The organism is Paraburkholderia sp. BR14312, assembly GCF_040948675.1.
Lineage (GTDB): Bacteria > Pseudomonadota > Gammaproteobacteria > Burkholderiales > Burkholderiaceae > Paraburkholderia > Paraburkholderia nodosa_A.
Genome location: NZ_JBFPKI010000001.1, coordinates 57,672 through 288,357 on the forward strand (window position 1 = coordinate 57,672; position 230,686 = coordinate 288,357).

Genomic DNA, 230,686 nt, shown 5'->3' on the forward strand with positions numbered 1-230,686 from the left:
AGCCGCATACGATGAATGCTATTGCGCCGGAATGACTGGCGCCGATCTTGTGAGAGGAGTCGATCACCATGCCGTACAACAACTCAGCACTCGAAACGCTTGCCGCGTTCGCGATCACTTTTGCGGCGGGCGTCGTGTCCACGTTTGCGATCGGAAAATACATCGAAAAGGTCCGGCGAGACGCAATTGACTCCGTTTCGCGCCCGGCGTGAGGACTTTGCCGCCGAACTCCCGGAAATGATACTTCTCGACTCTGGAAGGCTCGTAACGGGATCAGCCTTTATTCGGGAAGCTAACGGACCGGAACCCCGCACAACGATGAAGCTGCGTAGCGAACCGCATCAAAATTGACGGAGAGTGAAACAACAATCGGAACGGTTTTGCGGAGCGAGACCACCCCACTCTCTATGCGGCGTCGAGCGGCGAAGGCGCCTGCATCGCGGTGCACCTTATCGATCTATTTGCCAAATACGGTGGTAGACAAAACACCCGTGACGAACACAATAGCAACTGCAGCGAGCGTTTCAAGCGGAGAGTTGTTCGAGAACATTCGCCCCCTCCTTGCGCTGCCATTCAAACGCATTGCCGACGCGACGGTTCACGATGAACCCTGTTCAGTTCGCTTCAAGTCGCCGCTGAACTGTCTTGATGTGCACGACTTGAATGCCAAGCCGTCTGACCGCGCTTGGTCAATGCCCGTCCTGGCTGCATTCGGCGAATTTCAGTCACTCGACTGGGGATTCAGATCGCCGACAATTCCGCGTGCCGTGGTGAAGGAGCTGAGTCTAGCTTGTTTTAAGAATCTAATTCCAGGAATATTGAGGCTTTTCTTGTGCTTGGTCCAATTTTTAAAATCACGAAAACCTGTAAATCCTGCGTGTGGTCTACGACATATAGCGTCGGGCCCATGGATAAAAATTATCTCGATTGCCTCGTTTCGCCGCCCGCTAACAGGCTTCTGAATTTTTTCACAACAAAGGAAAAATTCGCTTGTCCGAAGTGTGGTGGGAAGAATTTTGAGGAAAAGAGGACGGTTGTGGCACTCAGCTGAATCGGGGCTTCCTAACCGTGATTAGCGGAAAGCCTTGGCGCTCGGTCATCGCATGCTTACTACTTTTTCATTAGCTTCGTGATTGCCGCGATCCGCGTCGCCATCCGCAGGGCCGACGTGTCATGTTCATCTCGAACTACCGGCTACGGGCACACCGCCACTGAACAACATCAAGAGACTCAGCTCGGAAGCCGCTATCGATGTTCTTCCACATTAAAGGGCTCGCGCGGATCGAGCAGCGACCGCCACGTCCGGCACAGAGCGGGTCAAACCCGGTCATTTACCTGCCGCCCTCGCCTCTCCGCCGAACACGTCTTTCGAGAGCGAACTGCGAACATAGTATGCATGCCACGCCCGCACGTTGTCCCGCTACTTTCGACACTACAGATCGACTGTCAACCGAAGGAGCATTAACGCGCCCCCAGCTCTTCCAAAACGCCGGAACCGTCTCGCGCTGCTGGCATATGTGCGCGCCCGGCAGCCTGTAAATTGAAGCGCAGGGATCGCCGCTTTCGCCACGCAGGTGATAGCCGGGAGACGGCGATGTGGTGTCGATCCGATGAATCCCGGCTGGGGCTCGTCATGCATGGGAATGTCGCCTCAAGCACTGACCGGCCTCGCCTTCAGCATGCCTGGATGCAGGCATCGCGCCGTCAGGTGACCGGTCCTGGTCAACGGCACGCAGGCGCGTGCGCGTACTGGGCGGCTGCCCTTTCCTGGACGCGAATGCTTCGACCGCAAAGCGAAGCGACGCTCCCCAGCAGAAGTGCCCCAGATCAGCAAAAAGACAGCTTGCAGGTCAAATGCGCTCCGATCTACCGCTTACCGGTTCGCGTCCGGGATGGGCCGGCAGTCATGCCTGGAGAATTCGGGCAGCCTCGCAATGCAGCTGGACGATGGCGTCGATCAATAGTGGTAGCGACACGAAATGATGTTGATCTGCGCGCGGTCTATTTCGTAGACCAGACGATTCGTCTCATCGATCCGGCGTGACCAGAAACCCGTCAGGTTTTCCTTCAATGGCTCGGGCTTGCCAATGCCCTCAAACGGGGAGCGCTGCGTATCCTTGATGAGTTGATTGATCCGCTTTAACGTCTTTCTATCCTGCCCCTGCCAGTAGACATAGTCGTCCCATGCCTCGGCGGTCCACATGATGTTCAAGGCGCCGCTCATTCGCTGTCTTCGACCAGCTTGCGGGACTTGACCTTGCCCGACCTTGCCTGCGCGATTGAGCGCTCCAAATGGGCTACGTTGGCCGGGGAGCGCAGCAGGTGGACCGTTTCCATCAAACTGTCGTAATGCTCCTGAGACATGACGATCGCGTTGGGTGCGTCCCGCCGGGTAATGAGCGTAACGTCTACGTCATCCACTACCTGGTCAATGACGCGCTTCAGATTCGCGCGGGCGTCCGAAAAGGGAATCGTGCGCATGCACCCTCCTTCGAGGCAGATTTGTACCAAATATCGTACAAGTCTACCACGCGCCTCATTCATGTACAAGTACTTGTACATATCCTGCTGCACGCATCGGCAGCTTCCTCCGACGAGTACATTGGAGCGCATGAGACGCAAAATCACGCGGCAACACCTGCCAACTGCACCTTCCTCGGAAAAATGCAAGGACGTCGACCATCGACGCTCGAGACGCCCATGACAGCCAGAGGCAAGCGACCGAGCGCGCCACCTGCCCTGCCGGCTGAAGTAATGCGCCGGGAACCGGCGGTTAGGGGGTGTCGGTGGAGGGGACCGTTAGTTGCACGGCGGGCGGAAGCAAGGCCTTCGATGGTTGGCGCCCATCAGCACTGCCGCGCGCGCCGGCAATCTGGGCGCTTGGGATCAGGGCCCGCCAGCGGAACCGGACGCTGGCACGGCGCCGTGTCGCTTCTCCCCGGGCGAGATGACGTTACGTCATGAAAGCGCCAGCCGTGCAAGCGGCAATCGGGTCGGGCAGGCTCATTTCTGCCGTTCGCCCCGCGGTTTAGCCGGCCATTCACGCGGCCGCGCGGGCGTCCTGACGCTGCGCCCACAGTTATCGAACTGTACGAGCCCACCAACAACTCACTCCCGTTCAGGCAAGTCGACAGGGAATGCGCCCTTTTTTTCGCTTCAAAAGCGCTTGCCGGTCTCTGATGCCAGATAGGTATAATCGCCGCCCGGGTGGCGCAAAAATCAAACAAGGGGACATGTCGTGCGCGCGACAATGGCAGTGGTAATGGCAGTTGCGGTAATGAGTGTGACGACGGCGGCCGCGGCCTCCGTCGAGTATCGCGAACAATCGATGCCGCCGGATGTGTGTCACGGCATCGTCGCGAAACGGACCGAGGCAACAGGTCAGATCTCGGTCGGTGCGGCTGCGGGCAACGCATGTGTTTGCCAGCCTGCGGGCGCCGTACCGCGCGCCGCGGCAGCCCGCCCTGCGCCGCCGTCGGGCGATCATAAAGACCAGGATGACGACGGAGCACTCAAGGCGGGGGCAGCGATGCTCGGGCTTTGGCCGAAAGACTCCGGGAACCATACAGGTCATGTCGTGACCGGGCAGATTGTCCGCAACGTTCGGCACGAGCCGGTTGCTGCCGCACACGCGCCGGAGGGTGGATCGCATCACGCGTTCAGCTATGGCCGTCACGCAAACGTTTGGCATGCGCCGAGTACTGTCGCGCGAACGACAACGGACGCGCCGCCGCATCGCGCTTCAACCGGCAACAGTAAGGACAACACCCGGCACAAGCCGGTCGCTGGCGCGCGCCTGGCGGCAAAGATACTGCCGCACAGTGACGGCTCGCGACGTTCGCTCGCAACTGCCGCCGCTCATCCGGTGCCGCATCATCGCCTCATCGTCGAGACGAAACCGATGCAACCGAAGGTCCTGCCAAACTCGCCACGACGGGAATTGCCACCCATTCTCAGTTGATACTGCATATAAACTGCGCAGAGATTCGCTCTCTGCGCTTCGTTTCGCGCAGCGGCACGTCATGCGACATTCCCGCCAATCGCTCGATCTGGTCACGGCATGACGCATCGAGAGATCACCTGGCGTTCTCCGCGCTGCGTGCAATCGAAACTGACGGGCCGTTAGTTGCATTGATTCATCGACCTCTTGCTGCTGCCGCTTGACATCTGCCCTCCGCGATTTTTTTGATGCGCCTTGTCCGTCAGCATGACGCGAGAGCGTCATTATGATGGCGGGACGATGGAATTCATCCGCCTCAACCCCATGACGGAGGCTCAAATGGAATACCTGTTGATGATCTATTCGGAAGAAAACAGCTGGAACCAGATGACCGACAGCGAGCGACAGCAAGGCGTCGCCGCCTATCACGCATACACGGAATCGCTCCAGAAAGCGGGGGCGCTGGTGGGTGCCAACCGGCTGCAGCACACGAATACGGCCACGACCGTGCGGCTGGTCGACGGCAAGCCGCAGGTGCTCGACGGTCCGTACTCCGATTCGAAGGAGCAGCTCGCGGGCTACTACCTGATCGACGTACCCAACCTGGACGCGGCAATGGCGTGGGCGTCGCGGTGTCCAGGCGCGGCGCACGGCATCATGGAAGTGCGCCCGGTCTGGACCGCTCCGTACGACGCGCCATCTGCTGCATGAGCCAGTCCGGCGGCGGCCGTCACGCTGACGCCGCCGCACATCCCATTGCCGAGGCCGTCGCGCGCCGCAGTTATGGCAAGCTCGTCGCGCTGTTGGCGATGCGCACGCGCGACGTCGCCGCGGCCGAGGACGCACTCGCCGACGCGTTTGCGGCGGCGCTCACGGACTGGCCGGAGCAGGGCTGCCCCGCGAGCCCCGAAGCCTGGCTGTTGACCGTTGCGCGCCGCCGGGCGATAGATGGCGCACGCCATCGCCATGTCGGCGACGCAGTGGTGAACCAGCTCGCGATCCTCGCGGAAGAGATCGACGAGTGTGAACCCGGCGCGTTGCCCGACCGGCGGCTCGCGCTGCTCTTCGCGTGCACTCACCCTGCACTCGAGGCCGCAATTCGCACGCCGCTGATGCTGCAGGTCGTGCTGGGCCTGGAAGCGAAGACGATTGCATCCGCGTTTCTGATGTCTCCCGCCGCCATGAGCAAGCGCCTCGTGCGCGCGAAGACCAAGATCCGCGAAGCGGGCATTCCGTTCAGCGTGCCCGAGCGTGAGGAACTGCCCGGGCGGCTCGACTCAGTGCTTGAGGCTGTCTATGCAGCGTATGCGGAAGGTTGGACGGACCCGGTCGGCGGTGATACCGAACGGCGCGATCTAGCCGACGAGGCGCTGTATCTTGCACAATTGCTCGTCGAACTGCTGCCCGAGGAACCGGAGACGCTGGGTCTGCTTGCGCTGATGCTGTTTGCGCAGGCGCGGCGAGATGCCCGACGCGATGCGGCCGGCGATTACGTGCCACTATCGGCTCAGGACCCGGCAACATGGAACGCACCGATGATCGACGCAGCCAACGTACTGCTGCGGCGCGCGAACGCGTTAAATTCAATCGGTCGCTTTCAACTCGAGGCCGCGCTGCAGTCGGCGCATGTGCATCGCTGCCGATCGCATTGCCCGAACTGGGACGAGATCGTGCAACTTTACGATGGGCTGCTCGCCATTGCAGCTTCGCCCGTCATCGCGGTGAACCGCGCACTGGCACTGGCGGAACGCGACGGCCCACAGGCGGCGCTCGACGCGCTCGCGCCGTATGCGGACGATCCGCGGCTGACTGACTACCAGCCATACTGGGCCGCACGTGCCAATCTGCTCTCGCGTGCCGGCGCTACGACCGAAGCGCTTGACGCCTACGATCTCGCCATCGGCCTCGAGCGCGATCCGGCCGTGCGCCGGTTCCTGCAGCGCAAGAAACTGGAACTTGCATCGGCGGGCAGCTAGGGACGCGTGGCGATGCGAACGTCCGCAATGGAACGTGCAGCCGCCCCACGGCCGCGGGTCACCGACCGTCCGCTATGGCCGAGCTGCTGCGTCTCGTTGTCCGTCGGAAGCGCGTCGATCACCCGTGAATCATCTTGCCAGGTCCGTGATGTTGCGGCTGAATGGCGGCGAAAACGTGCGCCTCCTTCTGTAGCGCCGTCAGAATCTCAACGGCCTGGGCATACAGCACGAGGCCAGCAACACGCACGAACGTCTCACGCGAGCGGGCGATCGACGCAATCTGCTCCGAGCACACAAATACAGTTTCGCGGGCATCTCCCGCAATGACCGTGTCCTGAAGGATCTGCAACTGATGAATGATCCGAGCGAGGAATATGACTCCCTCACTCTTATGGGGAAGCGTCGCTGATAAGCGTTCCAGGTCGTCAATAGTTTGACGCAGCCGCGATAAAGTCGCCCGATCCATTCTCGTCTTCTCCTTGTTTTCTTCCTCTTTCCGCGGTGGGTCGATACAAAAAGTACCACTGGCCAATCTCCGAACTCCGTTGCCATCTCTCGCCCGACCCTTCTTTATCGGCATCTACGCACGAGTCTGTAGATCCATACGACGAACCCAGTCTACGTTTATGCAAAACGCATTCACCGGGACAGGTTGAGCGCGGCGACGGCTTCGCAGTCCGTTTCATCGAGCGCCAGGGCGATGTTGTGCCGGCTCGATGGCGAGATCGTTCGCCGCAAGATAGTTCTCGATCGCGCGGCGCATCGGACCGGCCACATCCGAGCCTTTATCAACCGCCCGCGAGGCATGTCCCTTGCGCGGACCCAGACGAACAAGCATACATTCGTGGATGGTGGGCCATCCCGATCCAGGACCCTTATGTCCGATTTTATCGAATCCGAAATTCATCGGTCTCGCAGAGACCGCGTCACGACGCTGGTGCGAACGATAGTGCGCACGCTGACCATTCTTGCGGCAAGCTATTTGCCGTGCGCGGGGCTGTCTGCTCAGCCAGCTGACAATGCCACCAGCTTGCGCGCCACCTACGAGAGCCTGAAACCACAACTCGACCATGCCGCGTTTCATCGCAGGCTGTATCTCGATTCCCGCGAGTCCCCCTCAACCGTCACGGGCGAAATCTACGCTGTGCTGGACTACCCATTCGGGACCGTCAGTGATGTATTTAATGACCCGACGCAGAGCCCGAAAAACTGGTGCGATGTGTTGATCCTGCATCCCAATATCAAGTACTGCCACGCCTCTGCCAACAGCAGCGGCGACACGCTGACCGTATACGTCAGTCAGGAGGAAGTCGCTGAAGAACTCGCGTCCACCTACCGTCTGCAATTCGATTACGAACCGGCAACCACCAGCCCGGGATACTTCCGGCTAAAACTGCACTCCGATAGCGGGCCGCTGAACACCCGCGATTATCAGATCGTTCTGGAAGCGGTGTCGCTCGGGAGTGGTCGCACGTTCCTGCACCTGACCTATGCGTATAGTTACGGGGCAATCGGGCGTCTCGCCATGAAGGGCTATCTCGCGACTTTCGGTCATGGCAAGGTCGGCTTCACCAACCTCGCGGAACCGTCCGCGGCAGAGCCGAAATTCGTCGACGGGGTGCGCGGTCTGGTGGAACGCAATACCATGCGTTACTACCTGGCCATCGATGCCTATCTCGGCGAACCGACGAGCCTACCGGACAATCGCGTGCAGCAGCGCCTGAGCAACTGGTTCAGTGCCAGCGAGCAATATCCACGGCAACTGCACGAAATTGACCGGCAGCAGTACATGGAGATGAAACAGGAAGAATACCGGCGCCAACAGGCGCGACCGTAGGGGCTTGCCGCGCGCTGCTGCTGCGCCGCGACGTTCTGCCTGCATGCCTGGCACGTGGATCACTCGGCAGCCGCCTGCAATTGCTTAGGCGAAAGCGCCGTTACCAGGCGTCTTCGACTGTCCGTAGTCTTCGATGATGCCGATCAGAACGTTGAGATCGGCCGGCTTGACCAGGTAATGATCGATACCGGCATCGGAAGCGCGGTTTCGATGGTCCTCCTGGCTGTAGCCGCTTATGGCAATAATCAGGCTGCGCGGCAACGCTTCGTCGGCGCGAAGATGCTGCGCGACTTCGAAGCCTGACATACCAGGCAGTCCGATATCCAGGAGAATGACTTCCGGCAGAAATGCACGTGCTTGCAAGAGCGCTGTGGGGCCATCAGAGGCACGCTGAACCTGATGCCCATGTATGCGCAGAAATGCTTCAAGGCTTTCTGCTGTCGCGGTCATATCGTCGACGATCAGGACGCGCGCGCCTTGAGTGCGCCGTATCGGAACCACGTTCGTCTGTGTTTTGGTCAACTGCTGAACCGCGCGTGCCGGCAAGCGGACGGTAAACCGGCTTCCTTTTCCCTGGCCCTCACTCTCGCACTGAACCGTGCCTCCATGCATTTCCGTGAGATGGCGCACGAGCGTCAGGCCGATGCCGAGGCCTCCCTGGCTGCGGTCCAGCGAAGTCTGCCCCTGTGCAAAGAGTTCAAAAACGTGTGGCAAAAACGCGGGATCGATACCAACGCCTTCGTCGGAGACGACAATCGAGGCTGTCGCGCCGTCATATTTTGTCGAGATGTACACGCGCTCCCCGGGCGACGTAAATTTGGACGCGTTGTTGAGCAGGTTTGTCACGATCTGCGAGAGCCTGACGATGTCACCCTCGATCACGACGTCGACATCCGGAGTTTCGCGTATCAGGGTTTGCGAACGCCTGCTGTAGTGCGGTCCGCTCGCCTCGATTGCCCGGTCGATGACGCTCGACAGGAGCACGAATTCCGTACGAAGGGTGACCACGCCGCGCGCAATTCGCGAGACGTCGAGGAGGTCGTCCACAATGCGCACGAGATGCTCCGCCTGCGTTCCGATAATGTCGCTACCCCATCGCAGCACGTGGGGATCCGTCGACTTGGCACTTCGCATCACCGCCACGGCATTGACGATAGGCGCAAGCGGATTGCGCAGTTCGTGCGCAAGCATCGCCAGAAATTCATTTTTGCGCCGGTCGCCATCGCGGATCGCCGAGAAAAGCAAGGCGTTTTCGAGCGCGATTGCCGCACGGCTCACAAACTCGCGCGTCACGGGCCCTTCGTCGATGCGTTCGATCGAGTGGCGCACGCCCAGCACGATGACGCAGGGTTGGGCGGCGTCGACCAGTAACGGCCAGGCCGTCATTGCGTCCAGTTCGAGGGGCATCCCGGTAACGCTGCCGTCGTCGTGGCTGGACGCCAGCACCGGGCTCCCGTCGATCTGGCGCGTTGCCGGGAGGCCCTTCGAGAGGCACTCTTTGACCAGATCGTCGAGTGCCTGCAAAGGCAAAGTCCGCGGCAGCAGGACGCCAGCCGCCTCGGTTTGAGCGCCTGCGTGCGCAGCGTTCGAAATGTACGCAACGGTTTTCGGCGCCACTCCTTCCCCGGCGGTGAACACCAGAACCGCGAGGTCGGCGAGCGCGGGCACGGGCAGTTCAACGATCCTCGCAACGGTATCGTCGACCTCCAGCGAGCGGGTCAGCGCCTGACTCGCGCGGGCGAGAAAGTCGGCTCGGTATCGCGCCTGTTCGGCAGCCGCGCGCTGCGCCTCGACCTTTGCAAGTTCTTCGCGCTCGGCCGCGCGCGCGAGTAGCTGGTTGCGCATCCGGTACATGTCGACAAAAACGCGGACCTTCGCCCGCAGTATCTCCGGAACGACAGGCGAAGATATATAGTCGACAGCGCCCAGTGAATAGCCGCGCGACATTTCCTTTTCATCCACATAAGCGGTGACAAAGATAATGGGCGTTTGCCTGGTTCGCCGGTACGCGCGCATCATCGACGCCGTCTCCAGTCCGTCCATGCCTGGCATGTTCACATCCAGCAGGATGACTGCGAATTCCTGTTCGAGCACGGCCGCAAGTGCGGCCCGCCCGGATGAAACCTCCACGATGTTCTCGCGGAGTTCCTCGAGAACGCTGCGAAGAACGAGGTGCTGTTCAGGCACATCGTCGACAACAAGAATGTTGACCTGATCGCCCTCTTCCCGCGAATACGTTTCCATGGTAGTTCCTACGCATGAAGCCACGCGTTCAGGACGGCAAGCAGATCGGCGCGGTCCACGGGCTTTGAGAGGTAGTCCCACGCGCCTGCGGCGATGCACCGTTCGCGGTCGCCTTTCATTGCCTTGGCGGTTACGGCAACGATCGGCAAGGTTCGACCGGCAGACAGCTTGCGGATCTCGCGAATCGTCATGAGGCCATCCATCTCAGGCATCATGATATCCATCAGCACGGCGTCGATTGCAGGGTCTGTTGCGACCAGACGGATCGCGTCGCGTCCATTGTCGGCCCAGACGTGACGCATGCCGTAGTCTTCGACAACGGTCGCGAGAGCGAAGATGTTGCGCATGTCATCGTCGACGATCAGCACCTTCTTGCCTGCTAGCGCGAGTTCCGACTCCCGCAAGCTCCCCAGTTCCGCCTGCGCCTGCTTGCCGAGTCGACCGGAGCCGACATGCATCGCGGCGACTGTCGTATCGAGCAGATGCGCCGGTGTAGAGACCGGCATGACGACGTACCGCTCGGCCGCGCCCAACCAACGCGCCGGTAATGCTCCCCGTTCCCCGATCAGGACCACCGGCAGCGGCGAAAAAGCTGTGCGCCCGGGCAGCGCCTCGTGCAGTTCGTCGGGCGACATGCTACTCAATCCGTCGACGTCCATGACCAGCGCGTCCACCGACTGTGAAGCGAGGCACCTAAACGTTTCCTGACCGGGCACGGCCAACTGCAACGCGATGCGCTCGCCTGCCAGACGCTGAATAAGCGTTTCGCGCTGCGGCGTTGGCGCTAGCGCAACCAGTACCCGGCGAGCATCGGTTTCCACGTATTGCATCAGCCGGCCCAACGCTTCGTCCAATTGCTCGCGCGACTGGATCGGCTTGGGCAGAAAGCCGAAAGCGCCCGAACTGAACGCGCGCTCGCGTGACTCGTCCGTGGAGACCACGCAAACCGGTACATGACGCGTCGTCAGATCGTGCTTCAAGCGGGACAAAACGCGCCACCCTTCCATATCGGGCAGAAACAGGTCCAAGGTAACGGCAGCGGGCTTGAACTGGTCCGCAAGCGTCAACGCCACGGAACCCAATGACGTCACGAGCCCTTTGAAGCCCTTTTCACGCGCCGCGTCAAGCAGAAAGCCCGCAAACGGGCGATCGTTCTCGACGATCAGCAGCACACGATCGCCCCGCGCGATGTTGCTTCGATCGTCTTGCGCTTCGTCAGCGAAGCTTGCGACTTCTTCCACCACGGCGGTTACAGGTTCACGCACCGCGGGGCCAGTGACCGACTCCAACCGCGCTCGAGAATTCAATGCGACTACCGAACCGCGTGGCTCGTCATGGGTGGCCGTCCTGCGCAGCGCCTTGCCGGGTTCGTTCCCGTACGGGAGATACAGGGTGAAAGTGCTGCCCTTGTTTGGCGAACTGATGAGCCTGATTTCCCCTCCCAGCAGCTTGGACAGTTCGCGACTGATTGCAAGACCAAGGCCGGTACCCCCGTACTTGCGGCTCGTGCTGCCGTCGGCCTGCTGGAATGCCTCAAAGATAATTTGCTGTTTCTCCGCCGAGATACCAATGCCGGTGTCGGACACGGAAAACGCAATGACCTGGTGCGCACGATTCAGGCTCTCGTTATCCGCTGTCCAGCCGTCGAAGGCCTCTTCGATCGATAACGTGACATGCCCTTCGTGGGTGAACTTGAACGCGTTGGAAAGCAGGTTCTTGAGGATCTGCTGAAGGCGCTTCGGATCGGTATGGAGGGACGCGGGAAGTTGTGCTTCCGTGTGAATCATGAAGTCGACCTTGCGGGCTTCGGCCACATGACGGAACGTGCGTTCAACGTATACGGTGAGATCCTCAATTCGATGCTCGGTGATGTCCACGACTACCGTGCCCGACTCGATCTTCGAAAGATCGAGGATGTCGTTAATGAGCATCAACAGATCGTTACCCGACGAATGAATCGCTTTCGCGAAATCGACCTGTTTCGGCGAGAGGTTGCCGTCCGCGTTCTTGCACAGGTTGTCTGAGAGAATCAGCAGACTGTTCAGCGGTGTGCGCAGTTCGTGAGACATATTGGCGAGAAACTCGGACTTGTACTTCGAGGTCAACGCCAGTTGTGTTGCCTTTTCTTCGAGCGCCTGTCGCGCCTGCTCGACTTCGGCATTCTTGCGTTCGACCTCTTCGTTCTGGTGCGCAAGGAGGTGCGCTTTCTCCTGCAACTGCTGGTTGGTCTGCTCGAGTTCCTCCTGCCGGCTCTGCAACTCGTTGGCTAGCGTCTGGGACTGTTTCAACAGGTCCTCGGTGCGGGAATTTGCCTCGATCGTGTTGATCACGATGCCGATACTCTCCGTCAACTGATCGAGAAACGCCTGGTGCGTGGGATTGAGCCGCTCAACCGATGCGAGTTCGATAACACCCTTGACCTTCGCCTCGAACACGACGGGCAGAACGAGCACGTTGTGAGGCGTTGCGTCAAGGAGTCCGGACATGATACGGAAGGGCTCGGTTGCGGGCGACTCAAGCAGAATCTTGCGTCTTTCGACTGCGCACTGGCCGATCAATCCCTCACCGAGATGAATCTGCTTGCCGTGCGTAGCGTGCCCGCCCGAAGCGTAGCTCGCGGTAAGACGAAGGGATGCCGGGCTGGAAGCGGTATCCAGCACATAAAATTCGGCGCGTTGCACGCCGACTACCGGGGCGAGTTCGGAAAGAATCAGCTCGCCGACCGCAACCAGATCTTTCTGGCCCTGCAACATCCGGCTGAATTTGGCGAGATTGGTTTTCAGCCAGTCCTGCTCCGTATTGACCTGGGTAGTGTCCTTCAGGTTACGGATCATTTCGTTGATCGTGTCTTTGAGCGCTGCAACCTCACCCTGGGCCTCAACGGTGATGGAGCGAGTCAGATCGCCCTGGGTCACCGCGGTCGCGACTTCGGCAATCGCGCGCACCTGGGTGGTCAGGTTTGCGGCGAGCTGGTTCACGTTTTCGGTAAGCCCCTTCCACGTTCCCGAGGCGCCTGGCACCTTGGCCTGCCCACCCAGCTTGCCCTCGACGCCCACCTCGCGAGCCACCGTGGTCACCTGGTCCGCGAAGGTTGCCAGCGTGTCGGTCATGCTGTTGATGGTATCGGCGAGCGCTGCGATCTCGCCTTTTGCTTCGACGGTCAGCTTGCGATCGAGATCGCCGTCCGCGACAGCCGTCACGACCCTGGCAATGCCGCGCACCTGGCTCGTCAGATTGCCGGCCATGAAGTTCACGTTGTCGGTCAGATCCTTCCAGGTCCCGGCCACCCCTTGCACATCGGCCTGACCACCGAGCTTGCCTTCAGTGCCGACCTCCCGGGCTACACGGGTCACCTCGGAGGCAAACGAACGCAACTGGTCGACCATCGTATTGATGGTATTTTTGAGCTCGAGGATCTCGCCTTTCACATCGACCGTGATTTTCTTCGAGAGATCGCCGGCTGCCACTGCCTTGGTCACATCCGCGATATTGCGTACCTGGCTCGTGAGGTTGCCCGCCATGAAGTTCACGTTGTCGGTCAGGTCTTTCCACGTTCCTGCCACGCCCTGCACATCGGCCTGGCCGCCGAGCTTGCCGAGCGTGCCGACTTCGCGCGCCACCCGCGTGACTTCAGAGGCGAATGAGCCGAGCTGGTCGACCATGGTGTTGATGGTGTTTTTCAGTTCGAGGATTTCGCCCTTCACGTCCACCGTGATTTTCTTTGACAAGTCACCGGCAGCCACAGCCTTGGTCACGTCCGCAATGTTGCGCACCTGGCTCGTGAGATTCCCCGCCATGAAATTGACGTTGTCGGTCAGATCCTTCCAGGTGCCGGCAACGCCCTGCACGTCGGCCTGCCCGCCGAGCTTGCCTTCCGTGCCCACCTCGCGGGCCACGCGCGTAACCTCCGAGGCAAACGAGCGGAGCTGGTCCACCATAGTATTGATGGTGTCCTTCAGTTCCAGAATCTCGCCTTTTACGTCAACGGTGATCTTCTTTGACAAGTCACCCGCCGCGACTGCCGTCGTGACGTCCGCGATGTTGCGAACCTGTGCGGTCAGGTTGCTGCCCATCGAATTGACCGAGTCGGTCAGGTCCTTCCATGTGCCCGCTACGCCCTGCACATTCGCCTGGCCGCCGAGTTTGCCATCGGTGCCCACCTCGCGCGCCACCCGGGTGACTTCGGATGCGAAAGAGCCGAGCTGGTCCACCATGGTATTGATGGTGTTCTTGAGTTCCAGGATCTCGCCTTTCACGTCCACGGTAATCTTCTTTGAAAGATCCCCGGCCGCAACGGCTGTGGTCACTTCGGCGATATTGCGCACCTGCGCGGTGAGATTGCTGCCCATTGAATTGACCGAGTCGGTCAAATCCTTCCACGTACCGGCCACGCCCTGCACGTCCGCCTGGCCGCCGAGCTTGCCTTCCGTGCCGACTTCGCGGGCAACTCGCGTTACCTCGGAAGCAAACGAACGCAACTGATCCACCATCGTATTGATGGTGTTTTTCAGTTCCAGGATTTCGCCCTTTACGTCGACGGTGATCTTTTTCGACAGATCGCCCGCGGCGACGGCGGTGGTCACCCCGGCAATGTTGCGCACCTGCGCGGTGAGGTTGCTACCCATCGAATTGACCGAGTCGGTCAGATCCTTCCACGTGCCGGCCACGCCCTGCACGTCGGCCTGGCCACCGAGCTTGCCTTCGGTGCCCACTTCGCGGGCCACACGGGTCACCTCCGAGGCAAACGACCGCAACTGATCCACCATCGTGTTGATGGTGTTCTTCAGCTCGAGAATCTCCCCTTTCACATCAACCGTAATCTTCTTGGAAAGATCGCCGGCAGCGACGGCCTTCGTGACCTCCGCGATATTGCGAACCTGACTCGTCAGGTTGCCTGCCATGAAGTTGACATTGTCGGTGAGATCCTTCCATGTGCCGGCAACCCCCTGGACATCCGCCTGTCCACCGAGCCGGCCTTCCGTGCCGACTTCGCGGGCGACCCGTGTCACTTCCGAAGCGAATGAGCGAAGCTGGTCCACCATCGTGTTGATGGCGTTCTTCAGTTCGAGAATTTCGCCTTTCACGTCGACCGTGATTTTCTTCGAAAGATCGCCGGCGGCGACAGCCATGGTCACTTCCGCGATATTGCGCACCTGGCTGGTCAGGTTGCCGGCCATGGAGTTGACGGAGTCGGTCAAGTCCTTCCAGGTTCCTGCAACACCCTGGACGTCGGCCTGGCCACCGAGCTTGCCTTCGGTGCCCACTTCGCGCGCCACACGTGTGACTTCGGCCGCGAAGGTGCCCAGCTGATCAACCATGGTGTTGATCGTGCGTGCCGTGCGGAGAAATTCGCCCTGCAATGCGCGGCCATCGGCTTCGAACGCCATGTTTTTGGAGAGGTCGCCCTGGGCCACCGCGCCGATTACGCGGGCGACCTCACTCGTGGGGTGCACCAGATCGCCGATCAGCGAGTTAATGGCATCCACCGAGTCGCGCCAGAACCCGCGGGCAGCCGGCAACGCGGCACGTTCGTTGAGACGCCCTTCTTTCCCGACGACGCGGCTCAGACGCGCGAGCTCTTCCGACATGCGTACGTTCTGGTCGACGAGTTCATTGAACACCTGGGCCAGCCTGCCGTGCAGGCCCGACCAATCGGGCGGCAGTTCCGCCGTTTCGCCGTCCTTAAGCGCACTCAGCGCGAGAAGCACCGTTTTCGCACGGTCCGTGTCAGGTTCGCCTCGCAGGATAATTGCATTGATATTGGCGGCGTGATCGAGCCAGAAGCCTTCGAGTGCTTCGGCGGACAGGCGCCTTCCGATATCGCCGGGCGTGCGCACAGTCAGATCGCTCGCCACATCCCGCAGCTGGACAGACATCCTGCCGCATTGCGCGGCAAGCAGGTTGTATTCGGCCGCAACTTCACCGTACAGGCCCTCCCAGTCGTCCGGCAATCGCGCTGCGGCGTCGCCGCGCCGGAAAGCGCCCAACGTACGAGCGATTCGCCCAAGGTTGTTTTCCTCCGCCACCGTCGTCATAACCGTAGGAGCGTCCATTTTCACCTCGTGGCCGGGAAAGCCGAGCGGAACCCGATGCAGCCGAGTCATCTGTTTTGTTCTAGTCGATGCAATGCGCCGACGTGCTGAGGCGGTAGTCAGCCTGGCAAAAGTCGGAGAACCGGTATTGATGCTGCATGAAGCGCGGTGGATGGGGAGCAAGAAACGCGCCCGGAGCTTTCATTTAGCAAACACTGTAGATGGCAGTCGGCGCGGCGCCGGTCAGGGTATTGACCAGCGAACACCGCCTTTGCAAAAAAAATGGCACCGGCCGCTAAAAGCCGATGCCCCATTTGCCGCTCTGGAGGAAGTTTTACAGCAGCTCCGTTCAGGCTCACCCGTGGGACTATTCGTCCCACGGAGATCGGGTTGCTCTCACAAGTCCGTCGGGTTATTCATTCCGGGATCACGTCCCGGAAGCTCCCCAGTCGCCAGCCAGTACGGGCGGCGGTTGTAGTAGTCATGCAGTTGCGTCCCCCACGTCGAATCAGCCATCGATGGCCAGTGATCCTTATCGAATCCGGGATCGTCCTTGATTCGTTGAGCCTGGATGTCGACACGGAAGCACTTCTCATTGGTGTCCAGCGTCAGTGCGTTCCACGGAATGGCGTGAAGCGTATTACCCATGCCGAGGAATCCGCCCTCAGCCAGGACTGCGTACGCGACGCGCCCGCTACGTACATCGAGCATGATGTCGGAGATCTTGCCGACGTGTTCACCGTCAGCAGAAATCACCTTGTCGCCGTCGAGCGTGGCCGCGGCCATGATTTCGGGCCCCGGGCCTTCGCCGACGCCCCCGCCGACGATCTGTGCGCCAGTGCCCCCTGCCTGGGGATCAAGGATAGTCATGTTGCGCTCCTTTCGGTTAAGAGTTGCGCTCGCTCTAGCGCACGCCGCGTGCCACGCTGCCGTTCGCACATGAATTTAACCCGCGTCTCATTGTCGTGGCGCAATGGGTCGAGCTTCGCGTCGAGCAACACATGATCGTCGCCGAAGTGCGCTCCGCTCAGCGTGCAAGACGCAACCGGACATTGCGCACGATCCAGCCAGCCAGACCGGTGCGCATCACGACGGGCAAGACGCGTCTCGGGCCGATAAGCAGGGCGCCCAGCGTGAAGCATCCGAGCATGGCGAGGAGCGGCGCGGCGGACACCGGGCGGCCGACGCTCGCCAGGCTACGCGAATGTGCACGGGCGGCAGCGTGCCCGGCTGCCCGCGAGCGAACGTTGGCCGCAAGCAATCGCACGCGCGTCAATTCCATATGAGTAAGCAGGACGGCTTCAGATGCCTGACGATTCAATCGGGAGCGACGACTCATTTAAGCGCCTCGTTGAGCGTTTCAAGGTCCGCTTGCAATTCGCTCTTGAGTACCGCGAACGAACGCGCCGGCTTTTGTGCGCGGAATACCAGCAATGCGGTGATCGAGGCGAATAGCCAGAGCACCGCTATGCTCCACACGACAGTGAGGAAATAGCGTGTATTCCACGCGGATGCGATCAGCGCGACGCAAAAGAATGAGAGCGTGAATAACCCACTTACGGCGAGAGCCACGAGCGCGAGGATTTCGCGCGTCATGGATGTGCGTGCCTCGGACAGTTCGAGTGACAGCAGTTGCCCATAGTCCGTTGTGCGGACCGCGAGAAATCGCAACACGTTGTGCCAGCGGTCGAGCTTCGCGTGAATTGTCATGGTCCACCTCGCACATGCGGCGTGCCGGCAACATCCGTCCGGTTCAGGTCCGCTTATTCGCGGCTCGCTCCCCATAACGCTCCGAGCGCGAAGCCGATGCCCACGGCGATACCCACGGTCGCCAGGGGATTGTCCGCAATCGTCTCGCGCGTCACGACCGCCGCGTCGGTCGCCAGTTGTTGTGACTTGCCGCATAGCGCCTTTGCCTTGCCCGACAATCTGGTACTCGCGTCGCCCAGCAGTTCGCCGACCGCCTCTTGCGCGTCGCCCGCAAGTTCACGGACCCTGCCTTCGGTTTTCGTGGTTCCCATTTTCATGTCTCTCTCCCAGTCAGCCTGCCTGCACAATGCGCGAAACCGCGCAAATCGCTATCGACAAGAGCCCATGCGCAACGGGCGTGCCAACCACGCGAGCGCCGCTGCCGGGCTTCGCAGCCCTCCTGCCGACGCAGACGAGCACCTCTGCGCCATGCACAGCTAGGGAAGCTGAAGGACGACATGAGCGGCCAGGGCCGCGCAGGTAGTGATGGTTGCAAGCCAGCACAAGGTGCGCGTGAACCAGTGCGCTTTCATCTCGCCCACCGCTTCACGCCGGGCACTCAGGAGCACGAGCAGGATCAACACCGGAGACACTGTCATCCCGTTGGTCAGCGCACTCCAGTAGCAGGCCCGGAGCGGATCGACGCCGAATGCGCCAAACAGCAGTGCGACGATAGTGCTCACCGCCATAAGCAACACCAGGATTGCAGCTATCCGGCGATCCCGCTGCGTGCCCCGCTGCCACCCGAACGAACTGGCGGCGGCGTGCGCGGCTGAGCCGGCCAGCGGCGGGAGTGCGAGCAGCGCTGTGCCAAGCAGCGCGAGGCCGAGCAGCGGCTGCGCGTAGGCACCCGCGACCGGCGCGATCGCTTGCGCGGCCTCGCGAGTCGAGCCAGAGGGAGTGAGCGATGCATGGGTCGCGTGTAATGTCGCGGCCGCGGCGCAAAGGATGAGTGCTCCGCATACGTTGGACATCGAGGTACGCACCAGTATGTCGCTTCGTATTTTCTTTAGCTGCTGCCGGACGTCTTTCTGCTGTACGCGGCTGCTGTCCTGAGTGCCGTCGTGCGAGCCCTCTTCGACTTCCTGCTCGGCTTGCGAGAACAGCAGATACGGGCTGACCGTGGTACCGAGCACCGCGAGCAGCATCCCCAGATAGTCTTCCGACCAGCTGATGTGCGGCACGAAAGCGCGCCAGGCCAAAGTGCGCCACGGCACGTCCGCCACCAGCATGACGCCTGCATAACAGAACAGCGACAGAGCTAGCCACTTGAGGTAGTTTGCATAGCGCGCATAAGGCACCCACCACTGCAGCGCGAGCGACATGCCGGCAAAGAAAACCGTGAAGAGCGGGACCGATCCCCTGAATATCAACTGCGCGGCTTCGCCCATCGCCAGCATGTCGGCGGCCATGTTCACGGTATTGGCTCCGAGAAAACGGGCGACCGCCAGCAGAAACAACCAGCGGGAATAGTGTTCCCGCATGTTCTCGGTCAGGCCCTTGCCCGTGACGGCCGCGACGCGCGCAGACACCATCTGCAGTGCCACCATCGACGGCCAGGAAAGCACGCAGACCCACAGGAGATCGAAGCCATACTGCGCGCCTGCCAGCGAATACGTCAGGATGCCGCCGGGATCGTTGTCGGTTGCGATCGTACCCAGGCCCGGTCCGATGTCCGCCGCCCAGCCGTGCGCCGGATTTTCCCTGCTTCGATTGTTTCGGTTCACGAGAAAGCGTCGCGACCGGTCGCGCTCGCCGGCTTTCATACCTTCCTGACTAGAGTGAAGTGACTCGTGCGGGACGCACGCGCCTGCTCGCGCAGGCGGCATTCCCGCGTTCGTGGCGGACCTGCATGACGCGGCACCGCGTTTGCTGTATCGCCATGGCACGCAAGCAATTTTTCCGTCGGTGGTATATCGAGGCCTTCAGAACCGAGGAGTGAATCGCAATGGCAAGAGCGCCGAAGACACCAGGCAGCCGCGTCGCCGCCGGCAATGCCAGCATCGCGGTTGGCGCCCGCACCGCGCGCACGAATCCGGGGCTGTGATGGAGAGCGCGACTCCACGGCAGGTCCGTACGTTGTCTGGCGACGGCGTGTGCGGCCCGTTCGACTTTGCGGCACTGCTCGAAGGCTGCACGCTGCCACTCGACGCGCAGTCGCTCGCGGGCGCCGCACGCCAGCTCGTCGCCGTGGGCCCCGCGCTACCGCTGCCGGGAGGCGGAAGCACGCTCGCGCGCTGGCAATTTCTCGCCGGGCTCGCCGGACAGGATCTCTCGCTCCTCAAGATCTACGAGGCGCATGCCGACGCACTCGCCATTCAGTCAGAGCTTGAAATGCCGTGCCTGCCGCATGTAGCGGTGCCCCGCAGATTGGAACCAGAAATATGGGGTGTATGGGCAGCCCGTTCTCCGCGCAACGAGCTGCGTTACGCCTCAAGCCGCAGCGGGCAGATCCTGCTTTCAGGCGTCAAGCCGTGGTGTTCAGGTGCGGCATTCGTCACGCACGCGCTGGTGACCTGCATCGACAGCGACGATCGCGATTGGCTCGCCGCACTGCCCATGGACCAACCAGGCGTGACGGTCACGGCACGTGGCTGGGAAGCCGTCGGCATGGCGGCGACGCAAAGCGTCGAAATCGATGTGCTCAACGCACACGCCACGCTCGTCGGTCCAGTGGACGGCTACTTGCGGCGCCCTGGCTTCTGGCACGGCGGCGCGGGCATCGCCGCGTGCTGGTACGGCGCGGCCGCGGCGCTGGCCGTCCGCCTGCGCGACGCGGCGAGGCGCCGCGATGATCCGCACCTGAATGCGCATCTCGGAGCGGCCGACGCCGCGTTGAGCGCAGCGCGCGCCTTGCTGCGCGACGCCGCACATAAGATCGACTCCGCGCCACACGCCGACGCCATGGCGCTCGCGCTGCGTGCTCGCGCCGCTGCGGAAAGCGCCGTCGAGGCGACTCTGCATGCCTGTGCGCGCGGCCTGGGCGCCGGCCCGCTGTGCCGCGACCGCTGGTTCGCTCACATGGCAGCGGATCTGCCCGTGTTCGTCCGTCAGAGCCACGCGGAGCACGATCTCGCTGCGCTCGCGAAGCGAGCCGCGGCGGACGAAGACTGGACACTCTGAGCCTGCCTTGGCAACATGGAACGCCCTCTTTCGCACGCCGACCACTTCGATGCCCAGTTCGCCCATGATGCCGACCCGTGGCATCACCGCACGAGCCGGCACGAGGCGCGCAAACGCTGAAGGGGCCGCGCCGATGAACCTCGAACAAATCTACAACCGCATCTGGGATTGCCTCGCTGCCGCTGTCCGTGAAGATAAACATCCCTTCAAGGTCATGCAGGCAGCAACCGTTAGCCTCGATGGTGCACCTAACGTCCGCACCGTGCTGCTTCGGAGTGCCATTGAACCGCAGAACGTGCTTACTTTTCATACCGACCTGCGCTCGCCGAAGATTGCCGAACTCAGACGGGAGCCGCGAATCGCGCTCGTCGGCGTCGACCCTGTTCACAACCTGCAGGTCCGCGTGTCCGGCGAAACCCGAATACTTTGCGACGGGCAGGCCCGTCTCGATGCGTGGAGGTCCAGTCCCGACCATGACCTGGTCGTCTACCGGACGCGCTTGCCGCCCGGGACTCCCATGATCCACGCTGATGATGCGCTCGATGAGACGCACGTTCCTGGACCGGGCGAAGGTCTGCGGCATTTCGGCGTCGTTGAGGTGCGCCCCACACGCCTGGACTGGCTGGACCTCTCGGCAGCGGACCGTCACCGACGCGCGCTGTATGTCCGTCGAGGCGATACCTGGGTCCATTGCTGGGTCGCCCCCTGAACGCGCCTCCCCTGAACGCGCGATACCGCCGTCCTCGTGCCGCAGAATCGAAACAAGTGTAATCGTCTGTTAGCAGTACACCTGCAGAGCCATTTTTCTGCCGGAATACCGCCTGGGCTTTGGTACGATCCGGCGTTTCGTATATGGCTCAACCACCGTGAATCACCCCTATGTGTCGCTCTTTCGTGAACGCTGCGCACGCTGGGCGAAATCCGGTCGGGCCGCTGCTGCCAGCGCCGGTGCAATGACCGTGCGCCTTATCGCTGCGACGTGGCACAGCATGCGCCATCCGACACGTCGCGGCATTGCACTGACAATTGCCGCTGTGCCTGCGCTGTCGCTCGCGTATACGCTGGCCCTTGTTCCATTCACACCCCGCCTCGGTGACATCCGCAAGGCACGCGTCGACCGTCCCGCGCTAATCCTCTCCGCCGACGGCACCGTGCTCGCGGAATTCAAGCCGGTCAATCGCGAGTGGGTCACGCTAAGCCAGATCTCACCGCATGTGGTGGATGCCCTGATCGCGACCGAGGACCGCCGCTTCTATCAGCATCACGGTATTGACCTGAGGCGCATTCCGTCGGCGGCATTGCGCACGTTTGCCGGGGCACGGCAGGGTGGCTCCACCATCACGCAGCAACTGGCACGCAACCTGTATCCCGATGAAATCGGCCGCGCACCGACGTTGACCCGCAAACTCAAGGAAGCGATCACGGCGCTCAAGATCGAATCTGTCTACAGCAAGGACCAGATCCTCGAGACGTACCTCAACACCGTGCCGTTCCTCTACAACGCCTACGGCGTCGAGATGGCTGCGCGCACCTACTTCGGAAAGCGCGCAGCAGACCTCGATGTCCTCGAGAGTGCAACGCTCGTTGGCATGCTGAAGGCGAATAGCACGTACAACCCTGTGCTCAATCCTGAGCGCGCACTGGAACGCCGCAATACGGTACTTGCGCAGATGTTGAAATACGGCAAGCTCAGTCCTCCTGAGTATGCCCGGCTGAACCGGCAACCGCTCAATGTCGATTTCGAACCGCAGGCCGAGCCCATTGGCACTGCACCGCATTTCGCAGTACAGCTGCGCAGGTGGTTGACCGCGTGGGCTGATCGCAACGGCTATAACATCTATTCGGACGGGCTCGTGGTGCACACCACAATCGACTCCCGACTTCAGGCAATGGCGACACAGGCCGTTGCCTGGCAGGCCGGCCAGCTGCAGTGGATCGCGAGCGGCACATGGAACGAGCGCACAGGCTGCTGGCCGGGGAACGAACTGTTCCAGTCCTTCATCAGACAGACAGCGGAGTACCGGACCGCACGGGACACCGGCCTTTCCGACCAGGCCGCAATCAGGAAACTTGCGCAGGATGCGGCGTTTGTGGATGCGCTCTGCCACAGCAAAACCCAGATTCAGGCCGGATTCGTCGCCATCGATCCACGCAATGGAGACATCAAGGCATGGGTCGGCAGCCGGGACTATCGCGACGAGCCGTTCGATCACGTGCAGCAGGCGCGCCGGCAACCCGGCTCCACCTTCAAGGCTTTTGTGTACGGTGCGGCATTTGCCGATGGTGCACAACCGGGTGACACGATCGTCGACCGCAACGTTGCCATTGCATTGAAGGGCAATGCGGTATGGCGGCCGACTGACCCCGAGCCCCCTACCGGCCGCCCGATGACACTGCGCAATGCGCTTGCCTTCTCACGCAATCGCGTGACTGCACAGCTCATGCAGCGGGAGGGACCGACAAAGGTTGCGGCGCTCGCGCGTGAAATGGGCGTGCGCGAAAGTCCCCTTGATGCCGTGCCCTCGCTTGCCCTGGGCACGAGCCCGGTCACGCTCAAGGAGATGGTCTCGGCGTATTGCACGATCGCGAACCGGGGAGCCTATGTCGAACCGCGCATGGTGACACGTATCGAAGATCGCAACGGCAACATGCTCGCCGAATTCCCTGCTGCACGACCGGAGCAGGCGCTGCCGGCCGCTGCTGCGCTCAAGCTGGTCGATGCGATGCGTGACGTCGTCAACCGCGGCACTGGCTCCGACATCAGGACGCGTTTCGGCATTCACGCCGACGTGGCCGGCAAAACCGGAACGACGCAGGACAACACGGATAGCTGGTTCATCCTGATCCATCCGCAACTGGTCGCCGGCGCGTGGGTGGGCTTCGACGACGCACGCGTGACATTGCGCAACGACTACTGGGGCGAAGGTGCGCATGGTGCATTGCCGATGGTGGGGGCTTTCTATGACATGGCACTGCGCGCGCGTGTCGTTGATGCGCACGCACAGCTTGCGCCTGTGAGCAATCAGTCGCACGCAGGTCATGCGCGCCCGCGCCATCATTTCCTCTTCTGGCGATTCTGATGCTCGCGAGCTATTTGGTCGATTGCGGACTGGCCAAGGCGTCGCCGTTGCGCCAGAACGAATAGATTGGCACTCACGTCGCCACGATGATCAAAGGCCCGACAGGCATGGATCGACACGCCCGTCGCCCCATGAGACCAACTCACGCCATGTCGGTCGCTGTTACTGCGCGCTCGCGCGCCTGGCACTCTTCGACGCGGCATTGGCGACCAGGTTAAAGTTGCTTCGCGCGACTTCGACCGCCTGCTGCCCCGTATTCCCGAGCGTCTGGTAGAGCGTATTGGCCGCGGTAATCGCGGAGTTGAACGCAGCCACAGCCGCCTCTGAGCCCGCAGGCGCGTTTCTGGTCGCTTCCTCGACGAATGTCTGCGCCCGGCGCATACGTGCTTCGCCTTCCGCCCGTGCGACGCTGAGAAGTTCAGCGTGCGTCGACGACACGATCCCCAAAAGCTCGCGAGTGTAGGACTGAACCTTCTCAGCCATTGGCGCTCCGAGCGTGCCATGGAGCGCGATCCAGTCCTGTGGCTTTTCCACCGTGGTCTGCGACAACTCCGACGCCTCCTTGAGTGTCGCTCGTATGTATTGTGCGTTGAGTTCAGTGAGTTTGCCGATCCCATCGACCATCGTGCTGATCAGACCATAAACGGCGTCGAGATTGCCACGTTGAGCGCTTGCGACCAGTTCCTGGGTGTGCATGATCAATAGTCTCCTTAATGGGCGGAAATGCTGCGACCCCGCGCGTCGCCAGCGCGGAATGAAAAAAATGGGGTGTTGATCGACCGGTCATCCCGCGCCCGGCTCGAAGCGGGGCGACCGGGTGCCTGTCAACGTTTTCGCGTCATGGTCTGAAGCAGGGATTCGCCTTCATCCGTCACATGCGCGAAGCGTGCACCGGTTGCGAGGCTCTCGAGTGCTACGAGTTGTTGCTCGAGCAGCGTATCGAGTTCCTCGCGGCCCATGTCGATCTGGTCGGGCGATGACTTGACCAGCATGAGCGTCGCAAATTCGTGAGGGCTCAGCACTTGTGTCTCCTGGAATCCCGGACCGGCGGGTCTTTACCGCCGCATGTGTTGCCAGCCTGACCGACTTCAGATCGCGACCGCCTCCTTCGAGTCGCGTCTACCTGGCGAAGAAAAGCTTAAAGATGGCTTGTACGAGCATATTCAGGGCCGACCCGAAAGTACACGATGTATGGGTGTTCGTATGTGCATCTTTATGGACAGGCTTCCGAGGCGGGAGCGAGAGCGCCCCTCCGCTGCGGTCGGCGCCCTTCTCGTCAAAAGGAACATGCGTCGCATGCAAGGCGAAGTCACCTCCAACTCGCTGGGACGACTCGCGGCATGACATTTGCGCAGGCGCTTTTCATCACGCGACAAGCTACCGGAGCGAGCCATGCAATTCATGTTTCAGTCTTGCCTGATCAGCACGAGCGCAAGCATCGATGACGGGAGAATTGTGGCGAACGCGAGAATCTTCGTCCCGGCGTCAGACGGCTCATTCGAAGATGACGTCCATGACATCTGTCTGGACGACAACTTCATCGACGAGAACGAAGCGCTGAGCTATGCGCGCGAACGCGCAATGGGCTGGGTCGAAGAGCATTGCGTCAGTGAGATCTAGCGCCGCGGCTCAATCTTGCTGCCCGATGGCGTGACCCCACAACACGCAACCTTCGTATTCTTCTGCTGCATTGGCGGGTCACCCGTATGCCGCAGTACCGCCTGGAAGTTTAGCCACTTTTGGCCCCGGCAAGTCTGGCAATCTTATGCCTCGATGCACATGTCATTCGTGCACAAGCTGCAGCTTTCCCACCGAGCGCGGCGCGTCGCCTTACCGATCGCACGCGCAAACAACCGTCAGCCAGCTCTCGCTACGACCTGCATTTGCCAGTCACGCCGTCGCGCCTCAGCGGCTAAGGCGATCCATAAGTCGTGGATTCCGGACAGGCATGCATGCAAGGACCGGACCTATCATGTCTGTCTGCGCTGCGTCCACGGGATGGTCCATTTGATTGGCAGTTCCGCGCGCGTGGCTCATCAAGGGGACGATGATGCCGGAAAAACATCTATCCAGCGGTTTTGACGCTGACCTCACCCTCGCTTCGACGAGGCTCCTTGAGATGGGCGGCCTCGTAGAGTTGCAGATCGCTCGCGCCCTTTCGTTACTGCATGCGTTCGACCCCGACGTCGTCTACGCGGTGCTCGAAAGCGAGCAACGACTGAATCTGATGGAGCTGGAAATCGATGGAGAGGTGAGTAACGTCATCGCTCGCAGACAGCCTGCAGCCCGCGATCTTCGACTTCTGCTGGCCATCTCGAAGTGCACCACCAATCTCGAGCGCGCTGGCGATGAAGCACGGAAGGTGGCCAAGCGCATCCGTCGCATCCAGGCCAATAGTGAAGCTCCGGTCATCGGAATCGTCGAAATCAAAACCTCGGCAGAGATGGCCATGAGCCTCCTCCATGGAGCGCTGGATGCGTTCGCACGAATGGATAGTGCCGCAGCCGCGCATCTGGTGCGGGACGATGTGGCCATCGATAACGAGTTTCGGGCGTTTACGCGCGGACTGATTGCCGAAATGACGGCGGACCCGCGCGTCGTTTCGACTGGGCTCGATTACATGGTCATCGCCAAAGCCATAGAGCGCATTGGGGACCATGCTAAAAACATCGCCGAGTTCGTCGTCTATGTCGTCAAAGGTACCGACGTGCGGCATGTACCTGCGGCTCAACTCGAGCATGAGGCCAGCAGCTGAGCGGCTGCCAGGCCTTCTTGAACCGTGGACGACTTCACCACGGCGCATTTTTTCGGACACAATGGACCCTCAACGTTGCGCAACGCGGGCAAACATGGTCACAGACACATTTCTGCCTGATTCGATGGAACCGCAGGTACTTCTGGACGGCGCACCAGCGCAGGCAGACTACTTTCTGCTCTCGACGCTATGGGGCCCCGAGGGAACTCTTATCCCCGTATTTCAGGTACTCGGCTGGATGGAAATCCTGCGCCATCGCGGTGCCGATTTCGCATCGCATGCCGCCGTGTGTCAGTACTGGCTCTACGAACACGTGCCAGACGTACCCGCATTGCTGCACGCGTGGAAATGGGAGCGGCTCGCCCGCAACACGGTCGCCCGAAGCGCCGTCGCCCTCGCCAGGCAACAGACGCTCGTCAGCCAGCTCCGGCGTCACCGCATTCAAGAGTCCACAGCTGTTGCCACGCTCGATTCAATGCAGAAGGCTTTCGGGGTCTTCTGCGAAATCTGGGCGATGCACGCCAAAACCCTCGATGTTTTACTGGGGCGCCCTGACGAACGGGACCCGCCCTCGCAGCCCGGTGCCGTTCCTGTTCATGTGGCCGCTGAGTTCAACCCGGAATCGGCGCCCAGCGCCCGGCTGGAATATGGCGGTGGCCCGGAGACTAGCCCGGCGGGATGGATTTTCAATCCGTCATCGACTCCGAACCGTGACGATCGTTGCCCAGGGCATTGCGCGAGCGGCAGATAGCAACATTTCGTCTGCACAAATGCAACAAAGAACAATAATGAAAGGAATCTCCAACTCACGACGCCAGGTCTTCGTGTGTCATCGCGGTCGGGAGCCACTCGTGAAAGTCCGCAACGCGACGCCAACCCTCTCGTTGCTCACGAGGCACTCTTGCCATGCCGCACTGTTGCTCGGGTGTCTGACGAATCCGTGCACAGCGCAGCCGCCAGCAAGTCCACCCGGCACACCCACGGCTGACGCGCCGAGCTACAAGGTCGGTGATACGTGGACCTTTATATGGGGGCGAACCGACTCCACGCCCGGCGTTCCTCTTGTTGTGACGGTAGTCGCAGTAACAGAGACGCAGACGACGATGTCGTCCTCGTGGAACGGTGGGCGCCAAAAGGAAAACCACTACGACAGTCAGGGCAACCTGACGCGGGATGGCAACGGAACAACGTATGAGCCAAGCAATGGAACCCTGAGTTTCCCAATGACTGTGGGAAAGAACTGGGACTTTCATCATGTCCGGCGTTTCACGATCGGAACCATTGATGTCAGCGGCCACGACGAGATCGTTGCGTTCGAGAGGATACAGGTACCCGCTGGTTCATTTGACGCCTACAAGATAGTCAGCCATGGGGTGAACGCCAGGCAGCTTGATCGCTTGTACGATGCGCCGTTCACCGAAACCTACTGGTACGCGCCAAGCGTTAAAAAGGTCATCAAGTCGGATTACGTGTTGTATCTCGATCACCAGGCGCTGCTGTCCCGTACTTCCGAACTGAGTGCTTATTCACTTGCGCCGTGACAGCGCTTGACGCAAGCGTTGGCCGTTCCTTTGAATGGTGCAAGCACTACATAACTCGCTATCACGGCTTCGCGTTACGAGACAATGTTTGGGGGAGCGGCTGGGGTACGGCCCTGCTGCCCTGCCCTCGCAAACGCTTCATTTAGGCAACAGGAATAGACATACCATTGGGTCCCGTGAACGTGATCCCTGCTTCGAGCTCTGGCCGGAAGTGATCGCCGCGGTAACTTTCAGGGCGAATTCCGCCGCCTCGGCACTAGAATTCAGTGCATGGTCGCATTCCCGAAGGAGGCTGCCATGACTCAGTCAATGATCAGTTTTTGGGTTGGCCTTGTGGTTCTCGTTGTCGTTGCCATGGCCCTGTCCCGTCGCTACAGGCGCGAACACCAGGGAGAGAGCCTGAGCCAGTGGCTCGACACGCACCATATGAGCTGGATGCATCGCAAGCACTAGCTTGCGACCGGACCGACACCGGAGAGCGCGCCCATTTCCTGCACTGGAATGGGTTGTCGCCCGGTTTCTCGTTAGAGGAATACCATGCCGACTTACCAGTACCGGTGCGAGAAATGTGGTGAGATGTTCGAGCATGCCGAGCATCTTGCTGAACATCAATCCGCTCATCCGCCTTGCCCGAAGTGTGGCAGCGAGAAAGTTCAGCACATCCCCACACCATTCGTGGCGAAAACATCCAGAAAATCGTGAAATCTCTTCGGTTGCTCAGGTCTGCTCCGGATGCTCGCTGTCTCGATGGTGGTCCGCGGCGAGGAACATATACATCGCGGGCACGACGAACAGCGTAAACAGCGTGCCGATCGACATCCCCGTGAAGATCACGAGTCCCATTGCGTTGCGGCCGGCCGCACCCGCACCCGACGCGATCACGAGCGGCACGACGCCCAGCACCATCGCGGCTGTCGTCATCAGGATCGGCCGCAAGCGCACGCCAGCCGCTTCTTCGAGTGCCTCGCGCTTGCCGCGCCCCGCGCGTTGCAGTTCATTCGCGAACTGCACGATCAGAATGCCGTGCTTGCTCACGAGGCCCATCAGCGTGACGAGGCCCACCTGCGTGTAAATGTTGAGCGTGGTGAGTCCCACGTTGATGAAGATCAGCGCGCCGAACAGCGCCATCGGGACCGATACGAGAATCACGACCGGATCGCGAAAGCTCTCGAATTGAGCGGCGAGCGCGAGAAACACGATGATCGTCGCCAATAGCAGCGTGGTCACGAAGCCGCCGGACTCCTGCACGAACTGTCGCGACAGACCCGAATAATCGGCCGTGTATCCCGCCGGCGCGACGTCGGTCGTGGCCTTGCGCAGGAAGTCGAGCACTTCGCCCTGCGAGATGCCCGGCGCGAGCACGCCGGAAATCGTGGCCGAATTGAGCTGCTGGAAGTGATTGATCGACTCGGGCACGACGTTGCGCTGCAGATGCGTGACCGTCGATGCGGGTATCACGCTGCCATTGGCAGTGCGCAAGTAATAGTCGAGCACTTGCGACGGGTTCAGCCGGTCCGTTTGCAGCACCTGCGGAATCACCTTGTACGAGCGGCCAGCGATCGAAAAGTAGTTGACGAAGTTCCCGCCGAGCGCCGCGCCCAGCGTCTGCCCGACATCGCTTTGCGTCAGCCCGAGCGAAGCGACTTTGTCGCGGTCCACGAGCAACACGCTTTCGGGCTTGTCGATCTTCAGATCGCTGTCGACGAAGAAGAACATGCCACTTGCGCGCGCCTTTTGCAGCACGGCTTGCGACACTTCGTTGAGGTTCTCGAACGGCTCCGTCGTGCTGATGACGAATTGCACGGGCAATCCTTGCGCGCCCGGCAGGGGCGGAAACTGAAATGCGGCGACACGCGCGCCCGCGATGCCGTTCCACTTCTGCTGCAATTCCTGCTGTAATTGCGTTGCGCCCTTCTTGCGCTTGTCCCACGTCTTGAAGAGCACGCCGCCGATACCCTGGTTCAGCGTCGGCACGCCCGTGAGCTGGAACATCTGCGCGTATTCGGGCAACTGATTCGAGATGTCGAAGACCTGATCCGCGTAGGTCTGCATTTGCTGGATCGTCGCGTTCGGCGGCCCCTGGACCTGGGACAGAACGATGCCCTGGTCCTCCTGAGGTGCGAGCTCCGTTTGCGACGTCATGAAGAGATAGACGGTGCCGCACAGGAGCAGCGCGCCCATCACGACGAACACGGGCCACGTGTCGAGCATCGCATGCAACAGACGCCGGTAGCCGTGATGCACACGTTCGAACTGCCGGTCGACGAAGCGCGGGAAGCGCCCCGACTGCTGGTCCATGCGGAAAAAACGCGAGCACATCATCGGCGAAAGCGTCAGCGCGATCACGCCAGACACCGTGACGGCGCCCGCGAGCGTGAACGCGAACTCGGTGAACAGCGCGCCAGTCAGTCCGCCCTGAAAGCCGATGGGCACGTACACGGCGATCAGCACGACCGTCATCGCGAGAATCGGGCCGCCGAGTTCGCGCGCCGCGATCAGTGCGGCTTCGAAAGGCCGCCTGCCCTCCTCCTTCATATGCCGGTCGACGTTCTCGACCACGATGATCGCATCGTCGACGACGAGGCCGATGGCGAGCACGAGCGCAAGCAGTGTCAGCAGATTGATCGAATAGCCGAGCACCTGCATCACGAAGAACGTGCCGATCAGCGAGAGCGGCATCGCAATCACCGGCACGATCACCGCGCGCAAGCTGCCGAGGAAAAGGAAGATCACGACGGTGACGATCAGCAGCGCCTCGACGAGCGTCTTCACTACTTCCGTGATCGCCGTGTTGATGAAGTCGGTCGCGTCGTAGACGATGTCGCCCGTCATGCCCGTCGGGAACTGCCTCTGCAGATCCGGAAAGATCGTTTTCACGCGCTTCGCGACGTCGAGCACATTCGCATCGGGCGCCACTTTGATGCCGATGAACACCGATCGCTTGCCGCTGAACGCGACGTTGAAGTCGTAATTGTCAGCACCGAGCACGACGTTCCCCACGTCTTCAAGCCGCACGATCGCGCCGTTCTTCTGCGTGACGACGAGTTTCTTGAAGTCCTCGACGGAATGCAGGTCGGTGCCCGCGTTGAGATCGACGCTTATCATCTGGCCTTTCGTTGTGCCAAGCGTCGCCAGATAGTTGTTGTTGCCGAGCGCCGTGAATACGTCAGCGGCCGTCACGTTGTGCGCGGCGAGCCTGCTCGAGTCGAGCCATGCGCGCAGCGCGAACTGACGGCCGCCGAGCACTTCCGCCGTCTGCACGCCCTGGACCGAATCGAGCTTCGGCTTCACGACGCGCAGCAGATAATCCGTAACGTTGTTGCTCGGCAGCACGTTGCTGTAAAAACCCATGTACATCGCGTCGGTGGTTTGACCCACTTGCACGGTCAGCACGGGCTGTTGCGCCTGCGGCGGCAACTGGTTGCGCACCGATGCGATCTGCGTGTTGATCTCCGTGAGCGCGCGGTTGGAGTCGTAGTTGAGGCGCAGCGTCGCGGTGATCGTCGAGACACCCGTGGTGCTCGTCGACGACATGTAGTCGATACCCTGTGCCTGTGCGATCGCGGCTTCGAGAGGTTGCGTGATGAAGCCTGCCATCGTGTCGGCGCTCGCGCCGTAGTACGCGGTCGTGATCGTCACCACGCCGTTTTCGGTTTGCGGATACTCGCTGACCTTCAGCGCGGCAAGCGAGCGCAAGCCGAGCACGAGTATCAGCAGGCTCACCACCGATGCGAGGACCGGCCGTTCAATGAAGATGTCGGTGAATTTCATCGCGCGCTCTTCTATTGTTCCTGGGGCGTCGGGTTCGGGCTGTTCGCAGGCAGCACGCGGTTGTCGATCACGAGGGGCGTGCCGTTTTTCAGCTTCAACTGGCCGCTCGTCACGACCTGCGTACCTTCGCCGATGCCCTTGAGAATCGCGACCTGGTCGCCGCGCGTCGGCCCCGGCGTGACAAACACCTGCTGCGCGACGGGCATGATCTTGCCTTGTGCGTTCTTACGTTCGCCGGGCTTCACGATGAACACGGTCGCACCATATGGGTTATAGGTAATCGCCGTTTGCGGCAAGGTCAGATAGCGCTGCGCGCCACCCGCATCGATCTTCACGTTCGCGTACATGCCGGGCAGCAGCTTGCGCTCGCGATTGTCGACGGTCGCCTCGATCTGGACGTTGCGCGTGGTGCTGTCCACACGCGGATTGATCGAGCGGATCTTGCCGTCGAACGTGCGGTTGCCGAACGCATCCGTATCGACGACGATGGTCTGGCCAACCTGCAATTGGCCGAGCTGCTGCTGCGGCAGAAAGAAGTCGGCGTAGATCGGGTCGATGGCTTGCAGCGTGACGATGGCGTCACCCGGATTGAGGTACTGGCCGGGGTTGACCGTCGTGATGCCGACGCGTCCCGCGAACGGCGCGCGTATCGTCTTCTTTACGACGAGGGCGGCCTGTTGCTCGACCTGGGCTCTCTTACTCTTGAGGTCGGCGGCGTCGGCGTCGAGCTGCGCCCTGGCAATCGCCTGGATGTCGAACTGCGCCTTGTCGCGCTTGTAGACCGTTTGCGCAAGGTCCGCCGCTGCCTGCAACGACGCGAGCTGCGCGCGGTCCGAATCGTCGTTCAGGCGCACGAGCACCTGGCCCGTCTTCACCTCCTGCCCCGAGTTGAACGCGATCTCGCGCACAAGCCCGGCCACTTCCGTCGTCACGTCGACGCCGCGCACCGCGCGCAGGCTGCCCACGGCGACAAGCTGCGGCTGCCATGTTTGATAGCCTGCAATAGCGGCCGTGACGGTGGCGGGCGGTGCGGCGTTGCTCGCCATGAACTTCTGGATCATGTGCGCCCTGAACAGATTGAAGCCGACCAGCGCGGCGAGCAGTATGCCCACGCAGATCAGCATGATGATCATCCGCTTTGCCATCGGCTTCTTCGTCGTCATCGTCATGTCCTGGCCGGGGTGGCCACTGCAAAAGGATTCATTTCGGCGCAGCCGGACTCGGCTGGGCTGCCTGGCTCGTCGCCGTGTCGTTCCACCAGCCGCCGCCGAGCGCCTGAAACAGCGCTGCCGTGTCTGCATAGCGCGCGGCCCGCGCCTGCGCGAGTTTCACAACCGTCTGCTGGTATTGGCGCTGGGCATCGAGCAGCGCCAGATAGCTGACGCCGCCGATACGAAACTGACCGCGCGTCAGGTCTAGCGAATCGCTGGCAGCGCGCCATGCTTGCGTCTGCCCGCTCAGGCCGGTCGCATCGTGCTCCAGCGCGCGTAACGTATCGGCGACGTTCTGGAATGCGAGCAGCACCGTTTGGCGGTATTGCGCGTTGGCCTCGTCGAATGCCGCTTCTGCCGCGCGCTTTTGCGCACTCAACTGGCCGCCGTGAAAGATCGGCTGCGTGATGCCTGCGCCGATGCTCCAGATCATGTCGGCGTACTTAAGAAGGCCCGCGGGCGTCAGCGCCTCGGGGCCGTAACTCGCGGAGAGCGTGAGCTGCGGATACATGTTCGCCGTCGCCACGCCGACCTGGGCGCTCGCCTGATGCAGCGTGGCGTCGGCGGAGAGAATATCGGGGCGCTGCCGCACGAGCGAAGACGGCACGCTGACGGGCAACGTTTGCGGCAGCGTGAACATCGACATCCGGAACTCGGGCACGTCCGCATCGCTCGGCGGCTTGCCCGCCAGGACCGCGAGCTGGTGACGCGTCTGGTCGAGCGACTGATGCAACGGCGGCAATGTCGCGCGCGTCTGCGCCACCAGCGTTTCCTGTGCAAGCACCGTTGCGCGGCTCACGCCGCCCAGTTCGAGCTGCTTGCGCATGATGCCGAGCTGCGCGTCTTCGTCGTCGGCGATGCGCGCGGTCGCTTCGATCTGCTCCCGCAGCGACGCTTCCTTGATGGCCGCCGTCACGATGTTCGCGGACAACGCGAGATACGCCGCTTGTAACTGAAAGCCCTGGTAATCGACCTGCGAGCGCAACGACTCGAGCTCGCGCCTTCCGCCGCCGAACACATCGAGGTTGTACGACACGTTCACCGATGCGTTATAGAGGTTCAGCAGTTCCGTGAGCTGCGGCTCGCCGAACGTGACGCCGTTGAACTTCTCACGCGTGGCATTGGCCTTTGCATCGACTGACGGATAGAGCGTGGTGCCCATTTGCGCGCGAAGATTTTCGCCGGCCTGCCTGAGCGCCGCTTGCGCCGCGGCAACGTTGGGGCTGTTGGCGAGCGCCTCGCGTATCAGCGCGTCGAGCGGCTCGCAATGATAGAGCGTCCACCACTGTGCGGGAATGTCGAGGCCGGCCACGAACTGTTGCGGGACACCCGAAGCGCCCGGCGCCGAGGCCGTTTGATCGGGTAGCGGCGTGGACGTGTAGGTGCCGGTAGCGGGCGGCGCGGGCGTATGGTAATTGGGGCCAACCGTGCAGCCGGACAACGCGATCAGGACGATGCCCCATGCAGCACGCGTGAGCGTATCGCCGGCTGCATGGCGGAGAGACGCACTGCGAGAATGCCAGTGCGACCGGCTGCGACTGAAACCGTGGTTGACGTCATCGATCATCGCTCCACCTTGTTTCACTGCGCGGAAAACGAACGAAACGGCAGATGCAGAGTTTGAAATCATGCCACAACATGTTCACGCGACCCGCGAACGGTTTTCCCACGGGACCCACGCCTCACCGCAGATGCCAGCTGAAATCCGGAATCACGAAGCTTTCGGATGACTGAAAGAGTTCCGCAAGCGGATTGGTCTCTGGCAATGTCGGGTCCTGCCTGCGGCGGTGTTCTGATCAACGTGGACTAACATTGAAACTGGCGGCCTCTGCCGAGGACGCCGGTAGTGATTAGCTGGGTCACGTGCCCGTGGAGGTCGCCATGAGTGGTGAGGCATCGAATGAAAGCGGTCCTGATCTGGCAAAAGGCGTGCCCATCGAATCCCTCGGTGAAGCTGGCCTGTTGTCAGGGCACGTCGGTAATGATGCGGTGCTGATTGCGCGGCTCGGTGATGAATTCTTCGCTATCGACGCTGCCTGTACTCACTACCACGGCCCACTCGCCGAAGGCTTGACCGTCGGGGACACGGTACGGTGCCCGTGGCACCACGCGTGTTTCAGCCTGCGTACAGGGGAAGCGGTGCGAGCGCCTGCGCTCAGCCCTGTCGCGTGCTGGTCTACCGAGATCCGGGGCGACAAGGTTGTTGTACTGCACAAAAAAGCGCCGCCCGCGGGTTCCGGGCCCTCGCCGGCCGGAGCGCCACAGAAGATCGTGATCGTCGGTGCAGGGGCCGCAGGCTTTGCTGCGGCCGAGCGCCTGCGGGGCCTCGGCTACGCGGGCAGTCTCACGATGCTGAGCGACGACGCGGCGCCGCCGGTGGACCGGCCCAACCTCTCCAAAGACTATTTGGCCGGCAGCGCGCCTGAGGAGTGGGTGCCGCTTCGAGACGATGCTTTTTACACAGACCAACGCATCGATCTGCGGCTGAACACCGGTGTCTCGCGTCTTCACATCGCCGCGCAGGAAGTGGAGCTTGCGGATGGGAGCAAGGTCCCCTACGACCGTCTGCTCTTAGCCACCGGGGCCGAAGCGGTTCGCTTGCCTATTCCCGGCATGGATTTGCCGCATGTGCATACCCTTCGCACATTGGCCGATTCCCGCGCCATCATCGCTCGCGCGGAGAACTCGCGGCGCGCGGTTGTCATCGGAGCCAGCTTCATCGGACTGGAAGTGGCGGCGTCATTGCGCGCGCGTGGACTCGAAGTCCATGTCGTGGCGCCGGAGCAGCGTCCGATGGAACGTGTGCTGGGGCCACAGATGGGTGAATTCGTGCAGCGGTTGCATGAAGAACACGGCGTCGTCTTCCACCTCGGGAACACCGCCAGCGCGATCGACGCGCGGCAGGTATCGCTCAAAGCGGGCGGCAGCCTGGAGGCCGATCTGGTGGTGATCGGCGTCGGCGTGCGGCCGCGACTGGCATTGGCCGAGCAAGCCGGCCTCGCGATCGACCGCGGCGTGGTGGTCGATGCCTGCCTGCAGACCAGCGCGCCTGGCGTCTTCGCTGCCGGCGACATCGCACGCTGGCCCGACCCGCACAGTGGCACGGCAATTCGCGTGGAGCACTGGGTCGTCGCGCAGCGCCAGGGACAAACGGCGGCGATGAACTTGATTGGCGGACGTGAGACGTTCGACGCCGTGCCATTCTTCTGGAGCCAGCACTACGATGTCCCGATCAACTATCTCGGGCACGCGGACAGTTGGGACGAGATTTCAGTTGACGGCGATATTGCAGCGCGCGACTGCTTCCTGCGCTACAAGCGAGACGGACGCGTCGTCGCCGTAGCCTCTATTTATCGCGATACAGAGAGTCTGCGGGCAGAGGTCGAGATGGAGCACGATTTCCGTTGACGCGGGAGCGAATCGCAAACGGATGCCCCCTCAAGTGACTTGCCCTCCCGTCGTCTTCCTGGGACGGCATGGTTGACGAGTTCGCGGCACACGCCCGGGTGCGGCCTGTGCGATGATGCGCCACGGCAACCATGAGATAGGCGATGACATCTACATTCGACGAGGCAACAACGGCGGCGATCGCCGCGTTTGCCCAACTGGACTTCTACACGGCGGTGCAGGCGATGCGTGCCGAAGCCGACTACGACCGCGAGCGGGACCAGTGGATCTCGCGCTACATCGACGAGCACGGCGGCGGCGCGGACGATGCGGCATACGATGCCTTGCACGCGCAGGCCCAGGCAACTCCGGAATACGCGCAGTTCATCGATGCCGTTCGCCGGGAAATCCAGGAATACTTCGGCGTGGCCGACGAACAACTGGACTGGGTAGTCCTGCTTCGCAATGACGACAGCGATGAGCTTTGGGCGGAGGTCAACCGGCAGCGGAGCGAGTTGGGAACCGGTGAGGTCCGCGGAGATCTCTGAGCATTGCTTGCCAACGGGCTTGCAAGTCGTGCTGGATGCGCCCATGAAAGGGTCATGAGCGACCGCTCGTTCCCAGGCCCACCGCAACGTGTCGTTTTCTAATATTCGTTAATTAATCGAGCCAACGACTCGGCTTCTCGCGCAACGGCTTCGTCTGCTGATACGCCGTCACCTATCCATAGCTGGACGGTGTCGGCGAACGCTGTTTTTGCCGCGCCGCACAACTGAGCGATGCGAATTCTATACACACCGTCGAAGCTAAACACTTCCAGCCGCCCTTCATACTCACGCGCATAGAATTTCATCGCCAGCTCCTTGTGTCGCTGCCGTGCGTTTTTTCACCGCTCCGGATATCGCCGCCGCGCCAGGCGTGCTGCCTCCTGCGGTACGAGCACAGCCTCAAGCCGCGGTCACCCATCATGCGCTCAATCGGCCAGCGGTCGCAACCGTCGTCGCGACGAGCCACAACGGCCAATGATCTACACCGTTGCACGGACATTTGATCGTCGGTTTTCCAGCGATATATAGACCTTCGCAAACCAGCCAAATCAGCTTTCTATCCACGGTTTTCGAACTTTGGCTCCGCCATCATCTATATTTTCAACGCGCCCACGAAAATAATTAAATATCACCGCCGTTTTCGCATATGTGTCCTATTGTTGAGATCGTGATTTAAATCCCTTCCGCCCGGAAAGTTTGCCGACATCTTCGTCGCCAGCACGTCATTCCGCCATTCAGAGGTCGAAATGAGCCATATTACGATTTCATATCATTATGTTGATTGCAATCGTAAATTCGAACATTACGACGCTAATCGATCATTCTTTCAGGAGTACTACGCCACTCGTCTCGCAGCGGAGCCCGGAATATCCTGCCATGTACTCGACATCGGATGTGGTCACGGCACCAACCCAACCATCAGCAGGATCCAGCATGTCCTTGGGGAAGTTGATGGCGTCGATCCGTTCCCCGTTGTTCAACCCCATCCATTGATCAGGCAGCGGTGGACCTGTGCCATGGAGGAAATCCCCGTTCCGTCGAACACGTACGACCTCGCCTATTCCTATAACGTTGTAGAGCATGTCGTCAACGAGACTTCGTTTCTCGCCAAAACGATCGAGGTGCTCAAACCCGGCGGTGTGTATTGGTCAATGTCGCCTAATGCGAGACACCCGTTCACTGTCATCGTGCGGATCATGCAGGCGCTCGGGATAAAGTATCTCTACCGCCGGTCAATCGCTCCACAGGCAAACGATTATCCCGCCTATTACCGGCTTTGCAACGCTACGAAAGTCCTAAAAGCAATCGAAAAGCTTGATCTTCCAGTATCGAAAATCGACTTCTTCCTGATCCCGAACGTCCAGTGGGATACGTTTTTTCCGCGCCGACTTCGCTTCATTGCCCACTTGATAGACCGCGTTGTTGTCCTTAACGCGCCTTCGATGTCAAACATTTTCATGTTCCGCATGGAGAAAATGGATACCGGGCCACGCGACGGGGCGGCGACATGACCCATCCAGGCGATTCTTCATCGGCAAGCGTTGCCTGCGCGAGGCGTAGGGGTGACGTGAGTGGCTCCTCCGTCCCAGCAGGCTGCCGAACATTCGACTCGACGAGCGGGATCTCGAGCGTTGCGGGGCTGTTTTTTTATATTCGCCGCGCATTGTTCCGATTTATTTTTCGAAACCGACAGGCTGATTTCTGATAGAAAGGTATACGTAATGATTGAGCGAAGCCGCCACCTTCAACGGAGCCTCGACCCATGAATCTGCCGAAACGTATGCTCGTTGCCAACGTCGCCTGGGCACAGGAAATCGCCCGGCGCGATCCACAATTCTTCAGCACGCTTGCCACAGGGCAAAAGCCCCAGGTGCTGTGGATCGGCTGCTCCGACAGCCGCGTGCCCGCCGAAAGCGTCACGCACTGCGCGCCCGGAGACTTGTTCGTTCACCGCAATATCGCGAACCTTTTCCATCCCGACGATGACAACAACATGAGCGTGCTCGAATACGCGCTGCGTGTGCTGCGAGTCGCGCACATCATCGTTTGCGGGCACTACGGCTGCGGCGGCGTACGCGCCTCGCTGCTTCCGCCCGCCGACGGCCTGCCCCATGTGAACCGTCGCATCGAGCCGCTTTGCGCGCTCGCGCAAACGCACCGCTCGACGCTGGCGCGCCTGCCATCGGAAGAGGCACGCATCAACCGCCTTGCCGAACTGAACGTGATCGAACAGGTGCGCCTGCTGCGCGAGCATCCGCTCGTACGTGAGGGCGAACCTGCGCCGCTCGTGCACGGCTGGATCTTTTCGCTGAACGACGGCCAGCTGCGTGAACTCGCGTCGGGCTACGACGTTGAAACAGCGAAAGCAACCGCCGCGGCCTGTGCTAATCCATTGCGCATTGCACAGCCCACGCACGCTTGAGGCGCACGCCGCAAGTCGCGTCAGGACCGCCGCCGTCGAGTCCTCCACCCTTCTTTTCTACCCGTTTCCATCATGACTTCGAGAGCTTCCCTGTCCGCGCTTGCGCGTGACCTCGCCGCCGGCACCGTCGTCTTTCTCGTCGCCCTGCCGCTATGCCTCGGCATTGCAAGGGCTTCTGGGGCCGAGCCGTTGGCCGGCCTCGTTTCCGGTATTGTCGGCGGCATCGTCGTCGCCGCGCTCAGCGGCTCGCGCCTGAGCGTGAGCGGCCCCGCCGCTGGCCTCGTCGTGATCGTCGTGGATGGCATCGCGCGCCTCGGCAGTTTCTCTGCATTCCTGATTGCCGTGCTGCTCGCCGGTGTGCTGCAGTTCGGCTTTGGCATGCTCAAAGCCGGGCGGCTCGCCTCGTATGTGCCCACACCCGTCATCAAGGGCATGCTCGCCGCCATTGGCCTGATGCTGGTCATCAAGCAGATCCCGCTCGCGCTCGGACTGACGTCGGGCAACGAGACCGGTTCTCTCACTCACGCGCTCGAGTCGATCTCGCCCATCGTATGCATGGTCACTGTGATCTCGCTCGCCATTCTCGCGGGTTGGGAAACACGCGCCTTGCGACGCTTCACATTGGTGCGGCTCGTGCCCGCACCGCTCGTCGTCGTGCTTGCGGGCGTGAGCGCGACGCTGGTTTGTGGCTCGCTCGGCTCGGCATTCGCGTTGCCGGTCGAACAGCGCGTGGCACTGCCTGCCATCGAATCATTCGCGGCCCTCGGCGACGCTCTTCAGTTCGGTGAATTCGAGCTGAGCGTCGCGCGCTTTGCCGACCCGGAGATCTGGATCGTCGCCCTGACCCTCGCCGTCGTTGCAAGTCTCGAGACGCTGCTGAGCCTCGAAGCGGTCGAACAGATCGACCCGCAGCGGCGCGCTGCGCCGCCCAACCGTGAACTCAAGGCGCAAGGGGTCGGCAATATCGTCGCCGGGGCGATCGGCGGACTACCCATTACTTCGGTCATCGTGCGCAGCTCGGCCAACGTGCATGCCGGCGCGCAAAGCCGGCTCTCTGCGATCGTGCACGGCGTGCTGCTACTCGTCAGCGTGTTTGCACTCACCGACGTGATCAACATGATTCCGCTCGCGAGTCTTGCGGCCATCCTCATTCACACCGGCCTCAAGCTCGCCAAACCTTCGTTGTTCGTCGCGCTCGCGAAACAAGGCGCGGCGCCGTTCGCGCCATTCATCGTTACGATCGCCAGCGTGCTCGCCACCGACCTCCTCACGGGGATCATGCTCGGCGTGCTGTGCAGCGCGGGGCTCGCGCTGTGGGCGAATCTGCATCGGCCGATCGCGCTCGCGCGGCACGACGATCATTTCCTGGTCTCCTTTCGCAAGGACGTATCATTTTTAGGCAAGGTGCCGCTCAAGCAGATGCTCGCTCATATCCCGGATCGCGCGACAGTGATTGTCGACACCTCGCGCGCCGATTACATCGATTACGACGTGCGCGAACTGCTCGACCGTTTCATTGCCGAAGCTCCGTTGCGGTCGATCGCGGTGGAAGTCCGCCATGCGGCAGCCGTGCTACCGCCTGCGACTCGCTCGGGCATTTGAGCGCTCGCCCAGCGATGCCTGAGGGGTGCATGGCGGACAGCCCGGAACGCGCCATTGGGTTTTGGGTGCTTCCTCGGGAAGCCGACCGCTGCCGCCGAACTGCTTGCTGCCCAGCAGTGAGAGCGGCGCCATAACCGGCAGGTACGCGCACAGCCACCATGCGGCTATCAGATCCTGTGATCGCCCGATGCCGGGGAAATTCGCGATGGCGACGACTCACACTCAGGCGCGCACCTCGATCCGGTTGACCACACCTCCTACGGTGTCCAGACACCACGCATCCATCTCTGCCCGGCGCCTCTCAGCTTCGGTCGCTACACGCCCCGCAAGCGTAATCCGCTTGCTCTCCACGTTGATTGTGATTTGTTCAGCGTGAACGCGCGGATCGGATTCGAGCACGAGAGCGAGGGCCTCGTGAATCTCTTCGTCGCCGTCCGCTTCGGCCGGCACCAACTCCAGCAGATTCGTCACGTCCCGGCACCCGCCGACCCACCACGCGATCACGCTTGCGAGCCGTCGATGCGACAGGCTCATCACCTGGCCCGTCAACGGCACGAGGCCACCTTCCACGGTGACCTCCACAACGCCGCCGCCCTCCTCGCCGGCCTGGTCCATGGTGCCGCGCAGCATTTCGAGCTGGTCTTTCACGCGCGCACATATCACACAGTTGCGGAACTCCACCGTTCGCAAAATCCGTTCGCAGATCCGCGTGCGCAACTCGCCGTCGCCAATCGGCGGCTCAGCGCTGACGCGCAGTCGGTCAATGAGGGGTTCGCCGTCGCTGTAAGTCCGGGTCAACTGAATAAACCGCTTCTTGGACGCTATGTCCGGCACTTCGCCTGCAACCGTCAAGGCACCGCTATCGCGGCTGATGTGAATGGGGCAATTGTGGAGTTTCAGGTGCGATTCGTGTTCGAACGCCGCCATCACCTGCTTGAGGATCGCATCAGGGCGTTGCATGATTTGCCTCGCGCAAAGGGGAACGAAGCAGCCACCTCGATGCCCCGCAGTACAAAACGCGTCACGCGAGGCGGGCGCCGCCCAATTCATTATAGTTATTGCGCCCACCCTTCCCCTCAGCGTTGCAGTGTGATCAGACGTCGAAGTACAAATAAAACTCCCACGGATGCGGACGCAGCCTGATTGCGTCGATCTCATGCTTGCGCTTGTACTCAAGCCACGTATCGATGACATCTTCAGTGAAGACATCGCCTCTGCGCAAAAACTCGTTGTCGGCCTCGAGCGCATTCAGCGATTCGTCGAGCGAACCCGGCACCTGACGGACGTCCTTCGCTTTCTCGGGCGGCAGGTCGTAAATGTTGACGTCAAGCGGATCGCCTGGGTCTGTCCTGTTTTCGATGCCGTCGAGCCCGGCCATCAGCATCGCTGAGAAGGCGAGATACGCATTGGCCGACGGATCGGGACACCGGAACTCGACGCGCCGCGCGTTCGGCGAATCGGAGTACATCGGAATGCGCGCGGCCGCCGAGCGGTTGCGTTGTGACATCGCCAGATTCACCGGCGCTTCATATCCGGGCACGAGGCGCTTGTAGGAGTTCGTGGTCGGAGCGCAGAACGCCATCAGCGCTGGCGCATGCTTAAGCAGGCCGCCGATATACCATCGACACATGTCAGACGTAAGCGCCCAGCCATGCGCATCGTAGAACAGATTCTCGTCGTCCTTCCACAGGCTTTGATGGCAGTGCATGCCGCTCGCATTGTCGGCGAAGAGCGGCTTCGGCATAAACGTCGCCACCTTGCCGTTCTGGCGCGCGACGTTCTTGCAGATGTACTTGTAGATCATGACGTTGTCGGCCATCCGCGTAAGCGTGGAAAACCGCATGTCGATTTCGTTCTGCCCCGCTGTCGCCACCTCGTGGTGATGCACTTCCACCTGCACGCCGGCCTGTTGAAGCAACAACACGATCGTCGAGCGGATGTCCTGCAGTGTGTCGTGCGGCGGCGCCGGGAAATATCCTTCCTTGAAGCGAGGCTTGTAACCGAGGTTGCCGCCGCCATACGCGCCTTCGTCGCGGCCCGAATTCCAGTCCCCTTCGGCAGATTCGACAAAGAAGTAGCCGCTATGGGCATCCTGGCCAAAACGGATCGAATCGAATATGAAGAACTCGAGCTCGGGCCCGAAATAGCACGTCGTCGCCATGCCGGTCTGCTTCAGGTAGGCTTCGGCCTTCTTCGCGATGTAGCGCGGGTCGCGCGAGTACGGCTGATGCAACACCGGATCGATCACGTCGCAGATCATCGAGAGTGTGGGCGTTTCGCTCACGTGATCGATGAACGTGGTCGTGGGATCCGGCTTGAGAAGCATGTCGGATTCCTGAATTTCCTGAAATCCGCGGATCGACGAACCGTCGAAACCGATCCCGTTGGCAAAGAGGTCTTCGTGCACCTCGGGCAGCGTGATCGAAAAGTGCTGCCAGAGACCGGGTAGATCCGTGAATTTGAGGTCGACGATCTGAATCTTGTGTTCGCGCAGTAGTTCGATAACCTGTTGCGGGTTTTCAGGACGCGCGACACGATAACTGCCGGCGTCGACGGTTACATCGAACGCCGGTGCACCTCGTGGACTGGCCATGGGGACTCTCCCTGCGCAGCTACTGATCGTGTGCGAGCGCTTCGAGACGGGCGTAGCCCGCGTCTTTCGCTGCGCGCTCCGTCGCAAAGGGCTCTTCGGCGACGAGCGAGCGCCGCACTTCGCGCGCATCGAAATCGACGAGCGAGATAACCCACACCCAACCGCCGATCTGCTCGGCCGTCTGCACGAATGCGCGCACGTTGCCTTTGTCCTTGGTGCTCATTTGACCTCCTCACGAGATAAACACAAGGGGAACATGGGTGACGCCAGACTTGACGGGCAGTCTACGCCGGGACCAGGCCCCTTTGTTTCAACCAGTCCAGATTGAAAAGGCGGGAGCGGTACAACTCGCCGCCGTCGCACAGCAGTGTGACGATCGTATGCCCCGGCCCCATCTCCCGGGCAAGCCTGACAGCAGCCGCGACGTTGATGCCTGTCGAACCGCCGACATAGAGCCCTTCTTCGCGCAGCAATCGGTAGACCATGGTGACGCATGACTGGTCGTCGATCTGATAAGCGTCATCGATCGGCGTGCCGTCGAGGTTCGCGGTAAGGCGGCTGGAGCCGATCCCCTCGGTAATCGAGCTGCCTTCCGCGTGAATCTCGCCCGTCTTCACGTAACTGTACAAGCCGCTGCCGTACGGGTCGGCGAGAACGATCCACAGATCGCGGTTCTTCTCCTTCAGGAAGCGGGCCACCCCGGCGAGGGTGCCGCCAGTACCGGTCGCGCTGACGAACGCATCGACCGTGCCAGCGGTATCGCGCCAGATTTCTGGGCCGGTGCTCTCGTAGTGAGCCTTGCGATTGGCAAGGTTGTCGAACTGGTTCGCCCAGATCGCGTCGTCCAGTTCCTCCGCGAGCCTTCCGGCGATCTTCTGGTAGTTGTTCGGGTCCTTGTAGGGTGCGGCCGGTACCGGGTGGACTTCCGCACCCAGGACGCGCAACAGTTCCATTTTCGCGGGCGACTGCGTCTCGGGAATAACGATGACACAGCGATAGCCGCGAGCCGCGCAAATATGGGCAAGGCCGATGCCGGTATTGCCCGCAGTCCCTTCCACTACCGTGCCGCCGGGCCTAAGTTCGCCACGCTGCTCGGCGTCCAGAATAATGGACAGCGCCGCCCGGTCCTTCACCGAACCACCCGGGTTCATGAATTCGGCCTTACCGAGAATCTCGCAGCCGGTTTCGTCGCTGAGACGAGCGAGCCTGATCAGCGGCGTGTCGCCTACGCACCCGACAAAACCCGTCCGAACATGCATATCCTTCCCCCTGCAATCGCAAGCCTGGCATCAGGCCACTCTCACACTGGAAGGATAGGCAAAGATCCGGCGCACTTCCCGACGTTTGATGGGCAGTCGGTGAAGATGACCGGGAAGCGGATACGCCGACTCACTCGCAAAAAGCTTGCCAACGATCAGGGCACGCCGATCACCGCCCGGTCAGTAGCCGAAGGATCTTCTGCACGATGCGTTCGTGCAACTCGAGCGCCTCACCGAGCGTGCTTGCGCCAAAGCTCTCGTTGTCTTTTCGCGCTTGCATTCCGGCGATGCGCGTCACGAAGAGCGCGGGCTCGGCGGTCCGCGCGTCAGTCACACCGCGAAATCGCGTCGTGACCGTCACGCCGGACTCTTCGAGCAGCGTGCGGCGAAAGATCAATTCGTTTTCGGCCATCCAGCGCGACCACTCGCTGCGGTCGAACACCTCAACAGGCCTGTTCTTCGCGTCGAGGATGTAGAAGCGTTCGCACTGGGGCGGGATCGGGCGGGTTCTCATCCATTCCGATCCGGAAGGTTCGAGCAGGAAGCCGATCGCCTCCCGCCACCAGCTATCGTCGACGTGGCCAGGCCAGTCGTTATGCTCAGCCGCCTGGGAAAGTAGAGAAAACGTTCCTGCAACATGACGACGCCTGTCAAATGGATCGGCACGCGAAAGCGAGCCTCAGTTCGATTCACGTGAACAATGCGCCGGTCAGGATCTATCCGCAACCCGGACTGCCCGATCGTTCGTCTGGAGCACGTGGATCGGGCGAGCGATGCGCTGTGAAGCGTCCCCATGCGGCATACTCGAGTCCACGATACCCGAAGGCCCAAAGACATGGTTGCCGACCTCGCACACTCCTGGTTGACGTTCAGCGCGGCTGTAGCCGCTGCAAAGGCCGCCGGCCGCCCGCTTGTCGCGCTCGAGTCGAGCATCATCGCTCACGGCATGCCCTATCCGGAGAATATTCGCACTGCGCGCGAAGTGGAGGCCCTGGTCCGCGCGATGGGAGCCGAACCCGCGACGATTGCACTGATCGGGGGGCGAATTCACATCGGACTTGCTGACGACGAACTGGAACTGCTCGGCCGCTCGGAGCATGTACACAAGGTTAGCCGCCGCGACCTGCCGGCCGTGCTGGCCGCCGGCGGGGTCGGTGCCACGACAGTGGCTGGCACGATGATATGTGCCGCGCTGGCCGGCATCGAGGTCTTCGTCACGGGAGGCATTGGCGGCGTGCACCGGGGCGCGCAGGAAACCTTCGACATCTCGGCCGACCTGCAGGAATTGGCAAAGACCTCGGTGGCGGTGGTGTGTGCCGGTGCGAAGTCCGTCCTGGACATCGGGCTCACACTGGAATACCTGGAGACTTACGGCGTGCCGGTGCTCAGTTGCGGGCAGGATAATTTCGCGGCGTTCTACACGCGCGATAGCGGCTTTCGCGCGGACTTCCGGCTGGACGACGCAGCGGACCAGGCGCGCTTCATCCGCACCAAGTGGAACCTGGGCCTCGAGGGCGGCGTAGTGTTGAGCACGCCGGTGCCGGAGGCATCAGCGATGCCGTCTGCAGAGATCGACGCGCTGACTCAGCAGGCGCTGACTGAGGCCAGCGCACAAGGCATCACAGGGAAGGCCGTGACGCCCTTCCTTCTGTCTCGCATCACGGCACTCACGGGTGGACGCAGTCTGGCCACGAACATCGCGATCGTGAAACACAACGCCGAGGTCGGGGCACGACTGGCGCTGGCGTTGGCACACAGGTTGTGCACTGGATGTCGCGACGAGCGTTCCATCTCGCAGGGTCAATCGGGCTAGCGCTCGCTCGCGAGCCATGCACGCCATCCGCCGAATTCGGAGATATCGGTTCCCGACTTCACGCCATAGGGTTCGCACAAGAAGCCGGTCACCCACGAGCCGTCCGACAATTCGACCTTCCCCAGCACCAGCGGAGACGGCACGGTTGCCATGAACGAGCCTAACTCGACGCTCGGCATGTCCCAGACTTCGACCGCGATCTCGGAGCCGTTCCCGGCAACTCGCCACAATCCCGGGCGTCGGGTGCCGTCCGCGGAAGGCGGCAGCGCGGCCAGCCGATAATGGGCAGCCGTATGCGTTACCTGCATGCGTCGCGCGCCTCGCGAAACCAGGTCCTTGTTCAACGGCAGCCCTTGCATGTGAGCACCGCACACCGCGACGCGAATCCGGTCGTTGGCCGCGACTCGCCTGGCGGAAGGCTCCGGGCGGCTTCCGCCAACACATTCGATGCCACTCGCCGTCTGCAACACATCGGCGACCCCCAGCAGATACTGGTCGGTGAACGCGCGGCCAAAGACCGTCACGCCCCACGGGAGCCCGTTCTTCATGAACGCTGTCGGCGTGGCGACGGCCGCGTAATCCAGCAGATTCATGAAGTTCGTGTAGTAGCCGAGCAATGAGTTCGGCCCAATCGGGTCCTTCTCCAGTTCAGCGAGCGTCACAGGGCGCGGATACGTCGGCGTCAGCACGAAGTCCAATGAATCGAGCACCGCATCGCAGATCGCCTTCAACGCCTGCAGACGATACTGCGCGCGAAACAGTTCGACCGCCGTCGCGCCCGGTGCCTTGGCCAGCACGTTCCGAATAACGGGAAGCACGGCGTCTGGCGTCGCTGACATCAACTCGCCGGCCACGCTGTAGCGTTCCGCAACCCACGGGCCCTGATAAAGGAGATTCGCGGCCTCGACAAAGGGCTCGAAATCGATCTCCACTGCCTCGCCGCCTGCTGCTTCCAGACGCGCACGCGCGCTTGCGAACAATTCCGGACTCTCAGCGCATCCCGCGAATTCAAGACGCGCCGGAACCCCGAACCGGAACGACGTGGGCTTGCCGAACGCGCTTGCCGAGTTCCATTGCGGGTTTCTGCGACTGTATGCATCGCGAGCGTCGGTTTGTGCGGTCAATGAGAGAAGCTCACTGGCCTCGCCGGCCGTTGCCGTGAAGTAGGTCACGCAATCGAGTGTGCGGCAGGCCGGGACGACACCCGCCGTCGACAGGATGCCTTTGGTCGGCTTGAGTCCGATGAGATTGTTCAGGCCGGCAGGCACACGTCCCGACCCCGCCGTGTCGGTACCGAGCGCGAAACTCGCCACGCCCAATGCAACGGCAAGCGATGAACCCGCGCTGGAACCACCCGACGGGTAGTCAGGATGCACGCTGTTGCGGCATTTGCCGTATGGCGAACGCGTGCCGTTCAGACCCGTCGCGAACTGGTCGAGATTGGTCTTCCCGATCGGGATGGCGCCAAGCGAAATCAGCTGGCTGACGAGCGCCGCGGACTCCTTTGGCATGTACGCAAAGCCGGGGCACGCGGCGGTCGTTTGGACTCCTGCAAGATCGATGTTGTCCTTGATCGCGAACGGGACGCCGTACAACGGCAGACGCTCGAAGTCCTGCTTCTCGAGCCAGTCGAGGTATGGCGCGACTTCGCTTTCGGTCAGTAGATGAATGAAGAGATTGAACTCCGGATTCAGCGCGTTCGCTTTTCCGAGCAGTTCAGTCACGAGCGTGCGCGGCGTGAGGCGCCCGTCACGATACGCGCTGCGAAGCGTGGAAAGCCGCAGATCGAATGTCGGCATGGTTTTCTGTCCTTGTATTTAGTGGCGTTCAATGACTGCGACTCGCTGCCCCGCGCGCACGGGCGAGCCAGGGGCCACGTAAATATCGCCGACGGTCCCCGCACAGGAGGCGAACACCGAAATCTCCATCTTCATCGACTCCACAATGAGCAATACGTCGCCCGCGGCAACGACGTCTCCCGTCTTCACCTTCACCTGCCAGAGGCTGCCGGCGATTTCACAGTCCACGGCGACCTGCCCGTCTTCCAACGGAGCCACTTGGGCGTCCTCCGCGTCCGGTGCCTCGATTGCCTCTTCAGGGGTGCCCGCTTCGCGCCAACGCTCGCGCTCGGCCTGGAAGGCCGCCTGCTGTCGCGAACGAAACTTGCCGATGCTGTCGGCTTCGCTCTCGAGAAACGCTTGATAATCCGGCAGCGAGAGTTCCGACTCTTCGATCTTCAACGGATAACGCCCAAGCGGAAAATCGGCGCGGATGCGAAGCAATTCGTCGGCCGACACTTCGTAGAAGCGAATCTGGTCGAAGAAGCGCAGCAAATAGTGCTGACCGGCGAAATTCGCGACCTTGCGATAGCGATTCCACATCTGCAGCGTGCGCCCGACGAATTGATAGCCGCCGGGCCCTTCCATGCCGTACACGCACAGATACGCGCCGCCGATGCCGACCGAGTTCTCCGCGGTCCACGTACGGGCCGGGTTGTATTTGGTCGTCACGAGGCGATGACGCGGATCGAGCGGTGTCGCAACGGGTGCACCCAGGTAGACGTCACCGAGACCCATCACGAGATAGCTCGCGTCGAACACGATCTCTTTGACGGCATCGATGGATTCGAGGTCGTTGATCCGGCGAATGAACTCGAGGTTGCTCGGGCACCACGGCGCATCTTTGCGCACCGTGGTCATGTATTTTTCAATCGCAAGCTGGCACGCCGGGTCATCCCAGGAGAGCGGAATGTGCACGATCCGCGACGGCACGCGCAAATCCTTCTTCAGCAAGACCTGCTCCCACGCCTGACGTACGACATCCAGCAATTGCGCGAGCGCCAGTTGCTCCGGTCGATAGTGAATCTGGAGGGAACGGATGCCAGGCGTCAGATCGACGACGCCGGGAAGCGCCATGGCCTCGAGAGACTGCATGAGCGCGTGTCCACGAAAGCGCGAGACGAGGTCCAGCTCGGCGGGCCCAATCTCGAGCAGCAGATGCGTGTCACCGGACACGCGCGCAACGAGCCGCTCGCCGCCCGAACCCAGGTCGAGCACGATGGGCGAGGTCAGGGACGAGCGTCTGCTAGTCGGCGCGTTCGACTCGACCTCCAGGCTTTCCAGTTCGCGGGCGCGTTGACGTGCGGCTTCACGCGCCTCTTCTACCTCCACCGGAACGAAGCGGATCTTGTCGCCGGCCTTCAGTTGCCCGATGTGCCAGAGGTCGGCCTCGATGATGGTCACCGGACAGACGAAGCCGCCAAGACTCGGTCCATCGGGGCCGAGAATCACGGGCATGTCGCCCGTGAAATCGATGGCGCCGACCGCATAGGGATTATCGTGAATATTCGACGGGTGCAGCCCGGCCTCGCCGCCGTCTTCGCGAGCCCATTCCGGCTTCGGCCCGATCAGGCGCACACCGGTACGGCTCGAGTTGAAGTGAACTTCCCAATCCGTCTCCAGAAACCTTTCGATGTAGCGCGAGCTGAAGTACTCTGGCGCGCCGTGCGGACCATAGATCACGCGGAGGCTCCGCACGTCTTCGAGCTTCGGCACGGCATTCAGCGTCTTGCCAAACTGCGGATTCTCGAGCGGATAGAGGTGAAGTACGTCACCTGCGCGTATTGCGCGCCCGCCATGCCCGCCGAACTGACCGAGCGTGAAGGTGCTGCGGCTGCCGAGATACACGCCGACGTCCAGGCCGCCGCGTACGCACAGATAAGCGCGTGCGCCGGCGCCGCGAATGGTGCCGAGCGACAACGTCGAGCCTGCCGGGACAAAGAGGCTCGTATTCAACGGTTGCTTGACGTCGCCGAGCAGTACGGGAATGTCCGCCCCCGTGATGGCAACGACCGCGTCGGTATTGAAACGCAGCGTCGGGCCGCTCATCGTGATTTCGAGCGCGGCGGCATCGGGGGCGTTGCCAAGCAGGCGGTTGCCCAGCCGCATGGCGCGATCATCCATCGGCCCCGAAGGCGGAATGCCGACTGCCCAGTATCCGAGACGGCCGGGGAAATCCTGGACCGTCGTCTGCGTACCGCCGCTGACGACTTCGACCGTACTGGCCTCGTACTTGAGTCCCTCGAGGCACCGGGTCCATGGTTCGCCCGATGCAAACGGCTTGTCGTCCAGGATCTGACGCAGATAGTCGCGGTTCGTCTCCACGCCGTAAATGCACGTGTCCTGGAGCGCGTCCTTGAGCGCGCTGCGCGCCTCGTCGCGAGTCGGGGACCAGGCAATCACCTTGGCGAGCATGGGGTCGAAGTACGGCGGCACTTCGCAGCCGGCTTCGATCCACGTGTCGATACGTAGCGCGCGACCGTCGGCTGGCGGGAACGCGACGTCGGTCAGCAGGCCGGGGCTGGGCTTGAAGTCCCGGCCGGGGTCTTCTGCATAGAGCCGCGCCTGAATCGCATGGCCGCGCGGCGTCAGCTTCGCTGCGAGTTCATGCAACGGCTCGAGCGTGCCCGCTGCCAGCTCGATCATCCAGCGCACGAGGTCGACACCCCACACCTGCTCCGTTACGCCGTGCTCCACCTGCAGGCGCGTGTTGACTTCGAGGAAGTAGAACTGCTCGGCGGCGCTGTCGTACACGAACTCGACGGTGCCGGCGGAGCGATAGTCCACCGCCTTCGCGAGCTTCACGGCAGCCGCACAGAGTGCCTCGGAAATCCCGTCCGGCAAGCACGGCGCGGGCGTTTCCTCGAGCACTTTCTGGTTGCGCCGCTGCACAGAGCAGTCGCGCACGCCGAGTGCGATGGCATCGCCCGTGCCGTCTCCGAAGACCTGCACTTCAAGATGTCGCGCCCGCTCGATGTACTTTTCGAGGAAAACGCCGGAGTCGCTGAAATTGTTTTCACCGAGCCGCTTCACGGCATCGAAATGCGCACTGAGTTCGGCTGCATTCCAGCACACACGCATGCCGATACCACCGCCGCCGGCCGTGCTCTTCAACATCACCGGATAGCCGATGACTTCCGCCGCTTCCAGCCCCGCCATCAGGTCACCGAGCAAGCCGGTGCCCCTGAGCATCGGCACGCCCTCCTTCTCCGCGATTTCGCGCGCCGTGTGCTTCAGGCCGAAGGCGCGCAACTGCGCGGGCGTGGGCCCGATGAATGCAATCCCTGCCGCTTCGCAAGCCTCGCCAAAGGCGGCGTTCTCGGAGAGGAATCCATACCCGGGATGAATGGCCTGCACGCCCTCGCGGCGAGCGATCTCGAGGATTTTTTTCGTCTCGAGATAGGTCATTGCCGCGGGCCCGTCGCCCAGGCAGTGCGCGACGGGAGCCTCGCTTACATGACGGCTCGCTCTATCCGCCTCCGCAAAAACGGAGACTCCGGTGACATCGAGTTCGCGCAGCGTTCTGAGAATCCGGCACGCGATAGCGCCACGATTGGCGATAAGAATCTTCTCGAACATGGAAGGAATCTTGATTCAGAGGCGGGCCGTCCCGCCGTGGGAGATGCGAGCCGCGGTCGTCCACGGCCGTATTCGCGTCAGCGATCTGCCTGAGTCAGCGCTTCGCGCGTGAGCGTGAAATGACGTCCCGCGCGCACGAGCATGGCGAACGAGATCCAGCTGCGGAGATGCTTCAGTCCCATATCAGCAGCTCCGCGGGCGTCGGGTTGTAGGCGTTGCACGGATTGTTCAACTGGGGGCAGTTGGAAATCAGCACGATCACGTCCATCTCGGCACGCAGCTCGACGTACTTCCCCGGTGCGGAAATGCCGTCTTCGAAGGTGAGGCCCCCTTCCGCCGTCACGGGCACATTCATGAAGAAGTTGACGTTCGCGCCGATGTCCTGCTTCGAGAGGCGGCCGTCATGCGCGCAAGCGCGCAGGAAGTTGTCGCGGCAGCTGTGCATATAGCGCTTTCCCAGCGCATAGCGCACGGTGTTGCTCTCCTGTGCGCAGGCACCGCCGAGCGTATCGTGGCGTCCGCAGGTATCGGCAACGACGGTCAGCATCGGATTGCCGAGATTCGAGTACAACACCGAGCCGGCCGTCAGGTAGAGCCTCTTCTGCCGACGCAGCGTGCGTTGTGGGTCAAAGCGCTCGCGCGGATCAGCGAGGCTGTAGAACAGCGTATCGACCGCCTGGTTGCCCTCCAGATCGACGATGCGCAGTGTCTGGCCCGCCTTCACTTCGTGAAGCCAGGGCTCACCCGCGGCCACCGTCTCGCGGTAGACCGCGCTCTCGGGCTGTTTGTCGCTGACGACAAGCGTGCTCATCATGAAGTGGCCTCCGCTCAAAGAAAGAATCGCTCTGTGTTGATAAAGCCGCGCACGTTTTCCTCGCATGCGGTACGGCACACTTCAGCCACGCCAGGCTGCGCCTCGCTCAATTCGAGTTTCACCGCTTTGGGCGCATATTCAGGGTTCGGGTCGAGCGGGTGCTGAATCGCGGTGAGCACGACCAGCGTGTTCATCGGCGCATACAGTTCGACGTAGTCGCCGGCCTTCGAGTTGTGGCTCACGAAATTGAGCTCTCCTTCGCTCGTGACATCAACGCGGCTGAAAAGATTGAGCGTCATCAGCAGGTCTGAGATCTCGAGGCCCCACTTGCCCATCTCGACGAGCAAGTTGTCCGTGCCATTCCGGTAGAACGCGTTGCGCAGTTCCTGATAACGGCCAGCACCGTACCGCGCCGTGACCTCGTCGGCGTTCGTGACGCCACCGATGCTGTCGTGCCACCCGCATGTGTCGTCGACGATGGCAGCGAGAACACGCCCCATATCGGAGTACAGGCAGTGCCCCGTCGTGAGCTTTGCAGTGTGCTGGCACTTCAGCGAATCGGGGAGGTTCAGTCGCTCGCTCTTCTCCGTTGCATTGACCATCATCACGCTGACATTGGCGCCACCGTGCAGGTCGGTCACGCGCAGCGATTGCCCGCGCTTCACGATGAGCGAGGTATGGCCCCCGCCCGGTACGGTTTCTTCAAGCAATAACTTCATGTTCGAGTTCCCTTCATGAGACCGCTTCGATGCTGGACGCGCCTTGAACCGCCGCGCGCGCCAGATGCACGGCGGACACCGATTCGCGGCTGCGGTCGAGTGGAATGTTGTAGGTGACACGGGCTCCGTAGGCACCCGGCGCCTGGGGGTCCACGCGGACCTTGTCGAAAACCAGCACACGGCTTCCCAACGTGAAGCCCTCTTTGAGGTCATGCGTAACCATGAAAATGGTCAGCTTCGCTTCGCGCCACAGGTCCGAGAGCAGCGTGTGCATGTCCTTGCGGATACCGGGGTCGAGTGCGCCAAACGGCTCGTCGAGCAGCAGGACGCGTGGCTTCATCATCAAGGCCTGCGCAATGGCGAGGCGTTGTTGCATACCGCCGGAGAGTTGCTGCGGGTACTTGTTCAAGGCCGCACCGAGCCCCACCCGCTCGAGCATGGCGGCCGCCTCGTCTCGCGCGGCGCGCCGCTGCGCCCCGAAGAGTCTGCCCGTGAGCTTCGCTTTCGGAAGCTCCAGTCCCAGCATCACGTTGCGCAATACGCTCAGGTGCTCGAACACCGAGTAGCGTTGAAACACCACGCCACGATGGGCATCCGGCTCGCCCGGCAGCGGTTGACCGTCCAGCAGGATCTCGCCGCGCGTCACTTGCTCCTGACCCAGCAGCAGCCGCAAAAACGTCGACTTTCCGCAGCCGGAAGCGCCGACCATCGAACAGAACTCGCCCTCCTGGATCGTCAGATTCAAACGTTCCAGAACCACCTGGTCGCCGTACTCTTTCCATACATTACGGACTTCGATCATCGCCCACCTCCGCCGTACCAGGGGAAGGACCACTGCGTGATGCGGCGAAGCAGTTCATCGGTGAGCCACGCGAGCAGCGTGATCCAGGCGACGTACGGCAGAATCAGATCCATGGAGAGGTAGCGGCGCACGAGGAAGATGCGATAGCCCAGGCCGTCCGTCGATGCGATCGCTTCGGCGGCGATGAGAAAGAGCCATGCAGCTCCGAGCGAAAGCCGCATCGCCACCAGCAGGCGCGGCAGGAGTTGGGGCAAAACCAGACGCAGAATCACCGTCCAGCTCGTGGCCCCCAACGTCTGCGCCTTGACCCACAGCTCGGCGGGTATCTCGCGGGCACGGGCATGCAGGTCCCGAATGATCATCGGCGTGATGCCGAAAACGATGAGCACGACCTTCGATAGCTCATCGAGCCCGAAGACGATGAAAAGAATCGGCAGCACGGCCAGTGGAGGCACCATCGAGACGACGGTGATGAATGGCGAGAGCGTTGCGCTGACGAGCGGAAACGAGCCGGTTGCGATAGCGGCCACCAGCGCAATCACCGCGCTTACGACGAGACCGATACCCAGTCGTCGCAAGCTCGACAGCGTGTCGTCCCACAACAGATATTCACCCGTGCGCTTGTCTTCGGTGAATGCGACCAATCTCACGGCATCGCTCATTTGCGCCGCGCTCGGAAGCAGCTTGTCATCGGGATTGAGCTTGAGCCGCTGCGCAGATCCCGTGAAATACACGGCAAACAGCACGACGAACGGCAGCAGGAGCAGCATCATGCTGCCGATCCGGCTCGGATATCGATTGATGAGTCGCATGGTGACCGCCTGGTTGTGGCTTCGAAATCAGTCTCAGAGCTTGCCCGCGGCCGCCATCTCGACGTAGCTCGGGTCGAAACGCAGCTTGACGTTGTTCTTGTCGCCGACGATCACATTCTTGTCGAATGCCATGCCCACGGAATCCGCGCTCTTTGCATCCTGGCCGAGCAGACCGTGGTCAAAGGAGAACTTCGCGACGCGCGTCATGATCTTCGGCATGTCCGGGCTCGTGACGAAAGCGACTGCCGCCTGAGGTGTGTAAAAGAGCGCGGTGGTCGACAGCTGCCCCTTGAAGTTCTCAAGGTCGGTACCGGAGGCCTTCGCCATCGACGTCAGCGCGCTGGTGCTCGCCGCCGAATTGCTGTGCATCAGCGCAACCATTTCGAACCATGCGCCCGTCAGCGCCTTGCCGAGCACCGGGTTCTCTTGCAGCGTCTTCGTGTTGACGACCATCATGTCCATGATTTCGCCGGGAATCTTGCTCGAATCGAAGACTTCGGTAACGTTCGGCTGCGCCTTCAGATCGGCGAGCATCGGGTTCCACGTCACCGCGTTGTGAACAGTCGGCGTCGCGAATGCGCCCGAGATATCGGCGTCGGATGTGTTCACGACCTTGAGATCGCGCTCGCTCATATGGGCGCTTTCCAAAGCGCGCGCGAGCAGGTAGTGAGAGACCGAGAACTGCACGAGATTGACCTGCTGGCCTTTCAGGTCGGCGATCTGCCTGCCCTTGCCCTTCATGAGCACGCCGTCGTTGCCGTTCGAGTAATCGCTCACGATCAGCGCAGTCGAATCGACGCCGCCCGAAGCCGGGATGGTGAGCGCGTCCATGTTGGTCATTGCGCAGCCGTCGAACTTGCCAGCCGTGTACTGATTGATGGATTCGACGTAGTCGTTCAGCTGGACGACATCGATCTTGATGCCGTACTTCGTGGCCCACTTAGAGATGATGCCCTGGGTTTTTGCCTGGCCCCACGGCATCCAGCCGGCGTAGATGGTCCAGCAAACCTTGAAGTCGCTGCGGCCCGCAGCGAACACGGAACTTGAAGCGAAGGTGGCGAGGGAGACGGCGGCGATGCCAAGACAGCGAACGAGCTTGCGCATGAGGTTGACCTCGAAAGGGACGGTTAGCAACGGCAGGGAGCAGCGCAAACATCGCGTTCTCTCCCGGGCTTTTATCCCGCCGTGTAACCTCGCCTGAGGTCGCCAGCTCTCGGACCAGCACCTGCGAGAAGCAGGCCGGAACCCTAGCTGTCCATTTCCAGATTGTCTGAACCGGATGCTGCGCCGGCTCCTTGCCCACTCCTTAAAGCGAGAAGCGTGCCAATGAACCCAGGCACGGCTTTGTGGCGTGGAAGGCGTTTCTTCGCCCTGCGCCGGTAACAACGTGCACTAATATGCGTCGCGGCGCACCCGTTTCGGGCACTGCGACGGGCCATTCGTATCGCGGTTCGAACCCAAACCGCGCGAATTCTATGCGGCCGACGGCAGTACGGGCTTGCGCCACGGCCTTTCGTCGCCCGATGTGAAATGCCGTTTCGGGACTGGCGAAGCTCCCGGCCTTCGACCCGGTCACAGTGAACCTATGGCTTCAGCACGGCCCTGACGATTCCGCCGACGGCTTCTTTGGCACTGGCCGCCGCGTTCTCGTCGTATGCGATGGTTGTCCCGCGCTCGATACACGCATCGCTATAACTAAACGGTTGCTTCGTTGTGGCGTCGACGAGCAGTCCGTTTTCGACCTCGACCGTCCGGCAGTTTCGTGTGGTCTGTGCCTGCGATAGCTGCTGGGGTTGCCTGAGCGCTCGCGCGTCAAAGAAGTGACTGGCGCCGGCGTACTCGATCAACTGGACGTCATGCAGTTTCGTTCTCAGACGGCCCACATAGGCACGGCATGGCGCGACGGGATTGTAGTTGTCTGCAGTCCCCTGGAAAATACGCACAGGTTTGCCAACGACATCCTCGTCTTCGAGATACGTGGAGGTACAGTCGGGATAGAAAGCGACGAACGCCGCGAACTGGGTGCCGGGTTGGGCGTGCATCTTCTGGAACCGGCTCAGGCTTGCATAGAGCGCGTTTTGCCCTCCACGCGAGAAGCCCATGAGCATGATCCGGTTCGGGTCGATTCTCGGGTGCTTCGAAAGCGTCGCAATGGCGCGATAGGCATCCTCGGTCTGTGCCAGGCGGCCGAGTTGCGCTTGATCGTTGATCGTGTTGACGATACCTCGGCCGGAGAAGCTGTCGATTACGAAAGTCGCGACACCGAGCGATAGAAAATACTCCTCCCAGTCGGTGATGCTGCTGCCGATTCCGCCGGACGCATGCAGCAGGATGACGAGCGGAAGCCGGTCAGTACCGTTTCGGGGAAGCCGAAGTTCGCCAGCCACCGTAACAGGTTTGCCATCCTCGCGCCCGCTCAGAAATTCCTGGTCCGTGAGCGTCACGGACGGAATCGGGATGACCTCCATTCGCGTCACCTGCGCGCGTGAGGCGTTCGCGAGGCAGCTGCACACGCAGATCAATGCGATTCGGACGAGCAGAGTTTTGCTTGTTCTCGACATGACGCGCCTCTTCTTCAGTACTGGTTCGCGTGACTGACTTACGAAGTCCAGTATAGGCAGACGTAGTGCGAGAGCGGGAGATCAGTCAGGCAACGGCGGCAAGCCATCGAAGCGCGGGTCACGCCTGGCCTGCCAGCCTGCGATGGCTTCGGAGAGGTCCGCCGTATCGAATATGGCGCTCTGAAGCAGGGCCATGTGCTGCAGCGACTCCGCGGTTGCGTGGTCGCGGGCGAAGTTCATCGCCGTCTTGCTCCCCGCCACAGCCAGCGGCGATTTCGATGCGATGCTGCGGGCCAGCTCCATCGCATGGTGCTGGAGCGCATCGGCGTCGGGCAGCACGGCATTGACGAGCCCCACGGCGAGCGCCCGTTCGGCGCTCAAACGCTCGCTGGTGTACGCCATCTGGCGCGCGACGCCCGCAGGAATGAGTTTGGGCAGGCGTTGCAGCACGCCCAGATCGGCCACCATGCCGATCTGCGTTTCCTGCAGGCAGAAGAAGGCGTCCGCCGTGCAGACGCGAATGTCGCAAGCAGCGGCAAGGTCGAGGCCGCCTCCGATGCACCCGCCCTGCACGGCGCAGATAACGGGGAAACGTGCCTTGTCGAGCACGTCGAAGCAGTCCATCAGATCTGCGAGAGCGCGCTGAAAAGCGAGGCGTTTGCGTGGACTGCGGGTGTCGAAGTCGTTCGCTATGTTGGCGAACACCTCGAAATCCATACCGGCCGAAAAGTGCTTGCCCGTCGAACTGATGACGAGCACGCGGACCTCGCCACTCGCATCGAGTGCCTGCACCATTTCGCGCAGGCCCGTATAAAACGCGAGGTCCATTACATTGAGCCGGTCGGGACGGTTCAATTGAAGATGCGCGATGCCGGCTTCGTTACTGAGGCGAAAGTATTGATCGTTCATGGATGGCTCGCGGCTTTATACGCGGGGAGAACATGAGCCAGACGCGCGCCCATCTCGGCACCCAGTACCTGCAATGCATTGAACGGCCGGATCATCACTTCGAACTCGACGATGAGGCCCGCATCATCGAAGCGGATCATGTCGATGCCTTTGAGCTGCTTGTCCTGCACGGTCGCGCTGAACTCAAGCACGACGTTCAGCCCGTCGGCACTGCTGAACTGCCTATGATAGGTAAAGTCCCCGAAAATGGTGATCACCGTACGCAGCGCCATCAGCAAGGCGGGCGCGGGACCGTAGGGCTTGAACGCCATCGGCGAGCGAAAAACGGCCTCCGGATGCACGATGGACTCCAGCCGGCTGAGATCCTTGCTGTCCACGAGCTCATGCCAGATCGCGAGGGACCGCGCGACAGCGGGAGAAAGATTGAGTATGGCGTCAGTCATATCGGGTCCGTTTTCAGGTCCTGGGGAAAACGCAGCGCGCTCACAACGAAGCGGCAAGCGTGGTGCCCTCATGGATGGCCCGCTTGGCGTCGAGTTCGGCAGCCTCGGCAGCACCACCGATCACGTGCACCTTGCGGCCGGCGGCCAGCAACTGGTCCGCCAGCTCGCGCAGCGGCTCCTGTCCTGCGCAAACCACGACGTTCTCGACAGCGAGGATTTGCGGCACACCGTCGATGCTCACGTGCAGCCCATCGTCGTCGATGCGCTGATATTCCACCGAGGAGGACATGCCGACGCCGCGCGCCTTCAAGGCCGTCCGGTGAATCCATCCTGTCGTCTTGCCAAGGTTCTCGCCAACCTTCGAGCGCCTGCGTTGCAGCAGATGCACGCTGCGAGCCGCCGGACTCACGACCGCCCGACGCAATCCACCGCGTTCGGCATAGTTCGTATCGACGCCCCATTCGGCGAAGAATTTTTGCGGATCGAGACTCGCGGACTCGCCTTCATGCACGAGGTACTCGGCCACGTCGAAGCCGATTCCGCCAGCCCCCACAATGGCGACGTCAGATCCCACCGGCTTGCCGTCGCGCAGCACGTCCAGATACCCCAGCACCTTGGCGTGGCTGGCGCCTTCGATGCGCAGCTCGCGCGGCAGAACGCCGGTTGCCACGACCACCTCATCGAAGCCCTCCTGCATCAGCGCTTCGGCGCTCGCACGCGTGCCGAGGCGAAGCTCGACGCCCGTCAATTCGATCTGGCGGCGGAAGTAGCGCAGCGTTTCATTGAACTCTTCCTTGCCCGGCACTTTTTTGGCGATATTGAACTGGCCGCCGATCTCGGTGCTGGCCTCGAAGAGCGTAACGGCATGACCGCGGCTGGCCGCGGTCACCGCGCAGGCGAGACCGGCCGGACCCGCACCCACGATCGCCACACGCTTTGGCTGCGCGGCGGGCCGGATGACGATTTCCGTCTCGTGACAGGCCCGCGGATTGACGAGGCAGGACGTGACCTTGCCAGCAAAAGTATGGTCGAGACAAGCCTGATTGCAGCCGATGCAGGTATTGATCTCGTCGGCGCGGCCCTCGCGAGCCTTGCGCACGAATTCGGCATCGGCGAGGAATGGGCGCGCCATCGACACCATGTCGCACGCGCCGTCGGCGAGCAGCTGTTCGGCGAGCTCGGGCGTGTTGATGCGATTGGTGGCGACGAGCGGCACCGCGACCTTCCCCATTAGTTGCTGCGTGACCCAGGCCCAGGCGCCGCGCGGCACCTTGGTGGCGATGGTGGGAATGCGCGCCTCGTGCCAGCCGATGCCCGTATTGATGATGCTGGCGCCCGCCTGCTCGATAGCCTGTGCGAGCTGGATGACTTCCTCCAGCGTCGAGCCGCCCTCGACCAGATCGAGCATCGAAAGCCGGTAGATGATGATGAAATTGCGGCCGACGCGCTCGCGCACGCGGCGCACGATCTCCACCGCGAAACGTATGCGGTTCTCGTAACTGCCGCCCCAGCGGTCAGTGCGATGATTGGTGCGCATCGCGATGAATTCGTTGATGAGGTAGCCCTCGGAGCCCATGATCTCCACGCCGTCGTAGCCGGCATGTTGCGCGAGGGCTGCGCAGCGGACGAAATCGTCGATGGTTTCTTCAACCTCGTCGTCACTCAGCGCGTGAGGGGTGAACGGATTGATGGGGGCTTGCAGCGCACTGGGCGCGACCAGCATCGGCTGGTACGAGTAGCGGCCGAAATGCAGGATCTGCATCGCGATCTTGCCGCCTTCCGCGTGAACGGCGCGCGTAATCGTACGGTGCCGCTCGGCTTCCCCCTCTGTCGTCAACATCGCGCCGCCATGCATGGGGCGCGCGCGTTCGTTCGGCGCGATGCCGCCGGTCACGATCAACCCAACTTCGCCACGCGCGCGCTCCGCATAGAACGCGGCCATACGTTCGAAGCCGTTCGGCGCTTCCTCCAGACCGACGTGCATGGAGCCCATCAGCACGCGGTTCTTCAAGGTCGTGAAGCCCAGGTCGAGTGGGCGCAGAAGATGGGGATAGTGATTGGTCATGTTTATGCAACTGGTTGTATGACGGCGAGGTCGATAATGCAACCAGTTGCATAGAGAATCAAGCGAATGCGAGGATTTCGAAAACCTCCTCTATAACGTCTCTTTGATCAGACGTGACTTGCGCGCTGCTAGCGCGCCGCGATCCCCTGGGCTCCGGGCGGTACGCCGGTCACCGAACCAATCGGTTCGAGCGTGCCGTCGGGCATCACGCGAAAGCCGCTTACGGCGCCGTTGCCTTCCCGCACATAGAGGAATTTGCTCCGACTGCTGAGCGCCATGTCGAGCGGAGCGCTGAGCGTACCAGCAGCGGCATTGAGCAGGTTGATCTTCCCGTCCGCGGCAATGCGCAGACTGCTGATCGTGCCGCTACCGGCATTGGCAGTAAAGGCGAAACGTCCGTCGCCGGTCGTGACAAGCCAGCAAGGAGCGGCCTGGCCCAGCGGGATCGCCGCGCTGATCGACTCGAGATGTTTGCCGTCTTCGACTTCGTATGAGGAAACGGAACCGGACCCGGCCTCGGAGACGATTGCATATCCGCGTGTCGTGATGGAAAAGCCGAACGGCGTAACGCCGTTCGAGGCATGAGGGGTCGATGTCGAGGCGTAGCCGGTAAAGCCGACAGAATACGTGTCAATGAGTTGCGTGCCCTTTTCGGTCACCAGCAATTCATTGCCTTCCGGTGCGAACCTGACTTGCGCCGGCTGGGCGGCGGTTCCGCCGGCAAGCGGCCGTTGCGAGCCGGGTAACGCAACGAGGCGCTTGCCGAGTGCGTCGACAAAATAGCCGCTAATGTTCGGCGTGCCGCCGGCGTTGAGCACATACGCGATCGGCCCCTTGACCGTCACGCTGACGGGCATCTGACCGCCCGACGGCTTTCTGTCGAGCAGCGTCAGTTTGCTGCCATCGATTGCGAAAAGTGAAACATCATTGCTGCCGGCATTCACCGCAAGCAGAAAGCCCGAGTCCAACGTCAGCGCGCCCTGCGAGCCCAACGGATCGGCGCCCGTGCCCGCTCCTTTTCCGCCGGTTTGGTAGGTAGCCGCGTAGGTCAGTGTTCCGTTTGTGGCTCGAGCATAGACGAGAACCGAGTTTCCGGAAGGCTGGTTCGACATGACGTAGACGGCCCCGGGCGGATCGGCCTCGGAAGCGGCTTGCGCAAAGCTGCTTGAAGCGAATCCCAGCGCTGCGGCGAACGCGATGGTCCGCAAAGGAAACGATGAAGCGAACGTGACAAATGACATGACGAACTCCTTGCCTGGTAGACACGACTTCGTTAGGGGAACTGCCACTGCACTGCGCACTCCTTCTGCCCTCATAGCGTCGTTCGACGATATACAAAGCACACCTTAGTAATGGCGATGGAAAGACCTGTTAGCACCATTCCCGCCGGCTCAAGGCGCACCGTTGGTCACTCGCGCCGCGCCGATGATCGCACCATCCGTCGACTGGATCAGGATTGCCGCCTGCTCACCGGCCGGCGAAGGAGGCTCGAGTTTCAACGGCGCGCCGGTCCATTCGCCGACGGCCTGTATCGAGCGAACGACGTTGGCCTCCCTGAGCGTACGCCCCGTGTTTTCGCCTCGCCCGACCTCGGTGACATGCCCGGTGTCATAGCCAACCAGCAAGACCCGACCGTGGCCGGTGCCGCGTCCCACCATGACTGATAACGTCCCGCCGTGCCGCACACCACTCACATCCACCCCTGCTTCATCCGCTTTCTGCGCGATCGCGATCGCCGCCTCGGCTGCACGTCGATTCGAACCCACCAGTCCCTTCTGGCCGTCGATCACCATTTCGGGCGTGTAGGCGCTCTCACCAAAACGCGCGCTGTACTCGGCCTGGCGCTGCGTGGCGGCTTCCAGCGAGTAGGGGTCGCGCCAGCCCAGGCCGTCCCAGTACGTCACATGAAATGCGAGGGGAAGCACCTCCCGGCGCTCGCGAGATAGCTCAGACAGGTAGGCATCCGCGGGCGGACACGAGGAGCACCCTTCCGAGGTGAACAGCTCGACCACGACCGGCCTGGCTGAGGCCACGACGGGCGCGACGAGAAAAAAGAACGCAATAGCAACGAGCCGAACGGACATGATCTGTCTCCAGAACGACAGGACTGCCTCTTAGTTCGCTCGGTCGCGCATCCCGGTTACAGCTGGAAGGAATTTATTTCGTCGGCCTCGCACGCCCTTACGGATTGACCGTGTACGCAGCGCCTGGATCGAGATGGCGCGGAAGCGATGCAATGGCAGGCTTTGGCAGCGGCACGCTGTAGAGAAAGCCCTGCGCAATCTCGCATCCATGGGCATCGAGAAAGGCGGCCTGCTCTATGGTTTCGACGCCTTCGGCAACGACCCGCTGCCCGAGGCAACGTGCGATGGAAAGGATCGCTTTCACGAGTTCGGCATGGCGCCGATCCGTCGTGACTCGCTGCACGAACGTACGATCGATCTTGAGCGTATCAATCGGGAATCGGGTCAAATAGCTGAGTGCGGAATAGCCGGTGCCAAAATCATCGATCGCAATCGATAGACCCATGCTTTCAAATTCGCGAAGCGCGTTCAGAACCGAGTCGTCCTCTTCCAGCAGCAGACTTTCCGTAATCTCGAACTCCAGCCATTCCGGTCGACAGCCGGTTTCATCGAGGACATCCTTGACCGTCAGTGCGAGGTCGCGCGACTGAAACTGTCGCGCGGAAAGATTGATCGACACCCTGTGGCGCGGGCCACGCCCGGTATTCCATTCGACGGCCGAGCAACAAGCCTCGCGAAGCACCCACCGCCCAAGATCGACGATAAGACCGGTTTCCTCCGCAAGCGGCACGAACTGATCCGGGCGAATGAAGCCTTCTCCGGGGCGATTCCATCTCAACAACGCTTCCGAGCCGATGACTTGCGCACCGCGAAGCGTCACCTGAGGCTGGTAATACAACTCGAACTCGCCCTGATCGACTGCGCGCCGCAGCTCGGATTCGAGCGAAAGACGTGCCGTGGCCTCGACGGTCAGGTCCTTTGTGTAAAAGCGAAAGCCGCGGCGCCCTGAGCGCTTCGCAAGGTACATCGCGGAGTCTGCGTATCTCAACAAATCTTTCGCGTCGGTGCTGTCGAGCGGATGCAGCGCGATTCCGACGCTGCACGAAATGAAGACTTCTCTGCCGTCGAGCAGGAAAGGTTCGTCGAGCCGCCGGATGATCCTCGCGGAAATTTCCTCGAGGATGCAGCGATCGGCAGTCTCCGGCAGCAGAACGGCGAACTCGTCACCACCAAAGCGGGCCACCGTGTCCCCCACACGCACGCAGGCAACCAGCCGACGCGCGGCCTCACGCAGCAACTCGTCACCGACCGCATGACCCATCGTGTCGTTGACACCCTTGAAGCGGTCCATGTCGATCATCATGACGGCCGTATAGTGGCCGTGCTTGCTGTTCGAGATTGCCTGACGCAATTGCTCGTTGAACAGGACGCGATTCGGCAGCGCCGTTAGCGCATCGAAATACGCCATCCGATGGATCTTTCCTCTGGAAGCGTGCAGTTCCGAGATATCCCGCCCTACGGCAAGGACAGTTTCCACCTTGCCGTCCGCACCCAGTTCCGCTGTCAAGCGGATCAGCTGGCACAGTTCCTTGTTTTCGTCAGGCCCCCAGACCAATTCGAATTCCCTGTCGCTTGCCGTGGCGAATACTTCCCTGAGCTGCTGCTCATAGAGGACGGACCCTGGCCCGCCTGGGTATTCAGCCGGTGTCCTGCCCAGCAGCGCTTGCGCTCCTCCAGTGGCGAGCGCTGCGAACGTTGGATTGACGTAGAGGCGTCGGCAATCCCGTCCGTAACGGGCGACCGTATCGGGCGAGTTTTCAACGAGGGTTCGAAACTCGCGTTCCCGGCGGGCCAGCTTTTCTTCGAAACGGCGCCGCTCACTCATGTCGCGTGCCACGCCGAGGACACCCGCCACCGTCCCCCCTGCACCGAACACCGGCAGACGCCGAGTTTCGAGCAAGGTCCGTTCGCGGGTCGACGGAGCGACCACCCAATCGTCGTTCACGCAAACATGCAGCGCATCGATTGCTGCCTTGTCGCGTTCCCGGAAGTAGTCCGCCAGCTCGGCATCGAAAATGTCGTAATCGGTTTTCCCGAGAATTTCAGCTTTCGGCCTGCCGACAAACTGCTCGAAGCTGTAATTGCAAAGCAGAAAGTTGCCGGCGGTGTCCTTCAGCCACACCAGATCCGGAATGGTATGGAGCACGGTCATCAACTGGGCGCGCGCGTCGGACAGTTCACGCGCCTTGTCTTCGAGGCGGCCGTTGAGTTGAAGGATCTTCTCGTATTGAGCCCGCTGCTCGGACTCCGCCCGCTTGCGTTCGGTGATGTCCAGAATCGCACCGATCAAGCCGGCCTGGTGGCCCTCATCGTCGTGGAAGACCGCCTTGCTGAATTCCACGTCGCGCACGGCTTTCGTGGCGTTCTGGACCTTGAATTCGTAGCGCTGGATGCCGCCTTTCGCGAACAGCTCCTCGTCCATGGCGAAATAGGTTTGCGCCAGCTCGTGCGGACTCGTCTCAAAGACGGTCTTGCCGATGAATCGCTCCTTGGGGACACCAAGAAATTCTTCGAACGCCCGATTGAGATGAAGGTACCGCCCTTCCCTGTCTTTCGAAAAGACAGGAATGGGCATCGTATCGAGCAACGATTCGAGAAACGACTCGCGTTCACGGAGCTTTGCCTCCGCACGTTTGCGCGCCGTGATGTTGAAATAGATCGCGAGTACCGCAGGAGCCGAGTCCGGTGTCGGATGGCTCACGAACTGCACGAGGTAATGCTCGCCATGCGTCTGCGGCAGGCCGGCGAATGGGAGTTCCAGTTCGCGCGCAACGCCGGTGATTGCGACTTCGCGAATGGTATCGAGGTACTGCTGCAATGCCTCGGACGAAAACATCCGGGCTTCGGCATTCGTCGCGCAGGCGCCTTCGGATGCAGCCCCCATCATCGCCACGGCTGCGCCATTCATGTAGCGCCGTTGGCCCTGCGCGTCGTAACGGATGACCGGCATAGGCAGGTTGCTGAGCGGCTCGCCGTACTCGCTTTCTGCGTCCATTCCAGGGTTTCTCATGCTGTCAAAGAGAATGTGTGCTCGTACAACGCCATCTACGCACGCGTTCCCGGAACCGGCAACTTCAACAACGCGCAACACGGCATGCCATCCATGCGGTAACGGCAGGATACGGAAATTCTGAAGGGCGTAAAAATGGGAGCCGAGGAATTTCCGGCACGCGCATGACGGGCATTGTCCGCGAATTTATGCAACGCTTGCGTGTGTTATCGATCACGCCTCACTCTGGCATCGCGCTCGACGACATCGATATGTTATATAGGCGCAGTGCCTACTCTCGCCGAACCCGCATGCCGCTCTTCGATCTGCGCACGGTCATCCTGATGTCTTCGGTCATGCCGGGACTCATGGCAATCGCGCTGTTCTCGCTGGCCCGAAGCTTTCCTCAGAACATACGCGGCGTCCGTCATTGGGCATCGGGTGCGCTGGTGGTCAGCGTATCGGTACTCCTCCTCGCGTTTCGTGGCAGCGTGCCGGACTGGCTTTCGATTCTGGTTGCGAACTGCGGAATCGTTTTTGGCGCGGGGCTGGGACTCGTTGGCACCCAGCTCCTCTATGGGTGCCAGCCCAGCTGGCGCTTCGTCTCGTTGCTCGTTTCCGTTGCCGCGGCCGGCATGACCTGGCTGTGGTTGGTCCATCCATCGATTGCGGGCCGCATGATCGTGATCACCGGGGTGCTCGCGGTGCTCTACGGCACGCACGGCGTGGTGATGCTGCGCCTTGGCCGCCCCAGCCGCACGGCGCTTGCCGTTGGCGCACTGCTTCTTGCCGAATGCGCAGTCGCAGCCGCACGCTGCATCTCCATCGGTCTTGCTACGAAGGGCCTACCCGATCTCTTCCATCCTGAATGGATGCAGACGTTCTATCTCACCGCGGGCGCCGCGTTTTCCCTGCTCGTGACAGTGGGTCTTCTGCTGATTGCCATGGAGCGCTTACGTATCCAGCTCGAGCGGCAGTCTTACCGCGATCCGCTGACAGGTTTGCTGAACCGCCGCGCGCTCGCGCTCGCATTCGAAGAGGAACGTGAACTGGCGAAGCGCAACGGGGCCGTGCTCTCCATGCTCCTGATCGACCTCGACCACTTCAAGCGGGTCAACGACGAGCATGGGCACGATATGGGAGACAACGTCCTGATCGACTTCGCAGAACGCGCCAGTGCGGCAATACCGGCGTCAGCCTGTCTCGCGCGCTGGGGAGGCGAAGAGTTCGCCGTGTTGCTGCCCGCACTCTCCCTGCAACAGGCTCACGAACTGGCCGAAGTGGTGCGCACGCGAATCGCTGAGCCCGGCTTCACCGCGCCCGTCATTCGATACACATGCAGCATCGGCGTGGCCTGTCTCGCCGCTGCCGAAGCAACGATCCAGCAGCTGGCGCGCGATGCCGACACGGCGCTCTATCACGCCAAGCATCTCGGCCGTAACCGCGTCGAGATCTGCGACCGCGCATTTGCTGCCTGAAACCGACAGGCAGCGTGGTACGCGACGAAATCAGTTCTTCACCGGGAAATACCAGAGATTGCGGTCGGTATAGCCGAACTGCCTGATGATCGATCCCAGCGTTCCGTCGGCGCGAAGTTCGTCGAGCGTTCGCGACACCGCGTTATTCAGATCGATGTCGCCCTTGCGCAACGCGTAGCGCGCGTATCCATACTCCTGCGGCAGCGGCCTGTAATCAGCCACCATTTGCATTGCGGCAGCTGGATGCTGCTTCAGGAATTGCCCGATCTTGATGTCGTCTTCCATTGCAACGTCGATGCGCCCAGCGATCAGATCGGAGAACTCCGCCTCGCTGCTCGTGTAGAGCTTGAGCTCCTTGAGGTCCTTGCGCCCTTCGAGCAACTGGTGATTGAAGCTCCCGCGCACCGTGCCGACGGTATGGCTTGCAAAGTCGTCCCAGCCATGAATCTTCGACGGATTGCCACGCTGCACCGCGATGCCCGATCCGTACCAGTATGCCGGGCTCGTGAATGCGACGACGCGCAGCCGCTGCTCGTTCTCGTGCAGGTTGTCGACGATGACGTCGGCGCGGCCGGCGAGCAGTGCCGGAATCATCGCGTCGAACGGCACGATGTCCCACGTGACCTTCGTGATCTTGAGCCGCTTCGTGATTTCGCGGAAGATGCGCACGTCCGCGCCGTCGAACGTGTGTGTTTTCTCGTCGCGGAAGGTCGACGGCGGGTCGGCGGCGATCACGAGCGTGATGCCGTTCCTGATTGCGCGCGCGTACGAGCCGTCTCCGCCTTCGAAGCGCACATCGCTGATTGCGCCGCTATCAGTCGCATGGGCATTGGACAGCGACGTTGCAACGCCTATCAATATCGATGCAAAAACCTGCGTAGCCTTGCGCATGAAGCACCCCGAATGAGTTAGTTATCCACATGTGGCGAATCGATCGCGTCAATCGCGTTGCTGCCTCTCGCTCGAGGGCGCCGGTCATCGCGCACGCACTGCGGCGTTCGCCGGCCGCGTGGTGCCCATCTTGCGCTCGAGCCAATGCACGGCCAGGGCACTCGGCCAGGAAAACGCCAGGTAAAGCGCGCCGACCAGCGTGAATATCGTGACGTACTGGAAGTTCGTCGACGAGATGATCTGGCCGGTGAACATCAGCTCCTTGACCGTCACGATCGACACGAGCGAGGTGTCCTTGAAGAGCGAAATCGCATAGTTGCCGAGCGGCGGCACGACGATACGGATGGCCTGGGGAAGCACGATCAGGCGCATCGTCTGGCGGCCGGACATGCCGAGCGCCTTCGCGGCTTGCGTCTGGCTCTTCGGCACGGCTTCGATGCCCGCGCGATACACCTCGGCGAGATACGCTGAGTAGTTGATCGACAGCCCGATGACACCCGCCGTGAACGGAGCGAAGCGAATCCCGAACGAAGGCAGCACGAAGTAGATGTAGAACAGTTGCAGCAGCGCGGGCGTGCCGCGAATGACCTCGATATAGACCGACGCAATGGCTCTCGGCAGCCGCGCGCGGCTGATTCTGGCGATGGCGAGCAGCAGGCCGAACGGCAGGCTGAGCGCCAGGATGCTGAAGGTCAGCTCGATGCTCGTGAGCGCCCCTTTGAGCAGATCGGGCAGATAGCTGTTCGCGTCGTGCAGATCGAACAGATCGAAAAAGGTGGTCAGCATGAGGTCCTCGCCCCGTCGCGGGGGCACCGGTGATCCGCCAGGGAGATAGATGCGCGCTAGCTCGCCGCGCCGCGTTGCGGGACAATCTGCGCGCCGAGCATCCGGCTGATGCGCTCGGCATGAGCGCGCAGCGTGCGCCCCAGCGCGTGCAGGTCGTCGTCATCCAGCCCGTTCTTGAGCGTCGTCACGCTGATCGCAGCCACGCCTTCGCCGTCCCGGTTCGTGATTGCCGCGCCGACGCAAACCACGCCCAGATTGTCTTCTTCGTCATCGAATGCGTAGCCGCGCTCGGCGACGAGAATCAGATCCTTCATCAGTTCAGCGGGTGTCAGGCGGGTGTACTCGGTGCGGCGGGGCATGCCGGTATGCGCGAGCAGCTTGACAACGCGCGCCGGCGGCAATAACGCAAGCAGGGATTTGCCGAGCGCCGAGCAATGCGGGAGTTCGCGTTGTCCGAGCGCGGACGCGATCCGCACGATGCCGGGCGCCTCCACCCGGTTGATTGCGACGGCATAGCCGTTGTCGTCGAGCACCGCGAGCCGCGACGTGAGACCGGTCGTGTCGGTCAGCTCGCGCAGAACCGGCATCGCAAGCTGGGAGATGCCGACGTCTGCCGCCGCCCGGTCGCCGAGGTGCACGAGCGCAAAGCCGAGCCGATAGCGCCGTGAGCCGCCAAGGCGTACATCGGTGACGTAATGACGGGCGAGCAAGGTCTGCAATAACTCGAACGCCGTGCTCTTCGACACGCCGATAGCCATCGCAATTTCGGCAACGGTAAGCCCCTCGTTATCGCTGGCCCCCAGTGTCTCCAGGACATCGAGCGCCCGGCTGACGCTGCGAAGCGCGTTGCGCTCGCCAATGGTTTGGTCCGTTTGTGTCATTTGTATTTCGTCTTTTATCCGCTAGCGGGCGGTCGAGCGTTTCAGCCAGCTTAGCGCTGCCAATATTGACAGTCATCAAGGTGGAAACTACCATAAATAACGCGCCGAACGACGTTCGGCCTGGCCGAACAAAATATCTATTCGGCATACAGGACGCCTGATTCGTGGCGTGCCTCACCCAGGTAAATGACAACAGGAGGCCGTAGGGCCGGTGACGCGCTCGGGGCATGTATGCGCGGCGCCATATTCCGACGGCAAATAAAGATGGGAACAGTGTCAGAAAGGGGTTTGGACGGTGGCGGCCAACCGAGAAAGTCGGGTACCTGGTCGTCGCAAGCCGCTCACAGCGATATCCTCCACATCAAATCCGTGATTCAGCGATTGTCTGCAGAGGACCTGAACGAGTCGCGTTTGCCGCCGGCTTATTGGCGAAAGCGCTTGCAGGAAATCATGCAAAGCCATCAATTGTCGAAAAGCCAGTTCGACGAAATCGACCGGCTACTCGCGACATTGAAGGAGTAATGGCACACGGCATCGGCGATGGCTCACAGAGCCGTCTTGCCAACGACTAGCAGGCAAAAAGCGAATTCGCGGCGCGCACCGATTTACGGTCAACGGCCTGCAAGCGCCACTGCCAAGCTGTTTCTCTGCGCGCGCTGTTGTCCGGCCAGCTCGCATCGCCATGGCCCGAGTGAACTTCCTGCCGTTCGTTCAGGCTCAGACCGCGCATGATGCAAAGGGGTGCATCGGTTTGCGGAGCGCATAAGACCGTCTCCTCGCCGCCGGCGCGGACGTCGCCCCACGAAGGCAGGTCGACGCCTTCATGTGACTCGCGCGACCAGCGTTTCTGGTCGAGATCGATCCACACAAGGGCGAATTCGTGATTGACTGCCGGGTCAGAACCATTGATCAGGATGGTCAGTCGCATGGACACTCCGTGCAGTGCGGCTAGTGAGTGGGATCGCGGCTCGAATCGCAAGATGTCAGTCTAGGAGTTCCGCGATGGAACGCAAGCGGATTTTCCATATATTGGGAAAACTCCGTGGTGCGGATACGCACATAACGCGAAGGCCAGGCCGGGACCCGAAGATGTCGGCGCAGCTGCGGTTCGCCCAGGGGTCGGAATCAGTTCTCCGCATCCCGGAGTCCGATCTGGTCTATGCTCACGAAATCATATGATTTGAATCGGGGAGACGACGTGCTTACGTCCGCCAGGGGCGACAAGTTCTGGACCGCCGGCATTTTGCGCCGCATTTATGTTCTCAGGGTCCTCGGCTACGCGATCGGCTCCATACCCGTCCTGGCGTTGCTGCACGTGCAACGTGCGCCGGCGCTGCTCTTCGTTGGCGTCCTTGTCATCTGTCTCGTCTGGCCGCATGTCGCTTATTCGCGGGTACGCAACAACACTGACGACGCACTCCGCAAAGAGAAATGGAACCTGCTGTTCGATTCGGCGTTCGGCGGCTGGCTGGCCGCGGCGGTTCATTTCGAACCGGTTGCAACCGTCGTCATCCTGCTGATGTTTGCGCTCGACACCATGGCCGTGGGTGGTTGGCCGCTCTTCGTGGCCGGTGTGGGTGCGAGTGCGGCGGGCCTGATCGCCGGGGCCGCAATCTTCGGTATCGCCACCACGCCGCTGGACGTACGGATCGCGCCGGTGTGGCTGCCCATCATCTTCATCTATCCACTCCTGTTCGCCAAAACGACCCATGACGTGTCGACCAGGCTTCTCGATCGTTCGCGCCGTTTGCGCGAACTCAGCGAGTGCGACAGCCTGACCCGGCTCGCGAATCGTTCGGCGCTCAGCGCACGATTGCAGGCAGTCCTGACTGACCCCGCCCGCCACGGCGAATCCGTATACGTTGTTTTCCTCGACCTGGACACGTTCAAGACCGTCAATGATGCGCTCGGGCACAGCGTCGGCGATCAGCTGCTCGTCGAAGTCGCCGGTCGTCTGCGGGCCTGCGCCCAACCGGGCGACATGCTTGGTCGTTACGGCGGCGACGAGTTCATGATCGTTGCGCCGCGCGGGCGGGACGACGCGCGCTTCGATCTTCCCGATGCCGTACTCGCGGCAATTGCGAAACCAATGCTCGTCGGCGGGAACGAGCTCGTGGTGAGCGCCAGCGTCGGCATCAGCGTGTTTCCCGCGGACGGAGACAATGTGGAAACGCTGATCTCGTGCGCGGACATGGCGATGTACGCGGCCAAGAGTCATGGCCGCAATTGCTGGGATCGCTATCGGCCTGAAATGGGCGAGAACGCCGACGCAAAGCTCATCCTTTCGGCACGTCTCAGAAAGGCGATCGAAACAGGAACGCTGCGCGTGTACTACCAGCCACAGGTCGACATGCGCAACGGCCGCGTGCTCGGCGTCGAAGCACTGGTACGTTGGCACGATGAGATATACGGCGACGTCGCCCCGGCCGAATTCGTCTCGATGGCGGAAGCATCGGGATTTGTCGCGATACTCGGCGAGTGGGTGCTGCATGAGGCCTGTCGGCAGTCGGCGCTTTGGAGGCACATGGGGATTGCGCCCGTGCGCCTGTCGGTCAATCTGTCGCCGCTTCAGTTGCAACGCACGGACATGGTCGAGACTTTTCAAACCATTCTGCAGGAGACAGGCGTCGATCCGACGATGCTCGAGCTCGAGGTCACCGAGACTGCATTGATGAAGCAACCGGAGATCGCCGCGCGCCGCCTTCACGAATTTCGCCGCGCGGGTATCCGTATTGCCATCGACGATTTCGGCATGGGCTACTCGAGCCTGAGTCAGTTGCGCGCGCTGCCGGTCGATCGCATCAAGATCGACCGTGCGTTCGTGCAAGGCATCGGGGAAACGGACACGGGTGCGATCGTGAAGGCGATGGTTACGCTTGCGCAAGCGCTCGGTTTATCCGTCATCGCAGAAGGTGTGGAGACGCTCGCGCAACAGGAGTTTCTGCTCGCGCTCGGTTGCGTGGAGGCGCAGGGATTCCGCTTCAGCAGGCCGCTCGATGCAGAAAGCATCACGCGTGTACTCGCCGACGGCAGCCCGCTACCGCGGCCATCGCTTGCCACGCTCGGCGAAAACGTCATCGTCTGAGCGACGCGACGCGGACGAAGCCATCGAGATACTCGAGGAGCACGGCGCGGACATCGCAGTCCTGGTGACCGACTTCCGCATGCCGGTCAGCAACGGCGATCAACTGCTGCGCGAAACCGCCCAACGCTATCCCCGGATCGTGCGGATGCTGGTGACCGCTTACGCCGACAAGGACATGCTGTTGCGGACCGTGAATACGGGAGGCGTATTTCGCATCATCGAAAAGCCGCTGCGGATCGACACGGTACGCGAGACGCTGCGCGAGGCGATTGCGCAGTGGACCGAGCGTGAAACGCGTCAGCATGAATTGCTGGCGATGGATGAAACGCTCGCGTTCCTCGCGCACGAGTTGAACACGCCTTTGGCGACGATCGCACTGATTGCGCAAACCACGACCGTCACCATGCATTTCGGCACCCGCAAGGAACGCGCGAAAGCCACTGACACGCAACGGCCGCTAGAACCTCAGTCCTCGCTCGATACACCCGGCTGATCGGCCGGGCTGATCGCAGCCACAAAATATCGATGCAGCGCGTCGGCCGAGCGGTTTCCCAGCGCGGTGGTCTGTTCGAACCAGTCGGTCTCGTCCGGCCATTGGCCATCGAGGACCCGCGGATAGATCTGCTTCGCATACAGGTGCAGCGCTTTCGCGCCGATATTCCCGCTGATACCTAGCAGAACGTGCAGCGTCGCGTGCACCGCCCGGATGTCACCGGCCTCCACGCTAGTTGCAAGCTGCGCGAGAAGCGAGCGGATTTGCGCAATGCCCTTGAGGAAGGTCTGATCCAGCATGTCGAGCGAAGCCAGTTCGTCGAGATGCGCCTCATCGAGCAGGTCGCTTTCCGCGATCGCTGCCCGAGTTGCGGCCCGAGTTGCAGCTCGATTGGCAACCTGCATGACCGGCACCGCCGGCCGCTCGCGTTTCTCCGGGGCGCTCGCCACGCGCGAGTGTGCGAACTGTCGCGCGAGACACGCATAGAGCACGCCGACCTGCACCGGTTTCGTCATGACCTCATTCATGCCCGCTGCGAGACAGGTCCTGACTGCCGCCATATCGGACTGGCCGGTCAGGGCCACGATAGGCATCTCGCCATACTCGTCCACGCGGGCGCGAATCCACCCCGCCGCCTCCACGCCATTCATGCCGGGCATGTTCATGTCCATCACGATGGCGTCGACATTGTCACCGCCCTGCAGACGCGCGATCACGCCCTGTCCGTTTTCCGCCTCCACGACGCTGGCGCCACATCGCTCCAGATAGCTCTTCGCGACCATCCGGCTGTAGGTGTCGTCGTCCGCGACGAGAATCGTCTTGCCCGCGAATCCATCGAAGCGCGGGTGGCGCAAATGGCGATCGCCGCTTTCCATGAGCTTTTGCAGCGTACTCACCAGTTCCACCATGCGTATGGACTTGCTGATCGTTGCGTCCATGCCGGCGCCCTTCGCGAGCACGCGAGCCAGGTTGTGAGCTTCGGCCGTATAACCGACCACAAGAAGGCCGCCGCCAGCCAGGTCGGCATCGGAACGGATCTTCTCCGTGGTCGTGTAGCCGTCGAGACCCGGCATATTGATGTCCATCAGCACGAGATCGTAGGCGGAACGCTCTCGAAGGAGCGTCAGCGCGCGTTCACCGCTCTGCGCTTCGACCACCCGGGCGCCCACCCCTGAAAACGCATGGCAGACTTTCTCGCGTATCACCGCGTCATCATCGACAAACAGTATCGTCTTCCCGCTGAAGAACGCCGTGGCGCGCGCGAGAAGCGTCTGCCGGTAAGCCGCGATTTCGCTCTCCGGTATAGCCGGAAACTCGAGCGTAAACTGGGTGAATTTGCCGGGTTCCGAACGGCACTCGATCGTGCCGCCGAACGAGCGCATCGCACGCTGGCAGTAAGCAAGCCCCAAACCCGTGCCGGCAGAGTTTCCCTGGGTGCGGAAAGGCTCGAACAGATGGGACATCATCTCGGCTGCAATGCCCGGTCCCGTGTCGTGAACGATCACCTTGTTCCGGTCGACAGTCAGTGTGAGCGTTGCCGTGGGATGCGCCGCCATGTGATGGAGCGCATTCTTGATCAGATTGAACAAGGTAAACAGATAGACGGTCTCGTCCACCTTGAAGGTGAAGTCTTCGAGGACCATCAGTTTGACGCGGCTGCGCTCTTTTCTGCCGCCAAAACCGTACTCGTCGATCGCCTTGCGTGTCGCCTCCGCCGCGCTCGCATAGTTGAGATTGTCCGACGGCATGGGCTTGGCGCTGACTTCATCGAGCGTCATCGCAATGATTCTGAGCCCGCGGTCGATCGCCAGCTGTCCGTGCGCGACGTGCTGCGAAAGCGAAGCCACTGCGTCGACGGGCAACGCCGGCGAGGGCTTCGACTCGGCCATCGCGGGCAGCGCCTCCTCGACGCGATCGAGCACGTACCTGAGCTGGCTGAGCGGATTCCTCATTTCATGGGCGATCGTGCCCGCAAGCGCCCGAAGTGCGCCGTTCTTGGCCTGCGCCGTGATCCCCCGCATGTTGCTGTAGCTGAACGTCAGGCCCGCGCAGATGCCGAACGCGAAAACCGGCAGGTAGGTGTAGAGCAGCAAGTGGCCGTCGACGTGGAGGGACTCCGGAGTGACGATCCACGCGCAGAGGATGGCGAGGCCAACCCCGAGCGCGAGGTTCAGCGCCAGCGCGACGAACGACGGAAAAATCGCGATCAGGAAAAACATCATCCCGACTTCCGCCATCGACCAGATCATCGAATAGTGGCCGGTGATCAGGTAGTAGGTGAAAAAGAACGGTAGCGTATAAGCTACCGTCAGGAAGTAATACCACGGCAGGAAAGGCACTGCTGCTGCGGGCCAGAAGCGGCGCAGCAGCAACAGCAGACAGGCGAGCGCGCCGATAACGCGCATCAGCGTGCTTTCATTGGGCTGGGGGTCGATGTACGTCCACCACAACCAGTACAGCGGATGCCCGATGGTCCCGATGACGCCCACCGCCAGCACGCTAAGGTCCGACAATCCATACGCGTCGCGGACCCGCTGCATCAGATAGCGAACGCCTCCTGCCATGCCTTTCATATCGTTCTCGTTAGACTGATACCGAGCCTCAGAACAGGAAGCTGCTCACGTTGAACGACATGCCGGCGCTGCCGACCCAGCACAACGCCCTGTCTCCCCGCTTCAGCTTCCCCGTCTCCTTGGCCATTGAAATCGCAGCCGGAATCGACGCGGAAACGAGATTCCCGGTATCCGGATAGATGTGATACATCTTATCGTCGATGCCTGCCTTCACGCCGTAACCGTGCCACGCGGCCTTGGAGGAGGCATGCGTAAACACGATGTCGATGTCTTTTTTGGGAACAGAGAGTCTGGAGAAGACTTCGGTAAGCTCATCTGAATTTTTGTGCAGTTCGTGGCCGAACGAGGTAAACCGCATTTCGCCGTTCTTGCCGATACGGTCGGTGGGGTGGCAATACCCCTCGTAACCAGGAATCGGAATCGTGCACAGGTCCGAAACATCCGGCTTGCCGCGAAACGCAAAGCTGAAGTTATCCGGCTCCTTCGCCACCACCAGCGTGGCCGTCGCCGCTTCGCCTATCGTAAACGACGGCAAGGTATATTCGACCTGGGCGTGATGCTTGAGCGCAAAATTCGAAGGATAGAGCGGCCCCCCAGCGAGCATATTGAATTCGGCATTCACGATCATCGCGTTCTTATACTGGCCAGTCTTGAAGAGACTGTCGACGATCGACATGGCCCGCGTCCAGCTCATGCAGGCATCGACCACATCGAAGCATTCGGCGTTTCCAAAGCCGAGCGTGCTCGCCATCATGTGGCTGTTGCCCGGCTCGAGAAACCCGCGACCGATGCCGACGAAGATGAACAGCTCGATGTGCTCCGGCCTCAGATAGGTTTCCGATAACACCTTGCGCGTCGCCATCGCAACGTGATCGATGGGCGACTCATGGCTGTCGCACCAGCGACGATGGACCAGACCGCTGCGGTCAAGCAGCGTCTTGATGGTTCGCGCGGTCCTGTCGATGTCGCCATCGAAAGCGGTCGAGTGGGACCGGATCATATCGACGACTTCTTCGTTCGTGACGACCCTCGAAGGGAGACTGACTGCGACGTTCTTGATAAGCATAGAGAATCCGTGAATCGCGAAAAGATGGATGGGTAAAGGTCTCGCGCGTGTGGCACGCGGATACCTGGACACCAGATATCCGGCCGGACGGCGCCCGTACGTTAGCGCCCCCACCGTTTATCACGAATTCCCCCCTTCCCTACGCGTTGACTTTCAGCGGCCGGGTCTCGATTGCCTGGGGCTTGTACCCATACGTTCAGGAGCGTGCCCGCCGCTCTCCAATCCTTTCAATCCATCTTCCAACTGCCGGCGCCATTCGGCCATGGCTCAGGCTTCGCAGATCATGTTCGATGCTTACTTTGCGGGAGTCACCCCGGACGGATTATCGGCAACAGTGAGTGAAACTTGAGAGTCGAGATCCTGCAAGCGGAGGAGAACTGCGCGCCCACCCGCTGTCTTTCAAAATCTGAATGTGTTTCCGGAAATGCCGCAGGACAAGTGACAGACCGACATTGACATTCCGCTCGTGTAACTGGAGGCGATCGAGCGCGGCGACTATCTGGTCGCCGCGGTCCGGGTGGCTATCGGTCCAACGCGTGCTTTAGCCGAATCGCGCGGGCAAATACGGCGTGGGATCGATGAACGGCGTTTCGCCGACGATCTGCTCGGCGACGAGGCGCGCCGTGACGGGCCCGAGCGTAAGCCCATGATGATTGTGACCGAATGCGAACCACAGTCCCGCATGGCGCGGGGCAGGCCCAAGCAGCGGGCGCATGTCGGGCGTGCAGGGGCGCAGGCCCATCCACGGCGTTTCGTCCAGCCGCGCGCCGAGGCCGAACACGGGGCGCGCCTCGCGCTCGGCGGCGTCGAGCTGCGCGTAGTTGGGCGGACGCTCGCGCGTGGCAAGCTCTACGCCCGTGGTCAGACGCAGGCCGCGGCGCATCGGCGCGACCACATAACCGCCTTCGATATCCACCACCGGACGCACGAGCGGCGCACGCGCCTCGCTCGCGTAGTGCATGTGATAGCCGCGCTTGACCATGAGCGGCACGCGGTAGCCGAGCGGCTGCGTCACGAGATCCGACCAGGGGCCGAGCGCCACGACCGCAAGCTCGGCGCTCACCGGTCCTGCGTCGGTCTGCACTCGCCAGCCCTTGCCGTCGGGCATCAGCGTGCGCGCGTCGCCCTGTGCAAAGGCACCGCCTTCACGCAGGAACAGTTGCGCATAACCCTTCGTCAGCGCGCCAGGATCAGCCACGCTCGCGGGATCGATCCAGTGAATCGCGCCCGCATAGCCCGCGCTCAGAGAAGGCTCCAGTGCGATGAGGCCCGGCGCGTCGAACATCTGCACATGCAGGCCGTGTGCGTCGGCCACGCCCTGCGCCGCGCGCATTTCGCGCTCGAAGCCGGCGGGCGAGCGCCACGCTTCGAGCCAGCCGATGGGCCGCACGATATCGCGCAAGCCCGCGCGCGCGATCAGCGCGTCGTGCTCGGCCACGCTGCGCTCGATGAGCGGCAGCATGTCCCGCGCAGCGTGCGCGAGGCGCGCCGGCGAAGACTCGCGCCAGAACGACGCGAGCCAGCGCGCGTAGGCGGGCAACGAGCGCACGTCGTAGCGCAGCACAGTCGAGTCGTTGCGCACGAGGCGCAGCAGCGTGCGCCAGTCGCGTGGAAAGCCATACGGCACCACCGACGACGACTCGATCAACCCCGCATTGCCATGGCTCGTTTCCTCGCCGGGCCCGCGCCGGTCGACGAGCGTGACCTGCACGCCGCGCGCCTGCAGATGCAGCGCGACGCTCACGCCGACGATGCCCGCACCGAGAACGATCGCGCTCTGGCTCATGAATCGGCTCTGGATTCCAAAGTGATCGACATCACTTCGCGACGATATCGCGGCCGAAATACTTCATCGACAGCTTCGTGAGCGTACCGTCCTGGCGCAGCGAATCGATCGCGGCCGCCACCTTCGCCTTGAGCGCCGCGTCGTCCTTGCGCATGCCGAAGCCCGTGCCTTCGCCGAGCGTGGCCGGGTCCTTGAGCGGCGCGCCCGCAAATTCGAAGCCCTTGCCCTGCGGTTTCGAGAGGAAGCCGTCCGTGGCAGTCTGCACTTCCTGCACCGCGCCGTCCAGGCGCCCGGCCGCGAGGTCCGCGAAAATCTGGTCCTGGTTCTCGTAGGTGACGACGTTCACACCCTGCGTGCCCCAGTGCTTGCGGACATAGTCTTCCTGCGTCGAGCCTTGCAGCACGCCAACCGACTTGCCCTTCAGGCTCGCGGGCGTGGGCTGCAGACCCGAGCCGCTCTTTGCGACCATCTGGATCGGCATCACGTAGATGGCGGGCGTGAAGGCGATCTGCTGACGCCGCTTCTCGGTGATGTTCATGGCCGAATTGATGACGTCGAACTTGCGCGCCTCGAGCGCGGCGATCAGGCCGTCGAAGCTGTTCTCCACCCATACGCACTTCATCTGCAGTTTCTGGCACACCGCGTTGCCGATATCGATGTCGAAGCCTTGCAGATCGCCCGAAGGCGTCTTGCTCTCGAACGGCGGATAGGCGGCCTCCACGCCGAAGCGCAGCGTTTTCGGGTCCTGCGCGTGCGCCGCGCCCGCCGTCATGCCCGCGAGGCACGCAAGGCTGGCCGCAGCCGCAAAGCGAATCATCTTCCTGTTCATCGTCGTCACCCAATTCGTAATAAGTGTCTGTTCAAGTGTGCTGCGCTTCGTGCGGCGCCCTTTCACGAGGGCCGCGGCCGCAGGAGGAATATAGACGAAAAATAAAAATAAAGTCTAGAATGGACAAAAATGTCTACACCGCGACTCCGGAGCCCCACCATGAACGAGATGTCCCCAGCCTTCGCCGCGCCGCTCGTCGTCGACGCCGCCCAGGTGCGCGCCGCCCTGCCGAGCCTCGACGTGCGAGGCGAACTCGCCCGCCTGTTCGCCTCGCTCGGCCGCGGCGATGCCGTGCAGCCGCCGCAAACCCTGACGCTGTTCCCGAAGCAGGCCGGCGACTTCATCACCTATCTCGGCGTGCTCGCCGAAGCGGGCGTGTTCGGCGCGAAGCTCTCGCCGTACATCGTGGGCGCCGAGGGCCAGCCGCCCATCATTACGGCTTGGACCGCGCTGATGTCGATGAAAACGGGCCAGCCGCTCATGTGGTGCGACTCGGCGCTGCTCACTACCGAGCGCACCGCGGGCACCACGGCGCTCGCCGTCGACCACCTTGCGCCGCGCGAGGCGAAGCGCCTGGCCGTAATCGGCTCGGGCGCGGTCGCGCTGGCGCATCTTCGTCACGTTGCGCCGCTGCGCGCGTGGGAGAGCATTCGCGTGTTTTCGCCGAAGCTCGCCGGCGACGCACAACGCCAGGCCGAACTGCGTGCGCTGGACGCACGGGCAAGCGTGGCGCAAACGCCCGATGCCTGCGTGCACGACGCCGACGTAGTGATGCTGTGCACCTCGTCCGGCAAGCCCGTGCTCGCGCTGGACACGCTCACGAAACCCGCGCTCATCACCTCGATCAGCACGAACGTCGCCCACGCGCATGAAATCGATCCGGCCGCGCTGCCCTCGCTCGACGTGTACTGCGACTATCGCCACACCACGCCGCAAAGCGCGGGCGAAATGGTGCTGGCCGCGCGCGAGCACGGCTGGTCGCCCGATGCGATCGCGGGCGATCTCGCGGAACTCGTCAACGACACCTGCCCGCGACCGGCGTACGCGCGCCACGCGTTCTTCCGCTCGATCGGCCTTGGCCTCGAAGACATGGCCGTCGCGAACGCGCTGTACGAGCATCTGCAAAGCGCACGCTGATGCCCGTTGATGCGCGGCGTCGAGCGAACGCAGTATCATCGATGTCCTTTCTGCCGCAACCCGGTTCCACACCGATGCCGAAACGAGAAGACGAGAAAACCCGCGTGAAGAAGACCGCCAGCCCGAAGACCGCGCGCGACCTGCTGCTCGCGCGCTACGCGCACGTGGCGGACAGCATCACCACGCTGTTCTTTCCGTTCGCGGAGGTCGTGATTCACGACCTCTCGGACCAGACCGTGGCGTATCTCTCGAACAATCTCTCGAAGCGCGAGGTCGGCGACGACTCCGCGCTCGAAGACGTCGAGGAAACCACGCGCAACAAGCTGCTCGGGCCCTACGAGAAGGTGAACTGGGACGGGCGGCGCATGCGTTGCGTGAGCACGGCGCTGTTCGACGATGAAGGGCACGCGGCGGGTGTCATGTGCATCAACTTCAACATCGCCGCGTTCGACGACATGCAGGCCACGCTCAACCTCTTCCTGCGCGGCGCAGGCGTAATCGCACAGCCCGAGGAGTTGTTCAGGGACGACTGGCAGGAGCGCATCAACACCTTTCTGCACGGCTGGCTGCGCGAGCGGCAGATCGCGCTCAACTCGCTCACGCGCGAACACCGCCGCGAACTGGTCGAGGCGCTGCACGCCGAAGGCGCGTTCAAGGGCAAGAGTTCCGCCAACTATGTGGCGAAGGTGCTGGGCATGGGGCGCGCGACGGTCTACAAGCATCTGCGCGAAATGAAGGCGGACGCCGAATAGCGCCCCAACCCATGCCTGACTAGAAGCGCCAGTACAACGGCGCAATGAACACAACCACCGCCATCGACCACAACACGATCAGCGCACCGATCTTCCAGTAGTCGCCGAACGCGTAGGCACCCGGCCCGTACGTGACGATGTTCACCGGCGTGCTCATTGGCGTGAGGTGGGCTGCGCCCGCGCCCAGCGCGACCGCGATCAGGAACGGCGTCGCGGACACCCCGAGTTCCCGCGCTGTGGCAACCGCAATCGGCACGGTCACGAGCGCGGAAGAGTTGTTGGAGATGACCTGGGTCAGCACCGCAGCGACGACGAAGAGTCCCGCCATCACGGCGCGCGGGCCGCCGGAGCCGACGATCTGGATCACATAGTCGCCAAGCAGATACGCGAGCCCGGTCTTCGACATCGCAGTGGCGAGCGGGATCAGTGCACCGACCAGCACGCAGGTGTTCCAGTCGATGGAATACAGCTGGCTCAGCTTGATCACGCGTGTCAGCACCATCGCCGTCACGCAGATCAGCGTGGCCACGGCGGCCGGCACGACATTGGTCGCAAGCAGCACGACCAGCACGGCGAGAATGACGAGCGCCTCGCGAGCGCCGCGACTGAGCGCGACAGTCTGGCGCCGGACGGCCTGCGGCGCATCGACCATCAGGATCTGCGGGTCGGAGAAGTGCTTGTCCAGCGCCTCCCATGTGCCCCGGAACAGCAGATGGTCGCCGGCGAGCAGATGCGTGGAGGGTCCCGGCACGTCTTCCCCACTGCGCTGGACGGCAAGCACGATCAGGTCTCCTTCGTGCGTCGCCATACCCGGAAACACGGCTTGACCGATCAACGCGGAGCGCTGCGGGATCACCACTTCGGCAAGGCCTGACGTACGGTTGAACAACGCGTTGGTCACGGCCTGCGATTCCCGGTACGGCTCGCGAATGGCGAGGTGCAGGTCGTTTGCCAGCCGGGCGACAACCTGCGCGTCGCCGCGCACGAGCAGGTGCTGTCCCTCGAGCGCAGCTTGCCCGCCCAGCTCCGCATCCTCTTCGTCCATGAGCCCGAGGACGCTGAGGCCCGGGTATTGCGACAGATCGATGTCGGCCACCGTCTTGCCGATAAACGGCGACCCGGCACGCACGCGCAGCCGGCACACGTCCTCGGCCATGCGGTACTGTTCGACGAGCGTATGCGCATGCTGGCTGAAATCGGCTGGCAGCGATCCCGAACTGCGTTTGGGCAGCAAGAGCGGCCCCAGCACCAGAATGATGACGAGGCTGCCCGCGAAAAGCGGCAGGCCGACAATCGACCATTCGAAGAAACGGATCGGCGCGCCGCCTGCCGCATCGGCCGCGCTCGCCGCGATGACATTCACAGGACTGCCTAGCAGTGTGAGCTTGGCGCCGGTCAGGCACGCAATCGACACCGGCATCATCAGTTGGGAAGGCTCGAGCCGGGTGCGTACGCAGACGATGACCGCGATCGGCAACATCGCGACAACGGCGCCGTTCATGCCGATCAGCGCGGTCGAGATCGCGGACAGGATCAGCAGCGAAGCGATGAGCCGTTTCTGGCTCTGGCCGGCATGACGAATGAGCCACTGGCCCGCCCACGTGCCCACGCCGGTCGTCTCGAGGCCGATCCCGACGCCGAGCAGCGCGGCGATGAAGACGATGAGCGGATCGCCGAAACCGCCCAACGCCTCGTGCATCGTCAGCACGCCGGTAAGGTAGAGCGCGAGCAGCGACATGACGGCGACCACCGCCGCCGGCAGCTTGTTCCAGATGAACAGCACCATCGTTACAGCGAGGATGAGCGAGGTAACGATCATCGGGTTCATGTGTTCGACCCTTCGTGCGACTTCACAGTGCACTAGTCCGCCGTCAGCAGCCGCGAAAGCTAGTAGCCCAGCGCCGCGCCGTCTCCGCGCGGATCGGCGCCGCCTTCATAAAAGCCCTGTTCGCGATCGACCCGGATCGCGTGCGCATGTCCCATGTTGTCGTTCCAGTGCGTGACCATCTGCACGGGCTGACCCCGGCGTTTCAGTTCGCGCACGACTTCGTCGGAGATGCGTCCCTCGAGCGACATGTTGCGCGATTTGGTGCCCCAGGTGCGGCCCATCAGCCAGCGCGGCGCTTCGATGGCCTGCTGCACGTCGTAGCCGAAGTCCACGATCCGCGTGACGAGCGCTGCCTGCGTCTGCGGCTGCCCTTCGCCGCCCATCGAACCGAACGCGAGGCAAGGCTTGCCGTCGCACGACATCAGCGCCGGGATCAACGTATGGAAGGTTCGCTTGCCCGGCTGCAGACTGTTCGGATGATGCTCGTCCAGCGAGAAGAACGCGCCGCGGTTCTGCATGATGATGCCGGTGTCGCCACCCATCACCGCGCTGCCGAAGTCGTGATAAATCGACTGGATCAGCGACACGACCATCCCGTCCTTGTCCGAGGCGCAGAAGTAGCAGGTGTCGCCGTCCGGCGCGCGGCGCTCGTGCGGATGCTGATACGCAATGCCCGCGGGCACGGTTGCGATGTCGAGCGCGCGTTCGGGGTCGAGCAGTTTGCGGCGCTCGTCGCAATACGCCTTGGAGATGAGTTCGTCCACCGGTATCGCGACGAAATCCGGGTCGGTCAGCCACTCCTCGCGGTCGGCAAACGCGATCTTCACCGCTTCGGCGAGGTGGTGATAGTAGTCTGCCGTGCCGTCGCCCCACGCGGTGACGTCGTAGCCTTCGATCAGATTCAGGATTTGCAGCGGCGTGAAGCCTTGGGTGTTCGGGGGCAGCTCATACACCGTATTGCCCCGGTACGTCGTGCTGATCGGCGTCACCCACTGCGCGTGATACGCGGCGAAGTCGTCCGCCTGCAGCGGCGAGCCCGCCTGACCGATCGCGCCGCAGATCCGTGCAGCAAGATCGCCTTCGTAAAATCCCGCCCGCGCGCCGTGATCGGCGAGATGCTGCAGCGAGCGTGCGAGTGCACTTTGCACGAGCCGTTCGCCGTCCGCCGGCACGCGGCCGCCCGGCAGGAACACCGCCGCGGTTTCGGGATATTTCGTGAGGATCGGCACGTCCTGCGCCGTCCAGTCCGCGAGCGAGCGGCTCACCGGCACGCCGTCGCGAGCGTAGCCGATCGCCGGCCCAAACAGGTCCGCCCATGTCAACCGCCCGAAGCGCTCGTGGGCAAGACGCCAGCCGTCAATCGCGCCCGGCACGGTGAGCACGGCCTGTGGCCCGCGCGCCGCGATTTCGTCGGCGCCGGCGCTGCCTCGATAGCGGGCCAGTGTGGCTTGCTGCGCAGCGGGTCCGCTCGCATTGATGGCGTACACCTGCTCGCTCTTGCCGTCGGCGATCAGCCAGAATCCGTCGCCGCCCAGTCCCGCCATGTGCGGGTACGCGACGCACAGCACAGCGTTCGCGGCAATCGCGGCATCGACTGCCGTGCCGCCGCGTTGCAGCATGGTAAGGCCAGCCTGGCTGGCGAGATAGTGAGGAGTCGACACCATCCCTTGCGGTGCGCGGGTGGGCGGCCGACCGGTGCGAGGGCCGTTTGGATGACTCATGATGAATGCGCTCCCGTGATGTTGATCCGGCAAAGCGACACGCTCCAACGCGCGAAAGCGGCGAGTCGATCAGGAAGCTCGATCGTCGAACTCGACGCCCGCGTCCCTGACCTTGTCTTTGGAGTGATCCATGAACCGCGTGATGATCGGCAGCGCGCCGCCGGCAATCACGCATAGCAGGCCGAGGCTCAGCAGCAGCGTGTTACCGGTGGTCGCGCCCCTGCTGGTGAGCGGAAAGGCGAGGAACATCAGGATCAGCGCCACCGTTTCTGCCACGAGCTTGTCCATGCCGATCACCTCACGCGAGCATGACGAGAACAATCGTGCCTATCCCGGTGAGGATGGCCACGATGATCGTCCACGGGATGGCGAGTTTCATGACCGCGCCTTCCTGCCCCTTGATACCGGTGATGCTGGTGCCGAGCACGATATTCGCGGGGCCGATGGCGTTGCCGTAGGCGCTGCCTGCGGCCTGCGCCGCCACGATCGCCTCCACGGGCAGCGAATGCAAATGCGCGACGTCGCTCTGCAAGCCGCCGAACAGGACGTTCGATGCGGTGCTGCTCGACGTCATGAACGCGCCAAGCGCGCCAATCACACTGGCGATGCCCGCGTAGACGAGCGGGGGCGAGGCGTCGGCAATACCGTGCGCGAGCACCATGGTCTGTCCGCTGTGATCGAGAACCCGGCTCGTCACGAGGAACGCGATGACCGGCAGCGACGCGGGCACGCCATCCACGATGAGCGAGCGCCCGAGGTTTTCCTTGCCATGACGCGACTGCCACGCCCCGTAGTAGCCATTCGCGCGATACACGATCCACACGATGATGGCCGATATCAGCAGCATCGTGCCCGGATGGGTGAACGGCGCAAACGGCGCATAACGTGTGACCGCCGCGTTCGTCACACCGAACCCTGTGGTCACTTCGGGAAACGGCAGACCGATACGGAATTGCCGCAAGGCGTTATTCAGCGGATCGATCAGCAAAATACCGAGCGTGACGACCGTGAGCACGACATACGGCAGAAAAGCCATGCCGATGCTCATCACCGGCTCGCTCACCTCCGACTCGGTACGGACCGCCGTTTCGTCCATTGCGGGCCGCTCCGGCACATCGGCTTGCGGAACCGGCTCGCTGAAACGGCGCCAGCGAGAGAGCGGGTACAGTGCGATCATCGCAATGGCCGCCGCGAGGAACGTCGAGAGTTCCGGGCTCAGGAACGCAAAAATCAGCTGCCCAAAGCCGAGTATCGTGCCAAGAATCAGGACAAGCGGCCATGCATGACGCACTGCGGCCCAGCGTCCGTACAACCATACGATCAGCAGTCCACCAAAATAGGTGGGAATCAACAGCAGTAGCGAGGATTCGAATGCGGCCCGCGTCACGTCCTGTACATCCGCCACCTGCAAGGTCGCCAGCCAGCCGACGCCAAGCGTGCCGAAGAACCGGGCCCATGCATGCGCAATGATCGAAATGGCGGCTGCATAAACCGGCCTGACGCCAATTGCGAGCAGAAGCGGAGCCACAACGGCAATCGGCGCGCCGAAGCCCGCGATACCCTGAAGAAACGATGAAAAGACCCAGCCGAGCCCGAGAATGACGAACAATTCATTCCGGCTAAAGCGGGAAATCCCTTGCCGCAGGGCGTCGTATCCGCCAGCCTGTTTGGTGATCTGATAGAGCAACAATGCCGGCCACATAACGTAGAGGATGAATATGGCGTCCCATACGCCCTTGGCGCTTGCGACAGTCAATGTCCCAAGTGGAGTGCGGAATGCGAAAAAGGCGATCAAACCCGCCACGAACATTGCACCCGGACCGGCCTCAGGCGCGCGCCAGCGAAGCGGCACGAGAAAGACGAGCAGCGCGACGATCGAAAGTGTTGCCAGAATCCAGTGAATCAGATCGACCGGAATTGATGTGTCAGTCATCTCCTTCCCTCATACCGACACAGTCTCCGCTGACGTTGGGAGATTCGGCTCGGAAATCGATTTAACTGATGATAGTCGCTTTTGTTTAAGCCGCAAGCTAAAAATCCAGTGACTTATTTCGTTGTGCAACATTTTTCCGATTTGAGTGGCTTATCCCTTCTTCGAAAATTATTTTGTTATTTAACGTCGTTCTCAATCGATTACCGACATTCGAATAAAGCGAAAAACTATCTCGTGAACGAATCGCAGGTTTCCCTCGATTTCTGTCAACAATGATTGCGTGCGCAATGAAACATCGGCATTTCGGCAGGCGAGACGTCCCGCGTGCTTTGACGCCGTTCGCGCGCCACCAGGCCAGGTTTGCTAACGCAATCGACCGTTGCGCGATACATCGACCCTGAAAGCGAATGGCAGCCGAAAAACACAGCTTTCGGACACGTCCCCGATTCGCGGCTCATGTCAGGCGCTTGCCAGCACTGACGCAGGAATGACTGTTCAGCTCACCGGCCACCGTGCGCGCCCATCGCATGAAAGCCTGCGCTGATGCTCGACCTCGCGTCTGAGCAGTTCGCGGTGCAGCGTCATGGTCTGTATGATGTCGCGCATCACGCAAAGCAAGTCTTCTCCTGCCACGCTGGCGGTGCCGCATTCCCGCTGACGCTGGACGCACACCGTGAGCGCCGCCAGCCGCCGTCGAGCTTCCGCGAGGTGAAGGTCTGCGGTCAGAAGCTCGAGTTCCTCGGTCGATGGGTCGTTCATGATGCCCCTCTCCGGATTCGCCGCAATCGGCCGCAACGAATGGCAAGGCTGGCACCGCGACCAGCCCAGTATATGCCTCGCAGCTGGGATGTTACTGCACCTGACGCAGACGCGTTCAGGATCGCTGTTGTCGACCTACGATCCGCGACGCAATGGCCTGCTCTCGACGCGCACGCGGGTCCGGAACGCGTGAGGATGCCGGTCGAAACTATCGCTGTACAAATGAAGGCGGCGGCGTAGTATGAAAACATCCGTCGACTGCGACCGATCCCGCCGCTCCTCCTGCTGCCACTTCTCAGGGATCGCGCCGCTCCCCTCCATCGCAGACCACGAATACCGCCGGCCGAAGATTCGGACGGCTTGCGGATTCCTCACTGGGATTCAGGGAGAGACCTATGCGTTCAGATCCAGACCGCTTTCATATCGACCCAACGCCACGCCGGGCGGATGGGGAATACATGGCGCACGTGCGCATCAGCACCAGGCGAATCGATGGAAGCGAGTGCGAAGTCCACTCCAGCGGCGATCTCGCGGGATTCGACGCGCGCGAGGATGCGATTGCCTACGCAGAAAATTGGGCGAAGCGATGGCTGGATGCCCGCTTTGGCTAGGGTGTCCCATCGGTTGCTCCGCGCAATTGCCGCGCCGCGGCCTGCTCGGGATGGGGCCATGCCAGGCTAAAGGAAATCGCAGCCGTGTCGTTATACCGGGGGCGAATCCAAATGTTCCTGAATGGTGATGGTCGCTGGCATGCCGTACGCGGGAAGAACCCGGTTTCTCGAGAAACGACGCAGTTTTCGGGACGCCACAGAGCTGCGTCTTTTCCTGGAGAGTGCGGCGGAAAGTTCGCGCCTTCTCGCTGTGGCGGTCCAACTCTTCGGGCTGGTGTCGTGGCTCATGTCCCGGGCATTCGCGAATCCCCATGCGCACTTCGATGTGCCGGGCACGCTGGTAGCCGCCAGCGGCATCCTCCTCGCGATGGGCATGACGTACGCCTCACGGGGACTGCGAATGGACGCGCTGGGCCGGTTCGCATGCGCAGCGTTCGTGGCACTGGCGTTTCACTCCAATATGCCCGGCACCGGCAATCCTGCGTTCTGGGTCCTGCCGATCGGCGTGGCGATCAACGTGGGCATGGCCCCGGTGATCTCCGGGTATTTCAACTATCTCGCAAGTGCACTGACTGTCTGGCTGATCATCTCCCACGGCGAGGTGGTCGCGCTGATGTCCTCACAGGACCGCAACTGGATTTTGCTGTTTGCGCTCGCCGCCCTTGCGCTCGGTCTCCTGCTCAATCTCCTGTTTACACAGGAGCGGAAAAAGACATTTCTGGTACAGCGCGAACTGGCACGACTCGCATTCAGGGACACACTCACCGGCATTGCGAATCGCCGTAGCTTCATGCTGGAGGTCAATGAATGCCAGGACCGCCGGTCCAGTGAGGAATTCTGGCTGTTGCTCATCGATGTCGACGACTTCAAGCAAATCAACGACACCGCGGGGCACGACGCCGGCGACGAGGTCCTGGCCGCCGTGGCGCGCACCATCGAGGAAAGCGCCAGCCCGCACCTTTGCGGTCGCCTTGGCGGCGAAGAGTTCGGCGTGATCTTCCCGGGCAACCAGCAAAGCGCCAAAACCCTCGCACGTGAAATCTGCGGCACCGTAGCGGCGGCGCGAATTTCCGGACACAGGGTAACGGTCAGTATTGGGGTCTCGAGCATCTCGGAGCTAATCGGTGTACCCGAAACGTTTCGGCTCGCCGACCGTGCGCTCTACGAAGCGAAACGGCAAGGCAAAAACCGATGCGTGGTCGCCGAACCGGCGTCGTGGTGACGTGTATCGCGGCACGGCGCGATGCTGTGTCACTATGGCCCGAAGATGCCCTGACACCCGAAGCGGAAGCCGGCCCCGTCAAGGAACTCACCAACGTTCTGATCCACGCGGAAGGCTACGATCCCGGCAACCGGATTGCGCAGGGCGTGACTGTGCTCTATCTGCACCGGCCGGCCGCCGTCTATGTCGCCGGGGAGCCCTCGGCGCTGCCGCGCTACCGCATCGTTACTTCGGCGCCGGAAGGTCAGTACACCGATACATCCCGCGTTAATGCGCGTAGACCGGACCGAGCCCGGGCGTGTCCTGCCGGGACGAAACCGTAGCCGCACCGGCGCCTGCCGCCGACGAGCCGTCCGCCACGCCGCCATACCCTGAAGCCACCGCGCCGTTCGGGCGGGCGCGCCTGTCCCAATCGTCTGAATGTTGCGGATGCCGGGCTAGTGCGTGTGGCACGCCGTTCCTGGCCGCCCCGCACCGCTTTTGTATCGCCATGTATCTGGCCGCCGCGTGGAAACATGGACATACACAAAGCCGGCCCTCCCGACACGTTCGGGATACATCGGCACGCTTCAATACGTCAACCGGGCAAACCGCCCCGCACGAACCCTGGAGTCGCGAAACATGTCCTGCACCGAAACCGTTCCGCATACCACTGAAGCATCGGGCGACGTGAGCGCGCAGATCGCCCGCTACTGCCTGCTGACGCGCACCCGGCAGATCGCACGCGTACTGACCGGCCTTTACGACGACGCGCTACGCCCGCTCGGCATCAGCTCATCCCAGCTTTCGCTGCTCGTGCTCGTCGCGGAGTACGGCCCCTTGAGCCGCGCCGCGCTCGGGCGCAAGAATCATCACGACCGCACGACGCTCACGCGCAACCTGCAGCCGCTCATCGCGCACGGCTGGGTCGCCGATGGCGAGCCCGGTGGCGATGGCCGCAGCCGTGCGCTCTCGGTGACGCAAGCGGGCCGCGCCCTGCTTCAGACCGCAGGATCTGCGTGGTCGACCGCGCAACAGCGCGCCGCCAGCGTGCTTGGCCTCGAGGGCGCGAGCGCGCTCATGAACATCGCGGCGGATCTCCCGTCAGCCACCCTCTAATCTTTCTTCATCGTCAATGTTGCATATGCAACACCATCAGGAGCCTGCAATGAAAGTCGTCAAAGCCGCCGCCGTCCAGATCAGCCCCGTGCTCTACAGCCGCGAGGCAACGGTTGCCAAGGTCGTGCAGAAGATTCTCGAACTCGGCCGCAAAGGCGTGCAGTTCGCCACGTTCCCCGAGACCGTGGTGCCGTATTACCCGTACTTTTCCGCGGTGCAAACGCCCATGCAATTGCTAGCGGGCACCGAGCATCTGCGCCTGCTCGAACAGTCCGTGACGGTGCCCTCGCCCGCCACCGACGCGATCGGCGAGGCCGCACGGCAAGCGGGCATGGTGGTCTCGATCGGCGTGAACGAGCGCGACGGCGGCACCATCTACAACACGCAACTGCTCTTCGACGCCGACGGCACGCTGATCCAGCGCCGCCGCAAGATCACGCCCACGCATTTCGAGCGCATGATCTGGGGCCAGGGCGACGGATCGGGCCTGCGCGCCGTGGACAGCAAGGTGGGCCGCATTGGCCAGCTCGCCTGCTTCGAGCACAACAACCCGCTCGCGCGCTACGCAATGATCGCCGACGGCGAGCAGATCCATTCGGCCATGTATCCCGGCTCGGCTTTCGGCGAAGGCTTCGCGCAACGCATGGAAATCAATATCCGCCAGCACGCGCTGGAATCCGGCGCCTTCGTCGTGAACGCAACCGCGTGGCTCGACGCCGACCAGCAGGCGCAGATCATGAACGACACGGGCTGCGCGATCGGGCCGATCTCGGGCGGCTGCTTCACCACCATCGTCGCGCCGGACGGCACGCTGATCGGCGAACCGCTGCGCGAGGGCGAAGGCGAAGTCATCGCCGATCTCGACTTCTCGCTGATCGACCGTCGCAAGATGCTGATGGATGCGGCCGGCCACTACAACCGCCCGGAGCTGCTCAGTCTGCAGATCGACCGCACACCGGCGGCGAACGTTCATGAACGTGTGCAACACGCCGCTACGGCGACCGCAAACGAAGGCGAGGAGCCGCGCACGATCGTTGCCTGAGCGCGCACTGATGCGCAGGCTTCTTTCTTTTCTAAATGTGTATATACACTCTTTAGTGTTACGAAACAGGTAAGCGAAATGACCACTCAAACCCGGCATGACCGTCCGATTCTCGTCACGGGTGCGGCAGGCGCAATCGGCGCCGTCGGCCGCAGCATCACCGAAAACCTGCTTGCGAAGGGACATCGCGTGCGTGCCTTGGTGCGCCGCGAGGACGCACGCGCCGACGAACTGCGCCGTCTCGGCGCGCAGGTCGTGCTCGGCGATCTAACCGATCTCGATTCGATGCACCGCGCCATGGAAGGCGTCTCGCGCCTGTACTTCGGCATGTCGGTGTCGCCTGCGTATCTCGAAGCGACGATCAACACAGCGGCCGTTGCACGCCATCACGGCGTGGAAGCGTTCGTGAACATGTCGCAGATGACCGTCTCGCAGATGAGCATCACCGAAACCACCGACAGCGTGCAGCAAAAGCAGCACTGGCTCGCCGAGCAGGCGCTCGCCTGGTCGGGCCTGCCCGTCGTCACCGTGCGGCCCACGGTGTTTCTGGAGAGCTTCTTCCTGCTTCTAGCGGCAGAGGGCGTGCGCAAGCACGACGAACTCGTGCTGCCGCTCGGCCAAGGCCGGACCTCGCCGATCTCGTCGCTCGACGTGGCGCGTGCCGTCGCGGAGATCCTCGACAATCCGGCGCCGCATATCGGCCAGGTCTATCACCTCACGGGCCTCGAGTCCCGCGATATGGAGCACTATGCCCGCCTCTTCTCCGAGGTCCTGGGCCGCACGATCCGCTACCGCGACGTGCCCGTCGAGGCATGGGCTGCGAAGCTGGGCGAGCTCGGGATAACCGCGCACGTCGTCAAGCATCTCGCGGTCATGGCCGAACTGCATGCGCAAGGCCGCTACGACCGCATGACCGACGACCTGCGCAAGCTCACGGGTCAGGCGCCGATCGGCATGCGCGAGTTCGTGACGCACCACGCCGCTGCATTTTCGGGCGGCACGACATCGGCCTGATGCGATGTGCGTTTGCGTGCCGGGACATCCGGCGCGAATTCCGTTGGCGAGCGATGCAAAACTGCAGCACATACGCGCGCCAGCACAACTACGCCTGGTATTGCGAAGCATGCCCATGCGCTCTGCCTCCAATATCAGAAAAACGGAGGACCTATGTCTGACGATTTTCTCATCCCGTCGCCATCGCGCCGCCGCTTCATGGGCGCGACCGCGGCCGCCGTGGCCGCAGCCTCGCTGAGCCAGCTGGCGTTCTCGCAAACCCTGCAAGGCATCACCGAAGTCAAGTCCGCACCGAACGGCGACAAGACCGCGATTCGCCCGCTGCGCGTGCATGTGCCCGAAGCGCAGCTCGTCGATCTGCGACGCCGCATCAAGGCCACGCGCTGGCCCGACAAGGAAACTGTGAACGACGATTCGCAAGGCGTGCCGCTCGCAATGATGCAGGAGGTCGCCCGCCACTGGTCGACCGACTATGACTGGCGCCGCTGTGAAGCGAAGCTGAACGCGCTGCCGAATTACGTGACCGAAATCGACGGACTCGATATTCACTTCATTCATGTGCGCTCGAAGCACGAGAATGCCATGCCGCTCATCGTCACGCACGGTTGGCCTGGCTCGGTCATCGAGCAGTTCAAGATCATCGATCCACTGACCAATCCCACGGCTTACGGCGCGAGCGCCTCAGACGCCTTTCATCTGGTGATTCCGTCGCTGCCGGGCTATGGCTTCTCGGCCAGGCCGACCGAAGTGGGCTGGGGCCCCGAGCGGACCGCGCGCGCGTGGGTCGTGCTGATGAAGCGCCTTGGCTACGACAAGTTCGCGGCGCAAGGCGGCGACCTGGGCGGTATCGTCGCGAACGTGATGGCCAAGCAGGCGCCGCCTGAACTGCTCGGCATTCACGTGAATTTCCCGGCGACGATTCCGCCCGAAATCGCCAAGGCGCTGCAAGCCGGCTCGCCCCCGCCAGCCAATCTCGGCGACGACGAAAAGCACGCCTACGAGCAGCTCGCGAGCGCAGCCAAATCGCGGCGCGCCTACGCGCTCGAACAGGGCACGCGCCCGCAAACGCTCTATGGGCTCTCGGATTCGCCGATCGCGCTGGCCAGCTGGCTGCTCGATCACGGCGACGGCTATATCCAGCCGGCCGCGGCGCTCACCTCGGCCGTATACGGGCGCGACGTCAACGGCGAATCGGCGGGCGCGATGACGCGCGACGACGTCCTCGACGACATCACGCTCTACTGGCTGACGAACACGGGCATCTCGGCCGCTCGCTTCTACTGGGAGTCGCACTTCAATTTCCTGGCCGCCGCCGATGTATCGGTGCCGGCCGCGGTGAGCGTCTTCCCACGCGAGAACTATCAGGCGCCGCGCAGCTGGACCGAGCGCGCCTACCACGACCTCATCTATTACAACCGGCCCGACAAGGGCGGCCACTTTGCGGCGTGGGAACAGCCGCAACTGTTCGCGCAAGAGGTGCGAGCGGGCTTGCGGCCGCTGCGGCAGCAATAACGCGCTGCCGTCTCTCCGAGGCGCCGGGACGCGACTTCCGGCGCCGACCTGAAACCGAAGGAACATCCGACATGAAATTCAACGACACTGCGCCTGTATTGGCGCCCGAAAACACGCCGCCGCTCTGGCTGGCGAGACTGGCAAACAATGCAACGCTGGAAGCGACCGTCCTGAAGCGTCCGATAGAGGGCCGCGCGGACATCCTTTCCGTGATCAGACATGCCGTTTCTCTCTATGAGTTCCAGCATCACAGCTACAAGGGGGAAATCGGCAACAACCTGTATATGGAGTCCTACCGATCGCAGATCCAGGGAGAACCCATCGAAACCGTCGTCGTCGCGCATCTGAACCAGAATGGCGAAACGGACTCGGTCGTCATCAACCACCGGCCGCTCGAGGCAGCGATGTTATTTTCGACCCTGATGTGGGAACGGGTAGACGAACGATTCCGCGACTACTATTTGAGCGGACCGGAAGCGGCGGCCATGAAAACGGCGTAGTTCGGCAAGCGGCGTCGAGCCGCCTGCGGCCGTCAACGCATGAAAGCAAAAGCCTGCTCGGCAAACAGAATGACCGCAACCACGATCATCGTCGCGCCGGACAGCTGGCTCACCCTGCGGGCAGCCGTTGGCCGGGTCGTCAGAATGGCCTTCGATCCCACGCCGACGACGGAGTACACCGACGCGCAATTGATCATGTGCAGCAGACCCAGCGCCACGATCTGCGTGGAGACCGGCCACAAGGCATCGCGCCGCGTGAACTGCGGCAGGAGCGCGACGAACAACAGAATGGCCTTCGGATTGAGACCGCTGATCGCGAAGCCGCGCAACGTCCATCGCCACCGGCTTCTCTCGTCCTGCGCCCGTCCAGCCGGGAGTTCCGAAGGCCGCATCAATGTCCTGATACCGAGCCAAACCAGGTAGGCCCCGCCAACGGCAGTCAGTACGGGAAGCACGCCGGGGACGCTCATCACCAGCGTTCCCACACCTGCTGCCACGATCAGCGTGATCGCGAGATAGCCGGCCAGCATGCCGCCAACGGCGGGTGCGACCGCGCCGCCGCGCAGTCCCGCCGAAATCACGTACGCCCAATCCGCGCCGGGGACCATCACCAGTGAGATCGATACGATCCAGAACGCCGTCAACAAACTGGCTTCCACTTCTACACTCGCTTCCTGTCAGGCGGGCGCCACCGCCCGAAGGCGCAAATGGTAGGCCCTGGGACGCGAAAAGTGCTCCCTATGTCTTGCGTGTTGCGGGCGCTGAACGCTAATATTTAGCGCATGGACGCGATCGATCGAAAAATTCTTGCTGAGATCCAGCAGGATGGACGAATTTCCCTCACCGAGCTGAGCGAGCGGGTTGGCTTGAGCGTCTCCCCATGCCAGCGGCGGCTGCGCGCGCTGGAGAGCGAGCAGGTGATCAGCGGTTACCGCGCCACGATCGACGCTTCGGCAGTCGGCCTGAATTTTTCCGCGATCGTCTTCGCGACCTTGCGCGAAGGCAGCAGTGAGAACGTGCAATCGTTCGAGGACGCGCTCATCGACATTCCCGAAATCACGCGCGCGGAGCGTCTGTTCGGCGAACCCGACTACATGCTGCATGTCGTCACGCGGGATCTGAAGGCGTTCCAAACCCTCTATGATCGCCGGCTTCTGCCGCTGCCGTCGGTACTGCGGCTGACGTCGACGCTCGTGATGAAGAGCATCTTTCAGGACCGGCCGCTTCCGTTGTGATCGTGACTTGACGTTAGCGTCAAGGAACCTCCTTTTTCACGCTGCTTGCACTCCTGGCTGGATTTGCGCGAACTGCGCATTGAGTACGACACAACCTCCCCGACGACCGGTCCGCAGCACCCCCTTCGCCCGGCGAGGCACTCCGCACGACCGGCAACGCATCAGGAACCGCACATGAATTCAGGCAAATCAACCAGACGCGGGCTGCCAGGCAAGCGCGAACTCGAAGCGATGTCGGCGTTCCGGTATGACCTGCGCAAGTTTCTGCGGGCGTCCGAAGAAATTGCCAACGCCGCGGGCATCACGACGCTCCAGTACCAGTTGCTGCTGCACGTATGCGGCTTTCCCGATCGCAACTGGGCGACCGTCGGCGAACTCGCGGAGCGGTTACAGGCGGCCCCGAATGGCACTGCAGCGCTCGTCTCGCGCTGCGAATCGGCCGGGCTCGTGACGCGCAAACCCGATCCCGCCGACCGGCGCCAGGTGCAGGTCCATCTCACGGCGAAGGGCGAGATGTTCCTGCTCGAACTCGCGGCCGAGCACAAGGCGGTCTATGGCGCGTTCGGCTGGGTGTTCGACGAGGCCGGCAGCTAGCCCTTCCCGCAGCGGATCTATTGGTCTGGCGCGGGGGAAAAGGCAATTTATGTCACAATGTGCCTTAAATGCCATTTTCTCCGGCCATCCATGCGATTTTCGAACATTTTTGATCGGCGCACGATTGTGCGAAGCCATCGGCGCTGGCGCTATTTCGGCGTCTTCTGGGCCGGCGCCATCGCGACAGGGCTCATCGCAGTCATGTACGCGCGGCTCATCGACTTCGGCTTCGACGTCTTTGTGAAGATGACCGCCCATAACGGGTGGTTGCCGCTTGTCATCACGCCGGCCATCGCCGCGTTCAGCGTCTGGGCCACGCGCCGCTGGTTTCCGGGTTCGGAGGGCAGCGGCATCCCGCAGGTCATCGCGACGTTGCACGATGTGCGCGGACTCGGCCCGCGCCTTCTTACGCTGCGCATCCTGATCGGCAAGATCGCCCTGTCGTTTCTCGCGATTGTCGGCGGATTCACGATTGGCCGCGAAGGGCCGACCATCCACGTGGGCGCGGCGCTCATGTACAGTCTGCGGCGCTTCTACCCGGCGCGCCTGCGCAGCATGTACGGCGTCGGCCTCGAATACAAGCTCGCGCTCGCGGGCGCGGCCGCCGGACTTTCCGCTGCGTTCAATGCGCCGCTCGCGGGCGTGGTCTTCGCCATCGAGGAACTCACACGCAGCTTCGAGGCGAAAACCAGCGGCGTGATCATCACGGCCATCATCTTTGCGGGCGTCGTCTCACTCGCGCTGCAAGGCAACTATGTGTATTTCGGCACCATCGCCATCGGCGGCCATTTTCCCGATCTGCTCGCCGTCGCCGTCATTCTCGTCGGCGTGATCACGGGCGTCGCGGGCGGCGTGTTCTGCTGGCTGCTGCTCAATACCGAGCGATGGATGCCCGCACGCTTGTTCATTCTCCGAAAGGACAGCCCCATAGCGTTCGGCGCGCTGTGCGGTTTGTTCATCGCCGTGATCGGCGTGGCGAGCGGCGGCCACCTGTTCGGCAGCGGCTATTCGGAAGCGCGCGGCATGCTCGAAGGCCACTCGCAGCTCGGCGCCGCTTATCCCGTGCTGAAAATGGCCTCGATGGTGGGCTCGTACCTGCCGGGCACGCCGGGCGGCCTTTTTGCGCCGTCGCTGGCGATCGGCGCCGGCATCGGCAATGCGCTGCACATGGTGTTCGGGCAGATGCAGCTGCCGATGCTGATCGCGCTCGGCATGGTCGGCTATCTGGCCGCCGTCACGCAAAGCCCGATCACGGCATTCGTCATCGTCATCGAAATGATCGACGGGCACGCACTCGTGATCTCGTTGATGGCAACGGCGCTCGTGTCGAGCCAGGTCTCGAAGCTGTTCGCGCCGCCGCTGTATGAAGCCCTGGCGCATCGCTATCTGAAGCAGTGACGCGCGCTGAGACGTCCGTTCGTGAGAACGGACGTCTACCCAAACCCCCGCCTCTCTTTGCTCGAGCCATCCGCGCTCGCCCGCCCCGGCCACCGAAAGCGCACTTCACATCGTGAAATTCAGCTTGAATTCCCGAAGCGGCGCCGTTTCGCTTTGTGAAAACATGTTCTACAGCGCAAAAATTGTTCGCTATCTCTTTGATAAATAACGAATAAATAACTCATATGTCTTATATAAGACTTTGCTGCGACGCATCAGGAAGCCCCTACAATTGAGCCATGCAGTTCGCTTCGACGTACGTGGCGGCACGCTGAACCCCTTTCATTCAATCGCGCTTTGCTCTTCGGAGACTTAGGAGATACACATGGCTCAATATCAGGACGACATCAAGGCAGTGGCTGCTTTGAAGGAGAAACAAGGCAGCGCCTGGAATGCCATCAACCCCGAATCCGCCGCACGCATGCGGGCCCAGAACAAGTTCAAGACGGGCCTCGACATCGCGAAGTACACGGCGAAGATCATGCGCGCCGATATGGCTGCCTACGACGCCGATCCATCGAAGTACACGCAGTCGCTGGGTTGCTGGCACGGCTTCATTGGCCAGCAGAAGATGATCTCCATTAAGAAGCACTTCAACAGCACCGAGCGCCGCTACCTTTACCTGTCGGGCTGGATGGTGGCCGCGCTGCGCTCCGAGTTCGGCCCGCTGCCGGACCAGTCGATGCACGAGAAGACCTCCGTCAGCGCGCTGATCCGCGAGCTGTACACCTTCCTGCGCCAGGCCGACGCCCGCGAGCTGGGCGGCCTGTTCCGTCAGCTGGACGCCGCTGTTGGCCCGGCCAAGGCGGCCATCCAGGAGAAGATCGACAACCACGTCACCCACGTCGTGCCGATCATCGCCGACATCGACGCGGGCTTCGGCAACGCGGAAGCCACCTACCTGCTGGCCAGGCAGTTCATCGAAGCGGGCGCATGCTGCATCCAGATCGAAAATCAGGTGTCCGACGAGAAGCAGTGCGGCCACCAGGACGGCAAGGTCACCGTGCCGCACGAGGACTTCCTGGCCAAGGTCCGCGCGATCCGCTACGCCTTCCTCGAACTGGGCGTGGACGACGGCATCATCGTGTGCCGTACCGACTCGCTGGGCGCCGGCCTGACCAAGCAGATCGCCGTGACCCACACGCCGGGCGACCTGGGCGACCAATACAATTCGTTCCTCGACTGTGACGAAATCGCGGCCGACGCGCTGGGCAACGGTGACGTCGTCATCAAGCGCGAGGGCAAGCTGTTGCGTCCGAAGCGCCTGCCGAGCAACCTGTTCCAGTTCCGCGCCGGCACGGGCGAAGCACGCTGCGTCCTCGATTGCATCACCTCGCTGCAAAACGGTGCCGACCTGCTGTGGATCGAAACCGAAAAGCCGCATATCGCCCAGATCGCCGGCATGGTCAACGAGATTCGCAAGGTCATCCCGAACGCCAAGCTGGTGTACAACAACAGCCCGTCGTTCAACTGGACGCTGAACTTCCGCCAGCAGGCGTATGACGCGATGAAGGCCGCGGGCAAGGACGTGTCGGCATACGACCGCGCCCAGCTGATGAGCGCGGAGTACGACGAGAGCGAACTGGCGAAGGCCGCGGACGAAAAGATCCGCACCTTCCAGGCCGACGCGTCGCGCGAAGCCGGTATCTTCCATCATCTCATCACACTGCCGACGTATCACACCGCTGCGCTGTCGACCGACAACCTCGCCCGCGAATACTTCGGCGACCAGGGCATGCTGGGTTATGTCGCTGGCGTGCAGCGCAAGGAAATCCGTCAGGGCATCGCCTGCGTCAAGCACCAGAACATGTCCGGCTCGGATATCGGCGACGACCACAAGGACTATTTCAGCGGCGAAGCGGCGCTGAAGGCGGCGGGTAAAGACAACACGATGAATCAGTTCTGACACCTGTCATTCCCGACGTAAAAACGCCAACTCAATCGGGTTGGCGTTTTTTTATGCGTCGAGATCGCTCGCCGGGACCTCAGCCGCAGGAACGAAGAATGCGACTCCGGAGGGGGATTCAACCACCGGAGCGCACAATCATGTCCCATCGACTCAAAACAGGCGATCGCGTCACGTGGAACACCCCGGAAGGCATGACGACGGGCACGGTCGTCCGCCGTATCATCAGGGATACGGAACTGGAAGGCCACACTGTCGCCGCGTCGAAGGACGACCCGTATTACGAGGTCGAAAGCGAAAAAGACGGTCAGCACGCGGTGCAACCCGCCGATGGACTGGAAAAGGTGCACAAGCACTGACCTGCGCGGAATTACATAGTCGAATTCGTCGGCCAGTAGTTCGACCTCATTGAGGGACAGGCTCTCAGTTCCCTGATACAACTCGAAACGTTCTGTGCACGATGAGTCGGTAAACTTCTCGTGCGGGCGTGCCGATGGCTTGCCGAAACGCACCTGCTGTTACCCCTCATCACCCTTTCCCCGGCACGCGGCGGTACGCCCGCGCCGGGGAATATGACCTGGAACGTATTGTGGACGACCGATTCGACCGGCGCGAACTGTTGCTGCACCTTGGAGATGTTCTGGAAGCGATGCGCAACGTCGGCGCGACTCAAGCCTTCTCGCCCGTTGCGCTCCTTGCTTCGCGCGAGCCTTCCTTGCAGGCGTTGCCCTTTCTGCAGCACATGTCGCCTCGCTTGCGCGCAAGAGATTTTCTTGAACGGGCCGCAAGCGCCTACGCGCGCTGGCCAAGGGCGCTTCTGGAGACCGAACTCGATCGCGCCGAGCTTGCCTCGACGGTGCAGCGCGAACTCTTCGCGGACGATCCGCTAGCTTGGGCATCGTACGCCGCCTACGTCAGGCAGAAGGTCAGCTGGTTCGGACTCGAACTCGATAAGTCGACGCACGCCTCGACAGCGGTGAACGATGATGACGAGGAGAACGGCGGAACTTCACCTACGCCTGCGATGAAGACGGGCTGGCCATGGAAGCCGATCGAGTAAGCTACTCTCCCCCGCTTCGCTAATGTGATCGCCCGCGAGACCCAACCACCGAGGAGTTACCCATGCCGCTCGCTACCGCTACTGCCAGCCTCGCCGCCGACGCGCCCAACTACGTCGTCGCCATCGAGGCTGGCCGCCACCCGCTGACCGGCGACGAAGGCCCGCACGAAGGCGGCCAGGACCGCGGCCCCGCGCCATTCGCGTTCGTGCTGTCCGGGCTTGCCGCATGCACGGCCGCCACGCTGCGCATGTACATGCAGCGCAAGACCTGGCCCGCCGCCGCGATCGCCGTCGAGGTCAGCCTGCATGCGGATCACGACGGGACCCAGTACATCCGGCGCGGCGTCGCAGTCGACGGACCGCTTGAAGAAGCGCAGCGCGCGCGCCTGGCCGAAATTTGCGAAAAGACGCCCGTCACGCTCTTCATCAAGCGCGGCACGCGCATCGACACGACCTTGCGCATTGGATGAACGTCATGGATCGAACCGGCGACTTCATCGTACGCACCATGTCGACCGACGAGGTGGCACTGGCGGTCGAATGGGCAGCCGCTGAGGGCTGGAACCCCGGGTGGCACGACCCGCGCTGCTTCCGTGAAGCGGACCCGGACGGCTTCCTCGTCGGCGTTTTGCGCGGTGAGCCCGTCGCGAGCCTCTGTGCCGTTGCGTACGACGACAGCTTTGGCTTCATCGGCCTCTACATCGTGAAACCCGGATTTCGCGGCAAGGGCTTCGGCATGCGCATCTGGCAGCACGGCATGCGTTACCTGGGAGACCGTAACATCGGTCTCGATGGCGTCGTCGCCCAACAGGCGAACTACGGGAAGTCCGGATTCCGGCTCGCGTACCGCAACATCCGCTATCAGGGGCGCGTGAGCGGCATCGGGTGCGCGTGTGTCGTGCCAGCCGCCGACGTGCCGTTCGAGCAGTTGCTTGCCTACGATCGCGCCTGTTTTCCCGCGGGGCGCGAGCGTTTCCTCCGCGCCTGGGTTGCGCAGCCGGATGCCGTTGCGCTCGCAACGGTCGAGGCGGGCCGCGTTGCCGGATACGGCGTCGTGCGTCGCTGCGAGGCGGGCTGCAAGATCGGGCCGCTCTTCGCCGACGATGCGGACGTCGCCACGGGCCTCTTTCGCGCGCTGGCGGCGAGCATGCCGGGCGAGGTCATCGTGCTCGACGTGCCGGAGACGAACCCTGCGGCCGTCGCGCTGGCAGAACGGCACGGTATGACGAGCGTCTTCGAAACCGCGCGGATGTACACGAAAAACGCGCCCGCGATTGCGATCGATCGCGTCTTCGGCGTGACGTCGTTCGAGCTGGGTTGACAGATCTAAAGCTGGAGCCGCTGAACATAGCCCGTGAGTTCGAGATAGCCGCGTCCCAGCGGTCTTCCTGCGGGTTTCGTCGCGGTTTTCTCAGCATCGGTGCTCGCCGCGTCCGCCTGAAACGCCGTCACCGCCCCCTCCCAATACACCGCGCCGGTGCTCGCGCGGCTGTCGAACTCCTGATCGTCCATGAGCGGCGCGAGCGTCAGATGCACGTCCTGCGCATCGACGCGCATCGCCACCGGATACTGTGCGCCGGTATGCGGCGAACGCCACTGGCGCAGCGGCGTGAAGCGGATGCTATCGGGCGATAGCGTATGCGTGCTGCCATCGGCGGCGCGCAGCGTGCCGCCGGCCCAGAACTTGTGGCCTGCCTTGTCGCGAATCTGCAAAGCCATGAGCGCGCCGCCGTCGTCGAAGTTGATGCCGATCCAGTCCCAGCCGACCGCGCCGTCTGCGAGCGGCGCCGACGACCATTCGTGATCGAGCCACGCCTGCCCTCGCACGTGCCCGGCATGGCCAGTCGATTGACCACCGCGCTTGAGCATGCCGTCGACTTGCAGCCACGGCACACTGTAGTAGTAGCTCGCTTCGTCCGGCAGCGGGCCTTTGCGGCTGTACCCGCCCTGCCCGTTGACGAGCACCGGCTGCGTCGGCGCCAGAGTCAAGGCGAACGTGAAGTCGGGCGTAGCGACGTTCAGGCGGTAGCGGCCATCCGTGTTGCGCTCGATCAACCAGTCGTCGATATGGACTGCCGTGTCCGTCTCGCTCGCTTGCGCGAGACCGAAGCCGCGGCGCGCAATCCGCTGGTCGTGCTGCAGCTTGCCCGCGTGCGGATCGCTCAGCGCCACGTTGGCGAACAGCAACTGATTCGGCGCGAAGCGGCTCGGATTCGCTTCGTCGAGCGCGGGGCGCGAGCGGAAGAATGTCGCTTCGAAGCCCAGCGATGCATCGGCAGCCGCGTCGGCGTCCGGTTGCAGCCAGCCGGTCACGTACCACCATTCGGTGCGGTAGCTCGAATGCGCGCCATAGTCGCGCGGGAATACGAGCGGCTGTCCGCTCGTCACCGCCGGAAAATCCGGCATGCGCGCCCATGCAACGCCTTGCGACAGCGCGGCGAGCGACGATAAGAGAAACGTGCGCCGTCTCATCGCGTCACCAATCGTCGCGCACAGCGCGCACCGCATCGACCGACATCGCGGCGCGCGAACTCAGGAGCGCCGTGAGCGCGGCGGCCACGACGACCGCCGAGGCCAGCGCCGCCAGCAATCCCCATGGCATATGCACACTCATCGTCCAGTGAAACGATTGCGGGTTGACGACATGCACGAGCACCATCGCGAGACTCAGGCCCAGCGTCAAGCCGGCAAGCACGCCGAGCAGCGCAACGAGCGCACCCTCCATCGCGAGCATGAGCCCGATCTGGCGACGCGTCACGCCGATATGCCGCAGCATGCCGAACTCGCGCGTGCGGGCGAGCGCTTGCGACCCGAAGCTCGCGCCGACGCCGAACAAGCCGATGATCACCGCCACCGCTTCCAGCAGATACGTCACGGCGAAGCTGCGGTCGAAGATCCGCAGGCTCGCCGCGCGGATCTCGCCGGGCTGCGCGAACTCGAGACGCTGCCCGCCATGCACGCTCTCGCGCAAGCGTGCGATCGCTTGCGCCGGCGCCACGCCCGCGTCGAGCCACAAGGCGGCATCGGTTACGCGCGTGTCGCGGGTCAGCCGTCGATAGACGCTCGCGTCGATCACGATGGCCCCGAACTGGCGTGCATAGTCGCGCCAGATGCCGGCCACCGTAAACGGCAAGCGCTGGCCCGCCAGCGGCAGCGTGATGCGTTGGCCTGTGTGCATCCCGTACAGATCGGCGGCCGCCTCGCTGATCCACACCGGCGGCGGCTCGCCCGCTTGCGGTACGCGAGGCGCAGTCGTCAGCGGCAGGCGCGCGGCGGGGTTGCGCGCATCGATGGGTCGCGCGAGCAGGCTCACGGGCGGCAGGCGAGTATCGAGCGAGATTTGCGTCGCGCGCAGAAACTCGGCGCGCGCGATACCGGGTGTCGCTGCGATGACTGCCTGATCGCCCGGCGAAAGGAATGCGCTGTCGCCGCCCGGCGAAGCGCGCAGATAGAGCGGCGCGGGCAGCAGCAACTGCAGCCAGTCGTCGACGGCGACGCGAAAACTCGACACCATGATCGCCATCGCCGTCATCAGGCTGAAGCTCGTGACGATGCCCGCGAGCCCGATCGTCGCGCGGCCGGGGGCATTGGCGAGCTGCGCCAGCACGAGCTGCGGCAAGACATGATTCGAGCGCGGCAGCACGGCGAACACGGCGCGCGCGAGCGCCGGCATCGCCAGCACGCCGCCCAGCAACAACAGCGCGATGGACAGATAGCCGAACACCGGCAAGCCCGCCACGGGCGGCAATAGCGCGGTGACGAGCCCGGCGGCGATCGCGAGCAGCGCCGCCGTGACCGTGCGCTTGGTACGCAGCCGGGCGGCCGGCGCTTCCTCGTCGCCCGCCTTCAGCGCCCGCGCGGGTCGCGCCCTCGCGGCTTCGAGCGCCGGCGCGAGACTGCCGAGCACCGACGCGGCCATCCCCAGCGCAAAAAATATTGCCGCCGGCATGGCATCGAAATGCACGCGCGGCTGCACGCCTTCGAAATAGCCGCCGCCCAGATCGCCGCCCGCATAGCGGAGCACGGCCGCCGCGAGCGCGAAGCCGATGGCGAGCCCCGCCGCCGCGCCGAGCACGCCGAGGATCGCGCCCTCGGTGACGACGAGCCACAGCACGCCACGCTGCGTCACGCCGATCGCGCGCAACAGCGCAAACTGCGCACGACGCCGCAGTACGGCCAGGGCCTGCATCGTGAAGACGAGGAACGCCCCGGTGAACAGCGCAACGAGCGCGAGCACGTTGAGATTCGCGCGATACGCACGCGAGAGCATCGAGGTGCGCCGGGCGTTGTCACCCGGTGTGAAGGCGGCGACACCCGCGGGCAAGCGCGGCGCGAGCGAATGCGCGAACACTTCGGCATCGACGCCCGGCTTGAGCTTGATGTCGATGCGCTCGAGTGTGCCGAGCCGCTGCAGGCGCCATTGCGCGGCGCCGATGTCCATCACGCCGACACGCACCGCATCGCCCGAGGCGGGCAACACACCCGCGACGCGCAGGGCGACCGAAGCGAGCCCGACCTGCACCATGAGCGAATCGCCAGGCTTGAGCGCGAGCCAGCTCAGCGCGGCTGGCGAAAGAAATACGGTGTCCGGGTCGAGCAGATCGAGCGTGCTGGCCTTCGTACCGTTCGTGCCATGCGTGCCATGCGTGCCATTCGTACGATCGGCCAGTTCCACGCGTCCGACGAGATTCGGCGTGACATACCCTGCGCGAAACACATCGACGCCGAGAAGTTTCAGCGACTCGTCGCGTCCCGCGACGCGCGCATCGACCTCCACCACCGGGCTGACCGCGGCGACCTCGGGCAAGCTGGCAATGCGCGGGTACAGCGCTTCATCGAAACCGGCACGCGGCCCGCGCAGCTCGATATCCGCATTGCCCATCAGCGAGTTGACAGTGGCCGACAGCTCGTTGAGCGCCGCGCGATTGATCAACTGTACCGCGTAGCCCATCGCGACGCCCGCGGCAATCGCGAGAATGCCGATCAGCGTGCGCAGCGGATGCGCGCGCATTTCCCCGGCGATGAGCGCCGCGCCGACGCCGCCAGCAGGCGTGCGATCGCCCCGGCAACGCGATGCGGCAGCGTCGCGCGATGAACCCACGGCACCGAACCAGCGCATCGCCTACGCGCCGCCTGGGCCGGGCGAGTACGGCTCGAGCCCGGCGGGCGTGAGCCGCAGCACGCGGTCGGCGGCAGCCGCCACGGCGACCGAATGCGTCGCGAGCAGCACGCCCGCGCCGTTCTTTTGCGCCAGTTCGCGCAGCAGCGCGAGGATGCGCATCGCCGTGTCGTGATCGAGATTGCCGGTGGGCTCGTCGGCCAGCACGAGACGCGGCTGATGCACGAGCGCGCGCGCGATCGCTACCCGCTGCAACTCGCCGCCCGACAATTCACGCGGCAGCGCGCGCTCGCGCCCGCCGAGCCCGACTGCATGCAGCACGGACGAGACGCGCACCGGCACGTCTTTCGCCCGCATGCCGTTCAGGAGCAGCGGCAGCGCGATGTTCTGCGCCGCCGAGAGGTTCGGCAGCACATGGAAGGCCTGGAACACGAAGCCCATCTTCTGTCGGCGCTGCAGGGTGGCCGCGTCGTCGTCGAGTGCACCGAGGTCGTGTCCGTCGAAGACGATCTGTCCCGCGTCCGGCCGGTCGAGACCGGCCGCGAGATTGAGCAGCGTCGATTTTCCGGCGCCCGATTCGCCCATGATGGCGACGCATTCACCCGAGCGCAATTCGAGATTCACGCCGCGCAGCACGTTGCGCGGCGTGGTGCCGTCATAGTGCTTCGATACGTTGGCGAGCGTCAGCATCATGTCGAACCTAACGCAGCGCCTGTCAGGCGGGCCCCATGTCCTGCCGCGGCGACGTCGCGGTCGTGCCCGGCCGGCGCAGCATCTTGTCGACCTCGCCCGCGTGCAGCTCCTCGACCTGGATCATCTGGCGCGCGTACTCTTCGAGCGCAACCGAGCGGTCTGCCACGAGCGAAAGCAGCTCGCGGTAAAGACCGAGCGCGATCTGCTCGGCCTCGAGCGATTCGCGCAGGATGGCCCCGATATCGAAGGTATGGGAATCGAGCAGCGGACCGATGGCGAGCGACGGATACGCGCCGAGCGTCGTGATCCATTCGCCGGCCTGCTGCGCATGCAGGAGCGACTCGTCCGCCTGCTGCCGCAGCCACGAGACGATCGGAATGCGGCCGAAGCCGAAGACCAGGAACGAATAGTGCGTGTACCGCACAACGCCCGCCAGCTCGGATTCGAGGATCTTGTTCAGCACGGCGACGACGGGCTCCTTCTCGATCTCAGTCATGTTGCCTCCCATGCACGGCAAGTAAGCGGTGGGCAATGTTCATAACACCTCCGTCTCGCGGAAATCTCGCAGAAAGCGTGTGCAAACGCACTGACGAATTCGATTGTTGCACTTATCGCGGTTCGCCGCTGCAATCGATCAAACGAGCCTCGAGCAGGCGCGCAAGCGCCAGGCCGCCTTCGCGCATGATCGAATCGTGATTCCAGCGGAATATCAACCGTACGAGGGGCGCGAATGCGAGCGCGCTCATCCACGCACTGGCCGTCCTGACATGCCAATCGTAGCGCACCATCGTGCGGCTGCCGTCGGCCGCGAAATGCCAGCGCCCCACGCCCTCCAGCGCGCCGCTGGCCTCTCCCTCGAGCGCGAGGAGCGGCGCGACGCGCGTGACGCGAACGTCGATGATCACGCGATAAGGCAGCACGCCTTTCCACGTGTAACGATGCACCGCCCCCAGCCCGTCGGTCTCGCCCGCCCGCAACTCGCGTACCGCTTCGACGTTCTTCCACCAGCTCGGCCAGTTCATCGAATCGTGGATCGCGTCCCATACCGGCTGCACCGGCGCCTCGATGCACCACGAGGTCGTCAGACGGAATTCCGCCATCGTTCGTTTCCTCCTTGTCTGCGCCAGGGCCAGGTGTGCGTTGCGCGATGCGAAGCCGTGCTCCAGAATGACCCATCTTCCACCTTCGAGTATAGGAGGGGCCAATGACGCTCACAGACCGGGATTTCGTGGCCGTCGCACAGGCGCGCTTCGATGCGCTCGCAAACTACGAGGTCACGTTGAAATCGACATCGGCGCGAGCGGAAACGGTCGAGGTCCTCTATGGCTACCGAAAGCCCGGCTTCGTGCGGATGGACTTCATCCGGCCGCATGGCGGCGCGACGCTCACCTTCAACCCGGAATCGGGCAAGGTCAAGCTCTGGCCGTTCGGTATCGACACGTTTCCGCAGCTCACGCTGGCTCCCGACAATCACATGATTCAGAGCCCGCAGGGTCATCGCGTCGACGAGTCCGATCTCGGCGCACTGCTAGTCAATGTCCGTGCGCTGCAGGAGCATGGCGACACCCAGGTCGTCGGCACCGAAGCGATCGGCACGCACGAGGCGGCGCACGTGATCGTGACGTGCCTGCCCGGACACTTCGTGAGCGGCGTGTTCCGCTATGAGTTATGGTTCGACTCGAGCCATGGTTTGCCCATCAAGGTCGTGAGCGAGGGCGAGTCATGCGAGCCGATCGAAACGGTGCTGATGGAAAACCTGCGCATCGACGTGCCGGATTCGCAGCTCAGGCCGTTCGGCTAGTCGCGCAAGCGATCACTGGCATCGGGGATGTCACTGAATCCTCAGGTTAATCAAGGCGTAAACATGACATCCTAAAATGCCTCAACCGCTTAGGATGCCAAATAACCAGCCAGCCCAAGCGTGCGCGACGAGCCAGCTATCGTCGGAAATATACGTCTGATCCCCCAATCGTTGCTAACGCAGTTAATCGCGATTCCCTCGACGGAACCTACCGTGAGCGGCCCGCTCGCCTGCGAACAGGAAGCGGTGTCGCTCTGCCCGAAAGGTATTCCCCGTTCGCTGGATCGAAGGGACATGGCATGTTCAGAAACCTTATCGAGTTCGCAAGACAGGTGCGGCGCAGCGAAGACTTCAAGAATGCGCTCAATACGCCGGCCCGCCTGTCCCTGCATGCGAAGCAACGCCTCAACCGCGGCCACTTCGTCATAGAGATTCGCGCAAATTCCGGCTTCTTTTCCGTCATGCAGATCGTCCTGTGCATCCTCCTGTATTGCGACGAGAAGCGTCTGACGCCCGTTATCTCGGCGCGCGGTGGAAGCTATGGCGACGCGCAAGGCAAAATCGACTGGCTAGCCGAATACTTCGAAGACCTCGCACCGTCCGCCTTGCCGGATGCCGCGAGGGCTGGTTTGCGAACGTCGATCGTACGCGATCTCGGCGATCTGGGCTTTCGCCGTTACGAAGCCGGCCTCCGGCTGGAACGGGCGAGTGCGCTATTCCTGTCGAACTATCGGCCACGCGAATCGATCCGGCAGGAAGTCGCGCGCATCGGCGAGCGGCTCGATATCGGCGCTTCGACGCTGGGCGTCCATTTTCGTGGCACAGATAAAAAGTTCGAAGCCCATACGATCGACCGGAGTGCGTTTTGCCGCATGGTCGAGAAAACCCTTGCAGACGATCACCGGCTCACGAACATCTTCGTCTCCAGCGACGAGCAGGCGTTCCTCGACTTCTTCCGGAAGTGGGGCTTCACTGTGCCCGTCAACGTCGCGCCTGCGACGCTGCTCGCGAGCGGCGAGAAGCCCGTGCACTTCAGCGGACATTCCGGACTCGCAATTGGCCGCGAAGCACTCGTCGCGAGCCTGCTACTCGCAAACTGCGGCCATTTGATCAAGACGCCCTCCTATCTCTCGGGATGGTCGAAGATCTTCAATCCGTCGCTGCGGGTGAGGCTCGTCGTGCCTCCCCGCAACAACGCATTCTGGTTTCCCGATAGCCAGATCTGGACCGAACAGGCCAGGCGCGACCACGACCTGGTGATGCCTGAAATCGAAGACGCGCCTTTCGACTCGCCGTTCACGGCAACCGCGACGACGCCAAACGCGGGAGCCCTCCCCCGACCCATCGATCTTTGAAGACGTATCATCGAAGCCAGAACGCAGGGCGAGGGCAATTGCGAGCATCGTCATGAACTGGCTGGCCAATATCGTTCTCGTGCTGCATGCACTGGTCGTACTCTTCATCGTCGGCGGCTTGCTCGCGATCTGGGTGGGCGCCTGGCTCGGGCGCGCCTGGGTACGCAACCGCGTGTTCCGTCTCACGCATCTGCTTGCGATCGGTGTCGTCGCCCTTCTTGCGGTCCTCGACCTCCCGTGTCCGCTCACGGTGCTCGAGGACTGGCTGCGTACCGGGCACGCCGGACCGCAGGGCTTCATCCAGTACTGGGTCAGCGACTTGCTGTACTACGACTTGCCCGGCTGGGTGTTCGCGACGGCCTATGCAGGATTCCTGCTGGTCGTGGCAGCCACCTGGTTTCGTGTCCCGCCGCGTTCGTGACGGCAATCGCGCATCGATCTTCAGCCCGTAACGACACTGGCGGCACACCGCTTGCTCTCGCCCCACAAACGCTAATCTCGGCGTCGACGCAAATCAACGCCTGCAAAAAGGGGATGACGCACATGTCCAGCAAAAAGAGCCGCGACAAACTGCCGAAAGGGACAAAGCCGACAGTTTCGAAAGGCGCGGGGCCGACAAAGGCGCTGCCCAAGCCCGGCGAGCGAGCGGCCATCCTGACCGGACAGCGCCGCCTGAAAATGGCGCGCTCGCCTCATGCCTACGTGCGCGGCAATACGGCCCGCTTCTACGAATGGATCGTCGAGACGAACGGCGACTCGCTGCCACGCGGCCCGGCGATCTGGATTTGCGGCGATTGCCATACCGGCAACCTCGGCCCCGTCGCGAATCAGGAAGGCAAGGTCGAAGTCCATATCCGCGACCTCGATCAGACCGTGATCGGCAACCCCGCGCACGACCTCATCCGCCTTGGCCTCTCGCTGGCGACCGCGGCACGCGGCTCCTCGCTTTCCGGTCTCACCATCGTGCACATGATGGAGGCGCTCGCAGCGGGCTACGAATCGGCGTTCGGGCCAAAGCGCGCGAAGGTCCAGATGTCCGGGCGCCCCGAGCCCGTGCATCTGGCGATGAAAGCGGCCGTACGCCGCTCATGGCAGCATCTGGCCGAGGAGCGCATTGAGGATCTCGAACCCACCATTCCACTTGGCAAGCGTTTCTGGCCGCTCACGCGCGCCGAGCGCAGGGCAATCGACACGCTCTTTCTCGACGATGCCATCGCGAGTCTGCCCACGGGCCTGCGCGGCCGCAACGATGCCGGCAAGGTCGAGGTGATCGACGCGGCGTATTGGGTCAAGGGCTGCAGTTCGCTCGGCAGGCTTCGCTATGCAGTCCTGCTCGATGTCGACGGCGGCATGATCGATGGCGACGATCTGTGTCTCATGGACATCAAGGAGGGTGTGAAAGCCGCTGCACCGCGTTACGAAGACGCATCGATGCCGCGCGACAACGCCGAGCGCGTGGTGGAAGGCGCGCGCCATCTCTCGCCCTTTCTCGGCGAGCGCATGCGGGCGTCCCGCCTGCTCGATCGCGCCGTGGTGATTCGCGAATTGCTGCCGCAGGATCTCAAGCTCGAAATCGATGAGCTCGAAGAGAGCGAGGCGCGCAAGGTCGCGTTCTATCTCGCGGCGGTGGTCGGCAACGCGCACGCACGCCAGATGGACCCGCCGACACGGCGCAGCTGGCTCGCCGAACTCCGGCGCGCTCGCTCGAAGACGATCGATGCGCCCCTGTGGCTCTGGACGAGCATCGTGCAACTGGCGAGCAGCCACGAAGCCGGCTATCTCGAACATTGCCGCCGCTATGCCACCGGCGTGAATTGAGGCAGCCTCCCGACGCTCGACCTCGTCGTCCAGATGCTTCGCATCCCGACCATCGAATCTTGCCTCCACAGCGTATGCCAGTCGCATAATAGCGCTATCCGCACGCCTCGCGGCACGCACGCTCAAGCGCCTCATGCGCCGTCGGTTTGCTGACGTCCGGGTTCGCGTCGCCGCCATGGCATGGAGGTTTTCAAATGACTCAGGGCAGCTACGACATCGTGATCGCGGGCGGCGGTCTTGGCGGCGCAACGCTTGGCCGTGCACTCGCAGGCGCCGGCGTGCGCACGCTCATCGTCGAACGCGAGACGTCGTTCAGGGACCGCGTGCGCGGCGAGGGCATGATGCCCTGGGGTGTCGTCGAAGCCCGCGCGCTCGGCATCGATCGGCTGCTCCGTGATGACGGGGCGCACGTGGTTCCGTTCTGGAGGCGATACAGCGGACTGGTGCCAGCCGAATCGCGCAACCTCGCGGATACCACTCCCGGGCACACCCCGTGTCTGGACTTTTATCATCCGTCGATGCAGCGCACGCTGCTCGACGCGGCCGAGTCATCGGGGGCCATCGTGCTGCGCGGCGCCGAGGTCGTGCGCGTCGATCAGGGCGATGCGCCAGGCAAGCCGCCTGTCGCCGAGATTCGCACGGATGGCGGCACACATCGGGTAAAAGCCCGGCTCGTGGTGGGCGCGGACGGACGCAGGTCGACGGTGCGCAGAATCGCCGGCTTCACGCTCAACCAGGATCCCGGGCGGCTGATCGTGGCGGGTGTGCTCTACGAAGGGCTCGACACGCCGGAAGATTCGGTACACCACTTCCAGTGCCCAGCGCTGGGACAGGCCGCATTGGTTTTTCCCATCGGGCATCAGCGGTTCAGGACGTACTTCGTCTCATGGGTCGGGCAGCGCGCGCACCCCATCAGCGGCAGCGGGCATACCCGCGAGTTCCTCGACGCCTGTGTCGACACGGGCGTGCCGCGCGACTGGTTCGAACGCGCGAGTGTGGTTGGCCCGCTCGCGGCTTATCCCGGCGCGGACATCTGGGTCGAGCATCCCTGCAACGGCAGCGTGGTGCTGATCGGCGACGCGGCGGCGGCCAGCGACCCGTCATGGGGATGCGGGTTGTCGTTGACGCTGCGCGACGTCAGGGTGCTGCTCGACCGTCTGCTCGCAAACGACGACTGGGAAGCCGCCGCGCATGCGTATGCCTTCGAGCACGACCGCTATTACGGCGCCCTGCACCGCGTACTGGACTGGCTCACCCAGTTGCTGTACGAACGCGGCGCGAGCGCTGACGAGCGCCGCGCCCGCATCCTGCCGTGTTTCGCCATGGAGCCCGATCGCGCGCCCGATCTGCCGGGGCTCGGCCCGGAGACGCCATCGGATGAAGAGGCTCGCCGACGGTTCTTCGTCGAGGATCGTTTTCTGCCTCCGGGCTGATCGCGCGGCGCATGTTCAACGCCACGGGCGTGAGCGGCCTGGCACGCCTACGCGGCACTCTTCGCGATCGTCGCCCTCAGTGCTTCGATGACCGCCCGCACCTTGCCCGACGGATAGCTCGTCGGTGCAAACACGGCCTGCACATTCAAAGGTACGCCGGACCATTCGGGCAGCAAGCGCACGAGCGCGCCGGACGCAAGATCCGCGCGCGTCGAGAAGTCGGTCAGCGCGGCAAACCCGCCACCCGCGAGGACCGCCGCGCGCGCCGACGTCGCCGTATTCACGCTCAGCGCATTCGCGCAGCGCACGCGGCGCACGGCTTTGTCGTGGCTGACGCGGCCCACCGCGGGCCGCCGGGCATCGCGCGTCAACTCGAGCGTCGACGGATGCCGCAGCACGCTCATCGCGATATGCGGCAAGGACGCCAATGCGTTCAGCGACTTCGGCATGCCGTGGCGCTCAACGAACGCGGGGCTCGCGACCAGCCAACGCACGTAGCTTCCTAGCTTCACCGAGCGGTAGTTCGAGTCGGGCAGATTGCCCAGCCGCACAGCCAGATCGATCCCCTCGCCGATCAGGTCGACATAGTGATCGGCGCAAACCAGTTCGATGTCGAGTTCCGGATACACGTCACGCAGATCGACGAGCGCGGGCGCGACGATCTGCGCGCCGTAGTCGACAGGCGCGCTCACTCGCAGCGTGCCGCGAGGGGGCGCGGCTTCCTCCGAGACGGCCGATAGTGCCTCTTCCGTCATCTGCAGGATGCGGCAACTGGCGTCGTAAAACGCACGGCCTGTATCGGTCACGGATAGCTGCCGCGTGGTGCGCGTGATCAGGCTCGCGCCGATCTCGCGTTCGAGGCGCTGCATATGCGCACTGACCATCGTCTTGGCGATGCCGAGCCGCTCGGCCGCCGCCGTAAGCGATCCCGCTTCGACCACGGCGACGAACACCGCCAGCCGGTTCAGATTCACGTCGCGTACATCCGTCATAGGAGATTGTCCACTTTCGATAGAAAATGAATGCAAGCTTAGCAGTCTTCTCGCGCGCGCAGCCATTGTCTACTCTGAACACTCCCTGTCGCTTCATCCCGAAGCGCTTTCGTTGTGGAGAACAAGATGCCAACCGCCCGTCCCGCCACGCCGATTCGCCTGTATACGGCCTTGCTCTCCGGCCACGGACACCGCGTCCGGCTGTTCCTTTCGATGCTGGATGTGCCGTTCGAGATCGTGCCGGTGGATCTCGCCGCGGGCGAGCACCGTCAGCCCGAGTATTTGAAGCTGAACCCCTTCGGCCAGGTGCCGACCATCGTCGATGGCGATACGGTGTTGTTCGATTCGAACGCGATCCTCGTCTATCTGGCGAAGCGCTACGGCGAGCCGTCGTGGCTGCCGGACGATCCGCCTGGCGCGGCAGCCGTGCAACGCTGGTTGTCGCTCGCAGCCGGTCCGATCGCGTTCGGCCCGTGCGCCGCGCGTCTCGTCAACGTATTCAAGCGCGATCTCGATCTGGCGCACGCCCAGCAAATCGCGCAAACGCTGCTGCCGTTGCTCGATGCCGAACTCGCGCACAAGCCGTTCGCCGCGGGCGATCACGTGACGATCGCCGATATTGCCGCGCATACCTACATTGCGCATGCACCTGAAGGCGGCGTGTCGCTGGAGCCGTATCCGCATCTGCGCGCATGGCTCTCGCGCGTCGCCGCGTTGCCGGGCTTCGTGCCGATGCCATCGACGAAAGCGGGCCTGCTCGCCGCCTGAACGAAACTCGCACGCCGTCACCCCGAGGCCGTCATGACCGCTCTCCCCGACCTGAATCCGTACCGCACTGCGGGGCCGTTTCACGACGGCGAGCGCGAGGCGCAATTGCGCGCGGGCGTAGCCGACGTTGCGCTCGAAAACGGCTCGCGCGGCATCCGCGATTACATGCCGGACCAGCATCGCGCGTTCTTCGCGATGCTGCCGTTCATGGTGTTCGGCGGCGTCGATGCAGCCGGTCAGCCGTGGGCGACGCTGCGTGCGAACACGGCGGGCTTCGTGTCGACGCCGGACAGCCGCACGCTGCGCATCGACGGCGGCGCGCTGCCAGGCGATCCGCTCGAAGGGAGCTGGGTGCCGGGCGCGCGTATCGGCGGGCTCGGCATCCAGCCGCACACACGGCGGCGCAACCGCGTGAATGGCGTGATCGAAGCGGTCGATGGCGGCGTGGTGACGCTCGCCGTCGAGCAGAGTTTCGGCAACTGCGCGAAGTACATCAATGGACGGGAACCGGCTTTCGTCGGCGATACGCCGGCGCGCGCCACAGTCGAACATGCGCAGGCACTCTCGGAAGAAGACCGCGCACTGATCGCGCGCGCGGACGTATTTTTCATCGCCACCGCCAATCTCGATGATGCAGCGGGAACGGCGGGCGGCGCCGATGTTTCGCATCGCGGCGGCATGCCCGGCTTCGTGCGGATCGACGACGCGCGAACGCTGACTGCGCCCGACTTCAGCGGCAACAAGTTTTTCAACACGATCGGCAACCTGCTGCACGATCCGCGCGCGGGCTTGCTGTTCGTCGACTTTGCGCGTGGGGATCTGTTGTATCTGGCCGTGCGCGCCGAGGTGATCTGGGACGGCCCCGAAATCGCGCAATTCCCGCTGGCACAGCGGCTGGTGCGCTTTCACCTGGCAGAAGTGCGCCGTGTGCGGGAAGCCTTGCCGTTGCGGTGGTCGGCGGTCGACTATGCGCCGCAGTTCGCGCAGGCTTCGACAGAGAGTTCGCCGGCGGCTGCGCCGAAGAAAGCCGACGCGCGCGCGTGGCGCACGCTGCGCGTGGCCGAGGTACGCGACGAATCCCCGACGATCCGCTCGTTCCACTTCGAAGCAATCGACGGCGAGCCACTCGCGCCTTTCGAAGCTGGGCAGTACCTTCCGCTGCGCGTCGTCATGCCCGGAGCGGACAAGCCGCTCATGCGCACCTATACGCTCTCCGCTGCGCACGACGCCGCACGTCCGGCACGCTACCGGATCAGCGTGAAACGCGACGGCGCGGTGTCGCGCTGGCTGCATGAACACGCACGCATGGGCTCGCTGATCGAGACCCTGGCGCCGCGCGGCTCGTTCACGCTCGATGCACGCAGCCCGCGCGCGATCGTGCTGGCGGCGGCAGGCATTGGCATTACGCCGATGCTCGCGATGCTCGACGCGGCACTCACGCTCGAGCCTCAACGCCGCATCCACGTGTTCCACGGGACGCGCGGCGAGCACGAAAGGCCGTTCGCAGCGGTGCTGCGGAAGATCGAACGCGCGCATCCGAACGTCTCGGTGCATCTGTACGACAGCGCCGCGCCACACGACTCGCCCGACGGCGACCGGCTCGCGGGCCGCGTGAACATCGATGCGCTGCGTCGCTTCCTGCCGTTCGACGACTACGACTTCTATCTGTGCGGCCCCGAAGCGTTCATGCGCGATCTGTACGACGGGCTGCGCGCACTGAATATTGCGGACGAGCGGATCCGTTTCGAGGCGTTCGGGCCATCGAGCCTGAAGCGTGCGCCCGATCACGCTGCCGTTGCGAGCGAGGCAACGCCAGCCAGACCGGTGACCTTCGCCCGCACGGCGAAAACGGTGCAATGGCAGCCGCGGCAGGGCTCGCTGCTCGAAACCGCAGAGCGCTGCGGCACCGACGCGGTGTCCAGCTGCCGCTCGGGCATGTGCGGGACGTGCGCCACGCGCGTACTCGATGGCAGCGTGGAATACGGCGAACCGCCGGAGTTCGACGCCGAGCCGGGGTTCGCGCTGATCTGCGTCGGGCATCCGGCGGCGGGCGGCGTGACGCTCGATCTCTAGCCGCCTTGCTTGCTTCATGCGTGTCCAGCGTCAGCTCGGCGCGCGCAGAAATCGCACGACTTCGTCGTTGAATCTCTCGGGAAACTCGATGTTGGAGAGGTGCACCGCCGGGAGCATCAGCAGCCTCGCGCCCGCAATCGTCTTCGCCATTTGCACGCTATAACTCGCTGCCGTCACCGTATCGTGCTCTCCCGCAATCACCAGTGTCGGCCGTGCGATGCCCGCAAGCGACTCCCGCATATCCGCTTCCTGCACGGCGCCCCACGAACCGGCGAGGCCATGCCGGTTCGTCGTGGTCAACATCGCACGGAACGCGTCGACCACCGGATCTGCTGCCTCGAGCATGTGCGCCGGGAACCAGTTGCGCAGGAAGGTTTCGGCGGTGTCGATCATGTCTTCGGCCTGCAGGACCGCCGCAATCGGTGCATCCCACCTGGCCGCCGGCCCGAGCCATGGCGCAGTATTGCTCAGCACCAGCCTGTCGATCCGGTCCGGCGCATGCACGCCCAGCCATTGGCCGACAATTCCGCCCAGCGAGAGTCCAAGAAAATGCGCGCGCGTCAGGTCGAGCGCGTCCATCAGTTCGAGGACGTCCTGCCCCAGACGCGCGAGCGGATACGGCCCCGCGGGAACGCTCGACGCGCCGTGCCCGCGCGCATCGTAGCGCAGCACGCGAAAGTGCTGCGTCAATGCGGAGATCTGCCCGTCCCACATGCGCAGCGTGGTGCCGATCGAGTTCGACAGCACGATTGTGGGATTGTCGTCACGACCGTCGAGCCGATACGCGATACGCGCGCCGTCGGTCGTCGTGAGGAAGGAAAAGCGCGCCATGACATCTCCTGCAAAGAAGGCGCTGTCGGGCGCGGCGCCGTTCGCCGAACACCTTGTGCAACGCCAGTTGGCAGGCCGAGTATGGGTCGCTCAGAATTCAAATAAAATTACAAAGATTGGACAAAAATTGTCATATAAATCGACATGGCAGATTTCACGCTTCACGACGTGCAATGCTTCGACGCCGTCATCCGGACCGGGAGCTTCCAGGCTGCCGCGAGCGCACTCCATCGATCCCATCCTGCCGTCTTTGCCGCGGTGGCTCGGCTCGAAAGCCAAACGGGGCTCGCCTTGCTCGACCGCAGTGGCTATCGCGTGAAACTGAGCGCCATGGGCCGTTCGTTTTACGAGCGCATGCAGCCACTCCTGAGCGAAGCGGAAGGCTTGCGTCAGCACGCAGCGCAACTGGCCGGCGGTGAAGAAAGCGAACTGAACGTGGTTCTTGGCGATCTGTGTCCGCGCCCGGTTGCGCTGAATCTGCTCGCGCGCTTTTTCGTCACGTGTCCGCGCACGCGGCTGAATCTGCATTTCGAATCGGTTGGCGGGCCCGTAGAGCGGCTAAAGGCCAGCCAAGCCGATCTGATCCTGCATCGTGTCGATACGACCGACCTGTCACTGGAGTGGCTCGTGCTCGGCAAAGTGCGCCTGGTTCCGGTGGCGGCGCCTGGCCTGCTACCGGCGCATCAAACCGGGACGCTGCGTGCGAAGCACTTGCGCGACTACGCGCAATGCGTGATGCGCGATTCCGCCCAGCAGCCCGGCGACTCGAACTTTCTGGTCGTCGAGGGTGCGAGGCAGATCACGGTGCCCGACCAGGGCATGAAAAAGGACGTCATCATGCAGGCCCTCGCGTGGGGGCATCTGCCGGACTTCCTGATCGAAGCGGAGCTGCGTAGTGGCGCCTTGAAATCCCTTGCGAGCCGGTCGCTCCCGGGACATACGGAAACGCTGGTTGCAGCGAGGCGCCGCGACGTCTCGCATGGCCCGGTTGCACAGCGATTGTGGGCCTGCCTGCAGGAGAACGCGCCGATGATCTAGTCAGGCGACACGCCACCTGCGCCGGTGCATCAAGACGTTCTGGCCATCTTGCTTCGCAGTTGGCCAGCCGAAAGCCACAGGGCAGAGATCAGAAAGTAGACGGCGCCGACCGCTGCATAGCCCGCCACCTTCTCGATCGCAGAGGCCATCGGCGCACCGCCCTGCACGATGAAAAACACCCCGGCCAAAGCCGATTGAGCACCGCTAAGTATCATCGCCCATTGCGCACCGAAGCGCTTCCAGCGACGCACGGCGGTGCCGAGCTGAAGCAGCCCGGACAGGATGGCCCACACGCCAAACACGCCCAGCACGCCCAGCACGCCATGCGCGCCCAGCTTCAACGCCACGATCACGGCGACCGTCGTCAAGATACTGATGCCGACGTTGACGACTTGCGTACGGTTTTCATCCGCCCCGCCGCTGCGCGACATGTCGAGGTAGTTGGCCAGGGCATCCCATGCCGGATAGACGACGAGCAGTGCAGCGATTCTGGCCGGCGAGTGCTGCGCGAGCGAAAAAGCCAGTGCGACCCAGGCCGCGGAAAACGCGGTCCGCACAAAGTAATACTGCCTGAGCCAGCTCTCTTCGCGAGTGAGCGTGATATCTGCGTGTCGATCAGCCATGGCAACTCCTGAACAGTTCGTGACAACGGTGCAAAGGATCGCACTCGCCTCACTTCCGCGGCATCGGTCGAATGACCGACCCTCGCGGGGTCGAATGGCGTTGTGACGTATAGTGATCGAACGCCTGACGTGCGCTCTGCCTCCCATGCCGATGACCGACGACAAAGCTGGCCTTTTCCCGCTGCGCGTGTTCGATGCCGTGAAAGCCCTCGCCTTCATCGGCGATCTGAGCATGGGCCAGCCCACCGATCATTCGCCGCGCACCGCATGGCTCGCGGCTCGCCTCGCGCAAGCCGCCCGGCTCGACGCGTCGACGATCGATACCGTGCGGGAGACGTCGCTGTTGCGTTGGTCGGGATGCACGGCAAACGCGGCGGGCTTCGCCGACGTTTTCGGCGACGACATCCAAAGCCGCGTCTCGATGCTCGACGGCCGCACAGACTGGTTCGCGCCACTTGAATCGCGTGGCGGTGCCGCCGCGGTGCTCACGCCGCTCGCGCAGACGCACTGCGAAGTGGCGGGCGAAGTGGCGCGCATGCTGGGCCTCCCCCTCGCAACCGAAACGGCGTTGCGTCATATCTTCGAAATGTGGGACGGCAGCGGTATGCCCGCGCATCTTGCACGCGACGCCGTGCCGGTGCCCGTGTTCGTCGTCGCGCTTGCCGGAGATCTGGAGATTTTCAGTCGCACGTATGGTGTCGAGCAGGCGCTCGGTCTCATTGCGCAACGCGCCGACACGCGCTATCCATTGCAGCTGGTCGAGACCGCGCAGCGCGGTGCGCCCGTTTGGCTCGCGGAACTGGAACGTGCGTCGGCCGCCGATCTCGACGCCGCGTTGACGACATCGCGTATGCAGCAGGCAACGTCGGCGGAGCTGATCGCCGACGTCATCGACCTCAAACTGCCCTGGATGACCGGCTTCTCGCGCGCGGTCGCGGCGACGGCCGCCCGCTGTTGCGAACGTCTCACGACGGACAAGGCCGCGCACGAACGCGTCTATCGCGCAGGATTGATTCACGGAATTGGTCGGGCGGCGGTGCCCAACGGCATCTGGAATCTGAGCGCGCGTTTGCCCGAAAGCGCCTGGGAGAAAGTGCGCCTCGTGCCTTACTGGACGTCGCGCGCAGGCAGGCAAGCCGGCGCGCTCGGCGATGCGGCCGAACTCGCATCGTATGCCTATGAGCGGCTGGACGGCTCGGGTTATTTTCGCGGCGCACGCGGCGAGGCCATGACGCTGGAGGCGCGCGTACTGGCTGCGTCGGTCGCGTGGGTCGCGTTGCGCTCGGTGCGTCCGTGGCGAGCCGCGCTCTCCGACGACGCCGCCGCGCAACAGCTGCGCGACGAGGTCATGAGCGGCCGCCTGAGCGGCGAAGCGGTCGATGCGCTGCTGGCCGAAGGTGCGGTTGCGGTCAGGCGCCCCGCGAGCCCCACGGCGCAGCGCGCGCCTCTCACGCCGCGCGAAATCGACGTGCTGCGTGCCATCTCGCGCGGCGCGAGCAACAAGGAAGCCGCGCGAGAACTGGCGCTGAGTCCGAGCACTGTGCGCACGCATGTCGAAAGCGTGTTTCGCAAGTTCGAGTGCTCCACCCGCGCGGCGGCGACACTCAAGGCATCGGCAATGGGCCTGCTTTAGCGACCATCCCGATGCATTCTGGAAGAGAACGCCGCGCGTTGCCGGGTCCGGTTTCAGCCACGCGTTGCGGCTAGTGCAAATTAACAGCGTCTTTATCACTGATATTTTGGTGGTCTCTCACGCTACCCTACTTGTTTGATCTCCTCTGCTCCCCCGAATCAGGCATGACTCAGTCTATTTCGCGTCCCCCGGCTCTGGCCGCGAACCGATCCAGCAAACACTGCAGCCGACGCTCCTGAATGTGCAGAATCCCCGGTGTGGAACGGAGCTCGAGCACGCGGGAGTGCCAATAGCTCGCGCTGAATATCGCCATCGCCTTGTCCGCGCTGATCGCACTTTCGAGGTGCGCAATCGCCGTGTCGAGCGTGTGGACAGTGTAGGGACTCTGCGGCCGCCTTTCTGTCTCTGGCTTTATCTGAATCGTTTTCTCGCGCCCTGCCCGCTTGCCTCCCGCCTGGCTATCGCACTCCTGCGCAAGCAGGGACTGCAGGCGCTGCTCATCGAGCCCGTCATACCGGATGGAGTTGTCTCGCATCGCACCGTCTCCTCGTCGACGATCGCTCACCAATTACCGTCGAGCCTGTTCCGACGCTCGCTGACGATGACCGTCGGGCCCGGATTGTCGTGATTAACCAGGGTTGCATCAGTGCAAACGGTGCGGGCCGCTTTGGCGCCACGGCGGTGGCGTGCGACCGACTCCAGCAGGCTCAACGTGATGCAGAAACTGCGGTCGATCTGCTCAGTCCAGCACTTCTGGTCATAGGCGGCCAGGGCCTGCACGAAGACGTCGTAGATCTGGTCGGGAAAAGTCACACCGCTCGACTCGATGCGGACCATGAGCGCCCTTGCCCGAAGCAGCTCGGCCAGGATCGTCGCGTCCGGCTGGGTCGCCGGTTCAGGCTCCGGCTTGCAAGGGCGTACGCGGGTTTCGTCGTCCGACGCAAAGCGGAAGATATTCAACAGGCTTTTGAAGTCGGGATGCGGCGTATGCATGATGGTGTCCCTCATCGTCCGAACTGCAGCGACTCCATCGTGCGCGTGCCGGGATTCTGGCAAAACCGGCCATGGCGGGGGAAAAGCGCCTCCAGAAGGCGGCCCCACGAGCGTCCCCCGCTTTGGGGGGATCGCAGCCTGCAGGATTGCGGGTACAGTGGGGACGACTAGAGAGGCGCTCGATGGACAACCTGTATTTCCGGCACGTACTGCTCGTCGAAGACGAGGGCTTGACGCGTATTGCGATGAAGAGCCTGATCCTGACTTCGGAGCCGACGCTCGACATCGACGAGGCCGGCTCGTACGACGCTGCTGTCGAACGGCTGCAGAACAAGGCTTACGACCTGGTCTTTCTCGACTACCAGATCGGCGACAATCACACCGGACTTGATTTGCTACGCTGGCTGCAGGAGAACGAGCGCGCGGCGCATGTGGTCATGCTGTCCGCGCAGGACGACCGCGAAACCGTGCTGGACTGCATCAAGAATGGCGCCGGCGGCTTCATCTCGAAGGCCAGCGAGGAAGGCGGCGCGGTGTTCCGGGAAGCCCTGCAGACCATCCTGAACGGACGGGTCTATCTGCCCAACAGTGTGCTCGGCAAGGGCGGCCATACCCCGCAGTCCCCGGGGCCGAGCAAGGCCATTCCGATCGATTCGCTGAACCTGCCGCCGCGTCTCGCGCAAACCCTGGGTTTTCTGCTGCAGGGCATGTCGAACAAGGCCATCGCGCGAAAGATGAATATCTCGGAGAACACCGCGAAGGAGTACATCAGCGATCTGCTGAGCCGGTTCAACGTGTCGCGGCGCACTTTCCTGATTGTCGAAATGGCACGCCGCGGCATCGAGATTCCCACCGTTGCGCACGCCCCGGCGGTCTAGGTCGCCCGGGCCGATGCCTCCGTCAATTCGAGCATGCGCGCAATCAGCAGGTCGGGAGCCAATGGCTTGCTGAGCACGCAGCGCTCCGGCAACACGCCCTGCGTGCTTGCCACGGCTTCCCCCGTCACCACGAGACACGGCACGGGCCGCGCAACGTGCTCGCCGAGGAGCCGGATGACGTCGTGTGCGGTCGAATTCTCCGGCAACCGGTAGTCGCTGATCACCAGGTCAGGGACGCGCTCGATCGACTGCAACAGTTCGTCGAGTTCGGCTACGGAACGCACCGAATCGGACAACACCCCCCATCGCGCGAACAGCGCCTCCATCGACGCGCGCACAAGGCTGTCGTCCTCGACCAGCAACACGTAGAGACCACGAAGCGACGACGGTGACAGCGACGAGGCCGCATCGGCGGGCGATATCGCGGCATCCTCATGCGCGAATGGATCCGCCACCGGCATGCGCACCGAGAAGCGCGACCCGTGACCCTCGATCGACTTGAGTTCGAGACGATGTCCCTCGAGCAGGGACACCACCGCATTCACGATCGACAAACCGAGCCCGAGCCCTTTCTCGCGGTCCCGCTCCGGATTGCCGAGCTGGACGAACGGCTGGAAAATCGCGTCCCAATGCTCCGACGCGATACCGATGCCGTTATCCAGCACATCGAGGCGAACATAATTAGGCATACGGACCAAACCCACGAGCACCGTGGAGCGCCCCGCTTTCGCGGGATCCGAATATTTGATGCCGTTCGCAATGAGGTTGCTCAGCACGCGGGGAATCCAGTCGGCGTCGGTGCGTACCCATGCGGGCTTTTGCAGCGCCTTGGCATAGCGCAGCACGACGCCGCGGCTCGCCGCGAACGACGCGAGCTGCTCGACCGTCTCCTCGGTCACGCGGCTGAGGTCGACGCTCGTATAGGTCGGGTTGACGTGCCCCGATTCGAGCTTCGACAAGTCGAGCACAGCATTGAAAAGACGCGCCGTCAATACCGACGCCTTGCGCGCTTCGCCGATCAGCTTGCCCGATGCTTCGATGTCGCGCGCTTCCAGCGCTTCGTCTGCCGCCGCAAGAAACAGGTTCAGCGCATGCATGGGCTGGCGCAGGTCGTGCGCGGCCGCGGCCAGAAAGCGCGACTTCGCCCGGCTCGCCTGCTCTGCCGCTTCGCGCTGCTGCTCGCGCAAGGCGATCAGGGCTTCCGACTTGGTCTGCTGGTCGCGCCGTGCGCGCTCGAGGTCATGATGCTTTTGCGCGAGTTCGGCGTTGGCGCTCTGCAGCGCAGCGTTGCTCTGCGCAAGTGCCTGGACGGCAACATACCGGTCGCGCACGTGCCGCTCGGCATTCACGTTGACGCTGTGCCCGAGCACGGCGACGTTCAACAGATAGAACATGCCCGCGGCGAAGTTGTCCGGCTCGACCGCCTGAGTGACCAGTTGCGCCATCACGATCACGGCGATCACGCATGCGGTCAGCATGAGCGTCGCCTTGGCCCGCAGGCGCAGAAAGCCGAACAGATAAAAGAGAATTAAATAGAAGCCGACAAAAAAATGGGTGAAATTGAATGGGCGTGGAGCAAGGACGGTTTGCATCAACAGGCAAAAGCACATGAACGCCAGGCCCGAAAGCAGGATCCAGTGCGCAACCTTGTCTCGATGAAATTCGAGCCTGAAAGCCAGCACGATGCCGACGCTCGCGCCAATCGCACCGGCGCAACGGAACGCGAAAACCTCCGGGAAGTACGGCCGGAACACCGGACTGGTCTGCGCAAGGCTGATTTCCCAAAAGCCGAAGCACACCCAGATCAGCGTTCCGAGCACCAGCGCCGCACGGCGAAAGTCGGCGAAGCGCCGGCCATACTCCTCCGTAAATTCGCGTTCGACCTGTGGATCCTCGAACCGGCCGGGCCAGCACAGCATATCGACCAGCCATGCGCGAACCGCGCTGGGCGCATGCGAGCGTTTGAGGAATGCCGATTCGGTCGCCGATTGAAACCTGAATATGCTCATCGCATCTCGCCGGTATGCTCGCTGGCTGACGAAGCAGGAAGCACGTCTCGTGCTTAGGCGTGCCAATCCATTCTAGTCGGTCACAGACTGCCCTGCCGCTTCCCCGCTGGAAGCGAGGATATCTTACGCCAGCGGACCACAAGAGATGTCATATAACATGGTGTTCGGCGCGCGACGATCCGGTATCGCGGCGGATCACTTCAGGCTGCCAATATACTTCGTATTCCTTCTGAATTTATACGAAACACCCTGATGCCGGACCCGTTCCTTCACTGTGCGAAGTGGCCGGCCGTCTCTCCCAATCCACGCACTAATCTATTTCCTGTTTTGATCAGCATTCGTCATATGTTTCCTTCGCAACGAACCTAATACCATGATTAGGCTGAAAAAATCGGCATACGCGAAGTCGAACCAATCACACGAAAATGACGCCGGGATGGCCAATAAACTTTCAATTTCCTTTTTATTTAACGAAACTGAAACGGTGTTTTATCGCCATCAATGCGATCGTGTCATGTTTTCCATCTAACATCTGTCGCGACGTTTTCACGCAGCCTAGCCTGGAGAACAGTATGGATCTGGCAAGAATCCGCCGCGATGCATTCGCGATGCCCATGCACAACCCCGCGTATCCGCGGCCGCCGTTTCGCTTCGTCAACCGCGAATATTTCATCATCACGTACGAGACCGATCCCGATGCGCTGCGCGCCATCGTGCCGGAGCCGCTCAAGCCGGAAAACAATCTCGTTCATTACGAATTCATCCGCATGCCCGACTCGTCCGGATTTGGCGATTACACGGAAAGCGGCCAGGTGATCTCCGTACGCGATCCGCAAGGCCGCCTCGCGAATTACACGCATTCGATGTATCTCGACGACGAAGGCCCGATTGCCGGCGGTCGTGAAATCTGGGGCTTCCCGAAGAAACTCGCGCGCCCCGTGCTCGCCGTCGATGGCAACGACACGCTGCTCGGCACGCTCGATTACGGCACGCAGCGCATCGCGACCGGCACGATGGGCTACAAGCACCACGTGCTCAACAGCGAAGACGAGCGCCGCAAGCTCGCCGACACGCCCAACTATCTCCTCAAGATCATTCCGCATGTGGACGGCACGGCGCGCATCTGCGAACTCGTGCGCTTCTATCTGCGCGACGTGACGGTGCGCGGCGCATGGAGCGGCCCGGCCGCGATCGAGCTGCATCCGCACGCGCTCGCTCCCGTTGCCGATCTGCCGGTGAGCCGCGTGGTGGGTGCACGCCACGTCATTGCGGATCTCACGCTCGATATCGGCGAGGTCGCCTTCGACTATCTCGCCGCGACGTCGAGCCAGGACGCCGCCTTGGGCGAACCCGAAGTCGAGCTCGCCTGATCTGTTTATCTATCGCTTTTTAGTAAGGAATACAGATGTCGTTGAAAGACAAGGTTGCAGTCATCACGGGCGCCGCAAGCGGTATTGGCGAACATTGCGCGCGCACGTTCGCGAGCCAGGGTGCGGCGGTCGTGATCGCCGACCTCAATCTCGCGAACGCCGGCAAGGTGGCGGACAGCATCGTGGCAGCGGGCGGCAAGGCCCTCGCCGTGGCGATGGATGTCACCAACGAAGAAGCCGTGAATGCCGGGATCGACGAAGCAGCGAAAGCCTTCGGCGGGATCGACGTGCTCGTGTCGAACGCGGGCATCCAGATCATCAGCCCGGTAGACGAGTTCCCGTTTGCCGACTGGAAGAAGATGCTCGCGATCCATCTCGACGGCGCGTTTCTCACCACCAAGGCCGCGCTCAAGCATATGTACGGCAGCGGCAAAGGCGGCTCGATCGTCTACATGGGTTCGGTGCACTCGCACGAGGCGTCGAAGCTCAAGGCGGCCTATGTCACGGCGAAGCATGGTTTGCTCGGCCTTGCCCGCGTCGTGGCGAAGGAAGGCGGTCCGCGCGGCGTGCGCGCCAACGTCGTATGCCCGGGTTTCGTGCGTACGCCGCTCGTCGACAAGCAAATTCCCGAGCAGGCCAGGGCGCTCGGCATTTCGGAAGCGGACGTCGTCAAGAACGTGATGCTCAAGGACACCGTGGACGGCGAGTTCACCTCGCTCGACGACGTGGCCAACACGGTCGCGTTCCTCGCGGGCTTCGGGTCGCAGGCGCTGACGGGCCAGTCGGTGCTCGTCACGCACGGCTGGTCGATGCACTGAACAACCAACGAAAAAAGGGAGAACGTATGCGCAGCAGCAATCTAACCGCCCGCAGGGAGCGCAAGCCGTTTGAGCTGCCGCGCTACGACGAAATCGCCCTTGTTTTGCAGGGCGGCGGCGCGCTCGGGTCCTATCAGGCCGGCGTGTTCGAAGGGCTCGCGCAGGCCGGCGTCGAACCGCATCGCATTGCGGGCGTGTCGATCGGCGCGCTCAACACGGCGATTATTGCGGGCAACGAACCCGCGCGGCGCGTCGAAGCGCTGCGTGGGTTCTGGGAGTCGATCTGCCATCCGCTCGACTGGTTCGGCAACCTCGGCGCGCTCGCCATGCCGATGTTCAGCCAGCAGGATTTTTCGCGCCGCTGGGCCAGCATGTGGGCCGCGGGTCGCGCGCTCACTGAAGGCCAGCCCGGCTTTTTCGCGCCGCGCCGCCCGTTGCCCGTCGCGGGCTGGCAGAAGGCGACGCCGAATGCGGTGAGCTACTACGACACGGCCGCACTGAAGTCGACGCTGCAACGCTTCGCCGATTTCGACCGTATCAACGACGGCCCGATCCGCGTGTCCGTGGGCGCGGTGAACGTGCGCAGCGGTAATCTCGTCTATTTCGACAACGCCAAAATGCGGCTCGAGCCGGAGCACTTCATGGCATCGGGCGCGCTGCCGCCGGGTTTTCCGGCCGTGGAAATCGACGGCGAGTATTACTGGGACGGCGGCCTCGTGTCGAACACACCGCTCACGGAGGTGCTGCGTGACGCCGACCACAAGGACACGCTCGTATTCCAGGTCGATCTATGGAGCGCGAGCGGCAACGTACCCGCCGATTTCCTGGACGTGGCCGAACGCGCCAAGGACATTCAATATTCGAGCCGCACGCGCGCCATCACCAACATGCTTGCCGATCGGCAAAAGCACGCGCGCTTTATCAAGGAACTCCTCGAGCACGTACCCGCCGAGGCGCGGCGCAACGATCCCCTCTTTCGGCTCGCCGAGCAGGTGGCCGATGGGTCGTCGATCAACGTGGTCCATCTGATCTACAAGAACAAGCCTTACGAAGGGCATTACAAGGACTACGAATTCAGTGCCGACACTATGCAAGAGCACTGGTCGAGTGGCGTCGAAGACATTCGCGCGTCGTTTGCGCATCCCGACTGGTTCGCGATCCCGAGCCGGGAGCAAGGCTTCGTCACGCACGATATCCACCGGCGCGCGGGCGAAGTGCCCGAATCGGATCGCGCCGAGCTGAGCGCGGGCGCCTCGGGACAGGTAGATCTGACTCGCAGGGTCGCGTAGACGCAGCACAAGAGCCGACCCGGCGTCGGGCCCGTGCTTGAGGGTTTTCCTTGACGCCGGGCCGGCAACATCGCCAATGGTTGACCGACGGAGGACGTGCTAGGCTCCCTTCAAACAACTTCGGAGACTGCGATGCCGTTCATCTGCGAAAACGTTGAATGCCGTGCCGTGCTGGCTCGCGGTCAGGTCAGAGCCAGTCACGAGGACGACGGGTGGTGCTTCTACTGCCCGGACTGCAACGCCCGGAACGAGTTGAAGGATGTCGGCATACCCGGCGGTCCTGCCCAGTTGGTTCAACCGGAACGATCCGGCCCCCCGCACAGGATCATCGCGACGGCTCGCCCCCTCGAGGACGGCGGGTACGCAGCGCAATTGCGCGTGCAGAGGGCGCTCGCGATAAAAGGCACCTACGCGGTCGAGGAACGCTGGGAGCAGCTCGGCGTGTTCCCGAATGCGCACGAGGCCGTAGCGCATGCGAATACCTTCGCGTCCGAACTGCTGAAGGCCTGATCGCAGGCACCCGCAGGATTGATTACCCGGACCGAAAGCCTCAACGCGAAGCCATCGTGCCGAACGGATGGGCTTTCGGCACGACCACGTCGTCTTCCGCTTCGAGCGGCGCCTGCAAATCCCGTTCGTCCAGTTCCCGCGATGCCGGTCTGCCGAGTATCGCGATCATCGGCACCTCGTATTCGACGACGTCCGATTTCGTGCCGGAAAGAGGGCTGAAGCGTCATCTCCACGCATTAGCTCGATTGCAAACGTTCGCAATTCATTTCCGCGGCTGTATGGCTGCCGCCGCAATAGCCGCTCCAGCGAACGCGCACGCGGCGGACACAACGGCGACGGCACGCAGCGCGTCTAGCATGGCCTCCGCTTGCGCACGCGCCACCAACGTTGCGTGCGGCGTGCCGGCGCCGTCCGATGCGGGCCTATCTTGTCCGTCCGGCTCCAGCAGTTGTCCGATCTGGCGTGCGTCCACCGTCACGTGCGATGCGTCGAGGCGCGCGGCTAGCGCGGCGTGATGCGACCACACGAACACGATGCCGAGCACCGCTACCGCCAGCAGGCTCGCCACGCGCGCAACGGCGTTGTTGATGCCGGAGGCGACGCCGGTGCGCTCGCTCGATACCGCGCCCATCACGGTCGTGGTGAGCGGCGCGACGGTGATCGTCATGCCGAGGCCGAGCACCGCGAGCGCAGGGAAGAATCCGCTCCAGTAGCTGCCGTGCACGAGCGGCAGCGCCAATAGCGTGAACCCTAGCCCGGCGACGCCCGGGCCAACGGTCAACAGCGCGCGCGAGCCAAAGCGGCTCGTCAGTCCACCGGTGAAGCGCGACAGCAAACCGATGATGACGGGCACCGGCAACAGCGCCGCGCCGGCTTCGGTCGCGGTAAAACCATGCGCGCGGATCAACGTGAACGGCAGGAAGAAGAACGCGCCGCCGAGCCCGAAGTAAACCAGCAGTGTGACGAGATTCGCGCCCGTGAAGTCGCGCGAACGGAACACATCGAGCGGCATCATGGGATTGGCGCTGCGCGCTTCGATCATCACGAACGCGGCGAGCACGAGCACACCGGCGCCGATTGCAACCAGCACGAAAGGATGCTGGAAGCCTCGCGCCGACGCCTGGGTCAGCCCGAAAGTCAGACTGGCGAGGCCTGCCGCCGCGGCCAGCGCGCCCGGCCAGTCGAGTTGCCCGGGCGCATCGAGCCTTTGGCTGTTGGGCACCGATGACATGGCGAGCGCGATCGTGAGCGCGGCGAGCGGGACATTCAGGAAGAAGATCGCGCGCCAGGAAAATGCATCGACGAGCCAGCCGCCCGCCACGGGCCCCACCGCCGACGTGATCGCGCCGACGCCCGCCCAGGTGCCGATCGCCCGGCCACGCGCTTCGCCGTCGAACACCGCGCCGATGATCGCGAGGCTGCCGGGTACGAGCAGCGCCGCGCCGATGCCCTGAACCGCGCGTGCGGCGATCAGCGCAGCCGCATTCGGCGCGAGGCCACAGGCCGCCGACGCCAGCGTAAACAGCGCAATGCCCGCGATGAACACCGTGCGGCGGCCAAGCTTGTCCCCCATCGACCCGCCGACCAGCACGAGCGAGCCGAGAAACAGCAGATACGCGTTGACGACCCATTGGATCGCCGCGACGCTCGCACCGAGTTCGCTCTGAATGGACGGCAGTGCGACGTTGACGACCGAGCCGTCGATGAACGCCATGCTCGACCCCAGGATCGTCGCCGCGAGCGCGAGACGCTTGCGCCGGCACGGACGGTCGACTGAGGTGGGCTGCGCGCAGATCACGAGCGCGTCGCACGGGCTCGCCTGCGCGGCGACGACATGCGCGCCCTGCGGCTCGCTTGCAACAAGATCCGGGTTGGCCAAGTTCGCTCCCGTCAGGATCGGTGATGACTAGAGTCTGTTGATGCCAGCGGCGCGAGTCAACCCGGGAGAGCGCATGGGCGTCGGCCGCGGATCACCGTGCGAACGCGATCCAGATCAGGCTGGTATACATCGGTCTGCCGGCCACCGCGCTGCGCCGTCCCTCATTTGCCACACGCACGTGCGGGACTGCGCGAATGGCCTGGATCCTTCATGACGCGCAATTACCCATCCCGCATGCCGCGTTGCCCGCCGTTAGCCCATGTGTTGGCCAATCTGTCGGCCCTCCTCGCTGCCGCGCTGCTCTGCGGCTGCGCGATGGTGCGCGTGAACTCGCTCGGCCCGCAGCAGTACTTTGCCATGCGTCGCGGAGACATTCTCTCGACCGGCCAGCTGAGCGCGGCGACACAGGCCACGTTGCGGGTCGCGGCCCTCGACGAAAGTTCGTGCCAGAGCGCGCCGCAAGCGTGTATCGATACGATCGCAACCGTCGGCGGACTCAGTACCGGACAGCGCCTCGCCTGCCTCGCCGAGTTATCGCTGCAGATGGCGCTCGAGCAGACGCCGCCTGCCGGCACCCCCTGGACCGACACTCAATTCGATTCGTGGCTCAAGACAGCGCGATACGCGTACGCGTTTCTGTTCCTCGGCCAGCGCACGGCTGGCGAACGGGCCTTCGAGGACCGCCAGACGCAGGTTCGCGACTACTACAACTATGCGGTCCAGGAGCTTGCCGGCGCGCTGTTTCTGCGCGGCACCGCTGAAACGACCAACGGCCATCGCGATCCGGCAAATCAATTCATCGCAGGCTGGACCATTCATATCGACCTGAGAGAGGTCCGGCTGCCCGAGGGCGTACGCGAACTCAGCGAAGTCATTCCCGCCACGGGCCTGTCGTTCGCGGGACTCCACAATACCTATCGCCGTGACGGCCTCGGCGCGGATCTGGTTGCGGTCACACAGCCCGCCCAGCCCGACCCGGATAGCGCCACGACCAACAGCGCAGCGACAACGGCTGAAGACGATGCGAATGCGAATGCGAACGCAGGCTCAACCTTCTGGTTCGCGCCCGGCTCGCGTCCGTTCAATGAAATGCCTTCACCGAACGTCACCGCACTGCTGCTGTTTGGCAATGGCACGCTCGAGCAACTGCTCGCTTCGCACGAGGTGGTGTTCTCCGCCTACGATCCGTTTCGCGTAAAAAGCGTAGAGATCAATGGCGAGACCGTGCCGCTCGCGGCCAACTTCAGCGCGGGCTATGGCATCTGGCTCGCCCGCTCCGGATTTGCCAGGCAGTCCTTGCGTTCGCTGCTCGGCCGCACGAGGGGCATCGATCGTCCGCGCATTTACATGATGCAACCGTTCGATCCGGACCGGCGCATCGTTCTGATGCTGCACGGCCTGGCCAGCAGCCCCGAGGCATGGGTCAACGTCGCCAACGACATTCAGGGCGACGACATGCTGCGCCAGCATTTCCAGGTCTGGCAGGTCTATTACCCGACCAACGTGCCCATTCTCGTGAACCTTGCGAGGATAAGGCAGGCGGTGCAACTGACGCTCGCGCATTTCGATCCCGCAGGCAAGCTGCCGGCTTCGAACGGCATGGTGCTGATCGGGCACAGCATGGGCGGCGTCCTCGCGCGGTTGCTCGTCTCTTCCTCCGACGACGTTCTGTGGGTAACCGTCCAGAACAAGTACCTGCCCGAAGGGGTCGACATCATCCGCGAGGATGAGCGACTCAATCGCCTGCTGCGCTTTACGCCGATGCCGCAGGTCGAGCGCGCGATCTTCATCGCCACGCCACACCGCGGCACGCCGTTCGCGAGCAATCGCCTGTCTCGCTGGGTTGCAAACCTCGTGCGCTTGCCGATTGCGCTGCTGAAGGAGATCGACGAGATGCTGCAGAGCGCCACTAATGCGGATAGCACCCAGCGCGCGGGAAAGACCATTATGGTTCCCAACAGCATTGAGCAGCTGCGCGAGACCGATCCGATCATCCAGTCGATTTCACGCCTGCCGATCAGCCCCGATGTGTGCTTTCACTCGATCGTTGCGCGACGCCGCGAGACGGGCCCGCTCGAAGATTCCGATGACGGGGTCGTCCCCTATCGCAGCGCGCATCTCGACGGCGCTCTCTCCGAAAAAGTGATCGTTTCGGGGCATAGTGTTCAGGAAACCCCCGAGGCGATTTTTGAAATCCGGCGCATTCTGCACGAGGATATCGAGGTGTTCGATAACCAGGGCGCACATGAAGGCGCTTGCGGCGGGCCCGTCGCGGTACATGAGACGACGCAGTGAATGGCGCCCTGATCTAGTCCGCCGCCATGCGCTTTCGCGCGCTCATAAAAGGGCCGGTCGGCTGGCGTGCCGGCGCAAAGCGATCGAAGCCCACGGGGCCGGGCATGTCGATATAAACCGCCTCCATTCCCTGACGGCTATAGCTTTCATGCCAGAAGCCCGCGCCGCCGCTGTCGCGCAGAAACTCGCCCCACCAGCGCGAATGCGGCGCGCTACGGGTAAACGCTTCGAGGCTTTCGAGGTCGCGCCAATACTGGCGGATACCGACATGGTTGAGGGCGAACAGGAACTGCTCGCTGGAGAGCAATCCGTCTGGGGGATTCAAATCGATTTGCCGCAAGCCTTTGCCGATGCCGAACAACGTCGCGATCCCCCGCATCCGGCGCACGCGAAAGCCCAGGATGATGACAACGAGATTCGGGTACGTGCTGAGGTCGACGGACCTGCGGGTAGCAGAGGCTTGCATGGCGGCTCCCGTTTGTTTACGCTGTAAGCATAGTCCCGATTGATTACAGTGTAAACAACCAATGAGCGATTCGAATTTGTCCCTGCGCGACCGTCTGGTGGATTGCGCGCTGGCCTTGCTCGAACAGGGCGAAAGCGACGTCAGCCTGCGTGCCGTGGCGCGGGCCGCCGGCGTCTCGGCGATGGCGCCCTATCGCCATTTCGAGGACAAGGCGGCGCTGATGGGCGCCGTCGCGCTCAAGGGCTTTGCCATGCTGGAGGCAGGCGCCGCGCGCGCGAACGAGGCCCACGACGCGCGCGAAGCGCTCGAGGCGCAGGGCGTGGCCTACGTTGGCTTCGCCCGCGCGCATCCTGCACTGTTCCGGCTGATGTTCGCGGACGGGGCAGGACTCGCCTTGCCCCATGAGGATTGCCGGGGCGCCTATACGCTGATGGCACGCAACGTGGCGGAGCTCGCGCCGCATTGCGTCGAGGCGGGGGTGCTCGCCTGCTGGGGGCTGGTTCACGGTCTGGCGACGCTTGCGCTCGACGGAAGAATTCCGGCCGATCCGGCCGGTGAGCGTGCGGCGATCGCGCTGATAACCCACGCGCTCAAGGCCGCGCCGCCCGCCCTCGCCGGTTCCTGAGGCGGCATTTGCAGCACGCGCATTCCCCCTCGCGCGTACGATTGCCGGCAACGCGATGACGACGAGAGAGGAGCCATGGCGACAGCGGAATCCACGAGCGGCGTGCAGCAGTCCGGCCCCAAAGTCGCGCTTGCCCTGCAAGGCGGCGGCTCGCATGGCGCCTTCACGTGGGGCGTGCTCGATCGATTGCTGGAATCGACATCGCAAGGCACGCCGTTCAGTGTCGAGGCGATCAGCGGCGCGAGCGCGGGCGGAATCAACGCGACGCTCTGCGCGGCGGGCCTGGCCAGCGGGGGAGTCACGCAAGCGCGCGAGAAACTGCGTACTTTCTGGGAAGCGGTGTCGCGCGCCGGGGAGCAGGCCGGCAATGCGCTCTTCGGCTTTTCCGAGCCGGGGCCGTTTGGCGGCTGGAATATCGACTGGAGTCCTGGCGCCATCTTCTCGGAGATCGTGGGACTCGTTGCTTCGCCTTACAACAATCCCTTCTATCGCGATCCGCTCGGCCCGGTGATCCGCTCCTCGCTCACGGAAACGGATCTCTCCACGCTCAACGCGAAGAACGGGAGCCCGCAGGTTTTCATCTGCGCGACGAACGTGCGAACCAACGAGCGCACCCTCTTTACGCAACCCGAAATTTCCGTCGACGTGCTGCGCGCTTCCGCATGCCTGCCAAGCGAATTCCGCACCGTGAACCTCCACGGTGTACCGTACTGGGACGGCGGCTATCTGGGCAATCCGCCTTTGGCGCCGTTGATCGCCCATGCCCAGGACCTGATCCTGATCCTTGTGAATCCGTTCAGGCGCCACGACATGCCGCCGAAAAATGCGCGCGGCATTCTGAACCGGCTCAACGAAATCGGGTTCAACGCTTCCGTGGTGCTGGAGATCAACGCGATCGAAGCCGTCAACCGCGTGCTCGATTCGGTTGGCGAGGAAGCCGCGAGCCAAAGCCGCTTCAAGACCGTCCGGTTTCACCTGATTCGCGACGACGACTTTCTCGCGCAGTTCGGCTTCGTCTCCAAGAGCAGCACGTCCTGGTCGCTGTTCAAAACGCTGTTCGATCGTGGACGCGAGGTAGCGGACGTGTGGCTCAAAACGAACTATGCGAATCTCGGGCAAACGTCTTCGCTCGACGTCAAGGCTGCGCTGCTCGATCCGACGCTCAAGCAGGTCAGCGGATCGCACACGCAGTAAAGCGCCTGGCGTAACACTGTAGGTGAAAGGAACGAAATCAGGTGAACACAGAATTTGCCCGACTTCCCGTCTACTTCTATGGCTACGACGACATAGAGACCTTTTGCCTGTCCAAAAGAGAGCAACTGGTTCGGGAAAACATCGGTTTGATACTCGGCATCCTGCGCGGAGGCGCCATCCCGGCCCTGATGCTTTCGCAGATGTTGGGCCTGCCCGTCGACTTCGTACACTACGATCGTGGGGAAGCGAAAGCTGAAATCAACAACAAGAAAGTGTTTGATCTTGTCGATGCCTGCGTCAAGGAAGGCAAGAGAATCCTGCTGGTGGACGATGTTGCCGGCGTTGGATATACGCTGGCCAACTGCTATGAGTATTTGCTTTCGTTTGTTAAAGACGAGTCTTTGATCAAAGTGCTGACGCTGGTGCACCACGTCGATAGTCGAACGGATGCGGACCACTACAAAGATTGCTCTTCGGTGCGCGCAGTATTGCCATGGGAGCGGTATGTCACCAGCCGCCAATGCCTCGATGATTTCGTGAAGGAAGAAGCGGCGCTACTGGAAGATCAACGCTACAAGAAGACGTTGGCCATCGACGATCTCGCCTACCCGTTGAACCTGAAACAGGAATGGAAGGTGGATTGCCACGTGGAATTCAAGGGCGATCAACACTCACTATTGGATACCATCCAGGCCGTCGGGCCAGAGGAGGTCTACTGCAACAACGAATTTCTGATAGGCCTCATTCTGAGTAAATTTCCGTTTTCCATTGTGTATAAAACAATTAACAACAAGCGATACAGAATCAGCGCTTTTGATTAGCGGTTGCACACGGAGGTGCACATGTGCTCTATCCCCTACGACCCATCACGCGACGCGCTCAACTCACCGCAGCTCAGGCCTCCAGTGTTCACTGCCGGTAGCAACTACGAAATCGACGGGCTGTGCGCGGAGTTCGCGCGGCTTGCCTATATACGCTACGAACAAGGCGGCGCTGAACTTCAGCGGCTCGAACAAGCGCTCGCCCTCGTGGGTTTCGAAAGCGCTGTTCCCTTCAACAATGCCGATGACGACACGCATGGCTTCGGCGCCGTGAGGCGCTCCGATGGCCTCGCCGTGCTCGCGTTCCGGGGAACGGAACCGCAGTCACTCACCGATATCGCAACAGACCTGGAAATCAGCATGACAAAGTGGACGGAAAGCGCCGGTCAGGTTCATGCTGGATTTGCAGGCGCCGCCCGCGGCTTGCGCGAAGCAGTCGGCAACTGGTTGAACGAGACCGCGCCGACGAGAAAACAGCTCATCTTGACAGGTCATAGCCTCGGTGCGGCCATCGCCACGCTCTTTGCCAGCCTTTGCACGCCCAACGCCCTCGTGACATTCGGTTCGCCACGCGTAGGCGACGCGACGTTTATCGCCACCCTTGGCCCGGTCGGCATCAGGCGCTATGTCGACTGCTGCGATCTCGTCACCGACTTGCCACCGCCCATTGGAGGATACGTTCACGCGGGAGCGTCGAACTACATCACGCGCGAAGGCAAACTGGCTCCGCACGCCGACGATGCTTTCGTGCAAGCGGACCGCGCCGCCGCCCGGGAGGACTATCTGCTCCAATACGCGTGGCGCATCGGTGACGTCATGGTGCGTGACCTCGCGGATCACGCCCCGATCAACTACGTGAGAATTCTGGTCCCTTGAAACGGCACGCTGCCGTCGATCAGACTAACCGAGCCCTCTCGCCTAACTGGTCGCATCCCCCTCCCGATGCACCGGCTGCGTCTCCTTCAAGCTCTTCGCAAGCCGCGACGCCTGCAGATAGCCGGGATTCGCAGGCCGCTTCAGGTAACGCCCGGCACCGCGCCGCGCCCGCAGATCGCCGTTGGCCCACGCGAGTTCGCCCTGCGAGACCGTATGCGTAGGGACGCCCCGCACCGTCATGCCTTCGAAGACGTTGAAGTCGACGTTCTGATGATGCGTCTTCACCGAGATCGTGCGCGTGGCCTGCGGGTCCCACACGACGAGGTCGGCATCGGCGCCGACAGCCACCGTGCCCTTGCGCGGATACAGATTGAAGATCTGCGCGGCGTTCGTGGAGGTCACCCGCACGAACTCGTTCGGCGTGAGCCGGCCCGTATTCACGCCCTGGTCCCACAGCACCGCCATGCGATCCTCCACGCCGCCGCATCCGTTCGGAATCCTCGTGAAATCGTTGCGGCCCATTGCCTTCTGCGATGCACAGAACACGCAGTGGTCGGTCGCCGTGGTGTGCAGCAGTCCGCCTTGCAGCCCGCGCCAGAGCGCGTCGCGATGCTCTTTCGTGCGGAACGGCGGGCTCATCACATGGGCAGCGGCACGCGTCCAGTCTGGGTCGCGATATACGGACTCGTCGATCACCAGATGCCCGGCGAGCACCTCGCCGAACACGCGTTGCCCTTCGCTGCGCGCGCGGGCGATGGCTTCGAGCGCGTCTTTCGCTGAAACATGCACGATATACACGGGCACACCCAGCACCTGCGCAATGCGAATTGCGCGGTTCGCCGCCTCGCCTTCGACTTCGGGCGGCCTTGAGAGCGGATGCGCCTCGGGCCCCGTGAAGCCACGCGCGAGCAGTTGCCGCTGCAACTGAAAGACGAGTTCGCCATTCTCGGCATGCACAGTAGGCAGCGCGCCCAGTTCGAGCGAACGCGCAAAGCTGTTCACGAGAATCTCGTCGTCGGCCATGATGGCGTTCTTGTACGCCATGAAGTGCTTGAAGCTCGACACGCCGTGTTCGTTCACGAGCAGGCCCATGTCGCGATGCACGCTGTCGTCCCACCACGTGACCGCCACGTGGAAGCCATAGTCGGCGGCGGCTTTTTCGGCCCAGCCGCGCCACTCGCGAAACGCGTCCATGAGCGGCTGCTTCGGGTTGGGAATCACGAAATCGATGATCGACGTCGTGCCGCCCGCGAGGCCCGCCGCCGTGCCCGTGTAGAAGTCGTCGCTCGCCGTCGTGCCCATGAACGGCAGCTCCATGTGCGTATGCGGGTCGATGCCGCCCGGCATCACATACTGGCCGCCTGCGTCGACCACGGTCGCGCCCGCGGGCGCGTCGAGGTTTTCGCCGACGGTCTGGATCACGCCGTTTTCGCAGAGCACGTCCGCCCGCCAGCTCTTGTCCGCATTGACGACGGTGCCGCCTCGAATCAGGATCGCCATGATGCCCAGTCTCCTTCAGTTGAACGAATTCACGCTGCCACGACTCACGCGCTCGCCACGCTCGGTCGCCGGCTCTTGCCGAGCTTCATCATCACGCCGTAGACGAGCGCCGCAATTGCGAGCCCCACGAACCATGCATAGGTGTAAATGCTTTTGAACGCGTCGGGCACGGACGGAAACACACTCGGAAATGCGGTGTTGAGAAAGCCCGGCAGATTGGGCAGCACACCCAGGACCAGCGCGATGACGGCCGCCATATTCCAGCCGTTCGAGTAGGCGTATTCGCCGTTCTCTTCGAATAGCTCAGCCGTATTCAGGCGCGTGCCGCGAACGAGGAAGTAATCGACGATGAGAATGCCCGCCACCGGTCCGAGCAGCGCCGAATAGCCAACGAGCCAGGTGAAAATGTAGCCCTGCGTGGTGGCGAGAATCTTCCACGGCATCATCACGATGGCAATACCCGCGGTGATGAGCCCACCCGCCTTGTACGAGATGGCCTTGGGCCAGAGGCTCGAAAAATCGTAGGCCGGGCCGACGAGATTCGCGGCGAGATTGCAGCACATCGTGTCGAGCGTGAGAATGACGAGCGCGATGCCCACGCCCACGCCTTCCATGCGGCTCGTGAGATCGATGGGGTCCCAGATCGCCTTGCCGTAGATCACCACCGTGGCCGAAGTCACGACGACCGAGACCACCGAAAGCAGCGCCATCGGAATGGGCAGACCGATGGCCTGCCCCACGAACTGGTCCTTTTGCGTTTTCGCGAAGCGCGTGAAGTCGGGAATGTTGAGCGCGAGCGTGGCCCAGAAGCCCACCATGGCCGTGAGGCTCGGCCAGAACGTCGCCCAGAAGAGACCTGCCTTCTTGCCGCCAGCGGCAAACTGGGAAGGCTGCGAGAGCATCGAACCCACGCCGCCCGCCTTCGAGCAGGCCCACCACACGAGCACCACGCACATCACGACCTTGATGGGCGCGGACCAGCTTTCGAGCCAGCGGATCGAGTCGGTGCCGTGCAGGATGAAATAGAGTTGCAGCACCCAGAACACGAGGAAGCACGCGCCCTGGCCGATCGAGATGCCGAGAAACGGCAGCGCGTCGCCCACCAGTGCGTTGTGCGTGAGGATATTGGCGAGCGTATAGATGGCACTGCCGCCGAGCCACGACTGGATACCGTACCAGCCGCACGCCACGATGGCGCGCAGCATGGCGGGCAGTTTCGCGCCCTGCGTGCCGAACGAGGAACGCACCAGCACCGCGTAGGGGATGCCGTATTTCGTGCCTGCGTGGCCGATCAGCAGCATCGGCACGAGCACGATGAGATTGCCGAGCAGCACCGTGAGCACGGACTGCCATGGCGACATGCCCTGCTCGGTGAGTCCGGCCGCGAGCATGTACGAGGCGATGTTCATCACCATGCCCACCCAGAGCGCCCCGAAGTGATACCAGCGCCACGTGCGCTGCGCTGCGCCGGTTGGCGCGAGATCGTCGTTGTATAACTCGCTTTCGGCGCGGCGCGCGCTGGCGTCGCCTGTCAATGGCTGACTCATGGTTGCAGTTCTCCGTGACTTGTCGTTGGTCTGGTTCGGTTCAGTTCTGTTTCAATGGGTCAGGCGGCTTTCGGATCGGCCACGCGCGCCGGGTTGTTGGGATGCGTGGTCCAGTTCGCGTAGCGGCCCGAGTCGACGCGCTCCATCGTGATGCATTGGTCGACCGGGCAGACGTGCATGCATAAATTGCACCCGACGCAGTTGGCGTCGACCACCTCGAAGTGACGCTTGCCGTCGCGCATTGCGGTGATGGCCTGATGCGAGGTGTCCTCGCAGGCGATATGGCAGAGACCGCACTGGATGCAGCGGTCCTGATCGATGCGCGCCTTGATGTCGTAGTTCAGGTTCAGGTACTGCCAGTCGGTGACGTTGGGCACGGCGCGGCCGCGAATGGCGTCGAGATTCGCGTAGCCCTTGTCGTCCATCCAGTTGGAGAGGCCGTCGATCATATCGCTGACGATTCGGAATCCGTAGTGCATCGCGGCGGTGCAAACCTGCACGCTCCCCGCGCCCAGAACGATGAATTCGGCGGCGTCGCGCCAGTCGGAAATGCCGCCGATGCCGGAGATGGGCAAGCCGTGCGTTTGCGGGTCGCGCGCGATTTCCGCGACCATGTGCAGCGCAATGGGCTTCGCCGCGGGGCCGCAGTAGCCGCCGTGCGTGCCTTTTCCATCCACAGTCGGCAGCGGCGCCATCACGTCGAGATCGACACCCACGATCGAGTTGATCGTATTGATGAGCGAGACGCCGTCCGCGCCGCCCTTCATCGCCGCGCGCGCGCCGTGGCGTATGTCGGTCACGTTGGGCGTGAGTTTCACGAGGCAAGGCAGGCGCGTGCCCTCCTTCACCCAGCGCGTGACCATTTCGATGTATTCGGGCACCTGCCCCACGGCCGCGCCCATGCCGCGCTCGCTCATGCCATGCGGGCAGCCGAAATTGAGCTCCACCGCATCGGCGCCGGTATCTTCCACCTGCGGCAAGATCCACTTCCAGTCCTGCTCGGTGCACGGCACCATCAGCGAGACGATGAGCGCCCGGTCTGGCCAGTCGCGTTTCACCTGCGCGATTTCCTTAAGGTTCACGTCGAGCGGGCGGTCGGTAATGAGCTCGATGTTGTTCAACCCCGCAATGCGCTGGCCGCGCCACGTGGTGGCGCCATAGCGCGAGCTCACGTTCACCACGTGCGGGTCGAGCCCGAGTGTCTTCCAGACCACGCCGCCCCAACCCGCCTCGAAGGCGCGGTTGACGTTATAGGCCTTGTCGGTCGGCGGCGCGGAGGCGAGCCAGAATGGGTTCGGCGATTCAATGCCGGCAATCGTGCAGCCCAGGTCGGCCATGATGCGACTCCTTCGTATTGTCTGGATTCGGTGTGTCGTTCGGCTCGATCGAACTGCGTAGTTCAAGCGGCTCTGGCGGACTGATTCGCGAGATAGCGGTCGATTGCACGCGCGGCGAGCTTGCCGTCCTGCACGGCCTGCACGGTGAGATCGGTTGCGCCATGGCCCGCACAGTCGCCGCCCGCGAAGACGCCTTCGATGGAGGTCGCACCGTCTGCATCCACGGCAATACGCGCGCCGCCTGCAGTAAGTTGCAGGGCGTCGAGGCCAACCAGGCCTTCGGGCAAGAGCTTTTGGCCAATGGCTTTCAGGACCATGTCGGCTTCCACACGCACGATTTCGCCGGTGCCGCGCAACGCGCCGCCCGCATCGAGCGCCGTGCGCTCGAACTCCACAGCCTGCACGCGGGTGTCGCCAGTGATGCGCAGCGGCTTCATCCATTCGACCAGCACCACACCCTGTGCGCGTGCGAATTCCTGCTCGGCCCAGGTGGCGCTCATCTGCGCCGCGCCGCGGCGATACGCAAGCATCACTTGCTCCGCGCCCAGCTTGCGGCTTTGCACAGCGGCGTCGATGGCCGTATTACCGCCGCCGATCACCACCACCTTGCGGCCCACCGCAAGCGTGGAAAGATCGTCGGCTTCGCGCAGGCGTGCGATAAATTCCACAGCGTCGCGCACGCCGTCGAGCGCTTCGCCTTCACTGGCAAGCGCTTGCGTGCCGCCGAGTCCCACGCCGATGAACACGGCGTCATACGCGGCTCGCAATTCCGTAAGCGTGATGTCGCGGCCAAGCCGCTGGCCCTGACGTATTTCGATCCCACCGATGGAAAGCAGCCATTGCACCTCGCGCTGCGCGAAATCGTCGACGACCTTGTACGCCGCGATGCCGTATTCGTTGAGGCCGCCCGGCTTCTCGCCCGCGTCGAACACGCTCACGCGATGCCCCGCGAGCGCAAGCGTATGCGCGCAGGCGAGCCCCGCCGGTCCGGCCCCGACCACGGCAACGCGCCGTCCCGTCTCACTCGCGCGTTTGAAGAGCGGCGGCGCACCAGCGGCTTCGCGCGCCATCTGAAAGTCGGTGGCATGGCGCTGAAGAGCGCCGATCCTAACCGGTTCGCCATCCTGATGATTCCGGACGCACGCGCCTTCGCAGAGAATTTCAGTCGGGCACACGCGCGCACACGTGCCGCCTAGAGGATTCGCGCTCAATATGTCGCGCGCCGCGCCCTTGAGGTTGCCGTTGCCGATCCTGCGGATAAAGCCCGGAATGTCGATGCCAGTCGGGCAAGCCGCCACACACGGCGCGTCGTAACAATAGTGGCAGCGGTCGGCGGCAATGACGGCCGCATTGGGGGACAGTGGCGGCGCGACATCGGCAAAGTTGCAGCCGAGTTGCTCGGCCGTGAGGCGGCCAGGCGCGATGCCGTCGGCGGCATTCGAGTTGGACTGGGACATCCGGATGCTCCTTGCGAGGCAAAACACGGGTCCGCCGGCTGTGCATGGCTCGCGCAGCCGGTACGTGGGGAAAGCGTGAAAGACAGCGCGGCTCTCAGGCCGCTTGCTTTGGCGTCAACGGCGTCAGCCGGGTTCGCTCGCGCGTTCGAGCATGGCGTGCAACAGCACGTTCGCGCCCGCCTCGATCCATTCGATCGTCGCGTCCTCGACCTCGTTGTGACTGATGCCGTCGATGCATGGCACGAACACCATCGAAGTCGGCGCGACCGTCGCGAGATAGCACGCGTCGTGGCCCGCGCCCGAAACGATCTCGCGGTTCGAGTACCCAAAGCGCTCCGCCGCCGCGCGCACGGAGTTCACGCAGGCCTTGTCGAACGGCACCGGCGCGTAATAGAAAATCTGCTCGAGCTGCGTTTCGAGCTTGCCTTGTTCTGCAATCCTTTCGATTCCTTCGCGCAGCTCGGCGTCCATCTGCGCGAGCACGTCGTCCTGGGGATGGCGGAAATCGATGGTAAAGAACACGCGGCCCGGAATTACGTTGCGCGAATTCGGATGCACCTGCATCATGCCGACCGTCGCGCAGGCCAGCGGCGCGTGGCGCAGGCCAATTTCGTTCACGAGTTGCACGACACGCGAGGCGCCCAGCAGTGCGTCGCGGCGGCGCGGCATGGGCGTCGGACCCGCGTGCGCCTCCTGCCCCGTGAGCACGACCTCGTACCAGCGCTGGCCCTGCGCGTCCGTGACGACGCCGATCGTTTTATTTTCGGCTTCGAGTATCGGCCCCTGTTCGATATGCAGTTCGAACGCCGCGTGTATCTTGCGGCCGCCGCACGGCAGTTCACCTGCATAGCCGATGCGCTGCAGCTCCTCGCCGATGGTCTTGCCATCGATATCCTTGCGTGAGAGGCCGTAGTCGAGCGTAAAGACGCCCGCGAACACGCCGGAGGCGACCATGGCCGGCGCGAAACGCGAGCCTTCCTCGTTGGTCCAGATCACGGTTTCGACGGGGCGCTCGGTTTGAATGCCGTGATCGTTGAGCGAGCGGATTACCTCGAGGCCGCCCAGCACGCCGTAGATGCCGTCGAAGCGCCCGCCCGTGGGCTGGGAGTCGGCGTGCGAACCGGTCATCACCGGCGGCAGGTCGTTGTTGCGCCCCGCCCGGCGCATGAACACGTTGCCCATCTGGTCGACGCTCACCGTGCAGCCGGCCTCTTTCGCCCATTGGACGATGAGATCGCGCCCTGTCTTGTCGAGATCGGTGAGCGCGAGACGGCACACGCCGCCCTTGGGCGTGGCACCGATTTTCGCCATCTCCATCAGGCTGTCCCACAAACGCTGGCCGTTCACGTGAATCGCGGTCGTCAGCGCGGCTTCGCTTACTGCGTTCATGCGTGTCCTCCTGTCCGTGTTCGTCAAACGTGCATTCTTGCCACCTTCTGGGGCGAGAAGCGCCATGGCGGTGCACGCTCGATTGGCGCATCGCGACTCCCAAAACCTCGCCCCGCGAATCCTGTCCGATTGGACAGGTTGTAGACGATAAACTTCGCGAATTCAATGCGGTGTTACCAGCGAGAAGCGTGCCATCGATGCTGCAGTGCGCGAAAAACGCGCCAGCACTCCGCGCGTTTTCCCCGAGAGCGGTGAATGCACGAGGCGCTTACATCGTGACTACAATGAAGCCGACATGGGCGCGGCAGCCGTGCGCCGCCTCTTCCCTACTGAACGGACTGACCATCATGCGCGACGACGAACCCACCACGCAAGCCGCGACTCACGCGATGCGCGGCACGGCTCACGAACGGGAAGCCGCTGACGCAACGCACAAGCCGCGCCGACGCAAAGCCGCCATTCGCGAGTCGAACGAAGCGCATCTGCTCGCCTGCGCGGAGGCCGTGTTCGCCGAGCGAGGCTTCGAAGGCGCAAGCACGGCGCTGATCGCGGAGCGCGCGGGCCTGCCGAAGGCGAATCTGCACTACTACTTCCCCACCAAGCTCGCGCTCTACTGGCGCGTGCTCGATGATCTGTTCGAGGAATGGAACGCGGCCGCCAACACGTTCGATGCGAGCGACGATCCGGTGGAGGCCATTGGCGGCTATGTACGCGCGAAGATGGAACTCTCGCGGCGCAGACCGCTCGGGTCGAAAGTGTGGGCGAACGAGATCATCAGCGGCGCGACGCATATGCAGGACATCCTGCTCAAACGTGTGAAGCCGTGGATGGAAACGCGCGTGAAGCTGATCGATCGCTGGATTGCCGAAGGCTTGCTCGCCCCCGTCGATCCGAAGACGCTGCTTTTCATGATCTGGGCGACCACGCAGCACTATGCCGATTTCGAGGCCCAAATTCGCGCGCTCTCGGGCAAGCGCGCGCTGTCATCGGCTGGGTTCGAAGCGAGTACCGAGGAAGTGGTGCGGTTGATTTTGCGCGCGAGCGGCGCGCGCTCGCCTGGGCATTGAGCGAAGCGGCAACGGTGTGCCGTTGCGTGGCTCCGATGACCCGAGCGCCAGAAAGAGCCGCGCATGCCGGCGCCAACGCCTGAGCGTCATGCCGGTCTCGCGCTGGAACGCGCGGTGTAGCGTGCGCTCCGCCATGCCCAGCCTGTGCGCCCAATCTGCGACTTCGCGCGGCGCACGCGGCGCAGCGATGATCGCGTCGCAGAGCATGGAATCACGACATGACGCAAAGGGTCCTTTGCTGATCGTGCCGCCTTGCAACAAGTACACGCGCTCACACAGCACGACCTCCCGATTGCGGCGTAGCTTCTACATCGGTCACTTTATGCGCCGCGATTCACGCCATCGCGGCGCGATGTCTATGGGAAGCCCAGCGCATGTTCAACAACCGGATTCGCGCAGCATTGCTGGGTCTTTTCGTCGCCGCCATTGCGCCCGCCAGTCATGCGCAATACACGACCGACTGGCTCGCCAACAGCTTTGGCACGCTCGTCGCACACGTCGGTAACGGCGCGCGCTCGATGTGGGTCGCGCCCGAGGGTGTCATCTATACGTCATCGCGCTGGGACGAAAACGCGGGCGGGGTCGCGCGCTATCAGAACGGCGCAACGCTCGGCACCATCGGCGCGCACGACGAGTTCCAGGGCAGTGCGATCACGGGCAACGCGACGTCGATCTTCGTCGCGCTCGGTTATAGCCGGGCGTACGGCAGCGGATCGGTAGGCCGCTACAACCGAAGCTCGAACACGCGCGACCTTCGCATTGCCGTGAGCACCTGGACCGGCATCCAGAACGCGGATGTGATTACCGGTCTTGCGACAGCGGGCACACTCCTTTACGCCAGCGACTACTACGGCAAGCGCGTGCGGGTCTATACGACCGACGGCGTCTGGCAGCGCGACATCGGCGTCCAGCAACCCGGCGCACTCGCAATCGACGGTGCAGGCAACGTCTGGGTCGCGCGCGAAAACGCAGGTGTAGTCGCACAGTTCAGCCCGGCCGGCACGCCGATGAGCACGATCCAGATGGCCGCTGGCGCCCGGCCCTCTGCACTCTATTTCGACGCACCGACGAACCGGCTACTGGTTGGCGACGAGGGGCCCGACATGAACATCAAGTGTTATGCCCTGACCGGCATGCCGGCGCTGGTCGGCACGCTCGGCGTGCAGGGCGGCTATCTGGACACCACGACGGGCATCAAGGGGCAGGTCGGCGACAAGCGCTTCACGCGCGTTGTCGGTATCGGCAAGGATGCAGCGGGCAATCTGTATGTGCTCAATAACGCATGGGGCGGCGACTGGGACCTCGGCCGCAACGGCAGCACCGACATTCATTCGTACAACTCATTGGGCACGCTGCAGTGGACTTTGCAAGCGCTCAATTTCGAGGCGATCGCGGCGCCCGACCCGGCAACCGATGGCGCGGACTTCTACAGCGGGAACACCATCTACACGGGTACAGCAGGCGGCGCGTTCGTAGCGAATACGATCGATCCGTTCAGCTGGCCGGCCGACCCGCGCCTGAACATGAACGACTATCAGCGCGGCCAGTTGTTCGGGCAACTCGTGGTGGTGGGCGGCAACCGCATTCTCGTCGCCTCCGGGCAGAATCCCGACACCTTCAACTTCTTTCATTTCCAGCCGTCGAGCGGGTACATTGCCATTCCCGACGGGTCCATTCCCGGCAAGGCGTTCAATACGTATACGAAGGTGACGGGCGGCTTCGCGATCGACGGCAATGGCGACGTCTGGGCCGGGCTCGACCGAACCAACCAGATCTACCATTACCCGCTGACCGGCTTCGACGCGAACGGCAAGCCATCATGGGGCGCCGCCAGCACGATCCAGATCCCGCGAACCGTGCGCCCGCTCACACGCATCATCTACCAGTCGGACAGCGACACGATGATCCTCGCGCAGGGCATTGCGGGAAGCTGGGACTGGACAGCCATGAACGGGCACATCGAGATCTATCACGGCTGGAAAGCGGGCAACACGAGCGCGCCGAGCCCGGTGATCGATCTCACGAGCGCGAATCCGAAATCGATCGCGGCAGCGGGCCACTACCTGTTCGTCGGCTACGTGCATACGGTGCCGAATATCGACGTGTTCGACCTGAACACCGGCAGTCTCGTCACGACATTGACGAACTCGAACCCGACGGCGATGGATGTCGGCAACGACGTGGATTCGATGTATGGCATTCGCGCGTACCTGCGCTCGACCGGCGAGTACGTCGTCACGAAAGACAACTACAACGGATCGAGCGTCGTGGTCTATCGCTGGCACCCGTAACGCCTGTTCTGGAACGCAATTAGCGTGGTTGCACGGTCTCACGACCCCGCTCTGATCCGCGCGCAGCCGACTTCTCGCTTAATTGAAAGCGTTTATTGAAAGCGCTTTGTTTGGCCGAACCAACGCCATTCGCTAGCATTTCTTCGCCAACCTGGCCCATCCCAGCTGCCAGCCCGGACAATCCACCTACAGGCTACGTCGTTTACAGAGTCTTCAAGGCATATGAATGGTATTGATTCGTCATGCGAATCAAGTCAGCGAAGGCGTAGCCTTCTGATCGCCGTATTCTGCAGCGATACGTCATTGCGTTCCGCTAATGAGAAGCGAAGTCGCAATGAAGATAGTTCTTCTGAACCATGCCGACGACACGCACCGGGGGAGCGCGTCGAGGTACATCGCTTGCGCGCCTATTGAACAACGCGCGGAGCGGTTTTGCGCGGGCAAGTCGGGCGTTCTAAGTGGCTTGCACGAGAAATAGGGGGAACGATGAACCGATCAACGAAGCAGACCGTGGTATGGGTGCTCGCTTTGGCCCTGTCGGGTGCGGCTTATGGTGCGGCCGGCGGTAATGGCGGGGGAAACGGCGGCGGTAATGGTGGAGGCAACGGCGGCGGCAATGGCGGCGGCAACGGCGGTGGCGCAGGAGCCGGTGCTGGTGCGGGCGGTGGCCACGGCTCTGGGTCCGGGTCCGGGTCCGGGTCCGGGTCAGGTTCGGGCTCGGGCTCGGGCTCTGGGTCAAGTTCAGGCTCTGGTTCGAGTTCGGGCTCAGGCAGCTCCGGTGCAGGTGGTTCCGGTGCAGGTGGTTCCGGTGCAGGCAGCTCCGGTGCAGGCAGTTCCGGCGCAGGCAGTTCCGGCGCAGGCAGTTCCGGTGCAGGCAGTTCCGGTGCAGGCAGCTCCGGCGCAAGCAGTTCTGGCGCAGGCAGTTCCGGTGGCAGTAGTTCCGGTGGCAGTAGCGCCGGCGGAAGTAGCGCCGGTGCAGGCGGCGGTAGCTCGAGTGCGGGTAGCTCTTCAGGTAGCGCAAGCGCAGGCGGCCCGGGTGGACCTTTGGGCCGCGGCTCACCACACATGAGTGCGGCGACGGCCACGGTCGAAATCGTGCCGCCTCCTCCGCCGGCGCCGATCGTAAACGCGCCGGTTACCAATGCATATAACCCACCGCCGCACGCGCCCTATTCGGATTATCGTCCGAATGCGTTGGTGATACCCACTCCAGCCAGGACCGACAATGCCCCGCCACCGAGTGTGACTACGTCGATCCGAGGCACAACCACCCCGGCACCCAGTGCGCCGGTTGCGAACTACGCGCCGCCGCAGAGCGTACCGCGTCCACCTCCGGTTTCCGTCGCAAGGCCGGCTGCCGAGCCGGTTGCGAACGATTACGGTCCGCCAGGCGTGTCCGGCACGGGCAGCGGCGCGCGCCACGGCGCCGGTCCTGCTGGGGCTGCGAACCACTCTGGCTCGCCGGGCGTAGGCGGCACGACCAAAGCGGGCTTCGCGGTAGACACAGGCGGGTACGAACCACCGATCCTGACGCCGACGAGCACGCCTTGATCGTATTCATGCTCTGCCGGGACAGTTCGCATGGGTATCGGCACGGTGACGAATCGCCGTGCCGTGGTCGACGGCATGGCGTCCGGCTTCGGCCCAAGCAGCGCGATGCTGCTGCGGGCGATGCCCTACTACATCAACGAATTCCCCGAGCAGGTACGGCTACGCCGACTTCTACGCCGGTCACCGGCACCTGGAAGCGTCGGTCATCCTGCCAGGCGCGCAACGTTATTTGACCGTATGGGACGGGGTGGAGATCGACGAGGCGTTCGGCGCGAACCGCGATCCGGTTCGAGAGTCTGGAGACCGAGGACAATTTCAACGATCTTTACAGATTGATCGTCCAGACGATGCCCAAAGCGCAAACCTGAACGACCTCACCGGCCTGCGCACCGTGGATTGCCGCCCGTTCGACCTTGCCGACGCTCGATCGAGACCCGGGGCTCGCGCAAAAAAGGCCTATGCAAGCGGATTACACGAATTCATGACAACGTGGCGAGCCCTGCGGCAAACGACCGCACCCCAAACGCCAGATGGCGTTGGGCCGTGCAATCGGTCCGCGTCGTACACTGTGCGTTTCGACGCTCGTAGCCCGGAACGCCGTCGTGCCCATTCACTATCTGCGCAGTTTCACCTCTGTCGAACGCACCGAGCAGGCCAACCTGCGGCTTGGCCGTGCACTGGCCTGGGTCGCAGGCGCCATCAATGCCGGCGGGTTCCTCGCCGTTGGGCAATACACGTCGCATATGTCGGGCATCGTCTCGTCGCTTGCCGACAGCACCGCGCTTGGCGATAGCGGCATCGCGTTGTCCGCCATCAGTTCCATCCTTGCCTTTGCGAGTGGCGCCGCGACGTCCGCCATTCTGATCAACTGGGGGCGCCGCCGTTGCGCGCGCAGCGTCTACGCGCTGCCGCTCCTGCTCGAAGCCGCCCTGCTCCTTTGCTTCGCCGCGCTCGGCGCGAATCTCGGCATCCATCGCGTTCTCTTCGTGCCGCTGACGGTGGCCGTGCTCTGTTACATCATGGGCGTGCAGAACGCCATGATCACGAAAATCTCGCACGCCGAAATCCGCACGACGCATGTGACCGGCATCGTGACAGATCTGGGAATCGAACTTGGGAAGGCGCTCTATTGGAACTGGGGCGTGCCGTCCTCGGCGTCGCATCACGTGGCGGCGGACATGCAGCGGGTACGCGTACTCGGCTCCCTGCTCGGCATGTTTTTGCTTGGCGGAACGCTGGGCGCAGTGGCTTTCCGGTATTTTGGATTTGCCGCGGGCGTTCCCTTGTCGATGGTGCTGGTGATTCTCGCGAGCGTCCCGGTTACCGACGATTTGCGCCGCCTGCCACTGCGCGACCTTTTTTGAGGAATACGTCGGTCGCCGGCGGCAGATACCGGGCAATTCATTCGCTTATCAGAAACCTGTCGCGATTCTTCGCGTCCTTGATCCAGTTCGGCGCGCGTCCTCTGCCGGACCAGGTCGCACCGCTTGCGGGATCGCGATATTTCGGGGGCGCCGCGCTATGCGAAAGCCCCGACCTGCCGCGACGACTACCAAATATGTCTTGCTGCGTGTACCCGAATTCGGCCACCTTTGCGCGGATATCGGCGAGAACCGTCTCGAACTCCTGCTGACGGGCGACGGTCGCCTGACGCTCGAGTTCCGCGAGTTGCGCCTTCAGTTCCTTGTACGTTGCCACGAATCGTCTCCTGCGCGTGGACACCATTCGCTAATCATAGTGGCTTTCGCTCACACCGCCTTCCAACGTGATCGCAAGGCATTCGCGGCGGCAGCAAACTCACGCAGCAGATCGCTCAGGCCGTGACGAAGACAATTGCCCCCGCATCGGCAACCTGGGCGAACAACCGCACGAAACGATAGCTTTGCGCCTGGATAGTCAGTTCGTTGAGCCCGGAGCGCGTGCCTTCCAGTATCGCGCGAGCCACCGGCTCCGGAATCGCGCCGAGGTGTGCCCAGTCTTCCGGCAGCAGCGCGGGATCGCCCAGATAGACCTCGCTTTTCCCGCCAGGCGTTCGAACGAGAATCAGGCTTCCTCCCTTGTCGAGTGCAATTTCCAGGTACTCGGACAAGGTTGCCAATGCCTCTGTGTCGACATCGCGGGCGGCATGTGAATTCGAAGTCATAGGGTGGCCACGCTGAGTAGTATGTCGATCACTATCGTACCCCCGCTCCTGCCTGTTCGGCGCATTTTGACAGCGGCACACGTTCAGGGATGTAACCCGAACATACCGTGCCAGATCGCACTAAAGAGGTTCGCGTGACGACGATCGTCGGACTTTTGCGATTCCTCGTCGCCTGCGCCGTGCGATGAAGACGGCGGCACGGCTTCTTCCGGCGCGCCGGCATTGCGCGGCGCGGCGCTGTCCGCCTGACGCGACAGGTGCAGTGCGATAGCGCCGTCGGCAATGCGCCCGGCGAGTCGGGAATCGCAATCGCTGGCGAGCAGTGCGCCGAATACGACGTCGCGGTTGTAGCCCTGCTCCGCGAAGCGCATGGCCACGCTCACGTGCCGCGCATAGGCCTCCTGACGCGCCGCCTCCTGCAAGCGCGCCTCTTCTTCCCGCTCGCGGGCCATACGCCCCATCTCCTTGGCATAGACTGCGTCATAGACGCTGCGCTGCGCCGGATCGGAAAGAATCGCGTAAGCCTCCTTGATCTCCTGGAACTGCGCATGCGCAGCGGCTTCGCGTCCCATATTATGGTCGGGATGCGCTTTCATCGCGGCCCTGCGGTAGGCCCGCTTGATTTCCGCGTCGCTCGCGTCGTCGCTTACGCCCAGCAAGTCATACAACGTCGCCATGGCTCGCACAAATGGAAGTGAGATGCGGTCGATCGTAGCATGTCGTCCGCGGACGCACCGCGCGTGCGATGACGATCGCCAGCCGGCAACCGATCAATTGTCCTAAGCAAACGAGCCGCGGATATCGAAATCCGCCCGCGCCGCCGGCGCGCAGCACCCGGGTTCTCAGCGTCGAACCCGGGTCCAGCGACACCACTCGTGGTGATCGAGATTGCGCAGCAAATCGGCCCTGCGCCGTTCGCGCCGATAGTGAGCGGCGACACCAACTGCAGCTATTACGAGCACGATCGTGCCGGCAGCCATACCCAGCCAGGACTGGTCCACGTCAGCCTCCTCGGATCCATGCGGATCGCAACCCAATTGTGAGCAACGCACTCTGAATATAGCCCGTCCGTGTGACAGACTATGCGGTCTCGACCGCCAATCAGCGCACTCGGGCGACCGCTCTCAGGAGCGCATCGCCTTGAGGCGTCACGCGGGGCGTAGGGAAGCCGGATTCGGGCGTATCGACGATGACGAGGTGCAGATCGCGAAGCGCACCGAGTTCCTCCCGGTCGGGCTCGATCCGCCCTGGTGCATTCTTTATCAGCATCAACGTGGCAAGTTCGTGGGGGCTCAACATGTTATTTCCCTCCCGCTTGATCCTGTTTTGATCACGCTTCTTCGCGACTGCGAGCTACCGCAGTTTCGCCGCAGTCTCCGAAGCGATGTCCATGCATGCGCGCGTGTACCCGGCCGCCTGTGAAGCAACCCACGGCAATAGCTCGACCTGGTTGCGGACGAATTGCTCGGGCGTCTGGACGGACAACATGCCTTCGAAGTGCTGTTGCGAACCAGCGAATATCGACCTGCAAGTCGCGAGATTCAGGCGTGAGAGTTCACAAACACCATCGAATAGATGACCGGTCAACGTAGTCAACTTTACGGCCCACGATTCGCTTCCCGCCGCCGCGAATTTTTGATTAGACATACTAATTTAACCTCTGTGCATTTCGTTAATCGTTATGTCTGCATCGACCGCGTTTGATGTATGGCTTTTCAACGCAATTGGCATTGCCCATGCGGAAGTGAATGCCGGAGTCGAACTAGAGCCTTGATTCTAACTTTGTTAAATCCGTCTCATGAATGCTAGTTGAGTCAGGAGTTTCCCCAATTCATTACGCAGATGCGCTGAACCGCAGTATGGCGGCGGCAAGTGTCCAACAGGCTTGCAAACCGTTGACTTGTCAGCCTGGATCTCGGCCGGTCAGACAAGAACAGACGAACCACGGGTTTCGCGCAGTCAGATGACGCAAGACGTCAAACAAGATACGGCTTGCGATGAGGATTCGTCGCAAGCGCGATTGCGAGTGCGGCGCTGTTGCGCCCTCAAACAACGGGAGCGGGAATATCAATGCGCGGCGACTTTCACCGCATTGCGTTGCGCAAGCAGTTCGCGTATGCGCGCCAGATGCAGATCGCCAACGGCCGTATGAACCGGCTCGACCTTGCGGGCACGACGCGCAGCAGGTGGCCATGCACCGAGGTATCGGCACAGCGCGGAAACGAACGGCCGCTTCCCCCCGCCAGCAAGTCGCCGCGTCGCAGCGGCGACCCGATCCGCCCCTACATTTGCCACCAGCCATTCAAACGCCTGACGGTCTTCGTCATTCACAATGCGAATTAGCGATTCCATGCGACGCTCCTACTGGACGTAAACACATACTGTGAATTTATACAGTATTTTGCGTCAGCGCAAGGCAAGTTTGAACTGGCTCCGGGGAGCGTTCCCATGGGGAAGGACAGATCGGGAGTCGCCTTCCAAGGGCGTTGCCTCGGGTGGAAGCGCGGGCGGGGCACTACTCGCTGGCCGCGGCGTCCCCCTTCTGGGCCGTCAACCGGTTCCTCACGGCCGTCACGCCCAGCACCGGCCTCGCCGCATTGCCCGCGCGCGAGATCTGCCAGGTCTCCGGGACTGTGCCCGAGAGCGTGACGACGCCATGGCTGACCCGAATGTGAATGTCTGAATCGTCGAGATCCGGCACGCGCCTGATGGCACGGCGAACGTCACGCACCACTGAGGTATCCGGCCGGCTTCCGGGCGTCGATGCCGAGACTCTTTGCACGGCCGCACCGGCCGGCTCGCTCACGCCGGTTTGCGCGTTCGCATTGGCAGCGTAGCTCGCGATAGCCACGAACACCATCGCGCCGATCGTTCCATTCGCACCGTTTCTGTTCATGCTGCCTCCATCGGGTCGAGTCAACCGAGGAAAAGCGCCACCTCTGAGCGTATGTTCGCACAGGAAGTCATGCGTCGCGTTCACGATGGCCTGGCCCGCCCCGATGCCTGCCCGAGCGCACACGCTGATGCAGCGGATGACTTCGGCGCCGCACTGCGCTACCCTAGCAACTCCGATACAAAAAGTCGTCGTATAACCATGTCACACATCAGCACGGGCGTCGAATACGGGCTGCATTGCCTGCTCTACCTTGCCGGCACGTCCGCCGGCGTGCGCGAGGCGAGCGTACGCGACCTGGCGGAAATGCAGGGCGTGCCCGTCGATTACGCGGCCAAGCTCTTCACGCGCCTCGCCAAAGCCGGCATCGTCGAGTCGACCGAAGGCATACGCGGCGGCTTCAGACTCGCGAAACCCGCGCGCAATATTTCGGTGCTGGATGTCGTCGACGCCATCGACGGCGACAAGGCGCTCTTCGACTGTCGCGAAGTACGCCGGCAATGTGCCGTTTTCGACGACGAGCCGCCCGCATGGGCCACACGCGGCACCTGCTCGATCCATGCCGTGATGCAGGGCGCCGAGCGCGCCATGCGCGCGGAGCTCAAGCAACACTCGCTTGCCGATCTCGCCACCCGCGCGTATTCCAAGGCGCCTGCCAGCTACCACCATCACGTGGTCGACTGGTTCACCGAGCGCGCTGCCAATCGGCGCGGGTAACGACCGTCGCGTTGCGAGCCCTTCCAGCATGCAAAAAAACGCGGAGCCTCCATCGAGGCTTCCGCGTCCAATCAGATCCGTCGTTATCCTGAAGGGTCAGGCAACCACGATGCGCAACGGATCTGCGGCGGCGAGCGCTTGCTCGCGGTCCGCGCGAGGCGGATAGATCCATTCGGAGTTGATCTGGTGCTTGAGCTTCTTCGCCTCGGCGCCCTGCAACTTCACTTCGCGCTCCCAACCTTCCGTGTAGACCGCGCCCCACGGGCCCAGATCCAGACAGGTCACGTACTTCGGCTGGCTATACGGAATCAGAGCGAGGCCGAGCAGATCGGCGGCCACGTTGTGGCCTGCCGAGCGCCCCAGGTTCATCGCATGCTGGCACGACATCATCGTGTGATTGCCTTCGTGGTCCGTGGCTGCGCGGGCGACGTCGCCCGTCGCGTAGACACCGGGCACGCCCTCCACCGCTAGATTGCGATCGACATACAGACGCCCCAAGGCGTCGAGGCGGCCCGGAATCTGCGCGGTCAACGCGCTCGCGCGCAGCCCGGCCGTCCAGATCACCGTGTGCGATTCGATACGCTGGCCGTCCGTTGTCGTGACGCCGCCGGCATCCACTGAAGCCACACCCGAACCGAGCTTCGAGGTCACGCCGAGCGAACCCAGCGCCTCTTCGATAACGGGACGCGGGCCCGCGCCCAGGTCGGGGCCGATCGCATCGTTACGCTCGACGATGATCACCTTCACGTTCACCTGCTCGCCCAGCGCCGCGCGCAGGCGTGCCGGCATTTCCGCGGCCGTCTCGATGCCGGTGAATCCGCCGCCCGCCACCACCACGGTATTGCGCGCGGGCGTGTCCGGCTGGCTGGCCAGACTGCGGATGTGCGCTTGCAGTTCGACCGCCTCGTCGGTCTGATCCACGCTGAAGGTGTGATCGGCCAGGCCCGGGATCGACGGGCGGAACAGCCGGCTGCCAGTAGCCAGCACGAGGCGGTCGTAGCCGAGCGTAGAGGACCGGCCATCGACATCGGTCAGATCCACGGCGCGGCGCTCCACGTGAACGCGCTCCACCGTTCCATGGATGAACTTGACGCCAGTCGCATCGAAGATCTCTGTGAGCGGCGCCCGGAAGTTCGCGGGGCCTTCTTCGTACAGGCGTGGACGGACATGCAGATGCGGGTCTGGAGCGACCAGCGTGATCTCCACGTCCGTACGCCCCTGCTGATCGAGCAGCCGCGCCGCGCTCAGCGCGCTCCACATGCCGGCGAAGCCGGCCCCAATAACAAGAATACGCTTCGACATGTGTGGCTCTCCAATGCAGGGATACGTGATATCGGTGGACTCGCGCCGCGCCCGCGCTACGCATAACTCGGATTCTATGAGTCGTAGTTTAATCGCGCAAGCCCCCTTTTGGGGACGCACTGTTGACGAATCAGACAACGATGCCGTGTGGCCGGGCGCTACATGCCCATGCCCGTCCCTGCTCCCGTGCTTGTGCCGGTACCCGTGCCCGTGGTCGTGGCTGGGTTCGAAGTCGCATTCAGATCGATTCTTCCATACACGCCATCGGCTTCGTCATTCGGCCCCGCCGCGAAAAACAGCGTATTGGAAGGCTGATTGCCGAGGTCGTTGCCGAACGCAATGCCCCACACGCCTGGCTCAACAAGTGCATTGCCGTTCGAACCGTTGAGCGGCCCCATCGACTGGCCGTTCGATGCATTGAACGCGTTGATCGCGCCATTACCGAAATTGCCGATCAGAATCGCGCCGCTCATCGAGCCGAAGTTCGCGGGCGCTTGTGCAATGCCCCATGGCGCGTCGAGCGGACTGCCCGTCGCGAAGCGCTGCTTCAGGTTACCGGCCGTGTCGTACATGTCGACCATGCCGAGCCCCGCGCCTGCGACATCGTCGTGCTTCGCCGCGTCCTGCATCGCATAGGTGACGAACAGATTCGAGCCGATCGCCTGGATGCCGAACGGCGCGAAGCCGGCCGGCATCGCCGGGTCCGTGAAGCCGCCCGGCATCGTCACCTTGTTGAATGAGGTATTGAAGACGTCGATCTTGTTGTTATGGAAGTCGGTCGCGTAGAGGAAGTTCGCGTTGTTCATCGTCGCGAGCGCGAGCCCCTTGTACAATGCGCCGCCCGTGCCGTCGTCGTACATGACGAATGCGTTGGTTGGCCCGACCGCCGGCGCCCACGCGGTGATGGTGCCGCCCTCGCCCGCGAAGATGAACGCCGCGAGGCCTGACTTGCCGTTTTCCGTCACGGTAAAGCTTTGTGTGCCGTTGAAGACGATGCCCGTGGGTGATGCCGTGCCGTTCTTGCCGTTGGGTATCGCGACGATCAGCGATTGCGGCACGCCGTTGCCGTCATAGAGCGTTGCGACATTGGTGCCGTTGTCCGCGACCCAGGCAAAGCCATTCGGATTGAAGGCGACACCCCACGGATTCTTCAGATTCCCGTCGATGTGCGCGGCCGCCACCGCACCATCGGAAACGAGCGCCGTCGCCGTGAACGTCGACGGGACGGGCACGCTCGCACTGCTGGAGCCCGAGCTGGAACCGGAACTGCCGCCACACGACACGAGCGTCGCGATGGCCGCGCCACATGCTACGACGCCGAATACGGCGAGTAGAGACTTCATGACCGCACTCCTCGTTCAGTCCAAAGGGCTAACGGACAAAGAACGAGGAGGATGCGGCGTTTATTCCAGCGAAGAAACGGGGCTTGTTCCGCGGGCGATCGTAATGACTGAACTAGCTAGCGAAAAATCCGCGGCGGGCAACGAGCGCTATGCGTGACGATCCGGTGCCTGCAAACTTGCCGATACCGGCGGCAATCTGCGCGGCGTACCGAGCATGGCAAGTTGCTTCTCGTGCGGCGTCAGCGCGCCGCTGTCGCGCTTGTCCGCTTCGGCATACTTTTGCGCGGCATGAGAGAAATCGCCTTCGCCTTCCAGCGCCTGCCCCCACAGTTCATACGAGGGCGCGAAATCGGGACGAAGTTCCACCGCGTGCGCCAGTTTGACGATCGCCGCATCGTATTGTCCGTTGTCGATGAGCGCCTCGCCCCAGTCGTGCAGGATGTTCACATCGTCGCGGTGCATTTCATCTGCGCGATGGAACGCGCTGAGGGCTTCGGCATACCGGTGCGCGTGCAACAGGACGTCGCCGAGCAAGCGCTGGTTCTCTGCGGTACTCCACCGCTCGTGAGCGCCTGCACGAAGCTCCTCGATCGCGGCGTCGATTCTCCGCTCCTGCTCGAGCGCAATGCCGAGATTCGCCCGCAAGACGGCCGAGTGCGGATACAGCAACAGCGCGTCGCGCGACTGCTGCTCCGCCTCCTCGGAGCGGTTTTGCCGCAGCAGCAGCCAGCCTTTTCCAGCGAGCGCCCACTGGTGTTGCATGGAGCCCGGCCGGCCGAGGACATCGTCATAGATGGCTTCGACCTCGCTGTAGTCACATTGGCCCGGCGAACACCGTGTCTTTTGCACCGCTGCGAAGACATGGCTCGCGAGCGTATTCGGTTCGACGAGCCGCATGACCTCGATCGCGATGTCCCGCATCGACTGGTTGAAATCAGTACCGGTGAACGCAACGTCATCGTGCATGGCGTTGAATGGCCCGTTTTCGATCTGAATATGCGCGACATAGGCATCCGCGCTGCCGTTCACGTGTGTAATGCCGATATGGACGACCACGTCCTGCTTGTTCCTGAACAGCGTCGATTTCAGAAAGCCGACGATCGAAGCATAGGACATGTCCTCACCCGGCAGCTTGATGTCGGGGCTGTCGTTATCGGCCAGCGATACATCGTGCGGAACCGCGTCGCTGTCGCTGCTGATTCCGCGCATCGCCGCAAGAATTCGTTCTGCCAGGAATTCCGGGGTATAGCCGGTGTCGGCCAGTGCTTTCGGTGTTTCCACCGGCGGCACCAGCACATGTTGCGTGAGCGCGCCGGAGATGACGAGCCAGCAAAAGGGACCGGCCAGGACCAGGATGATCCACGGAGCACAAAAGGCCACGCCACTCCTGGCAAGCGGCTGATCAACCCGATCAGAAACAACACTTGCGATAGACCCGCAGGTCTGCGATCCGGAAGGCTCGACATGTTGCACCTCGATTCGGCTGCAGTTGGCTGGGCCCAACTGGCGATCGGCGTGAACGCATCGACTATGCCAGCGCTCGCAAACGCTTTACTGCCGGGCGTTTTGGCGATGTTTGCGAATTTCGCGCGTCGCAGGTGTTATCGCCGGGCCAACGCTCCGACAGGGGGAGTGCCGGTTCGCACCGGACACCTGCGAACGCGCGCTTACTTCACCGCCTCCGCGTCTTCGACCTCGCCCGCCACGGGCACGTTGCCCGAGGGGCTCATCATGCGCGGCTGCAGCATCAGCGCGACGAGGCCTGTCCAGCCGGTCTGGTGCGATGCGCCGACGCCGCGCCCGTTGTCGCCGTGGAAGTACTCGTGAAACAGCACGAGATCCCGGCAGCGCGGATCGGCCTGCAGCAGCGGGTACGCGCCCATCACCGGGCGCTCGTTGTTGCGGTCGAGCAGAAAGAGCGTCGTGACGCGACGCGCCAGCTCGTCGGCGATCTGTGCGAGCGAAAGCTTCTTGCCCGAGCCGGTCGGATACTCGACGCGAAAATCGTCGCCGTAGTAGCGGTGAAATTCATACAGCGACTCGATCAGCAGATAGTTGACCGGCATCCACACCGGGCCGCGCCAGTTCGAATTGCCGCCGAATACGCGCGAGTCCGATTCGGCGGGCAGGTATCTGACGCGGAAGTCGCAGCTGTTGTGCCGGTAAACAAAAGGCTCGTCGAGATGGGCGCGAGAGAGCGCACGCACGCCGTGATCCGAGAGAAATTCGGCTTCGTCGAGCATACGCCGAAGCAGCGCTTTCATCCGGTGCCCGCGCAATAGCGAGAGCAGCAAGGAATTGCCCTTGCCGGGTTCGTTCCAGCGCGACACGAGGCGGGCAAGGTCGGGCCGGTGCTGGAGGAAAAAGACCAGGCGCTCGCGTAGCCCCGGCAGGCCGCCGTGTACCCGCTCCTCCAGCACGCGCACCGCGAAGAAGGGAATCAGCCCGACGATCGAGCGCATCCGCAGCGGCACGCTGGTGCCGTCGGGCAGCCTCAGCTTGTCGTAGAAGAACTCGTCCACGCTGTCCCACAGGCCCGTCTCGCAGCCGTCGTCGCAACTCACCGCGCCCGCGATATACAGGAAGTGCTCGAAGAACTTCACGCCGATATCGACGAACACATGGTTCGCGAACGCGAGTTCGAGCGCGATGCGCATCAGGTCCAGGGCGTAGGCCGCCATCCATGCGGTGCCGTCCGCCTGATCCAGATGTCCGCCTGTCGGCAGCGGCGACGAACGGTCGAAGATGCCGACGTTGTCGAGTCCCAGGAAGCCGCCCTGGAAGATGTTGTGGCCGTCTGCATCCTTGCGGTTCACCCACCAGGAAAAATTCAGCAGCAGCTTGTGGAAGACAAGTTCGAGGAAATCCCGGTCAGCCTTGCCGGTGATCGCGCGATCTATCTCGTACACGCGCCATGCCGCCCATGCATGCACGGGCGGATTCGCGTCGCCGAATGCCCATTCGTAGGCCGGCAACTGGCCGTTGGGATGCTGGTAGCGGTCCTTCACGAGCAGCAGCATCTGCTTCTTTGCAAACATCGGATCGACCAGGGCGAACGCGACCGCCTGAAACGCGAGGTCCCACGATGCGTACCACGGGTACTCCCATTTGTCCGGCATCGAGAGGATGTCCGCGTTGCATAGATGCCGCCAGTCCGCGTTGCGCCCGCGCTGGCGCGCGGCGGGCGGTGTCGGCTGCAGCGGGTCACCTGTCATCCAGCGGTTCACGTCGTATTGGTAATACTGCTTCGACCACAGCATGCCCGCCAGCGCCTGGCGCTGCACGAGCCGCGCGTCGGCACTTTCGATGTCGCGCTGCAGCGCGTCGTAGAACGCATCCGCCTCGGCAATGCGCTGCGCGAACAGGCTGTCGATGTCGAGCGCCACGTCCTCTTTCGGCGCGGACAGCGGACGCCAGCGGAACGTGACGACCGCGCGGCCGTGCGCCGCGATCTCGAGATGCACGCGCGCGGCCGCCTTCGTGCCCGCGTCGCGCCGGATCGCATCGTTATTGCCGTGCACGACATAGTCGTCGAAGCCGTCCTTGAATGGACCGGCGCCGTCCATGCCGAACAGGCGCTTCACGTTGGTCTCGTTCTCGCAAAACAGCCACTCGACGCGCTCGCCTCTTTGTGCGGCAGCCGTCACGACGAGCGGCTCGTGCGTGCCGCAGTGCGCGACGACATGCTCGCCCTCGGCGGACGAAACGAGCGCGAGCGACGGCTTGCTGCCTGTGGCCTTCCACGACCACGTGTTGCGCGCCCAGAACTGCGGCAACACGTCGATCGATGCGTGCTGCCCGGCGCGGTTCTCGACTGTCACGCGCATAACGATGTCTTCCGGCGTGTGCTTGGCATATTCGATCTGCACATCGAAATAACGCTGATCATCGAATGCGCCCGTGTCGAGGATTTCGTATTCGGGCAAGCCGGCGCCGCGCCGCGCGTTTTCGTCGACCAGGTCCTGGTAGGGAAACGCCGCCTGCGGGTACTTGTAGAGCATGCGCATGTACGAATGCGTCGGCGTGCTGTCGAGGTAGAAGTACAGCTCCTTCACGTCCTCGCCATGATTGCCTTCCTGATTCGTAAGACCGAACAGACGCTCCTTCAAAATCGGGTCGAGGCCGTTCCACAGCGCGAGCGAACAACACCAGTCCAGCCGCTCGTCCCCGAATCCGGCCAGGCCGTCTTCGCCCCAGCGATAGGCGCGCATGCGCGCGTGGTCATGCGGGAAATAATCCCACGCGGTGCCGTGCTCGCTGTAATCCTCGCGCACGGTGCCCCACTGGCGCTCGCTGAGGTACGGTCCCCAGCGCTGCCAGCGGGCGTAATCGGCCGAGTACAGGCGTTGACCTTCAACCGTGTGGATGAGGCCGGCGGCGCGCTGCAGCATGGGCATCTCCTTGAATTGGGGCCGCCACGGTGGAGCGTGGCGCGGCGAATCTCCCATGCTAGCGCGGTTTGCCCGCCGGGCGCATGCGCCGCGCTACGGGTAGGCGCTAGCCGCCATCGCCGAGCCGTTTGAGGATGCGCAGCAATTCGCCGAGCGACCATGCCTGGAACGGTGCGCCGCCAGGCTGGTGCGGCGCATCGCCATCGGCGACCTCGGAAACATGGTCGAGCCCGGCGCGGTCGAGATGCGCGAGCAGCGGCGCGACGAACCGCTCGCGAGCGAGCGCGCACTGCGCCGCGGTATCGCCGTTCACGCGCAGCCAGGCATCCACGAAGGGGCCGAGCAACCAGGGCCAGACGGTGCCCTGATGATAGGCGCCGTCGCGCTGCAGCACCTCGCCACGGTACTGCCCGCGATACGCGCGGTCAGACGGCGCGAGCGTGCGCAGCCCCATGGGCGTGAGCAGGTTGGCTTCGACCTGCGCCACGACCGCGCGCGCCGCATCGCCTTCGAGCAGCGCGAACGGCAGACCGCCTGCCGCGAAGATCTGGTTCGGCCGAATCGAGCAATCGACCGTACCGTCCACGTGATCGAGATCGACCACGTCGAACAGCGCGCCCGTCGACGGATCGACAAAGCGCCCGGCAAACGAGGCGCTTGCGCGCGCTTCCAATTCGCGCCAGCGCGTATCCCACGCCGCGGCGATGCGCAGCGCATTGATCCACAGCGCCTGAATTTCGACCGGCTTGCCGATGCGCGGCGTGACCACCCAGTCGCCCGCCTTCGCATCCATCCAGGTGAGCTGCACGCCCGGCACGCCCGCTCGCAGCAGGCCGTCGCGCGGATCGGCTGCGATCCCGTAGCGCGTGCCGCGCGCATAGCCTTCGAGGATGGCGTCGACGGCGCCCTGGAGCGCATGCCGCGCTTCGTGCGGCACGTTCCCGGCCGCAAAGTAGTCGTGCACCGCCACGACGAACCACAGCGATGCGTCGACGGAGTTGTATTCGGGCGCGCCGCCTGCGTCGGGAAAACGGTTTGGCAGCATGCCCTCAGAAACGGTCGCCGCCCATTCGAGCAGGATCGCGCCCGCCTCCTCGCAGCGCTCGTTCGCGAGCAGCAGGCCACGCATGGCGATGAACGTGTCGCGGCCCCAGTCGGTGAACCACGGATAGCCCGCGACGATCGTACGGCCCTCGCCGCGTGCAACGGCATAGGCATTGGCCGAACGCTGCAGACGCGAGCCGAGCGACGCCCGGCGCGCTTCTTCGATGCCGGCGAGCAGCTGCGCGCGGCTCGCGGCGCTATCGTTGCTGTCGAGCGAGGCATCCGGCACACCCGAAGATGGTTGCGCGTGCAACAGTATCACCGCATCGCCTATGCCCAGGTCAAACGTGAATACGCCTGGCGTCGCGAGATCCTCGATGTAGTCGAGCCCTCGCTCGCGTTCGCGCGGGTAGCAAAAGTTGCGGTACCAGTCCGGCGCATGCGTATAGCAGCCGTTGGAGCGCGCGACGATGGCGGGCAGATCGCCGTACGGTTGCCAGCGCACGTGCTCGCCGTCGATCTGGGCGTTGAAGTCGAACGCGGGGTTCTCGTGGTGCAGCCCGTGATAGTCGCGGCCCGAGATCAGCAGGCGGACTTTCAGCACGGCAACGCCAGCCCCGGAGGGTGCATCGAGCCGCCAGCGCAGCACGGTTTCGCGGATCGCCTTCGACACGAAAACTTCTGCCGTGAGCACGGCGCCGCCGTCCAGCCGGTAGCGCCACGTGGGCCACGGCGAGGTGTCGAAGCTCGCGATGCGCCCCGAGGTATCGGGATAGAGCAGATCGGGGGCGTAGCGCTGCATCGTCAGCGCGGTCTTGCGCTCCCCGTCCTCGAGCCAGGCTTCGATGCCGTTGACGAGCACCACGCGGTTCGTGGGCGGCTGCATAGCCGTGAGCAGCAGCGCGTGGTAGCGGCGCGTACGCGCGGTGCCGACTGTGCCGGATGCAAATCCGCCGGCGCCGTCCGCTTCGAGCCATTCGTCGTCGACGCGCTGCGCATCGATGGGGCTGTGAAGACGCGTCATCGGTTGTCCTACCCTCGTGGATCATCTGCGCAACGATACTCCCGTCGGCGCGGAGCAGCCAGAAAGCGAGTCGAAAGACGCGGGCGACGTGAACATCGCGAAATTGTTTACGTGCGTGCAGGGTTAGCGGGGCTCGGGCCGCCCGCGCCGCTGCCGGTAATGGATCTGCGCGGGCACCTGAATGGACTCGGGCGCGCCTTCGCCTTCGAGCAGTGAAAACACGCAACGCAGGCTATGTTCCGCGAGTTGCGCGCTGTCCTGCACGATGGCGTCGATGCGAAGCGGCAGGCAGTCGAGCAGTTGATGATCGTCGAAGGTCATCACGCGACCCGGCGCCTGGGCCAGTTGATGCGCTTCGTTCACGAACTCCAGCAAGCCTTCGAGCAGCGTGATCGAACCGGCGAACAGCGCCTCGGGGTAGCGCCCATGGGCTTCGAACCAGGCCTTCATCAGCGCATAGCCCGACTCTCGCTGGTAATCGCGCTGATACACCCAGTCGGCCTGCTCCGCAATGCCGTGCCGCTCTAGCGCGAGCCGATAGCCCGCAAGGCGGTCGCGGCTCGGGGAAAGTTCCGGCTGGCCACCGAAGAACACTACTTCCCGTGCGCCCTGTTCGATCGTCTCGCCCACCAGAGCCGCCACCGTTTCAGCGGCGTCGGTAATTACATAGGGAATCGCGCTCGTCGCCACGCGGCGGTCGGCGAACACGATCGGCAGACGCTTGACCCACTTGTCGTAGCGCGGCGCTTCGGCCGTGCACGGCACGACCACCACGCCATCCACCTGCTGCGCGACCAGATGCGCAAGACCCTCGGTCTCGCGCACCGGATCTTCGTCGCTCGTCACGATCACGAGCTGATAACGGTAGCGCTCGCGGCATTGCCATTCCATGGCCTGGGCGAGCGCGGCGTGCGCCGAGTTGGTCAGATCGGGAATCACGAGGCCGATCGTGTTGCTGCGCCGCGAGCGCAGCGCGCGCGCCGATTGCGACGGCGTGAAATGATGGTCCCTCGCCACCTGCAGCACACGCTCGACCGTGGCCGCCGAGATGCGGTAGCGCTCGGCATTGCCGTTGAGCACCATGCTGGCCGTGGTGCGCGAAACCTCCGCGAGGCGGGCAATGTCGTCGATAGTCAGACGCTCGAACTGGGACACGCGGCGTTCCTGCTGGATGTGGGTTGGGGATCGGGTGAACGCGGGAGCGAAGAGCGGGCGACGCGGCTGCGAGCCAGGGCAAGGCCCAAAACGAAGCGCCCCGTGTGGCACGGGGCGCGCAGTCACTCTCAAGTGCGCGCGGTCGCGAAGTCTTCGCGTCCGATGGTACTACGCTCGCGCGCGCCTGAAAACGTGCTTACTGCTTGTACAGGTTCAGCGGCACCGGGATGAACTTGTCGACCGGCTGACCGTCGACCACCTTCTTCGCGGCCTGCACGCCATACTGGCCGATCAGTTCGGGCTGCTGCTGCACGGTCGCGGCCATCTGGCCGGACTTGACCGCGGCGATCGCATCGTCGGTGGCATCGAAGCCGACCACGGCCACGTTCTTCAGGCCCGCAGCCTGCAGCGCCTTGACCGCGCCCAGCGCCATTTCGTCGTTCTGCGCGAACACGCCCTGAATGTCCTTGTTGCTCTGGATGATGTTTTCCATCACCGAAAGGCCCTTGGCGCGATCGAAGTCGGCGGGCTGCTTCGTGACGATCTTCACGCCGCCCTTTGCCGCGATTTCATCGTCGAAACCGGCGCCGCGCTCGTTGGCCGCCGACGAACCCGGAATGCCTTGCAGCTCGACGATGTTGCCCTTGCCGCCCAACTTGTCGGCGAGAAAACCGGCAGCCATCTTGCCACCTGCCTTGTTGTCCGAAGCGATATGCGAGCTGACTTCCGCGCCGTTCACGCTGCGGTCGAGCGAAATCACCTTGATGCCCTTGCTCGTCGCTTCCTTCACGACGTTGGCCACGGCCGAAGAATCGGTCGGGTTGATGAGGATGACGTTGACCTTCTTCTCGATCAGGTCCTCTACGCTCGCCTGCTGCTTCGCCGGATCGTTCTGCGCGTCGACGGTGATGAGCGTCACGCCATCCTTCTTCGCTTCGTCTTCGGCGCCTTTCTTGAGCGAGACGAAGAACGGATTGTTGAGCGTCGAGATCGACAGGCCGACTGTGACCGCGCCGCCCGAAGCCGGCGCCGCCGACGCGCCAGCATCGGCCGTGCTGCCCGGACCTTCCTTCGAGCAGGCCGCGAGGCCCAGCACGAGCGAACCGGCGGCGAACGCCGCAAAGAGTTTCGAAATCGACGGCGAATTGTGCTTATGCATAGTCTTCCTCCTCGTTATATGTGGAGTGTGTGGAGATAAAATCTCAGGATACCTATTGATGCCAAACTGCCGCGCCAGGCGAATGAAGCGTGGCGCAGCCTGGGGATTACGACGACTTCTTGTTGCCGCGATCGATCAGCACGGCGAGCAGGATCACGATGCCCTTGATGACCTGCTGATAGAACGACGACACGTCGAGCAGGTTCAGGCCGTTGTTGAGCACGCCGATCAGCAGCGCGCCCACGAGCGTGCCGAAGATCCAGCCGCGACCGCCCGTGAGGCTCGTGCCGCCCAGCACGACCGCTGCGATGGCGTCGAGCTCGTAGCCCGTGCCCGCGGTCGGCTGCGCGGAGTTCAGGCGCGAAGTCAGCACCACGCCCGCGAGCGCCGACATGACGCCCGCGATCGTGTACACCCACAGCTGGATGCGATCGACCTTCACGCCCGAAAGCTTCGCCGATTCCGCATTGCCGCCCGTTGCGTAAATATGGCGGCCGAACACGGTCTTGCGCAGCAGGACCCAGAACACGCCGAACATCGCGAGCATCAGCACGACGGGAATCGGCACGAGGCGCGCGACATAGCCGCCGCCCAGCAGCGAGAAGAAGTCGCTGTTGAAGCTGCTGATCGGGCTGCCGTTCGACACGACGAGCGCGAGGCCGCGCAGCACCGTCATCGAACCGAGCGTGGCGATGAACGGCGCGACCTTGCCCTTGCTGATGACGAGTCCGTTGGCGAAGCCCATCAGGCCGCCAGCCACGAGGCCGGCGAGCGTCGCGACGATAGCGGGCGTGCCCGTGCTCAGCAGCGTCGCGATGATCACCGAGGAAAGCGCGAGCACGGAGCCCGCCGAGAGATCGATGCCGCCGAGCAGAATCACGAGCGTCATGCCGAACGCGATCAGCGCATTGATCGACGCCTGGCGCATCACGTTGAGCAGGTTGTCGAGCGTGAGGAAATCGCGGCTCACGATCGAGAGCGCCACTGAGATGATCAGCAGTGCTACGAAGGGTCCGAGCTTTTGCAGCGTCGCCCGGCTGCCGGGGGTAAGGGTCACTTGCGACATGTCATGTCTCGCTGGTTTGCAGTGTATGAGTAAGCGCCTTCGCTCAGGCTGCCACGGCTTGCGCAGCGCTCGCCTGGCCGCCGGCTGCCGCCGTCATGATCAGTTCCTGAGTGGCCGTGGCCGCCTCGAAGATGCCGTTCTGGCGTCCCTGATGCATGACGAGAATGCGGTCGCTCATAGCCAGCACTTCGGGCAACTCGGACGACACCATCACGATGGCGACGCCCTGCGCCGCGAGCTGATTGATGATCGTGTAGATCTCGGCTTTGCCGCCCACGTCCACGCCGCGCGTGGGCTCGTCGAGCAGCAGCACCTTCGGCGGCTGCGCCAGCCACTTCGCGAACACGACCTTCTGCTGATTGCCGCCCGAAAGCGCTTTGACGTCGAGTTCGGCGTCGCGCGTGCGCACACGCAACTGCTCGATGAGACCGTCGACGGCGCTGCGCTCCGCGGGCTCGTTGACGAAGCCGAGGGTCGCGTACTGGTCCAGATGTACGAGCGTCGCGTTTTCGCGCACCGACATGCCGAGCACGAGCCCCTGTCGCTTGCGGTCTTCCGTAACGAAGCCAATGCCCGCCGCAATCGCGCTGGACGCGTCGCGCACCTCGAGCAGCTTGCCGTCGAGCGTGACCGTGCCCGCGCACTTGCGGTTCGCGCCGAACAGCGTGCGCAGGATCTCGCTGCGCCCGGCGCCCATGAGTCCGGCGATACCGAGCACCTCGCCCGCGCGCACGTCGAACGTAATGCCTTCGATATGGCCTTCATCCGCCAGACCGGCCACGCGCATGCGCACGTCGCCCGGTGCATGGCTGCGTTTCGGAAAACGCTCGCCGATCTCGCGGCCCACCATCAGGCGCACGATCTCGTCGAAACCGGTGTCGCGAATCGCGCGTTCGCCGACGAAATGGCCGTCACGGAGCACGCTGATCTTGTCGCACACGCGGAATATCTCTTCCATGCGGTGCGAAACGTAGACGATCGCCACGCCGCTCGCCTTGAGCGACTGCATGATCTCGAAGAGCGTTTCGATTTCGCGGTTCGTGAGCGCGGCGGTCGGCTCGTCCATCACGAGGACTTGCGCGTTCAGCGACAGCGCCTTGGCAATTTCCACGAGTTGCTGCTGACCGATGGAGAGCAGCCCTGCTTCGGTCTGCGGATCGATACGCTGCGCGCCGACCTTGTCGAGCCACTTGCGCGCCTCTTTACGCATCGTCGCGACATCGACCATGCCGAAGCGGCTCGGCTCGCGGCCAAGGAACAGATTCTCCATCACCGTCAACTGCGCGATGAGGTTCAATTCCTGGTGAATGATGGCAATGCCCGCGCGTTCGGCCTCGACGGTGCTGCGGATCTGCACCGCGCGCCCATCGACGAGGATCTCGCCTGCATCGGCTTGATACACGCCGCTCAGGATCTTCATGAGTGTCGATTTGCCGGCGCCGTTCTCGCCCATCAGCGCGTGGATCTCACCCGCCTCGATGTGGAAATCGACGCCTTCGAGCACCCGAACCGGACCGAACGCCTTGCCGATCCCCTGCATCATCACTTGCATCCTGGACCTCTCAGAAGATCACGCCCGAATGCAAAATCACATTCGCGTAGGGGCTGCACTCGCCGGTGCGGATCACCGCCTTCGCCTCGCGGCAGCGGCGCTTGAATTCTTCGTGCGGCACGGTTTCCACGGCGATGTGCGTGGCGGCCATCTCGCGGCTGCGCGCCACCACGGCCGCGTTATGCGTCTGCGCCTCGCTCGCGAACACCGCGCGCTCGGCCTTGAAGTCGGCGAGCACGCTGTCGAGCACGGCGAAGAAGTCGGGCACGCCCACCGCGAGCGAAACGTCGATGCATTCCACACCGTCGGGAATGGGCAGGCCGCAGTCGGCGATCACGAGGCTATCGGTGTGGCCCATGCGCGCGAGCACGCGTGCGATGTCGCGATTCAGATGTCCGTGTTTTTTCACTGCGAATCTCGGGCTTGCGTGTTCAGAAAGGCTTCGAGTTCGGCGAACGTGGGCATGCCGCCCTGCGCACCGGCGCGCGTCACCGAGAGCGCGCCTGCCGCGTTCGCGCGCCGCACGGCCTCGCCAATGCCGAGATGCCAGAACGCCGCGAGTGCGCCGTTGAAGGTGTCGCCGGCGCCGGTCGTATCGACGGCTTCGACGGCGAATCCCGGCTGATGCACGAGCGCGCCATTGGCATCGGCGTAGTACGCGCCGTCTTTGCCGTGGGTCATGGCGATGCGCATGGGCGAGCGCGCGATGACCTCGGCCCACGCGCCTTCCGGCGTTTGCAGCGCGGTGGCGAGTTCATGCTCGTTGGGCGTCAGCAGCGTAGTCAGTTCGAGCAGTTCGCCGCTCAGTTCGACTGCGGGCGCGGGATTGAGAAAGAATGGCTTGCCGTGTTCGCGAGCGCGCCGCGCGGCATGCAGCACCGTTGCGTAGGGCACTTCGAGTTGGGCGAGCACGACGTCGGCCTGCGCGATCGCGGCGCTTGCACGGTCGATGTCTTCGGGCGAAAGCTCGTGGTTCGCGCCGGGCACGACGATGATCGCGTTATCGCCGCCCGAGAGTGTGATCGACGCGATGCCGGTCGCCTCGCGCCCCGTGCTCACATGCGCGATATCGACGCCTTCGCGCGCCAGCGTCGCTTTCATCTCGCCCCCGAACGCATCGGCGCCGACGCAGCCGATCATCGTCACCTCGGCGCCAAGGCGCGCCGCCGCGACCGCCTGGTTCGCGCCCTTGCCGCCCGGATGGGTCGAAAAATGCGTGCCGAACAGCGTCTCGCCGAGCCGGGGAAACGTGTCGGTCGTGACGACCATGTCCATGTTGATGCTGCCCACCACCACTACGCGCGCCATTGCACTCCCTTTCGACGGCTTGCCGCGCCTGCGGTTTTTTGCCGTGCTAAAACGTAATCAGCTTGGGAGCGCAGTTATACCAGAGTGCTCACGCGTGTGAAATAGACCCAGGGTATAACCGGATGCGCAGGACAATATGTCCCCGATTACTGGTGGGCCGGCCGTAGTGGGGCACCGGCTCTATACGAATCCGGCGCGGTGGTGGCCCGCGACGCGATTCTTGCGCATCACACCTCGATACCTAGCGCGACGATCCGCCGGTACAGCGTCGCGCGCGCCATGCCGATCTGCGCGGCGGCTTTCGTCACCTGGCCGCCGGCCGCGCGTAACGCGTCGGTCAGGAAGCGGCGTTCGTAATCGCGCATTGCTTCGTCGTACTGCTGATACTGCGGCACGCCGGTGTCGTCCTGCGTATCGTGCTGAGTGCCCGTCTCTTCGTCGCGGCGCTGCCCGCGCCCATCGCCGATGAAGCGCGCGAGCGAGCGCGCATCGATGCGCTCGCTGTCCGATAGCAGCACCGCGCGCTCGAGCGTATTGCGCAGCTCACGCACGTTGCCTGGCCAGCCATACGCACACAGCACCGCGAGCGCGTCTTTGTCGAGTTCGAGATGCCCCGCGCCGCTCTCCACCGCGAGCTTGTCGAGAATCGAATACGCCATCGCCTCGATGTCCGCCAGGCGCTCGCGCAGCGGCGGCACACGAATCATTAGTACGTTGAGGCGATAGTAGAGGTCCGCACGAAACCGGCCCTGCGCCACGAGTGCGGGCAGATCCGCCGAGGTCGCCGCGATGATGCGCACGTCGGTGCGCACGATGCGATTCGAGCCGAGCGGCTCGAACTCCTGCTCCTGCAAGACCCGCAGCAATTTGCCCTGCAGCGCGAGCGGCATGTCGCCGATCTCGTCGAGAAAGAGTGTGCCGCCCTGAGCCAGCTCGAACTTGCCGATGCGCCCCTTGCGCTCCGCGCCCGTGTACGCGCCCGCCTCCGCGCCGAAGAATTCCAGTTCCAGCAGCGTGTCGGGAATCGCCGCGACGTTCACCGTCACGAGCGGACTGTCCGCGCGTCCGGACGCGCCGTGGATGGCGTGCGCGAGCAGCTCCTTCCCCGTGCCGGTTTCGCCAAGCAACAGCACCGGCGAGGCGAGACGCGCGGCCCGGCGCGCCTGGCGCTTCACTTCGAGGCTTGCGGCGCTCGTGCCGATCAAGCTCGAAAAGCTGTACTTCGCGCGACGCACCTGCGCGAGCGACTGACGCGTGCTGATCAGTTCGGCTCGCAGCCGTGCGTACTGGCTAAAGAGCGGCGACAGTCCCTTGAGTTCGTTGAACAGCACGAAGCCGACAGCACCGATCGTCTCGCCGTTGTCGTCCTTGATCGGCAAACGCGTGACGACGATCGGATCGCGATCGGTCTCGAGAATGTCGAGCAGAATGGGCTCGCCCCCCTTCACGACGTCGCGCATCATGCTGTTCGGAATGACGGCTTCGCAATCGAGACCGATCACGGCTGTGGGGTCGTCAAAGCCGAAGCGCGCCGCGTAGTCCCGGTTGATCCACACCACGCGCGCGTTGCGATCGACGATCACGGTGCCTTCGCTGAACTTGTCGAGTGATCGAAAGAGCGATTGCATCGCCAGCTTGCGCACGTGGTCGTAGTCGGCCAGCAGCGCGGTCGTTTCGATTTCCATTCGGTGCTTTTCCTGGATCGCGGCCCTGACGTAGCCCGTCACGACCAGTGGATTCTCATTTGCGGGACGCATTATCCCAGAAATGAGATTGCGCCACGTCCCCTGAAATTTCCCGGCTTGGCGCGCGGGGATGGCAAGCGGCGCCGCGCTTTCTTCGCCTAACTCGTCTCAGTTTTGCGACTCGCAGCCGCCGCAAGCATCCCGGCGCACCCCTGCGCCCCGCGCAGCGGGTTCGCCCGCCGCTTCGCGCAAGGCTCTCCGCCCGCTGGCACACATCGTGCTCTATTGCGCGGTCGCGCCGGCTTCGGCGCGCGCGAACAACAAACAGACCTGCACGAATAAACCAACTGGAGACAAGATGTCCTTTGTGATTGTGATCGCCGCTTTGGCGTTCCTGATGTTCGTGGCCTACCGCGGCTACAGCGTCATTCTCTTTGCGCCCATCGCCGCACTGGGCGCCGTGCTGCTGATCGATCCCTCCGCCGTCGCCCCCGTGTTTTCCGGCATCTTCATGGAAAAGATGGTCGGCTTCGTCAAGCTCTACTTCCCCGTCTTCCTGCTCGGCGCCGTGTTCGGTAAGGTCATCGAACTATCCGGCTTCTCCGAGGCGATCGTGGCCGCCGCGATCCGCTACATTGGCCGCTCGCGCGCCAATGCCGTGATCGTCGCGGTCTGCGCGCTGCTCACGTATGGCGGCGTCTCGCTCTTCGTCGTGGTGTTCGCGGTGTATCCCTTCGCCGCCGAACTCTATCGCCAGAGCAACATTCCGAAGCGCCTCATGCCCGGTGCGATCGCGCTCGGCGCGTTCACGTTCACGATGGATTCGCTGCCCGGTACGCCGCAGATCCAGAACATCATTCCCACCACGTTCTTCAAGACCACCGCGTGGGCCGCGCCCTGGCTCGGCGTGATCGGCTCGATCTTCATCATCGTGGTCGGTCTCACGTACCTCGAATGGCGCCGCCGCAGCGCCATGGCGAAGGGCGAAGGCTATGGCACGTCGCTCGTGAACGAACCGGAGCGCGTCGAGACCGGCAATCTGCCGCATCCGGCGCTGGCCATCGCGCCGCTCGTGCTCGTTGGCGTCGCCAACTTCCTGCTGACGAAGTGGATTCCGCAGTGGTACGGCGACAGCTTCACCGTCGCGCCCGACGTGCTGCCCGGCATGCACGCGCCCGTGACGGTGGCCGTGAAGAGCGTCGTCGCCATCTGGGCCGTGCAGGGCGCACTGCTGCTCGGCATTCTGCTCGTCATCGTGACGGCGTTCGGCCGCGTGAAGGAACGCTTCGCGACCGGCACGAAGACCGCAGTGAGCGGCGCGCTGCTCGCCACGCTCAATACGGCATCCGAGTACGGCTTCGGCGGCGTGATCTCGGCGCTGCCCGGCTTCCTCGTGGTCGGCAATGCGCTCAAGGCCATTCCGAATCCGCTCGTGAATGCGGCCGTGTCGGTTTCGGCGCTCGCGGGTATCACGGGTTCCGCATCGGGCGGCATGAGCATCGCGCTCGCCGCCATGTCGGACACCTTCATCAAGACCGCGCAGGCCATGCACATCCCGATGGAAGTGCTGCACCGCGTGGTGGCAATGGCGAGCGGCGGCATGGATACGCTGCCGCACAACGGCGCGGTCATCACGCTGCTCGCGGTTACGGGCCTCACGCACCGCGAGTCGTATCGCGACATTTTCGCGGTGACGATCATCAAAACGCTCGCGGTCTTCTTCGTCATCGCCGTGTTCTACCTGACCGGCATCGTCTAACCGGCAACTACACCAGGCCCACCCATGCATCTCCCCAACACGCTCTCCCTCGCCGGAAAGACCGCCGTCGTCACCGGTTCGACCAGCGGCATCGGTCTCGGCATTGCGACGGCGCTGGCTCGCGCTGGCGCCAATATCGTCCTGAACGGTTTCGGCGATCCGGCGGCCGCGCTCGCGCAAATCGAAGCGACCGGCGTGCACGCCGTGCATCACAACGCGGACATGAGCCGTCCTGCCGAGATCAAAGCCCTCGTGACTTTCGCGGCAAGCACGTTCGGCGGGCTCGATATTCTCGTCAACAACGCGGGCATTCAGTACGTCGAAACGATCGAGAACTTCCCGGTGGATCGCTGGGACCAGATCATCGCGATCAATCTGAGCGCGACGTTTCACGCGACGCGCGCAGCGCTTCCCATCATGCGCGCAACGGGTTGGGGACGCGTGATCAATATCGCGTCGGTACATGGGCTCGTGGGCTCGGTCGGCAAGTCGGCCTATGTCGCGGCCAAGCATGGCGTGATCGGGCTCACCAAGGTCGCCGCACTGGAAACCGCGCGCAGCGGCGTGACCGTCAACGCGATCTGTCCGGGCTGGGTGCTCACGCCGCTCGTACAGAAGCAGATCGATGACCTGGCTCACCGCGAGGCCATCTCCGTCGAAGACGCCACGCTGAAACTGCTCGGCGAAAAGCAACCGTCGGCAAGCTTTGCGACGGTCGAGCAAATCGGTGGCGTAGCGGCCTTCCTGTGCTCGGAAGCGGCGAACGAGATGCGCGGCGCCGAACTCAAGGTGGATGGCGGCTGGCTCGCGCAGTAAAAACGGCAGCGGCGCGCGAACGACGTACGACGCGTCAATCGCGCGCCATGCGCCGCAGTTTCATGGCGTGCGTATTCCGTACGTTTTCGTACAGAACACCTGAGCGCGCCGATTTATATGCTGGCTGATTATTTCGTATCGTTCCGCAGTGAGTCGATACGATGCTGCCGTATCGATTCATTTGCGATTGCTTCGCTCCTGCCCGGCCGCCGCGCCTTCCGCGATCAATGGCCAAACCACCTGTTCGAACTGCTCGGGCTCGATCGGCTTCGAGTACAAATAGCCCTGCGCGAAATCACAGCCCATCGACTTGAGAAAATCCCGTTGCTCGACGGTTTCCACGCCTTCGGCGATGACCTGGATTCCCAGCTTGTGTGCGAGCACCACCATCGCCTCGCAGAGCACCTGATTGTTTTCGTCCACGCTGAGGTTCTGGACAAACGACCGATCGATTTTCAGGTAATCGATGTCGAAGCGCTTGAGATAGGCCAGCGAGGAATAGCCGGTGCCGAAGTCGTCGATCGAAATGCCTATGCCCGCCAGACGGAAATCGAGCAACCGCTCGTCGATATTCGATTCGGCCTGCAGCAGCAGCCCCTCGGTGATTTCCACCACCACGCTTTGCCCCGGCATGCCCTCGCGATCGAGATAGTCGTGCCACCGCACGCCGACCGTGCTGTCCTGGCGGACCTGCACCGGCGACATGTTCACGCTGATCTGGAACGACGGATCGTATTGCTCACGCCAGATGCGCGCTTGCTGCACGGCTTGCCTGAACACCCAGTCGCCGATGGGAATGATCAGGCCGGTATCTTCGGCCAGCGGAATGAATTCCAGCGGACTGATCATGCCGCGCTCCGGATGCAGCCAGCGTAACAGGGCTTCCGCCTTGCAGACCCGGCCCGTTGCCAGGTCGACGACCGGCTGATAAACCAGCCGAAGCTGATTGCGAGGCAACGCTGAACGCAGGTCGCTGGTCAGGCGCAAGCGCGTTTCCGCCTCCAGCTGCATGTCGGGCGTGAAGTAGCTGAAGCGGTTGCGTCCGGCATTCTTGGCCGCGTACATGGCCTGGTCTGCGTTCTTGAACAAGGCGTCGAGTTCAACCGTGTCGTCGGGGAAAACGGTGACGCCAATGCTCGCCGAGATGTAGACCTCGTCCGCGCCGAGTTTGAACGGTTCAGTCAGTTTGCGATTGATATTGCGCACGGTCTGCTCGACCGCGTCCATGTCTTCGAGATCGGGCAAGATCACCGTGAACTCGTCGCCGCCCAGTCGCGCGACGGTATCCAGATTGCGCACGCACGCGCTGATGCGGCGACCAGCCTCGATCAACAGCACGTCGCCGCGGTCGTGCCCCAGCGAGTCGTTGACCTCCTTGAAGCGGTCGAGGTCGATCAACATCAGGGCCACGCGCCTTTGCGAACGGCGCGCGAGCGCGGCCTCCTCGGTAAGACGATCGTGAAAGAGCTGCCGGTTAGGCAGACCCGTCAGCGCATCGAAATTGGCCTGCTTCCAGATGGTCGCCTCGAACGCCATCCGGTCGGAGAGGTCGCGACCGACTGCCAGCACCGAAGTGACATGGCCGGAACGATCGATCTCAGGCGTGATGCGAATGTGAGTGCATTGCTCCTGCCCGTCCTTTCCTGCCCACCGCAGTTCGAACTGCGCGCTTTTTCCCGTCGCGATGACTTCGCCGATCTTCCTTTCGTAGACCAGCGCATTGGCGCCGCCGGGAAGCTCCGAAGGCCGCTTGCCGAGCACGCTGGCGAGATCGCATCCCGCCGACGTGCAAAAGGCCGGATTGGCGAAGATGCGGCGCAGCTCGCGGTCATATCGCGTGATCGTATCGGGCGAATTCTCGATCAGCGTGCGCGACTCCCGTTCGCGGGCGACGAGTTCCGCCGTCCGGTCGACGACAGTCTGTTCGAGCGACGCATTGATTTCGTTGATCTTGTGAATCTTCTGCCTGATCGCCGTGCGCATCCGCTCGAAGCGCTGCGCCAGCCGGGCCAGTTCGTCCGGTCCGCCAGGCGGGCCTTCCCCGTCCTTGCCATCGTCCTCGACGGCGCCGGCATCCTCGCCAGTGTCGTGCATGCGGCGCACCAGATCCTGGAGCGGCGCCGAAATGCTGTACGAAATAAAGTAGGCAAGGAAAATGGAAAGCAGAAACCCGGAAATGCCGACCACCACGATCTGGTTGCGTACGGCCTGCGCCTCCGCGGTGAGATTCCGTTCGGCGATCGTGCTGACCACGAACCAGCTCGTGCCGGGAATGCGCGCGTAGGCGGCAAGATAATGCCCGCCGCGCTTTGCCGCGAAATTGACGAACCGGCTCGACTCGCCCGATACGCGGTGGCGCGCGATATCCTCGATCAGGCCGGGCTCGGGTGCGGCGCCCGGGTTGGGCGACGAGGCGTGATTCGGAACCACGATGATCTTGTTGTCGCTCGCATCGAATACGTAAATCTCTGTTCCGCTGCCCGTCGCGACGTCGTTGAAAATCGTCGAGAAGTATTCGGGGCGAACGACCAGAACCAGACTGCCGATCTTCGCGTTGTCGCTCTTGTTGTAGATGGCGCGCACCATTCCCAGGTTCTGCTGGCCCACGCCATCGTCGTAGCTGCCCCAGTAGGTGCGTTCATGCGATTCTTCCGCAATGCCGACGAGCGCCGTCACACCCGAAGTCAACTGCGCAAATGCCTGCGTATCCAGAATCCGGTCTTTCTGGTCGAGCAAATATTTCTGGTTGATGAAATCGACCGACCCATAATGCTCGAGCAGCAAACGCGTCATGTCCTCGCGCGCCTCGCTCTGCTCCATCGCACTGCCGCTCGCCGCTCTCGCCAGTGCGCCCTGGACCCGGTCCGAAAGCACGAGAAGATTGCTTTCCGTTTCGATCTCGTGCATGCGCAGCTCGACATTTCTCGAAACCTGCCTCACCACCTCTTTCGAAAATATCTCCGCATTTTCCTTGATCGCCGCGATCGACTTCACATAGGAAATGCAGCCCGAAATGATAATGGGCAACAGCGCCAACAGAATGAAAGCGGCAATCAGTCGATAGCGAATCTCGACGCGTCGAAGCAAATCCTGGCAGAGGTAGTCGAAAGCGCGTCGCAGCAGTGCGGAGATTGCATTCATTTGTAGTGCATCTTCGCTTCAGTCTTGACCGAGTTATCCAGGCGCTGCGCAGCCTGCCTGGGTGTAATTTTCCTGAGCAGCACATCCTGCATCAATTCATGCACCAGCTCAATCGTATTGGAAGGAAGCGACGAATAATAGGGGCTTGCCGTGACGGGATAACGGCTGAGCGCGTTCGTGTAGTCGACGATCTCCACGTCGCTCACCACGGTCCCCATGCCTTTCTGGAACGGCGAAATGTTGTGGCGTTTCCGCTGAAGAATCGGAAACCCCTTGCCGGCGATGAATTCCAGAAAACGCATGGCCGCGGCCTTGTTGGGCGTTTCGCAAACGGCAAAGCCCGTTTCGCTGCCGAGCACCGGCACGACGCGTTCGCCGCGCGCGTTCCAGGGCGGCACGAACACGCCCACCGAGAAATCGTTTCCATGCAGCATGAGTCCGGCTGACCAGCTGCCCTGGAACGCCATCGCCACCTTGCCTTCCTTGAAAAGGCGAATGCCCTCGTCGTACCCCGTCGTCATGAACGACGGCTGCGCGTAACCGCGCTCCGGGATCAATGCGATTTTGGCGAAGATATCGGCCGCCTCCGGCGTATCGAGGTTCAGCGTGCCGTCCGCCATTTTCTCTTTCCAGTTGGGCTCGCGCGCGACCACATCATTGGCAAAGCCTGAAGCGAATGGCCCGTTGCCGAGCATGTTCGGAAAGCCGCCGCTCCACATCACCGGAATCATGCCCGCCTGCTTGAGCCTCGCGCACACCGCCAGGAACTCATCGAAATTCGTCGGCAGCGTGTCGATGCCGGCCTTAGCGAACATGGCGCGGTTGTAATAGATCATCGTCGTCGCCACGCCGCCCGATATGCCGAACCCCTTGCCTTCGCGACTGGTCCAGTCAGCCTTGAGTGGATCGAGCATGTTCTTCCATGCGGCGCTCTGGCGGACATCGGTCAGGACGCCCTGGTCGGCCAGCTCGGCGGCATAGGCGTTCGGATTGATGCTGACGAGGTCGGGCAGCGTGCCCGCCGCCACGCGCGGCTTGATGTTCTCCTCGATCGAGTTGCCGACCATGAACTGCACGTTCACGTGCAGATCGGGATTGAGCTTGTCGAACCCGGCGGCGATCTGGAGCATCTCCTCCGGCCAGTCCGGCGCCCAGATCAGCGCGGTGATGGTGGTCCGTGCCGGCGCGGCCTTGCTGCTCTGGGCGCCGTTCTGCTGATCGCAACCCAGGAGCAAAAGCATGCCGATCAGACCGGACCACAGCCAGGCAAACTTGATTCCGTGCACGTAACGCTCGCTTTCAGTTCGGGAATGGCGGACCCCGCGGAACGCAGGGGAACCACATTGCATATCGGCCGAAACCGGGCGTCACTTGAGGGGGTTACGCGTGAGCGTGGCACGCGACAATTGGCGAGCCTTGCGGACGAACGATCATGCCCGTTCGCAAACGTTAGCGCGGCGCGATGCGCTAACGTGGTGCAATGGCAGCGGGTCTCTTTGCGCAGACCCGGAGCGCGGCGCGGCGAGGTCGATGGCTCGCCGCCTTGCGTCGCTTTCGAATCAATCGTTGCGATCGTTTCAATCGAGCGACGGGCTGCATTCGCATTCGAGCGCCGCGACCCGCGCCGGCCGCTCCATTGCCGCAAGCCGATGCAGCGTCACGAGTCCGAACACGGCGAGCGCGCAGCCGAGCACCAGATCGGCACGTATGCCCGCGCGGTCCACGATCGTGCCGCCCACTGACGAGCCAAGCGCAATCGCCACCTGGATCACGCTCACGAACATCGCCGAGCCCGCTTCGGCAAGATCGGCCGTGCCGCGCTGAATCCACACGGAGAAGCACAGCGGAATCGCGCCGAACGCCACGCCCCACATCAGCATCGCCGCGATCTCGCCAATTCGCACGTGGTCGAGCAGAATCATCGCTGCGAGCGCGCACAACAGCAGCGCCGTCATCGTCGCCACGGCGAGCTTCAGGCGCGTGGCAACGACCGCCGAAGTCAGCGCGTTCGAGAAAAAGCCGATCACGCCGAACGCGAGCAGCAGCAGCGTGATGGCGCTCATCGAGAAGTCCTGCTGGAGCAGCGGCGCGATGAACGTGTACGTCGAGAAATGCGCGCCGAACACGAGCGCCACCATCAGCATGCTCAGACGCACATGCGGGCGACGCAGCAGCGTGGCGAAATCGGCAAGACGCAATGCGGCGGCGGAAGGAAGCGTTGGCACCAGCAGCGCCTGCGCAACGAGCGCGAGCGCGACGAGGCCGCCCGTCACGAAGAACGACATGCGCCACGACGCGAAACCCGCGATAAAGGTGCCGAGCGGCACGCCGATCACCGTCGCGAAGGTCACGCCGGTCAGGATGATGGCCGTTGCGCGCGGGGCGTCGCTCGTATGCACGAGGCGTCCCGCCGCTGCAGTCGCAAGCGTCCAGAATCCGCCGAGCGCCGCGCCGAGCATCGCGCGGCCAACCAGCATGAACGCGAAATTCGTCGCAAGCGCGGAGACGATATTCGACGCGAGCAGCATGGCCGTGAGCAGGAGAAAGACTTGACGCCGGTCCATGCGGCCGGCAAACATCATCAGGCCCGGCGCGAAGATCGCCGCCATTACGCCCGGCGTGGTCACCATGAGTCCGGCAGTACCCGGCGTCACGCCGACGTCGCGGGCGATCTCGGTGAGCAAACCGACCGGCAAAAATTCGGACGTCACGAACGCAAATGCGCTGATCGCCACGGCCAAGACTGACAGCCACTGGCGCAGTGTCGTCTCTTCGAGCGGCGCGGGCGCGAGATTGGGAGAACGGTCGTTCATGTTTCGATGACTGTTTTGTGTGTGGCGAATAATAAAAGCCATTGTTCGGCAATTTCGCACCAAAAATGGGGGAAATCGCCGCTTAAATGGTCAATCGGGAATGGCGTTTAAATTAACATCAAATAAAGAATCGCGTGCGGCCCTGCGATTAGCGGGGTCGACAAAAGGGTTATGAATGGAATGTGACGCGGCCTGCCCCGCGCGGGCCGGCGGGGCGGTGATTATGTCATTTCAGAGCCGGAAAAATAAACGATATTTTTCTGGGGACAATATAGGCATCGAATAGATGCTTTGCTGGTCACTGGACAGGAGACTAAGGGCGCCGGGAAAGCGCCCCGTGAGGAATTGCCGGAAAACCGGTCCATCAAGTCAAGCGAGGCGCTCGCAGGCGCCTGGGTTCAAAACCGCGTCTGCACGCCAACGCGGGCGATGAACTGGTTAGGACCGCTCGACGTACCGTTGGGGTCGAGCACGCCGCTGATCAGCGCCTGAGCCCCGGCGTTCGTGCGCTGATACACGGTCTCCACATACACGACCGTCCGTTTGGACAGGAAGTGATCGACGATGGCCGTGATCTGGTGCGCGTGATTGTTGTCGAGATACGCGTTGCCCTTCATGTACATGTAGTCGGCGGCAATCGCCCAGTCTGGCGCGAGCAGCCAGTTCGCGCCGGCCTCGGCCTGGGCAATGGCGCCGCCGTTGAAGGTGTTGCGCACGGTCGTCACCAGCAGCGTCGCCATGACCTTGCCGAAGTCGTAGTGCGCGCCCACGCCCCAGTTGCGAATGCCGACATCGGGTTCGCCGGTCTCCACATATTTGGCTTCCGTGTACGCGGCCGCCATGCCGAACGCGCCGTTGGTGTAATTCGCGCCGGCACTGACTGTATTGCCGCGTCCGAATGCGCCCGGAATGCCACCAAAGCCGTACAGGCCGCCGAAGCTGAATCCGGCAAACTTCGGCGATTGATACTTGACCGAGCTCTCGACCGTGGCGCCGGCCATGCGGTCCCAGTCGAACTGCTGCGCGAAGGGCGGGTTGCCGGGAATCGCGATCTTCGCAAACGGGCCCGCGCGGAAATTGTAGAGGCCCCCGACTTCCATCGCTGCGTCGTCGTGGCCGAAAAACAGCGAATCGGTCATGAAGTCGTATTGATTGCCCAACGTGAGCCTGCCGTACTGGTCGCTGTCGAGGCCAACGTACGCGTTGCGCCCGAAGATCCCTTGACCCGAGATGATCGAACCGGTTCCCATCGAAAATTGATCGACGAGATCGAACACCGCGTGCAAGCCGCCGCCCAGATCTTCGCGCCCGCGTATCCCAAGCAGGTTCGGCGTGAAAATGCCGTCGTCGAACTTCACCACCGAGTGGCCGCCCTGGTTGCTGACCCACGACACGCCCGCGTCCACCATGCCGTACAGCAACACGCTGTCGCCCGCCGGGCCGCCTTCCGCATGTGCCTGGGCGCAAGCCATCACCGATACCGCCGTGCACCACAGTGCGAGGCTCTTCATTGACGTCTCCTTTACCTTGATCTCTTTGTCGGCATTCTTTTATTACGGATGCCTTATTAATTGAAATAATCGTCGAACTTCGGGAAGCCGTAACGGCGCCGGGGCGCCGTCACTGCAACATCAGTCGGATTGCAGTGCGACCGGAGCCGACCGGCGTGCCAGCGCGCGCGGTGCGGTTTCGATCAAGAACATCGAAACGAAGATGCCGCAAATGAGCCCGCCGAGCGCGAACTGCAGCGTGAACTGAATGCCGTCGTGCTGCGCGACATAACCGGCAATGGCCGGCGCGATGCCGCCGCCAAAAATCTCGCCGGCACCCGAAGTAATGCCGATGGCCGAGGCGACGAGACCCGCCGGCGCCGCTTCAGTCGCGATCGGCCCGGTGAGGACGCCCAGCATGCCAAGCGCGAAGAACGAAACGACGAACAGGACGGCAAAGAGCATCCACGGATTCGCGCCGATGCGGGCGAACACATACAGCGAAATCGCCGCGCCCGCGAACGACGCGACCGAGGTCAGCCGCCGCCCCGCAACGTCGGAGAGACTGGCAAGGCCGAACTCGCCGAGAAAGCCGCCGAAGCCGATCGCCGACACGACAAAGCCCATCTGCGCGGTGTCGAGATGCAGATAGTCCACGAGATAGTTGGGCACCATCGCGCCGATCACGAAGATGCCCGCCATCGCGCACAGCGTGGCCAGCATGGCTAGCACGACATTGCGGCTGGCGAAGAGCGCGCTCCAGCGCGGGCCGCCCGTTGCGTGCGCAACCGCCGCGTGCACCGGCTTGATTTGCGGCGCGTCACGCAACATCGTCGCGATCAGCACGGCCACGATGAGGCCCGGCACCGCGGAAACCGCGAACACCCAGTGCCACGACGGCACGACGCGCAGCAACTGCGTCGCGATGATCGGCGCGAGGCCGAGGCCCATCAGCGCGAACATGCTGAGCTGCAGCCCCTGGTTGCGCCCGCGGCGCGACGGATGCGAGGCCTCGCCCACGGAGGCCACGCTGGTGGGCGTGAATGCGCCCTCCGCGACGCCCATCAGCGCGCGAATGAGCAGCAGGCTTGCGAAGCCGGTCGCGAAACCCGAGAAGCTGGAGAGCAGCGAGAACATCACCATCGCCGCGATCATGATCTTGCGCCGGCCGATGCGGTCGGACAGGCGGCCCATGAGGATCGAGAACACGCCCCACGCAATGCTGAGAATGCCGATCAACTGGCCGAGCTGCTGGTAGCTCAGGTTGAGGTCTTTCTTCATGTGGGGAAAGAGCGGCGCGATCATCCAGCGATCGAGCCCGACCAGACCGAAGCCGATGGCGAGCAGGACCAGCGTCCTGCGTTCGTTTTTCAGATCGTGTGGTTCGTGCGGATGATGTGATTGGGCCTGCCTCGTCACGTTTGTCTCCTTGGTTGTCTTGCGTGTTCGTATTACGAACTCCGCTTCGTTTATCGAACTTCGAGCGAGATCGTAGGAAACCTGACCTAGTGATGTCAATCAAAGAAGACCCTCGTTGTACACAATTTCTCTTTACTTTCCGCTTACTTTTCCACGTTTACCCTGTATTTCGCGACAGTTGTATTGAATAGATCGATTCGCTGTATACAATCTGTACACATCGTGGTGCAGTCTCTGGCCGCTCCTCCATTCGCTTTTCACCACTTCCTTACGCATGAACGGCATCGACGACACCCCCGCCAGCACGCGCGCCGGCTCCGCCGCTTCGCAAACCGTCAAGGCCCAGCTCGGGCTGCGAGAACTGATACTCGGCGGCGAACTCGCGCCGGGCGAGCGCATTTCCGAACTGGCCGTGGTCGAGCGCCTTGGCGTCTCGCGCACGCCGGTGCGCGCGGCGCTCATGCGCCTGCAGGAAGAAGGGCTGCTCGAACCGATTCCGAGCGGCGGCTATGCCGTACGCTCGTTTTCGGAAAATGAAATACGCGACTCGATCGAACTGCGCGGCACGCTCGAAGGGCTGGCTGCGCGCCTTGCCGCCGAGCGCGGCATCACCCATTCGATGTTCCGCGACCTGCACGACTGCATCGACGAGATCGACGAACTGCTCGTGGGCGAGTTGAGCGAAGAAACCTTCTCCCGCTATGTCGAAGCGAATGGCCGCTTTCACCGGCTGCTGGCCGCGGCTTCCGACAGCGAAGTGGTGGCGCGGCAGATCGAGAAAGTCGCCACCTTGCCGTTTGCATCCGCCAGCGCGTTCGTCGTCGTGCAGTCGCTCGACCCGCGTGCGCGCGAAACGCTGATCGTCGCGCAAGCCCAGCATCGCGCCGTGCTCGAAGCGATCGAAAGCCGTGAAGGCGCGCGCGCCGAAGCGCTGATGCGCGAGCATTCGCATATCGCCCATCAAAACCTCAAGCGCGTGCTCGACAACCAGCGCGCCATGACGAGGCTGATTGGCGGCAACCTCATTCGCCGCAATCCGCGCTAGTGGCGCGCGGTATACACGCTCGCTAAACGGCTTGATTCGAACGGCGGCATGCGTGCCGCCCCTCACCCTGAACGAAGGCGCAGCCAGGCGCCCTGGAGGAGACATATGTTCCTGAAAAACGCATGGTATGTCGCATGCACCCCCGATGAAATCGACGGCAAGCCGCTGGGGCGGCAAATCTGCGGCGAGCGCATGGTGTTCTGGCGCACGGCCGAAGGCGGCGTCGCCGCGCTCGAAGACTTCTGCCCGCATCGCGGCGCGCCGCTCTCGCTCGGCAGCGTACGCGAGGGGCACTTGGTGTGCGGCTATCACGGCCTCACCGTGGGCGCCAGCGGCAAATGCGTGAGCATGCCGTGCCAGCGCGTGGGCGGCATTCCGTCCGTGCGCAGCTATCCCGCGGTCGAGCGCTACGGTTTCATTTGGGTATGGCCCGGCGATGCGGCGCAAGCCGACCCGGCGAAGATCCATCACCTCGACTGGGCCGACAATCCCGCGTGGGCGTATGGCGGCGGCCTGTATCACATCCAGTGCGACTATCGCCTGATGGTCGACAACCTCATGGACCTCACGCACGAGACCTACGTGCACGCCTCGAGCATCGGCCAGCCCGAGATCGAGGAAGCACCGCCCAAGACCACGGTCAACGGCGACGTGGTCACCACCAGCCGCTACATGCAGAACATCATGCCGCCGCCGTTCTGGGCCGCAGCGCTGCGCGGCAACGGCCTCGCCGACAACGTGCCCTGCGACCGCTGGCAAATTTGCCACTTCTCGCCGCCCAGCCACGTGATGATCGAAGTGGGCGTGGCGCACGCAGGCAAAGGCGGATATGACGCCGATACGCGCGACAAGGCATCGAGCATCGTCGTCGACTTCATTACGCCGGAAACCGAAACGTCGATCTGGTACTTCTGGGGCATGGCGCGCAGCTTCGCCGTGCACGATCACGCGCTCACCGAAACGATCCGCACGGGCCAGGGCAAGATCTTCTCGGAGGATCTCGAGATGCTCGAATCGCAGCAGCGCAATCTGCTCACGTGGCCCGAACGCCGCATTCTGAGCCTCAACATCGACGCCGGCGGCGTGCAGTCGCGCCGCGTGCTCGACCGGCTGATCGCGGCAGAACGCAACGCAACGGCCACTGCTGCAGCGGACTGATTCGACCAAAGCCACGGTCGCGCGGGCACGCGCGGCCGCTCTCCTTCCCTTGCCCCAACGCATCATGAAAGTCACCCTTCTGCGCAAGATTCCCGTCGCCACCGACATCTGCGAGTTCGAACTGGCGAGCACCGATGGCGCACCGCTTCCGGCATTCGCGGCGGGCGCGCACATCGACGTCCATGTGGATGGATTCGTGCGCCAGTACTCGCTTTGCAACCGCCCCTCCGATCACGGCGCCTACCGCATCGGCGTGTTGCGCGACCCGGCTTCGCGCGGCGGCTCCGTTGCGATGCACGCGCTCGACGCCGGTACGAACCTGGAAATCAGCATCCCGAAGAATCATTTCCCGCTGGACGAACAAGCCACGCATACCATCCTGCTCGCGGGCGGCATCGGCATCACGCCGCTCATCGCCATGGCCGAGCAGTTGCGTGAGGAAGGCCGCCCGTTCGAACTGCACTACTGCACGCGCGACCCACAGCGCGCCGCCTTTCGCGAGCGTCTTGCCGAAGCGGGTTTTGCCGAGCACACGCACTTCTATTTCGACAGCGAAGGCGCCGATGCACGCATCGACCTCGCGCGCGTGCTTGGCGCTCCGCACGACGGTAAGCACGCCTACGTATGTGGCCCTGCGGGCTTCATCGACGCCGTGCTCGCAGCCGCAACCAGCGCGGGGTGGCCCGCGCAGAACGTGCACCGCGAGTACTTCGGCGCGGCCCAAGCAGGCGCGAGCGCGAACGCGGACACGAACGGCGCCTTCCAGGTCACCCTCGCGAGCTGCCAGCGCGTGATCGACATCCCGGCCGGCACGACCATCGTCGAAGCGTTGCGCGCGGGCGGCGTCGAGGTGCCGGTCTCATGCGAGCAAGGCGTATGCGGCACCTGCATCACGCGCGTGCTGTCCGGCGAGCCGGACCATCGCGATCTCTACCTGACCGACGAGGAGCGCGCCGCCAACGACCAGCTGCTGCCGTGCTGCTCGCGCTCGCGCTCGCCCATGCTCGTGCTCGACCTCTGATACGGCGCGGCGGCGCCCATCAGGATTCGCGCGCTCGCTTCACCGCGAGCAGCGCGGCGAGCGCCGCCACCACCGTAACCGGGACGCTTGCGCCTATCACCGTCGTGGCGCTCGCGCCGCCCGCCAGCAACTGCCCTGCCGCGAGCGGACCGACGATCGACCCTACGCGGCCCACCGCCACTGCCGCGCCCACGCCGGTGCCGCGCATGACGGTCGCGTAGCTCGCCGCGGAAAGCGCATAGAGCATCGACTGCGCGCCCACCACGCCCATGCCCGCGAGCAGCACCGACACCGAGATCCAGAACAGGTTGCCCGCGCCCGCGAGCATGAAAAGCGAAATCGCGATGCCGGCATAGACAGCCGCGACGACTCGCCCGGGCCTGACGCGGTCCATCAGCATGCCGATGCCGAGCACGCCGATCACGCTGCCCACGTTGAAGAAGATCTGCGTGAGGCCGGCCTGGCTGCGCGAGAGGCCCCGGCTCACGATCAGCGAGGGCAGCCAGTTGAGCAGGAAGTACAGCACGATGAGCGTGCAGAAAAAGCTGATCCAGATCTGTGCGGTCACCGCGGCGCGGCCGTCGCCGAACAGCACGCGCCACGTGGGCGGCGGGCCGCTCTGCGTGGACTGCGCGCGGCTCGAGGCCGCTTCATAGGCCGCGGATTCGGGCAGGCAGGCGAGGATCAGCGGCGCGACCACGAGCGGTCCGACGCCGCCCGCATAGAAGATATGCCGCCATTCGGTGTCGCCCGCACTGAGGACGCCGATCAGCGCCGCGAGCGCGCCGCCGAGCGGCATGCCGCAATACATGATGCTGACCGCCGTATTGCGCAGCCGCGGCGCCACGGCTTCGGCCGAGAGCGCGATCAGGTTCGGCATGGCGCCGCCAAGGCCGACGCCGGTCAAGACGCGCGCCACCAGCAGCGTGGCAAAGCTCCACACATGGGCGGTGAAGATCGAGAACACGCCGAACGCCACCATCGAGAGCAGCAGCACGCGCTTGCGCCCGATGCGGTCGGCGAGGCGTCCGCCGATCATCGCCCCGGGCAGGAGCCCGAGCATGCCCGCACTGAACGCGAGCCCCATCTGGCTCACCGAAAGACCGAACTCGCGCGCCATGCGCGGCGCGGCCACGCCCGTCGACTGAAGATCGACGCCCTCCAGCACCGCCACGATCAGACACAAACCCAACACCCATGCGGTGCCCGCCGCCGTGCGCGCGCTCACCTGCGTAGTCGATGACGACACGTTGCCTCCTCGTTTTGTAATGGAATGTCGCGGCCTTTCACCGCACCGTCACTAGTTAGTTAACCTAACCTACGTGCTAAAAAAATTTCATGCATGGGGCAGCGGAGTGCGGCAGCCCGCTTCGATGAGCCGCAGCCGGTGATCGAACGCCATGAGCGGGTAAGCGAAGAAGTAGTGCGCCGTGACGCGCTTTTCGGCATAGAACGGATCGTCGGCCGAGGCATCCATCGCGATGCGCAGCGTGCGCGCCCAGGCGAATGCAAGCAGCAGCCAGCCGATAAGCGCGAGATAGTCGTCGGCCACGCGGTAGGGCAACTCGCGATCGTCTGCGCTGCCCTGCCTGATTTCGCCCGTGATGCGCTGCACGTCCGCCACCAACGCATCGAGCCGTGCGCCTGCACGGTGAAGCGCAGGATCGTGGGAAGCGATACAGCGTGTGGCGTCCGCTGTGACATGCGCAAGCAACGCGCGCACCGTCTGCTCCACGCCGTATTCGTGGATATAGCCGTAGCCGCCGAACACCTGCAGCGCACTCGATGCCGCCGCAAAGCCATTGGCGGTGAAGAACGCCTTGGCGACAGGCGTGAGCAGCGAGGCGAGCTGCCCCGCCGCCTGGCGCTCGTTCGCATCGGGGTGGCGCGCGGCCACGTCGAGCCAGTAACCGATCCAGTAGCCGATGGCCCGCTGGCCCTCCACCGTCGCGCGCAAGTCGAGCAGGATGCGCCGCATGGCCGGATGAAACGCGATCGGCGCGGCCTGCGCCGGCTCGCCCTCGTATTGCGCAGGCGCACTCACGGCGCGCATTTGCACGCGTTCGTGCGCGTAGGCGTGCGCGCGCTGCCAGGCAAGCTGCGCGTGGCCCACACCCTGCATCGCCACCTGCAGGCGCGCCGCGTTCATCATGACGAACATCGAAGCGAGGCCGCGATGCGGCTCGCCCACCAGCCAGCCCAGCGCGTGCTCGAAACGCATCGAACACGTCGGGCTCGCCTTGAGGCCCATCTTCTTTTCGATGCCCTCGCAATGCACGCCGTTGCGCACGCGCTCGCCGGTCTCGCCGAAGGTCCATTTCGGCACCACGAAGAGCGAGAGGCCCTTCGTGCCCGCCGGCGCATCGGGCAGACGCGCGAGCACGAGGTGCACGATGTTGTCGGTCAGATCGTGCTCGCCGCCCGTGATGAAGATCTTGCTGCCGTCGATGCGCCAGGCGCCGTGCGCCGCGTCGGGCGTCGCTCGCGCGCGCAGCAGCGCGAGATCGCTGCCCGCCTGCGGCTCGGTCAGGCACATCGTGGCAAGCCACTCGCCACTCGCGATCTTCGGCAGCCAGTCGCGCTTCAGCGCATCACTGCCGTGCGCCATCAGACACGCCGTCGCCCCATGCGTGAGGCCGGGCGACATCAGCCATGCGTGGTTGGCCGCCGCGAGCATTTCCTGCAGTGCGACTTCGAGCAGTTGCGGCAGGCCCTGGCCGCCCGCGTCGGCGTCGAGCGCGAGCGTCGGCCAGCCTGCCGCGACGAAATCCGCATACGCCTCGCGAAAGCCCGTGGGCATCGAGACCTCGCCGCCCTCGAAGCGGCACCCTTCGAGGTCGCCCGCCGGATTCAGCGGCGCGACGCGTTCCATCACGAAACGTGCGGCTTCTTCGAGCACCTGCTGCGCCGTCGCGCTGTCGAGGTCCGCCCATGCGGGAACGCTGCGCCACCATGCGGGTGCTTCGATCCATTCGTCGATCACGAAGCGCATGTCGCACAGCGGGACCTGATAGTCGAGACTCATCGTGACCGTTCCTCAAACGTGCTGCAGATGACGAGCGAAAATCACGCGCGTTTGCGTGCCCCGCGCGGCGTACAACGCGTCTACGAGCGCCGCGCGCTGGCTCAGCACGACGCGCTGATTGATCGACCCTTTATCCGTGATCTCGCCCAGATCGAGCGACGGCGGCGCGTCCATCAGGTGCAGTCGCGTGACGAGGGTCGCGCTGCCCGTCGCCTCGCGGTTCAGCCGCTCCATCAGGTCAGCAAAGAAGTCGCGCACGGCGCTCGCGTCGAGAACGTCGCGCGCGGGCGCACTCGCATCGAGCCCCGCGAGCCGGCGGCATTCGTCGAGGCGCGGAAAGATCAGCACGCCGATGTCGTCGCGGTCCATGCCCGCGATCACCGCGTCCTGCACGTAAGGTGCGCCGCCCGAGACGATGCGCGCGCGCATGGGCCCCACGCTCACGAACGTGCCGGAGCTGAGCTTGAAATCCTCAGCAATGCGTCCGTCGAACAGCAGGCCGAGTTCGGGCCGCCCGGCATCGACGAAGCGCACGGCGTCGCCGGTGCGGTAGTAGCCCTCTTCGTCGAACACGTCGTGACGGTCCGCCTCGTGCGCGCGCCAGTAGCCGCCCATCACGTTCGGGCCGCGAAAGCGCGCTTCGAGCTTGCCGTCCACGGGTACGAGACGCGTCTCGCAGCCCGGCGCGGGCAGGCCGATATAGCCCGCGCCCATCACCGGGCCGGTCGTGAAGAGGCACGACGGCGCGGTCTCGGTCATACCAAGGCCCGCCATGATGCGGATGCGCTCGCCGCAATGGGCCTGCGTCACGCGTTCGAGCCGGTCCCACGCCGCCTGCGAGAGCCCCGCGCCCGCGAAGAAATACATCTTCACGCGCGAGAAAAACGTCTCGCGCAGCTGCGCGTCGGTTTCGAGCGCGGCAGTCAGTTCTTCCCAACCCTTCGGGACGTTGAAGTAGAGCGTGGGGGCGATTTCGCGCAAATTGCGCAGCGTCTCTTCGAAGCGGCCGGCCACGGGTTTGCCGTCGTCGATATAGAGCGTGCCGCCGTTGTAGAGCGCGATACCCACGTTGTGGCTGCCGCCGAAGGTGTGATTCCACGGCAGCCAGTCCACCAGCACCGGCGGCTCGATGCCGAACTGCGGGAACGTCTGCAGCAGCATCTGCTGATTGCTGCACAGCATGCGATGCGTGGTGGGCACGGCCTTCGGCAGGCGCGTCGAGCCGGAGGTGAAGAGGAACTTCGCGATGGTGTCGCCGCTCACGCGCGTCTGCGCGGCTTCGAAGCTGCCCGCCTGCGTCTCGAGCAACGTCGAAAACGGCGTCTCGCGGCGGCCGCCGCCAGCCGGCGTCACGACCACGCGCTCGATATCGGCGGGCACCGCGGCGTCGAGCGCCGCGGCAAAAGCGGGGCCGTCCGCCGCGAATACGAGGCCGGGATTGAGCAGACCCAGCGTGTGCCGCAGCTTGTTGTAATCGCTGGAGACGAGCGAATAAGCGGGAGAAATGGGCGCATAGGGCACGCCGGCCCATAGCGCGCCGAACGCCATCTGCAGATGTTCGAGATCGTTGCCCGAAAGCAGCGCGACCGGGCGCTCCGCCGACAAGCCTCGCTCGATCAAGGCTTGCCCGATCGCACGGGCGCGTTCGAGCATCTGCGCGTAGCTGATGCCCTGCCATTGGCCGTCGGCGCCGCGGCGCGCCACGAGCCAGCGCTCCGGATGCTCGCGCGCGCCGCTCACGAGCCGGTCGGTCACGCGTTCGGGGAAGTCGTCGAGCGCCTCGCTCGAGCGCAAATACCAGCAGTCGCCGCGCCGTTCGATCTGCGGCGCGGCCGAGCCGATCGCGACGGCGCGATAACCGGCGAAGTCCGGTTGCACGACGGCGCGAGCATGCGTTTGGGTCGGCTCCGAATCCAAAGCCTGTCTCCTTTGCTTGACCGGTGCCAGGCTGCGCGGTGGATCGGCGCAGACGGCCCGGTGGTTCATGTCGTGATGCGCGCGTTCAGATCGGATAGTGGCGCGGGCCGGTCTGCACGGTAATCCAGCGCAGGTCCGTGAATTCGGCGATCGAAGCCTTGCTGCCGAAGCGGCCATAGCCGCTCGCCTTCACGCCGCCGAACGGCATTTGCGCTTCGTCGTGCACCGTCGGCCCGTTGATGTGGCAGATGCCCGATTCGATGCGCTTCGCCACGTTCATGGCGCGCGCGATATCGCGGCTGAACACCGCCGCCGAAAGCCCGTACTCGCTGTCGTTGGCGACCTTCACCGCTTCTTCGTCGCTGTCCACACGCTGTACCGTCACCACGGGGCCGAACGATTCGTCGGCGTAGAGCTTCATCTCGCGCGTGACGTTTTCGACGATCACAGGCTGCATGATCGCGCCGTTCACCTCGCAGCCCAGCGGCAGTTTCGCACCCTTCTCGCGCGCGTCTTCCACGAGCGCGAGTATGCGTCGCGCCGATGCTTCGCTCTCCAGAGTCCCCAGCACCGAGCCCGGCTGCGTGGGGTCGCCGGCCTTCAGCGTGCGTGCCTTCGCAACGAGCTTGTCGACGAACGCATCGGCAATCTTGCGGTCGACGATCACGCGTTCGGTCGACATGCAGATCTGCCCTTGATTGAAGAACGCGCCGAACGCTATGCCTTCCACTGCCGCGTCGAGATCGGCATCGTCGAGCACGAGCACGGGCGCCTTGCCGCCCAGTTCGAGCAGTGCGGGCTTCAAATGCCGAGCAGAAAGTTCGGCGACGATGCGCCCCACGCGCGTCGAGCCCGTGAAGTTCACGCGTTTGACGGCGGGATTGGCGATCAGGCGCTCGACAATGGCCGGCGCATCTTCCGGTGCATGCGTGAGCACGTTGACGACGCCCTCGCCCAGCCCCGCCTCGTTAAGCACTTCGCCGATCAGCGCATGTACGCCGGGACACCCTTCGGATGCCTTCAGGACCACTGTATTGCCGCACGCGAGCGGCATGGCGAGCGCACGCGTGGCGAGAATCACCGGTGCGTTCCAGGGCGCCATGCCGAGCACCACGCCGCACGGCTGGCGCACGGCCATCGCGAGGCTGCCGGGCACGTCGGATGGGATCACCGCGCCGTCGATCTGCGTGGTCATGGCGGCCGCTTCGCGCAGCATGTTGGCGGCGAGCATCACATTGAAACCGTACCAGTTCGCCATTGCGCCCGTTTCCGCCGCGCCGATGGCGATGAAGTCCGCCGTGCGCGCATCCATGCGCTCGGCGGCGGCCAGCAGGCGCTTGCGGCGCTCCGTGGGCGTGAGCGCGGCCCAGGCCGGGAAGGCGTGCGCGGCGGCGGCAACGGCCGCGTCCGCATCTTCCACCGTGGCGGCGGCGGCGCGCGTGGCCACCGCGCGCGTGGCCGGATCGATGCGCTCGAAGGTCTTGCCGTTCGACGCACGGCGCTTCTCGCCGCCGATCAGAAGCCGGGTTTCATGCATGTCGTTGTCTCCTCTGTCTGGTGCGCCGCTATCGATTAGCGCTTGTATGCCTGCAGGCCCGGCTTGATGCTCTTGTCGTCGAGGAACTGCTTGAGGCCCTGCTCGCGGCCGCCTTCCTTGTCGCGATGGTTGGCCTGGTCCAGCTTCGCGTAGAGATAGTCCTCGTTCTGCTCCCACGTCAGTTCACGCGAACGCTTGAAGCCGTGCTTCGCGTTGCGCAGCACGACCGGGTTCTTGTCGAGCAGTTTCGCGGCAAGCGCGAGCACTTCCTCGCGCAGCTGCGCGAGCGGCACGCTCTTGTTGACGAGGCCCATTTTCGCGGCCTGCTGGCCCGTGAACGTATCGCCCGTCATGATGTAGTAAAGCGCCTCGCGGTGGCCCACCGTATCTGCCATCGCCTTGCTCACGAGGTTGCCCGGTGGAATGCCCCAGTTGATTTCCGAAAGACCGAACGTGGCTTCGTCCGCAGCAATCGCGAGGTCGCACGCCACGAGCGGCGAGAAGCCGCCACCGAAACACCAGCCGTTCACCATCGCGATGGTCGGCTTCGAATACATGCGCAGCAGCTGCCATTGCCAGCGGCTCGCGTCGCGGCGAATGCGCTCCTGCAGCACGTCGGGGCCCGCATCGACCTCGCGGAAGTATTCCTTCAGGTCCATGCCGGCCGTCCATGCCGAGCCTTCGCCGGTCAGCACGAGCACTTGCGCCTCGGCGTCGAGCTCGAGCGTTTCGAGGACGTCGATCATCTCCTTGTTGAGCGTCGGGCTCATGGCGTTGCGCTTTTCCGGCCGGTTGAACGTCACCCAGCCGATGCCGCCCTCGACCGCAACCTTGACCGTTTTCCAGCGACCTTCGTAACTCATTCTCTCTCTCCGTAGACACTGCCGCACTCGCGGCTTGAAATCAATTTACTATCAGGCTCCCTGATATGTAAAGTAGAATATGATCTCGTCGGTACAAACCCGTAAAACGCGATGAACCAGAAAACTTCACCCACTGCGCCGCGCGCCCGAATCGCGCAGCCAGCCGCCGAGGGCAGCCCGCACGCCGTGCCGCCCATGCGCCTGAGCTACCTGATCGGCCAGCTCGACCGCGTCGTGTCGCGCCGCCTGACCGAAGCGCTCGCGCGCCACGGGCTCACGCTGCCGCAGTACACCGCGCTTTCCGTGCTGCGTGCGCGCGGCCGCTCGTCCAATGCGCAACTCGCCGAGCGCTCGTTCATCACGCCGCAGGCCGCCAACGAAGTCGTGAAGACGATGGAGGCGAACGGCTGGGTCATGCGTGAAGCCGACCCGATGAACCGCCGCGTGGTGCTGCTTTCGCTCACGGAAGCCGGCAACGCGCTGCTGGGCGAATGCGACGCCGCCGCCGACCACGTCGAAGGCGCAATGCTCGACGATATGGACACCGAAACAGCGGAAAAACTCCACGCGCTGCTGCATGCCTGCGTGCGCAATCTGCGCGCTGCTTAAGCGCTCGTGCGGCGAGTGACAATAAGGAGGAGACGCCTTTGAACATCGACCAGCTCGTTGCGATCGACACGCACGTCCACGCCGAAGTGTCGTGCTGCCAGCCGCCCGACCTCTTCGCGAAGGAGTTCGACGACGCCGCCGACAAGTATTTTGGCACCGTATTGAAGCAAGGCCGCCGCCCGACGATTCCGGAAACGATCGAGCACTACCGCGAGCGCAACATCGGTTTCGTGATGTTCACGGTGGATTGCGAGGCGAATATCGGGCGTCGCCGCATCGACAACGAAGAGATCGCCGACTTCGCGCAGCGGAACGCCGACATCATGATCGCGTTCGCCAGCATCGACCCGCACAAGGGCGAGTTCGGCGCGCGCGAGGCGCGGCGGCTGATCGAGGCGCATGGCGTGCGCGGCTTCAAGTTTCATCCCACCATGCAGGGCTTTTTCGCCAACGACCGGCTGGCTTACCCGCTCTACGAAGTGATTGCCGAATATGGCCTGCCCGCGGTGTTTCATAGCGGCCACTCGGGCATGGGTTCGGGCATGCGCGGCGGCGGCGGGTTGCGTCTGAAGTACTCGGAGCCGATCTATCTCGACGACGTGGCCGCCGATTTCCCCGACATGAAGATCGTGATCGCGCATCCCTCCTGGCCGTGGCAGGAGCAGGCGCTTTCCATCGCGCTGCACAAGCCCAACGTGTATATCGACCTGTCGGGCTGGTCGCCGAAATACTTCTCGCCGGAACTGGTGAAGTACGCGAATACGCTGTTGCGCGAGCGAGTGCTGTTCGCTTCCGACTTTCCCTTGATCCGTCCGGATCGCTGGCTCGCGGATTTCGATACGCTCGACATCAAGCCGGAAGTGCGCCCGTTGATCCTCAAGGAGAATGCGGTACGGCTGCTGGATCTCGGCGCGAAAACCTGAAGAAAGCGGCGCGCCCGGCGAGACACGGCCACGGTATTCGATACGCTGCGCCCATGCAATTTACATCAAGCGGAGCACGATTCTATGGAGAAGCGCTTGCAGGTCGCGTCGCGTGTCGATCACGAGGTGAATAAAAACGGTGTCGTCGCGGACCTGATAGATGATCCGGTTCTTGCCCGAAAACATCTGTCGAAAAGTGTCGTCGACAAAGCCATCGAGTTCGGCAGGCGCATGGCCGCTCTCCGGGAACTCGCGGGTCTGCGCAATGGTGTCCTGGAGTTGAGCCGACGTCTGACGCCAGGTCTCCCATCCGGATGCGCGGACGATGTAGCTTCTCAGCTCATCGATACCGATCCGCGCGGTCGGCAGGACGCGGTACGTCAGCAGCGGGGCCTGCACTAGCGAAGCGTTTCCGCGTGATGATGAGCGGCTCCCCTGAATCGGTCAGATCCTTGACGATTTGCGCGGCTTCACTCTTGAGGTAGCTGATTGGCTTCACGTGATCGGCGAGAATTATCGGTCCGATTGCACGCACCACCTTTTAGGGCCGGAAGAAACGGGCGCCCCCCACAGCGTATCCGCTAACGGGCGACGATGATCGTCATCTCGGATTCGTACTTGATCCGCACGTGGCTATGGTGCTTGAGGGACTGCATCACTTCGATCAGATCCGGGCGGCTGACCCGAATGGAACGGGCCGTGCCGGACTTGTCGACGACGGTCAGGAGGTTGAGCTTGCGGTCGACGCCGGTGACCTGCGCCACGCCGCTGAAGACCCGGAGTACCTGGAAGTTTTCCTGGTCGGCGCCGGAGGAGTGCTGGGTCACCTTTGCCGTGTGGGTCAGGCGCGTCACCGCCGCGCCCTCGGCCGGCGTCAATCCGGTGACGTACGGCTCCATGTAGTGGGTCGTCAGCTTGTCGCCGACCCGGATGACCTTAAGCACATCGGGGTGATCTTTCACATTGAAGCTCAGGTCGTCGTGACCCGGCACGGTCACGACGATGAGTGCATTCTTCTGATCGATCAAACTGATGGTGCCGCTTTCCGTGTCGACGGAGGCCCCGGCTGGCATGGCCTCCGAGGCAGCAGAGGCGTCCTCGTCAGCCGCGCGGCACAGGGGTACCGAGGCCGCAAAGAAGCCGCATGCTGCGACTGAGAGCGCCAGGCAGCGCGCGAACGCAATGCGCGTATTCGATCGGTAGAGCATGGTAGTCCCCTTGAAACGATCAGGTGCCACGCTTGCTGCGCCGGTCCGGGACCATGGCGTGTGTTCTCGGAGCCTAACACTGCAGGACGCCCCGACCATCGGACTTTGGTCCTATAGGGTCGAGGCTCCCTACCGTGCGAAGGCCGCCGCACAGCTTCCCGGCGCCTGCCCCGGCACCGGCGAGCGGAACGTGAACAGGCCGCCCGCCAGCGGCTGCTTCTCGCGCTCGGCTGCCGTGAGCCCCTTCCACGCGGTGGAAACGTACACGGTCTGCAGATCGTCCCCGCCGAACGCGAGTTTCGTGATATTTGCGCACGGAAACGCGATCTGGCCGGCCAGTTCGCCTTCGGGCGAATAACGGTCGATGCGCCAGCCGCCGAACAGTGCGACCCACACGTAGCCCTCTGCGTCCACGGCCATGCCGTCCGGGTACCCGTCGCCGGCAATGGCGGTGAAGACGCGCTTGCCCGACAGCGTGCCGTCAATGGCAACATCGAACGCATACACGACGCGACGCATCGTGTCGTTGTGATAGAGCGTGCGGCCGTCCGGACTCATGGCCGGGCCGTTGGTGATCACGTAGCCGCTGTCCTGCGTGCTCACCACCGCGCCTGCGTCCACGCGATACAGCGTGCCGCTCGGCGCTTGCTCGGCGTCGTCCATCGAGCCGAACCATAGGCGCCCGCGCGCATCGGCGAAACCGTCGTTGAGGCGATTGCCCGGCAGATGCGGCTCGACATCGACCAGCTTGTCGAATTCCCCGCTCACGGCGTCGAAACGATACAGGCCGTCAGGCAGGCCGCACACGAAAGCCCGGTCGCCCAGCGGCGCGATGAAGCCGACCTGGTCGGGCGCGTACCACGTCGTGCGCTCCCCGGTCGTGACCACGAAGCGATGAATCCGGCGGCCCTTGATATCGACGAAATAGACCGCGTTTTCCGCGGCCTGCCAGAGCGGTCCCTCGGCCAGCTCCGCGCCGATCGGCCATACGCATACGGGAGCCGGCATCGTCATTCTCCGTACCATCCCGCGTCGACGAAGTAATCGCGCCCGGAGCAGCGCGAGGCGTCGTCGGATGCGAGGAACAAGGCCATGCGGGCCACGTGCTCGGGCTCGATGCGCAGCTGCAGACACTGCCCCGCGACGACTTTCGCCTCGCTCTCCGGCGTTTGCCACAGGTTCATCTGCCGCGGCGTCTTCACGGCGCCCGGGATAATGCAGTTCACGCGAATACCCGCGCCGCCCAGGTCGCGCGCGAGGCCGCGCGTCAAACCTTCGATGCCGGCCTTGGCGGTCAGGTAGATCGGCAGGTTCGGCAACGCGACGTGCCACGACACCGAACCGAAGTTCAGGATCACGCCGCGCCCCGCCTGGCGCATGCCCCGCGCCGCGGCCTGCGCGCAGAAGAACTGATGGCGCAGGTTGACGGCGATGCGCCCGTCCCAGTAACTCGCGGTCAACTCGCCAACATCATGGCGGTCGTCGTTGCCCGCGTTGTTCACGAGCACGTCGATCGGGCCCGCGGCATCGACGATCGACGCGAACACGCTTTCGATCGCGTCCACGCTGCACAGGTCGCAGCGCTTGAACAGCGGCGGATGCTTCGCACCGCGAAGCTTTTCCTGAAGAGCGAGCGAATCGTCTTCGGCCACATCGAGGAAAAACACGCGCGCGCCCTGCTGCGCGAATGCCTCCACGACCGCGGCTCCGATCCCGCTGCCGCCGCCGGTGATAACGACGGTTTTGTCCGCCAGGCTCGGATAGATTGCGTACGACATCAAATATTCCAGTGTTGACTTGTCAGAACCCAAACAGGGCGGCGAGCCGCAAATGGCTCGCCGCCCTGACCTGCCGCTTCCCTTTCGCTTACGAGACGACTTCGACGGCGCTCAGCATGCGCCAGTCGCGCGGGAGCGTGCGCGCGGCATTGCCCACCACCGTGACCGTGCCGCTCAGATGGATATCGCGGCTCGAACTGCCCACCATCAGATCGAATTTGCCCGGCTCGACGATGCGCTCACCGCGTGCGTCGGTGAAATTGAACATATCGACGGGCAGCTTCACGTTCACGCGAGTGAGCGCGCCTGCCGCGAGCGGCACACGAGCGAACGCCTTGAGTTCGCGTACCGGCCGCGCCGTCGAAGCATGCTGGTCGCGCACGTAGATCTGCACGATCTCCGTGCCGTCGCGCGAGCCGGTGTTCTCGACCGTGAAGCTCAGTTCGACGGTGCCGTCTTCGAGCGGGACTTCGTGTTGCGCCACCGCGAGATCGCCGTAACGGAACTGCGTGTAGCCGAGGCCGAAACCAAACGGATAGCGGCTGCCGAAGTGGTAGGCGATCGGCGTGCCCGCGCTCTTGAGGCGATGGTTGTACACATACGGCACCGCCCCTGCGCTCTTCGGCACGGAGAGCGGCAGACGGCCGCTGAACCCGGCGCGACCCGCCAGCAGATCGGCAAGCGCCTCGGCGCCGCGCTCGCCCGGCGCAAACGCCATGATCTGCGCGGCGATGCGATCTTCGAGGCCGCCGAGGTTGTACGGGCGGCCGCCCGTCATCACGACGACCGTAGGCGTGCCGCTCTCGACCACGGCCTCGAGCATCTGCAACTGCACGCCCGGGAGTTCCAGGCTGTCCGTATCGGAGCCTTCGCCCACCGTACCGGACTGGAACAAGCCCGCCAGATCGCCGACGAATACGACGGCCACGTCCGCTTTTCCCGCAGCATCGACCGCGTCGGGAATCGCATCGGTGTCCTTGCTGATCAGTTCGTCGCGGTTGGCGGCGGCGCTCAGGTCGAGCGACACGTCGCCCGGGAAAACCGGCGCACCCGCACGGCGGGTCTTGATGATGTCGCAACCCTTGGCATGCAGCACGCGCGACTCGCCCAGCAGCGCGCGCAGTGCGCCCAGCGGCGTGGCGATCGACGCGACAGACTGCTCGCCCGAGTTGATGAGGTGCACCGGAAAGCTGTAGCCGGCGAGCAGCGCGAGCGGGTCGTCGGCGGTCGGGCCGATCACCGCGATTGTTTGCGCGCCATTGGCGTTCAACGGCAGCACGCCGCCTTCATTGCGCAGCAGCACCGCCGATTCGAGCGCGACCTGATAAGCCGTATCGGCCGCCGCCGTGCCCTTCACATCCACGCGCTCGGCATCCACATACGGATTCTCGAACAGGCCAAGGCGGAACTTGGTGCTCAGCACGCGCGACACCGCGGTGTCGATCGTCGCTTCGGTGATCTCGCCGCGATCGAGCGCTTCTTTCAGATGGACCGCACACTCGTGCCCCGGCAACTCGACGTCGAGTCCCGAATTGAACGCGAGCGCCGCCGCCGACGCGCTGTCGTGCGCCACCGCGTGATGGCTGTAGAGCAGGTCGACGGCAGCATAGTCCGCAACGACGAGCCCCTCGAAACCCCACTTTTCGCGCAGCGTATCGTGCAGCAGCGTGCGGTCCGCATGGCAGGGCACGCCGTCGATATCGTGGTACGCCGGCATGATCGAGCCCGCGTGCGCGAGTTTGACCGCCATTTCGAACGGCAGCAGAAACACGTCGTTCAACTCGCGCGGTCCGACGTGCACGGGCGCATGATTGCGGGCGCCTTCGCTCGCGGAGTGGCCGACGAAATGCTTGAGCGTGGCGAGCACGTCGCGGCGCTCGCCTTGCAGACCGTTCACGTAGTGACACGCGAGCACGCCCACCAGATACGGATCTTCGCCGAGCGTTTCTTCGGTGCGGCCCCAGCGCGGATCGCGCGACACGTCGAGTACGGGCGCCAGGCCCTGGTGGCAGCCGATCGAGCGTGCCTGCTCGCCGATGACGCGCCCCACTTCGCCCACGAGATCCGGGTTCCACGTCGCCGCGTAGTTCAGCGGCGAGGGAAACAGCGTGGCGTCCTTGATCATCAGGCCCACGAGACATTCCTCGTGCGACATGACGGGAATACCCAGGCGCGTATCTTCGACCATCTTGCGCTGCAGTTCGTTGAGCGCGCGCACGCCCTCTTTGGGATCGACCGTGTGGGTGCCGAGCGGACGCGTGATCTGTCCAAGACCGTGTTCGAGAATCTGGTTCACCGTGAGGCTGTTGGCGCTTTGCGCGAAGTCGATACTGCGCGCCTTGTGCTCGCCGTCGGCCGAAAGCACCAGCCACGCGGCGTGAAGCTGGGCAATTTTTTCATCGAGCGTCATGCGCGCGAGCAGATCCGCCACGCGCTGCGCGGTCGGTGCGTCGGAGCGGCGGTAAAGCGGAATCTCTGTGGTGTGTTCAAGCGACATTGCTTCACTCCCTGGTATTGCACGAGACGGCGCTGATGTTTCGCCGTCCGTTTAGTTGTGCTTTTGAAAATGGCGTTGCGCGGGCGCGCGGCGAAAGCGGCGCCCGGCTTAGATGAGACGACGCAGCGCCATATCGTGATCGTCGAACACGTGGCATGCCTCGGCGGGCAACGCAAGCTTGACCACTTCATCGTGCGTCAACGCGCTGTCGCCGGGCACCTTGGCGATCAGTGTCGCCGCGCCCGAGCCGGTCTGCGTTGCGTGGATGTAGCTGTGCTCGCCCATGTGCTCGACGAGCTTCACGCGGCACGCCAGCGTCTGTTCGTTGCGTGCATCGCCGGCCACACGCAGATGCTCCGGACGCACACCGAGCGTCACCTTCATGCCGGCGCGCGCACGCGAGCCGTCCACGCGCGCACGCACGCGCTCGCCGCTTTGCAGGTCGATGTCCACGCCGCCATCGTCGCCACCCACCACCGTGCCTGCGAAGAAGTTCATTTTCGGCGAGCCGATGAAGCCCGCGACGAACCGGCTCTTCGGATGGTGATACAGATCGAGGGGCGCCCCCACCTGCGCGACGCTGCCGTGGCGCTCCATGTGATCGCCGGCCTGCAGGAGCACGATGCGATCGGCCAGCGCCATGGCTTCCACCTGATCGTGCGTCACATACACGGCGCTCGCCTCGCTGAACTCGCGATGCAGACGCGCGATTTCGGTACGCGTCTGCACGCGCAGCGCCGCATCGAGGTTCGAAAGCGGCTCGTCGAACAGGAACACGCCCGGCTCGCGCACGATCGCGCGCCCGATCGCCACGCGCTGGCGCTGGCCGCCCGAAAGCGCTGCGGGGCGGCGTTCGAGATAGCTATCGAGCTGCAGTGCGGCAGCCGCGCTGCGCACCTTCTTGTCGATGACGGCCTTGTCGATTTTCGCCTGACGCAGACCGAATGCCATGTTCTCGTACACGCTCATATGCGGATAAAGCGCGTAGTTCTGGAACACCATCGCGACCTTGCGCTTCGCGGGTTCGACCTCGTTCATGCGTTCACCGTCGATGCGCAGTTCGCCGTCGGTGATCGATTCGAGTCCGGCGATCATGCGCAGCAGCGTGGACTTGCCGCAGCCCGACGGGCCGAGGAACACGCAGAACTCGTTCTTGCCGACTTCGAGGTTGGCGTCGCGGATCACCGCGTTGCCGCTCGCGTAGGCCTTCTGTACGTTGTTGAGGGAAATGCTTGCCATATCGTTTTATGCGAAGTTCGGTTAGCGGTGCGAATCAGACCTGAATCAGCCCTTGAGCGAGCCGGCCATCATCCCCTTGATCACGCGCTCCTGACCGAACGCGTAAGCGACGATCAACGGCAACGACGTGAGCACGAGAACGGAAAGCATCGAGGGTATGTTCGACGCGTATTGCCCCATGAAGTCCCAGATCGCGAGGGGCAGCGTACGGTGCTCAGACGTCGACGTGAGCATGTACGCGAAGATGAACTCGTTCCAGAGACCAATGCCGTTGAAGATCGCCACCGTGGCGAGCCCCGGTCCCGAAAGCGGGAAGAAAATGCGCCAGAAAATGCGGAACGGGCTACAGCCGTCGAGCTGCGCGGCTTCTTCGAGCTCGCGCGGAATCTGCCGCATGAACTCGGTCAGGATGAAGATCGACACCGGCAGGCTGAGCGCCACGTAGGGGCCGAGCAGCGCGAACTGCGTATCGTAAAGACCGAGGTTGCGCGTAAGCAGGTAGATCGGCACCAGCGTCGCATGCAGCGGCACGATCATGCCCGCCACCACGAGACCGAAGAGCAGCTTGTTCAGCCTGAAGCGCATGCGCGCAAACACATAGGCCGCCATCGCGCTGATGACGACGATCAGCGCGACCGACACGCCCACCGTGAACAGGCTGTTGCGGAAATATGTGAAGAACGGCCCCTTCAGCACGGCCGCGTAATTGCCCCAATAAAGGTGGCTCGGCGGCGCCCACACGGAAGTCGTGAAGGTCTCTTCCTGGCTCTTGACGCTCGACACCACCATGAAGATGAACGGCACCGTGGTGACGGCCAGCCAGATCAGCGCGAGGATCGGAATCGTCACACGGGGAAAGCGGAATTTCTTGATCATGCTTCAGACCTCGGTTGCATAGCGGCGCGTGAAGTACATCGACACCGCCGCCACTGCGATGACGATCAGGAACATCGCCGAGCCGATGGTGCTGCCGTAGCCGAGCTGGAACGAACTGAACACCGTGCGATACATGTAGGTGGCCATCACCTCGGACGAGCCCTCGGGGCCGCCGCCGGTCATGACGAAGACGAGATCGAAGTAACGCAGCGAGCCGAGCACGGAAAGGATCACGGCCGTGCGCACCGTGCCCTGCAGGTGCGGCAGCTTGATGCGCCAGAAGATGGTCCACTCGGAAGCCCCGTCGAGCAGCGCTGCCTCGTTAACCTCGGCCGGCATCGACGAGAGGCCGGCGAGGAACAGAATCATGTAGAAAGGCGCGTTCTGCCAGATGATCACGGCGATGGTCGCGCCCAGCGAGAAGTGCGGGTCGCCCAGCCAGTCCTTCGCGAGACCATCGAGCCCGAATGCCTGCAGCGCGACGTTCAGGGGTCCGAAATTCGGATCGTAGATCTGCTTGAACAGCACGCCGATCGCCACGCTCGACATGAGCAGCGGCAGAAAATAGAGAACCTTGAGCACGCGCGAGCCACGGCCGGCCTTTTCCAGCAGCACGGCGAGCGCCAGCGCGACAGGAAGCTGAATGACAATCGAGGCGAGCGCGAGAATCACGTTGTTCTTGAGCGATTGCCAGAACACCGTGTCATGTGCGAGCCGCGCCCAGTTCGCGAGCCCCGTATAGCGGGCCGTATTGCCGAGACCATTCCAGTCGAGCAGCGACAGCCGCAAGCTGGAAACGAGCGGATAAAGCAGGAACACGGCCAGCAGCAGCAGCGCCGGCGCGAGAAACACGACCGTGACGAGCGTTTGCGAGGAGAGCTTCAGCCGGCGTTCGGGTGTAGCGGAAAGTGCAATATTCACGAGCTTTTCAGCCGGCCGGCGCCTTGCGGCGCCAGCCGGACTTTTCCTGAGTGCTGGAGATCAACCGCCCTTCTTCGAAGCGGCTTCCATTTGCTGCGCGGCCGCCTCAGGCGTCACCGACAGACCGAACAGCGCCTGCGTCGTGTCCTTGTGCAGTTCGCCCAACGCCGGCGGCAGAGCCTGGTCGTACCAGAGCTGCACGCTCGGCGCCGCGGCAAGCAGTTGCTGCAGACGCTGCGTGAACGGATCGTCGATCTTGACGTTGTTGACCGGCGGAAGCTTGTGGTCATCCGACGCGCGCGCCTGCATCGCCTGGTCGTCGGTCAGCGACTGGATCAGCTTGAATGCGGCTTCCGGCGTCTTGCACTCGGTCGAGATGCTCAGGAAGCCATCGCCCACCGTGCCGATCAGGTCGCGCGGGTCGCCCTTGCCGCCCGGCACGCTCGGGAACGGGAAGAAGTCGAGATCCTTCGAGAACGTCGGATTTTCGTTGGCGATCGTCGAAGCTTCCCAGGCGCCCATCAGCTCCATCGCGGCCTTGCCCGTATACAGCAGACGGCGCGATGCACCCGAGTCATAGTCGAGGCCGTTGATGCCCGGCGCAAACGCGCCCGCCTTCACGAGCTCCTGAATGCGCTTGCCGGCTTCGATGAACGCCGGATCTTCGAAGCCCTTGCCCTTTCCTGCGATCGCGTCGCTCACGACTTGCGGACCGCCGATACGGTCGACGAGGTACATGTAGTACATCGAGCCCGTCCACTTGTTCTTGTTCGCAAGCGAGAACGCTGCCACGTTGTGCTGCTTCAGCACATCCACGACGTGCATCAGTTCATCCCACGTCTTGGGCGGCGTAATGCCGTACTTCTTGAAGACTTCCTTGTTGTAGAAGATCACGGCGGCCGCGGCGTTTTCGGCAGCGACACCGTAGGTCTTGCCGCCGAACGTCGTGACGCTCCACGACGACTGCATGAAGCGGTTGCGATACGCCGGGTCCTTGTTCAGGTACGGCGTGAGGTCGACGATCTGACCGGATTTCACATATTCCTGCAGGCCGCCGCCGCCCCAGTTCTCGAACACGCACGGCGGCTGGTTCGCACCGAACGCCACCTTCAGCTTCGTCTTGTACGCCTCGTTCAGGACGTGCGAATTCTCGACCTTGTAGCCCGGATCGGCCTTTTCGAAGCGGTCCGACGCGTCACGGATGATCTTGCTCGACGACGCATTGGTCTGCTGATCCCATACCGTGATGGTTTTGGATTCCGCCGCAACGGCGTTCGAAACGACTGCAGACAGTGAAAACAGCAGTGCCGTGGCGCCGGCAATGGCCCGCGCCGTGGAGAAACCTGGGTACGCCATGTTTGTGTCCCCTCTTTAGGAATTTTGAGAGCTACCTGAGTTATCTGCGGGTTTAACGTTAGCCTTAACGTTAGTGGATGTTAAGCCGAGACTCAAACTACGGCTATGCGGGATTTTCCTGGTGAGCCCCCGTGGGAGCTTGCGCCCTGCGCAAGGGTGGTACGCACGGGGACGGTTGCACAAGCGCGCATCTGATAGAATAACCAGCACACAAACGGTATCGCTAACGTGACGAGCGGCCCATCCGCGGAGTAACCAGCGAGTCACGAGCGAGTCTTCGCAGACATGACCTCTCGTAAGCCCACACCACGCATGGCAAGGCAAACTCCAACGCTTGAGCACGTCGCCAAGCTTGCCGGGGTGTCGCAGATGACCGCGTCGCGCGCGCTCAATGGACGCCCGGGCGTGTCGCGCGAAACGCGCGACGAAGTACTGAGAATCGCTTCGGACATCGGCTATGTCGTGAACCGCACCGCCCAGAAACTCTCGGGCGGGCGCAACGGCATCATCGGCATCATTACGCCCACGCTCGACACGCAGTTCTCGAGCGAACTGGTGCTCGGCGCGGGCCGCGCGGCACGCGGCGCGGGCATGGAAATGCTCGTGTACACCGTGTTCGACGAAGACCGCCATACGCATCACGACCTGCTCGGGTTGATCCAGCAATTTTCCGACGGCATTCTCGCCATCCTGCCACGCGAATCGCTCTGCCTCGAAGCCCTCGCCACGGCCAAAGTGCCCGTAGTGGTGGTCGATCAGCGCGGCACGCTCACGGGCTTTCCTTCGGTGTCCGTCGACAATTACGGCGGCGCCTGTCTCGCGGTCGAGCATCTCGCGGAACTCGGCCACAAGCGCATTGCGTTTCTCGCCGGCGACGAAACCATCGAAGGCGTGCGCGACCGCCAGCGCGGCTATCGCGACACCCTCGCCAAGCTCGGCCTGCCACGTGAAGACGCGCTGGTCGCCGCGGGCGACCTCTCGCAAATGATGGCGTTCGACGTCACGTTCGACCTGCTCAATCTCCCCGATCCACCCACCGCGATCTTCACGGCCAACGACCAGAGCGCGTTCGGCGTGATCGCCGCAGTCAGGGAAGCAGGCCTGCGCGTGCCCGACGACATTTCCGTGATCGGGTTCGACGATATCCCCATGTCCGAGCAGTTTCATCCTGCCCTCACTACGATTCGCCAGCCGTTTCAGCAAATGGCGCGTTCGGCGGTCAATACGCTGCTCGCGCAGATCGCCGGCATCGACGCCGCTTCGCAGCGCATCACGCTGCCTGCCGAGCTGGTGGTGCGCGACTCGACCGGACCGGTGCGAGCGCGCCACCGCCGCTCGCGTCACCAGATCGTTTCGACGTAAGTCGAGGCGCGCACCTTCGCATCGGAGGTCACGAGCGCGCCGCCATGCGTGCGGGCGGTCGCAACGATCAGCCTCTGATGCGAAGTGAGCGCGGGCGGCAGCGTCGCCGCCCGGAACGCAATTTCCGAATCGACCGGAATCAGGCGCACGCCATCCAGCTTCAGAAACGTCGAGAGCCAGCTACGGGCATCCATGGAAAGTCCCAGGCTGCCCGCCTTCACGAACTCCGCGATTTCCAGCGCGCTGATGGCTGAAATGAGGATCTCGCCGCCGTCGAGTTCACGGTCGATCGCATCGTGCGCGGCCTGACTCAGCGCTTTCTGTTTGCCGAGCCAGCACACGAGCGCAAGCGTGTCGAGCGTGATCATTACTCTTCCTGCTCGGCGGGAACCGGTGCAAGCGCGTGCTTGAGATTGAAATGCGTGATCGACGCGCGCAGCAGCTCGAGCGGATTCTCCGTCTTGCTGCGATACGGCCGGATTTCAATGGTGGGTTGTCCCCGGTCCGTCACGACGACGGTTTCGCCCAGCGTTTCGACCTGGCGGAACAGCTCGCAGGCGCGGGACTTGAAAATGGCTTTGGATACTCGCTTTTCCATGACGCTCTCCACCCATCAAAATTCTATCGGATTTTTATTGCATCGGGTCGTTGCGCACGCAACGAAATTGCGCTTCGCACCCCAATGGCTCTTTATCGGCGTCGCCCAACCGTTTCCTGCCTGAACTACGCCCTGCACCGGTATATCTCGCACCAACGAACTGCGGGTTTTTACCGGTAACATGTTTCGCCCGAATCCGCCCCGCGGCCCTTTCGCTTTCATATAATCGGTCTGTCTGATGGATGCCCGTCAAGCAGCCCGAGTTGTGATCGAGCGACCCGCGAGGCACGACAACAGGGTGTGTTGCTTGCCGGCGGATATGCGCGAGTAGCGGTGTACGCTTCGCTTGCCGATACGGACGCTGCCGCAGGAAAGCGGAGCGTTGGGGGAGGTGATTACCTTTGCTGCAGACCATCGATTAAGCAGAAACATAATAACGTTACCCTTAACGTTAATTCATGTTAAATGCCCGTTTCCGGCGCCGCCATGCGTGGTTTACCTAGGCTTGGCGAATCGACGCGGAGTCCGCGTAAACCGCGCCGGATCCCAGCCCAGTAAGCAAAGAGCGCCTGGAAAGCTGGCCACAGGGTACTGCAAAAAAGTACCGTTCCGGCTAACGTTAAATGGGCGGTAAGAAAAGTCGTAACGCCGATTCGCGACACTCATAATTATCCCTGCCCCCATATCGTCACACTCGCTGGTCCGGCTCATCCGGCGGCGGCTTCGTCGCAGGCTCCGCATCGAAATGAACGATAAACGCATGCAGCGGCTCGCGCCGTTTCTCCTGGCGGTCGCGTTGCGACTCGCGCTCCCTCTCCGTCACATCGCGCGTTTCATCGGACGTCGCGGCCTGCCCGCTGCGCGCATTGACAGCGGACGCGAAATCGTCCTTCTTGTTCGTCATGGCACTCTTCCCCGACCAAACCGGCACGTCAAACGACGGCTTGAACGTGCTCTCCCACCTGGGGACGCTCGAACGCCACCGCGTCGCCTTTCGCATCGAACAGCGTGACCGCGGACGAGGCCACCTTGATGGCCACGCGCGCGCCCGGCTCGTATTGCGCGTCCTTCTTGTCGAGCTTGAGCGCGACGGCGTGCGCCATGCCGTCGAGACGCGCGTGCAGGATCGAGACATCGCCCAGATGTTCGACCAGCTCCACGCGAGCGGCGATGCCTTCGTCCGCGAAGCCGATGCTCAAGTGTTCGGCGCGCACGCCCAGGGTCAATTCGCCATTGAGTGCGCGATCCGGGCGGCCCGACAACGCGATACGGTGGCTCGCTCCCGCAAGCGCGAGGACGGTCTGCACGCCGTTTTGCGACACGACCGTCGCGCCGAGCATGTTCATCTGCGGCGAACCGATGAAGCCGCCGACAAAACGGTTCGCAGGCCGGTCGTACAGATCGAGCGGCGCGCCCGTCTGCTCGATGTTCCCCTTGTTGAACACCACGATCTGCTCGCCGAGCGTCATCGCCTCGACCTGATCGTGCGTGACGTAAATCATCGTCGTGCCGAGTTCCCGATGCAGCTTCGCGAGTTCGATGCGCATCTGCACGCGCAGCGCCGCGTCGAGATTCGACAGCGGCTCGTCGAACAGAAAGACGCGCGGCTTGCGCACGATCGCGCGGCCAATCGCGACGCGCTGCCGCTGGCCGCCCGAGAGCGCCTTCGGCTTGCGCTCGAGCAGGTGCGTGATCTGCAGGATTTCGGCAGCGCGGCCCACGACCTCGCGTACTTCGCGCTTCGATTTGCCCGAGAGCTTCAGCGAAAAGCCCATGTTCTCCGCAACCGTCATATGCGGGTAGAGCGCGTAGCTCTGGAACACCATCGACACGCCGCGGTCCACAGGCTGCAGATCGTTCACGCGTAGGCCGTCGATCAGAATGTCGCCGCCGCTCACTTCCTCGAGCCCGGCGATCATGCGCAGCATGGTCGACTTCCCGCAACCCGACGGCCCGACGAATACCGTGAACTGTCCATCGGGAATACGAAGATCGATGCCCTGAATGATCTGCGGACCTTCGCCATACGTCTTCACGACGTTGCGCAATACGAGTTCGCCCATTGTTATGTCCTCCTTAGTACGCTTGATCGGCGGCGGCATGTTCCGCGATGACCTTGCCATACCAGTGCGCGCTGTCCTTCAGCGTCCGCTTCTGGGTCTCGTAGTCGACGTACACCATGCCGAAGCGCTTGTCGTAACCGCACGCCCATTCGAAGTTGTCCAGCATGCTCCATGCAAAATAGCCGGCCACGTCCACGCCTTGTCGTGCGGCTTCGGACAATGCGGCGAGGTGCAGATCGAGGAAACGGATGCGGTCGGTGTCCTGCACGCGGCCGTTTTCGAGCACGTCTTTCGACGCGCAGCCGTTCTCGGTGATGAAGATCGGCGGCAGCTTGTACTCGGCATTGAGCTTCGTGAGCAGTTCGGTCAGACCTTCCGGGTAGACTTCCCAGTCCATGTCCGTGAAGCCGTGCACGCCCGGTGGACGCTTGTTGCCCGAAGCGCTCGCGAAGATACGCGTGTAGTAGTTGATGCCGAGGAAGTCGAGCGGCGTGCCGATGATGTCGAAGTCGCCTTCGCGGATCACCTCTTGCGGGCCGTTCGCGCCATACCATTGCAGCGCTTCGGCCGGATATTCGCCCTTGAAGATCGGGTCCATGTACCAGCGGACGAACTTCGCGTATTCGAGCGATGCGGCTGCGAGGTCTTCAGGCGCGTCGGTCGCGCCGTGTGCCGGCGACTGGTTGAGCACGATGCCGAGCGGCGCCTTCACACCATCGGCGCGCATGGCCTGAACGGCCAGGCCGTGCGAAAGCAGCAGATGATGCGCCACGTGCGCAGCCTTCTTCAGGTCGGCATTGCCCGGCGCGAAGTAGCCCGTTGCGTTGCCGAGCCATGCGGTACACCAGGGCTCGTTGTGCGTGGCGATCGACGCCACGCGGTCGCCCAGCACACTGCCGATCTTGCGGGCGTAGTCGGCGAAACGATAAGCCGTATCGCGGCTTTCCCAGCCGTTTTGCTCCGTCTGCAATGCTTGCGGCAAGTCCCAGTGATACAGCGTCGCGAACGGCTGGATGCCGCGCTCGAGCAAGCCGTCGACCAGACGCTCGTAGAACGCGAGGCCCTTTTCGTTGTACGCGCCGCGGCCATCCGGCTGCACGCGCGGCCATGCAATCGAAAAGCGATAGGCGTTGACGCCCATTTGCGCCATCAGATCGAGATCTTCCTCGAGGCGATGGTAGTGATCGCAGGCCACGTCGCCGCTTTCGCCTTTCACGACCTTGCCGGGCACCCGGCAGAACGTGTCCCAGATCGATTCGCCACGGCCGTCCTCACGGGCTGCGCCTTCTATCTGATACGAGCTGGTGGCCACACCCCAGACGAAATTTTCCTTGAATTGAAACGTCGACATAACGGTAGGTATCCTGAATAGTCGTGTCCGCTCTTGCTTGAGCGGCATGAAATGAACGAAGCGAAACTCAGGCCTTGACCGCGCCGGTCGTCAAACCGTCGATCAAGCGCCGCGAGGTGAAAGCGAACAGCACCAGCAACGGCACCACGGCGACCGCCGAGCCTGCCATTACCGCGCCCCAGTCCGAATTGGTCGGGCTTTGCAAAATGCGCAGCGCGAGGGGCAGCGTGTACATCGAGGGCGAACGCAGCACCACGAGCGCCGAGAGGAAGTTATTCCAGGCCTGAATGAAGCTGATGAGCCCGAGCGTGCCCAGTGCCGGCCCAAGCAGCGGCAGCACGATGCTCCAGTAGATGCGGAACTCGCCGCAGCCGTCGATGCGCGCCGCCTCGATCAGGTCGGACGGAATGGCCGACGCGATGTACTGGCGCATGAGGAACACGCCGAGCGCGGCAGCCGCGCCGGGCACGTAGAGCGCGCGCGGCTGATTGATCCAGCCGAGCAGATTCATCGTCATGAAGGTCGGAATCATGCTGAGGAACGGCGGCACCAGCATGGCCGTGAGCGCGACGGCAAAGAGCGTCTTCTTGAAGCGGAATTCATACATCGCAAACGCGTAACCGGCCATCGAGGTGACGAGCAGGGTCAGCACGGTCTGGATCGTGGCCGTATAAAAACTCCAGCCCAGATTGCGCCAGAACGGAATGTGACGCATGAGCGACGCCATGTTGTCGAGAAACGCGTTGCCGAACCACAGCGGCGGCGGCATCGAGAAAATTTCGGAACTCGTATGTGTAGCGAAGACGAACATGAACCAGAACGGCGAGAACATCAGCACCGCGCCCGCCAGCACGACGGCGTAGCCCGTATAACGCGCCTTGTTTTTCGACAGTTTCATCGCTGTGCCTCTTCTTTCATGCCGCTGCGGTGGAAAATGCGCGTGTTGAGCCACATCAGCGCGGAAATCGTGATAAAGAGCAGCCACGCAATCGAACTGGCCGTGCCGAAGTCGCCGTCGTGGAATGCCGTGCGATACATGTAGACCGCCGTCGTCAGGCCGGACTGGCTTGTGCCCATGCCTTCGTTCGGGAGCAGGATGAACGGCTCTTCGAACAGTTGCAGCCCACCGATGATCGAAAGCGTGACCGCGAAGAAGATCATCGGCTTGAGAAGCGGAATCGTGATGCGCGTGAACTGTTGCCAGCCATTGGCGCCGTCGATGCGCGCCGCTTCGTAGAGATCCTTCGGAATGGTTTGCAGCGCGGACAGATAAAGCACCGTATTCCAGCCCACGTAGCGCCAGAAGACGACGACGGAAACCGCCGGCTTCACGTTCGCGGGGTTATACAGCCACTCGATCGGTTTCGAAGGCACGATCCAGTGCAGCCCCGGAATCTTGCCGATCTCGGCGATCGCGAGATTGATCATGCCGAAGTCGGTCGAATACAGCGACGAGAAGATCAGCGCGATCGCCACGCTCGACGTGATGAAAGGCAGGAAATACAGCCCGACCACGAAATTGCGCCAGCGGCGAAATGCGGTTTGCAGAAAGAACGCCAGCGGCAGCGCAATGAGGTGCTGCGGCACGCCGGACATGACCGCCATCGAAGCCGTGTTGTAGAGCGATTTCCAGTACCACGGGTCCGTCAGCGTGAAGGTGAAGTTCGACAGGCCCACCCACTTCATGCTCGCCAGCCCCGCTGTCGCGTCCCAACTCTGGAACGAGAGATACAGCGAAAACAGCAGCGGAAAGGCCAGGAACACGGCGAACAGCAGAAAAAACGGCGCGAGAAAGAGGTACGGTGCAATCTTGACCGGATTGAACCGCGGCTTGCCACGAGCGTGGGCGAGCGGCGCGTGCGTATCGGGCACGAGCCCTTCCCGGGAAACCTGTTCAGTTGTGGGCAGAGGAGAGTTCATCAATAATTCCGTCCATTCGGGCGTGGCCGGCCGGGGCGACCGGCCACGCTGTTGCAGCGGGCTTCAAAGCGCGGCAATGCGTGCCGCGCCGTTTCATCAGAGCCGCTTAACGGCGGACACGATGCGTGATTTCAGCCTGTGCTTCCTGCAGCGCCTGGTGGATGTCCTCGTTGCTGTCGACCACCTTGTCGAGCGCCGAGTGGACCGCCTCTTCGGCAACCTGGTCATACTTGCTGCGCTGGATCGCCGGGATATGCGCGGCCGCATCGCGCCAGATCAGGCGTGCCTTCTCGTTGCCGAGGAACGCCACCGGCTGCGCGAAGAAGTCGTCGTGCTGCGCCGAAAGCAGCGCCGGGAAGGCGTCGATCGAGCGGAGCGAAGCGAGCTGCTCGTCCGGGCGCGTCGTCAGGAACTTGATGAATTCCCACGACAGCTGCTTTTGCGTGGCCTTCACCGGAATCGACCAGAACGTGCCGCCGAACGATGCATAAGCGCCGTCGGGCAGATTCGTTGCGCGCCACAGGCCCTTCGTATCCGGCGCGATCCACGAGGAGAGGTGGCCGCCGAGCCATGCGCCCATCATTTGCGTGGCGACCGTGCCGCGCTTGAAGCTTTCGGCCCATTCGTTCGACCACGGCGTGATCTTCGCGTCGAGGCCGAGATCACGCGCCTTCTTCGCCAGCTCGAATGCCTTCACGAAACGCGGCGAGGTCACGACCGGATTACCGGCCTTGTCGAAGTAGACGCCATCGCCTTCCTTCAGGTCGGCGCGAATATAGATGTCTTCGATATCGCGCGACGACGCCATCAGGTACGCGCCGGTCGCCTTCTTGATCTTCTGCCCGGCCGCCAGATACGACTCCCACGACTTGGTCAAGTCGGCTTCGGTCACGCCTGCCTTGTCGAGAATGTCCTTGCGGTAGAACAGTGTGCCCGGGCCGATATCGCCCGGCATGCCGACGATCTGTCCGTCCTGCGTCGTAGCCTGCGCGAACGTGTAGTTGATGAACTGGCTCTTGTACTGGCCTGCGTTATAGGGCGGCTTCGCCAGGTTCTCGAGACCGCCGCCCGCTGCGAAACGGCCAATGAAGCCGACTTCGACGGCCATCACGTCGGGCAGGTCCGAGCTCGTTGCGAGCGCGGTGGTCATGGCGTTGTGGTGATCGGCGATCGCAAGCGACGACACCTTGATGTCGACGTCCGGATGCAGCTTATTCCACGCGGGAATCGCGTCCTTGATTTCCTGGTCGAGCTTCGGAAACACCGCGACGGTCAGCGTGGTGCTGGCATGCGCAGCCACGGTAGCCAGGCTGAGCAAAACTGCAGCGGCAGTGCCTGAAAAACGGAAATTCATTACATGTCTCCTGGTGAAACGTTTGTGAGTGACGTTCAATTGCTCCCCTGCTGCTACGAACTACTTCCCCTGTTGTATTCATTCGCAGTGCCTGACGCCCTGCTTGCCGCGCTCATCTGTTTGAAAGCGCTTTCACCGCAAAACTAAAAAAACGGCCCGATCTGGATTCGAACCTTATGCACCCGTCTCTCCCGGGCTCGGCGACGGCCCGATGCGACGCGTCGTCTCGCGCGTCACCAGCGTGAGCGGAATGGGGCTCAGTGCGATGGGCTGCTTGCGGATCATCTGCACGATGCCTTGCGCGGCGAGACGGCCGATTTCATAGGTCGGCTGGCGCACCGTCGTCAGAGGCGGCGTCATGTACGAAGAAGTCGGCAGATCGTCGAAGCCGACCAGCGACACATCTTCGGGCACGCGTACGCCGCGGCGGAACATCGCGAGACGCGCGCCGTACGCGGTCTGGTCGTTCGCGCAGAACACCGCGCTCAACGACGGCCGGCGCATCAGCAGCCGCTCCATGGCGGCGAGCCCGCCCGTTTCGAGGTAATCGCCCTGCTCGACCAGATCGGCGTCGAAGCCGATACCCGCTTCTTCCAGGGCGATGCGGTAACCGTCGAGACGCTCGATCGCGTCCTCGTGACTGCTCGGGCCGGCAATGAACGCGATCTCGCGGTGGCCCTGCTCGATCAGATGGCGGGTCGCGTCGCGTGCGCCCTGCAGGTTGTCGATCGGCAGGCCAGCGAGCGCCGTCCCGTTTTGCACCGAGCGCCCAAGTACGAGCATGGGCGCGTAGCGCGAGTATTCGGTGAGCGTCGATTCGTCGAGTTGCGCATGCAACAGAATGATGCCGTCCACGCGGCGCGCGATGAATTCTTCGAGGCGCGCCTTTTCGTCGACGACATTCCAGCGGCTGCTCACGAAAATCGGCGTGAAGCCCGGCTCGGAAAGCGCCTCTTCGATACCGCGCAGCCACTCGGCGTAAAACGGGCTCGACACGGCCTGTGTCAGGACACCGATAGTTTCGGTGCGACCGCTCGCAAGACTGCGCGCCAGCACATTCGGACGATAGTTAAACCGCGCGATCGCCTCTTCCACCGCGCGCTGCTTTTCGGGGAGAACACGCGCGGTGCCGTTCAGGATGCGCGACACCGTGCTCGGAGACACGCCGGCTGCGCGCGCAATTTCTTCCAGCGTCACGTTGGGACCCGGAGTGGGTCCGCTCTGGACACTGGGCGCGCCGGGTGCTTCGTTGGTGCCGTCGGTCATGAGTTCCGCCTGAACATTTTCATGAAAGCGCTTTCAAACACTGAAAAAAGCGCTCCCGGATACGAATTCGAAGGGGCTAAAAGAACGCAGAAAAAGCAGCCGGCGCGACCAGGGTGGAGGAGAGATCGCACCGGCCTCTCTATGTAGAGAATTAAGCAGTACCTAACACAAAGAGATCACAACAACTACAGGTCAAACGAAGTCAAATCAGAACATGTGCATGATGCCCGCGAACACGCCGGTCTGGCTGTGGCCGTAGTTCGGGTTGTCGTTCGAAGACGTGCCCGTCGTCGCGTCGAAGTTGTTGTTGCCGTACGAACCGTTGCCAAGGTTGATGTTCGACGTCGAGCTGTTGTGCACGTAGCCGGCTTCCGCATACAGGAACGTACGCTTCGACAGGTTGTACGTCGTTCCGAGCGTGAACAGCGTGGCGTTGCCGTTGCCGTTGTTCGCGTTCGCGTGGAACACCGCAGCCGTGATCGCCGAAGCGTCGTTCACCTGCCAGCCAGCGCCGATCCACTCGTGGTCCACCGTCGTCGGTGCGCGCACGCCAGCCGGCTGCGACGCGTCGGTCACGCCCATGCTTGCGTTGGTGGCGCTCGGTGCGCTCAAATGCTGGTAGCCAGCGTAGATCTTCACCGGACCGATCACGTACGTGCCGCCAGCGAGAATCGAGCGCGAAGCCGAATACACGTTGTTGAACGAACCGTCCGCGCCGCGGACTTCGTCATAGATCACACGGAAATCGCCACTGCCCCAGGTATAGATGCCTTCGATCGCGTTCGTACGGCCCTGGCCCGTCGGGACGCCCTTGGCGTTGACCGGTGCCGAGTTCCAGCTCGTGTTGTTGGTCAGCGAATACTGGCCCTTGAACACGAGACCGCCGAACAGCGTGGGCGAATCATATTCCGCGCCGTTGCTCGTGCTCGCCCAGTTGCGGCCGCGCACCAGCGTCGAAATCGCGTAACGCTGCATCAACTGCGGGTCCGCACCCCAGCTGTCCTGCGAAAGTTCGCCGGCGCCGAGATTACCCATCTTGAACAGACCGAAACGGTCGTTGCTGAAGCCCACCGTGGCGTGACGACCGAACAGGTTGCCTGCCGAGGCGCCCGTCATCGTATTGAGCTGGCCTTCCAACTGGAACACCGCCTTCGTGCCGCCGCCGAGATCTTCCGAACCCAGCAAGCCGAACCAGGAGCAACCCCAGTCGCCGCTCTGTGCCGAGAACCTGTTACCGCCCGGCAGGCTGGTTTCGTACTGCACGCCGTTGTCGATACGGCCATACAGTGTGACGCTGCTTTGCGCGTGCGCCATCGTCGTCGCAGCTGCCATCACCGACAATGCAATAAGCTTCTTTTTCATTAGCTATCCTATATATATTTTGGCGTCTCCAAACCGCGCAGGTCGCGTGCGCTCTACACGTTCCCTACCAGGCTGCCTCACTGAAATGTTCCGAATCACATTTCGAGGCGATTATAGGGACGCCCCTGCCCCGTGTATCGAACCGGCGGGCTAGGGAAAACTCTGTTACCGATAACAGTTGCGCGACGCGCGGCCCCGGAGTAGGCCCCTGCTTTGTGACCATTCCGTTATGGTCATAAAGCTCGCAACTCCGTTTGCGGTCGTGAGGGAAAATATGCGCAGCGAGGGAAATGTACCGAACAGCTGTGCTACTTCGGCCAAATCGCGCTTGACAGCGCTTTCAAAAGCGACGCTCTGACGTTGTGAAGTTGCAACGGCGACACGAGAGTTTCTTGCCTGTTGCGTCCGCAGCGTTGCAAATCTGCTGATAGCGCTGTCACCAGCAGGCCTGGGCAATAGCGACTATGATCAAGGTATACCCTGCCGGGCAACGAGTCGAGATTCTCCGGTAAGCACATTCAGCGCGGGCGTTGAATCAATCCCGCGGGCTTTCCGGCTTTAGACCATCGCGCCACGCAATTCCCCGCGCCTCGACTCCCGCTGTTCCCCGCCACGTCGCGCGCGACGTCCCGTCCGAACGCAATGCACCAGCACGCACCAGCGCAACTTTCGCCGGGCGACGGCGCTGCCGTTCCATGCCCGGCTGGCGGAACCCCTGACGCGTCCTTGCGGTGACCATTGCACCGCGCACTGCGCGGGCTGGTTTGCCCTCTGACTTCCGCGGCCCTGCGTTGAAGAAGGACCGGAAGACTTGCTGCCGGATGTGACCGGCATTTTTGCCACACTGCAAGGAGGTATCGTGAAAGCCATCATCACTTCCACGCTCGCATTGCTGATTTCCAGCGCCATGGTGCCGGCCGCACAGGCTCAAACCGACTCAGGCGCGAGCAACCCGCAACTCGCGCACAACGTCCGGGTCGCTTTTGCGCGTAATGGCGTCAACACTTCTCATATCTTTGTCTTTGCTCGCGGGGGCACCGTCACGCTGCTCGGATGGGTCGACGCGCACGAACAGGTCGCGCTGGCCGAGCGCAGCGCGGCTTCGGTCGAGGGCGTGCAATCGGTGGACAGTTGGCTTGCGCGTGGACGCTGAGGTCAATGCGATCGAATGCATCGCCGCGCGCGGACGGCGCGCTTCTCGTCCGCGCGCCGTTCTTTATCGATCGCGCTGCGCGATGCCGTGTCTGATCCGTTTGATCCAGCCGCCGCGCCCATAGTCGGTCTGCTGCAGAAACACGGCAATCACGATGATCAGGCCTTTGAGGACTAGCTGGGTGTTGCTGTCGATATCGTTGAGCAACAGGATGTTGCCGAGGAAGCCGAATATGAGGACGCCCGCCACGGTGCCCGATATCCGTCCGACTCCGCCGGCCAGGCTCGTGCCGCCAATCACAACGGCCGCAATCGCATCGAGTTCCCAGCCGGTTCCGGCATCGGCCTTCCCCTGGCGGTACTGCGCCGCATAGAGCACACCAACGAGCGCCGAGAGCAGGCCGGAAATGGCGTAGGCCATCAGCTTGTAGCGGTTGACGTCGAGCCCTGAAACCACGGCGCATTTCTCGTTGCCGCCTATCGCGTACAGATATTTGCCGAACACCGTGCGGTTCATCACGAAGCTGAAGACGAGCGCGATCACGAGAAAGAAAAGCGCTGGCACGGGAATCAGATTGAACAGCAGCGCGCGCAGATTCTCGATTTCGGCGGTCGCATTCGTTCCGCTATAAATCGAATAGACGGCGGTGTCCTGCCCGGCGATCAGCCGCGCGGCGCCGAGCACGCCGACCATCGCCGCGAGCGTGACGATGAACGGTTGCATGCGCCCGCGCGTGATGATCCAGCCGTTGATGCTGCCTACCGTGAAGCCCGCAAGCGGCACGATCCAGAGCACGCCGGCGAGCGGCATGCGGTGCGCGGCGTGCAACGCGATATACAGGCACGCCAGCGCCGCGCACAGCAGCGCAATGCCGCCGCGCACCGCGCGTGCGGCGCCCATATGCGCGCGATGCGAACGCAGCGGCCTGCGCCATGCACCGAGCACGATGAACACGATCGAGAACACGGCAATCGCATTGAGCACGACCGAGGCGTAAGTCGCCCGGTTCCATCCTTCGGTAGTCAGCAGCATGGCGGTCAGCACGCTGCCGAGGCCCATGATCGCGCCGACGGAAAGATCGATACCCGCGGTGATGATCACGAGCGTCATGCCGATCGACATCACCCCGACGTTGGCGACCTCGCGAAACACGTCGGAGATATTGGCGCTGGAAAGAAAGATGTTGCTGCCATCGGTCGAGTGAGGCGAAGTGAACGCGCCCACCACGAGCAACAGGATCAGCCCCAGATAGTACTTCAGGTGCGTCATGAGCGTGCTGATTTGACGCCTGCGCGTGGGCGCGTCCGGCTCGGCGACATGGTCCTGCACATGCAGCATGGTCAGTCTCCAGTCAGTATCGATTCAAGGCGAAGCAAGATTGATCAGCAGGTCGCCGGAAAAATCGCTGCGCGGTACGATCTGTTTGGCGCGCCCTTCGCACAGCACGAGAATGCGGTCGCACAACAAGGTCAATTCGTCGATTTCCGAACTGGCGATCAGCACCGTCACGCCCGAGCGCGCCGCGTCGAGTATCTGGCGGTAGATCTCCGCTTTGGCGGCGACGTCGACGCCGCGCGTCGGTTCGTCGAGCAGCAGGATGCGCGGCTTCGTCATCAGCCATTTGCCGATAATGAGCTTCTGCTGATTGCCGCCCGACAAGCTACTGGCGCTTTGCGCGAGGCTGCGATGCTTGACCCGCGAGGCCCGCGCCTGTTCGGCGGCCCAGCCGCACAGCCTGCGCCGCCGGTAGAACGGAAAGCCGGGCACGCGCGGCAACGACGGCAGCACGAAATTCGCTTCGAGCGACTGGTCGAGCACGAGGCCATCCTTCTTGCGGTCTTCGGTCACGAAGGCAAGACCCGATTCTGCGGCTTCGTTCGGCGACCTGAATGACCGGTTCCGCCCGGCAATGGCAATGGCGCCCTCCTGCTGGTAGGCCGAAATCCCGTAGATGGCTTCGAGCACTTCGGTCTTGCCCGCGCCGAGCAGACCCGAGAGGCCGAACACTTCGCCCTCGCGCACCGCGAACGACACGTCGCGCACCATCGCGCGCGCCGGTCCCCACAGCGACAGATTGCGCACTTCCACACTCGTGCTGCGAGCGCGTGGCGCCTCGTCCGCGCCGCGCTCTGGCGGCGCGAAGTCCTTGCCGATCATCATCGAGACGAGTGCCGTCGAGGACTCCACCTGCGCGACCGGCAGCGTCGAGATGCGCCGGCCGTCACGCAGCACGGTCACGCGGTCGGCCACGGCGAAGACTTCGCCCAGCCGGTGGCTGATCAGCACGATGCCCATGCCGCGTTCGCGCAGTTGCCGCGTGAGCGTGAGGAGTGCGGAGGTCTCCGCGTCGGAGAGCGCCGAGGTCGGCTCGTCCATGATCAGCACCCGAGCTTCGGCCACCAGCGACTTGGCAATTTCCACGAGTTGTTTTTCGCCCACCCGCAGCGCGCCGACCAGCGTATCGGGACTCGCGCGAAAGCCCAGTTGGCCGAGTACGCTGCGCGCTGCCGCGCGCATGGCGCGCCGGTCGGGAAAGCCCCAGCGCGTGCGCGGTTCCTTGCCAAGGAATATGTTGTCGACGGCGGAAAGCGTATCGACGAGATTCAACTCCTGATGAATGACCGCGATCCCCGCATCGATCGCGTCGTTGACGCTCGCGAGGCGCGTGGGCACGCCCCGCACGCGTATCGTGCCGCTGTCGGGCGTATAGAGCCCGCCCAGCATCTTCATCAGGCTCGACTTGCCCGCGCCGTTCTCGCCGACGAGCGCATGCACCTCGCCCGCTACGACATCGAAGTCGACGCTCGACAACACGGCGCTGCCGTTGAACGAAATCGACAGGCCAGCCGCCTCGATGAGCGGCGCGGTGGCGGTGGCATTCATTCAGGAGTGGCTAGCAATATACGCCTTGGCGTTGTCCGCAAAGATACCCTGGGTCGGCAACGTCACCTTCTTCGGGATCTTTTCGCCGTGCAGGAGCTTGAGCGCCTGGCGTATGCCTTCGGCGCCGGGCGTGGGGTACATGAACGTGCCGGCAAGCAGGCCTTGCGAGACCCACGTCGCGCCCTCCTGCGGCAACCCGTCGATGCCCACGAACTTGATGCTCTTGTCGCGCCCCGCGTCCTTGGCCGCGAGATAGGCGCCGTAGGCCATCGGATCGTTGTGCCCGTACACCACATCGATTTTCGGATTCACGCGCAACACCGTCTTCATGTACTCGTACGCCTTGTCCTGCTTCCAGTCGCAGTCCACGCGTTCGCCCACGAGCTTGATGCCTGACTCCTTGCCGATCACGCTCGCCGCGCCGTCGTGGCGGTCGTGCGCCGGCTGCGCGCCGAAGCCGCCCCAGACCTCGACGAGATTGCCCTGCGCGTGACCCGGGCCGCCCATCAGCTTGACGATGAATGCGCCGGCTTCGCGGCCGATCTGCACGTTGTCGCCGCCGATGAACTGCGTATAGGATTCGCCGTTCACCTCGCGGTCGAGCACGAACACAGGAATGCCCGCCTTATAGGCCTTTTCCACCACGCCGGTCAGCCCGGCCGACTCCTTTGGCGAAATGAAGATCGCATCCATTTTCTGGGCAATGAAATTCTCCATGTCCGCATTCTGCTTGTCGGTGCGGTCGCCGGCGTCGGCAATGATCAGATCGACCTCGGGATGCTTCGCGGCTTCGGCTTTCATGTCCTTGTTGAACTGCACTCGCCAGGGCTCGACCGTGGTCACCTGCGAGAAGCCGAAGCGGTATTTCTTCTGCTGCCCGAACGCGGGCGCACTGAGCGTCCCGAGAAGACCCGCTGCGCCGGCAAGCGGCACGGCGACCAGACCCGCAACCAGAATGCGTCGTTGACTGTCCATTGCCCTGTCTCCTTTGTTGTCTGAACCGGGCGGCGCGTGCGGCCGGCCTCGGGTGCTGCGAAAAATAAAACGTTATAGCGGCGGCGCGGCGGAGGCGCGCGCCGCTTCGCCCCATTCGTCATACCGCACCGGGCCCGTGCTGTCGCGCACGCGCAAGTCGGCACGCATGCGCAAGTGCACGATCTCCGGGCTCTCGCCCAGCAACTGCTTGTGCAGGAGATGCCAGATGCCGCGGGCAATCGCTTCGGCGGGCTGACGAATCGAACTGATGCCGGGGCGCAGTACCGACATCCACGGCGCGTCGTCGAAGGAAAGCAGCGAGATGTCGTCCGGCAGCTGCAGGCCCGCATCGCGGATCGCCCGCAGCGCGCCGAGCGTCGCGACGTTCGCGCCTGTGAAGAGCGCAGTGGGGCGTTCGCGCGCGGCGAGCACGCCGAGCGTCGTCGCGTGGCTTTCGGTATCGCTCATGCCGCACACCACGACGTTGGCGTGCTGCGCCAACCCGGCGCGCTGCATTGCGTCCTGGTAGCCCTGGGCCCGCTCGCGGCTGTTCACGAGATCGAGCGCATTGACGATGAACGTGATGCGGCGGTGACCGAGCGCGATCAGATGCGCGGTACCGTCCATCGCCGCACGATGACTGTCGGTCGTGACCGTGTTGGCGGGAAAACTGTTGTCCACGCGATCGGCCATCACGAGCGGCACGTCGCATTCCCGCAGTTCGCTGATTGCGTGCTCGTAGCCGTGGCACGGAATGATGATCATGCCCGCGACCTGGCGCGAGAGGACGAAGCGGATGCGCTCCGCTTCGCGCTCCGGGTCCTCCTGGGCGTGCGCGAGGATGAGCCGGTAACCGGATTCGAGCGCGTGGTCTTCGAGCGCGCAGACGAGTTCGATGAAGAACGAATTGGTCAGGTCGGGCACGACAAAACCAATCGACGTGGAGCGGCAACTGCGCAGTTCGGCGGCCAGACTATTGCGCCGGTAGCCGAGCTTGCGAGCCGCCTCCCAGACCTGGCGCTGGCGCGCTTCGCTCACGTTTGCGGCACCCGCGAGCACCTTCGACGCCGTGCCCAGCGAGACTCCCGCCGCATTCGCGACGTCCTTGAGCGTACTGGCACTTTTCTTGCGGTCGTCCATGCTGGTCTTTCCGCCCGAGGTGATGCGCCGGCGTTATCCGTCCGTTACCCGTCCGAACTGAAACGTTTCATAGAGTAGGAAATGGATTTTCAGGCTTCAAGGGAGGGTTTTTCCGGGTCGCCGGGGAGAGCGCGCGAGGACTAGCGGTAATTCACGAAGTTGATGATGTCGTTGAGAAAGCTCAGAGGTCGCCTATAAATAAGTAGCGAGACGGCGCCAAAGCCTTGTCTGGCAAGGGTTTTCGCCCGACGCCCGTGCGGGTGTAGCGCGGTCTTGTAACGCATCCAGTGTGAAACCGAAAGACCGGCGGGCTCAAAGCTGCCCACCCCACTTCTCCCATCTCAACGCGCATGCGCGTGGTAGGGCTCCTCATCGGAAGCGGAAATTCGATCAAAACGGACCGAGTTCATTGCGGTCGGTCGTCAGATCGCGGTCCCTTTGTCGCTTCTTGAGGTACTGCGGTCATCCGACGGCCGGTCTTGTTGGTCGGGCATCGGCCAACACAGTCAACAGCGCCGCAGACCTTATCGACTTGGCGTACGCCGAGTTCCGAGTCATTGGATTTGAGGAAGCCGCGTCAGAGAGAGATTGCGCCGGAAGCTGCTTGTATTGCCGCAGCAATCTCGTCTTCGCTGCGCCCCCCATTGATTGCAATGCTTCCCCCAAAGACAAAGTGAGGAACCGAACGGACACCGGCATTGGCCGACTTGGCCGCTTCCTGCTCGACGCGGCGGTGCTGTTTGGGATCAAGTGCAATGGCACGCGCCTGATCGCGGTCGAAACCGTAGTCGGCTGCGATGTCGGCCAGCACGTCCGCATCGGCGATGTTCTTCGCTGCGATGAAATAAGCATGGGTGATTGCAACTGCGAGCCTGTGCTGCGTGCTACGCCCAGCGGCCGCCAGAATCACCGCATGAGCAGCTTGAGTCGGATAGGTCCAGAGTTGGCGGCCAAGATCCAGGTCGAAGCCCGAAGCGCGAGCTTCTCCTTCAGGGCGAGTAAAGGCAATTGTTGGATCGGTTATGCCATAGCGCGAGCGCAGCAAATCAGGAATGTAGAGGCCGCCTGCCGGCGCATCTGGCAGTAGCAGGACTGGATGCTGCCGAATATCAACGGCCAGGTTGGGGAAACGCTCCGCCAGCACTTTGTCGAGACGGTGATGTCCGACGATGCACCACGGACATGTGATTTCAGTATAGAGATCTATTTGCATAACCATCCTCTCGTGATCTGGTCTTCGCGCTATGAATTTGAAGGTAGTTCGGCATCGATTCCGCTCAGTTGAACCGATACGTCCCACAGTCGTCTTGCGAGTTCTGGATTCCGCGCGTCCTGAGACGGAGTGCATTCACCAGAGGGGCCTCGCAATTCAGAAGTTCTCGTCGGCCCGTAATAGCCGCCGGACTTTATTTGTCCGGTCGCCGCCTGCAATGCACCCCACGCGCCCTGAGCCGGCGTATTGAAGAACAGGCCGATCAATGACATTGCGATGTTGCCCCACCAGCTATCGCGCGCAAGGTTGGTTCCAGCAAGGCCCGGATGGCAGGCCACTGCCGTAACAGGTATACCCGCCGCTCGCAGTCGCCGATCCAACTCAAAGATAAAAAGCAGATTCGCAAGCTTGCTGGCTGCATAGCGAGGCATCCACTTGTAACTCTTCTCCGCATCAAGATCGTCCCACTCGATCTTCGCGTCCTTGTGCAGGCCGCTGCTCGTGACAACGATGCGCGTCCCGGATGTTTCCGTGAGCTTGGGCAGCATGAGCGCAGTGAACGCAAAGCAACCAAGATGATTGACGCCGAATGTCAGCTCGAAGCCTTGCACCGTATGCTTTAGCTTCGGCCCTTGCACGCCCGCATTATTGATGAGCGCGTCGATGCGCGGTTCCTTTTCGGCCAGTTTTGCTGCGTTCCGCACGCTCGTCAGATCTGCGAGGTCAAGCGGCAGGAATGCGAGATTCGCTCCAGGGGTCTTCAGACGAATCCGGCTGATAGCCGCTTCCGCTTTCGACTCGTCACGGCACGCGAGAAGCACCCTGGCTCGCCGTGCCGCCAACGTACTCGCTATTTCAAAGCCTATGCCGGTGTTGGCGCCGGTGACGACAAAAGTCTTTCCCGATTGATCGAGTACATCAGCATGGGTGAATCCGCTCATGGAGTGAACCTTGTCGAGACGTTATTGCGTTAATGGTTAGCGATGCCTGGCGCGGCACGCACGAACTTCCTGTCGGTCACCTGGTCAACCAGGAACTTCGCAAGATTGCCTCTGGAGAGCTTCATGCTGAGTTTGGTTTTTCCATACCAACCTACATCCACGCTGCCATCCGCGGGACCATCCTTGAGGTTCGGGATGCGTACCAGTGTCCAGTCCAGGTCCGAATTGGCGATCAATTCGCCAGTCGCCTCGATGTCCTCATACCCTTTGCGCGCGATAACCTTGAACAACAGCGCGAACGCATGGGTTTTGAAGGCAAAGCTATCCTTGGGATCACGATAGGCAGCCGTAGAAATCTGGATAAGACGGCGCACGCCTGCGTGCTTCATCGCGGCGATGATGTTGGTCAAGCCGTGCATGATCGGCTTATCGCCTTGCACCTTGAGACTGTTGGGACCAAGGGCACTGATGACTGCATCGGCACCTTGAACGCTCCTCGCAATGGCACTCTGGTCTTGCAGGTCGCCGACAACGATTTCTACCCTTCCCGCGAACGACGCGAGTTTCTTTGCGTCGCGCGTATAGACCGACAGGTTGTAGCCCTGCTTCAAGGCTTCCTCGATGATGTGCCTTCCGGTCGGCCCGGTCGCACCGAACAGCGCGATGGTTTTTTTCCCGGCCATGAGGTCACGCAGCCTTCGCCAACAAGGCTTTGATGGCCGTTTCGGTGTTGGCGATTGCGGCCTTCGCCGCATCGGGGCCGAAAACCGTGCCTTCGACACGCACCACTTCAACGTCGGTCAGACCGATGAAACCGAGCAGGTGTAGCAAATAGTTGGTCTGAAAGTCGAACGGTGCCCAGGCACCTTCCGAGAACACGCCGCCGGTAGCGGTAACTAGATAGACCTTTTTGCCGGTCAGCAGCCCCTTCGGCCCAGCATCGCCGTAGCCGAAGGTGACGCCCGGCCAGGTGACGTGATCGAACCACGCCTTGAGCTGCGAGGGCAGACCGAAGTTGATCATGCCCGAACCGAGCACGATCACATCGGCGACCTTTAACTCATCGACCAACTCTTGCGCGACCTTCACCGCCTCGACCTGTTCCGGTGTGCGATCTTCGGGCGACGTGCTCCGGCCTTGGATGTAGGCCGGTGCGATGTGCGGCGGTGGATTCGCGGCGAGGTCGCGCACGGTCAGCGGGCCGCCCGAGCGGGCCTGGACGCCTTCAGCAATTTCGGCGGCGAAGCGGGTGGAAAGGCTGTCAGCCCCGCGCGGACTGGAAGTGACAAGTAGGGTGTGGCTCATGACGGCTCCTAGGTATAAAATGAGAACTAAGTTAGATATTGACTCTGACTTACCAATTCATACAAAGGATGGTATGGTTCCCGCCGTTTCCCCACAAGAAGGCACACGCATGTCACTTAGTCACACCGAGCTACCTGCCGATATGCCTGCACCTGACGCGGGCGGCTGCCTGGCAACCCGTGAAATCCTGGATCGCATCGGCGACAAGTGGAGCCTCTACATTGTCGCCATGCTGGCTAATGGCCCGCGGCGCTTCAACGAATTGAAACGCGGCATCGACGGCATTTCCCAGCGGATGCTTACGCTGACCTTGCGCGGGCTGGAACGCGACGGACTGGTAACGCGAACGATGTATCCAACGATTCCGCCGCGCGTCGATTACGAACTCACTGACATGGGAAGAACGCTGTTGAAGCCTGTCATGGCGCTGGTCAACTGGGCGAGCGAGAATCAAGTCGCCATTGCCGAGGCGCATAAACGTTTTGACGAGGAGCCGGAGCCAGATCAGGTCTTGGTTCAGGGCGTTGTCTACCAGCGTCGATAAACGAGCCCAGGCTGTAGGCTTGTGCAAACACAGCGACGAAATCCAACTGACGGCTCGCGGCGGGACCTGTCCCAACGCGGATCTTTTGTGGGGTGAGAGTCGGCCACGGCCGATCAAAAAATCGCATAGCCTGACTTGGGTGTCCGTTCCCTGAGCCAAACGGGACGCCTCAACGTCTCGCCGTCGACGCAAACCAATGACGCTTCATGGCCGACCGGCGCCCGACGACCGAGCGACACTACGTGTTTTGGAATGAGGCTAGCGATAGTTCACGAAGTTGATGATGTCATTGAGAAACCACGGGAGAATCAGTTGCGTGTCGGGATCGCTAACGCCCACGGTGAGCCTCGGCGGCTTCGAGGTGGGTGAACCGGGCTTCGCGCCATCGGGGGTGTGCAGCATGTAGGTGGTCGTGTCGGCGGCGGGCGGCGACGGCGAAGCACAACCGGCAACGAGTAAGGCAAGGAACGCTGCGCAGCACAAGCGCTTCATGATAGGCAATCTCCAGCCACGTGATCTCGAGAAGCCCAAGCGTACCATCGGCCCCGCTGCTGCCGCGCAAAGCTGTGCATGCGCCGGATATGCCGAATTAATTCGATGCCGTGGCTTTCGCGCTTATTCGGCGCGAAATTTCACGTCTGAATATCGCCATACAAAGGGGAAAGGAACGAAGCATTGCGGCAATGGAAAGACCACGTTGCGCGAAACGAATACGTGCAACGCGGCCGTCCCGAAAATGAGAGGCGTGCTTAACGGAAGCCGTAAACGAGAACCTTCTTTCCTTCGAATTGTTCCTGCACACCTTGTTCGCAGTTCGGCGGACACGTCGTGCCGTCGGCGGTGGGACCGGACGCGGGCGAATACGCCCTGTAGACAACGGATTCGATGAGTGTCCCGTCGTCGGAAACCACGATCTGCAGGTCGGTCTCGACGCCGGCCAGCACCGGTCCGCCGCTGCCATAGACCTGTTTCATGATCCCCGTGCAATCGGAGTTCACCGTGTAGGTGCCGCTCTGGTACGGGTTGAAGGCGGTCTGCCCGCCTTTCGGCAAGCCATTGATCATGCCGAAGTCGGTGCGGGTGAATTTACCCGAACCGTCGAACGTCACGATGGCGACGTCATCGAGTGTCGAAGGTGAGGCAAACGGGTGCAGCTTGTTGTTGCTATCCAGCAAGCCAAGGATCTCACCATGTCCGTGAAATCCATAAGCTCCCCTTAGCGTTGCGTTCGAGCAAAGGCGCCCGTCGGCCTGCGCGACGCCACTGAGCGAGAGCAGTGCAAAGGCTGTTGCCGACAAAATGCTTGAATGCTTGATCTTCATGGTCATCTCCTTGTCACCATAGCAGGCGTCTGGCTTCATAACGCGCAGCGGGCCAAAAGCAGCCGTCGAGCGAGGCGCCGGCTCGTGCCGGTGTGCGCTCCGCTTCCTAAGCCTATGGAACCGCGCACGCTTGCGCCTCCATCATTTGATGGAGAGAGCGAGGCAACAGGAGATTTCGTGTGCAGACAAACTCGATGGGAACGGCGTTACGGCTTCACTGCATTACGGCTTCACTGCGTAGTGCACCAGTTCGATTGCGTTCGTTGCGGGTGCGCCTCTTCCGGCCAGACGGCCCTGAAATTCTTCGCGCACTACCCGCTTGACGCTCGGGGCATACCAGAGCGTCTCCTCCATCGGGACGCCGCCCGGGCCGTACTGCGGCTGCCAGACGCCGCTCATCGTGATCTTGATCGCGGAGAAAACGCCCGCCTTCGTCTTGACCGTCTCCACGCCGTCCACTTCGCATTAGGCCCGGCGCTGCACCCTCATGCCCGAAGGGGCGGTGGCCATGCAGTCCGCTTCATAGCGCGCGCCGGCTCGCAAGTTGTCTCCCACCCTGTAGTGCGGCGCATCCTGAGGCAGCGCGATGGCAGCGGCGTCGTGCGCGAAGCTGGCCGGGGCGCCCGGGCCGCCAGCACGCTCACGACGCCGATCAATGCAGTGCGACAGACTTGCGGCCTCATTGGCCCTGTTTCTGCAGATATTGCCGCACGTCGCTCATCGACACCCTGCCTGTATGCGCCGTGTCGATCTGATCGAAATGCTGCGAGATATACCCCAGCCCGCTACTTTGCGCCTGCGCTTTCGTGATCGAAGCGCCGTTGTTCAATGCAGTATTCGCACCCAGGCGAGCCTCAACCCGCTGTTGCGCCTGCTGCTGCAATTGCGTACCGGTGGAAGGTGTGAGCGGCGCTGGCCGGCTCGTCGGGAAAAATGGGCCATCCACACCGTGGCCGCCCTTCGGCAGTTGAACGGGCGCCACCGCTTGCGTTGCCGCCTGGGCAATGCCTGTTGTGACCACAGCAACCGCGCCAAGCATGAACGGCGCAATGCACCACAGCTTTTTGAATGTAGACATGATCGCTCGCCTTCAATGTGTGAGGAGCGGGCCTCAATCGGCTATCGATGATCGACGCTCGAGGAAAGGCCCCGGCCTGTCAGGTTATTGGCCCGCTGCGGCGACTGCCGTGGAAGTCGGCGTACCCGCGGGACTCTCGTCGGGCCACGGCTGCGGAAGCGTCCAGAGCGAAAGCGCCAATGGTATGGGTTGACCACCATAGTAGCTCACGAGATCGGCCTTCATCTTCGGGCGCGCCACGTCGTCCAGATAGATCATGTGTCCACCCTGGAAGAAGTTGACCTGCAGGTTCGGGCTCAAACCGGCCACCGTTTGCAGACGCGCAAGCTGCTTCTCCGTATTGAAGAACGGCGTAGCAAGATCGTGATAGCCGTTCTCCGCAAGCACCTTCAATTGCGGATTGAGCTGGATCGCGCCGAGCAGGTCGGGCAGCGTATCGGGCAACGGCTGACCGTCGTGCGAGAAGTCCCAGACTCCGATGATGTTGTCGTTCAGAGGCATGTACGTCGCATTCGGCGCCGTATAGCCGAGATAGTCCGGCATTTGCGTAGCGAGTGCTGTCGTGAACGGCTGCGAGATGAGGATGTCCGACGGGTC

General features: G+C 63.1%; 203 protein-coding genes, 1 pseudogene and 1 riboswitch (2 of these 205 only partly in view). Of the genes and pseudogenes, 74 read left to right on the forward strand and 130 right to left on the reverse strand.

Annotated features, from left to right (window positions below; translation table 11 throughout):
- The 3 genes from AB3X98_RS00220 to AB3X98_RS00230 all read right to left on the reverse strand — a co-directional run.
- Positions 1–142, reverse strand: partial view of a hypothetical protein gene (locus AB3X98_RS00220; protein ID WP_368610195.1) — the 5' portion only. 2 nt of this gene lie to the left of the window's left edge; only the first 142 of its 144 coding nucleotides appear in the window; it begins with the start codon at positions 140–142; its stop codon straddles the left edge of the window (only 1 of its three bases is visible, at position 1).
- Positions 143–1,957: 1,815 nt separating this feature from the next.
- Positions 1,958–2,224: a Txe/YoeB family addiction module toxin gene (locus tag AB3X98_RS00225; RefSeq protein ID WP_342948101.1), complete on the reverse strand. Its 267-nt coding sequence runs from the start codon at positions 2,222–2,224 to the stop codon at positions 1,958–1,960.
- Positions 2,221–2,481, reverse strand: a complete 261-nt coding sequence (locus tag AB3X98_RS00230; protein ID WP_069262059.1) for a type II toxin-antitoxin system Phd/YefM family antitoxin — start codon at positions 2,479–2,481, stop codon at positions 2,221–2,223. The genes AB3X98_RS00225 and AB3X98_RS00230 overlap by 4 nt, the downstream gene beginning before the upstream one ends.
- A gap of 796 nt (positions 2,482–3,277) precedes the next feature.
- Between AB3X98_RS00230 and AB3X98_RS00235 the strand changes: the two genes are divergently transcribed.
- From AB3X98_RS00235 to AB3X98_RS00245, 3 genes are all read left to right on the forward strand, one after another.
- On the forward strand, positions 3,278–3,961 hold the full coding sequence (locus AB3X98_RS00235; RefSeq protein ID WP_368603108.1) for a hypothetical protein: 684 nt from the start codon (positions 3,278–3,280) through the stop codon (positions 3,959–3,961).
- Positions 3,962–4,279: 318 nt separating this feature from the next.
- Positions 4,280–4,651 carry a YciI family protein gene (locus tag AB3X98_RS00240; protein ID WP_069262408.1) on the forward strand — a complete coding sequence of 124 codons (372 nt, stop codon included), beginning with the start codon at positions 4,280–4,282 and terminating at the stop codon, positions 4,649–4,651.
- Positions 4,648–5,916 carry an RNA polymerase sigma factor gene (locus AB3X98_RS00245; RefSeq protein WP_368603109.1) on the forward strand — a complete coding sequence of 423 codons (1,269 nt, stop codon included), beginning with the start codon at positions 4,648–4,650 and terminating at the stop codon, positions 5,914–5,916. The genes AB3X98_RS00240 and AB3X98_RS00245 overlap by 4 nt, the downstream gene beginning before the upstream one ends.
- Before the next feature lie 118 nt (positions 5,917–6,034).
- On the opposite strand, the gene AB3X98_RS00250 is transcribed toward AB3X98_RS00245, so the two are convergent.
- A complete protein-coding gene (locus AB3X98_RS00250) occupies positions 6,035–6,448 on the reverse strand; it encodes a hypothetical protein (RefSeq protein WP_176732822.1) in 414 nt (137 codons plus the stop codon).
- A 345-nt stretch (positions 6,449–6,793) separates the two neighbouring features.
- Here AB3X98_RS00250 and AB3X98_RS00255 point away from each other — a divergent pair, with 345 nt between their 5' ends.
- Positions 6,794–7,753: a hypothetical protein gene (locus AB3X98_RS00255; RefSeq protein WP_368603110.1), complete on the forward strand. Its 960-nt coding sequence runs from the start codon at positions 6,794–6,796 to the stop codon at positions 7,751–7,753.
- Positions 7,754–7,837: 84 nt separating this feature from the next.
- Here the strand turns inward: AB3X98_RS00255 and AB3X98_RS00260 are convergent, their stop codons facing one another.
- The 7 genes from AB3X98_RS00260 to AB3X98_RS00290 form a co-directional block, all read right to left on the reverse strand.
- Positions 7,838–9,997 (reverse strand): response regulator, encoded by a 2,160-nt coding sequence (locus tag AB3X98_RS00260; RefSeq protein WP_368603111.1) that lies wholly within the window; start codon positions 9,995–9,997, stop codon positions 7,838–7,840.
- A gap of 8 nt (positions 9,998–10,005) precedes the next feature.
- Positions 10,006–16,050: a HAMP domain-containing protein gene (locus tag AB3X98_RS00265; RefSeq protein WP_368603112.1), complete on the reverse strand. Its 6,045-nt coding sequence runs from the start codon at positions 16,048–16,050 to the stop codon at positions 10,006–10,008.
- A gap of 375 nt (positions 16,051–16,425) precedes the next feature.
- A complete protein-coding gene (locus tag AB3X98_RS00270; RefSeq protein WP_069262064.1) occupies positions 16,426–16,899 on the reverse strand; it encodes a PRC-barrel domain-containing protein in 474 nt (157 codons plus the stop codon).
- Between the two features lie 157 nt (positions 16,900–17,056).
- Entirely contained in the window at positions 17,057–17,368 is a 312-nt protein-coding gene (locus AB3X98_RS00275) for a hypothetical protein (protein WP_368610196.1), read from the reverse strand.
- Entirely contained in the window at positions 17,365–17,739 is a 375-nt protein-coding gene (locus AB3X98_RS00280; RefSeq protein ID WP_368603113.1) for a phage holin family protein, read from the reverse strand. Before AB3X98_RS00280 ends, AB3X98_RS00275 begins: the two co-directional genes overlap by 4 nt.
- 53 nt (positions 17,740–17,792) lie before the next feature.
- The gene (locus AB3X98_RS00285; RefSeq protein WP_368603114.1) at positions 17,793–18,056 is read right to left on the reverse strand and encodes a CsbD family protein; all 264 of its coding nucleotides are present in this window, start codon (positions 18,054–18,056) and stop codon (positions 17,793–17,795) included.
- Positions 18,057–18,215: 159 nt separating this feature from the next.
- Positions 18,216–19,544, reverse strand: a complete 1,329-nt coding sequence (locus tag AB3X98_RS00290) for an NRAMP family divalent metal transporter (protein ID WP_368603115.1) — start codon at positions 19,542–19,544, stop codon at positions 18,216–18,218.
- A gap of 280 nt (positions 19,545–19,824) precedes the next feature.
- On the opposite strand from AB3X98_RS00290, the gene AB3X98_RS00295 reads away from it, so the two are divergent.
- The 3 genes from AB3X98_RS00295 to AB3X98_RS00305 all read left to right on the forward strand — a co-directional run bounded on the left by AB3X98_RS00295 (position 19,825) and on the right by AB3X98_RS00305 (position 23,981).
- On the forward strand, positions 19,825–20,901 hold the full coding sequence (locus tag AB3X98_RS00295) for an acyl-CoA dehydrogenase (protein WP_368610197.1): 1,077 nt from the start codon (positions 19,825–19,827) through the stop codon (positions 20,899–20,901).
- A 133-nt stretch (positions 20,902–21,034) separates the two neighbouring features.
- Positions 21,035–21,610: a pyridoxamine 5'-phosphate oxidase family protein gene (locus AB3X98_RS00300; RefSeq protein ID WP_368603117.1), complete on the forward strand. Its 576-nt coding sequence runs from the start codon at positions 21,035–21,037 to the stop codon at positions 21,608–21,610.
- A gap of 280 nt (positions 21,611–21,890) precedes the next feature.
- Positions 21,891–23,981, forward strand: a complete 2,091-nt coding sequence (locus AB3X98_RS00305) for a penicillin-binding protein 1A (protein ID WP_368603118.1) — start codon at positions 21,891–21,893, stop codon at positions 23,979–23,981.
- Positions 23,982–24,143: 162 nt separating this feature from the next.
- On the opposite strand, the gene phaP is transcribed toward AB3X98_RS00305, so the two are convergent.
- Positions 24,144–24,677: a TIGR01841 family phasin gene (gene phaP, locus AB3X98_RS00310; protein WP_368603119.1), complete on the reverse strand. Its 534-nt coding sequence runs from the start codon at positions 24,675–24,677 to the stop codon at positions 24,144–24,146.
- 128 nt (positions 24,678–24,805) lie between these two features.
- Complete coding sequence (locus tag AB3X98_RS00315; RefSeq protein WP_368603120.1) at positions 24,806–25,003, reverse strand: hypothetical protein; 198 nt, start codon at positions 25,001–25,003, stop codon at positions 24,806–24,808.
- Between the two features lie 370 nt (positions 25,004–25,373).
- Here AB3X98_RS00315 and AB3X98_RS00320 point away from each other — a divergent pair, with 370 nt between their 5' ends.
- From AB3X98_RS00320 to AB3X98_RS00340, 5 genes are all read left to right on the forward strand, one after another.
- Positions 25,374–25,601 carry a hypothetical protein gene (locus AB3X98_RS00320; protein WP_069262072.1) on the forward strand — a complete coding sequence of 76 codons (228 nt, stop codon included), beginning with the start codon at positions 25,374–25,376 and terminating at the stop codon, positions 25,599–25,601.
- 430 nt (positions 25,602–26,031) lie between these two features.
- Positions 26,032–26,736 carry a phosphate signaling complex protein PhoU gene (gene phoU, locus AB3X98_RS00325; protein ID WP_368603262.1) on the forward strand — a complete coding sequence of 235 codons (705 nt, stop codon included), beginning with the start codon at positions 26,032–26,034 and terminating at the stop codon, positions 26,734–26,736.
- A gap of 94 nt (positions 26,737–26,830) precedes the next feature.
- On the forward strand, positions 26,831–27,487 hold the full coding sequence (locus AB3X98_RS00330; RefSeq protein WP_368603121.1) for a hypothetical protein: 657 nt from the start codon (positions 26,831–26,833) through the stop codon (positions 27,485–27,487).
- Positions 27,488–27,587: 100 nt separating this feature from the next.
- Positions 27,588–28,277, forward strand: a complete 690-nt coding sequence (locus AB3X98_RS00335; protein ID WP_368603122.1) for a hypothetical protein — start codon at positions 27,588–27,590, stop codon at positions 28,275–28,277.
- Between the two features lie 537 nt (positions 28,278–28,814).
- On the forward strand, positions 28,815–28,979 hold the full coding sequence (locus AB3X98_RS00340; protein ID WP_083245053.1) for a zinc ribbon domain-containing protein: 165 nt from the start codon (positions 28,815–28,817) through the stop codon (positions 28,977–28,979).
- A 15-nt stretch (positions 28,980–28,994) separates the two neighbouring features.
- Here the strand turns inward: AB3X98_RS00340 and AB3X98_RS00345 are convergent, their stop codons facing one another.
- The 3 genes from AB3X98_RS00345 to AB3X98_RS00355 are packed head-to-tail and all read right to left on the reverse strand — an operon-like array spanning position 28,995 to position 34,826.
- On the reverse strand, positions 28,995–32,048 hold the full coding sequence (locus tag AB3X98_RS00345; RefSeq protein WP_069262075.1) for an efflux RND transporter permease subunit: 3,054 nt from the start codon (positions 32,046–32,048) through the stop codon (positions 28,995–28,997).
- A gap of 11 nt (positions 32,049–32,059) precedes the next feature.
- Positions 32,060–33,211 carry an efflux RND transporter periplasmic adaptor subunit gene (locus AB3X98_RS00350; protein WP_368603124.1) on the reverse strand — a complete coding sequence of 384 codons (1,152 nt, stop codon included), beginning with the start codon at positions 33,209–33,211 and terminating at the stop codon, positions 32,060–32,062.
- A gap of 37 nt (positions 33,212–33,248) precedes the next feature.
- Positions 33,249–34,826 carry an efflux transporter outer membrane subunit gene (locus tag AB3X98_RS00355; RefSeq protein WP_368603125.1) on the reverse strand — a complete coding sequence of 526 codons (1,578 nt, stop codon included), beginning with the start codon at positions 34,824–34,826 and terminating at the stop codon, positions 33,249–33,251.
- 314 nt (positions 34,827–35,140) lie between these two features.
- On the opposite strand from AB3X98_RS00355, the gene AB3X98_RS00360 reads away from it, so the two are divergent.
- Positions 35,141–36,667: an FAD-dependent oxidoreductase gene (locus tag AB3X98_RS00360; protein WP_368603126.1), complete on the forward strand. Its 1,527-nt coding sequence runs from the start codon at positions 35,141–35,143 to the stop codon at positions 36,665–36,667.
- Positions 36,668–36,810: 143 nt separating this feature from the next.
- Positions 36,811–37,194, forward strand: coding sequence for an ATP-dependent protease (locus AB3X98_RS00365; protein ID WP_342948119.1), 384 nt, complete (start codon positions 36,811–36,813; stop codon positions 37,192–37,194).
- A gap of 98 nt (positions 37,195–37,292) precedes the next feature.
- Here AB3X98_RS00365 and AB3X98_RS00370 read toward each other — a convergent pair whose 3' ends face one another.
- On the reverse strand, positions 37,293–37,499 hold the full coding sequence (locus AB3X98_RS00370) for a hypothetical protein (protein WP_028204535.1): 207 nt from the start codon (positions 37,497–37,499) through the stop codon (positions 37,293–37,295).
- Positions 37,500–37,940: 441 nt separating this feature from the next.
- Here AB3X98_RS00370 and AB3X98_RS00375 point away from each other — a divergent pair, with 441 nt between their 5' ends.
- The 3 genes from AB3X98_RS00375 to AB3X98_RS00385 all read left to right on the forward strand — a co-directional run bounded on the left by AB3X98_RS00375 (position 37,941) and on the right by AB3X98_RS00385 (position 41,218).
- Positions 37,941–38,705 carry a class I SAM-dependent methyltransferase gene (locus AB3X98_RS00375; RefSeq protein ID WP_342948120.1) on the forward strand — a complete coding sequence of 255 codons (765 nt, stop codon included), beginning with the start codon at positions 37,941–37,943 and terminating at the stop codon, positions 38,703–38,705.
- Positions 38,706–38,956: 251 nt separating this feature from the next.
- Positions 38,957–39,616, forward strand: coding sequence for a carbonic anhydrase (locus AB3X98_RS00380; RefSeq protein WP_368603127.1), 660 nt, complete (start codon positions 38,957–38,959; stop codon positions 39,614–39,616).
- 72 nt (positions 39,617–39,688) lie between these two features.
- Positions 39,689–41,218 (forward strand): SulP family inorganic anion transporter, encoded by a 1,530-nt coding sequence (locus tag AB3X98_RS00385; RefSeq protein ID WP_368603128.1) that lies wholly within the window; start codon positions 39,689–39,691, stop codon positions 41,216–41,218.
- A gap of 222 nt (positions 41,219–41,440) precedes the next feature.
- Here AB3X98_RS00385 and AB3X98_RS00390 read toward each other — a convergent pair whose 3' ends face one another.
- From AB3X98_RS00390 to AB3X98_RS00410, 5 genes are all read right to left on the reverse strand, one after another.
- On the reverse strand, positions 41,441–42,178 hold the full coding sequence (locus AB3X98_RS00390; RefSeq protein WP_368603129.1) for a BON domain-containing protein: 738 nt from the start codon (positions 42,176–42,178) through the stop codon (positions 41,441–41,443).
- A gap of 133 nt (positions 42,179–42,311) precedes the next feature.
- Positions 42,312–43,811, reverse strand: coding sequence for a type I glutamate--ammonia ligase (gene glnA, locus AB3X98_RS00395; RefSeq protein WP_368603130.1), 1,500 nt, complete (start codon positions 43,809–43,811; stop codon positions 42,312–42,314).
- Positions 43,812–43,830: 19 nt separating this feature from the next.
- Entirely contained in the window at positions 43,831–44,034 is a 204-nt protein-coding gene (locus tag AB3X98_RS00400; RefSeq protein WP_069262085.1) for a hypothetical protein, read from the reverse strand.
- Between the two features lie 61 nt (positions 44,035–44,095).
- Positions 44,096–45,070: a cysteine synthase A gene (locus AB3X98_RS00405; RefSeq protein ID WP_368603131.1), complete on the reverse strand. Its 975-nt coding sequence runs from the start codon at positions 45,068–45,070 to the stop codon at positions 44,096–44,098.
- Between the two features lie 169 nt (positions 45,071–45,239).
- Positions 45,240–45,584, reverse strand: a complete 345-nt coding sequence (locus AB3X98_RS00410; RefSeq protein WP_069262087.1) for a hypothetical protein — start codon at positions 45,582–45,584, stop codon at positions 45,240–45,242.
- 321 nt (positions 45,585–45,905) lie between these two features.
- Between AB3X98_RS00410 and AB3X98_RS00415 the strand changes: the two genes are divergently transcribed.
- Complete coding sequence (locus tag AB3X98_RS00415) at positions 45,906–46,883, forward strand: pseudouridine-5'-phosphate glycosidase (protein ID WP_368603132.1); 978 nt, start codon at positions 45,906–45,908, stop codon at positions 46,881–46,883.
- On the opposite strand, the gene atzF is transcribed toward AB3X98_RS00415, so the two are convergent.
- The 14 genes from atzF to AB3X98_RS00485 form a co-directional block, all read right to left on the reverse strand.
- Positions 46,880–48,682, reverse strand: coding sequence for an allophanate hydrolase (gene atzF / locus AB3X98_RS00420; protein WP_368603133.1), 1,803 nt, complete (start codon positions 48,680–48,682; stop codon positions 46,880–46,882). The genes AB3X98_RS00415 and atzF overlap by 4 nt on opposite strands.
- A gap of 18 nt (positions 48,683–48,700) precedes the next feature.
- A complete protein-coding gene (uca, locus tag AB3X98_RS00425; protein ID WP_368603134.1) occupies positions 48,701–52,300 on the reverse strand; it encodes an urea carboxylase in 3,600 nt (1,199 codons plus the stop codon).
- A gap of 172 nt (positions 52,301–52,472) precedes the next feature.
- Positions 52,473–53,114, reverse strand: a complete 642-nt coding sequence (locus AB3X98_RS00430) for an urea amidolyase associated protein UAAP2 (protein ID WP_069262091.1) — start codon at positions 53,112–53,114, stop codon at positions 52,473–52,475.
- 14 nt (positions 53,115–53,128) lie between these two features.
- Positions 53,129–53,833 (reverse strand): urea amidolyase associated protein UAAP1, encoded by a 705-nt coding sequence (locus tag AB3X98_RS00435; RefSeq protein WP_069262092.1) that lies wholly within the window; start codon positions 53,831–53,833, stop codon positions 53,129–53,131.
- A gap of 13 nt (positions 53,834–53,846) precedes the next feature.
- Complete coding sequence (locus AB3X98_RS00440) at positions 53,847–54,635, reverse strand: ABC transporter ATP-binding protein (protein ID WP_368603135.1); 789 nt, start codon at positions 54,633–54,635, stop codon at positions 53,847–53,849.
- Positions 54,632–55,447, reverse strand: coding sequence for an ABC transporter permease (locus AB3X98_RS00445; protein WP_368603136.1), 816 nt, complete (start codon positions 55,445–55,447; stop codon positions 54,632–54,634). The genes AB3X98_RS00440 and AB3X98_RS00445 overlap by 4 nt, the downstream gene beginning before the upstream one ends.
- A 33-nt stretch (positions 55,448–55,480) precedes the next feature.
- Positions 55,481–56,551, reverse strand: a complete 1,071-nt coding sequence (locus tag AB3X98_RS00450; RefSeq protein ID WP_368603137.1) for a putative urea ABC transporter substrate-binding protein — start codon at positions 56,549–56,551, stop codon at positions 55,481–55,483.
- A gap of 58 nt (positions 56,552–56,609) precedes the next feature.
- Positions 56,610–56,709, reverse strand: a riboswitch (guanidine-I (ykkC/yxkD leader).
- A gap of 321 nt (positions 56,710–57,030) precedes the next feature.
- Entirely contained in the window at positions 57,031–57,915 is an 885-nt protein-coding gene (locus AB3X98_RS00455) for a dienelactone hydrolase family protein (RefSeq protein WP_368603138.1), read from the reverse strand.
- Between the two features lie 174 nt (positions 57,916–58,089).
- Positions 58,090–58,917 carry an enoyl-CoA hydratase-related protein gene (locus AB3X98_RS00460; protein WP_368603139.1) on the reverse strand — a complete coding sequence of 276 codons (828 nt, stop codon included), beginning with the start codon at positions 58,915–58,917 and terminating at the stop codon, positions 58,090–58,092.
- Positions 58,914–59,360 (reverse strand): nuclear transport factor 2 family protein, encoded by a 447-nt coding sequence (locus AB3X98_RS00465; RefSeq protein WP_368603140.1) that lies wholly within the window; start codon positions 59,358–59,360, stop codon positions 58,914–58,916. The genes AB3X98_RS00460 and AB3X98_RS00465 overlap by 4 nt, the downstream gene beginning before the upstream one ends.
- Before the next feature lie 40 nt (positions 59,361–59,400).
- On the reverse strand, positions 59,401–61,425 hold the full coding sequence (locus tag AB3X98_RS00470; protein ID WP_368603141.1) for an FAD-dependent oxidoreductase: 2,025 nt from the start codon (positions 61,423–61,425) through the stop codon (positions 59,401–59,403).
- A gap of 128 nt (positions 61,426–61,553) precedes the next feature.
- Positions 61,554–62,666, reverse strand: a complete 1,113-nt coding sequence (locus tag AB3X98_RS00475) for a beta-propeller fold lactonase family protein (protein ID WP_069262100.1) — start codon at positions 62,664–62,666, stop codon at positions 61,554–61,556.
- A 150-nt stretch (positions 62,667–62,816) separates the two neighbouring features.
- Positions 62,817–63,509: a thioredoxin family protein gene (locus AB3X98_RS00480; protein WP_069262101.1), complete on the reverse strand. Its 693-nt coding sequence runs from the start codon at positions 63,507–63,509 to the stop codon at positions 62,817–62,819.
- Positions 63,510–63,606: 97 nt separating this feature from the next.
- On the reverse strand, positions 63,607–66,504 hold the full coding sequence (locus AB3X98_RS00485) for an EAL domain-containing protein (RefSeq protein WP_368603143.1): 2,898 nt from the start codon (positions 66,502–66,504) through the stop codon (positions 63,607–63,609).
- Positions 66,505–66,536: 32 nt separating this feature from the next.
- Here AB3X98_RS00485 and AB3X98_RS00490 point away from each other — a divergent pair, with 32 nt between their 5' ends.
- On the forward strand, positions 66,537–67,976 hold the full coding sequence (locus tag AB3X98_RS00490; RefSeq protein WP_368603144.1) for a GGDEF domain-containing protein: 1,440 nt from the start codon (positions 66,537–66,539) through the stop codon (positions 67,974–67,976).
- 30 nt (positions 67,977–68,006) lie between these two features.
- On the opposite strand, the gene AB3X98_RS00495 is transcribed toward AB3X98_RS00490, so the two are convergent.
- The 4 genes from AB3X98_RS00495 to AB3X98_RS00510 form a co-directional block, all read right to left on the reverse strand.
- Positions 68,007–68,867, reverse strand: coding sequence for a substrate-binding periplasmic protein (locus AB3X98_RS00495; protein ID WP_368603145.1), 861 nt, complete (start codon positions 68,865–68,867; stop codon positions 68,007–68,009).
- Positions 68,868–68,951: 84 nt separating this feature from the next.
- Entirely contained in the window at positions 68,952–69,653 is a 702-nt protein-coding gene (gene ehuD / locus AB3X98_RS00500; RefSeq protein WP_342948138.1) for an ectoine/hydroxyectoine ABC transporter permease subunit EhuD, read from the reverse strand.
- 56 nt (positions 69,654–69,709) lie between these two features.
- Positions 69,710–70,534: an IclR family transcriptional regulator gene (locus AB3X98_RS00505; RefSeq protein WP_083245058.1), complete on the reverse strand. Its 825-nt coding sequence runs from the start codon at positions 70,532–70,534 to the stop codon at positions 69,710–69,712.
- 568 nt (positions 70,535–71,102) lie between these two features.
- Positions 71,103–71,462 (reverse strand): DUF3564 family protein, encoded by a 360-nt coding sequence (locus AB3X98_RS00510; RefSeq protein ID WP_368603146.1) that lies wholly within the window; start codon positions 71,460–71,462, stop codon positions 71,103–71,105.
- A 270-nt stretch (positions 71,463–71,732) separates the two neighbouring features.
- On the opposite strand from AB3X98_RS00510, the gene AB3X98_RS00515 reads away from it, so the two are divergent.
- The gene (locus AB3X98_RS00515) at positions 71,733–73,619 is read left to right on the forward strand and encodes a putative bifunctional diguanylate cyclase/phosphodiesterase (protein WP_368603147.1); all 1,887 of its coding nucleotides are present in this window, start codon (positions 71,733–71,735) and stop codon (positions 73,617–73,619) included.
- Between the two features lie 4 nt (positions 73,620–73,623).
- Positions 73,624–74,010 (forward strand): annotated as a pseudogene (locus AB3X98_RS00520) (response regulator); the annotation flags it as partial.
- 74 nt (positions 74,011–74,084) lie between these two features.
- Here the strand turns inward: AB3X98_RS00520 and AB3X98_RS00525 are convergent.
- The 4 genes from AB3X98_RS00525 to AB3X98_RS00540 form a co-directional block, all read right to left on the reverse strand.
- A complete protein-coding gene (locus AB3X98_RS00525) occupies positions 74,085–76,685 on the reverse strand; it encodes a hybrid sensor histidine kinase/response regulator (protein ID WP_368603148.1) in 2,601 nt (866 codons plus the stop codon).
- A gap of 28 nt (positions 76,686–76,713) precedes the next feature.
- Complete coding sequence (locus AB3X98_RS00530) at positions 76,714–77,751, reverse strand: 3-oxoacyl-[acyl-carrier-protein] synthase III C-terminal domain-containing protein (RefSeq protein ID WP_368603149.1); 1,038 nt, start codon at positions 77,749–77,751, stop codon at positions 76,714–76,716.
- 541 nt (positions 77,752–78,292) lie between these two features.
- Positions 78,293–79,537, reverse strand: coding sequence for an NAD(P)/FAD-dependent oxidoreductase (locus AB3X98_RS00535; protein ID WP_368603150.1), 1,245 nt, complete (start codon positions 79,535–79,537; stop codon positions 78,293–78,295).
- A 31-nt stretch (positions 79,538–79,568) separates the two neighbouring features.
- Positions 79,569–80,366, reverse strand: a complete 798-nt coding sequence (locus AB3X98_RS00540; protein WP_368603151.1) for an ABC transporter substrate-binding protein — start codon at positions 80,364–80,366, stop codon at positions 79,569–79,571.
- Between the two features lie 159 nt (positions 80,367–80,525).
- On the opposite strand from AB3X98_RS00540, the gene AB3X98_RS00545 reads away from it, so the two are divergent.
- The gene (locus AB3X98_RS00545; protein WP_368603152.1) at positions 80,526–81,503 is read left to right on the forward strand and encodes an ornithine cyclodeaminase family protein; all 978 of its coding nucleotides are present in this window, start codon (positions 80,526–80,528) and stop codon (positions 81,501–81,503) included.
- Between the two features lie 104 nt (positions 81,504–81,607).
- Complete coding sequence (locus tag AB3X98_RS00550; RefSeq protein ID WP_254316354.1) at positions 81,608–82,255, forward strand: transcriptional regulator; 648 nt, start codon at positions 81,608–81,610, stop codon at positions 82,253–82,255.
- Between the two features lie 19 nt (positions 82,256–82,274).
- Here AB3X98_RS00550 and AB3X98_RS00555 read toward each other — a convergent pair whose 3' ends face one another.
- The 5 genes from AB3X98_RS00555 to AB3X98_RS00575 form a co-directional block, all read right to left on the reverse strand.
- Complete coding sequence (locus tag AB3X98_RS00555; protein WP_342948144.1) at positions 82,275–84,083, reverse strand: SLC13 family permease; 1,809 nt, start codon at positions 84,081–84,083, stop codon at positions 82,275–82,277.
- Between the two features lie 59 nt (positions 84,084–84,142).
- Positions 84,143–85,804: a gamma-glutamyltransferase gene (gene ggt / locus AB3X98_RS00560; RefSeq protein ID WP_368603153.1), complete on the reverse strand. Its 1,662-nt coding sequence runs from the start codon at positions 85,802–85,804 to the stop codon at positions 84,143–84,145.
- 69 nt (positions 85,805–85,873) lie between these two features.
- Positions 85,874–86,092, reverse strand: a complete 219-nt coding sequence (locus tag AB3X98_RS00565; protein WP_069262417.1) for an EmrB/QacA subfamily drug resistance transporter — start codon at positions 86,090–86,092, stop codon at positions 85,874–85,876.
- A 10-nt stretch (positions 86,093–86,102) separates the two neighbouring features.
- Entirely contained in the window at positions 86,103–87,737 is a 1,635-nt protein-coding gene (locus AB3X98_RS00570; protein ID WP_368603154.1) for an L-lactate permease, read from the reverse strand.
- 495 nt (positions 87,738–88,232) lie between these two features.
- Positions 88,233–88,496: a hypothetical protein gene (locus AB3X98_RS00575; protein ID WP_368603155.1), complete on the reverse strand. Its 264-nt coding sequence runs from the start codon at positions 88,494–88,496 to the stop codon at positions 88,233–88,235.
- A 395-nt stretch (positions 88,497–88,891) separates the two neighbouring features.
- On the opposite strand from AB3X98_RS00575, the gene AB3X98_RS00580 reads away from it, so the two are divergent.
- From AB3X98_RS00580 to AB3X98_RS00615, 8 genes are all read left to right on the forward strand, one after another.
- On the forward strand, positions 88,892–89,107 hold the full coding sequence (locus AB3X98_RS00580; RefSeq protein WP_069262118.1) for a hypothetical protein: 216 nt from the start codon (positions 88,892–88,894) through the stop codon (positions 89,105–89,107).
- A gap of 121 nt (positions 89,108–89,228) precedes the next feature.
- Positions 89,229–90,329, forward strand: coding sequence for a GGDEF domain-containing protein (locus tag AB3X98_RS00585; protein ID WP_368603156.1), 1,101 nt, complete (start codon positions 89,229–89,231; stop codon positions 90,327–90,329).
- Positions 90,299–90,652, forward strand: a complete 354-nt coding sequence (locus AB3X98_RS00590; protein WP_368610198.1) for a hypothetical protein — start codon at positions 90,299–90,301, stop codon at positions 90,650–90,652. Before AB3X98_RS00585 ends, AB3X98_RS00590 begins: the two co-directional genes overlap by 31 nt.
- A 298-nt stretch (positions 90,653–90,950) precedes the next feature.
- The gene (locus tag AB3X98_RS00595; protein WP_368603158.1) at positions 90,951–91,427 is read left to right on the forward strand and encodes a MarR family winged helix-turn-helix transcriptional regulator; all 477 of its coding nucleotides are present in this window, start codon (positions 90,951–90,953) and stop codon (positions 91,425–91,427) included.
- A gap of 49 nt (positions 91,428–91,476) precedes the next feature.
- On the forward strand, positions 91,477–92,469 hold the full coding sequence (locus AB3X98_RS00600; RefSeq protein WP_069262121.1) for a carbon-nitrogen hydrolase family protein: 993 nt from the start codon (positions 91,477–91,479) through the stop codon (positions 92,467–92,469).
- Positions 92,470–92,547: 78 nt separating this feature from the next.
- Positions 92,548–93,483, forward strand: coding sequence for an NAD(P)H-binding protein (locus tag AB3X98_RS00605; protein ID WP_368603159.1), 936 nt, complete (start codon positions 92,548–92,550; stop codon positions 93,481–93,483).
- Between the two features lie 153 nt (positions 93,484–93,636).
- Positions 93,637–94,995 (forward strand): epoxide hydrolase family protein, encoded by a 1,359-nt coding sequence (locus AB3X98_RS00610; protein ID WP_069262123.1) that lies wholly within the window; start codon positions 93,637–93,639, stop codon positions 94,993–94,995.
- 71 nt (positions 94,996–95,066) lie between these two features.
- Positions 95,067–95,495, forward strand: coding sequence for a hypothetical protein (locus tag AB3X98_RS00615; protein WP_368603160.1), 429 nt, complete (start codon positions 95,067–95,069; stop codon positions 95,493–95,495).
- A gap of 32 nt (positions 95,496–95,527) precedes the next feature.
- On the opposite strand, the gene AB3X98_RS00620 is transcribed toward AB3X98_RS00615, so the two are convergent.
- On the reverse strand, positions 95,528–96,154 hold the full coding sequence (locus AB3X98_RS00620) for a LysE family translocator (protein WP_368603161.1): 627 nt from the start codon (positions 96,152–96,154) through the stop codon (positions 95,528–95,530).
- Positions 96,155–96,277: 123 nt separating this feature from the next.
- Here AB3X98_RS00620 and AB3X98_RS00625 point away from each other — a divergent pair, with 123 nt between their 5' ends.
- The 8 genes from AB3X98_RS00625 (at position 96,278) to AB3X98_RS00660 (ending at position 103,048) form a co-directional block, all read left to right on the forward strand.
- Positions 96,278–96,730 carry an Lrp/AsnC family transcriptional regulator gene (locus AB3X98_RS00625; RefSeq protein WP_069262125.1) on the forward strand — a complete coding sequence of 151 codons (453 nt, stop codon included), beginning with the start codon at positions 96,278–96,280 and terminating at the stop codon, positions 96,728–96,730.
- A 174-nt stretch (positions 96,731–96,904) separates the two neighbouring features.
- The gene (locus AB3X98_RS00630) at positions 96,905–97,324 is read left to right on the forward strand and encodes a MarR family winged helix-turn-helix transcriptional regulator (RefSeq protein ID WP_069262126.1); all 420 of its coding nucleotides are present in this window, start codon (positions 96,905–96,907) and stop codon (positions 97,322–97,324) included.
- Between the two features lie 90 nt (positions 97,325–97,414).
- On the forward strand, positions 97,415–98,722 hold the full coding sequence (locus tag AB3X98_RS00635; RefSeq protein WP_368603162.1) for a chloride channel protein: 1,308 nt from the start codon (positions 97,415–97,417) through the stop codon (positions 98,720–98,722).
- A gap of 364 nt (positions 98,723–99,086) precedes the next feature.
- Positions 99,087–100,667 carry an isocitrate lyase gene (locus tag AB3X98_RS00640; protein ID WP_368603163.1) on the forward strand — a complete coding sequence of 527 codons (1,581 nt, stop codon included), beginning with the start codon at positions 99,087–99,089 and terminating at the stop codon, positions 100,665–100,667.
- Positions 100,668–100,807: 140 nt separating this feature from the next.
- Positions 100,808–101,026: a DUF2945 domain-containing protein gene (locus AB3X98_RS00645; RefSeq protein WP_069262129.1), complete on the forward strand. Its 219-nt coding sequence runs from the start codon at positions 100,808–100,810 to the stop codon at positions 101,024–101,026.
- A gap of 134 nt (positions 101,027–101,160) precedes the next feature.
- Entirely contained in the window at positions 101,161–101,727 is a 567-nt protein-coding gene (locus AB3X98_RS00650; protein WP_368603164.1) for a hypothetical protein, read from the forward strand.
- 62 nt (positions 101,728–101,789) lie between these two features.
- A complete protein-coding gene (locus AB3X98_RS00655; protein WP_368603165.1) occupies positions 101,790–102,197 on the forward strand; it encodes an OsmC family protein in 408 nt (135 codons plus the stop codon).
- 5 nt (positions 102,198–102,202) lie between these two features.
- Positions 102,203–103,048, forward strand: coding sequence for a GNAT family N-acetyltransferase (locus AB3X98_RS00660; protein ID WP_368603166.1), 846 nt, complete (start codon positions 102,203–102,205; stop codon positions 103,046–103,048).
- A gap of 5 nt (positions 103,049–103,053) precedes the next feature.
- Here AB3X98_RS00660 and AB3X98_RS00665 read toward each other — a convergent pair whose 3' ends face one another.
- From AB3X98_RS00665 to AB3X98_RS00685, 5 genes are all read right to left on the reverse strand, one after another.
- Positions 103,054–104,199: a lipocalin-like domain-containing protein gene (locus AB3X98_RS00665; RefSeq protein WP_368603167.1), complete on the reverse strand. Its 1,146-nt coding sequence runs from the start codon at positions 104,197–104,199 to the stop codon at positions 103,054–103,056.
- A gap of 4 nt (positions 104,200–104,203) precedes the next feature.
- Positions 104,204–106,846 carry an FtsX-like permease family protein gene (locus tag AB3X98_RS00670; protein WP_368603168.1) on the reverse strand — a complete coding sequence of 881 codons (2,643 nt, stop codon included), beginning with the start codon at positions 106,844–106,846 and terminating at the stop codon, positions 104,204–104,206.
- A gap of 3 nt (positions 106,847–106,849) precedes the next feature.
- On the reverse strand, positions 106,850–107,536 hold the full coding sequence (locus tag AB3X98_RS00675; RefSeq protein ID WP_069262422.1) for an ABC transporter ATP-binding protein: 687 nt from the start codon (positions 107,534–107,536) through the stop codon (positions 106,850–106,852).
- A 25-nt stretch (positions 107,537–107,561) separates the two neighbouring features.
- The gene (locus tag AB3X98_RS00680) at positions 107,562–108,035 is read right to left on the reverse strand and encodes a bacterioferritin (RefSeq protein WP_069262423.1); all 474 of its coding nucleotides are present in this window, start codon (positions 108,033–108,035) and stop codon (positions 107,562–107,564) included.
- A 112-nt stretch (positions 108,036–108,147) separates the two neighbouring features.
- Positions 108,148–108,639 (reverse strand): SRPBCC family protein, encoded by a 492-nt coding sequence (locus tag AB3X98_RS00685; RefSeq protein WP_069262132.1) that lies wholly within the window; start codon positions 108,637–108,639, stop codon positions 108,148–108,150.
- Positions 108,640–108,743: 104 nt separating this feature from the next.
- Between AB3X98_RS00685 and AB3X98_RS00690 the strand changes: the two genes are divergently transcribed.
- From AB3X98_RS00690 to AB3X98_RS00710, 5 genes are all read left to right on the forward strand, one after another.
- Positions 108,744–109,340, forward strand: a complete 597-nt coding sequence (locus tag AB3X98_RS00690; protein WP_069262133.1) for a hypothetical protein — start codon at positions 108,744–108,746, stop codon at positions 109,338–109,340.
- 299 nt (positions 109,341–109,639) lie between these two features.
- Positions 109,640–110,695, forward strand: a complete 1,056-nt coding sequence (locus tag AB3X98_RS00695) for a hypothetical protein (RefSeq protein WP_368603169.1) — start codon at positions 109,640–109,642, stop codon at positions 110,693–110,695.
- A gap of 52 nt (positions 110,696–110,747) precedes the next feature.
- Positions 110,748–111,116, forward strand: a complete 369-nt coding sequence (locus AB3X98_RS00700) for a DUF2784 domain-containing protein (protein ID WP_368603170.1) — start codon at positions 110,748–110,750, stop codon at positions 111,114–111,116.
- A 122-nt stretch (positions 111,117–111,238) separates the two neighbouring features.
- Positions 111,239–112,513, forward strand: coding sequence for a DUF2252 family protein (locus tag AB3X98_RS00705; protein WP_368603171.1), 1,275 nt, complete (start codon positions 111,239–111,241; stop codon positions 112,511–112,513).
- 194 nt (positions 112,514–112,707) lie between these two features.
- Positions 112,708–113,946, forward strand: a complete 1,239-nt coding sequence (locus AB3X98_RS00710) for an FAD-dependent oxidoreductase (RefSeq protein WP_368603172.1) — start codon at positions 112,708–112,710, stop codon at positions 113,944–113,946.
- Between the two features lie 47 nt (positions 113,947–113,993).
- Here the strand turns inward: AB3X98_RS00710 and AB3X98_RS00715 are convergent, their stop codons facing one another.
- Positions 113,994–114,938, reverse strand: coding sequence for a LysR family transcriptional regulator (locus AB3X98_RS00715; protein ID WP_368603173.1), 945 nt, complete (start codon positions 114,936–114,938; stop codon positions 113,994–113,996).
- 126 nt (positions 114,939–115,064) lie between these two features.
- On the opposite strand from AB3X98_RS00715, the gene AB3X98_RS00720 reads away from it, so the two are divergent.
- Both AB3X98_RS00720 and AB3X98_RS00725 read left to right on the forward strand, forming a co-directional pair.
- Complete coding sequence (locus AB3X98_RS00720) at positions 115,065–115,706, forward strand: glutathione S-transferase family protein (RefSeq protein ID WP_368603174.1); 642 nt, start codon at positions 115,065–115,067, stop codon at positions 115,704–115,706.
- Positions 115,707–115,739: 33 nt separating this feature from the next.
- Positions 115,740–117,779, forward strand: coding sequence for a pyridoxamine 5'-phosphate oxidase family protein (locus AB3X98_RS00725; RefSeq protein ID WP_368603175.1), 2,040 nt, complete (start codon positions 115,740–115,742; stop codon positions 117,777–117,779).
- Between the two features lie 30 nt (positions 117,780–117,809).
- On the opposite strand, the gene AB3X98_RS00730 is transcribed toward AB3X98_RS00725, so the two are convergent.
- Positions 117,810–118,610 carry an alpha/beta fold hydrolase gene (locus AB3X98_RS00730; protein WP_368603176.1) on the reverse strand — a complete coding sequence of 267 codons (801 nt, stop codon included), beginning with the start codon at positions 118,608–118,610 and terminating at the stop codon, positions 117,810–117,812.
- A gap of 144 nt (positions 118,611–118,754) precedes the next feature.
- Here AB3X98_RS00730 and AB3X98_RS00735 point away from each other — a divergent pair, with 144 nt between their 5' ends.
- Entirely contained in the window at positions 118,755–119,648 is an 894-nt protein-coding gene (locus AB3X98_RS00735) for a LysR family transcriptional regulator (protein ID WP_368603177.1), read from the forward strand.
- 29 nt (positions 119,649–119,677) lie between these two features.
- Here the strand turns inward: AB3X98_RS00735 and AB3X98_RS00740 are convergent, their stop codons facing one another.
- Positions 119,678–120,271: a DUF308 domain-containing protein gene (locus tag AB3X98_RS00740; RefSeq protein ID WP_368603178.1), complete on the reverse strand. Its 594-nt coding sequence runs from the start codon at positions 120,269–120,271 to the stop codon at positions 119,678–119,680.
- 151 nt (positions 120,272–120,422) lie between these two features.
- Between AB3X98_RS00740 and AB3X98_RS00745 the strand changes: the two genes are divergently transcribed.
- Positions 120,423–121,904 carry an HD domain-containing phosphohydrolase gene (locus AB3X98_RS00745; protein WP_368603179.1) on the forward strand — a complete coding sequence of 494 codons (1,482 nt, stop codon included), beginning with the start codon at positions 120,423–120,425 and terminating at the stop codon, positions 121,902–121,904.
- 169 nt (positions 121,905–122,073) lie between these two features.
- Here the strand turns inward: AB3X98_RS00745 and AB3X98_RS00750 are convergent, their stop codons facing one another.
- Positions 122,074–122,439 carry a hypothetical protein gene (locus tag AB3X98_RS00750; protein ID WP_256094491.1) on the reverse strand — a complete coding sequence of 122 codons (366 nt, stop codon included), beginning with the start codon at positions 122,437–122,439 and terminating at the stop codon, positions 122,074–122,076.
- Positions 122,440–122,465: 26 nt separating this feature from the next.
- A complete protein-coding gene (locus AB3X98_RS00755) occupies positions 122,466–122,897 on the reverse strand; it encodes a hypothetical protein (RefSeq protein WP_368603180.1) in 432 nt (143 codons plus the stop codon).
- 182 nt (positions 122,898–123,079) lie between these two features.
- Here AB3X98_RS00755 and AB3X98_RS00760 point away from each other — a divergent pair, with 182 nt between their 5' ends.
- Positions 123,080–123,775 (forward strand): response regulator transcription factor, encoded by a 696-nt coding sequence (locus tag AB3X98_RS00760; protein WP_028204625.1) that lies wholly within the window; start codon positions 123,080–123,082, stop codon positions 123,773–123,775.
- Here AB3X98_RS00760 and AB3X98_RS00765 read toward each other — a convergent pair.
- Positions 123,772–125,784: a hybrid sensor histidine kinase/response regulator gene (locus AB3X98_RS00765; RefSeq protein ID WP_368603181.1), complete on the reverse strand. Its 2,013-nt coding sequence runs from the start codon at positions 125,782–125,784 to the stop codon at positions 123,772–123,774. The two genes, AB3X98_RS00760 and AB3X98_RS00765, sit on opposite strands and share 4 nt — an antisense overlap.
- Before the next feature lie 572 nt (positions 125,785–126,356).
- On the opposite strand from AB3X98_RS00765, the gene AB3X98_RS00770 reads away from it, so the two are divergent.
- The 4 genes from AB3X98_RS00770 to AB3X98_RS00785 all read left to right on the forward strand — a co-directional run bounded on the left by AB3X98_RS00770 (position 126,357) and on the right by AB3X98_RS00785 (position 129,771).
- Positions 126,357–127,154, forward strand: a complete 798-nt coding sequence (locus AB3X98_RS00770; RefSeq protein WP_368603182.1) for an acetoacetate decarboxylase — start codon at positions 126,357–126,359, stop codon at positions 127,152–127,154.
- A 35-nt stretch (positions 127,155–127,189) separates the two neighbouring features.
- Positions 127,190–127,972 (forward strand): 3-hydroxybutyrate dehydrogenase, encoded by a 783-nt coding sequence (locus tag AB3X98_RS00775; RefSeq protein ID WP_028204627.1) that lies wholly within the window; start codon positions 127,190–127,192, stop codon positions 127,970–127,972.
- 26 nt (positions 127,973–127,998) lie between these two features.
- Positions 127,999–129,261, forward strand: a complete 1,263-nt coding sequence (locus AB3X98_RS00780) for a patatin-like phospholipase family protein (protein WP_069262145.1) — start codon at positions 127,999–128,001, stop codon at positions 129,259–129,261.
- A 132-nt stretch (positions 129,262–129,393) separates the two neighbouring features.
- Positions 129,394–129,771, forward strand: coding sequence for a hypothetical protein (locus AB3X98_RS00785; protein WP_069262146.1), 378 nt, complete (start codon positions 129,394–129,396; stop codon positions 129,769–129,771).
- Between the two features lie 40 nt (positions 129,772–129,811).
- Here AB3X98_RS00785 and AB3X98_RS00790 read toward each other — a convergent pair whose 3' ends face one another.
- A complete protein-coding gene (locus AB3X98_RS00790) occupies positions 129,812–129,940 on the reverse strand; it encodes a hypothetical protein (protein WP_256094492.1) in 129 nt (42 codons plus the stop codon).
- Between the two features lie 93 nt (positions 129,941–130,033).
- Positions 130,034–131,650 (reverse strand): MFS transporter, encoded by a 1,617-nt coding sequence (locus AB3X98_RS00795; protein ID WP_069262147.1) that lies wholly within the window; start codon positions 131,648–131,650, stop codon positions 130,034–130,036.
- A 210-nt stretch (positions 131,651–131,860) separates the two neighbouring features.
- Between AB3X98_RS00795 and AB3X98_RS00800 the strand changes: the two genes are divergently transcribed.
- The gene (locus AB3X98_RS00800) at positions 131,861–133,945 is read left to right on the forward strand and encodes an esterase/lipase family protein (protein ID WP_368603183.1); all 2,085 of its coding nucleotides are present in this window, start codon (positions 131,861–131,863) and stop codon (positions 133,943–133,945) included.
- A 13-nt stretch (positions 133,946–133,958) separates the two neighbouring features.
- On the opposite strand, the gene AB3X98_RS00805 is transcribed toward AB3X98_RS00800, so the two are convergent.
- Positions 133,959–134,411 carry a DUF4188 domain-containing protein gene (locus tag AB3X98_RS00805; RefSeq protein WP_368603184.1) on the reverse strand — a complete coding sequence of 151 codons (453 nt, stop codon included), beginning with the start codon at positions 134,409–134,411 and terminating at the stop codon, positions 133,959–133,961.
- Between the two features lie 61 nt (positions 134,412–134,472).
- On the opposite strand from AB3X98_RS00805, the gene AB3X98_RS00810 reads away from it, so the two are divergent.
- From AB3X98_RS00810 to AB3X98_RS00825, 4 genes are all read left to right on the forward strand, one after another.
- Positions 134,473–135,036: a TetR/AcrR family transcriptional regulator gene (locus AB3X98_RS00810; protein ID WP_069262149.1), complete on the forward strand. Its 564-nt coding sequence runs from the start codon at positions 134,473–134,475 to the stop codon at positions 135,034–135,036.
- A gap of 75 nt (positions 135,037–135,111) precedes the next feature.
- Positions 135,112–136,230, forward strand: a complete 1,119-nt coding sequence (locus AB3X98_RS00815) for a patatin-like phospholipase family protein (protein ID WP_368603185.1) — start codon at positions 135,112–135,114, stop codon at positions 136,228–136,230.
- A gap of 41 nt (positions 136,231–136,271) precedes the next feature.
- Positions 136,272–137,051, forward strand: a complete 780-nt coding sequence (locus AB3X98_RS00820; protein WP_368603186.1) for a phosphoribosyltransferase — start codon at positions 136,272–136,274, stop codon at positions 137,049–137,051.
- Between the two features lie 21 nt (positions 137,052–137,072).
- The gene (locus tag AB3X98_RS00825) at positions 137,073–137,927 is read left to right on the forward strand and encodes a lipase family protein (RefSeq protein WP_368603187.1); all 855 of its coding nucleotides are present in this window, start codon (positions 137,073–137,075) and stop codon (positions 137,925–137,927) included.
- Between the two features lie 42 nt (positions 137,928–137,969).
- Here the strand turns inward: AB3X98_RS00825 and hydA are convergent, their stop codons facing one another.
- From hydA to AB3X98_RS00850, 5 genes are all read right to left on the reverse strand, one after another.
- Positions 137,970–139,427: a dihydropyrimidinase gene (gene hydA, locus AB3X98_RS00830; RefSeq protein ID WP_368603188.1), complete on the reverse strand. Its 1,458-nt coding sequence runs from the start codon at positions 139,425–139,427 to the stop codon at positions 137,970–137,972.
- Positions 139,428–139,471: 44 nt separating this feature from the next.
- A complete protein-coding gene (locus AB3X98_RS00835) occupies positions 139,472–140,974 on the reverse strand; it encodes an NCS1 family nucleobase:cation symporter-1 (RefSeq protein ID WP_069262154.1) in 1,503 nt (500 codons plus the stop codon).
- A gap of 59 nt (positions 140,975–141,033) precedes the next feature.
- Complete coding sequence (gene preA, locus AB3X98_RS00840) at positions 141,034–142,311, reverse strand: NAD-dependent dihydropyrimidine dehydrogenase subunit PreA (protein WP_368603189.1); 1,278 nt, start codon at positions 142,309–142,311, stop codon at positions 141,034–141,036.
- A 62-nt stretch (positions 142,312–142,373) separates the two neighbouring features.
- Positions 142,374–143,768, reverse strand: coding sequence for an NAD(P)-dependent oxidoreductase (locus tag AB3X98_RS00845; RefSeq protein WP_368603190.1), 1,395 nt, complete (start codon positions 143,766–143,768; stop codon positions 142,374–142,376).
- A 123-nt stretch (positions 143,769–143,891) separates the two neighbouring features.
- Positions 143,892–145,157: a Zn-dependent hydrolase gene (locus AB3X98_RS00850; RefSeq protein ID WP_069262157.1), complete on the reverse strand. Its 1,266-nt coding sequence runs from the start codon at positions 145,155–145,157 to the stop codon at positions 143,892–143,894.
- Between the two features lie 389 nt (positions 145,158–145,546).
- Here AB3X98_RS00850 and AB3X98_RS00855 point away from each other — a divergent pair, with 389 nt between their 5' ends.
- The 3 genes from AB3X98_RS00855 (at position 145,547) to AB3X98_RS00865 (ending at position 151,430) form a co-directional block, all read left to right on the forward strand.
- A complete protein-coding gene (locus AB3X98_RS00855) occupies positions 145,547–146,224 on the forward strand; it encodes a TetR/AcrR family transcriptional regulator (RefSeq protein WP_256094511.1) in 678 nt (225 codons plus the stop codon).
- A 374-nt stretch (positions 146,225–146,598) separates the two neighbouring features.
- Entirely contained in the window at positions 146,599–148,515 is a 1,917-nt protein-coding gene (locus AB3X98_RS00860) for an SMP-30/gluconolactonase/LRE family protein (protein WP_368603191.1), read from the forward strand.
- A gap of 2,153 nt (positions 148,516–150,668) precedes the next feature.
- Complete coding sequence (locus AB3X98_RS00865) at positions 150,669–151,430, forward strand: YoaK family protein (RefSeq protein ID WP_069262161.1); 762 nt, start codon at positions 150,669–150,671, stop codon at positions 151,428–151,430.
- A 37-nt stretch (positions 151,431–151,467) separates the two neighbouring features.
- Here AB3X98_RS00865 and AB3X98_RS00870 read toward each other — a convergent pair whose 3' ends face one another.
- The 3 genes from AB3X98_RS00870 to AB3X98_RS00880 form a co-directional block, all read right to left on the reverse strand.
- Entirely contained in the window at positions 151,468–151,764 is a 297-nt protein-coding gene (locus AB3X98_RS00870) for an H-NS histone family protein (RefSeq protein ID WP_069262162.1), read from the reverse strand.
- A gap of 115 nt (positions 151,765–151,879) precedes the next feature.
- Entirely contained in the window at positions 151,880–152,209 is a 330-nt protein-coding gene (locus AB3X98_RS00875) for a hypothetical protein (RefSeq protein WP_069262163.1), read from the reverse strand.
- A gap of 83 nt (positions 152,210–152,292) precedes the next feature.
- Positions 152,293–152,886 carry a DnaJ domain-containing protein gene (locus AB3X98_RS00880; protein ID WP_368603192.1) on the reverse strand — a complete coding sequence of 198 codons (594 nt, stop codon included), beginning with the start codon at positions 152,884–152,886 and terminating at the stop codon, positions 152,293–152,295.
- Positions 152,887–153,084: 198 nt separating this feature from the next.
- Here AB3X98_RS00880 and AB3X98_RS00885 point away from each other — a divergent pair, with 198 nt between their 5' ends.
- A complete protein-coding gene (locus AB3X98_RS00885; protein ID WP_368603193.1) occupies positions 153,085–153,252 on the forward strand; it encodes a hypothetical protein in 168 nt (55 codons plus the stop codon).
- Between the two features lie 58 nt (positions 153,253–153,310).
- Here AB3X98_RS00885 and AB3X98_RS00890 read toward each other — a convergent pair whose 3' ends face one another.
- The 4 genes from AB3X98_RS00890 to AB3X98_RS00905 all read right to left on the reverse strand — a co-directional run bounded on the left by AB3X98_RS00890 (position 153,311) and on the right by AB3X98_RS00905 (position 155,105).
- The gene (locus tag AB3X98_RS00890; protein ID WP_028204658.1) at positions 153,311–153,508 is read right to left on the reverse strand and encodes a hypothetical protein; all 198 of its coding nucleotides are present in this window, start codon (positions 153,506–153,508) and stop codon (positions 153,311–153,313) included.
- Between the two features lie 54 nt (positions 153,509–153,562).
- Positions 153,563–153,856 (reverse strand): phasin family protein, encoded by a 294-nt coding sequence (locus tag AB3X98_RS00895; RefSeq protein WP_368603194.1) that lies wholly within the window; start codon positions 153,854–153,856, stop codon positions 153,563–153,565.
- Positions 153,857–154,276: 420 nt separating this feature from the next.
- Positions 154,277–154,540: a hypothetical protein gene (locus AB3X98_RS00900; protein ID WP_342948188.1), complete on the reverse strand. Its 264-nt coding sequence runs from the start codon at positions 154,538–154,540 to the stop codon at positions 154,277–154,279.
- A gap of 184 nt (positions 154,541–154,724) precedes the next feature.
- A complete protein-coding gene (locus tag AB3X98_RS00905) occupies positions 154,725–155,105 on the reverse strand; it encodes a BON domain-containing protein (RefSeq protein ID WP_368603196.1) in 381 nt (126 codons plus the stop codon).
- A gap of 198 nt (positions 155,106–155,303) precedes the next feature.
- On the opposite strand from AB3X98_RS00905, the gene AB3X98_RS00910 reads away from it, so the two are divergent.
- Positions 155,304–155,819 (forward strand): Rrf2 family transcriptional regulator, encoded by a 516-nt coding sequence (locus AB3X98_RS00910; protein ID WP_069262168.1) that lies wholly within the window; start codon positions 155,304–155,306, stop codon positions 155,817–155,819.
- Between the two features lie 96 nt (positions 155,820–155,915).
- Here AB3X98_RS00910 and AB3X98_RS00915 read toward each other — a convergent pair whose 3' ends face one another.
- Both AB3X98_RS00915 and AB3X98_RS00920 read right to left on the reverse strand, forming a co-directional pair.
- A complete protein-coding gene (locus AB3X98_RS00915; RefSeq protein ID WP_368603197.1) occupies positions 155,916–157,121 on the reverse strand; it encodes an NAD(P)/FAD-dependent oxidoreductase in 1,206 nt (401 codons plus the stop codon).
- Between the two features lie 158 nt (positions 157,122–157,279).
- Entirely contained in the window at positions 157,280–158,464 is a 1,185-nt protein-coding gene (locus AB3X98_RS00920; protein ID WP_368603198.1) for a TIGR03118 family protein, read from the reverse strand.
- Here AB3X98_RS00920 and AB3X98_RS00925 point away from each other — a divergent pair.
- Positions 158,463–158,621: a hypothetical protein gene (locus tag AB3X98_RS00925; RefSeq protein WP_368610199.1), complete on the forward strand. Its 159-nt coding sequence runs from the start codon at positions 158,463–158,465 to the stop codon at positions 158,619–158,621. The two genes, AB3X98_RS00920 and AB3X98_RS00925, sit on opposite strands and share 2 nt — an antisense overlap.
- On the opposite strand, the gene AB3X98_RS00930 is transcribed toward AB3X98_RS00925, so the two are convergent.
- The 10 genes from AB3X98_RS00930 to AB3X98_RS00975 form a co-directional block, all read right to left on the reverse strand.
- Positions 158,612–159,937: a tetratricopeptide repeat protein gene (locus tag AB3X98_RS00930; RefSeq protein ID WP_368603199.1), complete on the reverse strand. Its 1,326-nt coding sequence runs from the start codon at positions 159,935–159,937 to the stop codon at positions 158,612–158,614. The two genes, AB3X98_RS00925 and AB3X98_RS00930, sit on opposite strands and share 10 nt — an antisense overlap.
- A 194-nt stretch (positions 159,938–160,131) precedes the next feature.
- Positions 160,132–162,861, reverse strand: coding sequence for a glucosidase (locus AB3X98_RS00935; RefSeq protein WP_368603200.1), 2,730 nt, complete (start codon positions 162,859–162,861; stop codon positions 160,132–160,134).
- Between the two features lie 100 nt (positions 162,862–162,961).
- Complete coding sequence (locus tag AB3X98_RS00940; protein WP_368603201.1) at positions 162,962–164,923, reverse strand: amylo-alpha-1,6-glucosidase; 1,962 nt, start codon at positions 164,921–164,923, stop codon at positions 162,962–162,964.
- Between the two features lie 123 nt (positions 164,924–165,046).
- Positions 165,047–166,078, reverse strand: coding sequence for a substrate-binding domain-containing protein (locus tag AB3X98_RS00945; protein ID WP_368603202.1), 1,032 nt, complete (start codon positions 166,076–166,078; stop codon positions 165,047–165,049).
- A 196-nt stretch (positions 166,079–166,274) separates the two neighbouring features.
- Positions 166,275–167,237 (reverse strand): ribose ABC transporter substrate-binding protein RbsB, encoded by a 963-nt coding sequence (gene rbsB, locus AB3X98_RS00950; protein WP_368603203.1) that lies wholly within the window; start codon positions 167,235–167,237, stop codon positions 166,275–166,277.
- A gap of 106 nt (positions 167,238–167,343) precedes the next feature.
- Positions 167,344–168,303, reverse strand: a complete 960-nt coding sequence (locus AB3X98_RS00955; RefSeq protein ID WP_069262176.1) for an ABC transporter permease — start codon at positions 168,301–168,303, stop codon at positions 167,344–167,346.
- A 43-nt stretch (positions 168,304–168,346) separates the two neighbouring features.
- A complete protein-coding gene (locus AB3X98_RS00960) occupies positions 168,347–169,846 on the reverse strand; it encodes a sugar ABC transporter ATP-binding protein (RefSeq protein WP_368603204.1) in 1,500 nt (499 codons plus the stop codon).
- A gap of 19 nt (positions 169,847–169,865) precedes the next feature.
- Positions 169,866–170,264 carry a D-ribose pyranase gene (rbsD, locus tag AB3X98_RS00965; RefSeq protein ID WP_368603205.1) on the reverse strand — a complete coding sequence of 133 codons (399 nt, stop codon included), beginning with the start codon at positions 170,262–170,264 and terminating at the stop codon, positions 169,866–169,868.
- Entirely contained in the window at positions 170,261–171,163 is a 903-nt protein-coding gene (gene rbsK / locus AB3X98_RS00970) for a ribokinase (RefSeq protein WP_368603206.1), read from the reverse strand. The genes rbsD and rbsK overlap by 4 nt, the downstream gene beginning before the upstream one ends.
- A gap of 227 nt (positions 171,164–171,390) precedes the next feature.
- Positions 171,391–172,848 (reverse strand): sigma 54-interacting transcriptional regulator, encoded by a 1,458-nt coding sequence (locus AB3X98_RS00975; RefSeq protein WP_342948201.1) that lies wholly within the window; start codon positions 172,846–172,848, stop codon positions 171,391–171,393.
- Between the two features lie 358 nt (positions 172,849–173,206).
- Between AB3X98_RS00975 and AB3X98_RS00980 the strand changes: the two genes are divergently transcribed.
- Positions 173,207–174,607: a GntP family permease gene (locus AB3X98_RS00980; protein WP_133183991.1), complete on the forward strand. Its 1,401-nt coding sequence runs from the start codon at positions 173,207–173,209 to the stop codon at positions 174,605–174,607.
- A 24-nt stretch (positions 174,608–174,631) separates the two neighbouring features.
- On the forward strand, positions 174,632–175,423 hold the full coding sequence (locus AB3X98_RS00985) for a 3-hydroxybutyrate dehydrogenase (protein ID WP_368603207.1): 792 nt from the start codon (positions 174,632–174,634) through the stop codon (positions 175,421–175,423).
- 177 nt (positions 175,424–175,600) lie between these two features.
- On the opposite strand, the gene AB3X98_RS00990 is transcribed toward AB3X98_RS00985, so the two are convergent.
- From AB3X98_RS00990 to AB3X98_RS01010, 5 genes are all read right to left on the reverse strand, one after another.
- On the reverse strand, positions 175,601–178,564 hold the full coding sequence (locus AB3X98_RS00990; protein ID WP_368603208.1) for an EAL domain-containing protein: 2,964 nt from the start codon (positions 178,562–178,564) through the stop codon (positions 175,601–175,603).
- Positions 178,561–179,805 carry an ABC transporter substrate-binding protein gene (locus AB3X98_RS00995; RefSeq protein WP_368603263.1) on the reverse strand — a complete coding sequence of 415 codons (1,245 nt, stop codon included), beginning with the start codon at positions 179,803–179,805 and terminating at the stop codon, positions 178,561–178,563. Before AB3X98_RS00995 ends, AB3X98_RS00990 begins: the two co-directional genes overlap by 4 nt.
- A 336-nt stretch (positions 179,806–180,141) precedes the next feature.
- Positions 180,142–181,377 (reverse strand): MFS transporter, encoded by a 1,236-nt coding sequence (locus AB3X98_RS01000; protein ID WP_368603209.1) that lies wholly within the window; start codon positions 181,375–181,377, stop codon positions 180,142–180,144.
- Between the two features lie 398 nt (positions 181,378–181,775).
- Positions 181,776–182,888, reverse strand: a complete 1,113-nt coding sequence (locus AB3X98_RS01005) for a porin (RefSeq protein ID WP_368603210.1) — start codon at positions 182,886–182,888, stop codon at positions 181,776–181,778.
- A 120-nt stretch (positions 182,889–183,008) separates the two neighbouring features.
- A complete protein-coding gene (locus AB3X98_RS01010) occupies positions 183,009–184,286 on the reverse strand; it encodes an MFS transporter (protein WP_368603211.1) in 1,278 nt (425 codons plus the stop codon).
- 274 nt (positions 184,287–184,560) lie between these two features.
- On the opposite strand from AB3X98_RS01010, the gene AB3X98_RS01015 reads away from it, so the two are divergent.
- From AB3X98_RS01015 to AB3X98_RS01025, 3 genes are all read left to right on the forward strand, one after another.
- Entirely contained in the window at positions 184,561–185,331 is a 771-nt protein-coding gene (locus AB3X98_RS01015; protein WP_254355476.1) for a GntR family transcriptional regulator, read from the forward strand.
- Positions 185,332–185,436: 105 nt separating this feature from the next.
- Positions 185,437–186,489 (forward strand): Rieske 2Fe-2S domain-containing protein, encoded by a 1,053-nt coding sequence (locus tag AB3X98_RS01020; RefSeq protein WP_368603212.1) that lies wholly within the window; start codon positions 185,437–185,439, stop codon positions 186,487–186,489.
- A 64-nt stretch (positions 186,490–186,553) separates the two neighbouring features.
- Positions 186,554–187,510, forward strand: coding sequence for a 2Fe-2S iron-sulfur cluster-binding protein (locus AB3X98_RS01025; RefSeq protein WP_368603213.1), 957 nt, complete (start codon positions 186,554–186,556; stop codon positions 187,508–187,510).
- 19 nt (positions 187,511–187,529) lie between these two features.
- Here the strand turns inward: AB3X98_RS01025 and mhpT are convergent, their stop codons facing one another.
- From mhpT to AB3X98_RS01050, 5 genes are all read right to left on the reverse strand, one after another.
- Positions 187,530–188,759 (reverse strand): 3-(3-hydroxy-phenyl)propionate transporter MhpT, encoded by a 1,230-nt coding sequence (gene mhpT, locus AB3X98_RS01030; RefSeq protein WP_368603214.1) that lies wholly within the window; start codon positions 188,757–188,759, stop codon positions 187,530–187,532.
- 87 nt (positions 188,760–188,846) lie between these two features.
- Positions 188,847–190,535 (reverse strand): acyl-CoA dehydrogenase C-terminal domain-containing protein, encoded by a 1,689-nt coding sequence (locus AB3X98_RS01035; RefSeq protein ID WP_368603215.1) that lies wholly within the window; start codon positions 190,533–190,535, stop codon positions 188,847–188,849.
- A gap of 12 nt (positions 190,536–190,547) precedes the next feature.
- Positions 190,548–192,452, reverse strand: a complete 1,905-nt coding sequence (locus AB3X98_RS01040; protein ID WP_368603216.1) for a feruloyl-CoA synthase — start codon at positions 192,450–192,452, stop codon at positions 190,548–190,550.
- A gap of 85 nt (positions 192,453–192,537) precedes the next feature.
- Entirely contained in the window at positions 192,538–193,989 is a 1,452-nt protein-coding gene (locus AB3X98_RS01045) for an aldehyde dehydrogenase (protein WP_368603217.1), read from the reverse strand.
- Between the two features lie 35 nt (positions 193,990–194,024).
- Entirely contained in the window at positions 194,025–194,852 is an 828-nt protein-coding gene (locus tag AB3X98_RS01050; RefSeq protein ID WP_069262195.1) for a p-hydroxycinnamoyl CoA hydratase/lyase, read from the reverse strand.
- Between the two features lie 111 nt (positions 194,853–194,963).
- Between AB3X98_RS01050 and AB3X98_RS01055 the strand changes: the two genes are divergently transcribed.
- The gene (locus AB3X98_RS01055) at positions 194,964–195,461 is read left to right on the forward strand and encodes a MarR family winged helix-turn-helix transcriptional regulator (protein ID WP_069262196.1); all 498 of its coding nucleotides are present in this window, start codon (positions 194,964–194,966) and stop codon (positions 195,459–195,461) included.
- Positions 195,462–195,499: 38 nt separating this feature from the next.
- The gene (locus tag AB3X98_RS01060) at positions 195,500–196,384 is read left to right on the forward strand and encodes an amidohydrolase family protein (RefSeq protein ID WP_368603218.1); all 885 of its coding nucleotides are present in this window, start codon (positions 195,500–195,502) and stop codon (positions 196,382–196,384) included.
- A 60-nt stretch (positions 196,385–196,444) separates the two neighbouring features.
- On the opposite strand, the gene AB3X98_RS01065 is transcribed toward AB3X98_RS01060, so the two are convergent.
- The 9 genes from AB3X98_RS01065 to AB3X98_RS01105 form a co-directional block, all read right to left on the reverse strand.
- On the reverse strand, positions 196,445–196,783 hold the full coding sequence (locus tag AB3X98_RS01065; RefSeq protein WP_368603219.1) for a type II toxin-antitoxin system RelE/ParE family toxin: 339 nt from the start codon (positions 196,781–196,783) through the stop codon (positions 196,445–196,447).
- A 182-nt stretch (positions 196,784–196,965) separates the two neighbouring features.
- Positions 196,966–197,592: a hypothetical protein gene (locus tag AB3X98_RS01070; protein ID WP_368603220.1), complete on the reverse strand. Its 627-nt coding sequence runs from the start codon at positions 197,590–197,592 to the stop codon at positions 196,966–196,968.
- Positions 197,593–197,721: 129 nt separating this feature from the next.
- A complete protein-coding gene (locus AB3X98_RS01075) occupies positions 197,722–198,606 on the reverse strand; it encodes an SMP-30/gluconolactonase/LRE family protein (RefSeq protein ID WP_368603221.1) in 885 nt (294 codons plus the stop codon).
- On the reverse strand, positions 198,603–199,370 hold the full coding sequence (locus tag AB3X98_RS01080; protein ID WP_368603222.1) for an SDR family NAD(P)-dependent oxidoreductase: 768 nt from the start codon (positions 199,368–199,370) through the stop codon (positions 198,603–198,605). The genes AB3X98_RS01075 and AB3X98_RS01080 overlap by 4 nt, the downstream gene beginning before the upstream one ends.
- A gap of 88 nt (positions 199,371–199,458) precedes the next feature.
- Entirely contained in the window at positions 199,459–201,867 is a 2,409-nt protein-coding gene (locus AB3X98_RS01085; RefSeq protein WP_368603223.1) for a glycoside hydrolase family 3 N-terminal domain-containing protein, read from the reverse strand.
- A 108-nt stretch (positions 201,868–201,975) separates the two neighbouring features.
- Complete coding sequence (locus AB3X98_RS01090) at positions 201,976–203,106, reverse strand: sn-glycerol-3-phosphate ABC transporter ATP-binding protein UgpC (RefSeq protein ID WP_342948217.1); 1,131 nt, start codon at positions 203,104–203,106, stop codon at positions 201,976–201,978.
- 45 nt (positions 203,107–203,151) lie between these two features.
- On the reverse strand, positions 203,152–203,982 hold the full coding sequence (locus AB3X98_RS01095; RefSeq protein WP_069262203.1) for a carbohydrate ABC transporter permease: 831 nt from the start codon (positions 203,980–203,982) through the stop codon (positions 203,152–203,154).
- A gap of 3 nt (positions 203,983–203,985) precedes the next feature.
- Positions 203,986–204,903: a carbohydrate ABC transporter permease gene (locus tag AB3X98_RS01100; RefSeq protein WP_256094494.1), complete on the reverse strand. Its 918-nt coding sequence runs from the start codon at positions 204,901–204,903 to the stop codon at positions 203,986–203,988.
- Positions 204,904–204,963: 60 nt separating this feature from the next.
- A complete protein-coding gene (locus AB3X98_RS01105; RefSeq protein WP_069262204.1) occupies positions 204,964–206,259 on the reverse strand; it encodes an extracellular solute-binding protein in 1,296 nt (431 codons plus the stop codon).
- Between the two features lie 285 nt (positions 206,260–206,544).
- Between AB3X98_RS01105 and AB3X98_RS01110 the strand changes: the two genes are divergently transcribed.
- The gene (locus AB3X98_RS01110) at positions 206,545–207,621 is read left to right on the forward strand and encodes a LacI family DNA-binding transcriptional regulator (protein ID WP_368603224.1); all 1,077 of its coding nucleotides are present in this window, start codon (positions 206,545–206,547) and stop codon (positions 207,619–207,621) included.
- On the opposite strand, the gene AB3X98_RS01115 is transcribed toward AB3X98_RS01110, so the two are convergent.
- The 10 genes from AB3X98_RS01115 to AB3X98_RS01160 all read right to left on the reverse strand — a co-directional run bounded on the left by AB3X98_RS01115 (position 207,600) and on the right by AB3X98_RS01160 (position 217,535).
- Positions 207,600–207,989, reverse strand: a complete 390-nt coding sequence (locus AB3X98_RS01115; protein ID WP_133183964.1) for a type II toxin-antitoxin system VapC family toxin — start codon at positions 207,987–207,989, stop codon at positions 207,600–207,602. The two genes, AB3X98_RS01110 and AB3X98_RS01115, sit on opposite strands and share 22 nt — an antisense overlap.
- Positions 207,989–208,219, reverse strand: a complete 231-nt coding sequence (locus tag AB3X98_RS01120; RefSeq protein WP_069262207.1) for a type II toxin-antitoxin system Phd/YefM family antitoxin — start codon at positions 208,217–208,219, stop codon at positions 207,989–207,991. The genes AB3X98_RS01115 and AB3X98_RS01120 overlap by 1 nt, the downstream gene beginning before the upstream one ends.
- 688 nt (positions 208,220–208,907) lie before the next feature.
- Positions 208,908–209,123: a hypothetical protein gene (locus AB3X98_RS01125; RefSeq protein ID WP_368603225.1), complete on the reverse strand. Its 216-nt coding sequence runs from the start codon at positions 209,121–209,123 to the stop codon at positions 208,908–208,910.
- A gap of 28 nt (positions 209,124–209,151) precedes the next feature.
- Complete coding sequence (locus tag AB3X98_RS01130; protein ID WP_368603226.1) at positions 209,152–210,282, reverse strand: ABC transporter ATP-binding protein; 1,131 nt, start codon at positions 210,280–210,282, stop codon at positions 209,152–209,154.
- A gap of 13 nt (positions 210,283–210,295) precedes the next feature.
- The gene (locus tag AB3X98_RS01135; protein WP_368603227.1) at positions 210,296–211,633 is read right to left on the reverse strand and encodes a GH1 family beta-glucosidase; all 1,338 of its coding nucleotides are present in this window, start codon (positions 211,631–211,633) and stop codon (positions 210,296–210,298) included.
- Between the two features lie 67 nt (positions 211,634–211,700).
- Positions 211,701–212,531 carry a carbohydrate ABC transporter permease gene (locus AB3X98_RS01140; protein WP_028204698.1) on the reverse strand — a complete coding sequence of 277 codons (831 nt, stop codon included), beginning with the start codon at positions 212,529–212,531 and terminating at the stop codon, positions 211,701–211,703.
- Positions 212,528–213,553, reverse strand: coding sequence for a carbohydrate ABC transporter permease (locus AB3X98_RS01145; RefSeq protein ID WP_069262211.1), 1,026 nt, complete (start codon positions 213,551–213,553; stop codon positions 212,528–212,530). The genes AB3X98_RS01140 and AB3X98_RS01145 overlap by 4 nt, the downstream gene beginning before the upstream one ends.
- A gap of 106 nt (positions 213,554–213,659) precedes the next feature.
- Positions 213,660–214,907 (reverse strand): ABC transporter substrate-binding protein, encoded by a 1,248-nt coding sequence (locus AB3X98_RS01150; protein ID WP_368603228.1) that lies wholly within the window; start codon positions 214,905–214,907, stop codon positions 213,660–213,662.
- A gap of 174 nt (positions 214,908–215,081) precedes the next feature.
- Entirely contained in the window at positions 215,082–216,173 is a 1,092-nt protein-coding gene (locus AB3X98_RS01155) for a LacI family DNA-binding transcriptional regulator (RefSeq protein WP_368603229.1), read from the reverse strand.
- 207 nt (positions 216,174–216,380) lie between these two features.
- Positions 216,381–217,535: a porin gene (locus AB3X98_RS01160; protein WP_368603230.1), complete on the reverse strand. Its 1,155-nt coding sequence runs from the start codon at positions 217,533–217,535 to the stop codon at positions 216,381–216,383.
- An 811-nt stretch (positions 217,536–218,346) separates the two neighbouring features.
- Between AB3X98_RS01160 and AB3X98_RS01165 the strand changes: the two genes are divergently transcribed.
- Complete coding sequence (locus AB3X98_RS01165) at positions 218,347–218,688, forward strand: BON domain-containing protein (protein WP_256094495.1); 342 nt, start codon at positions 218,347–218,349, stop codon at positions 218,686–218,688.
- Between the two features lie 63 nt (positions 218,689–218,751).
- On the opposite strand, the gene AB3X98_RS01170 is transcribed toward AB3X98_RS01165, so the two are convergent.
- The 8 genes from AB3X98_RS01170 to AB3X98_RS01205 form a co-directional block, all read right to left on the reverse strand.
- Positions 218,752–220,026 (reverse strand): ABC transporter permease, encoded by a 1,275-nt coding sequence (locus AB3X98_RS01170; protein ID WP_368603231.1) that lies wholly within the window; start codon positions 220,024–220,026, stop codon positions 218,752–218,754.
- A 24-nt stretch (positions 220,027–220,050) separates the two neighbouring features.
- The gene (locus tag AB3X98_RS01175; protein WP_368603232.1) at positions 220,051–221,571 is read right to left on the reverse strand and encodes a sugar ABC transporter ATP-binding protein; all 1,521 of its coding nucleotides are present in this window, start codon (positions 221,569–221,571) and stop codon (positions 220,051–220,053) included.
- A complete protein-coding gene (locus AB3X98_RS01180; protein WP_069262217.1) occupies positions 221,572–222,546 on the reverse strand; it encodes a substrate-binding domain-containing protein in 975 nt (324 codons plus the stop codon). It abuts the gene before it with no gap.
- 72 nt (positions 222,547–222,618) lie between these two features.
- Positions 222,619–223,686 carry a LacI family DNA-binding transcriptional regulator gene (locus AB3X98_RS01185; protein ID WP_069262218.1) on the reverse strand — a complete coding sequence of 356 codons (1,068 nt, stop codon included), beginning with the start codon at positions 223,684–223,686 and terminating at the stop codon, positions 222,619–222,621.
- Positions 223,687–224,263: 577 nt separating this feature from the next.
- On the reverse strand, positions 224,264–224,899 hold the full coding sequence (locus AB3X98_RS01190) for a DsbA family oxidoreductase (RefSeq protein ID WP_368603233.1): 636 nt from the start codon (positions 224,897–224,899) through the stop codon (positions 224,264–224,266).
- Positions 224,900–224,928: 29 nt separating this feature from the next.
- A complete protein-coding gene (locus tag AB3X98_RS01195; RefSeq protein ID WP_368603234.1) occupies positions 224,929–225,840 on the reverse strand; it encodes an oxidoreductase in 912 nt (303 codons plus the stop codon).
- Positions 225,841–225,869: 29 nt separating this feature from the next.
- On the reverse strand, positions 225,870–226,523 hold the full coding sequence (locus AB3X98_RS01200) for an NAD(P)-dependent oxidoreductase (protein WP_368603235.1): 654 nt from the start codon (positions 226,521–226,523) through the stop codon (positions 225,870–225,872).
- Positions 226,524–226,527: 4 nt separating this feature from the next.
- A complete protein-coding gene (locus AB3X98_RS01205) occupies positions 226,528–227,145 on the reverse strand; it encodes an FMN-dependent NADH-azoreductase (protein WP_368603236.1) in 618 nt (205 codons plus the stop codon).
- A 109-nt stretch (positions 227,146–227,254) separates the two neighbouring features.
- Between AB3X98_RS01205 and AB3X98_RS01210 the strand changes: the two genes are divergently transcribed.
- On the forward strand, positions 227,255–227,689 hold the full coding sequence (locus AB3X98_RS01210; protein ID WP_342948231.1) for a helix-turn-helix domain-containing protein: 435 nt from the start codon (positions 227,255–227,257) through the stop codon (positions 227,687–227,689).
- 258 nt (positions 227,690–227,947) lie between these two features.
- Here AB3X98_RS01210 and AB3X98_RS01215 read toward each other — a convergent pair whose 3' ends face one another.
- The 5 genes from AB3X98_RS01215 to AB3X98_RS01235 form a co-directional block, all read right to left on the reverse strand.
- The gene (locus AB3X98_RS01215; RefSeq protein ID WP_069262219.1) at positions 227,948–228,181 is read right to left on the reverse strand and encodes a hypothetical protein; all 234 of its coding nucleotides are present in this window, start codon (positions 228,179–228,181) and stop codon (positions 227,948–227,950) included.
- 257 nt (positions 228,182–228,438) lie between these two features.
- The gene (locus AB3X98_RS01220) at positions 228,439–229,011 is read right to left on the reverse strand and encodes a hypothetical protein (RefSeq protein WP_368603237.1); all 573 of its coding nucleotides are present in this window, start codon (positions 229,009–229,011) and stop codon (positions 228,439–228,441) included.
- A 222-nt stretch (positions 229,012–229,233) separates the two neighbouring features.
- Positions 229,234–229,461 carry a hypothetical protein gene (locus AB3X98_RS01225; protein ID WP_368603238.1) on the reverse strand — a complete coding sequence of 76 codons (228 nt, stop codon included), beginning with the start codon at positions 229,459–229,461 and terminating at the stop codon, positions 229,234–229,236.
- A 229-nt stretch (positions 229,462–229,690) separates the two neighbouring features.
- Positions 229,691–230,050, reverse strand: coding sequence for a 2-oxoglutarate dehydrogenase (locus AB3X98_RS01230; RefSeq protein WP_176732835.1), 360 nt, complete (start codon positions 230,048–230,050; stop codon positions 229,691–229,693).
- Positions 230,051–230,173: 123 nt separating this feature from the next.
- Positions 230,174–230,686, reverse strand: the 3' portion of a protein-coding gene (locus AB3X98_RS01235) for a peptidase S10 (protein WP_368603264.1). 1,221 nt of this gene lie beyond the right edge of the window; the window shows 513 of its 1,734 coding nt (coding positions 1,222–1,734); its start codon lies off the right edge, out of view; the stop codon is at positions 230,174–230,176.

Bases quoted from the DNA above. Each gene is read 5' to 3' on its own strand.
- AB3X98_RS00225 (WP_342948101.1), bottom strand. From the start codon at position 2,224: ATGAGCGGCGCCTTGAACATCATGTGGACCGCCGAGGCATGGGACGAC.
- AB3X98_RS00230 (WP_069262059.1), bottom strand. From the start codon at position 2,481: ATGCGCACGATTCCCTTTTCGGACGCCCGCGCGAATCTGAAGCGCGTC.
- AB3X98_RS00235 (WP_368603108.1), top strand. From the start codon at position 3,278: ATGAGTGTGACGACGGCGGCCGCGGCCTCCGTCGAGTATCGCGAACAA.
- AB3X98_RS00240 (WP_069262408.1), top strand. From the start codon at position 4,280: ATGGAATACCTGTTGATGATCTATTCGGAAGAAAACAGCTGGAACCAG.
- AB3X98_RS00245 (WP_368603109.1), top strand. From the start codon at position 4,648: ATGAGCCAGTCCGGCGGCGGCCGTCACGCTGACGCCGCCGCACATCCC.
- AB3X98_RS00255 (WP_368603110.1), top strand. From the start codon at position 6,794: ATGTCCGATTTTATCGAATCCGAAATTCATCGGTCTCGCAGAGACCGC.
- AB3X98_RS00260 (WP_368603111.1), bottom strand. From the start codon at position 9,997: ATGGAAACGTATTCGCGGGAAGAGGGCGATCAGGTCAACATTCTTGTT.
- AB3X98_RS00265 (WP_368603112.1), bottom strand. From the start codon at position 16,050: ATGGACGCTCCTACGGTTATGACGACGGTGGCGGAGGAAAACAACCTT.
- AB3X98_RS00270 (WP_069262064.1), bottom strand. From the start codon at position 16,899: ATGACTATCCTTGATCCCCAGGCAGGGGGCACTGGCGCACAGATCGTC.
- AB3X98_RS00275 (WP_368610196.1), bottom strand. From the start codon at position 17,368: ATGAGTCGTCGCTCCCGATTGAATCGTCAGGCATCTGAAGCCGTCCTG.
- AB3X98_RS00280 (WP_368603113.1), bottom strand. From the start codon at position 17,739: ATGACAATTCACGCGAAGCTCGACCGCTGGCACAACGTGTTGCGATTT.
- AB3X98_RS00285 (WP_368603114.1), bottom strand. From the start codon at position 18,056: ATGAAAATGGGAACCACGAAAACCGAAGGCAGGGTCCGTGAACTTGCG.
- AB3X98_RS00290 (WP_368603115.1), bottom strand. From the start codon at position 19,544: ATGAAAGCCGGCGAGCGCGACCGGTCGCGACGCTTTCTCGTGAACCGA.
- AB3X98_RS00295 (WP_368610197.1), top strand. From the start codon at position 19,825: ATGGAGAGCGCGACTCCACGGCAGGTCCGTACGTTGTCTGGCGACGGC.
- AB3X98_RS00300 (WP_368603117.1), top strand. From the start codon at position 21,035: ATGAACCTCGAACAAATCTACAACCGCATCTGGGATTGCCTCGCTGCC.
- AB3X98_RS00305 (WP_368603118.1), top strand. From the start codon at position 21,891: ATGCGCCATCCGACACGTCGCGGCATTGCACTGACAATTGCCGCTGTG.
- phaP (WP_368603119.1), bottom strand. From the start codon at position 24,677: ATGCACACCCAGGAACTGGTCGCAAGCGCTCAACGTGGCAATCTCGAC.
- AB3X98_RS00320 (WP_069262072.1), top strand. From the start codon at position 25,374: ATGCAATTCATGTTTCAGTCTTGCCTGATCAGCACGAGCGCAAGCATC.
- phoU (WP_368603262.1), top strand. From the start codon at position 26,032: ATGCCGGAAAAACATCTATCCAGCGGTTTTGACGCTGACCTCACCCTC.
- AB3X98_RS00330 (WP_368603121.1), top strand. From the start codon at position 26,831: ATGGTCACAGACACATTTCTGCCTGATTCGATGGAACCGCAGGTACTT.
- AB3X98_RS00340 (WP_083245053.1), top strand. From the start codon at position 28,815: ATGCCGACTTACCAGTACCGGTGCGAGAAATGTGGTGAGATGTTCGAG.
- AB3X98_RS00345 (WP_069262075.1), bottom strand. From the start codon at position 32,048: ATGAAATTCACCGACATCTTCATTGAACGGCCGGTCCTCGCATCGGTG.
- AB3X98_RS00350 (WP_368603124.1), bottom strand. From the start codon at position 33,211: ATGACGACGAAGAAGCCGATGGCAAAGCGGATGATCATCATGCTGATC.
- AB3X98_RS00355 (WP_368603125.1), bottom strand. From the start codon at position 34,826: ATGATCGATGACGTCAACCACGGTTTCAGTCGCAGCCGGTCGCACTGG.
- AB3X98_RS00360 (WP_368603126.1), top strand. From the start codon at position 35,141: ATGAGTGGTGAGGCATCGAATGAAAGCGGTCCTGATCTGGCAAAAGGC.
- AB3X98_RS00365 (WP_342948119.1), top strand. From the start codon at position 36,811: ATGACATCTACATTCGACGAGGCAACAACGGCGGCGATCGCCGCGTTT.
- AB3X98_RS00370 (WP_028204535.1), bottom strand. From the start codon at position 37,499: ATGAAATTCTATGCGCGTGAGTATGAAGGGCGGCTGGAAGTGTTTAGC.
- AB3X98_RS00375 (WP_342948120.1), top strand. From the start codon at position 37,941: ATGAGCCATATTACGATTTCATATCATTATGTTGATTGCAATCGTAAA.
- AB3X98_RS00380 (WP_368603127.1), top strand. From the start codon at position 38,957: ATGAATCTGCCGAAACGTATGCTCGTTGCCAACGTCGCCTGGGCACAG.
- AB3X98_RS00385 (WP_368603128.1), top strand. From the start codon at position 39,689: ATGACTTCGAGAGCTTCCCTGTCCGCGCTTGCGCGTGACCTCGCCGCC.
- AB3X98_RS00390 (WP_368603129.1), bottom strand. From the start codon at position 42,178: ATGCAACGCCCTGATGCGATCCTCAAGCAGGTGATGGCGGCGTTCGAA.
- glnA (WP_368603130.1), bottom strand. From the start codon at position 43,811: ATGGCCAGTCCACGAGGTGCACCGGCGTTCGATGTAACCGTCGACGCC.
- AB3X98_RS00400 (WP_069262085.1), bottom strand. From the start codon at position 44,034: ATGAGCACCAAGGACAAAGGCAACGTGCGCGCATTCGTGCAGACGGCC.
- AB3X98_RS00405 (WP_368603131.1), bottom strand. From the start codon at position 45,070: ATGCATGTTCGGACGGGTTTTGTCGGGTGCGTAGGCGACACGCCGCTG.
- AB3X98_RS00410 (WP_069262087.1), bottom strand. From the start codon at position 45,584: ATGAGAACCCGCCCGATCCCGCCCCAGTGCGAACGCTTCTACATCCTC.
- AB3X98_RS00415 (WP_368603132.1), top strand. From the start codon at position 45,906: ATGGTTGCCGACCTCGCACACTCCTGGTTGACGTTCAGCGCGGCTGTA.
- atzF (WP_368603133.1), bottom strand. From the start codon at position 48,682: ATGCCGACATTCGATCTGCGGCTTTCCACGCTTCGCAGCGCGTATCGT.
- uca (WP_368603134.1), bottom strand. From the start codon at position 52,300: ATGTTCGAGAAGATTCTTATCGCCAATCGTGGCGCTATCGCGTGCCGG.
- AB3X98_RS00430 (WP_069262091.1), bottom strand. From the start codon at position 53,114: ATGATGAGCACGCTTGTCGTCAGCGACAAACAGCCCGAGAGCGCGGTC.
- AB3X98_RS00435 (WP_069262092.1), bottom strand. From the start codon at position 53,833: ATGAAGTTATTGCTTGAAGAAACCGTACCGGGCGGGGGCCATACCTCG.
- AB3X98_RS00440 (WP_368603135.1), bottom strand. From the start codon at position 54,635: ATGATCGAAGTCCGTAATGTATGGAAAGAGTACGGCGACCAGGTGGTT.
- AB3X98_RS00445 (WP_368603136.1), bottom strand. From the start codon at position 55,447: ATGCGACTCATCAATCGATATCCGAGCCGGATCGGCAGCATGATGCTG.
- AB3X98_RS00450 (WP_368603137.1), bottom strand. From the start codon at position 56,551: ATGCGCAAGCTCGTTCGCTGTCTTGGCATCGCCGCCGTCTCCCTCGCC.
- AB3X98_RS00455 (WP_368603138.1), bottom strand. From the start codon at position 57,915: ATGGAGGTCATCCCGATTCCGTCCGTGACGCTCACGGACCAGGAATTT.
- AB3X98_RS00460 (WP_368603139.1), bottom strand. From the start codon at position 58,917: ATGAACGATCAATACTTTCGCCTCAGTAACGAAGCCGGCATCGCGCAT.
- AB3X98_RS00465 (WP_368603140.1), bottom strand. From the start codon at position 59,360: ATGACTGACGCCATACTCAATCTTTCTCCCGCTGTCGCGCGGTCCCTC.
- AB3X98_RS00470 (WP_368603141.1), bottom strand. From the start codon at position 61,425: ATGACCAATCACTATCCCCATCTTCTGCGCCCACTCGACCTGGGCTTC.
- AB3X98_RS00475 (WP_069262100.1), bottom strand. From the start codon at position 62,666: ATGTCATTTGTCACGTTCGCTTCATCGTTTCCTTTGCGGACCATCGCG.
- AB3X98_RS00480 (WP_069262101.1), bottom strand. From the start codon at position 63,509: ATGTCCGTTCGGCTCGTTGCTATTGCGTTCTTTTTTCTCGTCGCGCCC.
- AB3X98_RS00485 (WP_368603143.1), bottom strand. From the start codon at position 66,504: ATGGACGCAGAAAGCGAGTACGGCGAGCCGCTCAGCAACCTGCCTATG.
- AB3X98_RS00495 (WP_368603145.1), bottom strand. From the start codon at position 68,867: ATGCGCAAGGCTACGCAGGTTTTTGCATCGATATTGATAGGCGTTGCA.
- ehuD (WP_342948138.1), bottom strand. From the start codon at position 69,653: ATGCTGACCACCTTTTTCGATCTGTTCGATCTGCACGACGCGAACAGC.
- AB3X98_RS00505 (WP_083245058.1), bottom strand. From the start codon at position 70,534: ATGACACAAACGGACCAAACCATTGGCGAGCGCAACGCGCTTCGCAGC.
- AB3X98_RS00510 (WP_368603146.1), bottom strand. From the start codon at position 71,462: ATGCGACTGACCATCCTGATCAATGGTTCTGACCCGGCAGTCAATCAC.
- AB3X98_RS00525 (WP_368603148.1), bottom strand. From the start codon at position 76,685: ATGAAAGGCATGGCAGGAGGCGTTCGCTATCTGATGCAGCGGGTCCGC.
- AB3X98_RS00530 (WP_368603149.1), bottom strand. From the start codon at position 77,751: ATGCTTATCAAGAACGTCGCAGTCAGTCTCCCTTCGAGGGTCGTCACG.
- AB3X98_RS00535 (WP_368603150.1), bottom strand. From the start codon at position 79,537: ATGAGCCAGAGCGCGATCGTTCTCGGTGCGGGCATCGTCGGCGTGAGC.
- AB3X98_RS00540 (WP_368603151.1), bottom strand. From the start codon at position 80,366: ATGAACAGGAAGATGATTCGCTTTGCGGCTGCGGCCAGCCTTGCGTGC.
- AB3X98_RS00545 (WP_368603152.1), top strand. From the start codon at position 80,526: ATGAACGAGATGTCCCCAGCCTTCGCCGCGCCGCTCGTCGTCGACGCC.
- AB3X98_RS00555 (WP_342948144.1), bottom strand. From the start codon at position 84,083: ATGAACCCGATGATCGTTACCTCGCTCATCCTCGCTGTAACGATGGTG.
- ggt (WP_368603153.1), bottom strand. From the start codon at position 85,804: ATGAGTCATCCAAACGGCCCTCGCACCGGTCGGCCGCCCACCCGCGCA.
- AB3X98_RS00565 (WP_069262417.1), bottom strand. From the start codon at position 86,092: ATGGACAAGCTCGTGGCAGAAACGGTGGCGCTGATCCTGATGTTCCTC.
- AB3X98_RS00570 (WP_368603154.1), bottom strand. From the start codon at position 87,737: ATGACTGACACATCAATTCCGGTCGATCTGATTCACTGGATTCTGGCA.
- AB3X98_RS00575 (WP_368603155.1), bottom strand. From the start codon at position 88,496: ATGAACGACCCATCGACCGAGGAACTCGAGCTTCTGACCGCAGACCTT.
- AB3X98_RS00580 (WP_069262118.1), top strand. From the start codon at position 88,892: ATGCGTTCAGATCCAGACCGCTTTCATATCGACCCAACGCCACGCCGG.
- AB3X98_RS00585 (WP_368603156.1), top strand. From the start codon at position 89,229: ATGGTGATGGTCGCTGGCATGCCGTACGCGGGAAGAACCCGGTTTCTC.
- AB3X98_RS00590 (WP_368610198.1), top strand. From the start codon at position 90,299: ATGCGTGGTCGCCGAACCGGCGTCGTGGTGACGTGTATCGCGGCACGG.
- AB3X98_RS00595 (WP_368603158.1), top strand. From the start codon at position 90,951: ATGTCCTGCACCGAAACCGTTCCGCATACCACTGAAGCATCGGGCGAC.
- AB3X98_RS00600 (WP_069262121.1), top strand. From the start codon at position 91,477: ATGAAAGTCGTCAAAGCCGCCGCCGTCCAGATCAGCCCCGTGCTCTAC.
- AB3X98_RS00605 (WP_368603159.1), top strand. From the start codon at position 92,548: ATGACCACTCAAACCCGGCATGACCGTCCGATTCTCGTCACGGGTGCG.
- AB3X98_RS00610 (WP_069262123.1), top strand. From the start codon at position 93,637: ATGTCTGACGATTTTCTCATCCCGTCGCCATCGCGCCGCCGCTTCATG.
- AB3X98_RS00615 (WP_368603160.1), top strand. From the start codon at position 95,067: ATGAAATTCAACGACACTGCGCCTGTATTGGCGCCCGAAAACACGCCG.
- AB3X98_RS00625 (WP_069262125.1), top strand. From the start codon at position 96,278: ATGGACGCGATCGATCGAAAAATTCTTGCTGAGATCCAGCAGGATGGA.
- AB3X98_RS00630 (WP_069262126.1), top strand. From the start codon at position 96,905: ATGAATTCAGGCAAATCAACCAGACGCGGGCTGCCAGGCAAGCGCGAA.
- AB3X98_RS00635 (WP_368603162.1), top strand. From the start codon at position 97,415: ATGCGATTTTCGAACATTTTTGATCGGCGCACGATTGTGCGAAGCCAT.
- AB3X98_RS00640 (WP_368603163.1), top strand. From the start codon at position 99,087: ATGGCTCAATATCAGGACGACATCAAGGCAGTGGCTGCTTTGAAGGAG.
- AB3X98_RS00645 (WP_069262129.1), top strand. From the start codon at position 100,808: ATGTCCCATCGACTCAAAACAGGCGATCGCGTCACGTGGAACACCCCG.
- AB3X98_RS00650 (WP_368603164.1), top strand. From the start codon at position 101,161: ATGGCTTGCCGAAACGCACCTGCTGTTACCCCTCATCACCCTTTCCCC.
- AB3X98_RS00655 (WP_368603165.1), top strand. From the start codon at position 101,790: ATGCCGCTCGCTACCGCTACTGCCAGCCTCGCCGCCGACGCGCCCAAC.
- AB3X98_RS00660 (WP_368603166.1), top strand. From the start codon at position 102,203: ATGGATCGAACCGGCGACTTCATCGTACGCACCATGTCGACCGACGAG.
- AB3X98_RS00665 (WP_368603167.1), bottom strand. From the start codon at position 104,199: ATGAGACGGCGCACGTTTCTCTTATCGTCGCTCGCCGCGCTGTCGCAA.
- AB3X98_RS00670 (WP_368603168.1), bottom strand. From the start codon at position 106,846: ATGCGCTGGTTCGGTGCCGTGGGTTCATCGCGCGACGCTGCCGCATCG.
- AB3X98_RS00675 (WP_069262422.1), bottom strand. From the start codon at position 107,536: ATGCTGACGCTCGCCAACGTATCGAAGCACTATGACGGCACCACGCCG.
- AB3X98_RS00680 (WP_069262423.1), bottom strand. From the start codon at position 108,035: ATGACTGAGATCGAGAAGGAGCCCGTCGTCGCCGTGCTGAACAAGATC.
- AB3X98_RS00685 (WP_069262132.1), bottom strand. From the start codon at position 108,639: ATGGCGGAATTCCGTCTGACGACCTCGTGGTGCATCGAGGCGCCGGTG.
- AB3X98_RS00690 (WP_069262133.1), top strand. From the start codon at position 108,744: ATGACGCTCACAGACCGGGATTTCGTGGCCGTCGCACAGGCGCGCTTC.
- AB3X98_RS00695 (WP_368603169.1), top strand. From the start codon at position 109,640: ATGTTCAGAAACCTTATCGAGTTCGCAAGACAGGTGCGGCGCAGCGAA.
- AB3X98_RS00700 (WP_368603170.1), top strand. From the start codon at position 110,748: ATGAACTGGCTGGCCAATATCGTTCTCGTGCTGCATGCACTGGTCGTA.
- AB3X98_RS00705 (WP_368603171.1), top strand. From the start codon at position 111,239: ATGTCCAGCAAAAAGAGCCGCGACAAACTGCCGAAAGGGACAAAGCCG.
- AB3X98_RS00710 (WP_368603172.1), top strand. From the start codon at position 112,708: ATGACTCAGGGCAGCTACGACATCGTGATCGCGGGCGGCGGTCTTGGC.
- AB3X98_RS00715 (WP_368603173.1), bottom strand. From the start codon at position 114,938: ATGACGGATGTACGCGACGTGAATCTGAACCGGCTGGCGGTGTTCGTC.
- AB3X98_RS00720 (WP_368603174.1), top strand. From the start codon at position 115,065: ATGCCAACCGCCCGTCCCGCCACGCCGATTCGCCTGTATACGGCCTTG.
- AB3X98_RS00725 (WP_368603175.1), top strand. From the start codon at position 115,740: ATGACCGCTCTCCCCGACCTGAATCCGTACCGCACTGCGGGGCCGTTT.
- AB3X98_RS00730 (WP_368603176.1), bottom strand. From the start codon at position 118,610: ATGGCGCGCTTTTCCTTCCTCACGACGACCGACGGCGCGCGTATCGCG.
- AB3X98_RS00735 (WP_368603177.1), top strand. From the start codon at position 118,755: ATGGCAGATTTCACGCTTCACGACGTGCAATGCTTCGACGCCGTCATC.
- AB3X98_RS00740 (WP_368603178.1), bottom strand. From the start codon at position 120,271: ATGGCTGATCGACACGCAGATATCACGCTCACTCGCGAAGAGAGCTGG.
- AB3X98_RS00745 (WP_368603179.1), top strand. From the start codon at position 120,423: ATGACCGACGACAAAGCTGGCCTTTTCCCGCTGCGCGTGTTCGATGCC.
- AB3X98_RS00750 (WP_256094491.1), bottom strand. From the start codon at position 122,439: ATGCGAGACAACTCCATCCGGTATGACGGGCTCGATGAGCAGCGCCTG.
- AB3X98_RS00755 (WP_368603180.1), bottom strand. From the start codon at position 122,897: ATGCATACGCCGCATCCCGACTTCAAAAGCCTGTTGAATATCTTCCGC.
- AB3X98_RS00760 (WP_028204625.1), top strand. From the start codon at position 123,080: ATGGACAACCTGTATTTCCGGCACGTACTGCTCGTCGAAGACGAGGGC.
- AB3X98_RS00765 (WP_368603181.1), bottom strand. From the start codon at position 125,784: ATGAGCATATTCAGGTTTCAATCGGCGACCGAATCGGCATTCCTCAAA.
- AB3X98_RS00770 (WP_368603182.1), top strand. From the start codon at position 126,357: ATGGATCTGGCAAGAATCCGCCGCGATGCATTCGCGATGCCCATGCAC.
- AB3X98_RS00775 (WP_028204627.1), top strand. From the start codon at position 127,190: ATGTCGTTGAAAGACAAGGTTGCAGTCATCACGGGCGCCGCAAGCGGT.
- AB3X98_RS00780 (WP_069262145.1), top strand. From the start codon at position 127,999: ATGCGCAGCAGCAATCTAACCGCCCGCAGGGAGCGCAAGCCGTTTGAG.
- AB3X98_RS00785 (WP_069262146.1), top strand. From the start codon at position 129,394: ATGCCGTTCATCTGCGAAAACGTTGAATGCCGTGCCGTGCTGGCTCGC.
- AB3X98_RS00790 (WP_256094492.1), bottom strand. From the start codon at position 129,940: ATGATCGCGATACTCGGCAGACCGGCATCGCGGGAACTGGACGAACGG.
- AB3X98_RS00800 (WP_368603183.1), top strand. From the start codon at position 131,861: ATGACGCGCAATTACCCATCCCGCATGCCGCGTTGCCCGCCGTTAGCC.
- AB3X98_RS00805 (WP_368603184.1), bottom strand. From the start codon at position 134,411: ATGCAAGCCTCTGCTACCCGCAGGTCCGTCGACCTCAGCACGTACCCG.
- AB3X98_RS00810 (WP_069262149.1), top strand. From the start codon at position 134,473: ATGAGCGATTCGAATTTGTCCCTGCGCGACCGTCTGGTGGATTGCGCG.
- AB3X98_RS00815 (WP_368603185.1), top strand. From the start codon at position 135,112: ATGGCGACAGCGGAATCCACGAGCGGCGTGCAGCAGTCCGGCCCCAAA.
- AB3X98_RS00825 (WP_368603187.1), top strand. From the start codon at position 137,073: ATGTGCTCTATCCCCTACGACCCATCACGCGACGCGCTCAACTCACCG.
- hydA (WP_368603188.1), bottom strand. From the start codon at position 139,427: ATGGCGATCCTGATTCGAGGCGGCACCGTCGTCAATGCGGACAAGAGC.
- AB3X98_RS00835 (WP_069262154.1), bottom strand. From the start codon at position 140,974: ATGAGTCAGCCATTGACAGGCGACGCCAGCGCGCGCCGCGCCGAAAGC.
- preA (WP_368603189.1), bottom strand. From the start codon at position 142,311: ATGGCCGACCTGGGCTGCACGATTGCCGGCATTGAATCGCCGAACCCA.
- AB3X98_RS00845 (WP_368603190.1), bottom strand. From the start codon at position 143,768: ATGTCCCAGTCCAACTCGAATGCCGCCGACGGCATCGCGCCTGGCCGC.
- AB3X98_RS00850 (WP_069262157.1), bottom strand. From the start codon at position 145,157: ATGAACGCAGTAAGCGAAGCCGCGCTGACGACCGCGATTCACGTGAAC.
- AB3X98_RS00855 (WP_256094511.1), top strand. From the start codon at position 145,547: ATGCGCGGCACGGCTCACGAACGGGAAGCCGCTGACGCAACGCACAAG.
- AB3X98_RS00860 (WP_368603191.1), top strand. From the start codon at position 146,599: ATGTTCAACAACCGGATTCGCGCAGCATTGCTGGGTCTTTTCGTCGCC.
- AB3X98_RS00875 (WP_069262163.1), bottom strand. From the start codon at position 152,209: ATGACTTCGAATTCACATGCCGCCCGCGATGTCGACACAGAGGCATTG.
- AB3X98_RS00880 (WP_368603192.1), bottom strand. From the start codon at position 152,886: ATGGCGACGTTGTATGACTTGCTGGGCGTAAGCGACGACGCGAGCGAC.
- AB3X98_RS00890 (WP_028204658.1), bottom strand. From the start codon at position 153,508: ATGTTGAGCCCCCACGAACTTGCCACGTTGATGCTGATAAAGAATGCA.
- AB3X98_RS00895 (WP_368603194.1), bottom strand. From the start codon at position 153,856: ATGTCTAATCAAAAATTCGCGGCGGCGGGAAGCGAATCGTGGGCCGTA.
- AB3X98_RS00905 (WP_368603196.1), bottom strand. From the start codon at position 155,105: ATGAACAGAAACGGTGCGAATGGAACGATCGGCGCGATGGTGTTCGTG.
- AB3X98_RS00910 (WP_069262168.1), top strand. From the start codon at position 155,304: ATGTCACACATCAGCACGGGCGTCGAATACGGGCTGCATTGCCTGCTC.
- AB3X98_RS00915 (WP_368603197.1), bottom strand. From the start codon at position 157,121: ATGTCGAAGCGTATTCTTGTTATTGGGGCCGGCTTCGCCGGCATGTGG.
- AB3X98_RS00925 (WP_368610199.1), top strand. From the start codon at position 158,463: ATGACCGCACTCCTCGTTCAGTCCAAAGGGCTAACGGACAAAGAACGA.
- AB3X98_RS00920 (WP_368603198.1), bottom strand. From the start codon at position 158,464: ATGAAGTCTCTACTCGCCGTATTCGGCGTCGTAGCATGTGGCGCGGCC.
- AB3X98_RS00935 (WP_368603200.1), bottom strand. From the start codon at position 162,861: ATGCCCATGCTGCAGCGCGCCGCCGGCCTCATCCACACGGTTGAAGGT.
- AB3X98_RS00940 (WP_368603201.1), bottom strand. From the start codon at position 164,923: ATGACGCGTCTTCACAGCCCCATCGATGCGCAGCGCGTCGACGACGAA.
- rbsB (WP_368603203.1), bottom strand. From the start codon at position 167,237: ATGCATAAGCACAATTCGCCGTCGATTTCGAAACTCTTTGCGGCGTTC.
- AB3X98_RS00955 (WP_069262176.1), bottom strand. From the start codon at position 168,303: ATGTCGCAAGTGACCCTTACCCCCGGCAGCCGGGCGACGCTGCAAAAG.
- AB3X98_RS00960 (WP_368603204.1), bottom strand. From the start codon at position 169,846: ATGATGCAGGGGATCGGCAAGGCGTTCGGTCCGGTTCGGGTGCTCGAA.
- rbsK (WP_368603206.1), bottom strand. From the start codon at position 171,163: ATGGCGCGCGTAGTGGTGGTGGGCAGCATCAACATGGACATGGTCGTC.
- AB3X98_RS00975 (WP_342948201.1), bottom strand. From the start codon at position 172,848: ATGGAAATCGAAACGACCGCGCTGCTGGCCGACTACGACCACGTGCGC.
- AB3X98_RS00980 (WP_133183991.1), top strand. From the start codon at position 173,207: ATGTCCTTTGTGATTGTGATCGCCGCTTTGGCGTTCCTGATGTTCGTG.
- AB3X98_RS00985 (WP_368603207.1), top strand. From the start codon at position 174,632: ATGCATCTCCCCAACACGCTCTCCCTCGCCGGAAAGACCGCCGTCGTC.
- AB3X98_RS00990 (WP_368603208.1), bottom strand. From the start codon at position 178,564: ATGAATGCAATCTCCGCACTGCTGCGACGCGCTTTCGACTACCTCTGC.
- AB3X98_RS00995 (WP_368603263.1), bottom strand. From the start codon at position 179,805: ATGCTTTTGCTCCTGGGTTGCGATCAGCAGAACGGCGCCCAGAGCAGC.
- AB3X98_RS01000 (WP_368603209.1), bottom strand. From the start codon at position 181,377: ATGAACGACCGTTCTCCCAATCTCGCGCCCGCGCCGCTCGAAGAGACG.
- AB3X98_RS01005 (WP_368603210.1), bottom strand. From the start codon at position 182,888: ATGAAGAGCCTCGCACTGTGGTGCACGGCGGTATCGGTGATGGCTTGC.
- AB3X98_RS01015 (WP_254355476.1), top strand. From the start codon at position 184,561: ATGAACGGCATCGACGACACCCCCGCCAGCACGCGCGCCGGCTCCGCC.
- AB3X98_RS01020 (WP_368603212.1), top strand. From the start codon at position 185,437: ATGTTCCTGAAAAACGCATGGTATGTCGCATGCACCCCCGATGAAATC.
- AB3X98_RS01025 (WP_368603213.1), top strand. From the start codon at position 186,554: ATGAAAGTCACCCTTCTGCGCAAGATTCCCGTCGCCACCGACATCTGC.
- AB3X98_RS01035 (WP_368603215.1), bottom strand. From the start codon at position 190,535: ATGAGTCTCGACTATCAGGTCCCGCTGTGCGACATGCGCTTCGTGATC.
- AB3X98_RS01045 (WP_368603217.1), bottom strand. From the start codon at position 193,989: ATGCATGAAACCCGGCTTCTGATCGGCGGCGAGAAGCGCCGTGCGTCG.
- AB3X98_RS01050 (WP_069262195.1), bottom strand. From the start codon at position 194,852: ATGAGTTACGAAGGTCGCTGGAAAACGGTCAAGGTTGCGGTCGAGGGC.
- AB3X98_RS01055 (WP_069262196.1), top strand. From the start codon at position 194,964: ATGAACCAGAAAACTTCACCCACTGCGCCGCGCGCCCGAATCGCGCAG.
- AB3X98_RS01070 (WP_368603220.1), bottom strand. From the start codon at position 197,592: ATGCTCTACCGATCGAATACGCGCATTGCGTTCGCGCGCTGCCTGGCG.
- AB3X98_RS01075 (WP_368603221.1), bottom strand. From the start codon at position 198,606: ATGACGATGCCGGCTCCCGTATGCGTATGGCCGATCGGCGCGGAGCTG.
- AB3X98_RS01080 (WP_368603222.1), bottom strand. From the start codon at position 199,370: ATGTCGTACGCAATCTATCCGAGCCTGGCGGACAAAACCGTCGTTATC.
- AB3X98_RS01085 (WP_368603223.1), bottom strand. From the start codon at position 201,867: ATGTCGCTTGAACACACCACAGAGATTCCGCTTTACCGCCGCTCCGAC.
- AB3X98_RS01090 (WP_342948217.1), bottom strand. From the start codon at position 203,106: ATGGCAAGCATTTCCCTCAACAACGTACAGAAGGCCTACGCGAGCGGC.
- AB3X98_RS01095 (WP_069262203.1), bottom strand. From the start codon at position 203,982: ATGATCAAGAAATTCCGCTTTCCCCGTGTGACGATTCCGATCCTCGCG.
- AB3X98_RS01105 (WP_069262204.1), bottom strand. From the start codon at position 206,259: ATGGCGTACCCAGGTTTCTCCACGGCGCGGGCCATTGCCGGCGCCACG.
- AB3X98_RS01110 (WP_368603224.1), top strand. From the start codon at position 206,545: ATGACCTCTCGTAAGCCCACACCACGCATGGCAAGGCAAACTCCAACG.
- AB3X98_RS01115 (WP_133183964.1), bottom strand. From the start codon at position 207,989: ATGATCACGCTCGACACGCTTGCGCTCGTGTGCTGGCTCGGCAAACAG.
- AB3X98_RS01120 (WP_069262207.1), bottom strand. From the start codon at position 208,219: ATGGAAAAGCGAGTATCCAAAGCCATTTTCAAGTCCCGCGCCTGCGAG.
- AB3X98_RS01125 (WP_368603225.1), bottom strand. From the start codon at position 209,123: ATGACGAACAAGAAGGACGATTTCGCGTCCGCTGTCAATGCGCGCAGC.
- AB3X98_RS01130 (WP_368603226.1), bottom strand. From the start codon at position 210,282: ATGGGCGAACTCGTATTGCGCAACGTCGTGAAGACGTATGGCGAAGGT.
- AB3X98_RS01135 (WP_368603227.1), bottom strand. From the start codon at position 211,633: ATGTCGACGTTTCAATTCAAGGAAAATTTCGTCTGGGGTGTGGCCACC.
- AB3X98_RS01140 (WP_028204698.1), bottom strand. From the start codon at position 212,531: ATGAAACTGTCGAAAAACAAGGCGCGTTATACGGGCTACGCCGTCGTG.
- AB3X98_RS01145 (WP_069262211.1), bottom strand. From the start codon at position 213,553: ATGAACTCTCCTCTGCCCACAACTGAACAGGTTTCCCGGGAAGGGCTC.
- AB3X98_RS01150 (WP_368603228.1), bottom strand. From the start codon at position 214,907: ATGAATTTCCGTTTTTCAGGCACTGCCGCTGCAGTTTTGCTCAGCCTG.
- AB3X98_RS01155 (WP_368603229.1), bottom strand. From the start codon at position 216,173: ATGACCGACGGCACCAACGAAGCACCCGGCGCGCCCAGTGTCCAGAGC.
- AB3X98_RS01160 (WP_368603230.1), bottom strand. From the start codon at position 217,535: ATGAAAAAGAAGCTTATTGCATTGTCGGTGATGGCAGCTGCGACGACG.
- AB3X98_RS01170 (WP_368603231.1), bottom strand. From the start codon at position 220,026: ATGCTGCATGTGCAGGACCATGTCGCCGAGCCGGACGCGCCCACGCGC.
- AB3X98_RS01175 (WP_368603232.1), bottom strand. From the start codon at position 221,571: ATGAATGCCACCGCCACCGCGCCGCTCATCGAGGCGGCTGGCCTGTCG.
- AB3X98_RS01180 (WP_069262217.1), bottom strand. From the start codon at position 222,546: ATGGACAGTCAACGACGCATTCTGGTTGCGGGTCTGGTCGCCGTGCCG.
- AB3X98_RS01185 (WP_069262218.1), bottom strand. From the start codon at position 223,686: ATGGACGACCGCAAGAAAAGTGCCAGTACGCTCAAGGACGTCGCGAAT.
- AB3X98_RS01190 (WP_368603233.1), bottom strand. From the start codon at position 224,899: ATGCAAATAGATCTCTATACTGAAATCACATGTCCGTGGTGCATCGTC.
- AB3X98_RS01195 (WP_368603234.1), bottom strand. From the start codon at position 225,840: ATGAGCGGATTCACCCATGCTGATGTACTCGATCAATCGGGAAAGACT.
- AB3X98_RS01200 (WP_368603235.1), bottom strand. From the start codon at position 226,523: ATGGCCGGGAAAAAAACCATCGCGCTGTTCGGTGCGACCGGGCCGACC.
- AB3X98_RS01205 (WP_368603236.1), bottom strand. From the start codon at position 227,145: ATGAGCCACACCCTACTTGTCACTTCCAGTCCGCGCGGGGCTGACAGC.
- AB3X98_RS01210 (WP_342948231.1), top strand. From the start codon at position 227,255: ATGTCACTTAGTCACACCGAGCTACCTGCCGATATGCCTGCACCTGAC.
- AB3X98_RS01215 (WP_069262219.1), bottom strand. From the start codon at position 228,181: ATGAAGCGCTTGTGCTGCGCAGCGTTCCTTGCCTTACTCGTTGCCGGT.
- AB3X98_RS01220 (WP_368603237.1), bottom strand. From the start codon at position 229,011: ATGAAGATCAAGCATTCAAGCATTTTGTCGGCAACAGCCTTTGCACTG.
- AB3X98_RS01230 (WP_176732835.1), bottom strand. From the start codon at position 230,050: ATGCTTGGCGCGGTTGCTGTGGTCACAACAGGCATTGCCCAGGCGGCA.